This is a genomic window from Reichenbachiella sp. MALMAid0571 (genome assembly GCF_040151475.1).
In the GTDB taxonomy this organism is placed as follows: domain Bacteria; phylum Bacteroidota; class Bacteroidia; order Cytophagales; family Cyclobacteriaceae; genus CAXBNB01.
On the sequence record NZ_JBDKWG010000130.1, the window covers coordinates 1 to 174,923 of the forward strand.

At 38.0% G+C, this 174,923-nt stretch carries 137 protein-coding genes and 1 tRNA gene; 71 read left to right on the top strand and 67 right to left on the bottom strand.

What is annotated here, in order from left to right:
• The first annotated feature begins 235 nt into the window (after positions 1-235).
• The 6 genes from AAOP42_RS11440 to AAOP42_RS11465 all read left to right on the top strand — a co-directional run bounded on the left by AAOP42_RS11440 (position 236) and on the right by AAOP42_RS11465 (position 8,281).
• Positions 236-4,606, top strand: a complete 4,371-nt coding sequence (locus AAOP42_RS11440; RefSeq protein WP_349528648.1) for a PAS domain S-box protein — start codon at positions 236-238, stop codon at positions 4,604-4,606.
• 91 nt (positions 4,607-4,697) lie between these two features.
• Positions 4,698-5,078 carry a response regulator gene (locus AAOP42_RS11445; protein ID WP_349528649.1) on the top strand — a complete coding sequence of 127 codons (381 nt, stop codon included), beginning with the start codon at positions 4,698-4,700 and terminating at the stop codon, positions 5,076-5,078.
• Complete coding sequence (locus AAOP42_RS11450) at positions 5,068-5,343, top strand: hypothetical protein (RefSeq protein ID WP_349528650.1); 276 nt, start codon at positions 5,068-5,070, stop codon at positions 5,341-5,343. Before AAOP42_RS11445 ends, AAOP42_RS11450 begins: the two co-directional genes overlap by 11 nt.
• A complete protein-coding gene (locus AAOP42_RS11455) occupies positions 5,340-6,101 on the top strand; it encodes an MBL fold metallo-hydrolase (protein WP_349528651.1) in 762 nt (253 codons plus the stop codon). Before AAOP42_RS11450 ends, AAOP42_RS11455 begins: the two co-directional genes overlap by 4 nt.
• Positions 6,102-7,661: an NFACT RNA binding domain-containing protein gene (locus tag AAOP42_RS11460; RefSeq protein ID WP_349528652.1), complete on the top strand. Its 1,560-nt coding sequence runs from the start codon at positions 6,102-6,104 to the stop codon at positions 7,659-7,661.
• A gap of 56 nt (positions 7,662-7,717) precedes the next feature.
• A complete protein-coding gene (locus AAOP42_RS11465) occupies positions 7,718-8,281 on the top strand; it encodes a hypothetical protein (RefSeq protein ID WP_349528653.1) in 564 nt (187 codons plus the stop codon).
• A gap of 14 nt (positions 8,282-8,295) precedes the next feature.
• Here the strand turns inward: AAOP42_RS11465 and AAOP42_RS11470 are convergent, their stop codons facing one another.
• Positions 8,296-9,039 carry an alpha/beta hydrolase gene (locus tag AAOP42_RS11470; RefSeq protein WP_349528654.1) on the bottom strand — a complete coding sequence of 248 codons (744 nt, stop codon included), beginning with the start codon at positions 9,037-9,039 and terminating at the stop codon, positions 8,296-8,298.
• A 52-nt stretch (positions 9,040-9,091) separates the two neighbouring features.
• Positions 9,092-9,907, bottom strand: coding sequence for a 2,3,4,5-tetrahydropyridine-2,6-dicarboxylate N-succinyltransferase (locus tag AAOP42_RS11475; protein ID WP_349528655.1), 816 nt, complete (start codon positions 9,905-9,907; stop codon positions 9,092-9,094).
• Between the two features lie 102 nt (positions 9,908-10,009).
• On the opposite strand from AAOP42_RS11475, the gene AAOP42_RS11480 reads away from it, so the two are divergent.
• The 7 genes from AAOP42_RS11480 (at position 10,010) to AAOP42_RS11510 (ending at position 23,090) form a co-directional block, all read left to right on the top strand.
• Positions 10,010-11,134: a glycosyltransferase gene (locus AAOP42_RS11480; protein WP_349528656.1), complete on the top strand. Its 1,125-nt coding sequence runs from the start codon at positions 10,010-10,012 to the stop codon at positions 11,132-11,134.
• A gap of 89 nt (positions 11,135-11,223) precedes the next feature.
• A complete protein-coding gene (locus AAOP42_RS11485; protein WP_349528657.1) occupies positions 11,224-12,441 on the top strand; it encodes an acyl-CoA dehydrogenase family protein in 1,218 nt (405 codons plus the stop codon).
• Positions 12,442-12,543: 102 nt separating this feature from the next.
• Positions 12,544-13,629 (top strand): phosphotransferase family protein, encoded by a 1,086-nt coding sequence (locus AAOP42_RS11490; RefSeq protein WP_349528658.1) that lies wholly within the window; start codon positions 12,544-12,546, stop codon positions 13,627-13,629.
• Positions 13,630-13,662: 33 nt separating this feature from the next.
• A complete protein-coding gene (locus tag AAOP42_RS11495; RefSeq protein ID WP_349528659.1) occupies positions 13,663-14,559 on the top strand; it encodes a 3-hydroxyacyl-CoA dehydrogenase NAD-binding domain-containing protein in 897 nt (298 codons plus the stop codon).
• 149 nt (positions 14,560-14,708) lie between these two features.
• Positions 14,709-15,788, top strand: a complete 1,080-nt coding sequence (locus AAOP42_RS11500; protein ID WP_502947659.1) for a putative type IX sorting system protein PorV2 — start codon at positions 14,709-14,711, stop codon at positions 15,786-15,788.
• Positions 15,775-20,817, top strand: a complete 5,043-nt coding sequence (gene porU2, locus AAOP42_RS11505; protein WP_349528661.1) for a putative type IX secretion system sortase PorU2 — start codon at positions 15,775-15,777, stop codon at positions 20,815-20,817. The genes AAOP42_RS11500 and porU2 overlap by 14 nt, the downstream gene beginning before the upstream one ends.
• A gap of 308 nt (positions 20,818-21,125) precedes the next feature.
• Positions 21,126-23,090, top strand: a complete 1,965-nt coding sequence (locus tag AAOP42_RS11510) for a sensor histidine kinase (protein ID WP_349528662.1) — start codon at positions 21,126-21,128, stop codon at positions 23,088-23,090.
• 35 nt (positions 23,091-23,125) lie between these two features.
• Here AAOP42_RS11510 and AAOP42_RS11515 read toward each other — a convergent pair whose 3' ends face one another.
• On the bottom strand, positions 23,126-23,296 hold the full coding sequence (locus tag AAOP42_RS11515; RefSeq protein ID WP_349528663.1) for a hypothetical protein: 171 nt from the start codon (positions 23,294-23,296) through the stop codon (positions 23,126-23,128).
• A 324-nt stretch (positions 23,297-23,620) separates the two neighbouring features.
• Between AAOP42_RS11515 and AAOP42_RS11520 the strand changes: the two genes are divergently transcribed.
• Entirely contained in the window at positions 23,621-24,943 is a 1,323-nt protein-coding gene (locus AAOP42_RS11520) for a Gfo/Idh/MocA family protein (protein ID WP_349528664.1), read from the top strand.
• A 19-nt stretch (positions 24,944-24,962) separates the two neighbouring features.
• On the opposite strand, the gene AAOP42_RS11525 is transcribed toward AAOP42_RS11520, so the two are convergent.
• From AAOP42_RS11525 to msrA, 3 genes are all read right to left on the bottom strand, one after another.
• Positions 24,963-26,642: a PQQ-dependent sugar dehydrogenase gene (locus tag AAOP42_RS11525; RefSeq protein ID WP_349528665.1), complete on the bottom strand. Its 1,680-nt coding sequence runs from the start codon at positions 26,640-26,642 to the stop codon at positions 24,963-24,965.
• Between the two features lie 377 nt (positions 26,643-27,019).
• A complete protein-coding gene (locus AAOP42_RS11530) occupies positions 27,020-27,769 on the bottom strand; it encodes a hypothetical protein (protein ID WP_349528666.1) in 750 nt (249 codons plus the stop codon).
• A 200-nt stretch (positions 27,770-27,969) separates the two neighbouring features.
• Positions 27,970-28,515 (bottom strand): peptide-methionine (S)-S-oxide reductase MsrA, encoded by a 546-nt coding sequence (msrA, locus tag AAOP42_RS11535; RefSeq protein ID WP_349528667.1) that lies wholly within the window; start codon positions 28,513-28,515, stop codon positions 27,970-27,972.
• A gap of 234 nt (positions 28,516-28,749) precedes the next feature.
• On the opposite strand from msrA, the gene AAOP42_RS11540 reads away from it, so the two are divergent.
• The 3 genes from AAOP42_RS11540 to AAOP42_RS11550 all read left to right on the top strand — a co-directional run bounded on the left by AAOP42_RS11540 (position 28,750) and on the right by AAOP42_RS11550 (position 30,580).
• Positions 28,750-28,833, top strand: a tRNA-Leu gene (locus AAOP42_RS11540).
• 229 nt (positions 28,834-29,062) lie between these two features.
• Positions 29,063-29,497 (top strand): hypothetical protein, encoded by a 435-nt coding sequence (locus tag AAOP42_RS11545; RefSeq protein WP_349528668.1) that lies wholly within the window; start codon positions 29,063-29,065, stop codon positions 29,495-29,497.
• A gap of 30 nt (positions 29,498-29,527) precedes the next feature.
• Positions 29,528-30,580, top strand: coding sequence for a M42 family metallopeptidase (locus tag AAOP42_RS11550; protein WP_349528669.1), 1,053 nt, complete (start codon positions 29,528-29,530; stop codon positions 30,578-30,580).
• Between the two features lie 73 nt (positions 30,581-30,653).
• On the opposite strand, the gene AAOP42_RS11555 is transcribed toward AAOP42_RS11550, so the two are convergent.
• Both AAOP42_RS11555 and AAOP42_RS11560 read right to left on the bottom strand, forming a co-directional pair.
• On the bottom strand, positions 30,654-31,019 hold the full coding sequence (locus AAOP42_RS11555) for a hypothetical protein (RefSeq protein ID WP_349528670.1): 366 nt from the start codon (positions 31,017-31,019) through the stop codon (positions 30,654-30,656).
• 127 nt (positions 31,020-31,146) lie between these two features.
• Complete coding sequence (locus AAOP42_RS11560) at positions 31,147-32,013, bottom strand: LytTR family transcriptional regulator DNA-binding domain-containing protein (RefSeq protein ID WP_349528671.1); 867 nt, start codon at positions 32,011-32,013, stop codon at positions 31,147-31,149.
• 247 nt (positions 32,014-32,260) lie between these two features.
• On the opposite strand from AAOP42_RS11560, the gene AAOP42_RS11565 reads away from it, so the two are divergent.
• The 10 genes from AAOP42_RS11565 (at position 32,261) to AAOP42_RS11610 (ending at position 53,979) form a co-directional block, all read left to right on the top strand.
• Positions 32,261-36,199, top strand: a complete 3,939-nt coding sequence (locus AAOP42_RS11565; protein WP_349528672.1) for a hybrid sensor histidine kinase/response regulator transcription factor — start codon at positions 32,261-32,263, stop codon at positions 36,197-36,199.
• A 101-nt stretch (positions 36,200-36,300) separates the two neighbouring features.
• A complete protein-coding gene (locus AAOP42_RS11570) occupies positions 36,301-39,498 on the top strand; it encodes a DUF1553 domain-containing protein (RefSeq protein WP_349528673.1) in 3,198 nt (1,065 codons plus the stop codon).
• A gap of 24 nt (positions 39,499-39,522) precedes the next feature.
• Positions 39,523-40,980, top strand: a complete 1,458-nt coding sequence (locus tag AAOP42_RS11575; RefSeq protein WP_349528674.1) for a DUF1501 domain-containing protein — start codon at positions 39,523-39,525, stop codon at positions 40,978-40,980.
• 8 nt (positions 40,981-40,988) lie between these two features.
• Positions 40,989-44,195 carry a DUF1553 domain-containing protein gene (locus AAOP42_RS11580; protein WP_349528675.1) on the top strand — a complete coding sequence of 1,069 codons (3,207 nt, stop codon included), beginning with the start codon at positions 40,989-40,991 and terminating at the stop codon, positions 44,193-44,195.
• A 5-nt stretch (positions 44,196-44,200) separates the two neighbouring features.
• Complete coding sequence (locus AAOP42_RS11585; RefSeq protein ID WP_349528676.1) at positions 44,201-45,673, top strand: DUF1501 domain-containing protein; 1,473 nt, start codon at positions 44,201-44,203, stop codon at positions 45,671-45,673.
• Positions 45,674-45,681: 8 nt separating this feature from the next.
• A complete protein-coding gene (locus AAOP42_RS11590; RefSeq protein ID WP_349528677.1) occupies positions 45,682-48,870 on the top strand; it encodes a DUF1553 domain-containing protein in 3,189 nt (1,062 codons plus the stop codon).
• A 5-nt stretch (positions 48,871-48,875) separates the two neighbouring features.
• On the top strand, positions 48,876-50,348 hold the full coding sequence (locus AAOP42_RS11595) for a DUF1501 domain-containing protein (RefSeq protein ID WP_349528678.1): 1,473 nt from the start codon (positions 48,876-48,878) through the stop codon (positions 50,346-50,348).
• Between the two features lie 109 nt (positions 50,349-50,457).
• On the top strand, positions 50,458-51,207 hold the full coding sequence (locus tag AAOP42_RS11600) for an SGNH/GDSL hydrolase family protein (RefSeq protein ID WP_349528679.1): 750 nt from the start codon (positions 50,458-50,460) through the stop codon (positions 51,205-51,207).
• 19 nt (positions 51,208-51,226) lie between these two features.
• Entirely contained in the window at positions 51,227-52,558 is a 1,332-nt protein-coding gene (locus AAOP42_RS11605; RefSeq protein ID WP_349528680.1) for a c-type cytochrome domain-containing protein, read from the top strand.
• 14 nt (positions 52,559-52,572) lie between these two features.
• Positions 52,573-53,979 (top strand): sulfatase family protein, encoded by a 1,407-nt coding sequence (locus tag AAOP42_RS11610; RefSeq protein ID WP_349528681.1) that lies wholly within the window; start codon positions 52,573-52,575, stop codon positions 53,977-53,979.
• Here AAOP42_RS11610 and AAOP42_RS11615 read toward each other — a convergent pair.
• From AAOP42_RS11615 to AAOP42_RS11680, 14 genes are all read right to left on the bottom strand, one after another.
• The gene (locus AAOP42_RS11615; protein ID WP_349528682.1) at positions 53,965-54,378 is read right to left on the bottom strand and encodes a hypothetical protein; all 414 of its coding nucleotides are present in this window, start codon (positions 54,376-54,378) and stop codon (positions 53,965-53,967) included. The two genes, AAOP42_RS11610 and AAOP42_RS11615, sit on opposite strands and share 15 nt — an antisense overlap.
• Positions 54,379-54,468: 90 nt before the next feature.
• Entirely contained in the window at positions 54,469-54,792 is a 324-nt protein-coding gene (locus AAOP42_RS11620) for a type II toxin-antitoxin system PemK/MazF family toxin (protein ID WP_349528683.1), read from the bottom strand.
• Entirely contained in the window at positions 54,789-55,016 is a 228-nt protein-coding gene (locus tag AAOP42_RS11625; protein ID WP_349528684.1) for a hypothetical protein, read from the bottom strand. Before AAOP42_RS11625 ends, AAOP42_RS11620 begins: the two co-directional genes overlap by 4 nt.
• Positions 55,017-55,235: 219 nt before the next feature.
• Positions 55,236-55,904 carry a hypothetical protein gene (locus AAOP42_RS11630; RefSeq protein ID WP_349528685.1) on the bottom strand — a complete coding sequence of 223 codons (669 nt, stop codon included), beginning with the start codon at positions 55,902-55,904 and terminating at the stop codon, positions 55,236-55,238.
• Between the two features lie 219 nt (positions 55,905-56,123).
• Complete coding sequence (locus AAOP42_RS11635) at positions 56,124-57,092, bottom strand: phosphotriesterase family protein (RefSeq protein WP_349528686.1); 969 nt, start codon at positions 57,090-57,092, stop codon at positions 56,124-56,126.
• 307 nt (positions 57,093-57,399) lie between these two features.
• Positions 57,400-58,254, bottom strand: coding sequence for an MBL fold metallo-hydrolase (locus AAOP42_RS11640; protein ID WP_349528687.1), 855 nt, complete (start codon positions 58,252-58,254; stop codon positions 57,400-57,402).
• Between the two features lie 4 nt (positions 58,255-58,258).
• Entirely contained in the window at positions 58,259-59,287 is a 1,029-nt protein-coding gene (locus AAOP42_RS11645; RefSeq protein ID WP_349528688.1) for a methionine synthase, read from the bottom strand.
• A gap of 26 nt (positions 59,288-59,313) precedes the next feature.
• A complete protein-coding gene (locus tag AAOP42_RS11650; RefSeq protein WP_349528689.1) occupies positions 59,314-60,693 on the bottom strand; it encodes an FAD-dependent oxidoreductase in 1,380 nt (459 codons plus the stop codon).
• Positions 60,690-61,472 (bottom strand): sugar isomerase domain-containing protein, encoded by a 783-nt coding sequence (locus tag AAOP42_RS11655; protein WP_349528690.1) that lies wholly within the window; start codon positions 61,470-61,472, stop codon positions 60,690-60,692. Before AAOP42_RS11655 ends, AAOP42_RS11650 begins: the two co-directional genes overlap by 4 nt.
• Before the next feature lie 10 nt (positions 61,473-61,482).
• Positions 61,483-62,373: an ROK family protein gene (locus AAOP42_RS11660; protein WP_349528691.1), complete on the bottom strand. Its 891-nt coding sequence runs from the start codon at positions 62,371-62,373 to the stop codon at positions 61,483-61,485.
• The gene (locus AAOP42_RS11665) at positions 62,373-63,152 is read right to left on the bottom strand and encodes an SDR family NAD(P)-dependent oxidoreductase (RefSeq protein WP_349528692.1); all 780 of its coding nucleotides are present in this window, start codon (positions 63,150-63,152) and stop codon (positions 62,373-62,375) included. The genes AAOP42_RS11660 and AAOP42_RS11665 overlap by 1 nt, the downstream gene beginning before the upstream one ends.
• 1 nt (position 63,153) lies before the next feature.
• Positions 63,154-64,359: a Gfo/Idh/MocA family protein gene (locus tag AAOP42_RS11670; RefSeq protein ID WP_349528693.1), complete on the bottom strand. Its 1,206-nt coding sequence runs from the start codon at positions 64,357-64,359 to the stop codon at positions 63,154-63,156.
• A gap of 28 nt (positions 64,360-64,387) precedes the next feature.
• Positions 64,388-65,317: a sugar phosphate isomerase/epimerase family protein gene (locus AAOP42_RS11675; protein WP_349528694.1), complete on the bottom strand. Its 930-nt coding sequence runs from the start codon at positions 65,315-65,317 to the stop codon at positions 64,388-64,390.
• On the bottom strand, positions 65,318-68,218 hold the full coding sequence (locus tag AAOP42_RS11680; protein WP_349528695.1) for a PVC-type heme-binding CxxCH protein: 2,901 nt from the start codon (positions 68,216-68,218) through the stop codon (positions 65,318-65,320).
• 163 nt (positions 68,219-68,381) lie between these two features.
• Here AAOP42_RS11680 and AAOP42_RS11685 point away from each other — a divergent pair, with 163 nt between their 5' ends.
• Together AAOP42_RS11685 and AAOP42_RS11690 are read left to right on the top strand one after the other, a co-directional pair.
• Entirely contained in the window at positions 68,382-69,245 is an 864-nt protein-coding gene (locus AAOP42_RS11685) for a sugar phosphate isomerase/epimerase family protein (protein ID WP_349528696.1), read from the top strand.
• Between the two features lie 17 nt (positions 69,246-69,262).
• On the top strand, positions 69,263-70,138 hold the full coding sequence (locus AAOP42_RS11690) for an AraC family transcriptional regulator (RefSeq protein ID WP_349528697.1): 876 nt from the start codon (positions 69,263-69,265) through the stop codon (positions 70,136-70,138).
• Between the two features lie 38 nt (positions 70,139-70,176).
• Here the strand turns inward: AAOP42_RS11690 and AAOP42_RS11695 are convergent, their stop codons facing one another.
• Positions 70,177-71,004 carry a universal stress protein gene (locus tag AAOP42_RS11695; RefSeq protein ID WP_349528698.1) on the bottom strand — a complete coding sequence of 276 codons (828 nt, stop codon included), beginning with the start codon at positions 71,002-71,004 and terminating at the stop codon, positions 70,177-70,179.
• A 251-nt stretch (positions 71,005-71,255) separates the two neighbouring features.
• Between AAOP42_RS11695 and AAOP42_RS11700 the strand changes: the two genes are divergently transcribed.
• A complete protein-coding gene (locus tag AAOP42_RS11700) occupies positions 71,256-72,605 on the top strand; it encodes a carboxypeptidase-like regulatory domain-containing protein (protein ID WP_349528699.1) in 1,350 nt (449 codons plus the stop codon).
• 2 nt (positions 72,606-72,607) lie between these two features.
• Positions 72,608-74,092 carry a TlpA family protein disulfide reductase gene (locus AAOP42_RS11705; protein WP_349528700.1) on the top strand — a complete coding sequence of 495 codons (1,485 nt, stop codon included), beginning with the start codon at positions 72,608-72,610 and terminating at the stop codon, positions 74,090-74,092.
• 160 nt (positions 74,093-74,252) lie between these two features.
• On the opposite strand, the gene AAOP42_RS11710 is transcribed toward AAOP42_RS11705, so the two are convergent.
• Positions 74,253-74,384 carry a hypothetical protein gene (locus AAOP42_RS11710; RefSeq protein WP_349528701.1) on the bottom strand — a complete coding sequence of 44 codons (132 nt, stop codon included), beginning with the start codon at positions 74,382-74,384 and terminating at the stop codon, positions 74,253-74,255.
• 83 nt (positions 74,385-74,467) lie between these two features.
• On the opposite strand from AAOP42_RS11710, the gene AAOP42_RS11715 reads away from it, so the two are divergent.
• The gene (locus AAOP42_RS11715) at positions 74,468-75,343 is read left to right on the top strand and encodes a DUF2911 domain-containing protein (RefSeq protein ID WP_349528702.1); all 876 of its coding nucleotides are present in this window, start codon (positions 74,468-74,470) and stop codon (positions 75,341-75,343) included.
• Between the two features lie 60 nt (positions 75,344-75,403).
• Here the strand turns inward: AAOP42_RS11715 and trhA are convergent, their stop codons facing one another.
• From trhA to AAOP42_RS11800, 17 genes are all read right to left on the bottom strand, one after another.
• A complete protein-coding gene (gene trhA, locus AAOP42_RS11720; protein ID WP_349528703.1) occupies positions 75,404-76,060 on the bottom strand; it encodes a PAQR family membrane homeostasis protein TrhA in 657 nt (218 codons plus the stop codon).
• A 469-nt stretch (positions 76,061-76,529) separates the two neighbouring features.
• Positions 76,530-79,850 carry a PVC-type heme-binding CxxCH protein gene (locus AAOP42_RS11725; RefSeq protein WP_349528704.1) on the bottom strand — a complete coding sequence of 1,107 codons (3,321 nt, stop codon included), beginning with the start codon at positions 79,848-79,850 and terminating at the stop codon, positions 76,530-76,532.
• A 197-nt stretch (positions 79,851-80,047) separates the two neighbouring features.
• Positions 80,048-80,455, bottom strand: coding sequence for a cupin domain-containing protein (locus AAOP42_RS11730; protein ID WP_349528705.1), 408 nt, complete (start codon positions 80,453-80,455; stop codon positions 80,048-80,050).
• A 4-nt stretch (positions 80,456-80,459) separates the two neighbouring features.
• On the bottom strand, positions 80,460-81,323 hold the full coding sequence (locus tag AAOP42_RS11735) for a phosphoenolpyruvate hydrolase family protein (protein WP_349528706.1): 864 nt from the start codon (positions 81,321-81,323) through the stop codon (positions 80,460-80,462).
• Positions 81,324-81,375: 52 nt separating this feature from the next.
• On the bottom strand, positions 81,376-82,611 hold the full coding sequence (locus AAOP42_RS11740; RefSeq protein WP_349528707.1) for a Tm-1-like ATP-binding domain-containing protein: 1,236 nt from the start codon (positions 82,609-82,611) through the stop codon (positions 81,376-81,378).
• Positions 82,612-82,793: 182 nt separating this feature from the next.
• Positions 82,794-83,495, bottom strand: a complete 702-nt coding sequence (locus AAOP42_RS11745; RefSeq protein WP_349528708.1) for a 3-keto-disaccharide hydrolase — start codon at positions 83,493-83,495, stop codon at positions 82,794-82,796.
• Between the two features lie 131 nt (positions 83,496-83,626).
• Entirely contained in the window at positions 83,627-86,251 is a 2,625-nt protein-coding gene (locus AAOP42_RS11750) for a c-type cytochrome (RefSeq protein ID WP_349528709.1), read from the bottom strand.
• 302 nt (positions 86,252-86,553) lie between these two features.
• A complete protein-coding gene (locus AAOP42_RS11755) occupies positions 86,554-88,275 on the bottom strand; it encodes a hypothetical protein (protein ID WP_349528710.1) in 1,722 nt (573 codons plus the stop codon).
• A 17-nt stretch (positions 88,276-88,292) separates the two neighbouring features.
• A complete protein-coding gene (locus tag AAOP42_RS11760) occupies positions 88,293-90,932 on the bottom strand; it encodes a c-type cytochrome (RefSeq protein ID WP_349528711.1) in 2,640 nt (879 codons plus the stop codon).
• 214 nt (positions 90,933-91,146) lie between these two features.
• Positions 91,147-91,932 carry a glycerophosphodiester phosphodiesterase gene (locus AAOP42_RS11765; RefSeq protein ID WP_349528712.1) on the bottom strand — a complete coding sequence of 262 codons (786 nt, stop codon included), beginning with the start codon at positions 91,930-91,932 and terminating at the stop codon, positions 91,147-91,149.
• A gap of 99 nt (positions 91,933-92,031) precedes the next feature.
• Positions 92,032-94,392, bottom strand: a complete 2,361-nt coding sequence (locus AAOP42_RS11770; protein WP_349528713.1) for a GH92 family glycosyl hydrolase — start codon at positions 94,390-94,392, stop codon at positions 92,032-92,034.
• Positions 94,393-94,480: 88 nt separating this feature from the next.
• A complete protein-coding gene (locus tag AAOP42_RS11775; RefSeq protein ID WP_349528714.1) occupies positions 94,481-95,320 on the bottom strand; it encodes a sugar phosphate isomerase/epimerase family protein in 840 nt (279 codons plus the stop codon).
• 253 nt (positions 95,321-95,573) lie between these two features.
• The gene (locus AAOP42_RS11780; RefSeq protein WP_349528715.1) at positions 95,574-97,370 is read right to left on the bottom strand and encodes a RagB/SusD family nutrient uptake outer membrane protein; all 1,797 of its coding nucleotides are present in this window, start codon (positions 97,368-97,370) and stop codon (positions 95,574-95,576) included.
• A gap of 33 nt (positions 97,371-97,403) precedes the next feature.
• On the bottom strand, positions 97,404-100,736 hold the full coding sequence (locus tag AAOP42_RS11785) for a SusC/RagA family TonB-linked outer membrane protein (RefSeq protein WP_349528716.1): 3,333 nt from the start codon (positions 100,734-100,736) through the stop codon (positions 97,404-97,406).
• 146 nt (positions 100,737-100,882) lie between these two features.
• Positions 100,883-101,935, bottom strand: a complete 1,053-nt coding sequence (locus AAOP42_RS11790) for a FecR family protein (RefSeq protein WP_349528717.1) — start codon at positions 101,933-101,935, stop codon at positions 100,883-100,885.
• A 181-nt stretch (positions 101,936-102,116) separates the two neighbouring features.
• Positions 102,117-102,692, bottom strand: a complete 576-nt coding sequence (locus AAOP42_RS11795; RefSeq protein WP_349528718.1) for an RNA polymerase sigma factor — start codon at positions 102,690-102,692, stop codon at positions 102,117-102,119.
• 253 nt (positions 102,693-102,945) lie between these two features.
• Complete coding sequence (locus AAOP42_RS11800) at positions 102,946-104,304, bottom strand: Gfo/Idh/MocA family protein (RefSeq protein ID WP_349528719.1); 1,359 nt, start codon at positions 104,302-104,304, stop codon at positions 102,946-102,948.
• A 340-nt stretch (positions 104,305-104,644) separates the two neighbouring features.
• Between AAOP42_RS11800 and AAOP42_RS11805 the strand changes: the two genes are divergently transcribed.
• From AAOP42_RS11805 to AAOP42_RS11815, 3 genes are all read left to right on the top strand, one after another.
• Complete coding sequence (locus tag AAOP42_RS11805; protein WP_349528720.1) at positions 104,645-105,067, top strand: hypothetical protein; 423 nt, start codon at positions 104,645-104,647, stop codon at positions 105,065-105,067.
• Positions 105,068-105,271: 204 nt separating this feature from the next.
• A complete protein-coding gene (locus tag AAOP42_RS11810) occupies positions 105,272-106,015 on the top strand; it encodes an AraC family transcriptional regulator (protein ID WP_349528721.1) in 744 nt (247 codons plus the stop codon).
• 108 nt (positions 106,016-106,123) lie between these two features.
• Positions 106,124-108,622: a TonB-dependent receptor gene (locus AAOP42_RS11815; protein WP_349528722.1), complete on the top strand. Its 2,499-nt coding sequence runs from the start codon at positions 106,124-106,126 to the stop codon at positions 108,620-108,622.
• A 21-nt stretch (positions 108,623-108,643) separates the two neighbouring features.
• On the opposite strand, the gene AAOP42_RS11820 is transcribed toward AAOP42_RS11815, so the two are convergent.
• The 6 genes from AAOP42_RS11820 to rpsF all read right to left on the bottom strand — a co-directional run bounded on the left by AAOP42_RS11820 (position 108,644) and on the right by rpsF (position 114,185).
• Positions 108,644-109,981 carry an MFS transporter gene (locus AAOP42_RS11820; RefSeq protein ID WP_349528723.1) on the bottom strand — a complete coding sequence of 446 codons (1,338 nt, stop codon included), beginning with the start codon at positions 109,979-109,981 and terminating at the stop codon, positions 108,644-108,646.
• Positions 109,982-110,077: 96 nt separating this feature from the next.
• Positions 110,078-112,075, bottom strand: a complete 1,998-nt coding sequence (locus AAOP42_RS11825; RefSeq protein ID WP_349528724.1) for a thioredoxin domain-containing protein — start codon at positions 112,073-112,075, stop codon at positions 110,078-110,080.
• Positions 112,072-113,043 carry a GSCFA domain-containing protein gene (locus AAOP42_RS11830; RefSeq protein ID WP_349528725.1) on the bottom strand — a complete coding sequence of 324 codons (972 nt, stop codon included), beginning with the start codon at positions 113,041-113,043 and terminating at the stop codon, positions 112,072-112,074. Before AAOP42_RS11830 ends, AAOP42_RS11825 begins: the two co-directional genes overlap by 4 nt.
• 78 nt (positions 113,044-113,121) lie before the next feature.
• Entirely contained in the window at positions 113,122-113,562 is a 441-nt protein-coding gene (rplI, locus tag AAOP42_RS11835; RefSeq protein ID WP_349528726.1) for a 50S ribosomal protein L9, read from the bottom strand.
• A 9-nt stretch (positions 113,563-113,571) separates the two neighbouring features.
• On the bottom strand, positions 113,572-113,823 hold the full coding sequence (gene rpsR / locus AAOP42_RS11840; RefSeq protein ID WP_349528727.1) for a 30S ribosomal protein S18: 252 nt from the start codon (positions 113,821-113,823) through the stop codon (positions 113,572-113,574).
• A complete protein-coding gene (rpsF, locus tag AAOP42_RS11845; RefSeq protein WP_349528728.1) occupies positions 113,820-114,185 on the bottom strand; it encodes a 30S ribosomal protein S6 in 366 nt (121 codons plus the stop codon). Before rpsF ends, rpsR begins: the two co-directional genes overlap by 4 nt.
• Before the next feature lie 318 nt (positions 114,186-114,503).
• Between rpsF and AAOP42_RS11850 the strand changes: the two genes are divergently transcribed.
• The 9 genes from AAOP42_RS11850 to xseB all read left to right on the top strand — a co-directional run bounded on the left by AAOP42_RS11850 (position 114,504) and on the right by xseB (position 123,803).
• Positions 114,504-116,387, top strand: a complete 1,884-nt coding sequence (locus AAOP42_RS11850; RefSeq protein WP_349528729.1) for an Ig domain-containing protein — start codon at positions 114,504-114,506, stop codon at positions 116,385-116,387.
• Positions 116,388-116,436: 49 nt separating this feature from the next.
• Positions 116,437-118,731 carry a tetratricopeptide repeat protein gene (locus tag AAOP42_RS11855; RefSeq protein WP_349528730.1) on the top strand — a complete coding sequence of 765 codons (2,295 nt, stop codon included), beginning with the start codon at positions 116,437-116,439 and terminating at the stop codon, positions 118,729-118,731.
• 222 nt (positions 118,732-118,953) lie between these two features.
• The gene (locus AAOP42_RS11860) at positions 118,954-119,385 is read left to right on the top strand and encodes a DUF1987 domain-containing protein (protein WP_349528731.1); all 432 of its coding nucleotides are present in this window, start codon (positions 118,954-118,956) and stop codon (positions 119,383-119,385) included.
• Between the two features lie 149 nt (positions 119,386-119,534).
• Entirely contained in the window at positions 119,535-120,074 is a 540-nt protein-coding gene (locus tag AAOP42_RS11865; protein ID WP_349528732.1) for an RNA polymerase sigma factor, read from the top strand.
• Positions 120,075-120,118: 44 nt separating this feature from the next.
• Positions 120,119-120,697 (top strand): hypothetical protein, encoded by a 579-nt coding sequence (locus AAOP42_RS11870; protein WP_349528733.1) that lies wholly within the window; start codon positions 120,119-120,121, stop codon positions 120,695-120,697.
• A gap of 23 nt (positions 120,698-120,720) precedes the next feature.
• On the top strand, positions 120,721-121,227 hold the full coding sequence (locus tag AAOP42_RS11875) for a hypothetical protein (RefSeq protein ID WP_349528734.1): 507 nt from the start codon (positions 120,721-120,723) through the stop codon (positions 121,225-121,227).
• A 62-nt stretch (positions 121,228-121,289) separates the two neighbouring features.
• Complete coding sequence (locus tag AAOP42_RS11880; RefSeq protein ID WP_349528735.1) at positions 121,290-122,327, top strand: hypothetical protein; 1,038 nt, start codon at positions 121,290-121,292, stop codon at positions 122,325-122,327.
• Between the two features lie 57 nt (positions 122,328-122,384).
• A complete protein-coding gene (xseA, locus tag AAOP42_RS11885) occupies positions 122,385-123,608 on the top strand; it encodes an exodeoxyribonuclease VII large subunit (protein WP_349528736.1) in 1,224 nt (407 codons plus the stop codon).
• A 6-nt stretch (positions 123,609-123,614) separates the two neighbouring features.
• Complete coding sequence (gene xseB / locus AAOP42_RS11890) at positions 123,615-123,803, top strand: exodeoxyribonuclease VII small subunit (RefSeq protein WP_349528737.1); 189 nt, start codon at positions 123,615-123,617, stop codon at positions 123,801-123,803.
• A 141-nt stretch (positions 123,804-123,944) separates the two neighbouring features.
• Here the strand turns inward: xseB and AAOP42_RS11895 are convergent, their stop codons facing one another.
• A complete protein-coding gene (locus tag AAOP42_RS11895) occupies positions 123,945-124,565 on the bottom strand; it encodes a histidine phosphatase family protein (protein WP_349528738.1) in 621 nt (206 codons plus the stop codon).
• Positions 124,566-124,620: 55 nt separating this feature from the next.
• On the opposite strand from AAOP42_RS11895, the gene AAOP42_RS11900 reads away from it, so the two are divergent.
• The 6 genes from AAOP42_RS11900 to AAOP42_RS11925 all read left to right on the top strand — a co-directional run bounded on the left by AAOP42_RS11900 (position 124,621) and on the right by AAOP42_RS11925 (position 130,048).
• Complete coding sequence (locus AAOP42_RS11900) at positions 124,621-125,040, top strand: hotdog fold thioesterase (RefSeq protein WP_349528739.1); 420 nt, start codon at positions 124,621-124,623, stop codon at positions 125,038-125,040.
• Positions 125,041-125,072: 32 nt separating this feature from the next.
• Positions 125,073-126,287 carry a chorismate-binding protein gene (locus AAOP42_RS11905; RefSeq protein ID WP_349528740.1) on the top strand — a complete coding sequence of 405 codons (1,215 nt, stop codon included), beginning with the start codon at positions 125,073-125,075 and terminating at the stop codon, positions 126,285-126,287.
• Positions 126,288-126,298: 11 nt separating this feature from the next.
• Positions 126,299-127,990, top strand: a complete 1,692-nt coding sequence (gene menD / locus AAOP42_RS11910; protein ID WP_349528741.1) for a 2-succinyl-5-enolpyruvyl-6-hydroxy-3-cyclohexene-1-carboxylic-acid synthase — start codon at positions 126,299-126,301, stop codon at positions 127,988-127,990.
• Between the two features lie 136 nt (positions 127,991-128,126).
• Positions 128,127-128,945, top strand: coding sequence for a 1,4-dihydroxy-2-naphthoyl-CoA synthase (menB, locus tag AAOP42_RS11915; RefSeq protein ID WP_349528742.1), 819 nt, complete (start codon positions 128,127-128,129; stop codon positions 128,943-128,945).
• Positions 128,946-129,033: 88 nt separating this feature from the next.
• On the top strand, positions 129,034-129,633 hold the full coding sequence (locus AAOP42_RS11920; protein WP_349528743.1) for a DUF4136 domain-containing protein: 600 nt from the start codon (positions 129,034-129,036) through the stop codon (positions 129,631-129,633).
• A gap of 148 nt (positions 129,634-129,781) precedes the next feature.
• Positions 129,782-130,048 (top strand): hypothetical protein, encoded by a 267-nt coding sequence (locus tag AAOP42_RS11925; protein WP_349528745.1) that lies wholly within the window; start codon positions 129,782-129,784, stop codon positions 130,046-130,048.
• Positions 130,049-130,116: 68 nt separating this feature from the next.
• Here AAOP42_RS11925 and AAOP42_RS11930 read toward each other — a convergent pair whose 3' ends face one another.
• Positions 130,117-130,830 (bottom strand): SGNH/GDSL hydrolase family protein, encoded by a 714-nt coding sequence (locus AAOP42_RS11930; protein ID WP_349528746.1) that lies wholly within the window; start codon positions 130,828-130,830, stop codon positions 130,117-130,119.
• A gap of 232 nt (positions 130,831-131,062) precedes the next feature.
• Here AAOP42_RS11930 and AAOP42_RS11935 point away from each other — a divergent pair, with 232 nt between their 5' ends.
• The 3 genes from AAOP42_RS11935 to AAOP42_RS11945 are packed head-to-tail and all read left to right on the top strand — an operon-like array spanning position 131,063 to position 132,497.
• Positions 131,063-131,596, top strand: coding sequence for an RNA polymerase sigma factor (locus AAOP42_RS11935; RefSeq protein WP_349528747.1), 534 nt, complete (start codon positions 131,063-131,065; stop codon positions 131,594-131,596).
• Complete coding sequence (locus tag AAOP42_RS11940) at positions 131,577-131,846, top strand: hypothetical protein (RefSeq protein ID WP_349528748.1); 270 nt, start codon at positions 131,577-131,579, stop codon at positions 131,844-131,846. The genes AAOP42_RS11935 and AAOP42_RS11940 overlap by 20 nt, the downstream gene beginning before the upstream one ends.
• Before the next feature lie 6 nt (positions 131,847-131,852).
• Positions 131,853-132,497, top strand: coding sequence for a ClpP family protease (locus tag AAOP42_RS11945; protein ID WP_349528749.1), 645 nt, complete (start codon positions 131,853-131,855; stop codon positions 132,495-132,497).
• A gap of 17 nt (positions 132,498-132,514) precedes the next feature.
• Here AAOP42_RS11945 and AAOP42_RS11950 read toward each other — a convergent pair whose 3' ends face one another.
• The 5 genes from AAOP42_RS11950 to AAOP42_RS11970 all read right to left on the bottom strand — a co-directional run bounded on the left by AAOP42_RS11950 (position 132,515) and on the right by AAOP42_RS11970 (position 139,223).
• Entirely contained in the window at positions 132,515-133,699 is a 1,185-nt protein-coding gene (locus AAOP42_RS11950; protein ID WP_349528750.1) for a C40 family peptidase, read from the bottom strand.
• A gap of 339 nt (positions 133,700-134,038) precedes the next feature.
• Positions 134,039-135,400 carry a purple acid phosphatase family protein gene (locus tag AAOP42_RS11955; protein ID WP_349528751.1) on the bottom strand — a complete coding sequence of 454 codons (1,362 nt, stop codon included), beginning with the start codon at positions 135,398-135,400 and terminating at the stop codon, positions 134,039-134,041.
• A 13-nt stretch (positions 135,401-135,413) separates the two neighbouring features.
• Positions 135,414-136,241 (bottom strand): glycerophosphodiester phosphodiesterase family protein, encoded by an 828-nt coding sequence (locus tag AAOP42_RS11960; protein ID WP_349528752.1) that lies wholly within the window; start codon positions 136,239-136,241, stop codon positions 135,414-135,416.
• Positions 136,242-136,267: 26 nt separating this feature from the next.
• Positions 136,268-137,821: a hypothetical protein gene (locus AAOP42_RS11965; protein WP_349528753.1), complete on the bottom strand. Its 1,554-nt coding sequence runs from the start codon at positions 137,819-137,821 to the stop codon at positions 136,268-136,270.
• A 4-nt stretch (positions 137,822-137,825) separates the two neighbouring features.
• On the bottom strand, positions 137,826-139,223 hold the full coding sequence (locus tag AAOP42_RS11970) for a purple acid phosphatase family protein (protein ID WP_349528754.1): 1,398 nt from the start codon (positions 139,221-139,223) through the stop codon (positions 137,826-137,828).
• Positions 139,224-139,512: 289 nt separating this feature from the next.
• Between AAOP42_RS11970 and hisS the strand changes: the two genes are divergently transcribed.
• The 5 genes from hisS to AAOP42_RS11995 all read left to right on the top strand — a co-directional run bounded on the left by hisS (position 139,513) and on the right by AAOP42_RS11995 (position 145,128).
• Complete coding sequence (gene hisS, locus AAOP42_RS11975) at positions 139,513-140,919, top strand: histidine--tRNA ligase (protein ID WP_349528755.1); 1,407 nt, start codon at positions 139,513-139,515, stop codon at positions 140,917-140,919.
• A gap of 85 nt (positions 140,920-141,004) precedes the next feature.
• Positions 141,005-142,918, top strand: a complete 1,914-nt coding sequence (locus AAOP42_RS11980; RefSeq protein ID WP_349528756.1) for a T9SS type B sorting domain-containing protein — start codon at positions 141,005-141,007, stop codon at positions 142,916-142,918.
• 96 nt (positions 142,919-143,014) lie between these two features.
• Positions 143,015-143,353 carry a YbaB/EbfC family nucleoid-associated protein gene (locus tag AAOP42_RS11985; protein ID WP_349528757.1) on the top strand — a complete coding sequence of 113 codons (339 nt, stop codon included), beginning with the start codon at positions 143,015-143,017 and terminating at the stop codon, positions 143,351-143,353.
• Positions 143,346-144,362 (top strand): glycosyltransferase family 2 protein, encoded by a 1,017-nt coding sequence (locus AAOP42_RS11990; RefSeq protein ID WP_349528758.1) that lies wholly within the window; start codon positions 143,346-143,348, stop codon positions 144,360-144,362. The genes AAOP42_RS11985 and AAOP42_RS11990 overlap by 8 nt, the downstream gene beginning before the upstream one ends.
• Complete coding sequence (locus AAOP42_RS11995; protein WP_349528759.1) at positions 144,355-145,128, top strand: DUF2490 domain-containing protein; 774 nt, start codon at positions 144,355-144,357, stop codon at positions 145,126-145,128. The genes AAOP42_RS11990 and AAOP42_RS11995 overlap by 8 nt, the downstream gene beginning before the upstream one ends.
• A 20-nt stretch (positions 145,129-145,148) precedes the next feature.
• Here AAOP42_RS11995 and AAOP42_RS12000 read toward each other — a convergent pair whose 3' ends face one another.
• The 4 genes from AAOP42_RS12000 to AAOP42_RS12015 all read right to left on the bottom strand — a co-directional run bounded on the left by AAOP42_RS12000 (position 145,149) and on the right by AAOP42_RS12015 (position 147,984).
• Entirely contained in the window at positions 145,149-145,946 is a 798-nt protein-coding gene (locus AAOP42_RS12000) for a hypothetical protein (protein ID WP_349528760.1), read from the bottom strand.
• A 220-nt stretch (positions 145,947-146,166) separates the two neighbouring features.
• Positions 146,167-146,412, bottom strand: coding sequence for a hypothetical protein (locus AAOP42_RS12005; protein ID WP_349528761.1), 246 nt, complete (start codon positions 146,410-146,412; stop codon positions 146,167-146,169).
• Between the two features lie 86 nt (positions 146,413-146,498).
• Entirely contained in the window at positions 146,499-147,494 is a 996-nt protein-coding gene (locus AAOP42_RS12010; RefSeq protein WP_349528762.1) for a Kelch repeat-containing protein, read from the bottom strand.
• A 298-nt stretch (positions 147,495-147,792) separates the two neighbouring features.
• Positions 147,793-147,984: a cold-shock protein gene (locus AAOP42_RS12015; protein WP_349528763.1), complete on the bottom strand. Its 192-nt coding sequence runs from the start codon at positions 147,982-147,984 to the stop codon at positions 147,793-147,795.
• A gap of 245 nt (positions 147,985-148,229) precedes the next feature.
• Between AAOP42_RS12015 and AAOP42_RS12020 the strand changes: the two genes are divergently transcribed.
• A complete protein-coding gene (locus AAOP42_RS12020; protein ID WP_349528764.1) occupies positions 148,230-148,820 on the top strand; it encodes a hypothetical protein in 591 nt (196 codons plus the stop codon).
• Here AAOP42_RS12020 and AAOP42_RS12025 read toward each other — a convergent pair whose 3' ends face one another.
• Together AAOP42_RS12025 and AAOP42_RS12030 are read right to left on the bottom strand one after the other, a co-directional pair.
• A complete protein-coding gene (locus AAOP42_RS12025) occupies positions 148,821-149,615 on the bottom strand; it encodes an alpha/beta fold hydrolase (RefSeq protein WP_349528765.1) in 795 nt (264 codons plus the stop codon).
• 27 nt (positions 149,616-149,642) lie between these two features.
• Positions 149,643-150,686, bottom strand: a complete 1,044-nt coding sequence (locus AAOP42_RS12030) for an SMP-30/gluconolactonase/LRE family protein (protein ID WP_349528766.1) — start codon at positions 150,684-150,686, stop codon at positions 149,643-149,645.
• Between the two features lie 273 nt (positions 150,687-150,959).
• Here AAOP42_RS12030 and AAOP42_RS12035 point away from each other — a divergent pair, with 273 nt between their 5' ends.
• A complete protein-coding gene (locus AAOP42_RS12035; RefSeq protein WP_349528767.1) occupies positions 150,960-152,909 on the top strand; it encodes a cyclic nucleotide-binding domain-containing protein in 1,950 nt (649 codons plus the stop codon).
• Between the two features lie 24 nt (positions 152,910-152,933).
• Entirely contained in the window at positions 152,934-153,542 is a 609-nt protein-coding gene (locus AAOP42_RS12040) for a GDSL-type esterase/lipase family protein (RefSeq protein WP_349528768.1), read from the top strand.
• A gap of 8 nt (positions 153,543-153,550) precedes the next feature.
• On the opposite strand, the gene AAOP42_RS12045 is transcribed toward AAOP42_RS12040, so the two are convergent.
• Complete coding sequence (locus tag AAOP42_RS12045) at positions 153,551-154,033, bottom strand: GyrI-like domain-containing protein (protein ID WP_349528769.1); 483 nt, start codon at positions 154,031-154,033, stop codon at positions 153,551-153,553.
• Positions 154,034-154,142: 109 nt separating this feature from the next.
• Positions 154,143-154,562 carry an outer membrane insertion C- signal gene (locus AAOP42_RS12050; RefSeq protein ID WP_349528770.1) on the bottom strand — a complete coding sequence of 140 codons (420 nt, stop codon included), beginning with the start codon at positions 154,560-154,562 and terminating at the stop codon, positions 154,143-154,145.
• 170 nt (positions 154,563-154,732) lie between these two features.
• Here AAOP42_RS12050 and AAOP42_RS12055 point away from each other — a divergent pair, with 170 nt between their 5' ends.
• On the top strand, positions 154,733-155,110 hold the full coding sequence (locus AAOP42_RS12055) for a hypothetical protein (RefSeq protein WP_349528771.1): 378 nt from the start codon (positions 154,733-154,735) through the stop codon (positions 155,108-155,110).
• On the opposite strand, the gene AAOP42_RS12060 is transcribed toward AAOP42_RS12055, so the two are convergent.
• From AAOP42_RS12060 to AAOP42_RS12075, 4 genes are all read right to left on the bottom strand, one after another.
• Complete coding sequence (locus AAOP42_RS12060; RefSeq protein WP_349528772.1) at positions 155,097-155,783, bottom strand: LytR/AlgR family response regulator transcription factor; 687 nt, start codon at positions 155,781-155,783, stop codon at positions 155,097-155,099. The genes AAOP42_RS12055 and AAOP42_RS12060 overlap by 14 nt on opposite strands.
• The gene (locus AAOP42_RS12065; protein ID WP_349528773.1) at positions 155,780-158,788 is read right to left on the bottom strand and encodes an ATP-binding protein; all 3,009 of its coding nucleotides are present in this window, start codon (positions 158,786-158,788) and stop codon (positions 155,780-155,782) included. Before AAOP42_RS12065 ends, AAOP42_RS12060 begins: the two co-directional genes overlap by 4 nt.
• The gene (locus tag AAOP42_RS12070) at positions 158,748-159,290 is read right to left on the bottom strand and encodes a heme NO-binding domain-containing protein (protein WP_349528774.1); all 543 of its coding nucleotides are present in this window, start codon (positions 159,288-159,290) and stop codon (positions 158,748-158,750) included. Before AAOP42_RS12070 ends, AAOP42_RS12065 begins: the two co-directional genes overlap by 41 nt.
• A gap of 90 nt (positions 159,291-159,380) precedes the next feature.
• The gene (locus tag AAOP42_RS12075) at positions 159,381-160,253 is read right to left on the bottom strand and encodes an AraC family transcriptional regulator (RefSeq protein ID WP_349528775.1); all 873 of its coding nucleotides are present in this window, start codon (positions 160,251-160,253) and stop codon (positions 159,381-159,383) included.
• Positions 160,254-160,570: 317 nt separating this feature from the next.
• Here AAOP42_RS12075 and AAOP42_RS12080 point away from each other — a divergent pair, with 317 nt between their 5' ends.
• From AAOP42_RS12080 to AAOP42_RS12105, 6 genes are all read left to right on the top strand, one after another.
• On the top strand, positions 160,571-160,969 hold the full coding sequence (locus AAOP42_RS12080; protein ID WP_349528776.1) for an HYC_CC_PP family protein: 399 nt from the start codon (positions 160,571-160,573) through the stop codon (positions 160,967-160,969).
• Between the two features lie 139 nt (positions 160,970-161,108).
• Positions 161,109-165,020, top strand: a complete 3,912-nt coding sequence (locus AAOP42_RS12085) for an efflux RND transporter permease subunit (RefSeq protein ID WP_349528777.1) — start codon at positions 161,109-161,111, stop codon at positions 165,018-165,020.
• Positions 165,017-166,237, top strand: a complete 1,221-nt coding sequence (locus AAOP42_RS12090) for a TolC family protein (RefSeq protein WP_349528778.1) — start codon at positions 165,017-165,019, stop codon at positions 166,235-166,237. Before AAOP42_RS12085 ends, AAOP42_RS12090 begins: the two co-directional genes overlap by 4 nt.
• Before the next feature lie 11 nt (positions 166,238-166,248).
• Positions 166,249-167,523, top strand: coding sequence for an efflux RND transporter periplasmic adaptor subunit (locus AAOP42_RS12095; RefSeq protein WP_349528779.1), 1,275 nt, complete (start codon positions 166,249-166,251; stop codon positions 167,521-167,523).
• A 98-nt stretch (positions 167,524-167,621) separates the two neighbouring features.
• A complete protein-coding gene (locus AAOP42_RS12100; RefSeq protein ID WP_349528780.1) occupies positions 167,622-170,123 on the top strand; it encodes a heavy metal translocating P-type ATPase in 2,502 nt (833 codons plus the stop codon).
• Positions 170,124-170,237: 114 nt separating this feature from the next.
• Complete coding sequence (locus tag AAOP42_RS12105; protein WP_349528781.1) at positions 170,238-170,789, top strand: DUF3347 domain-containing protein; 552 nt, start codon at positions 170,238-170,240, stop codon at positions 170,787-170,789.
• A gap of 10 nt (positions 170,790-170,799) precedes the next feature.
• On the opposite strand, the gene AAOP42_RS12110 is transcribed toward AAOP42_RS12105, so the two are convergent.
• A complete protein-coding gene (locus AAOP42_RS12110) occupies positions 170,800-171,501 on the bottom strand; it encodes a hypothetical protein (RefSeq protein WP_349528782.1) in 702 nt (233 codons plus the stop codon).
• A 248-nt stretch (positions 171,502-171,749) separates the two neighbouring features.
• On the opposite strand from AAOP42_RS12110, the gene AAOP42_RS12115 reads away from it, so the two are divergent.
• The 3 genes from AAOP42_RS12115 (at position 171,750) to AAOP42_RS12125 (ending at position 174,804) form a co-directional block, all read left to right on the top strand.
• Positions 171,750-172,595, top strand: a complete 846-nt coding sequence (locus AAOP42_RS12115; RefSeq protein ID WP_349528784.1) for a ThuA domain-containing protein — start codon at positions 171,750-171,752, stop codon at positions 172,593-172,595.
• Positions 172,596-172,771: 176 nt separating this feature from the next.
• Positions 172,772-173,836, top strand: a complete 1,065-nt coding sequence (locus AAOP42_RS12120; RefSeq protein WP_349528785.1) for a 3-deoxy-7-phosphoheptulonate synthase — start codon at positions 172,772-172,774, stop codon at positions 173,834-173,836.
• A 44-nt stretch (positions 173,837-173,880) separates the two neighbouring features.
• Positions 173,881-174,804, top strand: a complete 924-nt coding sequence (locus AAOP42_RS12125; protein ID WP_349528786.1) for an ATP-grasp domain-containing protein — start codon at positions 173,881-173,883, stop codon at positions 174,802-174,804.
• Positions 174,805-174,923 lie beyond the last annotated feature (119 nt).

Consider the following 174,923-nt stretch of genomic DNA (forward strand, 5'->3'; position numbering starts at 1 on the left):
CTTGCCAAGTGATCTTCAGGTAGCCAATCGTTAAGGTCATGTGGCATAAAAGAAACTTGTTCTCTATCCGCTCCAATAAATGATATCATGCCCCAAGATATAAATAATTGGGTGGTTTATTAAGTCCGACAGACTCCTAGTCTGAAGTATATCATTTTCAATGATGAGATATCAGTAAAATGTAAAAGAATATAGGTAATTTTATATTCTGCCAGTTCATTTAAGAATCAAAATTATGGCTATTTTAAACCAGGAAAAATCCGAACTCCTCGATGAAATTGATAAACTCAAACAAGAACTTAGTGAAGTAAAGGATAAATATGAACTTTTACTTGATTTTTCAGGCACTCATTTCATCATATTCGAAGACAACAATGTAATAGAGTTTAGCCCTGAGGCAGAAGATAAATTTGTATTCCCCGATGACTTTCACAAAAAGACCATAGAGGAACTAATGCCTGTTATACAAAACAGTGGTATTAAGTCTGAAACTATATGGACTCATCAGGTTAAATCAGCTTTACAAAACGAAAACAATACTTTTGAGTTAGAATACCATGACAAATCCGGCAATAAATTCCTGGCAAAAACCACCATTAACGTTCTAAAAAGGAACAAGTTAATTGCCACTTTAGACATCATTGAAGAAAATGAGAACCTGCGAAAGATGATTCATTCTTTTGCAGACAATGCACCCTTCTTCATACGGATGACAAACCATCATTCGGAATTTAATTTTTTCAGTAAAACCTGGTTAGAATTCACTGGCCGCAATGAAGAAAACGAGGTATCGGAATGGAGTAAGTACATACATGCTAATGATGAAGCTTCTACGCTGAAAACTATCTATCAGGCATTTAAAAACAAATCAAAATATGAATGCTCATTCCGCATCTTTGATGCGGACGGAGAATACAGATGGTTGTTGGAAACCGGAATACCCAGATTCAATAGCAAAAACGAATTTATTGGTTATATAAGTGTAGCTATAGACATAACTGAAAGGAAATCAATAGAACTGGAAAGCACAAGACAGCAGGCGATCTTAGAATCAGAGAAGAAAATTCAAAACTCGCTGAACAAGTCAAAGATCATGGCTCTAACTACCGACACGGAAGGTAACATTACTTTTTGTAATCGTGAATTCATCAAAACACTCGGAATACATCACAATGACCTGCTCAAACAAAATTTATTTGATTTTTTTGAACCAGACTCGGCTGTCAATATAAACAAAAAGAAATACCAGCTTATTGCCAAAAACGGGCATTTTTCCGGAACACTATCCGGAACTATATTAAATGATCAGGGGGAGGCAATTGCCATTCTTTTCAATGCTATCATACTCAAAGATGCCAAAGGAAGAGTCTCCGGCATTACTCTTTTTGGGGAAAACATTACCCAAAGGAGAAAGGTTTTAAAGGAATTAGAACAAACCAACAATCAACTCACAGAGCTTTTTGACAATTCTTATGACCTCATCCAAATTTTTGACGAAAAAGGTAATTTTCAATTTGTAAATAGTGCCTGGAAAGAAAAATTGGGGTATTCGGAAGCAGATCTAAATAACCTTATTTTAAAAGACCTCATCATTCCTGAGTATTGGGAGCAGACACAACTAAACCTTGAAAAGGTAAAGCAAGGTAACAAGTTAGACAGATTCGAAATTGCATTCCTAAACAAACATGGCAAAAATATTTTTGTTTCCGGTAGGATAAATTGTACCGTATTCAGCAAAGATCAGATACAATACAGAGGTATATTTTTTGACATTACAGAACGAATAAGGGCAGAAAAAGCGCAATCTCTTTACTATAAAATTGCCAACTTAACCATAGAGGGTACAAATTTAGAAAACCTGTACTCCAGTATCTATGAGTCTCTGAATGAAATACTGAAAATCAGAAACTTTGCGATAGCATTAAAACCTGAAATCAAAAAAGGTAAGATTACATTTCCTTATTACATCAATGAGTTTGAAAAAGAATCTGAATTAGAAGATCAAACTGAAATAAGTATGCTCCTGGCCGACTATACTTTTGAAAGGAAAAAACCTTTGATTATTTATCAGGATGGAATCAAAAAAATAGCAGAACTAAAAAAAGTTAACCTGAAAGGAACACTACCAAAAATATGGCTGGGGGTTCAGGTGAATATATCTAACCAGCCAGTTGGAGTTATTTCCATTCACAGTTATGAAGACAGAACAGCCTTTAACCACAAAGACCTGGAATTGCTGTTCTTTATTTCCAGTCAGGTGTCTATGGCCGTTGAAAGAAAATTTAATGAAGACAAAATACGTAATCAGGCAGCACGGATAAAAGCCATTTTCGAAAGTACCAGCCACCAAATCTGGTCGGTAAATCAAAACCTGAATCTTACTTCATACAACAACAACTATGCTGAAGCCTTAAAAAAATATTATAAAATAGATGCAAAAATAGGTGCTGATTTTTATAAAGAGCAGGGCAAGATGCCCAAAAGAATACGTGATTTCTGGAATAACAAATTTCAAAAAGCTTTTGAAGGACAGACAATCAATTTCGAAAACAAAATCAAAGACAAAAGCGGCAATAACATCTGGAGAGACATCTTTATCAATCCCATTCATCAGGACAATGGAGTGATAGAAGAAGTATCGGTAATTGCCAATGACATTACTGAAAAAAGAAATGCCAGCCAGGCACTCATCGAAAGTGAAGAAAAATTCAGAGAGATTTTCGAATCATTTCAGGACATATACTTCCTCTGCGATCTGGAAGGTAAAATCATAATGGTAAGCCCTTCTACAGAAGAAATTCTTGGAACCTCTGTGAGCAACATCGAAGGTCAAAATATTTTGCATTTTTTTAAATCAGAAATAGATACAAAAAAAATACTAAAGGATCTCTATCAGAAAAAACATGTGCGGAACTTTGAAGCTACTGTCAAGGTTAGAAAAAACAGTAAACTTCAGTTTTTGTGTAATATCCGTCTTATCTATCGAAATGGACAGGCGGTTTCAATTGAAGGAGTTGCTCGTGATATTACTCAATTAAAAAAGGCAAACCAGCAACAAATTAAAGCCAAAGAACTAGCCGAAAAATCTCTGGCAATCAAAGAGCGATTTCTGGCAAATATGAGCCATGAAATCCGTACCCCAATGAATGGAATTATCGGTATGATCGACCTGATTGGCAGTACAGAGCTCAATCCTGAGCAATTCAGCTATATAAAAACGATCAAAAAATCGTCCGAAACCCTACTTGACATCTTAAATGACATTTTGGATCTTTCCAAAATAGAAGCAGGTAAGATGCAACTTAAAAAGAAGCCTGTAAACCTCATATCCACATTTGAAAAACTATACGATCTCTACTCCCAGCAAGCGTATGCCAATAATACCAGCTTGTATTATCATCTGGGCAGTGACATTCCCGAAGTAATAATGTTGGATGAAACCAGACTCCTTCAGGTACTGTCTAACCTAACTTCTAATGCAATAAAATTTTCAGAAGGAAAGGGCACCATTAACATAAGCTTGAGGGTACAAAAAAAATTAAAGAACAAATACAAGTTCAAAGTTCAGATTAAAGATGAAGGAATTGGGATAGCCAGAGAAAATGTCAGCAATCTTTTCAAAAACTTCAACCAGCTTGACAATTCCAGTACTAAAGTGTATTCCGGTACTGGTTTAGGACTTGCCATTTCCAAAGAGCTGGTCAAAACAATGAAAGGAGATATTGGTGTAGTTTCAACTCCTAGACTTGGAAGTACTTTTTGGTTCACATTTGAAGCAGCGATACCTACCAAGTCCACACAAATAGCCAATGCTCAACTCGAATCTGAAAAAATAACCAAAGAATTCATCCAAACTGCCCCCCACATATTGATAGTAGATGACAACAATGTAAACAGAAAGGTAGCAGGCCTGATTTTGACAAAATCGGGATGTATAGTCCATCTGGCAGAAGGAGGAAAACAAGCTATTGATAAGGTGAAAGAAAACAACTATGATTTGATTTTCATGGATATACAAATGCCAGAAATGGATGGAGTGGAAGCCACCAAACAAATCAAATCAATCAAAAAGAAAGTTATTCCTCCAATAGTGGCCATGACCGCTTACTCTATGGAAGAAGATCGTTCTCGTTTTCTCAAGCAAGGCCTAGATGATTATATAGCCAAACCAATCAAAGCAGGTTTGCTTATTGACAAAGTGAAAAAATACCTCTCTTTTGAACCGTCGAAAGTAAAACAAAACATATTTGAAGATAAGTCGCAAGAACTGATCATTAATCAAAATACGCTCAACCAACTCCTAAAGTATGGAGGACAAGATTTAATAAACTCTGTACTTGAAGATTTTGTAATTGAAGCTGGTCAGCAAATTGATAATTGCTTTCGTTTATTGAAAAATGGCGAAATGGATATACTTCAAAGGGAGATACATACATTAAAGGGTAGTTCGGGCACCTTGGGCATTGAGCGACTTGAAAAAAAAGCTATTGACCTGGAAAAAAAATTAAAGCAAAACAATGCATCCATCGATCAGGAACAGATAATTGAAATTCGGAATTCATTTCAGGAATTTCAGGAAAATTATAAGAATATACTTGAAAACTAAGGGGTTAATTCTATTTTTAATTAAATTATAAGCAAATTTGTTCCATTGACTCGCTGTACATTTCACACTTAACCTTAACGAAATTTGCGTAATGAAGAAAGTAATTATTGCAGAGGATAGCTCGGTCATCCAAAACCTGACCCGAAAAATACTTCAAATTCAAAAGTATGATATCACGTCGGTAAAAAACGGATTTGAAGTCATTGATGAAATGAATAAAGATGATTTTGACCTTATTTTAATGGACATCAACATGCCAAAAATGGACGGCATGGAATGTGCCAGGAAAATAAGAAAAATGGACAACAGACAAAAATCTCAAATCCCCATCATAGCAATAACAGGCAATGCAAAAAATTACTCCATTTCTGATTTTAATGAAGCCGGAATCAATGAATTTATCCCCAAACCTCTTAATTTTGACGTGCTGGTAGAAACTGTGAAGAAATATACAGAGAGTAATGCAAACTAAATCTACGAAACACTTTCTAAATAAACTTGAAGATCTTTTTTCTGAAACCGACTATGTTTTAAGATACGAAAAAGGTCAATTCCAGTCGGGATATTGTATCCTGAATGAAACCAAAGTAGCTGTAGTCAATAAATTTTACACAACCGACGGCAAAATCAATTGTCTCTTAGAAATCCTCAAATCTATCAATATTGAGGTAAAGAACCTTTCAGACAAAAACAGGAAATTATATCAGGAAATCGCTCAAACTCAGCTAGAAATTTGAAAGCTACTTTTTTGGGAACCGGAACCTCACAGGGAGTCCCAGTCATCGCATGTGATTGCCCAGTATGTCAATCTATTGATTTCAGAGACAAACGTTTGAGATCTGCCATCCACATTGAAACCGAAGACCTGAGTATAGTAGTAGATACCGGGCCTGATTTCAGACAGCAAATGATCAGAGAAAGAATAAAAAGATTAGATGCCATTCTTTTTACTCATGAACATAAAGACCATACAGCCGGACTGGACGACATCAGAGGTTTTAATTTCAGGCAAAAAGGAGATATTCCTATCTATGGACATCAGCGTGTATTAGATCAATTGAAAAAAGAATTTTCATACATTTTTGCAGAAGAGAAGTACCCTGGAGGGCCCAGAATTGAAATCAATTCTATTGAAAATGAAACCTTTAAAATTGGTAATACAAACATTACACCTATAGAAGTAATGCATTACAAACTGCCTGTCTTTGGCTTTAGAATTGGGGATTTTGCTTACATTACGGACGCCAAATACATCAATGAGCCTGAAAAGGAAAAGTTGAGAGGAGTAAAAATCATGGTGCTTAATGCCCTTCAAAAAAAACCACATATCTCCCATCTAACATTAGAAGAATCAATAGAGTTGGCAACAGAAATTGATGCTAAACAAACCTATCTGACTCATGTCAGTCATAATCTTGGATGTCATCGGAATGTCAGTAAAGAACTTCCTCGAAACATTCAACTGGCATACGATGGACTGAAAATATCCTGTTAGATGCATTTCAACTATTACTTTCTAAAAGCATTAACAGGCAACATCCGCACTGAACTGGATGGAAAAATACTGACTGATTGTTTCAGTCAAAATAAAGATGAATTGGTTTTAATTTTTAATAACCACTCGGAATTTACCATCAAAGCTACTTTCAACAATGAAATAAGCCTTTTAAGTTTTCCCAAAGACTTTAAAAGAGCCAAAAGAAACTCTGTTGACTTGTTTTCAGAACTAAAAAATAAAGCAGTACAGCAAATTATTCAATATAAAAATGAACGATCTTTTTCAATTCTTTTTACAAAGAAATACCTCTTATTATTTAAGCTCCACGGAAGAAGAGCAAATATTATCCTATTCAAGAATGGATCATTTCAATCCATGTTCAAAAACAATTTGATCAATGACAAAAACATAATCCCTGATAAATTAAGTAAATACATAGATCAATCTGAAAAAGCCATTTTAGATTCTGAATTCGATCTTAGTGGTATTTTTCCAACATTCGACAAAAACATAAAAAACTACCTGTATAGTAATGGTTTTGACCGCTCTACAGAAGACAAATTTACGCTACTCCAAAGCTTACTGTATCAACTAAACCGAGGCATATTTTACATCAGGCAAGATAGTAAAAATTACCCCTTGCTTAGTCTGCTTGATAATACTGATGATAATGAACTGTATCAAACCAATTCTCCGATTGAGGCATGCAATAGGCTGGCATCACTTTACTTCCACACTTATTTATTGATGAGGGAAAAAGAGCTTATCCTCAAAAATATTGACAAGGAAATTGCGAAAGGAGAAAACTACATTTTAAAGTCCGATGAGAAACTCAATAGTATTACTGAAAGCACAAAATATGATGAATTAGCCAATATCTTAATGGCCAATTTACACTTAAAACAACAACATAAAAACTCGATTGAATTATTCGATTTCTACAGAAATCAAAACATCAAAATCAAATTAAAGCCAAACCTGACATTACAAGCCAATGCGGAAATATTTTACAGGAAGTCAAAAAATCAACAAGTAGAAATTGATAAAATCAAACAAAACATTCTGGAAAAAGAAAACAGAATGATGGAATTGAATAGCCTGAAAGAAAAACTTCTGGATATTCAAAATTTAAAAACTCTTCGGAAAGAATCCTTGCCATTTGCAGGTAAGAGTGCCAAAGAAGAAAAACCATTAGCAAAACCATATATCCATTTTCAAATTGATGGATTTACCGTTCTTGTGGGAAAAAGTGCTAAAAGCAATGACGAACTTTTACGGCATTATACATCAAAAGACGATCTATGGCTTCATGCCCGAAATGTTAGTGGATCACATGTGATAATCAAATGCGACAATGCAACCAATATAGCACCTACCACTCTGGAAAAAGTAGCTCAAATTGCCGCATGGTATTCTAAAGGAAAAAATGATACGCTATGCCCGGTCATCCATACCAGAAGAAAATACGTAAACAAGCCCAAGGGTGCCGCTCCGGGTAAAGTTACATTACAAAGAGAAGAAGTAATTATGGTAAACCCTTGCCAAAATCCACAATAATATTAGATTTGGCATAGTTAATGTTTCAGCAGATGACACATTCAAATTAAATGGCTATGGTTCGTGTATTTATTATTTTAATTTCCATCTCTTTTTATTCCCTAAGATCAGCAGTTTGTCAGGACGATGATGATGAGAATTTCAAATCGATTGTTGAGCATTTCGATGAATTGGACAAAAATTGGCACAGTATGGAGCCAACATTAGACAACTATGAAGGAATCAAAACCTACTGTACAGACAATGAATACAAAGAAAATGTGCATAAGATGTTGGAGAAATTGCATCATTATGATACTTTGATCATCAACAAAATGAATGATGCTTCTTATGAAATTGACAACAGGGAAAGAAATAAGATATTGAAGCAAATTGAAAAATTTGAAGAAGAATACAGTATTCCAAAATTTCTTGAAAAATTAAAACAAGAATGTCATGAGCGCCATGAAACAGAGCACGACAAAAAATACACTAAAAACGATTTTGCAGATAATTCTTATGATGGACAGAGGCTAATAGTCGAGCAGGAAATCAGTAAATACATGAAACACATTACTGCAAAAATTGATCATATCGATAAATACCTTCACCATTTACATATCTCTGAAATTAAATTTTAAGTCATTTTCTATTATCAAAATCTAGAAAGGAAATCCGTTAAGGCTTCCCAATAACCTTTATGATCTGTAAACTTTTGCCACAATGCTCTGGATCCGTGATTTCCGGAAGTTTCCGGTAAATAATAGGATTTATTGGCTGTATTTATAGCCTCGTAAATATTCCACCAACTGTTTCTTTCGGCCCTTGCAGAAAGAATTAATGAAGGGCATTGTATATCGACTGCACTGGATTGTATAAAGTCAGCTGGTTTCCCAAAAGGTTTAAAATATTCTCCCGGGGAAAATGCAACAACAGCATTTACGCTCTTAGGGTTGTCCCCGGCATATTTCAATACCAAAGAAGATGAATAAGAACTTCCCAGTATTATCACTTTCCCACGTGCTAAAAACTTTTTAACATGAGCAATGGAAGCTTCTATATCTTGATAAGCATCAATATATTTTGTCTCCTTAAGTGCTTTATTGGCATTGACAAAGGTAAAATTCTCTACTCCGTTTACACTTTTACCGGACCGCAAATCAACAGCCAGACAATTGTAACCTAAAGCATTGAGTTTTGGTGCGGTTTCCAAATATTCACCACGACTCCATCCAGCCTGGTGAAATAGTATAATGAAAGGAACTGTATCAGGATGAATTTTGTACAAATCCGCTGTGATTTCTACTCCATCACCGGATTTTATTCTAATAAGATCTGAAGCTCTTAAATTAGAAATTAGGACAAGGGATAAAAAAATAGGAAAAAACAAAAATCTCATACTACTTACTATTCATGTTTCTTCCTAAATCTAATCTATTTTTCAGTTGCCATCAAACAGCTACATCGTTTTCTCTTAAAGCACTGTTTAAGGAAGTCTTTTTGTCTGTACTTTCTTTCCTTTTTCCTATGATCAAGGCGCAAGGCACGTTGTATATTCCCGCTGCAAATTCTTTAGCATAAGAGCCGGGAATTACCACAGACCTTTCCGGAACATAACCTTTGTATTCCACTGGTTCATCTCCCGTAATATCAATAATTTTAGAGCTTCCGGTAAGTGTGACATTAGCACCAAGCACAGCCTCTTTGCCAATCCTCACTCCTTCTACTACGATACATCTCGAACCAATAAAGGCATTGTCTTCTATGATCACAGGAGCAGCCTGCACAGGCTCCAAAACACCACCAATACCAACCCCACCACTAAGATGAACCCCGGTACCAACCTGGGCGCAACTGCCCACAGTTGCCCAGGTATCCACCATCGTTCCGGCATCTACATAAGCTCCAATATTTACATAACTCGGCATCAGTATTACACCTTTGGACAGGTAAGCACCATAGCGGGCAACTGCATGAGGAACAACCCTGATTCCTAATTTATCATAGTCAGTTTTCAAGGCCATTTTATCATGAAACTCAAAAGGCCCCACTTCTATTTTTTCCATTTTTCTTATTGGGAAATAAAGGATCACAGCCTTCTTCACCCAGTCGTTTACCTGCCATCCGTCAGCCACTGGTTCTGCACACCTTAGCCTGCCTTTATCCAATTCTTCAATTACGTATTCGATAGCTTCTTTTACTTCTGTTTTTTCAAGTAGGGATCTGTCCTCCCAAGTTTTTTCAATCAGTTCTCTTACGTCACTCATGTGTTTTCAATATGCTTTAATGTACAGCGAAATTAAGTACTTTTAAAACAAATTTCCTGCTGACCATTTCCTAATTTGGAAATTCAATATAATTACCTGAGTATGTCGCAAAAGACCATTGCCATTATTTCAACTTTAAAACCTGTAAATGACATCAGGTCTTATGAAAAAATGGCCAGAAGTCTGGCATCAAAAAGCACACATTCCATTACTCTTATAGGATCTGATTCTCAAAATTATAAAGAGGATAAAGAAGAGAAAAACATCCATTTCCAACCACTACCTAAGTTCGATCGCTTAGGCATCAAGAGGTTTTTCATACCGTGCATTATTCTCAAAAAATTAATTAAATTAAAACCTGAACTCATAATAGTTAATACACCTGAATTATTGATAGTTAGTACGATAAACCAAATATTATTTGGCGGCAAAATAGTGTATGATTTGCAGGAAAACCACTACAAAAATCTTATCCACCAACACAATTACCCTCCGGTAATCAAGCACATTATAGGTTACCTGATCAGGCTAAAAGAAGTACTCCTCTCCCCTTTCGTTGATTATTTTATACTAGCCGAAAAGGGATATGTAAAGGAACTGGGATTTATAAAAAAACGATTTACTATAGTAGAAAATAAAACCATTGTCAAAAACAAAATTGAAAGACCTAAAGAGGTGAAAAGAAAAATGCAATTCCTTTTCACTGGCAACATTTCTGAGAACAGTGGAGTCTTTACTGCAATAGATTTTTATAGGAAAATTCACAATTGTATCCCGGAAACAAAACTTGTTATAATAGGTCATTCCCCCTCTCATGCATTTCTAAAAAAACTCAAAACTTCAACTGACATTAATATAGAATTGATCGCCTCAACTACGCCTGTCAGTCATTCAAAAATAGTAGAACAAATTGCCAGTTCGGACTTTGGAATCGTCTCCTATAATGTGAATCCAAGCAACGAAAATTGTATGCCGACAAAGGTATTTGAGTACCTCGCTTATGGACTGCCAATCATCAGCCAATCCGGAACAATATGGACTGAATACGCATCAGGATTCAACGCTTGTGTATCTGTTGATTTCAAACAATTTGGAGAATCCGAAATAGCAGGACAACTCGTTAAATTCCATAAATCATTTACCTATAAAAATATTCCGGAAGTGAGATGGGAAACAGAGGAAAATAAGTTTGTTAATTTGATCAATGCGTTACTCAACCCTCAATAATATAAGGCTTTGACTGTTCTGATTTCTATCCGGAATTTGATAATTATGTTTATATTACAAGAATAGAAATCTGATATATTAAGACGATAATGGTTGAACTATTTGCTACTCCACTTCTCAAAGAATTACTACCTAAATTCAAGAATTTTTTAAAAGAAGAAATCCTGCCACAGGAAATAGAATTAATGAATACTCCCTTTCTCAAACTTGAAAATGGAATACTCAAAGAAAAACGTCAAAAAGCAAAAGATGCCGGATTATGGGCACCTCACCTATCAAAAGAACATGGAGGCCTGGGTCTGACATTGATGGAATTTGCTATGGTAAGTGAAGCCTTGGCATGGACACCCTTTGGGCACTATATTTTCAATTGTCAAGCTCCTGATATCGGCAACATGGAATTGCTCGAAAAATATGCCAACCCAGACCTTAGAAATAAATATTTAAAACCACTTCAAAATGGTGACATTAGAAGTTGCTTTTCCATGACCGAACCAGAACACGCCGGTTCTAATCCTACAATGATGAGTACATCTGCCGTTTTGGAGGGTGATGAATATGTCATTAATGGTCACAAGTGGTTTACTTCTTCTGCTGATGGGGCATCCTTTGCTGTGGTCATGGCGGTCACCAACAGCGACAACACCAACCCATACGAAAGAGCAAGTATGATCATTGTACCTACCGATAACCCAGGTTTCGAATTGATTAGGAATATTTCAATAATGGGAGAAACTGGAGAAGGGTACATCAGTCATTCTGAAGTGAAGTACAATAACTGCCGGGTATCAAAAAGTAATCTCATTCATACAGAAGGAACAGGTTTTCTACTTGCACAGGAAAGATTGGGATCAGGCAGAATCCATCACTGTATGCGATGGATTGGTATAAGTGAACGAGCCCTTGATTTGATGTGCCAAAGAGCCGTATCCAGGAAAATTGGAGGCAACACCATGCTGGCACATCAACAAACTATACAAAACTGGATCGCTGAAAGCAAAGCTGAAATAAATGCAGCAAGACTAATGGTACTTCATACTGCACACAAGATTGAACATGAAGGAGTAAAAGCTGCAAGAGAGGAAATCTCAACCATAAAATTTTATGTAGCTGGAATATTGCAAAAAGTGCTGGATAGAGCCATACAAACCCATGGGGCTTTGGGTATTACTGACGATACCGTTCTTTCCTGGTGGTACAGACACGAGCGTGGTGCCAGAATCTACGATGGGCCGGACGAGGTGCATAAATCAGTGTTAGCAAGAGGAATATTAAAAAAATATGGATTAGACATCAAAAAATCCTGAAACAGGATGTTTAAACATTGAAGTCAGTTTCTTTATGTAAACCGTTATTCTTTTCGACACTGATGATATAAATTTAATAACAAAACCTAACCTACAATAAAAATGAGCCTAAGAGACAGTATGAAGTTGATGGACAAGGCTTCCTCCATGATACGGAAAGAAGAAGAAATTAATAAACAAGCCTTACAATCCTATTTGCAAGACAACAACATAACTTCAGGTGACATCTCAATAGAACAATTTCAAAGTGGCTTTTCAAACCTGACATACCTTATCCGGTGCAGAGAAGGTGAATACGTTCTCAGAAGGCCACCAAGAGGAGCAAATATCAAATCCGCTCATGACATGGGACGAGAGTTCAGGGTTTTATCCCTATTAAAACCAGTTTACAACAAAGTTCCCACTCCCACTATTTATTGTGAGGATCAATCCATTATTGGTGCTCCATTCTATCTGATGGAAAGAGTGAAGGGGATTATTCTGAGAAGCTCTCCTCCAAAAAACATGAGCCTCACCCCCAGCCTTATGCTATCAATATCAGAAAATGCAGTGGACAATCTGGCTGCTCTACATTCTCTTGACATTGAATCTACCGGGTTGATAGAACTGGGCAAACCAGAAGGATATGCCAAACGACAAGTTAATGGCTGGGTAGAAAGATATGAGAAATCTAAAACAGACTTATTGCCTTCCATGGATGAATTGAGTACCTGGATAAAAGATCATGTACCTGAAGACAATCCTCCTACGATGATCCACAATGACTACAAATATGACAACCTGATACTCTCATTGGAAAATCATTCAGAAATAAAAGCGGTATTAGATTGGGAAATGGCCACAGTTGGTGATCCTATGATGGATTTGGGAACGGCTCTGGCCTACTGGTCGGAAATTGCGGACAGTTCGGCACTCAAACCCTTTAGTCTCACCTGGATGCCCGGTAATTTAAAACGTCAGGAAGTAATCGACAGGTATCAACTGCGAACTGGCAAAGAAGTGAATAATATCGTTTTCTACTATGCCTATGCATCATTCAAACTTGGAGTGATCTGCCAGCAAATTTACGCCCGGTATAAAAGAGGTTCAACCACTGATGCCCGATTTGCTAGCCTGATCGGAGTAGTCAATGCCTGCGGGCACAATGGAATGAAGGCCGTTGACAAAAACAGAATTAGCGGGTGGTAAAGCATAATAAATTCAACAAATAGATTTCAGAAAATGAACGAACTCAAAATAGAAGACATAAAAAAAGTACTTATTTTAGGAAGTGGCACATTAGGATTGAGAGTTGGATTACAGGCTGCAATATCCGGTTTTGATGTTTGCATATACGACCTTACCGATGAGATTCTTACTTCTACCCGGGTCATTCAGGGAAAATTACTGAAATCATTAACCAGAAATGGCATCATTGAAGAATCACAAATTCAAGAGGTACTGAGTAGAATCTCATACACCACAGATCCTAAAATAGCTGCTCAAAATACCGACTTTATAAACGAATCCGTAACTGAGGACATCAATATCAAACAGCAGGTTTGGAAACAATTTGGAGAACTATGTTCCAGGCATACCATATTTACAACCAATACTTCTTTTCTTCTTCCATCAATGTTCGCTGATTTCTCAGGAAGACCTGAAAGGTTTTGTGCTTTCCACTTTCATGACGTGTTTGTTGCCAACGTAGTGGATATCATGCCCCATCAGGGGACAGCACAATGGGTAATTGATCTCTTGTTTGAAATGGGAAAAAAACTTAGACAAACTCCCGTATTGATCAAAAAAGAATCTCAGGGTTATATATTCAACTATATCCTCATGCACATTCTTACATCTTCAGGATCTCTTCTTGCCAATGAAATAGGCACTATCCATGACATAGACAGATCCTGGATGGGAAATTTCAAAACTCCAATAGGACCATTCGGCATGTTGGATCAAATTGGACTAGATACCGCATGGCATGTATCTAAAAATTCAAACACACCAAAAAGTCTGGAATTCGCTACACTTCTTAAAACCTATATTGATCAGGGAAAACTTGGAATTAAAACAGGCGAAGGGTTTTACACCTATCCAAATCCTGAATATCAGAAAGAGGATTTTGTAATTTAAATCCAGAATAATAAAGGCTTTTCTTTCCCTCCAATAATGATTTATTGTCAACAAGGGAACAATTCAAAAAAAGAAATAACTAGTTAGAAGGTATTCTTTTGAAAACAATACCCAATATTGATAACTTTGTTTGCATCATTAAAAGTTATATTTTGGATAAAGTTCTGGTAGCTATTGTACTCTTCTTAAGCACCACTGGTCTATTGGCACAATCGAACACTCCAAAGTATAGCAATGAATTTCTGGCTATAGGAGTAAATGCAAGAGCCATGTCATTATCCAATTCATTTACAGCGGTAGCTGACGATGTGACTTCCGGATACTGGAATCCTTCCGGTTTGGTGAACCTGAAATACGACTATGAAGGCAGTCTCATGCATGCCCAGTACTTTGCCGGGATTGCCAACTACGACTACCTTGGTTTTGCCACCAAAATAGATTCTGTAAGTACTCTGGGGATTTCCGTTATCCGGTTTGCAGTAGATGACATCCCTGATACCAGGTTTTTATACGATGCAAATGGTGCACTCAACTATGACAATATCAACTTTTTCTCCGCAGCAGATTATGCCTTTTTATTCAGTTATGCCAGAAAACTAAACGTTTTGAAAGGTATAGACATAGGTGGCAATGTCAAAATAATTCACAGAAATGCAGGAAATTTCGCCAATGCCTGGGGCTATGGCCTGGATGCTGGTATTCAAAAAAGATTCGATTCCTGGGGGCTAGGATTGATGGTGAAAGATCTAACAGGAACATTTAATGCATGGTCACACAATTCAGAACTACTGGTGGATGTATATGCACAGACAGGAAATGTGATCCCTGATAATTCTATAGAAATCACCTTACCCAGAGCCATCTTAGGTTGGTATAAAAAATGGTATTACAAACAATCATTTTCCATAATGACAACCTTAGATGTGGACTTTACTTTTGACGGGCAAAGAAACACGTTGATTAGTTCAAACCCAGTATCTATCGATCCTCACGGAGGAGTTGAAATTGGATATGAAAGTAAGTTTTTCCTTCGTCTGGGAGCCGGACAATTTCAGGATGTCAAAAATTTTGACGGCTCAACATACAAGACTTTTCAACCAAATTTTGGTTTGGGAGTAGCTCTCAAAAACGTTGAAATAGATTATGCCCTTACAGACATAGGCGATCAGGCGGAATCACCATATTCTCATGTTATATCTTTAAAAGCAGGATTCAATGATAAAAAATAAGTCCATCCTGCTATTGATCACAATCTGTATCTTATTTTGTGGAAGACCCTATGCACGACAAAATTTCGGCAATGAATGGATCAACTATAACCAACAATATTATAAAGTAAGTATTGCAGAAGACGGGATTTACCGTATAACTTTTGATCAACTCAATAATATTGGATTTCCCGTCAATACAATTGACCCAAGAAGAATTCAGATTTTTTATAAAGGAATTGAACAAGCCATTTACATAGAAGGGCAGCAAGATTTGAAATTTGATACTTCCGACTTCATTGAATTTTATTGCAAAAAAAATGACGGTACTTCTGACACGGAATTGTATGTAAGTCCAGAAGCCCAACCTCACTCCTACTACAATTTATTTTCCGACTCATCCGCCTATTTTTTGACTTATAAATTATCAGCAGAAAATGGAAAAAGAATGACTTCCTTTTTCGAGAACAACGTGGGTAGCCTGCCTGCAGAAGTGAGCTTTGATCAGGAAATACTTGATCTATTCGTGTCAAGTTATCATGAAGGTGAAAGTTATGGATCTACCAATGAAATTGTACTGAGCCAATACGACAAGTATGAAGGATGGACAGGCACTTATGCTTCACGTGGGCAATCTTTAAATCATACCATTCAAAATATAACAAATACTTCCCAAACAGGAAACAAACCTCAGCTTCAGGTGTTGCTTGCAGGTGGAAACAACAATGCGCACAACGCTGAAATATTTGTAGGTACATCCACAACTTCCCTTCGAAGTTTGGGCAGTGTAAGCTTTGATAAAGATGAAAACTATTTATTTACCAGTGATGTTGAATGGAGTGATGTATCAGGATCAGGAGAATTGGCTGTTAGAGCAACAATAAATGGGGTGAATGGAGCCGCAGACCGAATGGCATTTTCATTTATCCGACTCATATATCCTCACAATTTTGATCTTGCCAATCAAGACAATCGAAAACTCATTCTCAAAGAAAATGCAGGAGGAAAATCTTTTCTTAGAGTCTCTAATCCTCCAGCCAATAGTTCCTTGTGGGACATAACTAACTCCAATAGCCCTATCCGAATTGGTATAAATACTACTTTCAACGAGCTAACAGCAGTAATACCAAATACAGCACAAAGCAAAAGCCTTTATTTACAAGCTCAAAAATTAAGCCCTCCGAAAATTGAGCAGGTAACTTTTCAACAGATTAGTCCGACAAACTATGATTACCTGATAATTTCCAACGAGCTACTGAGAAAAAACACAACAACCGGAAACCCCGATCCGGTAAAAGCCTACAAAGACTATCGGGAAAGTACGGATGGTGGAGAATACGATGTATTATTGATCAATATAGATCAGATATACAATCAGTTTAATTATGGATTACCTTCTCCTCTTGCCATCAGGAAGTTTTGTGACTTCATGCTCAATGGTGGACAACCAAAACATTTATTCCTAATAGGTCGAGCAACAAACAACAGCTTTGATTTTTACAGAAAAGACCCTGAAACTTCAGACGCCACTAATTTCGTCCCTACATTCGGTCATCCCGGCTCTGACATAGCCTTTACTGCCGGACTAGATGGAACAACACTGGATGAAGCCATTGCCACAGGCAGGATCAACGCAAAATCTCCTGACGAGGTAGAAGCCTATTTAAACAAAGTAATAGAAAGCGAAAATTTGGTGTACAATGAATTGTGGCACAAAAACATCATCCATTTAACGGGAGGGCAAAATGAATCTGAATTGGCACGTTTTCGTTCTTATGGCAATGAATTTAAAAATACAGCAGAAGGCCCACTACTGGGTGGGCTGGTTTCTCAAACGAGTAAAAAAACCAATGATGCTGTTGAATTTTTGAATATTACCAAAGAAATTAATGAAGGAGTTGGACTGATAACATTCTTTGGACATTCTGGAGCAAGTGTTACGGACATTGAAATTGGTATAGTTTCCGATCCCAAATTTGGGTACAGTAACAAGGGTAAATACCCCATTTTTATTATAAACGGCTGTAATGCAGGAGATTTTTTTGGCACCAATGAATCATTTGGTGTGGACTGGATTCTTACACCAGACTTAGGAGCTTTGGGGTTTATGGCACACAGCAGTCTGGCCTTTTCTAATAACCTCAGAAACTACACAAATCTATTTTACACTGTTGCTTTTGCCGAAGAAGAGTTTTTCGGCAAAACACAAGGAGAAATAAAAAAAGAAGTATCAAAACGATATGCCGCAAATTTCGGAACAAGCGCATTTAGTGCCTCCCAAATCCAACAATTTATATTGCAAGGAGATCCCGCAGTTAAAGTCTTTGCTGCGGACAAACCGGATTTTGACATAGTCAACGATAATATCAAAACAGCAACTTACGACGGTTCTCCTCTTCTCTCAGAGGTAGATTCATTTTATGTTGATATTGATATAAAAAATTATGGAAAATATGACTCAAATCCACTTTTGGTCTCCATAAAAAGAACTCTGCCTAACGGATCTCAAACCGTATATGGCCCGGAATTATACGATCCCATATTGCGTCAGGATACTATTCGATTCAAAATTGACAATCAAATCGAAGGAGTGGAAGGCAACAATACCTTTCAAATAATACTTGATGAAAGTGACCTTATCGATGAAATGGACGAAACCAACAATACCGCCAGTTTTGGTCTCTTTATGGCATCCGGTAGCACTTTCAATATCCTGCCTCAAAATTATTCCATCATCAATAGTACTATTGTAGATTTCATCTTCCAGTCCACTGATCTCTTATCAGGAAATCGTGATTTTTTGCTGGAAATTGATACCATAGCTAAATTCAACAGCTCATTCCTAATCCAACAGCCGGTAACAGAAAATGTTGTAGCCAAAGTGCCCATCGACTTAGAAAGTAATGGAGCTATCCCAAATGAAACTGTAGTTTATTGGAGAACAAAATTTGCCAATCCACTGCCTTCAGAGGCGGATGAATGGGTATTAAGTTCTTTTGTACTAAAAAGCAGCGGTGAAGGCTGGAATCAATCCGATACTGATCAATTAAATCAATCTGCCAAAACGGGACTTACATTTGATGTAAACACCGGAATTTGGGATTTTCTTGAAAACAATACCAGTCTGGAGATCAACATCTTTGGGCCAAACCACCCTACATCCAACAATGAAGATACGCAACTCCTGCTTGATGGGATCAATTTCTTCGAAACCAATTCTCCCTCAGATCCGGGATGTAGAACAAATACATTAAATATCATTGCATTTGACTTTCAGTCAACTAACCCCTATAAGCCAGTCAATTACAGTACTGCTGATGTACTCAATAATCAGGTATGTGGTAAAGTACCTCAGAACATATACAACTTCACCGAAAGTGAATTTGGCGGTAGTGTCAACCCAGAACTGGTAATCGAAAATATCAAAAACAAAGACAATGTACTTGTGTTTTCGTTAGGAAATCTAAACTACTCCACATGGTCTGGTAGTTTAAAAACCAAACTGACTGAACTAGGTATTAGCCAGGCCACTCTGGACAACCTTGAGAACGGTGAGCCAATGATTTTCTTTGGTGTAAAAGGTGAACCACAAGGCACGGCTACAGAAGTAATTACACCAAATGCACCTAAAGATCAGCAAGAAATACAGTTGGCAACTACTATTTCAGGAAGCTTTTTCACCGGGAAGCTTACTTCTGAAAAAATTGGGCCAGCCTTATCATACAGCCAGTTTATCCATGATCTTGATTTAACCAATACAGGTTCAGGGGACAATTATAATTTTAGTATTATAGGCATTGACAAGCAAAATAACGAAACACCATTGATTGAAAACATTCAAAGCCTCACAACAGATTTATCATCTATTGATGTCAATATCTATCCTAACATAAGAATACAACTGAATATAGAAGACCGAACAGACCTCTCTCCTCTCCAATTGAAAAAATGGCTGGTAGAATACGAACAGTCACCGGAAGGAATCTTACTCAAAAGGAGTACCGAAGGAATAGGCTCTCCTATCATAAAACAAGAGGGTGAACCTATGACAACTAATTTCACCTTTTGGAATCTCTCAAAAAAGAATTTTTCTGATTCTATAAAAGTCCACTACACTGTTTTCAATCGAGAAACATCAACTACTTTTCCCGATTCTTTGTTGTTAAAACCATTGGCTCCCAACGATTCGGTGAATTTTTCCATTGAGATACAAACACTCGGAAAAACAGGTACCAATGACCTCAACCTCAATGCAAATAAATCAAATCAGTCCGAAGTTCACCTGAACAACAACGACATGCGTCTTTCCAGTTTTGTTGAAATAGAAGCAGATCAAGCCAACCCTATACTTGAGGTATCCTTCGATGGGATATTTATACTGGATGGAGACATTGTATCTCCCAACCCGAATATATTGATTTCTATGAAGGATGAAAACCAGTATCTATTCAAACAAGATACTACCGGAATTAACTTTTTTCTAAAAAAACCATGTGATGGTTGTGGGTTTGAAAGAGTTGCATTCAGTAGTGCTCAGGTAACCTGGCAAAGCGCAACCGAAAACACCGATTTCAAAATAGATTATACACCAAAAAACCTGGCAAATGGAATGTACACTTTACAAGTACAAGTCAGTGATGAATCCGGAAATGAATCTGGAACAGAACCTTACGAAATCAATTTTGAAGTCATCAATGAGTCAACCATTACAAACTTCTACCCCTACCCTAATCCATTTTCGTCAAGCACCCGATTCGTTTTCACACTAACCGGAAATGATATCCCAGACGACATCAAAATACAAATAATGACGGTAACAGGTCGAGTTGTCAGAGAAATACTGAGAGAAGAATTGGGATCAATTAGAATTGGCAATAACATTACTGACTATGCCTGGGATGGTCGAGACGAATATGGCGATCAACTAGCCAATGGCGTATATCTCTACAAAGTTTATATCAAACAAAATGGTCAGGATATCACCCATCGTCAAACTTCAGCCGACAAAGCGTTTAAAAATGGTTTTGGTAAAATGTATTTACTAAGGTGATCAGACTATTGAAAGACAGGATTCATTCGGTAAATAAGGTTATTTTTGGAACAACTAAATAAACCCAAATATACAGTAATGTTTTTTTTGTTTCTGATAAATACACTAAGCTGGATCTTATATTAAACGCAACATCCATATCCAACATTGGAATAAATAGAGAACCAATTCGTATTTATTAATGATAATTGAAAAATTATTACTAAGTTGAATTTAGCTTAGGTTGTAAGAAAACCACAGTTCAAAAAGTATATTGCACCATTAAAAAATCAATATTATCTACTCATTAGGTATTGTTATTGTCAAATATGATTATTCATAATTTCCAAAAAATAAATTCATCCATAATTATTGCTGTTTTCACATTGTTGGTTAGTGTCAGCGTAATGATAGGATGGCTTTTACAAATCAGAGAGGTACTAAGTATTACATCTGGAGGTGCTACAATGAAGTTCAATACTGCTTTGTTGTTTTTTTTGGCAGGCATGGGGGTACTCTCCACTTTAAACGAATCCAAATTTTGTAAGGTACTAAATGCTGTTTCTGTACTGGCAATTCTTTTTATTAGTGCCTTAACACTCCTTCAATATTTTTCAAACTTCAATTATAACATAGACACCCTTTTTGTTGATGATCCCTATTCAACCGTTTTCCCTGGTCGAATGTCACCTGCCAGTGCCTTTTGCTTTCTGCTTATAGGGATAGTGCTCTGGGGAATACAATCGAAATATGAGGTAGTAAAAAGGGCTACTCAATTCGTTTTTCTTACTATCATATTGATTTCCTTAGTTGCTATTCTGGCATATATCTTACAAATACCTGGAAAAGATAAGTCAAGTTTTATCAATTCAATGGCCTTCCATACTTCATTCTTATTCTTTTGGCTTGCAGTTGTGTTGTCATTAAAAAACGCCTCTAAAAGTTTCAAAAATCTGATATTAGGTAACCAAGCCGGGAGCAGGCTAATTCGAGTATTGATCCCTTTCAACTTTGTAATACTGATGATCTTTGGGGTAGTATTTTTACACTTGATCAACAATCAGCATGTTGAAATCAATTTTGGATTTACTATCTATACCGTTTCAATCATATTTATATCCATCAGCTACATTATTGTCATCGCTTTTTACTTAAACAAATCGGATCAGGAAAAAGAAAAAGCAGATCAGGAAAAAGAAAGGTTTCAAAAATCACTACAAAATACAAATCAGGAATTGGCCTCTTTCAAACAAGCACTAGATTCCAGTTCACTTGTAGCTACTACAGATGCAAATGGTGTCATTACCTATGTGAACGATAAATTTTGTGAAATATCAAAATACAACCGGGAAGAATTGCTTGGGCAAACTCATAAGATCATTAATTCAGGATTTCACTCTAAGGAGTTTTTCAAAGAACTCTGGCAAACAATTAAAGCTGGAGATGTATGGATTGGAGGAATTAAGAACAGAGCAAAAGATAGTAGCTTCTATTGGGTACATACTGCGATTGTCCCCTTCAAAAATGAAAAAGGAGAGATATACCAGTACCTCGCAATTAGACAAGACATAACCAAACTGGCATTGTTATCCACCCAATATGAGAACCTGAAACTGAAAAATAAGGAAATAGAACAGTTTGCCTACATCGCTTCTCATGACTTACAAGAGCCACTGCGTACCGTATCCGGAATGGCAGATGTTTTACAAAAAAGATATTATGATCAATTGGATGAAAATGGCAAACAATGTCTGGAATTTATTCAACAATCTTCTTTCAGAATGAATGGGTTAATCCGTGGACTTCTAGATTATTCCCGTATTGGAAGACAACAACAACTGCAATTAATTAACTGCAATCAAATTATTGAAACATTAAAGGAAGACCTCTCCACTGTTATAGCGGACACCAACACAACTATTAGTGCAAAAAATCTACCTGAGTTAAAGGTGTACTCTGTTGAGTTTCGTCTTCTATTTCAGAATTTGATAAGCAATGCCATTAAGTTTAGAAAAAAAGACACCTCTCCCAAAATCGACATATCAGTAACACAAAATGGGGATTATTGGCAGTTTTCAATTGCTGACAATGGAATAGGCATTGCCCCTGAACATAGCCAGAGGGTCTTTGCCATTTTCCAGCAACTACACAACAGAAGCGAATATGAAGGCACAGGAATTGGCCTGGCTCATTGTGAAAAAATTGTGCATTTGCATGGTGGTACTATCTGGTTAGATTCTAAGGAAAATATTGGAAGTACTTTTCATTTCACTATCGCTATGAACCTCAATTGAATCACTAAGAAGGATTAATACTAATACGTTTCTCTTTATTTTCCTTTTGGCAAACCATCCTTTTCTACAGCTGTTTTATAATCCGGCTGTACCTCATCATCGTCGGCATAACACACAGGAGAACTGTTCTTTGTTTCTTCCTCTTCTGAAATATTCTTGCCTTTTACTTTTTCAGATTCCTTCTTCTTTATGGTTAAATTTTCCATTCTTAAAATTAATTATTAGGACTACTAATACAAAAACCTAACATTTTTCGTAAAACCCATCCATATTGCAGGACAAACGCATTTAAAAATTCTTACTGCCCCCAGACTCCTGACTCACCAGGCGGGTGTTCTGGGGTCTGTTAGGATTAACTGTAATTTCATGGGATACCGTAACTGGTACGGTAAGGAGGTTTTGTTTTTAAATGCGTTTACCATGATTCATCCTAAAAACATTATGCTAAAGTCAGCGAATTTAGCTATCATTAATGTCTGGTCATTTAATAAAAAAAGATTCTCAATTTCAGTAACTATCACATCATTTCCATGAAAAGAAGAAAATTTATTACAACCAGTGCTTTAGCTACAGCAGCTTTACCTTCTGTTTTTTCTATCCCCGCCAGAGCATTTGGGATAGCTCCCAGTGAAAAGATAAATATAGGAGTGATAGGCTGCAACAGTATGGGTTGGTACAATACCACCTCCACCCTTCAACTTCCTGAGGTAAACTTACTGGGCATTTGTGATGTAGATCAAAATGTAATTGAGAGAAGAGTTGGTGACTACAAGCAAATCAGAGACAACAAGCCAAAGCAATATTCAGACTACAGAAAATTGCTTGATGATAAAAACATCGATGCTGTGATCATAGGCACTCCAGATCATTGGCATTGCAAAATGATGGTAGATGCCGTCCGAGCCGGAAAACATGTATATGTAGAAAAACCAGTCTCCAACACCATAGAAGAATGCAACATCATGGTAAAAGCTGCCCATGAAACAGGAATGGTCGTACAAACAGGACAATGGCAAAGAAGTGGATCTCATTATAAAAAAGTAAAGGAAATAGTAGAGTCTGGAATATTAGGAGACATCCGATTGGTAAAAAATTGGGCTTATCAGGCTCAGATGAAATCCATCCCGGTACTGCCAGATACACCTGTACCTGATGGAGTTGACTATGACTTTTGGCTCGGACCTGCACCTAAACGCCCCTTCAATAAAAACCGATTTCATCAAGACTTCCGTTGGTTTTGGGATTATGCAGGAGGGTTGATGACCGACTGGGGTGTACATCAGGTGGATATTGCTCTTTGGGTAATGGGTGTTGATGCTCCGAAATCAGTAATGGCTTCTGGCGGTAAGATTGCCTACCCCAATGATGCCGCAGAAACACCTGACACATTGCAGTCCGTATTTGAATACGATGGGTTCAACATGTTGTGGGAGCACGCCATTGGTATTGACAATGGTCCATACAATAGACGAGAAGGCATTGCATTTATTGGCAACTATGCCACCTTGATAGTGAACAGGGACGGCTATGAAGTAATAGTCGAGAAACGTGTAGATGGGTCAAAAGAAAAACTTAAAAGCATTGGCTTTGTTCCCAAACCAAAGGACGAAGACTATTTAGGATTTCATACCAAAAACTTCATTGATGCGATCAAAGCCAATGACAGTTCTTTATTGAATACTCCGATTGAATCGGGAAGCATAGCCGCCATCAATGCACTCATGGGCAATGTTGCTTACCGTACAGGGCGTAAAATAAATTGGGACAATCAATCACAAAGCTTTGTTGGAGACAAAGAAGCATCTGATATGATCAAAGCCAACTACCATAGTGGATGGAAGATTAGCAGATAAAAAAACTGTTTGCGGTAAATTACATCTTTTTGATCTTATAGATCTTACCGTCAGCTTTGGTATAGATATACACCTCACCGTTACACCCCTTTCCAAATCTCAGGTCAACACGCCGACTTCCAGACAATGTATGCCAATCGGTCACTTGATTTTTGAATGACACATCCAATTTCTGTATCTCGGGATTTGTAACACTCAAATCACTAACAAAAAACTTGCCTGTTGGTATGTCGCCAAATATGTACTTTCCATTCAAAGGACTCTCGTTGGTGGTGAAACCTCCACTGATGGCAGCACCTTCATCATGGTCGTATTGAATCAGTGGATAAGTCACAGAATAATCCGCATCATCATCTGGTAATGGATATACCTTATTGATATCTCCATAAGGATTTAATAAAAAAGTACCTTCTCTGACAGGCCAACCATAGAATTTACCAGGCTCAATAACATTCAGTTCCTCAATATTGTGCATACCTATGTCTGTAGCCAAAAGCCTACCCGATGCATCCCATGTAATCCTGTTTGGATTTCTAAAACCATAAGCCCATATCTCTTTGACTTTATCCGATGAACTGGCAAAAGGATTATCTTCAGGAATACCATAATTACCATTATCACTATTGCTACCTCCGGGATCAATTCGCAATATGTTACTCCATATTTGTGTACCACTATGGTAAGATAAATGTTGAAAACCTTTTTCTGCACTGCCCCCGTCTCCGACACCCAGGTAAAGCATTCCATAGTCAGGATTGCCTTTTGATGAATGGGGGTTAAAGGTAATTTCCTGCATTCCATGAATACCTGTCACAAAATCAATTCTCATGAGTTCTCTGTTGGTAGCTTCAAACGTCTCTGAAGTTGGCTGTTTCAGTTTCCATTCGGTAACTACCCACTGAAGCGTTACCGGAATAGAATCTGCATAATTAAAGTCAGCTGGTTGAGTTCCGGCAGGTTCTGTGTGTGTGATATAAAGCAACCCATTGGACATAAATTCCGGGTGAAAAGCAAAACTTCCCAATCCAGTACCCAGCCCAGGTTTATGAATAAAGTCTTTTTTAAAGTCTTTAATTGACATAAATAAATTTGGCTTACCATCTTTCAATTCGTAAAGGAATCCCCTTAAGTCATGAACAAAAAGACGACCTGACCCCTTTTCACAATCTATTTTATTAATCCTAGCAGCAGGGGGCTCATTTTGAGAAGCGGGAATCTGAGTAACAAATTCCAGTTCAATCACAATACCGGATGATTGTATGGTATCTGGTATAGGATTTTCGAGAAATGGGATGGAATCAACAGCTACTTCCTGTGATTTTTCAAATGTATGTATATAAGAAAGCAGGTCGTTCAATTCTTCTTCTTTCAGGTTAGGAAAGCCCTGCATATATACTCTAAACTGCTCAAATAACGCCTTTGCCCGTGGGTCTTTTTCATCAATCTTCTTTGCGGGATTTTTTATAAACTCTTTGATCCACTCTGCTTCTATCTCTCTGGTAACACCACTAAGGTTAGGGCCTATTCCTTTCTGCTTAAAATCATGACAGGAACTGCAAAGTGTATTAAACAATTCCTTTCCTTGCTTAATTTGTCCTGGATTTGTACTGATATCCGAACCAAGTTCATTGTTTTTCTTTGGTTCGCAGGCAAAAATAAATGCAACCAATATTGTCAAGAGTATAGTTAAATTCTTCATGCACGCAAAATAGTTTTTTTTAATCAAACGAACCAAAATTGAATCATTATCATCATGGTAGAAATCAGGTTTCTACTAGCACTCTTATTTTATATTCAAATGATTAGTGACTTGATGAAAGCACCTATAATTCAAACCTGTCAGGTTTGTCTAAGAAATCCAGCGGCTGATTGGTGGTAGTTTTCTTGTTGTAAGTCCACTTCCCTAGCGCAAGCATCTCGCTTGTGCACTAATTTGGCTTAGGGCGGCAGAACAGCTCAAATCGATAAGATGCAATAACGGTAAACTGCTCCATTACCTGACATATACGATCTCGACGAAGGAGAAATCTTTTGAAATGCAATTCTGAACAATATTCCTCCAAAATCGGAATAACATTATTTATATATTTCGGAGACAATCTTACCATCCATTTCCAAATTATCAACATGAATCTTATCCAATGGAGCTAATTCTAGTGGTACTATTTCACTAAACCTAAGGACAAAATAACCATCATAGCTCGTCATAATAAAATGATATAATGATTCAAATTTTGTGTAGGTCTTGTTCTTCCACCTACTATCAACTATCCAATATTCACCAATAGATTGAAACTCGGTAAATATGTTTGGAATGTGAGAATCATTTTTCAAAGCCAGCCCGTCATTGACCAGTAGCTGCTCAAATTCCTGTAACACTTGCTCCGGAGAATCCACTTTTAAACGTACGAATGCTTTTACACTTTTTAAGTAGCCGAGATCAACCATTGTAAAAATGATTTTAACAGAATCAGTATTATTAAAGATTAGTGAATCAACCGAACCTTGAGGTTCTAGTTCAATAGATTTAAATACCTGTTTTTTAAACCCATTTTGGGTTAATTGAGATACAACCTCATCCATTTTTTTTTGAGTGAAATTTTTATAGGCTGTGTACAATAGGTTTGAAGTTGGATTGGCTGCCTGAACAAATGTAGAACTACTGAGTAAGCCATCAGAATTGATTTCGGTTGTGTTATTAGCTACATGGTAGGTTGCTCCTGGCAAAAAATCCGCTGCTGCTTTCAAGGAATCCGATTGAGAATATACCAAAAAAGGTAAAAATATTATTATATACGGAATAATTTTAATTATAAAATAACGCATGTTTTTATGGCTTTTAGTATTCTGTAAAGCTATAATTGAATAATCCTATAACCCTTAGTAAAATACCTAATTAGTAACAATTAGGTATTTTACCTATCTACCCAAAAGAAACATCTACAAGGATAAAGAAAGCCACATATATCTATATCTTTTTAGTGGATTTAACTTTTGGGCAGGTGCAATCATCTGACTTGTTAAGGTTAATTAACCTTCTCTCTATATTTCTTGAGAAACTTCTCCACTTTTGGTCGGATCACAAAACTGCAATACGGTTGATTGCCATTCAAATTGAAATAGTTTTGGTGATAATCTTCTGCCGGATAAAAAGCCTCCATAGGAGACACTTCTGTCACAATGGGATTGCTCCAGGCACCCGATTGATCGAGTTGTTCTTTGTATTTTTCTGCCAATTCCTTTTGCTCGTCATTATGATAAAATATAGCAGATCGGTATTGTGTACCTACGTCATTTCCCTGTCTGTTTAATGTAGTAGGATCATGTGTATTCCAAAACACTTCGAGTAATTCTTCAAAGGATATTACCTCAGGATCAAAAGTAATTTGTATCACCTCGGCATGACCGGTAAGTCCAGAGCATACTTCCTTATAAGTAGGTTTTTCAACCTTCCCTCCAGTATAACCAGACTCCACTCTTTCTACTCCTCTGAGGTTCTGAAAAATTGCTTCTGTGCACCAAAAACATCCATTTCCAAATGTTGCCTTTTCCATAGTATTATATTTTTTCATTCAAAGCAGTATTCATTCTAACAAACCAGAAATTTAACATTATTCGTTAGCTAAGAGTTCCATAAGGTAAATACTTCCGGTTTCAATTACTCAGGTTTTGAGTCTCCATGAGTCTCCAAATAATAAAACCACCACCTAAATTTTTCATCTAAACCGACTCAACCTATTTATAGTCAATTTTAAAAAATCTTTGTCAAAACCAAATTTACAACTACTTTTGCGCACCAATCACAAGCGCATGTGGTGAAATTGGTAGACACGCCACCTTGAGGGGGTGGTGGGCTTACGCCCGTGGAGGTTCGAATCCTCTCATGCGCACTTTTATTAACATTTCCAATATTCCCTAGAGTCAAAAACACTATACTTCCTTATAATAGGGCTTTTTTTGAAAAATAATACCTACGCTGTGTTTCACAATTGTTTCACAGTTTACAAATGAGATACTGGTGCATTATTCTATTGAAAAATTTGTATAGAGATAAAATTCTCTATATATTCACATTTAAATAATTAATTCACAATATATAAGCATTTTTTCTCCATTATTATGAATCACGACGGACAAGCAATAGAAGAGTTACTTAGTGAATTGGGAATAAAAAAGGGTGTTCTTGCAAAAAAATTATCTAAAAATCAAAATACGATAACAAGGATGCTTAAAAAAGAAAAGTTGAGTAATCAAATTCTACTAGAAATAGGACAAGCTCTAAGATTTGATCTCACACCTAAATTTCATCGATTAAAGAAAGACCCTGAATCTTCTAAACTCAATTATTTTAATGAAGACCCTGACCAGTTACTTTCAAGGGTAAACGAAATTGAGGAAATGTACAATAAAACCACCAAAGAAAAAGCAGATGTAGATCAGGCAGTTCAATTCCTTCAGGAACAGATAAATAACCTGAAAGAGATTATTGAAGCTAAGAATCAAATTATTCAATTACAGGATCAAACTATAACTGACCTTCGGAACAAAAAATAACATTAACAACCAAAATCAAAAAAAAATTAAATGAAACTAAATATTGACTTACTTAAGAAAATCTGCGAAGTACCGGGTGCACCCGGCTTTGAGACCCCAATAAGAAATCAAATAATAAAAGAGATCAAAAGTCATGTCGATTCTTATGACATAGACAATATGGGCAACCTCATTGCTATCAAAAAAGGAAATAAAAACCCTGACGGTAAAAAAGTGATGGTTGCTGCCCACATGGATGAAATAGGCTTTATCGTTACTCATATTGACAGCAATGGTTTTGTCCGGTTTCATACTCTTGGTGGTTTTGACCCCAAAACCCTTACCGCACAAAGGGTAATCATCCATGGAAAAGAGGACGTAATTGGTGTAATGGGAAGTAAACCCATACATGTAATGACTCCCGATGAGAAAAATAAAGTAGCAAAAACCAGTGATTACTTTATTGATTTGGGAATGGCTAAGGATGAGGTAGAAAAACTGATTTCTATTGGAGATTCGATCACAAGAGAACGTGGACTAATCGAAATGGGCAATTGTGTGAATTGTAAGTCTATCGACAACAGAGTTTCCGTTTTTATATTGATAGAAACCATAAAAAAACTCCAAAACATACCATTTGATCTATATGCTGTCTTTTCAACCCAGGAAGAAGTAGGGCTCAGAGGAGCATCAGTTGCTGCTCATAGAATAGACCCGGATTTTGGAATAGCATTAGATACCACTATCGCTTACGATTTACCCGGAGCACAGCCACATGAAGAAATCACCAAGCTGGGAGATGGTACAGCCATAAAAATAATGGATGCAATGACCATCTGCGATACCCGAATGGTGAACTACCTGAAAGAACGAGCTAACGAGGAAAAGATAAAGTGGCAAACTGAAATCTTAACTGTAGGGGGTACAGATACAGCTGGAATACAAAGAAGAGGAGAAAAGGGAGCCATATCAGGAGCCATCTCCATCCCTACCCGCCACCTTCATCAGGTAATAGAGATGGCACACAAAGAAGACATTAGCAGTTCAATTGACCTGCTGAAATCTGCTCTTGAAAATCTGGACTCATACGATTGGAACTGGTAAACTAAAACGTTAAAAGCACCGATAAAAAAATCCGATTGGTTAAACCGATCGGATTTTTTTCATTAATGGGTATTTATTTCTTCTTCAAAGCTGTAATAGCCATATTTCCTTCGGAATAAGTAAGCGTGCCTTTCATTTCCTTTTCGCTCACCTTGATCTTAAAAGTAATGTATTCATTCTCAACATAGGTAGAAAATGTAAGGTCAGAACCTGAGAATTTTACATTCTGTGCTTTTTTTTCAGTGCCATTGATATTAAATTTAACATTATACTTGGAATCTGCCTTTTCAACAATAAGCTCTCCTTTTTGATATTCATAAGGTGCTTCAAGTACTTTGTAATCCCAGGTGCCTACAGGAGATACTCCAGCCATCAGCACAGAGCTTACCATTACAAACGCTACAAGAGCAAATACGCTTTTAATTGACCATTTTTTCATTGATTTAATATTTATAGTTTAAAAAATAATTACAGATCAAAAGTAGAAACATAAACTATCTTAAGAACCGAATGGACAAGGTTTTGGGATAAAATACCCCTATTTGGTATGAACGGATCAGTCTATTTCAAGACTGATCGCTATTCGTCTGATGTGTAAGTATTGATAAGACGTTGGTTTTGTAGTTTCTGGAAACATTAACCCGCACTTCCGGCATATTTTTCATCTCTAGTACCAGTTGCCTGTTTACTGTTTTAAATGTTGCAATATTTTTCACGTTGATCATGGTTGATCGGCTGCATCTAATTACTGTAGTATTTCGTAGCTCACTCTCCAGTTTTTTCAAGCTTGTCCTAATCAATTCTTTGGATTGCCGTGCCTCCTTTTGATAATAAACAGTAACATAGTTGTCTGTCGCTACGATGGTGGTTAACTGATCCTGGTCCACCGCTAATTGTAACTTATCATTTTCATCTTTAATTTGAATCAAATGGTTGCCATAATCCGGTATTGCAGAAACTACCTGACGATAATTGAAATAAAAAAGTGTAGCCGAATATGGTATTATCAATATCAAAGCCGAATACCGAAAGATATCTATAAAATCATAAATACCCTGAGTGGGCAAAGAGGTGATAAATTCATAGGAAAAAAACATTATACTACTAAACAACATCAACTCGCAAATCACAAAAAATATAAATGACAAATGAGTGAGACTATTAAGTCCTAACAAAGGCCTGACACCAAATTCCATTATTGACAAAGTGAACACAGCAATCAAAGAGAACTGAAAAAAGATGATGGAGTTTTCCCAATCACCACCAGCAAACCATTTGGTGATGTTAAAAGGATTATATAAATACATGAACAAAAAACCGAATAAACCTATTGCGGTTATCAAAAATAATTTATCTCTCTTTCTGTCCAGAAGGGTAAAAGGTTGGTTGAGCCAGCCTCTAACCGGGAAGTTTATATCAGTAATTATTTTCAATGATTTGTATTCATTTCTTTGCCAACCCGAAAATAATTCACAAAAATGAATAGCCCATCAGAAATTTATTCTTTCTCATCAACTGGTTCTATTCTTTAAAAAAACATTTATGCAGGATACAAAGTAATTAAGAGAAGGACAAATGAATAATTCCACCAAAATGTTCAATATATCCAAAAATATTCTCTAATTATGGTATCTTTTTGGAAGTAAAACAAAACCCTTAAGGTGCTTTTAACTATTCTCAATGACCAGCTGCAAGTCGTATATATTGTTACTTTTTCTGTATTTGAATTTCAATGGCCTCATTAAATGCCTCTCTCAAAATACTGAGAATTTTGAAATTACCACATTCAACCTCCCCAGAGAAACTCAAACCTTAGACATCTTAGAAGATCAATTCGGATTTGTATGGATCGCTTCTAAAAGTGGACTTTGGCGCTACGATGGTGGTAATTTTAAAAACTACAAGAGAGATCCTAAGGACATTACCAGCATCACCGATAACTACATAATGTGCCTTTACGAAGATAAGTCAGGTACATTATGGGTAGGTACTTATGGTGGTGGCCTGCTAAAGTACGACAGAAACTGTGATTGCTTTCAGAGGTATATCCATGATAATAAAGATTCCAGCAGTATCAGTTTCAATGAAATCAAAGTGATATTTGAAACCACTGACAACAAATTTTATATAGGTACAGATGGCGGGGGGCTCAACCTTATGGATAGAACTACCGACAGCTTCAGTTCCTACAAATATTCTGAAACTGACAGCACCACCATCAGCCACAACAACGTATTGGCAATAGAAGAAGCCCCGAATGGAAATTTATATGTCGGAACCTGGAATGGATTTAATATTTTTTATCCTGAAAATAGCACATTCAAAAGAATCTATCAAAAATTTCAACCGGAAAACCAGTATTACTTTTCGCTTGAATATTTCAACAACAGGCTCCTCACTTCCGGGGTTCCGGCATCTTTTTTAGGGAAAAAAGAGCAACTAGAGCAACTAAACCTCTTTACGAATTGGGTCAACAGGATAAAAAAAGACAACAAAGGGAGATGCTGGTTCACAGGAAATAGTGGTATTTTCATCTTAAATTCCAACTTTGAAATACAGCACCATATTCCTATCAGCTCTTTTTATGAAACCCATCCAAAAACCCTTGATGAAATTTACCCAAGTAAACAGGAAAACTCGACCTGGATACTAGGCATGGATGGTGCCTTTTTTCTTATTGAAGAAAAATCAAAAATATTCAAACCGTTTTTAACCAAAGACAATATAAGTGAAATAGCCAACACGGACTCAAACTATTGGTTGATTACCAACGGAGGCATTAACATCTTCGATAAATCAAATCATAGCTTAAATACCAGATTATCTGGATTTCATGGAGAAATTTACATTTCTAATCGAACCAGAAATAAAGTATGGGTAGCAGATCAACAAAAATATTATGAATACACCAGCCAGGGAAAAAAGTTGAACGAATACCTTCATTCCAATAAGACCAGTCTTTCTTCTATCACAGAAACACTAAACAATCAAATATGGACTGGAAAGATACTGGGAGCCAACCGATTTGACCCTGTCTCTAAAAAAATAACACGCTTCGATTGTGATCCAAACAATCCTAATGGAATTGGCTATTACCATAAAACAAACAAAATATTTCAGGATCATCTGGGACAAATATGGATAGGTACTGATGGAGATGGCCTGAAAAAGTTCATTCCTGAAAGAGAAGAGTTTCAACACTTCAGACACGTAATTGGAGATACAACCACAATAAACAGTAATTTTATAAATACCATATTTGAAGATCGCCAGTTTAATCTATGGTTGGGTACCAATACGGGTTTGTCCAGGTTTCAAAAAGAAACCAATACATTCTTCCAATACAACTTTGAAGTATTACAAGACAAGAGTATAAATTCCATTGAACAGGACAGCAATGAAAACCTGTGGATAGGGACATCAAATGGTCTCATCAAACTGGATTACCAAAACAACAGCATAAGAATCCTCAATCAACAAGATGGTATTCTTTCAAACAAAATTGGACGTGCAAGTCAAAAACTTGACGACAATAGATTGGTCTTTTCTACTGCTAATGGCTCTATGGTTTTTGAACCAAACGACGTGAAGCTTAGCAAAAAAGAACCCAATGTATTTATATCGGAATTGTGGGTGAACAATGAACTTGTAAGACCGGGAAATAGTGAATACATCTCCAAAAATATAGAAGTAGAGGAAACTATACTGTTAGATTACACCGACAAAAAATTTGAATTTCGTTTTCAGGTTATTCATTTCAACAATAATGAAAGGTGTAAATACGCCTACAAGCTCGATGGTTTTGATAAATCATGGATTGAGGTAAACAACACTCCAAAAGCTACCTATACCAACATTCCTCCCGGCAACTACACCTTTATGGTAAAAGCCAGTAACGAAGACGGCATTTGGAACAATAAAGTAACAACATTGACCATAAGAATTTCTCCACCTTTTTGGGAAATACTCTGGGTAAAGCTGTTGGGAATTGTATTACTCGGAATCATTTTCTTTTTGATCATTCGGGAAATCATCAGAAAGGAAAGAATCCGAACCAAATTTGAGATTGAAAAAGCACATGTACGCCAGTCGGAAGAAATCACACAAATGAAACTGCGCTTTTTCACCAACATATCTCACGAGCTTCGTACTCCCCTTACTTTGATTATCTCGCCGCTGGATAAGTACATTAGAAACAATGTCATTCCGAAAGCCAATGTACTGGACATGATGTACAAAAACAGTAAGCGGCTGTTGGAATTAGTAAACCAGATACTGGATTTTAGAAAACTTGAAAACAAACAGCAACAATTGAAAATAATGCAGCAGAAAAATTTATTGCTTTTTCAAAACATATTTGCTGCGTATTCCTATTGGTCTAAAGACAAAAATATTGACTTCAATGTCAATGTTCCCAACGAGAATTACATCGTTTATTTTGATGCTGATATTATTGAAAAAATAGTAGCCAACCTGATATCCAATGCATTCAAGTTTACACCTGAAAATGGAAACATTGACCTTAATGTCACTTTTAAAGAAATAGAAAATAAAGACAATCTGGTGACATCAGGAAAAATGGTTATTAACATAATTGATGATGGCCCGGGCATTCCGGAAAAAGTTCAATCCAAAATCTTCGAGCGTTTTTATCAACTTGATGATAGTACAATGGCATCATACGGAAGTGGAATAGGCTTATCTCTTACGAGTGAATTGGTAGAGCTACATAATGGAGAAATCAAGCTCGTAAGCAACACCGGACAAGGATCGCATTTCACTGTTACCATACCTATCGGAATTAACGACTATCCCGATGATCAGGTCGTTGAAAAAACTTTGATTTACCCTGAGATAGATCCAAAAAGCACCATGATACTCATTGTCGAAGACCATGAAGACATCAGAAACTACCTCGTAGAAGAACTCAATGAAAATTATGAAATAATAGAAGCCGAAGACGGAAAAGCAGGCTTACAAAAAGCAATGGCTGCTATTCCAGACATCATCATAAGCGATGTAATGATGCCGGAAATCAACGGCATCCAACTTGCCAATCAACTCAAAAACAACGAATTAACAGCACATATTCCAATATTATTTTTATCTGCCAAAGGATCTATCGAACATAAATTGGAAGGGCTTGCCACAGGTGCAGAGGACTACATTCAGAAGCCTTTTAATATTCAGGAGATTAAACTCAAAATCAGGAATTTACTGGAAACAAGAAACCTTCTAATAGAAAAATTTAAAAAAGATTCAGAAGATGTAGAAGTAGAATCCCCCGACGGTAAATATCTGTCTAAAGTAAATTCAGTTATTCAAAATAATCTGGACAACTCTCAATTTTCAGTCGATATACTTTGTACAGAATTAGCAGTGGGCAGGTCTCAACTCTATAGAAAAATTTTGGCTCTAACCGGAAAATCGATCATAGAATACATTAACTCATACCGACTGTCAAAAGCCATGGAATTGATCAAACATGAAGATTTATCTCTGAAAGAAATAGCCTTTAAAGTAGGCTACAATGACAACCATTATTTCAGCAGATCATTCAAAAAAGAGTTTGGACAAGCCCCTTCGTTCTATATTCCTAAGAAAGAAAAAAGCAGATAAAATAGAGCTCTGTTAATATATCCAATGTTTTGAACAATATATCCATCTGGTAATAGGGGCTATATGATTAATTTGTATAACATCAATTATTATTTAAGCGAATGCTCAAATCTCTATTTTTAAATTTAACATTTATTGTCTCTTTAATAACATTATTCACTTCATGCTCAAACGATAAGGGTAGCAATTCATCAGCTACTTCAAACCAAAAAATACCACAAGTCATAGATTTCAACTACCATGTAAAACCGATCCTCTCGGACAAATGTTTTGCCTGCCATGGTCCTGACTTAGCTACTCAAAAAGGTGATTTGAGGTTGGACACCCCGGAGGGAGCTTTCGAAACCATTCTGGAATCCGGTGATCACCCAATTGTTCCCGGCGACCTGTCCAAAAGCGTGGTTTATGCCAAAATAACATCTAAAGATCCGGAAGCAATGATGCCTCCTCCTGAAAGCAATTTATTGTTAACAGAGTATGAAATCAAAGTTCTGAAAAAATGGATTGAACAAGGTGCTGAATACAAACCTCACTGGGCTTTTTCCAAGCCTGAAAAGGTAAATATCCCCAATGCAAATCAGGAATGGGCAAATAATGAGATTGATCAATTTATTGCAAAAAAACTCGAAACTATAGGATTAAAACCTTCACCTGAAGCTGGCAAGGAACAACTGATCAGGCGTGTAACTTTCGACCTAATAGGGTTATCACCCAAACTGGAAGAAATCAATAATTTTATCCAAGATGATTCTCCTGAAGCTTATGAAAAAGTAGTTGATCGTCTGCTGGCTTCTCCACATTATGGAGAACGAATGGCCAGCGAGTGGTTAGATGTGTCGCGTTACGCTGATTCTCATGGATATCAGGATGACAGGCCAAGAACAATGTGGCCATGGAGAGACTGGGTAATCAGTGCCTACAACAAAAACATGCCTTATGATGACTTTGTAACCTGGCAATTGGCAGGAGATCTGCTACCAGATGCTACTTATGAGCAAAAACTTGCTTCCGGATTTAATAGAAATCACGCCATCACACAAGAGGGCGGAGTGATTGAAGAAGAATACCTTACCGAATATGCTGCAGATCGGGTGCAAACTTTCGGAACAGCTTTTATTGGGCTCACTGTACAATGTGCAAGATGCCACGACCATAAGTATGACCCCATTTCTCAAAAAGAATTCTACCAACTTTTCGCCTTTTTCAACAACAACAAAGAAAGAGGGCAAATTAGCTACAGCGACCTTGCTCCGGCACCTCATATTGAATATGAAAACATTGAGTTTGAAAATGAAATAGCACAGATCAAAAGTATGCTCAATGACTTAGAACAAAAGCAACAAAACTTTAAACCTGAAGTAGCAGAAGAAACACTCAAACAGTGGTATGAAAGTCAGGAATGGAAAAAACTTGAACAACTGGGTTTAGAAGCCAAATTCTCCCTGGATTTTCAAGAGGCCAAAAGCATGCAGGATGAGGTTACCAAAGAGTTTTCCGGATCACTCAACTTCAAATTACCTGCCGAAACTACCATACCATCTCTGGTGGAAGGAAAGTTTGACAAAGCACTAAAATTTGATGGAACCAACACACTGACCATTGGGGATGTTGGTGACTTTGAATATCATGAAGATTTTTCATTAGGTGGTTGGATCAAGTATTCAAATACACCTGAATACTCTGCTGGTATATTATCCAGAAGAAATGGTGAACACAACAGATCTGGCTATGGCCTCTATTTAGGAAAAGACAATACCCTCAGGTTACAAATTGTACACAAGCTGGATGAACTCATTGAAATTAAAACCAAAATACAAATACCAAAAGACGAATGGGTAAATGTATATGGAACCTATGATGGCTCTGGAAAAGCATCAGGAACAGCCCTTTTTGTAAACGGGAAAAAACAAGAAGTGGAAATCCTTTCAGACAATCTGAAAGCAGGTAGTATCCTGGTTGGCACTCAAGTCACTGTTGGTAACTGGATGATCCGTGCTGCAAACTACAGCAATATGGGAGGCTTTGACGGAGCTATCGACGAGATATCAATATATAGTCGAGAGCTGAGTCCACTCGAAGTTAAATATTTGTATGACCAGCAACCAAAATATGATCAGCAAGTTGTCTATGAAACTTATATAAAAAGAGAAAATCAGGACTTTACAGTATTGCAAAAAAAACTGGATAGCTTAAGGGCTATTGACATTACCATTCCTAATGTAATGGTAATGGAAGAACTGGATAGTATAAAACCTGCCTACATACTTGCCAGAGGTGTCTATAGTGCTCATGGAGAAAGGGTGAATCGGGGAACACCGGAAATGGTTTTGAAATTCTCCGAAAACCTGCCACAAAACAGACTTGGGTTGGCAATGTGGTTATTTGATGAACAAAACCCATTGACTGGACGGGTAATAGTAAACAGGTATTGGCAAATGCTATTTGGCAAAGGATTGGTATCCACTCCAGAAGATTTTGGAAATCAAGGTGCGTTACCTTCACATCCTGAATTGCTTGATTGGCTTGCAATAGAGTTCAGACACAATAACTGGGATATTAAAAAGTTGGTAAAACTGATGGTAATGTCTGCAACATACCGTCAATCTTCCACTATAGATTCAAAAAAACACAAACTTGATTCTGAAAATACTTACCTCGCCAGAGGTCCTTATAAAAAACTAACAGCAGAAATGATTAGGGATCAGGCACTGGCTTCCAGTGGCCTGCTCAATCGAAAAATCGGAGGGAAATGGGTGAAACCATATCAACCTGCAGGAATATGGAAAGAATTGGCCAATCAAATTGGTGAAAATAAATACAGGCAAGGACACAGTGCAGACCTCTACCGTAGGAGTATATATACCTATTGGAAACGAACTATTCCAGTACCTTCCATGCTTACGTTTGATGCTTCAGAGCGGGCAATGTGCACTGTAAAAAGACAAACTACCAGTACCCCATTACAATCTCTGGTATTACTCAATGACCCTCAGTATATAGAGGCATCCCGGGTTCTGTCAGAAAGGCTGATTGAAACAAAAGAAGACAATCCAACAGTCTGGATTGAGAATGCTTTCAAAAGTCTGGTATCAAGAAATCCTTCGTCTGAAGAAGAAAAATTGCTAATGGAGGTGTACCAATCAGAATTACAAAGATTTAAAGAAGACGACAGCAGTAAAACGGATGTTTTGAAAATAGGTGAATCTGCCATTGACCAGGGAATAGATCAAAGCAAATTAGCAGCATTGACCATTGTCGTAAGTACTATACTCAATCTGGACGAAGCAAAACATTCATAAAAACTGAATAAACTAATAGAAATCATGAGTGACAACTATTCAGAACATTTGCATAAAATAAATCGCCGACATTTCCTGTCAAAATCCAGTCTTGGAATCGGCAGTCTGGCTCTGGGTTCTTTGCTTGGCTGCAATTCTTCAGGAAATCGATCCAATCAGGATAGCGACAATAAGTTATTTAGTGCTCCTCATTTTGCCCCAAAAGCAAAAAGAATCATATATCTTTTCCAAAGTGGTGGCCCATCCCAAATCGACTTGTTTGACTACAAACCTTTACTGATGAAAATGCGGGGTGAAGACCTCCCCGATTCTGTCAGGCAAGGCCAACGGTTAACAGGTATGACCTCAGGCCAATCTTCTTTTCCTCTTGCTCCTGCCATTTTTGATTTCAAACAACATGGACAAAGTGGTGCCTGGGTCAGCGAACTCATGCCACACACAGCCAAAGTGGTAGATGACCTTTGCTTCATCAAGTCAATGCATACCGAAGCGATCAATCATGATCCGGCAATTACTTTCTTCCAAACAGGATCGCAACAAGCAGGCAGGCCCAGCATGGGATCATGGTTGAGCTATGGTTTGGGTAGCATGAATGAAAATTTACCAACATTCAGCGTACTCTTATCAAGAGGTGCTCAGCGCCCACAACCTATTTACTCCCGACTTTGGGGTAATGGGTTCCTTGCATCCCTGCATCAGGGGGTGCAATTTCGATCAGGAAAAGATCCGGTTCTGTATTTGCAAAATCCATCGGGCATTACCTCTTCATCCCGACGACAAGTCCTGGATGTTTTGGCTAAAATGAACCAGATACGAATGAGTGATTTTGGTGATCCTGAAATTCAGTCAAGGATATCTCAATATGAAATGGCTTATAAGATGCAAACATCTGTACCTGAAGCAACAGATTTATCCAGTGAACCGGATGAGGTGTTTGAATTGTATGGAGAGGATGCCAGAAAACCCGGCACTTATGCCGCCAATTGCCTTTTGGCCAGAAGGTTGGCAGAAAGAGATGTGAAATTTGTACAATTGTATCATTTGGGATGGGATCAACATTCTAACTTACCCCGAGACATCCGCTTACAATGCGCCGATACAGATAAAGCCTCAGCAGCATTGGTTACAGATTTGAAAAGAAGGGGACTTTTAGAAGATACACTTGTTATTTGGGGTGGAGAGTTTGGAAGAACAAACTTTAGTCAGGGAAAATTAACTGACACCAATTACGGACGAGATCATCATCCGAGATGCTTTACAGTTTGGATGGCTGGTGGAGGAATCAAACCGGGAATGTCGTACGGCGAAACCGATGACTTCAGTTATAACATTGTAAAAGATCCAGTGCACGTTCATGATTTTCAAGCCACCATATTGCATCAAATGGGCATGGATCATGAACGACTAACATATAAGCATCAGGGAAGAAGGTATCGACTTACGGATGTTCATGGTCATGTGGTAAAAGACATATTAGCTTAATTATATCTATGAAAAATGTAGTATTATTCTTATCAGTCCTTTTTTTAAGCTCATGCAATAATGAGAAGAAAAATATTACAAAAATAAATAATACTATACCTGAAGTTGTAGATTATAATATTCATATCAAACCCATACTATCCGATAGGTGTTTTGCCTGTCACGGTCCTGACAAAGCCAGCCAAAAAGCAGGACTAGCTCTTCATACCCCGGAAAAGGCATACGCAGAATTAAAAGAAAACCCCGGTCACTTTGCTATTGTACAAGGAAAAGTGGATCGCAGTGAAGTGGTCAAAAGAATAATGTCAAAAGACGAAGAGGAAATGATGCCTCCAGTCGAGTCAAATTTAAAACTCAATGATTACGAATGTCAACTCATTGTGAAATGGATAGAACAGGGGGCAGTATATAAACCACACTGGTCTTTGATCTCGGTTGAAAAACCAGAAATACCTGAGATAAAAAATAAAGTTTGGGTCTCTAACCCTATCGACAACTTTATTTTATCAAAATTAGAATCTCTGGGACTTAAACCTGAAGAAAAGGCTACAAAAGAAAAACTCATCAGAAGAGCCTCATTCGACATTACAGGCCTTCCTCCTACCATCGAAGAAATTGATGACTTTCTAAATGATGAAAGCGAAAATGCCTATGAAAAGGTCGTGGACAGACTTTTAGGTTCTGTTGCCTATGCTGAGCACATGGCATCCAGATGGCTCGACATCTCACGATATGCGGATTCACATGGCTATCAGGATGATTTCTACAGAAGCATGTGGGCCTGGAGAGAATGGGTGATCAAAGCTTACAATGAAAACAAACCATTTGATGAATTCCTAACCTGGCAAATGGCAGGAGACCTTCTGCCAGACGCTACGTACGAGCAAAAATTAGCCACAGGTTTTAACAGGAATCACAGCATCAATCAGGAAGGCGGTATTATAGAAGAGGAATTTAAAGTAGAATATGTTGCCGACAGAGCAAATACTTTAGGCACAGCAGTTTTAGGGCTCACAGTAGAATGCGCCAGATGCCACGACCATAAATATGACCCCATATCACAAAAAAACTACTATGAATTATATGGCTTCTTCAACAGTGTACCTGATGAAGGGAAAGGCAGGTTGATGGGTGCTGCTCCCGGCCCATCTGTAAAATATCCGGAAGAAAAACTGAACGAATTAAGGGCATACTTAACAGAGATAAACAACAAGCAAACCAAGACTATTTTTGAGCGCAAACAAGAAGTTTATAATAATCCACTAAAAGACGAAAAAATTAAGACCTGGATAAACAGTTATACTCCTGAAAAAAAGAACGCACATTCCCTGAGCACTGCCCCTGTATCATATTTTCCTTTTGACAATCTTGACGACTCGTCTAATCCTGATGAATGGAATATAAATAACAAAGAAAAACAACTTGAAATCATACGACCAAATACAGGAAAGTATGGAAAAGGACTTTTTATTACCCGGGGACAAAACTACGATTTAGGCGAAAGCAAATTCATCGACGAAAGTCAGCCTTTTACGATCTCGTTCTGGTTTTTCAATAAATTCAAAAACGGAAAAACAATTCTTTCCAAAATTGACGAGCAGTCCAAAAGTGGAATAAAAATCGAAACTCATTCCGGTTACATCCACATAATGACACCTATATCCGATAAAAATTCCGGTGAAAGGTTAATCTCAGACAAGCTCATTCCGGATGGCAAGTGGACTCATCTTACGGTTGCCTATGATGCTTCAGGTTCTTTGAACGGATTTACGCTTTACGTAAATGGAGAGCCGATGAAACTGAACGGAGACAAGGAACAAGCATTTCCTCATGTGTCAGCCAATGCTCTATTGAAAATCGCTACTCCCTATGGGCTATCGGGTTCAGGAATTGATGAAATTTTTCTTTTTGACAAAGAACTCAATCAAGAAGAAATTCTGTCTGTGGTCAATTTTAATCCTATTGACGCATTAATACAAAAAGAATTTACCCAACTTAAAGAAGAAGACAAAAACCTAATCACCGATCATTTTCTGTATCACAAAGACCGGGAATTTCAAATTGCGCTAAGAAACCTGAAATCCGTAAGGTATAAAAAACTTGACGTACCCGATGAAGGTGACGTAAAAACCATGGTCATGGCAGATTTGCCTGAACCAAACAAAACCTACATCCTCAACAGGGGAGCTTATGATGCCCCCGGTGAAGAAGTCTTACCAGGAACCCCAGAGTCGATAATGTCATTTAGCGATTCATTACCCAAAAATCGTTTGGGGCTGGCAAAATGGCTTGTAGATCCTAAAAACCCGCTACCCTCTAGGGTAGCCGTAAACCGCTATTGGCAATATATTTTTGGAAGAGGCATAGTGAAAACTGTTGATGACTTTGGCAATCAGGGCTCTCTTCCCTCCCATCCTGAACTACTGGATTGGCTGGCAAGCCATTTCATGGAAAACGGATGGAATACCAAAGACATGATAAAAATGATGGTAATGTCATCCACCTATCAACAAAGCTCTCAAGTGAGCGATGAAAAAAGGAAAGCGGATTCGGAAAACATCTACCTGGCCAGAGGTCCTCGATACAGAATGACTGTGGAGATGATGCGTGATCAGGCATTAGCTGCCAGTGGGCTATTGAACACCAAAGTTGGAGGGCCAAGTGTAAGGCCATACCAACCTGACAATCTGTGGAGTGCCATTACAGGAGGTGGATCAGGCCCACTTGCCAAATTTGTGTTGGATGTAAGTGAAGACCTGTACCGAAGAAGCCTATATACTTTTTGGAAACGAACTGTTCCTCCTCCATCCATGCTTACGTTTGATGCTGCAACCAGAGACAGATGCATCGTCAATCGACAAAGCACCAACACACCATTACAAGCCCTAGTACTGTTAAACGACCCACAGTACATGGAAGCCGCAAGAGTAATGGCTCAAAACTTATTGACTGACAAACAACCAATCGAAAGTAACATTACTACCGCTTACAGGAAACTAACAGGAAGAAAACCTGATGAAAACGAGTTAAATACATTAATGGAGGTCTTCAATGATGGCTTAGATTCATTTAATAAAAATCCGGCATTGATTTCAGAGTTGATTGAAATAGGAGACTATCCTATAGATGAAAGTCTGGATGAGAAACTACTCGCTGCTCATACTTATACGATTAGTGCCATTTTAAACCTAGACGAAACCATTTCAAAAGAATAAATCTTATGGATGAACTACATGAATATAGGATGAACCTAAACCGACGTGAGTTTCTGTCGAAAACAAGCCTGGGTCTGGGTGCTGCGGCACTTGCTTCTATCATTCCCGGATGTGGTACAAAAGCCATATCAGGATTAGAAAGCCTTGCGGGCGAGAGTAAAAATGCGCTGGATGTAACTCATTTTGCTCCGAAAGCAAAACGTGTCATTTATTTATTCCAAAGTGGAGGCCCATCACAAATAGAGCTTTTTGACCCAAAGCCTGTACTGAAAAAAATGTTTGGTGAAGAACTGCCGGCATCAGTAAGAAACGGTCAACGACTCACAGGAATGACAGCCGGGCAATCATCTTTTCCACTGGCAGGATCTTATTTCAATTTTGAACAAAAAGGACAAAGTGGTGCATGGATGAGTGAAGCCCTGCCACATATTGGCAAAATATCAGATGAATTGTGCATTATCAAAAGCATGCATACTGAAGCCATCAATCACGATCCGGCCATTACATTCTTTCAGACCGGACACCAACAAGCTGGCAGGCCATGTATGGGCTCTTGGTTCAGCTATGGATTGGGAAGCTTGAACAATAACCTTCCTACTTTTAGTGTACTGTTATCAAGAGGATCCGGAAGGCCCAATGCCCAACCCTTATATTCCAGGTTATGGGGGAATGGGTTCTTACCCTCTCTGCACCAGGGAGTGGAATTTCGATCTGGAGCAGACCCTGTTTTGTACCTCAATGATTTACCCGGTATTTCCAAACAAGCCAGAAGACAGATGCTTGACAAAATAGCCGAATTGAATCAGGCTAAATTTGATAAAACCGGAGATCCGGAAATACAGACACGTATTTCCCAATATGAGATGGCTTATAGGATGCAAACTTCTGTCCCGGAAACGATGGATATTTCAAAAGAACCTGATGAAATATTCGAAATGTATGGCCCGGATTCCAGAACTCCCGGTACGTATGCAGCCAATTGTATTCTTGCCAGAAGAATGGCCGAAAAAGACGTAAGGTTCATTCAGTTGTACCACATGGGATGGGACCAGCATGGCGACCTGCCAAATGCCATTGGCAAGCAATGCCGGGATGTAGATCAGCCGACTGCTGCGCTCATCATGGATTTGAAACAACGTGGTTTGTTAGACGACACACTGGTAGTTTGGGGCGGTGAATTTGGAAGAACCAATTACTCTCAGGGAAAATTGACTCATGAAAATTACGGTAGAGACCATCATCCAAAGTGCTTCAGTATTTTCATGGCTGGTGGAGGAGTAAAACCCGGCATCAGCTATGGTGAAACCGATGACTTTAGTTACAATATTGTAAAAGATCCCGTGCATGTTCACGATTTTCAAGCTACCTTAATGCATCTTTTAGGTGTGGATCATGAGAAACTTACCTACAAACATCAAGGAAGGAGGTACCGACTCACGGATGTTCATGGTCATGTAGTAAAAGATATATTGGCTTAATTAGATCTATGAAATATTTAGTATTGTTTCTGTCAGTCCTTTTCGTTTTGAGTTCGTGCAGCAATGAGAGGGAAAACACTACAAGAGTAAACAATACTATACCTAAAGTTGTAGATTACAATATTCACATCAAACCTATACTATCTGACAGGTGTTTCGCCTGTCACGGCCCTGATAAAAATGCAATGAAGGCAGGACTTGCCCTCTATCATGAAGAGGGTGCCTATGCCGAATTGGAAGAAAGCCCGGGGTACTATGCAATTGTTCCGGGAAAAACAGATCAAAGTGAAGTTGTTAAAAGGATAACAACAACTGATCAGGAAAAAATGATGCCTCCCCCCGAATCAAATTTAACTCTGAATGACTATGAAAGAAAATTGATCACAAAATGGATAGAACAAGGAGCTGTCTATAAACCACACTGGTCGCTGATTCCTGTACAAAAACCTGCTGTTCCTAAAGTAGAAAAGGAAGACTGGGTTTCTAATCCCATTGACAATTTTATTCTTTCAAAACTTGAATCCATTGGACTTGAACCACAAGAAAAAGCTTCCAAGGAAAAACTTATAAGAAGAGCCTCCTTTGATATCACCGGGCTTCCTCCTACCATTGAAGAAATTGATGACTTTCTAAATGATGAAAGTGAAACCGCCTATGAAAAAATAGTGGATAGATTATTGAATTCTGTTGCTTATGCCGAACGTATGACATCCCGATGGCTAGATATCTCACGATATGCGGACTCTCATGGATACCAAATAGACTTTTATAGATCTATGTGGCCCTGGAGGGAGTGGGTGATCAAAGCATACAATGAAAATAAACCATTCGATGAATTTCTTACCTGGCAAATGGCAGGAGACTTACTTCCTGATGCAACCTATGAACAAAAATTGGCTACCGGATTTAACAGAAACCACAGCATCAATCAGGAAGGCGGAATTGTAAAAGAAGAGTTTAGGGTAGAATATGTAGCCGACCGTACCAATACTTTGGGAGCTACAGTCTTGGGACTCACGCTGGAATGTGCCAGATGTCATGACCACAAATACGATCCCATTTCTCAAAAAGAATACTACCAGTTGTATGGCTTTTTTAACAGTGTGGATCAAAAAGGTGGAAGCAGACAAGCACCAGGCCCATCAGTAAAATATCCGGTTGAAGAATTGGATAAACTAAGAGACTACTTAAGAGAAATCACGCAAAACCAAACCCAAAAATTAAAAACCAGAAAAGAAGAAATCCTGACCGACAGCAAATTTATTTCATGGGTTAACAATTATGAAGTCAATAAAGAAAATCAAAAAGCATTCAATCCCGCTCCGTTAGATTATTTTTCATTCGATAACCTCGACAGCACTTCTACATTTGGTTTTGCGGATAAAAAAAAGCAGCAAACACCTAAGAAACTCATTGAACCCAAGGCAGGAAAATATGCAGGCGGGCTATTTATTGAGAATGGATACAACTTTGATTTAGGAAAACAGAAATACATCAATGAGAAACAACCCTTTTCCATCTCATTCTGGTATTACAACAAATACTACCTAAGCAGAAATAAGATATTCTCAAAAGTTGATGAAAAATCAGAAAAAGGCATTCACATAGAAACGGATTTTCGATACATAAATATTCAAACCCAAAAATCGAGCAAAGAAGCCGGAAGCAAATTGGTTTCCAAAGAAGTAATCCCGGATCAGCAATGGGTACATATAGTTCTGACTTATGATGGATCGGGTTTCACGAAAGGTTTCAGTTTATTCATTGATGGTGAACCAATGGAATTTGTTGGCGATAAAGAACAACCTCTGGATTTTATTACCAAAAATGCTTCTTTGGTAGTTGGTTCAAATGGCCTGTCAGGTTCAGGTATCGACGAAATATACTTATATGACGGGGAGCTGAATGATGAAAATGTACAAACCGTCTATCAATTCAACCCAATAGACGCCGTTTTACAAAAAACATTTACTGACCTATCCGAAGGCAATAAATCACTAGTTGCCGATCATTTTCTATATCACAAAGACCGCAAATTCAAAATAGCCCTGCGTAATCTGGAATCAGTCAAATATAAAAGTCTGGATATACCCAAAGAAGACGACCTAAACGTAATGACTATGGCAGAAATGCCGGAACCCAACAAAACTCACATTCTCAAGCGTGGTGCATATGATGCACCAGGAGAAGAAGTAATTCCTGACACACCCGAATCTATTCTTAGTTTTAGTGATTCCCTTCCTAAAAATCGTTTTGGATTGGCACAATGGCTGATTGACCCGAAAAATCCATTGACATCAAGGGTAGCGGTAAATCGCTACTGGCAATACATGTTCGGAAAAGGAATAGTCAAAACAGTAGAAGATTTTGGAAATCAGGGAGAGCTTCCCTCCCATCCAGAGTTACTAGATTGGCTTGCAGCGACATTTATGGAAAATGGATGGGATACCAAAGCCATGATAAAACTTATGGTCATGTCTTCTGCTTACCAACAGCTATCGGCAACCAGCACTCAAAAGAGAGAAACTGATCCAGAAAATATTTATCTGGCCAGAGGGTCTAGGTACAGAATGTCAGGTGAAATGATCCGGGATCAGGCATTGGCTGCCAGTGGTCTGCTCAACAACAAGGTTGGTGGGCCGGGGGTAAGACCTTACCAACCGGAAAACCTGTGGAGTAGCGTAACAGCTGTTGGAGGTGGTCCATTGGCAAAATACGTTCTGGATGTAACTGAAGACCTTTACCGAAGGAGTGTATATACTTTCTGGAAACGGACGGTTCCGCCCCCTTCGATGCTGACATTCGATGCTGCCACCCGCGACAGATGTATAGTGAGCCGACAAAGCACCAATACACCATTACAGGCATTGGTATTGTTAAATGACCCACAGTATATGGAAGCTGCAAGAGTGATGGCTCAAAATATATTAATAGCCAACCAAGCTCCTGAAGAAAATATTTCTATAGCATTTCGAAAACTCACAGGCCGAAAGCCCAAAGAAAAGGAAATAAATATGCTCACTAAAGTATATAATGAAAGTCTAAATAACTTTAAGGAAAACCCTACACTAATTGCTAGTTTGCTCAATATTGGTGAATATGCAATTGATGAAAGTTTAAACCAGCCAATGCTGGCTGCTCATACTGTTACGTTTAGCACCATTTTAAATCTGGATGAAACCATAACAAAAGAATAAAGCAGATGGACGAACTTCATGAATATCGGATGAACCTCAATCGACGGGATTTTTTGTCGAAAACGAGTTTGGGATTAGGTGCAGCAGCACTGGCTTCTATCATACCAGGTTGTGGTTCCAAAGCAATATCCAGATTAGAAAATTTAGCAGGAAAAAGTAAAAGCGCACTAGATACTACTCACATCGCACCCAAAGCAAAGCGTGTTATATATTTATTTCAAAGTGGGGGTCCGTCTCAAATCGAACTTTTTGATCCAAAACCGTTGCTTACGAAGATGTTTGGGAAAGAACTGCCCGACTCAGTAAGAATGGGTCAAAGACTGACAGGAATGACTGCCGGACAATCATCCTTTCCCTTGGCAGGATCGCACTTTAAATTTCAGCAAAAAGGTCAAAGCGGAGCAATGATGAGTGAAGCCATGCCACATCTTGGAGAAATTGCAGATGAGTTATGCATCATCAGAAGTATGCACACTGAAGCCATCAACCATGGCCCTGCAACATCTTTCTTCCAAACAGGCCATCAGCAGCCCGGAAGACCCAGTATTGGTTCATGGCTGAGCTATGGCTTGGGAAGTCTTAACAACAATTTACCGACTTTTAGTGTACTACTCTCACGAGGATCGGGACGGCCAAATGCTCAACCCCTGTATTCCCGACTTTGGGGAAATGGCTTTCTACCATCCCTCCATCAAGGGGTACAATTCCGATCTGGAGCAGACCCTGTGCTTTTTCTCAACGATCTTCCCGGAATTGATAAATTGACGAGAAGAAGGATGCTGGATCAGATTGCTGCACTTAACCAAGCCAAATACGAGGAAAATGATGATCCTGAAATATTGACCAGAATCTCTCAATATGAAATGGCTTACCGAATGCAGACTTCCGTCCCCGATACCATGGATATTTCTAAAGAACCGGATGAAATATTCGAGCTGTACGGATCAAATTCAAGGATTCCGGGAACCTATGCTGCCAATTGTATTTTGGCCAGAAGAATGGCTGAAAAAGATGTAAGGTTCATTCAACTCTACCACATGGGCTGGGATCAGCATGACAATTTACCAATTGGGCTAGGGAAACAATGCAATGATGTAGATCAACCAACAGCAGCATTGATTAAAGACCTCAAACGACGGGGTTTATTGGACGACACGCTGGTAGTCTGGGGAGGAGAATTTGGCAGAACCAATTATTGTCAGGGTAAAATGAGTATCGAAAATTACGGCAGAGATCACCACCCAAGATGCTTCAGTATTTTCATGGCAGGAGGTGGAATCAAACCGGGTGTAACTTACGGCGAAACCGATGATTTCAGTTATAATATTGTGAAAGATCCAGTTCATGTGCACGATTTTCAAGCAACAATGATGCATCTTTTAGGAATTGACCATGAAAAATTCATCTATAAACATCAGGGAAGAAGGTACCGCCTTACGGACGTGGATGGCCAGGTAGTAAACGATATATTGGCATAATTCAAACTTTTTCAAAAACTAATGATAAAGGAAACACTTTTTACCATTAATTTTAGCTTCCTGCAAAACACACTAAACTATTTAGACTATCAATTGTAAAGATTAAATTATGAATCAAAACCGAAGAAAATTTCTAAGAAATGGCTCCCTGGCATCTCTGGCTATTGCTGCTACTCCCTTTGCTTCTACTGAATTGTCAGCTGCTCCAAAGAAAGTACCCAATGGGATCAATGTTTTATTTCAGGGAGATTCCATTACAGATGCCGGCCGTGACAAAAAAATAATGGAAGCCAATTCGACCAGGGCTTTTGGTTTTGGTTATGTATTTCTGACTGCCGCACAGTTGTATGCTGAAAATTACGGTAGTAGTTTAAATATTTACAATAAAGGTATTAGTGGCCACAAGGTTCATCAACTGGCAGCAAGGTGGGATGAAGATGCCATCAACCTCAAACCTGATGTATTGAGCATATTGATCGGAATAAATGATTACTGGCACATGGTCAATGGCAAGTATGACGGCCTTGTTGACAGGTATGAGAAAGATTACAGAGACTTACTTACCCGTACAAAAAAAGAGTTGCCAAATGTAAAAATCATTATTTGCGAACCTTTTGCAGTATGGGGAGGAAAAGCCATTACCGACAGGTGGGAAAAAGAACTTCCTGCCTATCAGGAAGCTGCAGCCAAATTAGCAAAAGAATTCAATACCGGGTTTGTAGGATATCAAAAAATGTTCGATGAAGCATTGAAAAAAGCACCTGCTTCAGTATGGTGTCCTGATGGTGTGCATCCATCTATGGCAGGAGCTTATTTAATGGCTCAGGCATGGACTAAGGAGTTTAATAAATTGTATTAATCAGTATAAATTATATATTTTGGAAAACGAAACTAACGACTTTGTCATATTTATAGGGAGGTTTCACCCCCTCATTGTTCATTTACCTATCGGTTTTTTAATCCTTGGGTTTATCCTTCATTTGGTAAACAAACTCGAACAATTCAAAAACTCTGATAACATCATTGACTTCTCTCTTTTACTAGGAGGAGTCAGTGCTTTGGGCGCATGTATCATGGGATATATGCTGTCATTAGGTGGGGGTTACAATGATGATGCGGTATTCTTACATCAATGGGCTGGTATCAGTATGACTCTAGTAGCTTTTGCACTACTGGCCATCCGAAAATTCCAAATATCCAATGCCAAAGTTCAAAGAGGAGTGTTTATTATTGTAATGGTACTACTCACATTTACCGGACATTTTGGAGGCAATCTTACCCATGGTTCTACTTACCTTTTTCAATATGCGCCCAATGCAGTGCGTACCATAGCAGGGCTTCCACCAAAAGTAGAACGGGTCTATAAAAAAATCACCAACATAGATTCTGCTCTGGTATTTGAAGATGTACTGATGCCCATTTTAGACGCCAGATGTATCAGTTGTCACAATGAGGAAAAACTCAAAGGTGAGCTCTTACTTACATCGTATGAAGACCTGATGAAAGGTGGAGAATCCGGGAAAGCCATAGTAGCTGGCAATAGCGTTTCAAGTGAGTTATATAAAAGAATTACTCTTGCTCACGATGACGAGGATTTTATGCCACCCGAAGGAAAGACCCCACTTTCAAAAGAGCAGGTAAAAATGATTGAATGGTGGATAGATGCTGGAGCCAAACCAAAAGCATCGTTGGTAGCCTTAAATGCAGATTCGAAAATTAAAGATCAGTTTGAAAAATATCTGGGAATAGGTAAATACATGACCATACTGAATCAGCCAATAGATCCTATAGACCCTTCAACTATAGAAGAAATAAAATCAGCTGGTTTCTCCGTTTCAGTTTTGGCTGAAAAAGTGAACTATCTGGACGTATCTGTAAAATCCGGTGGGCAAATAACGAAAAAACAACTGGAAACACTCAAAAAAGCCAAAGATCACATCGTTTGGTTGGATTTGAAAAACAGTGGGGTTAAAGATGATTATCTTGAAATCATTAATTCACTACCCAATCTTATGAAATTGAGACTCGATAGAAATGACGTTTCTGATGCAGGAGTAAGCCAATTGAAAGACCTCAAAAACCTGGAATACATCAACTTGTCTTTTACTAAAATTACCGATCAGGCTCTCACCTCAATCAGTAAACTGGAAAACCTTGATAAAGCATATTATTATAATACCGGAGTGAAGGACTCAAACAATATAAATTGACACTCACCCCCTATATGAAAATCAATTATCTGATATATCTTATTGGACTGACACTTTTCGGTTGTATATCTGAATATGCCAAAAAACCAGTCAATATTATTTTCATTTTAACCGATGACCAACGGTGGGATGCCTTGGGTTATTCAGGTAATGACATTATTCATACTCCTGAAATGGATAAGTTGGCCAAAGAAGGTACTTATTTTAAAAAAGCCTTTGTCACCACACCTATTTGTGCGGCAAGCAGGGCTTCCATATTAACAGGCTTGTACGAACGAACACATGACTATACTTTCCAACAGGGAGAACTAAAAGAGCCATACAAACAAATTTGTTATCCTGAGATTCTGAAAAGAAACGGCTATTACACTGGTTTTTATGGGAAATTTGGTGTAAAATTCAGTAAATCCAAGGAGTTGTTTGACAAAGCTGACATCTATGATCGAAATGGGAAATACCCTAACCGGAAAGGATATTTTTACAAAACCATTGGGAAAGATACTGTACATTTGACCCGATATACAGGACATCAGGCTCAGGAGTTTATTGAAACAGCACCCAATGACAAGCCTTTTTGCTTATCTCTGAGTTTCAGTGCACCACATGCTCATGATAGTGCTCCAAAGCAATATTTCTGGCAGGAAAAATCAAACAACCTCTATGCTGACATCACTATTCCTCCTCCATCTTTAGGTGATGATAAATATTTTAACGATTTGCCAAAAGAGGTAAAAGAAGGGTTTAACAGAGTACGCTGGTACTGGCGGTATGATACCCCTGAGAAATACCAACACAGCATTAAAGGATACTATCGTATGATCTCAGAAATTGATGATGAAATCAGGGATCTTAGAAAAGTGTTGGAAGACAAAGGTATAGCCGATAATACAGTTATTATCTTAATGGGTGACAATGGCCACTATCTCGGTGAACGTCAACTCGCTGGCAAATGGCTCATGCACGACAACTCATTACGTGTGCCTCTAATTATTTATGATCCCAGAGTTGAAAATCATCATGATGTAAATGACATGGTTCTCAACATTGATGTTACCAAAACAATCCTAGACCTTGCAGGAATTCAAGCGCCCAAAGAATACCAAGGAATTAGCTTACTTCCCTATGTGACAACCGGAAAGCACAACGAAATCAGAAAATCTATCCTATTCGAACACCTTTGGGAAAAGGATGAAATTCCATCCAGTGAAGCTATCAGAACTGAAAAATGGAAGTATTTCAGGTATAGGTTCATTGCCACACCTGAAGAATTGTATGACTTGCAAGTTGATCCTTTGGAAACCAACAACTTAGCTCTAGATCCAAAATACAAAGAGATACTGTTAAAACTTCGGGATCAATGCGATCAGCAAATCAAAATCTTTACAGAATCTAAGTTGGTTTCTGCTTCAGTAGGTAGTTAAGTTTTTATAAAAAATAAATATTGAAAAGCGATTGGAAATCTTCTGAAATACTACATGCAGCCTAAAATCCCTGTATTTCTTTTTGGTCACCATATCCGCAGCTCCATATTTTCCTCCTGCTGCCGCTGGATCGTTGCTGTTGACCGCCGATCCACCATCAACAGGATCTTTCACGATTTTCCACTTCAAAGGCAACTCAGATGAAAACCTTGGCCCCTCCCAATATGTCCACTTATCATCCAACATTTCTCTTGACCCATCAAAAAGCACTTCTGCCTTCTTGGGAGCCTTCACGCCCACTCCAGCTTTTTCTTTCTTGGCCGCTTTCATAGCAACAAATGAGACAAGTACTACCAAGGACGCAGTTAACAGTATTGAATTGATTATCGTTTTCTTCATTTTGATTGTTTTGAATATTTCTAGTTTGCTAATAAATAAATGTTTTAAATAATTGGTCGTCGAGCTCAAACAATTTTTTGTGAAGGATGCCTACTGTCCAAGCTTAAATATTCGAATCAAGTTCTTGTCAACGTTGACTAATTCGTCTGGTGATAAATCACCTAGTTTACCAATTACTAAATCCTTGTCAATTGTAGCGAGTTTACTTAATCTTATTAATGATGTCCTCTTTAGTCGATTTGCCTGAGTTGGCTCAATTTTGAGATCAAAATCCTCTTGCCACTTTATTTGAGTCGTTATAAATGATACAGTAATGTCTGATTTACAATCAACTAGAATAAGAGCGGGTCTATTTTTTATTCCTGAAAGATCTGTAAATGGAAATGGTATCAGTACAATGTCACCTTTATTCATTTATACCTTTCTTTTAGATCGTTTACTGTATAAAGATCTTCTTCTCTCTCTAGAAATTTATATGTCTTGGAGTCAGACACTAACTTTTGAATTCCCTCAGTCAATAATTGATTTTCAATTCTATTTAAAAGAAATTCCGCAAAGTCTGAAACCTCTTTTAATTTCTGGTCAGGGAGCTTAGCTAAATTGTCTATCGTTTTCTTTATTAATACCTCTCGTGTCATATACCTCAATTTATATCAAATTTAAGAAATTTTTCTTTTTATTCTCAGACTCTGCTCTTCTATGATTCCTAAACTCATAATTTGTTTATCATTGGGAACGGAGTGAAGAATCACTAAGACATAAGTAATTATGTTTTAGTATTATTTCTTTTTCTTGATCTATATCAAGTAGTTATAACCTTAAACTGACTGCTATGATGATATCTTAGGACTAGTGGATTAGTGGGGTTTAGAAGCATGAAGTAAAGCAGAATGTAATTCCGTGGTAATACTACTCAATAGGACTTTAGATTGATTGTCAATGAGTTTTGATATGTCCTTCAATTTGTTATATGAAATTGATCTGCGTTCGGCTGTAGCTTGCATTTTAGGGTCTTTATTAATCCCCAATAGTACGGTCAAATTATTGGCACCAGTTATTTGCTTAAAATCTTCATTGGCAATTTCATATTCCATACTTTTATTGAAGAAGTCATGAACATTTTTAATCAAGTTATTAATTATATCTGTAACTTCATGATTTTCGAAAAGACCAACTTTATACTTGTTCAAATCAATAAGATAAAGCATCAACCCTCTAAGCATACTATCCCTCCTTTCAGAAGTAATGACATTGTACTTCTTGTAATCTTTTACATGCTGATCAAGTTCCTTGACTATTTTCTCCAACTTCTGAGATTTAAATTTGTTGACTTCTGCTTGAAATCCTTGTTTCGAAACAAGGTTTGCAGTATGCGAAAGTTCATTTGCTTGAAGAGCAATCTGGTTAGTTATTGCAGTTTGTTTTTCTATTTTATTAAGACGTTCTTGATTAATCATCCATGCAATAAAAGTTCCTAAACCACTAAAAATGGCTATTGTAATTGCTACTAATTCATATTTTGTCATTTAATAAAACTTTTATCTTATTATTGAATTTGCGCTAAAAACAAAAAAGTAAATCCTATTACTATAAAACATCCATTCAAGTAATTTATCCATTTATCTCAAAAAAAACTAGACTCAGGATAGAGTGATGCCATGACTCTATAAGTGGCTGCAAAATCAGTAGTAACACTATACCTCGGTGATAGTCATGGCATCACTTCCGACTTTCCTTGATTCCACTTAAAACCATGATGTACCTAAGGAAAAAGCAAACAGCCTTTTTGGATTGTTGACAAAAAGATCATTGAAATATTGAGATAAACCTATTTTTTCCAGTTCATCTACAAAAGTGGTCAATAGAAATATCAGGCCCGGATTTCCACCATAAGATTTCCAATAGGTGTGTCTGGCGGCATCCATACCTACGGTGATTTGATTTGGAAACTCCGGAAGCAAGGCTTCCAATAGTTTGTATGTCCAGTTCTCCTTTCCCATCGACCACCGGAAAGCACTGTCATACTCTACATTTACACCTGTCTGCAAAAGTTCCCGGTTGTAGCCCACGTCTTTGTAGCGATCCACATGCGAAAGTACCACATGGGAAAGGTCTGCCCCTAGCTTGGAGAACTGTTCTACCTGCTCCATTGCCAATGCACCATAGTTTGTATGTGTCAATATAGGTGCGCCCGTGATTTTGTGGGCATTCACCACAGCATGGAATATTTTTTCCTGATGGGCAGTAATTTTATCATCGCCTGTCGCCAATTTGATTAGGCCAGCTTTGTGTTCAGTCCTATCCACTTCTAGTGGGTTAGCGTAATCATTTCTGTCTATCCCTAGGGTAATGTCATCGACAAAGAGTCTAGTCAATTGGTCTTCACTGTAATGGTACCGCCAATGATCGTCAGGATAATAAACTTCCAAATGAATACCCGTCGGAGCGACGATGTTCATGCCTGTTTTTAGGGAAACTTCAACGAGTTTAGAAACATTTCTTCCGCAATTGGCTGGCATAGCATCTATCATCGTCCTTCCTCCCAAATGAAACACTTCTTTCAATTCTTTAGAGACCTTTTCTACGTCATTCAGTAGAAAATCAGGATTCTCCAAGGTTGCAAAGCTTTCATCAATAATGATGTGCTCATGGGAATAGGTGATCCCGATATCTTCGGCATCCACATCTCCCAAAACTGTTCTAATAAAACTCATTTGTTAATAAATTATGAATGCTTAAATTTCATTTCAATGAGAAATACCCCTCACCTTCCTTTTAGTAGCTCATTCCTAGTATATCTCCTTTGTCATTTCGACGAAGGAGATATCTCTTATGCTGACTTGCAATAAGCTAAAAAGATCCCTCCAAAGTAGGGATGACAATAGAAACGTCACTGCAAGCGGAGCGTGACAGTCTTTCACTGTACAAATTATGTCTTCTTAAAAAGAGATCGCTTCGTCCCTGTTTGTTGACAGATAGACTCGTAGTGACGTTTCTCTACTCGACTTTCGAGGATCCCACTCACTTTAAATCGGTACTACTCCATCTCTCACCACACCGCATTACTTTGTACCCCTGTCCTTTCAACGCTGCTTGTTTTACAAACTCCTTCGGATCTGCCGTATTGAAGGTAAACATATCGTAGTGGCAGGGAATAACGATTTTCGCATTTATTATTTTCCCCAAACGGACTGCCTCTTCGGCACTCAGATTTCCAGCTACTTTTCTTTGGGGATCGCTACCATTGATAGGTAATATGGCAACATCAATTTTGAAACGCTTAAGGGCATCCACTATATCTTCATGCCAAATCGTATCACCACTATGGTAAAGACTGAAACCTCCAAACTGAATGATATAACCCATAAACCGACAACAACCCTTTTCATCCCGTTCAAGTTGCTCATGAGCTGCAGGAATACCTGAAATCGTAAAGCCTTGTACTTCAGTTGTTTCTTTGTCATTCAGGTCAACGAAAAACTCCTTGTCCATCCCAAGCCGATTGGCTACAAAATCCAGATTGGCTTCCGGCACTACCATTTGAATGTTTGGATTGGCTTTGATCAGAGGAATCAAAGTATCTCCATCCAAATGATCGGTGTGGTTGTGGCTGGAAGTAACCACATCTATAAAATCCAAATGAGCTGGGTTTACCACCAATTCTGTCATCCGTACATGGGGCTTTTCTGTCGCTGCATACTTAGTGGTCAACGAATCGGACAAGTAAGGATCAATCAGCAAATGCTTCCCTTTCCATTGGATTAAAAAACCACTTTGTCCCAACCACCACAAATGAAAACAGCTTTGATCCTCGCTGGCTTGCTTTATATCTTCCAGCAATTCTTCGTTTTTCCTTAGAGCTTTGATCAATTCCATAAGCTTACAATTGTTTCCTTACTTTTTTTGCTCCTGCTACCATGCTATTGAGCTTTTTCTTTGCTGCCCATCGGGCTGTCTGGCTCAATCCACAATCCGGTGCTACTGATAGTTTGTCGGCAGGTACATGTTTTAGGCACAATTTAATGCTGGCTTCAATGTCTTCTACAGTTTCGATGTAGTAGCTTTTCACATCAACAATACCAATGGCTACATCCATTTTCTTTGCAAATTCGGCTGCCAGCTCTATTTCTGAAAATTGCCTGTTTGCCATTTCCAAATGGACTTCATCTACTTTAAAATCTAAGAACGCAGGTAACATATTGGCGATTTTCCGATAGCCAACGGCATGCCCTTTGAAATTGCCAAAACACAAATGCGTAGATAAGCGGGTTTTCCCCACAATCGGCTCTACAGTTCTATTGAAAATATCGACAAAACGATTGGTGTCTTCTTTATAGGCATAGCAACTCATGGAAGGTTCATCGACTGTGATCTCTGTGCAACCAGCAGCCACCAGGTCTTCCAATTCCTGACGAACAAAAGGCAGGATGGCCTCTGTGATTGCCCATCTGTCTTTGTACATCCCGTTGGGCAACAATCGCCCGCTCAGAGTATAAGGCCCGGGAATACTCGCTTTGAGAGTTGGCCCATCAGGTGCAAGCCGTTTCAATCGCTCAAATTCTTCAACCACACCCAATCCATTGGGTGCTGTAAGTTCTTCTATGATTTCATTTTTGCCTCTTTGATCATGTGCTGGCGGCCCCCATTTCCGAATGGATTCGGTATTTTCCTTTATCCCTTTGATAAAACCGTAGAACGACAAATTAAAATCAATCCGGGTTTGCTCACCGTCCGTGATCACATCCAAACCCGAGGAGACCTGATCGTGAATGGCAACAATCACTGCATCTTCTATCATTTCTTCGATATCAGCTCCTCCAAACTGATCAAGGTTTTGAGTGGCATGTTCCAGCCATCCGGGAAATGGATAACTGCCAATAACGGTGGTTCTAATTGGGTGATTTGTCATGATTGCTTAGGTTTATAAGACTAACTTTATTTAAAATTATTTGACCACCCATTTCGGGATGTATCAGCAAGATTATGAGGTACTTCCAACACTGTATTGATCTCAAGAAGTGCTGTCCTCAGTTTGTTCGTATCTACAGCATCTGATCCGGTATCATCATCCAATGAGAGATTAGCAGCCAACCCGGCTGCCTGCCCCATCGACATGGTTTGTGCCATAGACCGGCATGAAGCATGGGCATCATGAGTAGCGGAAAAGCACCTGCCAACCACCCAACTCCGCTTGCTATCTTTGGGTACTATGGTGCCATAAGACACACCATATACCCCATCATTTGGTATGTACTGCCAATAAGTTTCATCCTCACCATTATCTCCCTTTCGGTGGTCTTCAATAGGTGCGCCACAAAGAAAAATACTGTCTTCAGGAACCTTACGTTGCATGCAATGTTCTTTGGTCAATCGTTCCAATCCATAGACCCTTCGTGTTTCCCTTACTCCGATCTGATTGGATAATCCTATGATTTTAGACCCTTCAAATCCGGGTATTTCCTCTCGAAAAAAATCTTCATAGGTATACGATTGTCTTCTTCCTTCTATTTCTGCCAACGTCAAATCTCTTGCATCCAATCCTTTCAAATCCGTGACTTTTACAGCAACAGTAGAGACACAGCCAGTTTGACACATTTCATGAACAGAACCATCTTTCCTAGGTAAATTATGTTTGCCACTTTCGAATGAAACATGCATCTTTTCTTTGAGCATTTTTCTTCCTCCTGCTTTTTCGAATAAGCCTAAATCTACATTGCTCATTCTAAAAGTAGTTGTCAAGCTCTGTGCTGGTTCATTTTCTCCGGCAAGTTCAAATCCATAGTCAGACAAATAGCTGAAATCCGCATCTCCTGAAGCATCGATTACCCTTTTGGCGATGATTTTATAAAAACCACCTTTTGTCCAAAAGACACATGTACTGCGTTCATTTTCTTCCGACAATACTTCAATCAATGTGGTATGCAACAGGTAATTAATACCCGCCTCTACAATCAATTTATCCCAAACATATTTCAAACGTTCTGGATTGTAATTTACGCCTGTGCCTGCCCCATAGGTATTTGGTCGGAGGAAAATATCACCAGTAGCATTCAGTTCATTTACGATCCTATCTGGAATTCCCCCAACTATTTTTCTTGGCATTTCTCCCGGAGTAAAAAAGCCATAAAAAGTATCCAACATTTGGGTGGATGTACCCCCTGGAAATCCATACCTTTCAACCAATGCCACGTCATATTTACCAGATTCAGCAGCCGCCAAAGCAGCCACACAACCAGCCGATCCTGCCCCGATTACGAGAATATCCGTTTCGAACAAAACAGGTATGACATTAAAGTTGAAAATTTCTGATATCATGAATTCCCTACATTTTTATACAGTTCTGCCAGTCGATGGGCATGTTCATCGTATGCACTTTCGAAAAGTGCAGTAGCCATTTCAGTACCAACTATGGCTGCACTGCTCAACACCTTCGGTGGATGCCCTGCCTCGGTAAGCAACCTCGCCACCTCTACTTTGATGCAGTTGATCAATAAAACTCCACCAACTGAAGAGCCAGGTCCTACAGGAGTTTCCAGATTTGGAATTTTGACCATTGCATCACCTAACGGCGCACCAGAATCCAATATCAGATCGGCAAAATCACTCAGCTTTTTGCCGTCTTTTCTTTTACTTGTACTTTGAGCCGAATGTTCTTTGGTAATTAAAGCTATCACTTTGATGTTCCTTTTTTGGAATTCTTCGGCCATTTCTATCGGCACTACATTGCATCCGCTGGAAGAAATCACCAATGCAGTATCCTGTTCTTTCAAATCAAAATTTCTTAGGATACGACTTGCCAGACCTTCCACATTTTCCAGAAACATAGCTTGTCTTTGTCCATTGGCACCAACTACCAGGTTATGAAATGTAAGCGAAAGTTCGACTATCGGATTGAAACCTGGAAAAGAACCATACCTCGGCCACATTTCCTCCACCATAATTCTACTGTGTCCTGACCCAAACAAATGCACCATTCTGCCTGCTAAAATGGTATCGGCAAACCAATGTGCAGCCTTTTTTATTTCTTCTTCCTGAAGGGAAATGGTATCCGCAATACCTTTACTTTTATTGATATACTCTGCTATTACACTCATGTATTTTATATTATTGATTTTGAAAAGCAAATGTTGCCGCACCTATGGCACCTGCAAATTCACTGAATTGAGCCTTTTCTATTTTGGTTTCTATTCCTCCGGGACGCCATTCATACAAATCCATAAAAGACTTTAAGGGGTCAAATAAGGCATCATTTGCATTGGAAATACCACCGCCAATGACGATCATTTCCGGTGACAACACATTGCAAATAGAACAAATCCCAATAGACAACTTTCGAACTGATTTGAGCCACAAATAAGTAGCGAAGTGATCCCCTTTTACATAGGCATCAACCAGTTCACAGACTGACTGAAACCTGCCATGACTTCTCCGCACGATGGATGATTCACCAAAAGCATCTTCGAGTGTGCCTGGTATATTGGTTATGCCAAGCTCATTACTTTCGGCATCCAATGAGAAGTGCCCGAAATGTCCGGCTAAGCCATGAAAGCCTTCATAAATAGCTCCATTGATCATAATACCGCCACCTATTCCTGTTCCCAATGTGAGCATTACAAGGTTCGATACTCCTTTTCCAGTGCCAAAAGTACCTTCCGCCAACAATGCCGCATGTGCATCGTTTAGCACTTTCACTGATTTCATTCCTAAAAAATCAGCCCAATTAAATCCTTCCAAACCTTCCAATCTTCCGGGCATGTATGCAATGGCATCATGTGCTTTATTGGAAATTCCTGGTGCTGATAGCCCACAAGGAATTTCACCTTTTACATTTATCTGAAGGTGGGCTAAAACTTCGTAAACAGTGTCTTTCCAAGCACTTCCCTTTTTATCGGTTTCCCTGACCACACTTTCCAAGACTTCACCATTCCTACTGATGAGAACGCCTTTGATGTTGGTGCCTCCGACATCTATCCCTATGACTTTATCTGATTCCATTAATATTGTCCTTCGCTTATACTCCAACCACCATCAACAGATAATACCTGACCTGTGACAAAGCCAGATTGATCCGACATCAAATAACAGGCAGCCCCATCCAGGTCTTCCGGTCGGCCTATCCTGCCTCCATCAAGCGGTTGTTTGGTCTTTATAAATTTTAAAATTTCTTCATCATTGACAGCACGTTGTGCCATAGGTGTTTCTACCAGTGCCGGGGCAATTACATTGACTCGAATGTCGTTTTTTGCATAGTATGATGCAATTGATTTGGTAAATCCAATGATGGCTGATTTTGCTGCCGCATAAGCATGGGTAGTGAAAAATCCCGGTGAAGGAGAAAAACCCAAAACAGAACCCATATTCAGTACAACCCCCGGCTTCTCCAACTCTAAAAACTTACGTATAGCAGCCTGATTGGAGAGCATCAATGATGAGAGGTTTAATTCCAATGTCTTGTTCCACCCGTCAATTGATATTTCATGAAGTGGCCCATCACCCATTTTTCGACCACTGCCACCAGCCACATGGTACAGTCCATCGAAGCTATTGAAGTTTTCTTCACAAACTTCTATTGCCCGCTTAGCAGTATTGGGATCAGTTGCATCTCCCGATATAGCCAAAGCACTTTTTCCAAGAACCTCTTCAGCGCTTCTACAGCTTTCTTCTTTCCTGCCCACAATTACTACCCTTGCTCCCTGATTGATAAACGCCTTTGCAGCGGACAATCCGAGCCCTGTGGTACCTCCAACAATGACTAAACCCTTGTTCCTTAACATACTAGTTCTTTTCTATTATTTTCTGAGTCAATACCCCTGTCGCCTTGTGTTTTATGATCACTTTGTCTCTGCCATCAGGCAATTTTTCTTCTTTGATCAGAAAGTGTTGCTCGTCATAGTCTATGAATTGTTGAAGCTTGTCAACATTGGTTTTTCCCCTCCATATTTCTAAGGCGACAGGTTCCCACTGACCTGATTTGATTGACCTGTAACACGCATCCATTATTTCGTTCACAATATATCCGTCATAGAAATCTTCCATTGGCTTCCGACTCTGATCCATAGCATCAAACATATCGGTGAACATGTGAGTATATCCCAGTGCATTCACTTCATCTCCAACCGGAAACAACCACCCCATCTGTTTTTCGGCCTTTTCTGCCACATAGTCTTTCTGACCCTTGTCACTGTACATTTCAAAACCGGTCCTCAAAAAATGATCAAGACGTATATTGCCTTCTGTTCCGGCAACCTCATCCCTCAGATCCATACCACCACGGTAGGTCCAGCTTACTTCAAACTGGCTGATTGCACCATTTTCATATTCAATCAATCCAATGGCATTGTCTTCAGCCGCAATGGGTTTTACCATCGTTGCTGCCCAACACATCACCTTGACTGGTTTGATATCCTTGCCAATGAAGTTCCTGCCGATTTCAATACAATGACAGCCCATATCGATAATAGCACCGCCTCCAGACTGTTCTGCATCCCAGAACCAATCGCTGTGAGGACCGGGATGTGCTTCCCTTGACCGTGTCCAGAGGACTTCACCAATAGCTCCATTTTTTACCGACTCCAAAGATTTTAGTGTTTTGGGTGTGTAAGCCAGGTCTTCAAGATAACCATGGAAAACTCCAGCTTTTTCTACTGTTTCCAATATTTCTTTGGCCTCAGCAGCATTTCTTCCCAGAGGTTTTGTGCATAAAATGTCTTTTCCTGCCTGAGCTGCCAATAAGATGGCTTCCTTGTGCAAATTGTTGGGCAATGCCACCACTACCACATTGCTATCATCATTTTGTATGGCCTTTGCCATATCCGTTTCCCAATTGGGAATATCCCAGGTTTTAGCAAATTCCTTTGCACGGTCTTCTGATCTGGAATAAACCGTTTGAACTCTGTCCCTTCCTCTTTGCTGGTGCAGGGTCATGGTATAAAAGGTGCCAATCAGACCTGAACCCAACATGGTTATTTTATTGCCTTTCATGTTTTGTATATAGCTAAATGTTATAGTTTCAATTGTGTCCAAGCATTTTCTTAGCATACTTCTGCATATACTTTTTCCATGTATCCATTGACTTTTTCAAATGAACATCACTGGGTTGTTTGATCCCATAGGTCTGCAGTCCAACCGGTCCACTAAAGCCCAAATCCAGAAAAGTTTTCAGATAAAGATAGGAATCATAATTTCCATCGCCTAGTGGCTGAATAAATGAATCCCAGATATGGTTGTCGTCTGTAGGCGTAGCTGTAGCCCCGTTAAAACTTATGGCAAATAAATACGGCATAGACTCTTTTGCCAGTTCTGGAAATCTTTTTACAGGATCTATTTTCTCCCTATAAGAATGTGCAAGGAAATGGCAAAGGTTAAAAGTCATACCAAAGTTCCTTCTGTTGACTTTTTCACTCACTCTTATGGCATCTTCGGCACATTCTATCCAGCAATTGATGTGAGGATACAACATGATTTTTACTCCATATCTGGCAGCCTTGTCGGCTATTTCCTGAAAAATAGGTATAGCCATTAAATCATTCTCCTGAGAAGATGGTTTGAATTGCTTGCTCACCACATAAAGCCAAATCATCGTCGGTTTTCCCTCTACCATTTTAAATATGGATTCGATATCCGGATCGAAGGGTTGATCTAGATCATCTAGGTCAACCTTCAAATAATTGGTGTAGATGTTCAATCCTTTACCTTCTACAGCCTCCTGCATCTCCTTATAACCTTCTATTCCCTCTTTTTCCACTCCATCATATCCTAGTTTTCGAAGTAATGTGGCTTGTTGCTCGAACGTATCGAACCCACCACTTTTAACCCCTGAGTTAAATGCAAAAAAAGGGTTTTTAACAACCATTTCCTGTCCGAATACAAGGGTAGTTGCATTCCAGAAAAAGACAAAGAGTAATAAAATCCGCAGTATCAATTGATTTTTTTGTTCCATTTAATTTAGGCTTAATAAATAAGTAGTAATGTCAGCCAATCCTTGTTCGTTAAGGCCTAAAGCAACGGCATCAGGCATGATACTGGTGTCCATTTGCTTCTTGCTTTCTATGTCATTTGATTGAATGACAGTTTGATTTCCTGTCATGTCTTTGATCACGGTAGTTTCCCCTTCGGAAAGCAAAAAACCATAAATAGCCTGTCCACTTTTTGTTTTGACCATCACAGGTTGGTAACCAAAAACAATTGCTGCACTTGGGTTAATAATAGCATCAAGCAATGCTGCCTGATCATATTTCTCACCCACTCCGGATAAATTCGGCCCAATATCCATCCCCTTATCCCCAATTTTGTGACAAGTAATACATTTGGTCATAAAGGCTTTTTCACCTGAAACAATATCACCTTTTAAAGCAGAGATATTAGAAGTCGATAGTTGCTTTCCTCCAGATTTTATAAAATATTCACTGGCCAGAGTACGGATTTCCATTTCAGGATTTTTAAATATTTCAGACGAAATAGCGGCAATCATTTCATTTGAAAGTTGTTTATTGGAAGCTAAGCTGATCAACAAACGGCCTCCAATGACATCTCCAGCCATTTTCTTTCCTGCCTCGATTCTTTCATTATTTGGTGTAGATTCATTCAGCAACTTCTTTTGCAACAACGCTATTTCTTCAGGGACTTCAAAAGTTTCACTTTTCTCCAAACTCTCCCAATCCCATAAAGCAAACCAGTCATTGTTCTTTCTAAAACCAAGCCACCAGTTTGCCAGGTCACTGACTGGAGTTCCTTTTTCCATTTGTCCCAATTCTATCATGGCAGCAACAGCCTCCTTATCGGGAATAAATGCCAGCGCATCCACAGCCATTTTTCTAAGGCTATCCGGTACGTTTTGTGCCATTGCTCGTTCCTTTAATAAAGGAATAGACGACTTTGGGTGCAGTCTCCACACCAACGATGCAAATGCATCAGACCATGCCGATAGCTTCCCTTGGTCAGGCAGTAAGTATTTATAAGCTTGATCCTCCTTACCTTCAAATGCCATTCCCAAAGCCTCAAGGTACCAACGGTCTTTACCATCGTAATTCTGAAATAATTCCTCAATAAAAGGTTCACATTTTTCCCATGGCACATCTCTTAAAGAAATGGCCACTTCCCTTTTGACGGCTACTGACGGATCATCAACAGCTATTTTTGCATATTTCAATAATGACTCTTTTCGATTTTTAAGAGCCCTGTATGCCGTAACTCTTAGCCTGGAATTGGGTTCTATTTTTAAAATATTTTCCACAACAGAAACACCATCATCTCCGAGTTGAGTCAAAAGCCAAATTGCCCTGGCCTGATGGTAAGGATTGTCTGATTTTAATATTTTTTCGACATCTGGCAAGACAGCAGCACCTTGATTTTTGAGTTTTTCAAACCCTAGGTTCCTCACATTGACAGCCGGGTTTAGTAAAGCAGTAATTTGACCTTCTGTAGTATTCAAATCAAGTTTTGGTGGTTTTAGATTCACACCTTTTGGTGTAATCCTGTATATCCTTCCGTACCCAACGCTATCCATCATTTTATGCCCACCTACTACAGGGTCATACCAATCAGAAATGAAAATTGAACCATCAGTTCCCACTGCGGCATCACTTGGCCGAAACCATTTTCTTGTATCTCCATCTACTTCATGCCAAATATATCCCTCAGTTGATTTATTCATTGAGGTCACCAGATTTCGTCTGTTAAGATCAAAACCAGCACCATCCTGTTTTGGTTGATAGGCAAAAACTACATTTCTACCGGCATCTACACTTAGGAGCATTCCCTGAAACTGTGAACCAAAGGCATCTCCTTCATAGACCACTACTCCCGTTGGTGAACCAGCCCCTGTATTGTCGCCAGCTGGTATTACTCCCGGATCATTCTGATGCCAATGGGCTGTAAATATATCCTGATCCGGTTTGCGGTCTGCCTGCCACGTCCTTGAGCCATCCGCATTGAAATATCCGGCATTTCCACCTTCCATTAGCCAGGTGGTACGGCATGTTTCCACCTGATCGTCATTGTCGTTTTGCCACATATTTCCATAAGAATCCAGTGCCAATTCATAGGCATTTCGAAAGTTGTGTCCTACTACCTCTAACCCAGACCCATCGCTACCAATGCGCAAAGCCAAACCTCCAACCCAAATTCGTCCGTCATCACTCACCTGAGCAGGCTCATTACTTTTGTTGTAGGGAGTGCCACCTGTGTACACGCTACCCGAACGCAACATCCAGCCAGATTTATCTGTCACTACATGAGGACCTGCATTTCCCGTATTGAAATACCACTTTCCATCCGGGCCAGCGACAATAGAATGAAGGCTATGATCATGATCGAAACCTCCAAAACCTGTAAGAAACACTTCTCTTTTATCTGGCACGTCATCTCCATTTTCATCGGTATAAACGAATAGAGTAGGTGCACAAGAAACCAATACCTTATTACCAATAACAGCAACCCCCAAAGGTGCCACCAAATCTTTGTCCTGAACGAAGACCTTTGATGAATCACAAATACCATCTCCATTGGTGTCCTCCAAAATCATGACCCTGTCGCCCTTGTCAAATGCCAGGCGATCCTCCGGTTTGTTGTTAAAACCACGATAATTCACGGCCTCCGTTACCCATACCCTGCCCCTGACATCCACATCCAAATTGGTGGGATTGTAAAGGTCGGGAGATTCAGCCCAAAGTGTGGCTTCCCATCCCTCAGGTAAGACAAAACCATTACTGGTTGTAGTTTTAACATCTAACTCAGGAACTTCGTAGGAAGGTTTTCTGGTGTCTTCACAGGAACTCACCAAAATCATTGACGGTAAAATGATTCCGGCCAGCAGTTGAGATAATTGTAGTTTTAAAAACATGTGATTTGTATTTGTCCAACAAATCTCCTTATTATATACCTTATAAAATGATACTATTCTAACTATAAATACAAAATATTTAGCAGTTATGATGTTAACATTTTATTATAATAATTTTGATTTAAATTAGTATTACTTATTCACCATCAAATCTTTCATCACCATGATCTCCAGAAGACATTTATTAAAATCATCAATTGGGTTAATTGGATTAAGCTATATTAACATTTATCAACCCTTTGCTCGGGATAAATCTAACCGACTCAAAATTGGGGCATGTGATTGGTCTATTCATCAGCACAGCAATGTTGATGCAATAAAAACAGGAAAAATGATTGGCCTTGACGGGGTTCAGATTAGTCTCGGGACATTGAAAAATGACATGCATTTAAGGCAAAGGGGAGTACAGGATTTATATAAGAAAGCATCAAAGGAGCATGGAGTAGCTATCGGTGGTATCGCTATTGGCGAAATGAATTCTATCCCATATAAATCGGATTTGCGGGCAGAACAATGGGTCAGTGACAGCATCGATGTAGCTCAAACTATGGGATGTAAGGTTGTGTTAATGGCCTTTTTCAACAATGGAGATCTAAAAGGTGATAAAGAAGGAACTAAAGAAGTAATTAAACGGCTAAAAAAAGTTGCACCAAAGGCAGAGGATAAAGGCATTATTCTGGGTATTGAATCATGGCTGAGTGCTGAAGAGCACATGGAAATCATTGATGCAGTAGGTTCTCCAAATGTAAAAGTGTATTATGATGTAGCCAACTCAAACAAAATGGGATATAACATCTATGAAGAAATCAGGTGGCTGGGAAAAGACAATATCTGTGAGTTTCACGCCAAAGAAAACGGATTTCTTCTTGGTAAAGGGCTAGTCGATTTTAAAGAAGTGCGCAAGGCGATAGATGACATTGGGTTTGAAGGATGGGTGATGATCGAGGGTGCTGTGCCCAAAGGTGACGACATGTTTGAGAGCTATGTACTCAATAATAAATATCTAAGATCGGTTTTAAACAGTTAGTTTTCTTCTCATTCCACATGAAACCAATACTGGAAAAATTAACCTTAGAACCGAAGTTTTCATTCGTGGTACTCAAAGATGTATTGCCATACTACCTTACTCCCTGGCATTACCATCCTGAGTACGAACTGGTGCTGGTAGTAAAAAGTACTGGCCAACGGATTGTTGGAGATAAAATCGAAAATTTTACGGATGGAGATTTGGTTTTGATGGGACCGAATTTACCCCATGTGTATAACAATGACAGCCAATACTACGAGGGAAATGATGACCTCAAGGCAGAAGCCATTGTCATCCATTTTACAGAAGACTCTTTAGGTAATGGTTTCTTTGATCTGCCGGAAATGGCGTTGGTAAAACAGTTGTTGAAAACATCTGAGCGTGGAATGAAAATTGAAGGCAAAACCCGTGAAATAGTGGAATCCAAGATGCACTCCATACTTTCAAAAAAAGGCTCATCCAGAATTATTGAACTACTCTCTATTCTTGATATCCTTTCAGCTACAAAAGAATACCGACTGTTGGCTAGTCCGGGGTTTATGATGAAAAACAATACTTCGGGCACAGAAAGGATTACCAAAGTCCATGAGTATATCATGATGAATTTTAAAAAAGACATTACCTTGGATGAGGTGGCAGGAATTGCCAATATGGTTCCTAATTCTTTTTGCAGGTTGTTTAAGTCTTGCACAAGGAAAACATTTTCCTCTTTCCTCAATGAAATCCGAATTGGTTATGCCTGTAAGCTTATTTCTGAAGAAAGACAAAACATAGCCGAAATCTGCTATTCAAGTGGATTCAACAACCTGTCAAATTTCAACAGACAGTTTAAGAAAATCACCCAGAAATCACCTTTGCAGTATAAGAGGGAATATCAATCAACTATGGACTAACACTGAACGAACCAAAAAACTCAGTTGTTTTATACTTTTCAATACTTCTCTTTTTTATAAACCAGCAAAGGAAAATCCATCAGGTAAGAAAGTTCTTTGGTCACACTCTTATGGAAAAGCCTGTCTATAATATTTCTTTTTTCCATCAAAATAGTTAAAACATCACTTTTCTCCTCCATCATATAAGTATCTATTCCCAGAGTAATATTTTCACTGTAAGTCTTTTTCTCAAAAGTAATATTTTCACAATTAACAAAGCCTTCCAACTCTTCCCTGAAATGAGACAAAAGTGCCTCTTCAATCAAATTGTTCCTCTTGGACAAATGTAGAATAGTAATATCGGAATTGAACGGAGAAGAAAACTTAACCAATTCACCTATGGCAATTTTGTCCTCTTCCTGATAACTGGTAGCGTACACAATCTTTTTCAGTCCATTAAAAGTTGCTTTTTTGGGAACAGCCAAAATTGGAATATCCAGATTATCAAGCAATTTAATGGTGTTACTGCCAGCCATCATATCAAAAACATCACTCACTCCTTTTGTCCCAATAACAATCAGGTCAATTTTCTTTGCTGCAATGAAATTCTGAACAGAAGATAAAAAATTGCCACTAATCACGTGCGAGCTGGTAGAAAAATTATCGTTCTTTATTTCATCACATATTACTCCAAGTCTTGCTTTAAACTCCTCTTCATATTCTTCATAATTTTTAACCCCTTCGGTCAAATGCTCATTGTAATACTCTTCGGTGAAAACATAAATCAATGACAGGTCAGCTTTATGCCGCTCTGCAATGGACACAGCATATTCAAGAGCATTCAATGATGTTTCAGAAAAATCTATCGGACAAAGTATATGGTTCATGGGCTGGTTTTAAATTCTCACTCTAAATTAATCCTCTTTGAACAAAGATTAAAATTTGTCACTATTGATTTCTTACGATTTGCTTACATTTTCATTTCCATTCAAATAAAATCGCCAGAATAAGGCTACATCAGATGTGGACTTACGACAAAAAACCGAATAGTAAGTTAAGCTCGAAAGCATGATTTTGAAGCGAACAATTATCCTATACAAATGACGTTTCTTGTTTATTAAAACCGTCAAAATACTTGATGAAAGTTAAATACCATTGTACAAATGAGATTAGAAACAACTTTTTTAAAAAATTAATATCATCAAAAATGAAGCTGTCAATTCTTTTAGTATTGATATTTTGGAACTATTGTGTACATGCTCAAGTAAGACAAAGTATCTCGGGTCATGTAAGATCCACGCATTCAGAAAGGCCAATTTCTGGTGCTCATTGCTATTTAAAAAATAACGAGCATATCGGTAGTATAACTGATAGTTTAGGTTTTTTTCATTTGAGTTTTTCGAAAACCTTACTATATGATACTTTAATTATATCTCGTATCGGTTTTGCAAAAAAGGAAGTACCTCCTTCATTTTACAACTATACATTTGACACACTCAGTTTCCATTTGGATCAACAATCCATTGTCCTTAATGAAATTTTAGTTGAGTCTCAGGGTTATGACCTAAAAGGCTTTGTACTATCGGCTATCGCCAGCATTCCAAAAAATTATCCCAATAAAGCACATCAATTAAAAGGATTGTATAGGAAAGTTTCTACTCAGGGTAAACAATACACTCGTCTTGAGGAGGCTGCAATAGCTTTAGATGATTATAATTACAAAACTCCATCTGAAGCTATCAGAATAACGACTGAATCCTTCAGACAAACAAAAGACTGGGGTGAAATAGATACAATGGCATTAAATATCTTTGATAAAACCAATAGAGGTATTTCTCAAAAACTTAATAAAGCTAGTAACCCCCTCAATAAACTGTATTTAAGTAATTTCATCCGTAATTATAGTAGAGAAAACGCTTTCTTTAATATCGAAAATATGAAAAAAAACATAGACCATTATCGCTTTGAGTTAATGGATATATCTATTTCAAAAGGCGATACTATCTATCAAATAGCTATTAGGTGGGAGCCAACTCTCCCTATAAAAAGACCTTCTGGGAAAACTTATTTAAAAATCAATACGAATGACATGGCGATTGTCGAAATGCAATTCTCTAAGGGTTTTGAAAACCAACCTTTAATAAGTCAGGAACATGTAAAATTTGAAAAGCAATATGGAAGGTATTACCCTAAGTATATTAAAAGTTTTAGTTATCTCTTTATCAATCAAGATTTTGACGATGAGGAGTATGATATTCATACTTTTTGGTTTGATAAGGTGAACATCAAAAAATTTAAAAAGATCAAATCGAAAGACGAAAACGATCGCAATGATCCAACAAGTTATAAACGCTCTACCTTAGATCTTGATTTTTGGTATCGTTCGCCTTTAATCAAGAAACACCCATTAAACCAAGGCGTAAGAACCGACATTGAAAAACACCAACCTCTGGAAGATCAATTTCGAGAAAATAAACCTGATCAATAAATATGACAAGCATTGCGAAGATAATACGGCACTTTTTTACCTTAGCTTTATTGATCGGTTTATTAAGTGGGTGTTCAGAAGAAAACCTCCCCTTATCAAATAAAGTCATTTTAATATTTCAAAACGTCAAAAATGAATCAACATTCTCGGATCAAAGATCATCTATAAAGTATATGGATGATCAGATGATACCACATGTCATAAATCCATTTGGGGAACAAAAACGCGTGATTTACACCTCTAGAAAACATTTAGATATTGCCTATCAAGATAAAGAAAAAGTTATACGACATTTTCTCTTAAAAAATGGGGATAGTGTACTTATAGAATTGAAAGGCAAATGGCCTGTTGTTGAAATATTGAATCGTAAGGCTAATAAATATGAAAGCAATTTTGAGAACAACAAACAACTGGATATATATGGAGATAAACCCTCGTCACTTGAAAGCTACTATTACTATTGGCAAACAGCAAACAATGGAATTAATCCCATATTTGGTAACATCATATCGGAAGAACTGCAAACTTTAAAGAAGAAGGCCTTTATTGAGATTAAAAAAGAACATACTTATATAGACTCCCTAGCAACGTTTGAAATTATTAATAACGAGATTGCTGATTTTTATCAAATGAAAAATCAATTTTCATTTGATAAATTGAAATTGTATGAGTCTGATAAGGTTAACTTTTCCAAAACTGAAGGCGTTGAAGCTATAACATCCAAGATTAGTAACGCCTCATCAGATTCTACTTCTGATTTTTCTTTTTATACATTTCATGATGATTTCATAACCCAGTATTATCAAGATTATGTATTTGATGCTATTACTAGTAATACAGATTTCACTTCTGTGTTGAATCAGAATCATTACAACAAGACTTTTAATAAACATCTGCTGTTTAAACATGTAGAGCAATTGCTAAAATCTTCATCCGTGGAACAAGGAAGAGACGCTCTTGATTTATTTCTAAAAGACTCAATAAACCGCAATTGGTCAAACTATTTATATTCAAAATACAACCTTGATCAGAGTTTTAATACTCATTGGCTAATCTCTGACAATCTAAATAGAACATATAATTTTGAAAGCCTCTTGCTGGAAAACAAAGGAAATCTAATCTACATCGATCTTTGGGCGAGTTGGTGTTTAAAAAGCATAAAAGAAATGCCCGCTTTAGATAATCTTATAGAGGATTATGCAACAAGGAAAGTTGTTTCAATTCACATTTCAGTTGACACTGATAAAGAAAAATGGAAATGGGCTGAAAATAAATATCTTCGTTTCAATCAATTGAATAGTTATAAACTTGATAGCCTTGATCTTCCTATTCTACAGAAAACATTTAATGTGGATTTTATCCCCAGATATTTGTTATTCGATCAGAAAGGAAATCTTATTCACGGAAATGCTCCAAAACCAAGTAGTGAAGAATTAAGAATTCTTTTAGATTCTTATTTAGAAGTCAGCATTAAAGTTGAAAATTGATTTTTCAATATACAGTAATGCTTGAAGGTTGAGGAATACCAAATTAGAGATTGAATGTAAACAGGACAACCTAAATCTTTGAAATGGGTATTGAGAAAATTTAAACGTAAACGCACCCCTGTCGGACACATAATTACGTTCGTTTTTTCCATTATTAATGTCATTGTACCCCGCCTTTTGTAACCTGGCTGTCAATATTGGTTACAAGAACTTTTCCTATCAAGTCCTTCGCTATTTCTACTACATTGTCATTGTAAAAATATCCCCTGCTAAGTTTTATTTCTGTTACCATCTGAAATCAAATCATTTTTAATAACTACTCCGGGGAGAAGCCGTATAAGTATCACGTAATTTAAAAACCAAACATTTAATCAAATGAAGAAAACAAAACTAATGAAGATCAACCTTGCTATTGCCCTCATGTTATTCAGTTTTAGCTCGATCGCACAAATCACTATACCTGCTCCCAGCCCGGCTGGATTAGTTTCGGGGAAAGTAGGACTTACCGACATTGAAATCAAGTACTCAAGACCTCAGACCAAAGGAAGAAAAATATTCGGAAATGGAGACGACTTTTTACTTCCTTATGGAGTGATGTGGCGTGCTGGTGCCAATGCCGGAACCATAGTGAAATTTAGTGATGACGTGAAAATAGGAAATGAAAGCCTGGCAGCAGGCGAATATTTACTATTGGCAACTCCGGGAAAAGATGAATGGACAGTCTATTTCTATACCGATATATCTATGGGAGGAAACTTATCTGCCTATGATGAAGCTAAAACGGCACTAAAGGCATCAGTAAAGCCCACAAAGCTTACAGAGGCAGTAAGTACTCTAACCTACAACATCAGTGACATCAGCGATGACAGCCAGTCAGCTTTTATTCAAATGGCTTGGGAAAATACTTCCGTAAAAATTCCTGTAACAGTTTCTTTTGATGATCAGGTGATGAAAGCTATTGCTAAAGGAACCAAAGTGAATGTAGCAAACTATGCTTCTGCAGCCAACTACTACCTGACTACCGGAAAGGATTTAAAACAAGCTCTTGAATGGATGAACCTGTACCTTGCTGAAGGTCAGAACGCAAATCAATTCTGGCATGTACATACCAAAGCCTTAATACAAGCCAAATTGGGAGATAAAAAAGGTGCGAAAGAAACTGCTAAAAAATCAATGGAATTGGCTAAAAAGTCTCCACAGGGAGATTTTGGGTATATCAAAAGAAATGAAGATTTGATTGCCGGACTATAATGAAAGAGACTTAATTTATAGAAAACACAAAGCTGAAGGGTTAATTCTCTTCAGCTTTTTTTATCTAAAAATATACATCACCATCATCAAGAAATGTAAAATACTGCCAGCCATCACGAACAAATGCCAAATAAAATGAGCCAGTTTCATCCTGTAGTCAATAATGTAAAAAACGATTCCGATGGTATAGGCCAAACCTCCAGAAGCCAACAGCCAAAATGCCGATTCTGGCAAAAGTAATTTTACAAGATTTATTTTAAAAATCACAATCCAACCCATTACAGCATACATCAAAGTGGATAGCAAATTGTATCTACCTGTAAAGAAAACCTTCAACAGAATACCCACAAGTGCCATTCCCCATTGTACAGCGAAAAATATCCATCCCAAAGTACCACCGATGGTAATAAGCAGAACTGGCGTATAAGTACCTGCTATCAACAAATAAATGCCACAATGATCCAGGATATTGAATATACGTTTGGCCTTCTTGTGTCGCAAGCCATGATAGATGGCAGAAAAAGTATATAACAATACCAGGCTGGTTCCATAAAACAAGGCACTAAACAAGCTCCATTCTTTGTCACTTTTTGCACCAAATACTATCAAAACCACCAACCCTCCTATAGCACACAGACCTGTGATGCCATGCGACATCAGGTTAAACCACTCTTCAAGTTTGGATTGTTCTTTGAACCTTTCGGTGTTTTTTATCATTCTATGTCAAAGTTGAGCTTGATATAAATTCCGTCTTGAGCTGCCTTATATTTTTGTCTGAAACGATAATGCGTGTATTTTCCAAGTAAAAGATACAAAACTATAGAAGTCAGTAGTTATCTACATATAGAAATATAAGTTTAACTTTATTGAATGGATATAATCAACTACCCCGAGGCAGAGCCATCGGGGTATTAAGCGGAGTATTTTTATTTTATGAAAAACCTACCGTTTTTCAATCTTTTCCGTTTTCACCTTGGGGCAGAGCCCAGAGGAATTTTATAGATTAAAAGGACAGAACTTTCCGAAGTTTTCCAGACGGTTCAGAACTGATCATGATTGTAGTTTTTAGCCAAATATTTCACGTCACTTCTGTAGAAATCTCCTAGAACCACCCTTATAATACTATTTCACAGTAGATAAAAAACACCAACACATACAAAATATTCATGTGTTGACAATCATTATCCTACTTCACCCACTGCAAGCTGTTCTTCAATATGGTCTGATAAGCTTTTAAATCATGTGCACGCTCATCATGGCCTAAAGTGTTGCCTATAATTTTGGCTTTAGGGTGTTTTACAGTCCACACCACAGGAAATTCTTCTCCTGACTCAAGTCCTTTGCCGATTGCCAGCACTTCTATATCAACAGCCTCAGGATCTTTTTTCCATCTGTACAGTTCATCGGTAATCCTAAATCTCGAAGGAACACCTTTCATAATCGGATGGTTCGGCTTAAGCACTCTCACTTCAAACTCTTGTAGTTTTTCGTGAGACTCAGAGCCTCCTCCTACCAGTTGTTTGTTGTACTCCGGCCAGTCTCTCCAGTTGTACCAGGTACTTGGGTGAAAGATCAGCATGCTTTTTCCTGCATCTACATGTGAGAATATTTTCTCACGGGTTTTATCGTCAATTGGTTTGTTGTTACAGATGTAAAGAATATCCGTCTCATCCAGCCATTCTCCAAATTGAGTGGAGCTCTCGGTATAAGTAACAGTCGTTTTACCTCCCTCACTCAATAATTTCCCATCCTGTACACCAAAGTATTTCAAAAACTCATGTGAGCCTCCTCCGCCCATCATGGACACCCTTTTTGCGTTTGGATCTTTAGAAATATAAGTACCGGGAGCAGTAACGATGATCTCGCCTTGCATCATAGTCCAATGGCCAGGGAAAGTACAGACATAAGGATATCGTCCTGGCTGGTCAGGAATTTTGAAGAGAATTGAACCTTTATTGCCCGATTCAATCATCTCAGTAGCTGCTAATACATATCTTGATTTCGGTACATATCCGGATTTTGCGGCTTCAGGATTGGTCACAAAACTATCAACCATTTTGCCAAATGCAGCCAGACTACCGGGACGGATCACCACCAGATTGTGGGGCATCTGATCTACATTGTTCAAAGTAATTTCAACTGTCTGTCCGGCTGTGGCATACAGTACTTTTTTGTCAAATGCCATTTCCTGATTCACAGTATTCAGGCTCAATCTTAGGTCAGCTTTCAGTTTCCCAATTTTGCCTATGCCCGCATCAATGTATCGCTCTCCACCTCCGTCATGACAATGAACAGCTATTATATTTTTTCCCGCTTTGAACAGATTGCCCAATTCAGCATCCAGTTTCACAAACTTGTAGGGTTTGCTTACTCCTCCTTCTGAAATCAACAACTGACCATTTACATAAACGTCGTAACCATCATCGTGCATTACTTTCAATACCGGATCAACTATCGCTGCATCAAGTGTTACTTCTCTTCTCAGCCAAATATCCGATTTATTCCATGGCGTTCTAACGCCAAACGTTTCTTTTCCACCAAAAGGTGACCTTCCGTTTTGCCATGAGGAATCATCAAAATCTACCGCATACCAATCATCTGCTGGTTGTCCCTCAGTATATTGCCATTTAACCTTTGCTTCTTCAGCCGACGGAATCAGCATATCTACAGAGGCGGCATCTACAGTTTCATAGTTGAGCTCGCGATAGTAAATCTTAATCGCCGCTTTCAACCATTTATCAGCAATGTTTGCAGGATTATCGACAGCCACTGCTATGGCTTTAGAAAGTTGGTCTGTTTCCGGAAGTTCCCCGGCACGTAGTATAGCCGCCAACCTGATATGCAAATTAGCATCCTGAATCAACGTAGATTTTGCCAATTCCTCACTTCCAGTTTCTGAATTGGGAAGCAACGATAGTGCAGCTCTTTTCACTGCAGGATATTTACTGGATAAAGCTTCAATCGCAGCACTGCCCGCTTCCATATTAGCACCGTCCAAAGCCCCTAAGCCTTTCAATGCCCATAGAGCATGTGCTCCACTAAATTCGTTTTTATCACTGCCCGCCAATTCGATTAATTTCGGAATCAAATCTGTTTTGTTTCCCTCCACAATCAGACGTTGGGCTGTAATGCGCCAAAACATATTGTCACTTTCAAGCCCTTCTATCAATGCCTCATTGTCATTTGGATCAATTTCGGTAATATCCGAATCATCACCATCTTCATGTCTGATGATATAAATCCTTCCATGTCCTTTATCCCGAAGTGGATTGAGATGTGCATTTCCTTCTCCTTTGTCAGCATTCCAAATCTGATTTTCCATTCCCCTTTTATCAGGATTGTGCTGGATTACCGGGTTGTACCAGTCGGCAATCCAAAGATTTCCATCAGGACCTGTTTCAGCAAATACAGGAGCAGTCCATGCATCAGTACTTGCGAAAATATTGCCTCCATCTACTTCTTTAAACCCTGCACCACTTTCTTCAATTCTTGCAAGGTGCACCAAATGTCCGGTTGGCTCACTGACATACATTTGGTTTTGGTATTCCTTAGGATAATTTCTTGCGGTATAAAAATTCGCACCTGCTGCTGCAGTATATCCACCCCTCACATCTACCTGTTGCAATGGTATCGTATCAACAGGTGTAATATTATAATGCCCCTGAATAAAATCTGCATTGATCGCCCATGTAGGCCTTTTAGATAAGTAATCATAATGTCTTAAAGGAATACCGACATAACACGCATGGTTGTTGTTGGCAGTTGATCCAAATATTTCAAAATCTTCTCTGATACCCAGCCCCCAGGTGTTGTTGTTGAAACGACCTACCGGCTCAAAAAACTTTCCATCCTTTGAGAATTTGTAAACCCCCATTTTAAATTCCACACTTTTTCCTTCGAATTGATTTTCGAACCCGGAATATCCCACCGAACCCCAAATCAAATTGTCCTGACCATAGCGAAGTGATGAAGGACCGGCATGTGTATCGAACGTACCAAATCCACCGAAAAGTACAGTACTTTTATCCATTTTATCATCTCCATTAGTATCTTCCAGAAATACTATGTCAGGAGCTTGAGCCACAATCACCCCACCTTTTACTTTGACTATACCAGTAGATAAGCTTTGCTTAGTAGCATAATCAATAAATTTATCTGCTTTACCATCACCATTGGTGTCTTCACAAATCGTAATGCGATCCCCACCTACATCATTATTCAATCCATGAGGGTAATCCTGAGACTGAACCACCCAAAGCCTGCCTCTTTCATCCCATGTAAAGGCGATAGGGTTGATTATCTCCGGTTCAGATGCAAAGAGTACTGTTTCAAAACCATCAGGAACCTGTATGTGTTTTTGGGATGCTTCAGGGCTAAGTGGATTTTGTACTCTTGGCTTTACACCTGTATAAGTTAACTCAGGTAATTTCTCCATGTCGCTCGTACATGCCAATAAGAAAGTCAAACAACAAAAAGCAATTGAGGATTTAATAATCGGGTAATTCATTTGTACTAGGGGTTTAGTTTAATCAATACTTGAAGAGACTGTTTCAAAAGGATTAAACAGTTGCCGGATTTATTCCGGCATCCCTTTGCGAACACATCAATAATTATTTCTCGAACAGATTCCTGAATACCTGCCTGAACGACAATCAGGAATCTGGGGATTCTCTACATTATAAAATAGCCTCTTATTTTTCTTTATTATTTTTTTCTATATTCAGAATAAGGCAAAGTATCAGATACATCTATGGTGCCTGCTTCCCAACCTGTGGCCGGAGATAATACTGCTAAAAACTCAAGTTCATCCTCTCCTGCATTAAAGGTAGCATGAACTATTGCAGGATCAATATAGACAGAATCTCCCGGCTTCAGTATTTGTTTTTCGTTTTCTATCCATTGTTCTGCTGTGCCTTTTAGTACATAAAGTATTTCATTCATTTCCGGATGGTGATGAAAATCATGCCCTCCTCCTACAGGCACAGTTACCTTCACCATGTAAGTACCAGCTTGTTTGCTAATCTCAGCATTGTAGTGCCAGTGATGGTTTCTTCCCAATACCATTTCCTGCACACATTCTTCTTCCTTTGTGAATTTCCAATACTTACCCATAAGCTTACTTGTTATAGGTCAATGCCTTGAATCTTCTGGTCAAATCGGTCAGCGATTGCTCCACTCCCATTCTTTCCAAAGACGAAGCGCCTACAAAACCGTGAACATCCGTTTTGTCCATTACTATTCGTACATCTTCAGGAGTATTGATGGGGCCACCATGAGCCAAGAAGAAAGTATCAGGATTAGATTTTTTTACCGCATCAATGATCACCTGAGTTCGCTCAAGAGCGTCATCCATAGAACAAGTAGCTCCTTCCACACCGATAGAACCTCCAACAGTAGTTCCCACGTGAGCTATTATTGCATCTGCTCCTACATCCGCCATTTGCACTGCTTCTTCTGGTTTTGCTACATAGACCACTGAAAACATGTCCATCTTGGTAGCCAAGCGTACCATTTCTACTTCCTTTTGGAAACTCATTCCTGTTTCCTCCAATACATTTCTAAAATGTCCGTCAATAATAGAATGTGTAGGAAAATTGTTTACTCCTGAAAATCCCATATCCTTTACTTTCAGCAACCAATGCCACATCCTTCTGCGTGGATCTGTGCCATGCACACCACAGATCACAGGAATTTCTTCTACCACCGGCAGTACTTCATATTCACCGATTTCCATAGCTACGGCATTGGCATCTCCATAAGCCATCATACCTGCCGTGGAACCATGACCAGCCATTCTGAATCGACCTGAATTGTACACAATGATCAGGTCAGCTCCTCCCTTTTCGATAAACTTAGCACTGATTCCTGTACCAGCACCTGCAGCTATTATTGCTTCCTTTTTATCTACAGTAATTTGTAAACGATCTCTAACTTCTTGTTTTGTGTAGGGATTTCCTTTCCCCGTCCATGGATTTGGCATTTTTAAAATATGTTTATTGGTTTCTTTTAATTTTATCCTTTTTCACTTAGCATCATTTCTTAATCATCTGCAAAAGAATTTCTACTGATTTTTCCGCAAAAACTTTGTCGTTAATATTGGCATCTATTTCCAGTATCCTGATGTCATCATTCGCATGTTTTTTTATTGACTGAAATAATGCCTGGTCTGCTTCCTGATCATAAAATACTTCTGCCTCAGCACTCACTTGTGACAAGCCTCTTAGCGGTAGCAAGATACAAACCTCACTTGTTGATTTATTCAATTTTTGCGCTATTCTTTCACCCAGTATCGTATTCTCTTCTACATTGGTACGCATAAGCGTAACATCTGGAGCCCAACTGTAAAGCAGTCGTGATTTGTATTGTTCAGGTACAGAGTCAATCGTACCATAGTTGACCATATCCATACATCCGGGCACAACCACCTGTGGAATACCCATTTGGGAGGCAGCCGTCAACCGATCAGTACCTGCACTGCATATTCCTCCACATAAATCATCTGCCAACTCAGTCGTAGTAATATCCAATACGGCATCAAAACAGCCTTCTCTGATCAGGGACTCCATCGTCCTGCCTCCTACACCAACGGAATGAAAGGTCAATACATCAAATCCCTCTTCTTTCAACAACGAAGAACATACATCAACGCATGGTGTGGTATTGCCAAATATACTGATGGCTATGCTACCTGAAGTCTCTGCCTGGTCAATTTGCCCGGAATGAATCATGCCATTGATAGCTCCTGCAGCCTGACTGATTAACAACCTGCTGATACTGTTAAGCCCGGCTACATCAACAATTGATGGCATCAGTAAAATATCTTTACTGCCTATTTTCTCTGATAAATCTTTGGCAGCCAATGTACTCAGACAAAGTTTGGGAATACCCAATGGAACAGACTGCATGGCAGAAAGTATGATATAAGTACCTCCTCCTCCTCCCATACCTATCACACCACATACTTTATCTTGTGAGACAAGGTCAGCAATAACCTTAGAAGCACCCAGTCCCATTTTTTCAATGGCAAAGCCTCTGTGATTTTTTTCACGCAAATCAGATAAGTCAACATTAGCTGCATGCGCTACTTCTCCGGCTTCAATATCAATGCTGAATTGGTCTGTTGTACCGAATATTCCTGTGTTAATTGAAATGACAGTAAGCCCAAGCTTTAACAGGCATTTATGGAGGTATGCGAAATCTTCACTCTTGGTATCAAAGCAGCCAATCATAATTATTGACTTCTGTCCATCAGAAGATTTTTCAGGCATAAGCATTCCGCAAATTAGTAAAAGATCAATTTAATTTTTCACCTTTTATAAGTCAAATTTTGACTAAATTTTATCTTAAGAAGGATAATTGGGGCATTTCTGTGACAAATTGTACTTAATAAGCAAGAAGGCTCACTCCAATTTTCATCAAAGAGTAGCCTTCTTTCTTGCAAAAGTAATTCTTATTTAACGATAGGCCTGAGAACAATGTCCTTATAAAACACTTTCATGTTTGGGCCTTTATGTACTTGTAAGGCAAAAATACCGGAAGATGCACGTTTACCTACTTCTTTGTCAACTACATCAATGGTATTGTTGTCATTGATAAAATGCTGCAAATGCTCACCATTGGCTACAATACGGTAGGAATTCCACTGTTCCATATTAATCTTTGCCTGTATTGCTTCGCTTGTACTGAATTGCTCCACTGTCTTCTCTCCGTCTGCTCCTATCATTACTTTTTCTCCCCTTTGGGCTAAAATACCACGTCCCTTTTCTTCATATAAAATACCAGAATAGTTGGTCCCGGCTTCCATATCTCCCTGATACCCGCCAACAACGAATTCACTCTCATCAAGCACTTTTGCACGGTATTGCACTCCACTGTTTCCACCAATTATTTTATATTGAAAAGTAAGTTCAAAATCCGAAAATGGCTTTTCATAGATTAAAAAGGTATTATGATCTATTTGATTTTCATCGGTTGTCCGTCCTACAATTGCCCCATCTTCTACCGACCAAATTCTGGAATCCCCTCTCCAACCATCGAGATTTTTTCCATTGAAAAGAGAAATAGATTCTCCCTGATCGCCTGAAGTATTCTTTGCAGCAGGTTGACATGCAACCATTACAACAAGAGATAGATATATTAGTTTTTTATACATAAGAGTTTTTTTATTTTTAGTAAAAAGAGGTTGTCTAAAAAGGGTTAAAGAGTTACCGGATTCCTGACTGCCGATTAGGTAGGCATTCTGGAATCACCTGCCTTATGAGACTACCTCTTTCTTAATTTCTTTTACTTTTTATAAACTTTACTGTTTTTATCACCTCCGGATATCAGGAAGGCTACCAAATCACTCAACTCCTGCTCGTTGAGTCTGTTAATCAAAGCAGGTGGCATAGGAGAATGAGCAGATTCTTCTTGTTTTTCCAGATCTTTCTTTCTGAATTTGGTAGTCAAATCAGGAGAGAATGGGTTGACACTGACTTCCATCTCATTTTCGGTCTCATTGATCAACCTTCCGGTTACGACTCTATCCCCTTTTAGGAAATATTGTGTGTTTCTATAGCGATCTGAGATGGTAGCCGATGGATCAACTATGGCTTCCGCTATATCACTGACAGAAAACCTTGTACCTATTTGGGTCAACTCAGGGCCTGCATTTCCACCATTTCCATTCACACTATGGCAAGAGGCGCAAAGAGAAGCTTTAAACATGTTCTCTCCATTTTCAAAGTTTACTTTTACCTGATTCTTGTTGTATGCTGCTACAAATGACTTCACGGTCCAGTTTTGTCCCGGGCCTTTTGGCTGGGTAATGTTAGACATATAGCTTCCACTATTCTCTAATGCTTCTCCAGCCAAAGCTTCAAAATATTGCCTATCCGGTTCAGGCACATTAGCCAAAGCTATCCCTTGTATTGCTTTAATAAATTGCGAATACATTCTACCCCCAGATTTTTTCAAAGCCCTGTTATACCATTTGAAATAACGTTCTCTTAGTTCATTTGTCCAACCATCGTTGATAAAGCTAAGGCTCTTTGCATATCCAATGTTTTGTTGGTTAGGCATGTTCTTCAACATGTTTTCTACGTCTTTTCCATACTGCTCACTTCTTTTGGAAATGTCTCCTGATAGGTAAATAGACTTCAAATTGGAAGTAATGGTATCATTTTCCATTCTCTCAATAGTAGGAGCAATTATTTCCGACACCTGCAAAAAACTCAAAATTTTACATATCTCTCGGTTCATAATATCAGAACTGGACAAGTAAGAAGGTAAAAATGTATCTTTAAGTCGTTTCTTAAATGTATCTGAAAGTTCCTCTTCCATTCTGATCACGAGCAAATCTACAGCCCTGATAAAATCAATTTTCTGAGATTCAACCAAACTGGTCCAACTGATATCCAACAAAGTATTTAATGCTTTTTTTCTATCCGAATCATCTCCATGCCGGGCAATGGAGATAGCAAGGTTAATACTTTTCAAAGGTGATTTACTCTCAGATATTTTATCTTTCCAAAGGCTGTAGTCCTGATTTTCCAAAGCTACCCTGGCTGAAAAGCGAATAAAACGATCTTCATTATCCAAATAACTTATCAGATAATCAATTTTATCTGAAGCCTTTTTAGTTTGAAATACTTCAATTTCTCTTCTTAAATTTCTTTCTTTTTTACCAGCTTCATTTGGTTCAAATTTAACAGGTTCTGTAGATCGCTCTCCCGTATAAGTAACTTTATATAATGAAGACTCTAATCTCCTACCACCAGTCAAAAAGTATAATGCTCCATCATCACCTGCTATTCCATTAGTCAATGGTAATGGAACTCCTGATATGAACTCAGTTACTTCTGTTGAATAACTACTTCCCTTAGGTGTAAGGCTAGCATAATACATGGTACCATAACTCCAATCGAAAACAAAAAGACCTTTCTGGTAGTAAGATGGGAATTTCAATCCCCGTGCTTCCAACAGTCCTGTTGGTGATCCTTGTCCCAGATTAGCAATTCCTGGAAGGTTATCAGGGTACTCAGCAGAGAATTTACCTGTTCCGGTTCTCCACCCAAAATCCGCACCATCAGTAAAATGACACAACCTGATCGGCCTGTACCAGGGCATTCCCATATCATATTCCATATCGGAATCGAAACCAAACAACTCACCATCCTGATTAAATGCTATGTCATAAGTATTTCTTAAACCTACAGTAGTCAGAGTCCATTCTTTTCCTTCAAAATCAGTTTTCACAACCCATCCTCCCGGAGCTTTTCTGTCATTGGCATGACCACTAGGATCTTTTATCACAGGTAGTATATTGTCTTCGCCCCAAACTTTAGGTACTACACTGTCCAAATCTTCCGGAATATCGGTGTGATTTCCTAATACCAGATACAAAGATTGACCATCAGGAGATAAAATAACATTATGTGGACCATGTTCACCCTCTCCATTAAAAGAACGTAACATCCTTACATTGTCAAATTCGTCATCTCCGTTGGAATCTGTGATTTTATAAAACCCACTTTTGATCATAAGGTCACGATTCTCATTGGAGTTAACCAAAGCATATAAATCTCCTTTATGCCAAAGTAATCCTTGAGCCAGACCAATTTTCAAATCCAATTTTTCAACCGCAACTTTATCGTTTGTATTATTTATCCCCGGCAAAGTTACTCTGTAGATATTACCATACTGGTCAGATGTATATAGTCTTCCTTTATCATCTTTAGTGATACTCACCCAAGATCCCTGATCATGTTCATTTGGTTTGTACAATTCTTCAATGACAAACCCTTTTGGAACAGTAATATGGCCTACGGTAACACGTTCGCTTATGGGTTCTTCATTGGTCTTATCGGGTTGACAAGAAATGGAGAGTATTAATAAAGAAAAAATAAAAGGTAACCTGCAGTTTTTCATATTGTGATTGATTTAGTAAAGTTTGGTAGTAATATCTTCAATGGTTTAAAGTATCGTGCGAAAATATCTTGTAATTTGACTCATGATTTTGAAACAAACATGAAACCTTAACTATCTTGAACAAAGACCGGATTTCAATATTATTTTCAGGGAAGCAATGTAATAGATTATACCCAATATGAATCATTTCCAACAAAACTAAAATGCAAACAGCCTCATTATCTCCTGTATTTTGCTAAATAATGATACTTTTTTATCCCAAAATAAAGAAAATGGAAAGAAAGTACAAGAAATACAACCAATCAACTGAGTTCAATAGTATGATTAAAGGGGGTATAACCTGTCACGTAAAGACTACTCCCACCCTGTTTAGGCAACATGCCTCTCATTTCTGCCCATTTGTGAGCCACTATACCACCACCAAAATTGATTATATCTTTTCCTACCTGGTATTGGCCATTGCCTTTTTCCAGAAAAAAAACATCTTTTGTATTTTTGTCCTTTACTACTCCATCAAACTCCCCTCCAGGTCTGAAGCTCATTTCCCAGGTTACAGGTACATTTGGGCAACCCGTAATTTCAGATTCAATAGAAACCTTACCATCAGATTCCTTAATGGTAACCACTGTAGTCATTGTCTGTGCCTCACTCAACTCACGATCATCACGAGACAATTCTTTCCACGCATTTGCACCACTATGCTTATCAACAGGCACTGGCTGATAATACCCTTTAGTCAAGGTTCTTTTAAGAATAATTACCTTTCCATCAAATTCAACTTCTTCTGCAACGAATTGTCCTTTTCCAAAAAATGCAGCCCCTAATCTCATTGACTGCATGACAGCATTCCCTTTTCTATAGGAGAAAAATGTGGGATTCTGTTCTATCACAGAAATATCAGTACTTCCTCTTCTAATCCTGAATACACCTGAATGCTCAAAGTACTTGAAATAGTTATCAGGAACTTTACTTGGTTCAATAAGCTTATTTTCAAAAATAGAATCCTCCAGTAATGTCAGAATAAAGTTTGTGATTTTTTCCGGCATTTGTTCTTCGATCAAAGCACAAACTGCAGCAAATTCCGGGTTTTTATCCTTTATGGCAAAATACCTGTAGGCATAATAATACTTATTAACAAAGCCTACATACGCACTGTCCTGTCGGTGAGAAGCATCTGTAAGTACTTCTCCATCTGGCTGAATGTAGTAGAGGGTCATTGCCAGATTAGTTCTAGCCACATCCAACAAATCACTACGGTCGAGCAATCTGCCCATCGTTAAAAACATATTATCACAAACTGCACTATACACGCTTACACTTCTTTCGGTGTACTGCCCGTCGGCATCCAAATCTATACCTTCCGAGAGCCATTGGTCTATTCTTTTCAAGTACTTTGGATCAGGAAAAAAACTATTCATTCTGGCTAATGCAGAGCTGACAACCCATCTATGATTGGCTGTATGTATCCCGCCTGACACCAGACATTTCCCTGCATTAATAAGGAATTTTTCCAATTGTGAAACGAAGCATTTCAAACCAGGCTGCTTCATTCTCCTGATACAGGCATATACCGGACTAAGATAATTAACTAAAAATGCGGTATCAGGAGTAGAATGAAAGTTGGTACTGTGAAGGTCAATAGTTCCATCATCATACTGTACATTCACCAAACAAGTAATGGCTTTTTCAAGAGGTTGTTCTAAAGCAGAAGATTTATAATATTCTGAAAATTCGTAGGCATAGGCAGAAGCAAGGGTAACTATAAATCCATAAGTGCTATGAGCATTTACCAACTCAAAATTGTTCATCACACCACCATTCCATCTATCCCCGGGTTTATCTACCTGTTGTTTTAACAACCCATCTACTTTATCGTCATTTAGTACTGAAAGCTTTTTAAGTATCTCATCCCTGCCATTCATTTTTCCTTTAAAATTACCTGCCCAGGATAGAGAAGGAAGTATGGAAATACCAGAAGCAACTACTGCTGTTTGCTGTAAAAATTTTCTTCTTTGATCGTTCATTGTGTTGATAGTAATTCTTAATTGTTGTAAATCTCGTGTTCCTGATTTCCGCCTGACACTAAAAAGGCAATCAGATCAGTCAATTCCTGTTCATTCAATCTATTAATCAAACCGGGAGGCATTGGTGAAATAAGAGATTCTTCTTCCTTCTCCACCCTGCTTTTTCTGATTATTGTTCTCAGATCCGGCGAAAAAGCATTAGTGCTTATTTTCAAAGCACCTTTATCCTCTTCAATCACCTTGCCTGTCACCACCCTTCCATCTTCCAAATGGTATGACGTATAACGATATCGGTCAGAAATAGTGGAAGATGGATTGACGATAGCCTCTGCTAAATCAGATATTGAAAACCTGGTGCCAACCTGAGTCAATTCGGGTCCGATGTTGCGGCCAACACCTTTTATACTATGACAATTGGCGCATAATGATGCTTTAAAAAAGTTCTGTCCATTCTCAAAATTAGCTTTGGTCTTATTTTTCAAATAAGCCGATTTCACCGTTTCTACCGTCCAGTTTTGTCCGGGTCCTTTTGGCTGTTTCACTTCACTGGCAAGATTATCAGCTTCGCTCATGGCTTCACTGGCTAAAGATTCAAAATATTGGCGATCCGCTAACGGCACATTGGTCAAAGCTACTTCCTGTATAGCCCGGATAAATTGGGCGTATGAATTGCCTCCGGATTTTGTTAGCGCATCACGATACCACTTAAAATACCTTTCCCGTGATTCCTTTGCCCATCCTTGCTTTATCACACTCAAACTTTTTGCATAACTGATGTTTTGAGGATTAGGCATATTCTTAAGCATGTTTTCAATAGCAGCACCATATTGTTCACTTCTTTTGGAAATATTCTCTGATAAGTAAATCGCTTTCTGATCTGCAGAAGCAACAGTATCATTCTCCATTTTTTCCAATGTTGGTTCTATAATATCAGCTACCTGAAGAAAACTTAATACTTTACACAGTTCTTTATTTACCAAATTTGAACTTATCAGATAGGAAGGCCTTAATGCCTCAACAATACGCTTTGATATTGCTTCTGGGAATTCACCCTCTGACCTGATCAATAGTAGTTGTATGCCTCTGATGTAATCGATCTTCCTCTCTTCGGAAAGAGAAGTAAAATCAATTTCCAATAGTTTCTCAACTGCCTTTAATTTGTCTGAATCCGTACCAAGATGGGCAATAGATATAGAAAGGGCTACTGCTTTTAATGACGTTACTTTTTTGTTGATTTCATTTTTCCAAAGATCATAATCCTGATGCTCCATAGCTACTCTGGCAGCAAATCGACTAAACCTGTCGGCATGATCCAAGTTCTCAATAATAAACCCAATTTGAGATGCATCCTTTTTAACATGTAACGCTTCGAGTTTTTTACGTAACGACCTTTCTGCCTTACCTTCTTCATTTTCAGTAAGTGTCAGGATTTCAGCAGGTCTTTTTCCTTCATAGGTCAGCTTATAAAGTGTTGATTCTAACCTACGTCCACCAGTAAGAAAATACATCGCCCCATCATCTCCTACCAACCCATTAGTCAATGGCAATGGCACACCAGAGATAAATTCACTAAGTTCGACATTATAACTACTGCCCTTTGGTTTCAGGCTTGCAAAATACATAGTACCATAACTCCAATCGAACAAGTAAAGGCCATTCTGGTAATAAGAAGGGAATTTGAGTCCTTCCCCGTTCATTACTCCTGTTGGCGATCCTTGTCCTATATTAATAATTCCCGGAAGGTTGTCCGGATACTCTTGTATAAACTTACCCGTACCTGATCGCCAGCCAAATTCACTTCCACTGGTAAAGTGACAAAGGCGAATAGGCCTATACCAGGGCATGCCCATATCGAGTTCCATATCAGAATCAAAACCAAACAATTCTCCATCCTGATTGAATGCCATATCATAAGTATTTCTCATACCTACATTATGGACAGTCCATTCTTCAGTGACGATATCCACTTTTGCCACCCATCCGCCTGGAGCTTTTATCTCATTTACATGGCCACTTGGATCTTTTATAGTGGGGAGTATATTGTCTTCACCCCAAACTTTTGGTACGTGACTTTTCAAACCCTCGGGTATCAAAATGCGATTTCCCAAAACCAAATACAGAGATTTTTTATCCGGGGATAATTCAATATTATGAGGGCCATGTTCTCCAAAACTCCCCTCAAATATCCTAAGTGTATCTACTTTATCAAACTGACCATCGCCACTGGAATCGGTGATTTTATAAAACCCACTGTAAATTTTTAAATCCCTGTTTACATTGGAATTCACTAAAGCATAAAGTACATTTTTATGCCAAAGCAGTCCCTGAGCCAGACCTATGTTCATATCAAGCTTATCAACTACAATACCTTGTTTTGAACCAACATCTGTTGGTAGTGTCACTCTATAGAGGTATCCAAATTGATCGGATGTATAAAGTCTGCCCTGATCATCTTTGGTAATACTTACCCAAGACCCCTGATCGTGCTCATTTGGCTTGTATAACTCTTCAAGTTTAAAACCTTTGGGAACTTTTACATCTTTTATGGTTATTTGCTCTTGAATTGGCCGATCAAGTTCCCGTGAACCACAAGAACTCAGTATTAGAAGAACCCATACAAGTTGTAACAATCTGATATATATATTTCTCTTTTTCATAAGGTAATTGAATAAAACCTATTTCTTCAAAAATAGATTTAAAGGAGACCAGCCAGAATACGCCGATGTACCATTTGAAGGTTCGAATGTGCTTAACTACTTTCAATTTACAAACACATACCTACTACAGAGACTTGACGGGGTTTTTAAAAAAGAAAATGACACTATGATATCTTTGAAAAAACTTAGGATGCCTGGAGAAAAAATCTGACAACTAATTATTTGCTATTCTCCGTTTTTCCATCGCTTTGTCCGGGCGGTTAGTGATTAACCCATCAAGTCCTACATCAATTAATTGCTGCATGTCTTTTTCATTATCTACGGTCCATTTCCAAACCTCAACTTCTCGCTCATGAGCAAAATCAAGAAACTCCTTTGTAACAACCGTTTTACCTCCCACTCCAATGGCATTTAAATTTAAAACATTGGCGTAATCTATGGTTGTGTTGTCTGCATCGCTTATCAAGTACAGTGTCGGGATATTTTTATCGAGTTGTCTAATCTTGGCTAACACCGGATAGTAAAAAGAAAATATGATCACCTGGTCATTCATTTCGAGATCATTCACAACTTTCATAACCGATTTCTCTACTCCATAAACTTTAATTTCTATACAAACCTTAATTTTTCCTTTAGCCAATTCAAGCGCTTCCCTCAAAGTTGGAATTTTTTCATCTTTATATTCATCACCAAATTTCTTACTGTTTCCCACTTTGACTGTAGATATGTCCTTGTAAGTCATTTCGGCTATTTTTCCTTTGCTATCATTGGAACTGGTCCGATCTACTGATGAGTCATGAATCACCACCACAGAGTCATCTTTGGTTTTATGTACATCCAATTCGAAATAATCAGCTTTGCAATCGATTGCCTTTTGAAAAGCAATGAGCGTATTTTCAGGAGCTATTTCAGAAAAGCCCCTATGTGCAATTATTTTAGTTTGAGCCTTTGTTAATAAGGAACTTGAAACGAGCATGACCACTACAATTAATCTATTCATTATTTAAACTAAGTTAATAGTAAGATTCTTAAAATTCTTACTTGTTTACCATCAAGGTTTTGAGAACATTTTTACATAGGATTTTTACCAAAAAATGGCTCACTGGGAACCAGGCTTATCTGTCATGTCCAGTGTAAGCACCCCTCCTTTAGTCAAGTCCCTGTGATTAATTTCAGGTGTGCTGAGTTCGGAATTATTCCATTGGGCACTTTGAATGTATCTGTTTTCCAGACTATTTTTTGGAGCAATAATTTCGATCTTATCACCAGTGTAATATTCCTTGTTTAAGTGAATAGTTATCTTATTAAAAATAGGACTCCCCAAATCAATTTTAGGTTCTATATCTGCACCAGACCTCATTTCAAACAACCCTATTTTCATCAACACTGACAGTGACCCCATCAATCCCTGATCTTCATCTCCACTGAATCCAAACTTAGGAGACAAATCTCCAAATACTTTGTCCACAACTTCCCTAGACCAATACTGAGTTAACCAGGGTTTTCCAATGTGATTGAAAACAAATGCTGTTTCAATGGATGGTTGATTGCCATAGTTGATCGGAATTCTTTTGTTTTGCTCATCCAACTCTTTTGCATGTGATTTTCCTGAGGTAAACTCCATTTTAGCGGCCGTTTCGAAAGAAGTATTCAGCTTTTCTGCTGCTGCATCATTCCCTCCCATCATTTCAGCCAGACCTTTAAGATCTTGAGGTACATACCAGGTAGATTGAGATGCATTTGACTCTACGAACCCACCTTCGTATTCATAAGGATCGTAGGGTTCTCTCCAGCTACCATCCTGTTCTTTAGGACGCATCCATTTGGTTTCAGGATCAAAAATATTTTTCCAATTGTTAGACCGGGTCATAAAAAGTTTATAATCATCTTCTTTGCCTAATGATTTTGCCATTTGTGCCAGACACCAATCCTGATAAGCATATTCGAGCGCTTGTCCTGCACCGTCCTGATGACCTCCCCACTTTTTGCTATCCATTGGAAAAGGGATATATCCTCTGTCTATGTAATATTCTAAACCACCACCCTTAATAGTGTTATGCTCATACCCTGCTCTCCCCATTGTACCTCCTGGCATGTGATTTTTCCTCATTCCTTCATAGGCCTTTTCCACATCGAAATTGCGAATGCCTTTCATATAAGTGCCCACAATAAACGGTGTGGATGAAGCTCCAGTCATCACATGAGTATAATTACCACCTGAAGGGCCTCTTGGTATGAATCCGCCATCATCGTACATCAGTAGCATAGAATTGACAAACTGTTCGGCTATTTCCGGATACACCAAATCCCACAATGTAGTAATAGTCCATTGCGCACCCCAAAATGAATCTGAATTGAAATGGTTAAACTTAGGCTTTCCCCTTTCATCCAAAGGAATCTGTCCGGTTCGTGGACTGTCACCTGTCATATCACAATATTGACCATTTGCATCACTAATAATTCTTCTGCCTTGTAGTGCTTTCCAAAGATCAGTGTAAAAACGCCGTTGTTGCTGCTCGTCATTTCCTTCAATCTCAATTCGACTTAACTGACTATTCCACTCTTGCTTTGAGTCTTTTACTACCTTATCGAAATCCCAATGATCCAATTCAGCCTTGATGTTGAGCTTTGCCTGCTCTGTACCCACATAAGAGATTCCTACTTTCATAAGTACAGTTTTTTGGGTATCATCTAAAGTCAGGTACACGCCTCCTTTTGTTCCATCAAACTCAGTAACTTCACCTGAAAGCTTACCATCCTTCCATGCATGCATAGCAGAAAACGGTTTTTCAAGTTCGATATGAAAATAAACATAAGTGTCCTTTGGCCTGCGGTGAGTTTTAGTCATCAAGGCGTAACCGTTGATTTCCTTATCTGAAACTTTTTCTGCATGCCCATATTTAGTCGGCGATGGCCCCAGAACAGTACCTAAATCAAGCAAAATTGAATTTTGATTTGGCTTTTCAAAAGTATATCTATGAAATCCAACTCTGGTAGTAGAAGTTAGTTCAGCGTTTATCCCATAGCTTTTCAATTTAACCTGATGATAACCGGGGAAAACGGTTTCTTGATCATGTGAATACAGAGAGCCATAAACATCCGGACCTTTATGTCCTTTAAAATCACCTGTAGTTGGCATCACTGGTACACCTGACAACTGCCACGCATGTATATGACTGAAGAATTTGATGGTATCTTCCTGATATCTATACCCTGAATTCCAAGCTCCATCTATCTTCATATCCGGGCTTAAGTTGACCATACCAAAGGGACGAGAGGCTGAAGAGAAGAAAAACCATCTGGAATTTTCTGTGTCCAGAAACGGATAAACCATATCTACAGGTTTTATATGACTTGCTACTACTGGTGGGGTTGTCTCTTTTTGCTGACAAGCAAAAATAAAAACTGACCAGACAAGGGTCAGTGTTAAAATTTGATAAACTTTTCTTTTTATGTTCATAAATAGTAATTTGATTAAGTTCAACCTGACCCTTCCTAAGCAGGCCAAAAACACACGGAATTGATCAATTGCAGTAAATACGATGGAATTATTGAGACAATACTTTTATGCAACCTTTCACATATCCTACAGATTCTGACAGGCCTGGTAAAGGATCATCAGCATCTTTTTCGTATTCTATACCTGCCACTCCTGTGTAACCCTTGTTCAATAACATTTCCAAAAAACCGGGAATATCAATAACTCCACGGCCAATTTCTACTGTTTTACCATCAGGAGTTGCACTATTAACATCTTTGAGGTGGATATCAAATAACCTTGAAAAATACGCTTTACCCGCTTCAATGGGATCAACACCAATTCTCTGCGTGTGTCCAATATCCATGCATAATCCAAATCTGGGATCAAGGTCTTTAATCTTCTCAAAAACACTTTCAGGACTTGGGTACTGTTCGTCTCCCGGCCCATGGTTGTGTATGGCTACTTTTATATTATACTCTTTGATTTTATCATTTGTATAACTCAGTAAATCATGCTGTGGAACACCAACTATCACAGAGATGCCTGCATTTATAGCGTATTCAAAAGCCTGATCAACATCTTCCTTTGTTTTCATATAGATCACGCCTGCTCCATAAAGATTCACACCTGTTTTTTTCGCATTAATGGCACTGCTTTTCAATTCTTCTGTGGATGCATCCATTGCCAGGTGCATACTTTTGAAACAGATATAATCCAACCCTACTCTTTTGGTCATTTCCAAGGCTTGGGTTTGGCTGAATTTCCGAAGGCTATAAGATGCCAACCCCAACTTTAGTTCGTTCTTTTTCTTTAAAACACCAGCCCCGGTATTACTTAAAGGAACAAGTGCTGTAGCCAAAGTTAGTCCTGATAACTTGACAAAATCTCTTCTGCTTTTTTGTTTCATCTGTGATTTGTATTTGTAGATTATGAAGTTACTATTTCCTCAATATAATACCTCATTCCTCCAAAAATAAATGATAAATCAAAATATCTCTAATACTATTAAAACTTGAAATCATCATTTTTAAACATAAACCCTGAAGAAAAAAATGGAGGGCTATAGCCCTCCATTCTTAAAACCAAAACAATTATTATCTCATAGATGCCTGCCTTGCTTTCTAAACTTCAAGACAAATAAATTACATCCGGTTTGTTTTCTAGTAGTTAAGATTCTGAGAAAGATCATTAGAAGCCAAATCTCTTTCTTGTTGAGGTATTGGCCGTACCATATGGTATGCAGCTATTTCGCTATCAGCTGTCCATGGATTCATCGTTTTTGCTCTGTCTATCAACTTTTCAGTTCTTTTCAGATCATACCATCTTACATATTCACCCATCAATTCCCTGGCTCTTTCGTCCAAGATCATGTCAATGTCTATTGTACCTGCTGTTGCTCTATAGGATACAGTTGCCATAGAGGAAACATCGGCTGGATTTGCTGCCTGCAACGGAGTAGCTCCGGCATTTGCTCCTAGTGCTCTGTCAACAACTCTATTGTAATATACCTCTGCTCCTCCCAAGTCTCCACCTGTAGCACCTTTAACAATTGCTTCAGCAGCAATCAGGTAAGCTTCTGCTGAACGGAACAATGCGTAATCAAAAGTACCAAAACCATCACCATAAGGGATATTTGGCTCAAAGAATTTCCACATCAAAGGTTGCATGTTGTTTCCATGATAAGCTGAGCTTGTTATGGTTTGATATTCATCAGTGTTGATCACTGCATATGGCAAATCTCCTCCTACATCTATTCCTCTCTCAGCTGGTGTAGTGGCTGGATTGTCCCATGGTCTGAATTCAACTACAACATCGCCTGCTGTGATATCAAATTCAGCACCATTGCCAGGATCAAAATCAGGCACATCTATTAAAGCGTAAATCTTTCCTAAAAAATTATGATTGTATCTGGTATCAATATCAGTATCGTACATCCTGTATATAGATGGCGTGGCAATAAATTTACCCAAATACCTATTATAGAAAGAAGATCTGGCTACTTCACCTGGTACAGCTACACTTCCTCCAAATGCATGATGATAGTCATTGCCTTCCGGTGAAGTGACAATGTTTTCACTAAATTGTATAGCAAACACAATTTCATCGTTTTGATCGTTTTGTGTTGCTGGAGAATTAGTCTCCAAAAGAGGATTCTCGTTACGTGCTGGAAATAAATCAGTATAATTGGTAGCCAATGGATACGCTGCAATTACTTTATCTGCATAATCCAATGCCATGTCAAAATCAGCATTGCTACCACCCAATGAATTATTGTAGTTCCAGCCTCTTGTCAAGTAAACACGTGCCAATAAAAACTGAGCTGTTCCCTTAGTCACACGACCATAATCTGTTGCGGTAACAGGCAATGTCGCTTCAGCTTCTGTCAAGTCACTAATGATCTGAGTGTAAACATCTGCTGCTGGTACTCTGATTACCTCTTTGTTACCACTGGTCGTTTCTTCCAAAGGCATTGGAATATCTCCCCATTGCTGCACTGCATAGAATAAAGCCAATGCCCTAAGCACTTTTGCTTCAGCTATCCTATCCTCTTTCAAACCCTCGTCCATACCTACAACTCCTTCTGCCCTACTTACTACAGTATTTGTACGGTTGATCTCTTGATATAGGTGAGTCCATAAAGTAGCAACTTCTCCTGTTGTAGCACTCAAATTAGCATTATACTCATTAAATCCACTACCGAGTGTTGTGGTTGCCTTGTTCCAATCTCCCTGACTGAATATATCGGTTCCCTGCAGTACCAACTCCCTATCTTTAATAATTTGTCTAAATAAAGGGTACGTAGCTCTAACCAAATCTTCAAACCCCTCCGGAGTTACATAGTAATTCTCTGCTGTTTGCAATGAAACAGCTTCCTCGTCTAAAAAATCACTGCACCCTACCGATGAAAGCATCAATACAGCGGTGGCAAATACCTGCCATTTTTTATATATCTTCATTTTTTAAAAAATTTTTCGTGAAAGAAATAAACCTTAGAAAGAAACATTTAAACCGAATAAATAGGAAGCATAAGATACTTCATCTTTATAAATGTTCCCATTGTATTCAGGGTTAAATCCTTTGGTCTTGGTAAACACAAAAGGATTGTTTGCCTGTGCATAAACCCTCACATAACCCAATCCTAAACTACTCAACGCTGAAGCAGGAAGTGTATAACCCAATGTTATGTCTGAAATCCTGACAAAATTGGCCGATACCACAGAAAATGAATTCCTGCTGTTGCCTGGACCTGCTCCCCTGTATCCAAAATAAGTAGTAGATGGGTTAGTAGTCGTCCAGTAATCAAGCGTAGCATCATGGTTGTAACGGTTGTTGCCTGTGTCACCAAATGTTCCGGTCAGGTAGGTACTCCTCCATTTTACTCCCTGACGGGTGTACACGAAAAATGACAAATCGAAATTCTTGTAGTTAAACTTATTTCGAACTCCCATCAGGAAACTGGGACTTTCACTTCCTACAATTACCCTGTCATCAGCATCCGTGATTTTACCATCATTGTTTTGGTCTACAAATTTCACCTGGCCTGGCAGGTAGCCAAAATCAGCAGCTTCATCTGCTTCATCAAGTTGCCAGATACCTATTGGTTCGTAATAGTATAGAGCATTTACTGGCTCTCCCACAAATCGGTTGTTTCCAATATCTTCAGTCAGACCGTCGGTCAATTTGGTTACTTTGTTATTGTTCTTGGTAAACGTAATGTTTGTATTCCATGTAAAATCCTCCTTGGCTATATTGACTGTGTTCAACAATATTTCTACACCACTATTTTGTATTTCTGCAACATTGGCTACTACATCTGAGAATCCTGTAGATATTGGAAGTTTGTCTCCTATGATAAGGTCTACGGTTTTTCTATTGTAGATTTCTATAGAGGTAGTAATCCTGTTTTTCATTATACCCATATTGATACCGAAATTAAGCTCCTTGCTACGTTCCCATACCAAATTCTTATTCGATAGGTTGTTGATGGCATAACCATTAGCAGATGAACCACCAAACTCGTATTGGGTTTGAGCAATTGTTGATTGAGTTTGATAAGGATTTACTGAAGCATTACCCACTTCACCATAACTTACCCTTAACTTCAAATCAGAAAACATGTTGGTGTTTTTAATGAAATCCTCATCACCCAGACGCCATGCCAAGGCTACTGATGGAAAAAACTGCCATTTGTTACCCACTGACAATTGTGAGGCTCCATCACTACGACCTGTAACTGTCAATAAGTATTTATCCTTGAAAGAGTAATTGATCCGTCCCATATAGGAAAGCAATGCTCTTTCTTCCAAACCAGTTGACCAGTCTGTCACCGTACCGTCCTTCAAATGATACCACAAAGAAGGGTAAGGCAAATCCTGAGCTGCTATGTTCGAATCCTGTACCCTTTGCTGAAATACACTGTGTAATCCGGTTACAGTCAATCCATGGTCTCCTGAGTTCAACTTGTAAGTCACTGTATTATCCAACGTATAAGATGACACTGCCCTAGTTGCCAAACTTGCTCTTGGTAATCTTGTGGATTTTTGAGATTTGGTATAGGTTCCTCTGAATTCCCCATCTTGTACACTTGACACTGTAGTTGATATTGAACTTCTAAATGACAAACCCTTTATAGGCGTATAATCAATATAGGCATTGGCCAATAAAGATGATTTACGCTGTTCTCTCTGGTAATTTTCTTTCTGAGCTTCTATTACGGGATTAAGCACTTGATTGTCATTGATTCCCATAAATACTGAATAACCATTCCAATCCTTGTCTCCTGCTGCATCTGATGCCTGTAGGTCTTCTGTATAAACAGTTCCTGTTGGCCTTGCTCGGAATGCTGAACGCAAGGTCTCTAAAGAAGAAAGTGCCTGCTTGCTGAAAGTATAGTATGATGTCAAACCTACTTTCACTTTGTCATGTACTTTGCTTTCCATGCCTGCCTTTATTGTATATCTCTTAAATGAAGTATTAATGGTATTTCCTCCTTCATTCAAATAACCCAATGAAAAATCATAAGTAGTTCTTTCTGTTCCACCTGTCAAACCAAGGCTGTGTCCAGTTTGTACCGCTGCATCTGTGATCAAATCAACCCAGTCTGTGGTTTGTCCTGAATTAACCAAAGCAAGTTCACTGTCCGTTGGAGATCGGCTATTGCCCAGACTATTTCCAGTTTCTTGTTCGTATAAGTCAAATACATGGTGCGCAAATTGTTGTGCATTCTGAAAGGTTGGCATATGTGCCATTACTTTCATACCTACATAAGAGTTGTAGCTGATTTTTGGAGTACCTGATTTACCTCTTTTCGTAGTGATAATAATCACTCCATTGGCTCCTCTTGATCCATATATGGCTGTAGATGAAGCATCCTTCAATACATCCATAGATTCGATATCGTTAGGATTCAATACATTCATATCTGCTCCCATTACTCCATCAATCACTACTAGGGGAGCACTCGCATTTGATCCATCAAAATTACTCAACCCACGAATGTCGATACTATAGCCTTCACCTGGGTTGTTACTCAATTTATTAATGTTTACGCCTGCTACTTGTCCCTGAAGAGCTGCAGCAGCCTGAATAGGATTGGATCTTACAATATCCACTGACTGAATGGAACCAACTGCTCCTGTTAAATCTCTTCTGTTTACTTCTCCATATCCTACCACTACAATTTCTTCCAGAGAAGTTGCATCAACTTCCATTGCAATGTCAATGGTTGATCTGGATCCTACAGGAACTTCCTGAGTCTTGTACCCTACAAAGCTGACAACCAGTACAGACTCAGCTGATGGAACATCAAGCTTATACTTGCCATCTAAATCAGTAACCGTACCTCCTGCGGAACCCTTGACTACTATAGCAGCTCCTGGTAATCCGTCTCCGTTTTCATCAGTGACTTTACCACCCACACTTACATCGGCCAAAACCTCAGAAACTTCTATTCCTTTAACTGCTCTTTTGTTTACATGAATGGTTTCATCCACTCTTCGAAATTGCACATTAGATTTTTGTGCCACTTTTCTCAACACATACCCTAAAGATTTATCAGTTTCGGCTATGTTGATTTTTTTATTCTTGTCAATCATGCTTTGCTTATAAGCAAAGTTGAATGAGGTTTTCTCTGAAATACTTTCAAACACTTTCTCAATGCTCGCATTTTCCAGGTCAATCGTAATATAGATATCTTCTATGCTCTTCTTCTGCGCATTAATTTCCTTCGCTGTAATGAAAGAAAATAGTACACATTGAAGTACAATACCGGATATTCCATATTTTGTCATAATCAAAATATTTTTAAGTAAATTTGTCTTCATGTCACTTAAAGTTTTTAGTTGAAATAGTATATTAAAAATATGTGGCTTATCTCATGATTGTTGAATCGACATTCCCCAATGATTTATTCAACTTCATGAGATACTTTTTTTGGGGGGCTAACTTGTATTGGATTTATTCATAGTGATTAATTTATAGTTATAGTTTTATTTTTTATACTGTAGTCAAAATCATATACAAACTGTAAACCATCAAGTACAGTCCTCAATGGTTTATTTGCATAACTACCCGTAAAATCTTTCTTGGAATCTATGTTACGTTTGATAACAAAAGAAACACCGTACCATTGTTCCAGCGTTTGTCTTATTTCCTTAAAATTTGCTTTTTGAAAATGGATCACACCATTTCTCCAGTCAAACACCTCACTTCCTTCCAGTTTTTCTCTCTTTAGGCTTTGATTTTTCTTCTTAAAAACCCCTAAATCACGCTGTTCCAAAATCAAAAAATCTGCATTTTCATCTTTACGCTTATTTTGTAAGCGAACTTTACCTTCCTCAACGGCAACAAAGATGTTATCCTCATCATCAAAAGCTCTGACATTAAAGGCTGTACCAAGCACCTGAGTCTGAAGGTCTCCTGATTCTATGATAAAAGGCCTGAGGGTATCTCTTTTTACCATAAAGAAAGCTTCCCCCTTCAGCTTTACTTTTCGAATTATTTCCTCATTAAATTGACTTGAATAAAGAAGCCTGCTATTAGAGTTTAGAAAAACCCGTGTTCCATCGGGTAAAGTAAATTGAGATTTTTTTCCATTAGGGTTCTCTTTTTTCATTATAGATACCTGATTGGATAACTCTAACATCTCTTCGTCTTGCCCCAGATTCGAATAAAACAGATATCCCAGAATAAACAATGGAATCAATGATGCGGCTACTTTCAATAAAGTACTATAAGACTTTTTATTTTTTCTATAATGAGATATTCTGTTCTCATTATTAATGTTCATTGAAATATTGCCCCAAAGCCGTATGATGTTTTCCTCTGCTATATTGCTTTCTTTGAAGCTAAGTGAGCGTACTAGCTCTGCGGCTTCATCTATTTCAAAAATACGATTAGAATTATCACTCAACCAATCGGACCAAAACTCTTCACACTCCTGATCAGGATTCCGTACCCATTTCTGAAAGTATGAGTCCTGAGCGAAATCTTCAATAGTATAGTTTTTGTAGTTTATTTTCATGGCCTTGCTTGTACAGGCTGACAACACTAACGATTAATAATTGCCTGTAACTAAACAGTAATTACACAGACCTCTGATTTGTACTCAAAAAAAAATGATTATTTTCCGACAAGTAAAAAGAAATATCTTTTCAAGAGAGAAAAACCACTGGTATTTGAATGATTCGAATCCCTTAATTGTATTAAATAGAATACCTGCTCAATTGACTTTTTAAGGCCTTTAAACTGCTATATACCAAATTTCTAACTGACTGATAATTCAATTCCATGATATGGGCAATTTCTTTGTAGTCCATATCTTGATAAAATTTAAGATAAACAGCTTCCTTTTGCCTTTTTGTAAGCTTATCAAGAAATGCAGTGACTTGTTTTTCATTGGAAAGCCGGGCCTGTAGGTTAAATTCAATTTCCTGAGGATTGTATTGTAAATCAAAAGAATACTTTTCATCCAATAAATCTTGGGTATGGTGCTTTTGATCCACAGCCGATTGCCTGATCAATTTTTTTCTAAGCGCACCCAGTAGGTATAATTTGATGGAGTTTGTGGAACTTAGATTCAACCTGTTTTTCCATATTGTTAAAAACAAATCCTGAATACAGTCCTCAACCATTTGCCCATTTGAAGAGAACTTGTTTCCGTATTTATAGAGAATCTTAATATTGCATTTGAATATATAACTTAATGCTTCCTGATTTCCTGATTTGAAAATCTCCCAAATTTCTTCGTCTTTCAGTATTTGATATTCCTGCCCTAACATCCAGTCATTTTAGTGATTTGCAACATTTCTCATTGCCGCTTTAATTTAATTCTAAAATTTGTTCAAAAGTATTACTTACATATGTTCTCATAAAGGAATGATTGTACCAAAAGCATAGACAAATGTGTTTTCAGGTAAAAACTAATCTATATTCCATTTAATGTGCAGATTCCACTTCATGAGTACCCGGTATTTATTATTGTCTTTGATTTGTGTATGTACAAATCAAAGACAATGTATGATGCATTAAAAATCAATACTGGAATACTTTTCCTCCGGCAAGTACTTCCTGATTCTTTTCATCAAAAGTCACAAACTGGCCTGTTCGCAATGCTGCTGTAGTCATTATGTTGGCTATAGAATGATTATATCCCGCTTTGACAGGAGCATTAGTTTCCTTTCTGCTTCGGATACATTCCATCCAGTTGAGCATGTGCAACGACGTGGTATCATCTGCACCAGTATTGGCACTAGTTACTACCTTAGGGGCATTATCAGATAATGAATACTCATCCAGTAGATTTGGTTTCATATTCATGGCTTTAGCATATTTTTCAATAAGACCACCATTTGCTGTTACTTTGTTGGTATCAAGGTTCAATTCTCCTCCATTGGAGTAATATATTTCTTTGGTACCTCCTGCAGAATTGGTAAACCTGGAAGAGTACACCACCTGAAACCCCTTAGACATATCATTCAATGGGCCATAATCAAATACAGCAGTCATGGTATCATAATTCTTTCGCCCATCCTTCCACAGATAAATTCCACCATTAGCTGCCACACTCCTTGGATGGGGCAAATCTGTAAACCAATGAACAGTATCTATCTGATGTGCCATCCACTGCCCCGGAATACCGGATGAATAAGGCCAAAACAACCTGTATTCAAGATATTTTCTCGGATCCCATTGTTCATAAGGCCTATTTAGTAAAAAGCGTTTCCAATCCGTATCGGTTTCCTTGATAGCTGCCACCTCCTTAGGTCGTCTCCACCTGCCAGGCTGGTTTACATTCCACGACATTTCCACCGAAGTGATGTCTCCAAATTGTCCTGATTTGATAAAATTATTAGCAGCATGGTAGTTTGCTCCACTTCTACGCTGAGAACCAACTTGTAATACAATACCAGCATCATTCACCGCTTTCAATGCTTGCCTATTGTCTTCCATTGTTTCGGCAAAAGGCTTTTCGCAATAAACATCCTTTTTTGCGTTTGCAGCTTCAGCCGCCAGAAGCGCATGCTGAAAATCTGCAGTAGAAATAATCACTGCATCAATCTGGTTGTCTTCATACATCTCATCAGTATTTCGATAACCCTTTACTTTTTTATTTCCACTCAGCTTTTTGATCACTTCAACTCCTTCTTCTCTTCGCAAATTCCACAGATCACAAACACTTGTAATCTGAAAATTCATTTTGTCGCTACTTTTGTAGAAGGCTGGAATAAGTGCACCTTGAGCCCTACCGGAAAACCCCAAAATACCGACATTCACCCTATCGTTAGCTCCTATAATATTGGCATAACTTTTAGCACTCATGCCCATAGCAAGACCTGCTGTGCCCATTGTTGTTTTTTTTATAAAATCTCTTCTACCAGATGATATTTCCATAATAACTAAGTTTTTTTTACTTCCTTCCAAATTTTTATTGCCTGTATATTTTTAAGTAAATCTAAAACTAATACTAAAGTTGTTATAGGTGTATTTGTACCAATTGTATAGGTCTATGAATCATCGCAAGATACTTTCTTCCCTAAAATCAAATGAATAGCTAAAAACCTTCATAGGCATAATAGCACTCTACATATAAATTAATTTCAATCAATTATCTATTAGAAACTTACACCATAAGTATAATCAATAAATTTAATAAACAATACATAACTACCTGTTTATTAGAAAATTAAATACATAATACATAAATTTGTACTTAAACCAAAAAATGTACAATATGAAAACCGCAAAGAAAACACTTCGCAATACCGGCTATTTCGTATTTTTATTTTTCATGCTTTGTTCTTTTTCTTATGAAGACAAAAAAAATAAAGAAGGGGATGTGAAAATAAAAGAAGCTTTTCAAAAATTGGAAGAAGCAGTTAAGCAAAGAAAATTTTCAGATGCCAAGGAAGTAGTCAATGAGATTATTCCATGGATGAAGCAAGACATAAAAGACGACAAGAAAACTCTGACTCAAATCGGAAAATCAATTGATGAATCAGAGGTAGATAAAAAATCGTTTTCCACGACTTTGGGCAAAAAGAACAAGCTGTATGAATCAACCAAACACCTGGTAGAGTCCTCTCCGGCTGCCATCAGAGTAAAGGGAAACGATCTCGTTAAACTTGTAAATGAATATATGTTATTGATTGAATAGAATAAGCGAACACTAACAATCAGGCTCATGATGCCTGCTATGTCTCAATATAGCAGGCTTTTTTATTTATATTATATTTGGCAAAATATTTGTCAGCATACCGCTTTTAAAACAGACAAGTCAACCAGTTCTTTTCAAGTAATTCAGCCAATGATAGGTTCAAAGAAAAAAATAGAGGACGATCTTTTGATCAAAGTTTCGAAAATGAAACCAGTCATAAAACCAACCAAACCCCACAAACATGATGGCTACCATGAATTAATATTTTTATCGAAAGGATTTGGCACACATACCATAGATGATTCTGTATTTGATGTAAAACCTCTGATGGGATTTAACCTGAAGCAAGGACATGTTCATTGCTGGGATTTCTCCGAAATACCTGACGGTTATGTCATTTTGTTTAAAGAGCAGTTTATCTCCAAATACCCCACTGTCATAAACAACCTGTTTAGGATTGCAGAAAAGTTTGAATTACCACAAAACTCAAGTCTATTCATTCTATTAGAAGAATTTTACAAAGAATTCAAGAAACGAAGGAAGGAGGAAATTTTGGGTGCCTACCTTAACCTGATTATCTTAAAGACCTTAGAACTTACTAATTCAACCAAAGCGGTATCTCCTCCTATAGTCACAGATTTCTACAAATTCAAAGCTTTACTTAATGAGCATTTTTTAAATCTCAGGTTGACAAGCGACTATGCTGACCTCATGAACATGAGTGTACACAGGCTAAATTCAATATGCATGTCGGCAGCACATACTACAGCTACCAACATCATTAAACAAAGAATACTGGTAGAAGCAAAAAATCTAATTACCCATACCAGTTCAAGTGTTTCAGAAATTGCATATGCTTTAAACTTCAGCGATGCTTCTAATTTTATAAAATTCTTCAAGTCTCTTACTACATTAACCCCAACGGAATACCGGTCAAAACTGAATTGATCAGTCATCAGTAATCGCATAAAACCCTTTCAAAAAATACCATTCTTTGAAATTTTCTACCGTAGAAATTGATCCGCCCAACGGTAATTTGCGGCAAAATCAATATCTATGAAGAAACTATTTTTTACGGCTTTGTGCTTACTTGCATTCAACAATGTCTTTTGTCAATCTATAATAAAGGGAATGCTAATTGATGAAGCTCAAAACACAGCAATCGAATATGCAAACGTTGCGCTTTACCAGCAAAAAGATAGCTCTCTGGTCACCGGAACAGTAAGTTCACCCGACGGTACATTTGAAATTAAAAATGTGAAGTCAGGAAACTATTACCTTATCGCTCAATTTATGGGATACAATAGTAAAACCATAGAAAATATTGAAGTCTCTAAAAACCAAACCGTTAACCTTAATAATATTGGATTGTCTGCCAACCAGAAGCTTCTCGATGAAATAAAAGTAACAGGAGAAAAAGTAACAACGGTAAACAAAATAGACCGTCAGGTGTATGCAGCAGATCAATTTGAATCAGCCAAAGGTGGAAATGCCACCGACCTAATCCGAAATATGCCGTCTGTGAATGTGAATGCATTAGGAGAAATATCAGTAAGAGGCACTTCCGGATTTGTAGTATTGCTCAATGGGAAACCAATTCAGACAGATGCCAGCACCATTCTCAATCAATTGCCAGCCAATGCAGTTGAAAATATAGAAATAGTGACCGCTCCCTCAGCTAAATATGATCCTGAAGGGAAAGCTGGTTTGATAAATATCATCACAAAAAAAGGGGCTACAGACGGCCTTTTTCTCCAATTCAACTCTAAAGCAGGATTGCCCAGTATCGAAGACTATGACAATAAAAAAAGTGCCCCAAGATATGGAGGTGATTTTACTTTAAACTACCACAAACAAAAATGGGATGTTTCTGCGGGAGCAAGCTATTTAAGAAATGACATTTCAGGCAGACGAGTAGGAAATGTCTATACCATAATTAACAACACTAAACATATTTTTCCATCAGAAGGTGAACGTAGTTTTGATGAAATTAATTATTCCGGAAGATTCACAGTAGGCTATACTCCTGATAAAAACAACGGCATCAACGTAGGGTTTTATGGAGGAAAAAGATCAAAAGACCGTCAGGCAGATATCGTCTATTACGACAACCATGCCCTCTCTCCTGCCAATTCTTCGAACAGGGTATATGAGATCCAATATTACAATGAAAACCTAAGAATAAGGAAAAGTGATTTCGTACTGGGTAGCGTTGACTACAAACATATTTTTGATAATAAATCGGAATTGAGCACTTCATTTCTTTATGAATATACCTTGCTCGGTGGGCCAACTACCAACCTCAACCTTGGGTATCCCAATATACAAACTGTTTACCAGGATGAATACAACACCAATGACAATCCATTAAATGGTATCCGCTTACTACTTGACTACAAATCAAAACCATTGCCTATTGGCACAATAGAAGCTGGCTATCAATTTAGAAACCTGGATCATACTGGAGATTTTGTGTATGACCGACTCAATAACGAAACCAAAGAAAGAGAATTGATCACAGATTTTTCGAGTAGTGTCAACCTCAAAAGACAGATCCATTCTGTTTATTCACAGCTTTCGGGTAAAAAAGGAAAAACCAGTTATGGTGTCGGACTTAGGGTAGAAATGATGGACAGAGAACTAGCGCTTCAGGATAAGGCAGGTTCACCTGCAGAGCTTTTAAAATATGACTTTGTCAAGCCATTTCCCTCTGCTAACATCCAATATGAGATTAATGATGAACTAAGATTGAAAGCCGCCTATAGCAGACGTGTGGAAAGAACCACTACATTCAAAATGAATCCTTTTCCCGAAAGAGAACACTCCGAAACTTTGGAGCAGGGAGACAAGAACTTGCTACCGGAATTTGCTGATATAGTAGAAGTAGGAGTAGTAAAAGACTTCAAAGCGCATTCTGTTTTTGCAACTGCCTATTACAGAAACACGACCAACCTTATCAATAGGGTAAATACTATCTACAACGACAGCATCCTAAACAGGATCTATTCCAATGTGGGTACAGGAAGGTCTTTAGGCTTGGAACTAGGAGCTGATTTAAAGCCTGCACCTTGGTGGAAGGTCTTCATTGGTGCAAATATCTACAATTATGATGTGGAAGGTCAGTTTAAATTTGATCCAGTATTTAGTGGTCAAGAGATAATCCCCGTGAGCAGCTCTAGCACCGTTTACAGCATCAATGCCAATACCACTTTCACCCTTGCACCAACATTAAGTGTACAATGGTCGATAAACTATTTATCGAAAAGGAATACAGCACAAGGAGAAGATTCTAGATTCATATCCCCTAACCTATCGGTAAAAAAGAGCTGGATGGACAATCGACTAACCGCAACGATACAATGGCTCAATATGGACATGGGACTCTGGGATGCCAACGAACAACGTATCTCCACATGGCGTGAAAATGAATTTTATACCACCACCAATTACATCTATGAGGTAGATGTAATCATGATCAACCTAAGTTATACCATCAACAAATCAGGCAAAAAAGGCAAATTCATCCAAAGTGAATTTGGCGCACAGGAATTTTAAATTTCACTTATTCAGAGAAAATCAGTGCACATTGGTTTTCTCTTGATTCAGTTTTATTTGGGGATTTTCAACAAAAGCAGTTAAAACCGTAAGCACCACAAACATGACGAGCGTAATCCATGCGGCCAAAACATAATCTCCGGTTTGGCTTTTAGACAAGCTAAACAACATAGGGCCAAGGGCACTACCAAATACTATGATGGTCATGCAAAAACCGCTGATGGCTCCCAAATGCAGCTTGCCAAACAATCTTGGCCAGGTGACTGCCGTAACTACTCCATAAAGACCTGTCATAATACCCGAACCAATCACCAGCATATAATAAGCAATATCGTAACTTCCTAAAAAGACCAGCCCCAACAGAGCCATCACAGAAGCTGCTCCTTTGCAATAGAACAAAAGGTTCAACTTTATGAAATCACTTACCCAACCAAAAATCAAACTGGTAACTACAGACGTGACAGCCATCAATTGAAAAATACCAATAGCAGTACTTCTTGACATTCCTACTGTATCAAAAATAGAAACCACATGAAAGGTAAAGCCAGTTATATACAAGGCTTGCATTGCCATAAACAAAGCATAAACCCAAAAAATAAGAGATTTTCTCACATCTGAAACCGAGAACTCCTTCTTAACTGGAAACAATAACTTCTTGACTTTTTTAGCTACTTTTCCGCCATCAGGCAGCAACCCCACGTCAAAAGGACTATTTCTAAAAAACACCATAACCACCAATGGAAAAATACAGGATGCCAACACACCCATTATTAGCCAGGCTCCATTCCAACTGTACCCTTGTATCAGCAACTCTATGTAAAAAGGAGCAGCAGAAAACCCTAAAGCAGTAAATACATTGCTGAAACTAGTCGCAAATCCACGACGGGCATCAAACCATTTCATCATCATAGTTCTGGATGCCAATGTGAGCACACCTTGTCCAAAAAATCTAATAAACGAGAAACCTACTATCATGACCATAACTATAGGTACAGCATCCCCAGCTATACCGATACCAGCTATAATCTTATCAATTTGACTTAGTACAATCAGTGAAAGACCGAGTGCAAATGATCCAATGCCAGCAACAAGCCTTACACCATGGGTATCATATAGTTTACCCGCTCTTGTAAGCAAAAAAGAACTCAAAACGGTACCAATCATGTAAGCTAAACTGATTTGATCCCTATTGATGGACAACACATCTATCAGGCTATCGGTAAACGTGGACACTCCAATAGTCTGGCCAGGGATACTCATTAGAATACCGAGAGTACCTAGCACAATGACTACCCATCCATAAAAAAATGGCCATTTAGCAGGATTGAAGGGGAATTTTGCGTATTTGGTTGGAGGCATGCCGCAAGGTTCATACATATTTAGAATTAATCCTAAAATATGCAGCCCCAATCTGCCTTAAAAAGGCAATATTTGATTGAATAAAGGCTTAAAAATTTACAGCTTCATTCGAGCTAATGCCTCTTCAACAGTGTGTACCGGCAATTGACAAGTACGATTCCTGCAAACATAAATCGTCGTTTGTCCATTTACAGCCGTTCTATCTTTAAGTAGAGGTAAATCAGAATTAGACTCAGTACCCATAAAAATATGATTTGGTAAAGAATGCTTTGACAGTTCATTTCTAATATCATTTGCCTTCTCTCCCACTATCACTACTTCATAAAGCTCTTTCAATTTCAAATGCAATGCCACAGCCCAATTGGTCATAAATCTTGGTTCTCGTTCTGTCAATGAAGATAGCTTTGCTATCATATACGACGCAGCATCAGTATATTTTTCATTTTCGAAAATCGTTCCCAACTTCAATAGATTCCCTGCCATCACCGAGTTAGATGCTGGAATTACATTGTCATGAATTTCTTTTTTATCTGCAATCAGTCGCTCTGAGCTTCTCGAAGTGTAGTAAAAGAATTTTTGGTTCAGATCATAAAACTCATCGAGGCAATACTCTGTCAATTCACGTGCTTTTTCAATATAGGTCTCATCAAAAGTGATCTGATATGTTTCAATTAGCAGTTCAATCACCAAACCATAATCATCCATAAAACCTTTGATCTGCCTGCCTGCTGAATGATAAAGCAAATTACCATTGACTTGAGTTGAAAGGATATAATTGACATTATTAATCGCCAAATCAAGAAAATCCCTGTCCCCAAATGCTTTGTAGGCATCCAACAACCCTTTGGACATCAAAGCGTTCCAACCTGTCAGTATTTTATCGTCAAGCCCAGGCCTTATTCTCTCCAATCTTTTTTCTAGCAGTCTGTCATTCATTGATTGTATTAGAACATTCAATTCTTCAGGTTTTAAAGATTTTTCTTTAGCAAAATTTACGTCATCTACCCTGCGATGAAGGATATTCCAGCCATGTTCCCAATTGCCTGTTCTGCTCGCATTATAATACTTCTGTGCAAATAGAAAATCCTCCTTCAAGCATTCCTTTAGTTCCTGATCCGTCCAAACATAAAATTTACCTTCAATGCCTTCACTATCAGCATCTAGTGCTGAATAAAAAGCTCCACTCTCATCCAACATCTCTCTGTTCAACCACTCCACTGTCTGATAAACAGCGTGTTTATAAAGTGTATTTGGCTTCAATTTGTAGGCATCTGAATAAACACTCAGCAACTGTCCATTATCATAGAGCATTTTCTCGAAATGAGGAGCAAACCAATCGGCATCTGTGGAGTAGCGTGCAAAACCACCTCCTACCTGATCATAGATTCCTCCCAGGGCTATTTTCTCTAATGTAAGATGAAGTTGATTTGACAGCTCGTTATGTTCATCATTCGCCAAATATTGAATCATATACTTCCAGATAACCGGCATGGGAAATTTTGGAGCTGATCCCATTCCTCCTCTCACTCTATCAAATCCGTTGATAAGGTTCGCATTGATTTTGTCCAGAGACTCCTCTGTTAAGGCATTATTTTGGTGACCAGAGAATTGATCACGATTCAGAGCCTCCACAAACTTCACGGCAGACTCTTCCAATGCATCTCTTTTGGTTTTAAATACTTCCGCAATATTGAGCAGCAAGCTTTTCCAACCCTGAGCAGGAAAATAAGTACCTCCATAAAATGGTTTTTGATCCGGCATTAGGAAAACATTCAAAGGCCAGCCACCTTGCAATCCCATGGCATGCAGAGCATCCATATAAACCTGATCTACATCCGGACGTTCCTCTCTATCAACTTTGATGCAAACAAAATATTCATTCATCACCTTCGCTATCTCTTCATTCTCAAAGGACTCCCGCTCCATCACATGACACCAATGACAAGTAGAATAACCAATGCTCACCAGAATAGGCTTATCTTCATTTTTGGCTTTACTTAAAGTTCGGTCATTCCAGGCATACCAATTCACCGGATTGTCGGCATGCTGAAGTAAATACGGACTGGTCTCGTTAATCAAGCTGTTTGAATTCATACTATTTGATCTTTGAGTTTTTTTTCTTCTTCATTTATATCCACCTGCCCTTTCATTTTTTGTAATTCTCCAAGGGTCTTTTTCAAAAATCGTTGGTGGGCTTCAGATTCGGGATTAAAAGGTTTGTGGCCTATTGCCTCTTTTATCTTCTTCCATTTTTTTATAAAGTCTCTGGTCTCCGAATCAAAATAGGTTTGTTGGAATTTATTCCAAATATACTCTTCCGCTAAATTACTGGGATGAATCATATCCTTCTTGTAAAAACGATAATCACGCAGGTCATCCATCATGATTTCGTAAGAAGGGAAATAAAACACATCGTTGTATTCATCTTGAAGCGTGTCACAAATAATTCTGAGCTTAGACTTACTTACGGAATTATTTTCCAATCCATCTTTAACGTGACGCACCGGACTCACAGTCAAAAGCAACTTGATTTTAGGATTATTCTGTTTTAGTTCTTTATAAAGACCTAAAAATGCCTCCGACATCTCTTTCACAGAAAGTGATTCTTTTATGAAATGATTTTGAGGTACTTTGTGACAATTCGCAACTATTTTTCCCGATTCTTTCAATCGATACACAAATGCAGTCCCGAATGTGATGACCAACCAATCAGCCTTTTTCAACTCCCCCGATACAATCTTCTTGCTCTCTGTTAGTTGCTGCCTCAGTGCAATTCGAGAGCTTGCACAAAAACCGGAATGTGCATCGTAATGAAAAAATAAACCTAAGTGCTCCACAAATTTACTTTCGTCCCACTCACTTTCCTTAAGCAAATTAAAAATAGAAATGGGATTGTAAACTGTACCAAAAGGATTGATCAAAGTATTGAATTTGTATTCTTTCAAATACGAACCTATCACATCCGAGAAACAAGACCCAATGGTAATGACTGAGTCTTTCAGTTTTATTTTTTCCTGAAAAGGAAGTAAATTCAATTCCGTACGGAAACTCACTGTATTCATCTTAAAGTCAATTCAAAACTGCATAAAAAAAGCGTATCCGGTTAAAGATACGCTTTTATCATGTTTTATGAACAACACTTAGTCTTCTACTACATTCAAAGTAATCGTGTGATGTACTTCTTTGTGCAAATCCAACTCGGCTTCATATTCACCTATATTTTTAATCTGACCAAAAGAAATTTTCTTACGATCGATTTCAAAACCTTTAGCCGCAAGCGCATCAGCTACCTGCAATGCAGTCACTGCACCAAAAATCTTTCCAGACTCTCCGGCTTTTGCTTTGATTTCCAAAACCATTTCACCGATTTTGTCAGCGATATCCTGAGCATCTTGCTTAAGCTTTTCAGCTTTATGAGCATGTTGCTTGATGATTTCATCTATCTTTTTTCTATTTGACTTGTTGGCCAATATAGCTATTCCCTGAGGAATAAGATAATTCCTTCCATATCCTGGCTTCACACTAACAGTATCGTTCTTGTAACCCAGGCCTTTTATATCTTCTTTTAATATTACATCCATGTCAAATACTTATTTAAGTGAATCAGTAACATAAGGTAATATCGCTATCAGTCTCGCACGCTTGATGGCTTGCGTTACTCTTCTTTGATATTTTGCACTTGTTCCGGTTAGTCTTCTTGGAAGAATCTTACCTTGTTCGTTTACAAATTTCAATAAAAAGTTAGCATCTTTATAATCAATATATTTGATGCCATTTTTCTTAAACCGACAATATTTCTTTGCATTGTCAGTTCTGTTCATTGGTTCGTTTACTAGTGTCATGCTTTAGCTTCCTCCTTTCCTTCTTTTTTCTTGTTGAATGCACCACCTTTTCTCTTCTCGTTGTAAGCAATCGCATGCTTATCCAACACAGTGGTTAAAAATCTCATAACTTTTTCGTCACGTCTGATTTCAGTTTCAAGGATATCAACCAAAGTAGGTTCAGCCTTATACTCAAATAGTTGATAGAACCCTGTTTTCTTGTGATTTATCGGATAAGCTAATTTCTTAAGACCCCAGCTCTCATCATTGATGATTTCTGCACCATTGTCGGTGAGGATCTTCTTAAACTTACCGACAGCATCCTTCATCTGATCATCAGACAAAACGGGAGTTAAAATGAATACCGTCTCGTAATTTCTCATTGTTTAAAATTATTAGTTTAAAAAATTGAGGTGCAAAAGTAGTATTTATTATTGTAAACAAACACTCCGGGGAGTAAAATTTTGTATTTAATTCCTCGATATCGCCTTTTTAACAATGAAAAAAACATTTACAGCTTTATATTATTATTCCACTCAATATTCAATTAGTGGTGACGTTGGCTTACCTGACTGGCATGCCCTTTGCAAGGATTGCTATTCAAATAGTATTCTCGAATAAAAACCCAAATCGACCTTAATAATTCAAAACCCTAATTATTTTTGAGTCTTCAACTTCACCAGAAGCATCAATCAAAAAATATGAACTATAAATTGTTGCGATTGTCCTTAGCTGTTATATTTTCCACTACGGCAACTTTGTGTTTTTCTCAAAAACTAATCATCTCAGAATCCAATATTGAAGTTACTTTGGGTAGCTCGGTAGATTTCACCGTAAAAAAATCAACCAGCGAGGATGAAAATACAGAAATTCAAATGTCCAAAGCTCCTTCAGGGGCAAAATTAAACCCAACTACTGGAGAATTTCACTGGACACCTACTAAAGAGAATCTTGGTACAACCGGAATTATTTTTTACCTATTGGACTCATCAAGTATTGTACTGGCAGAAGATATAGTGACCATACATGTGGAAGGATTGGATATGGCTCCAAAACTAATCATAGAGGAAGTCTCTATAAATGATGTGCCTCAAACCTATATTTCAGGAGAGTTATCCATCAATGAAAAAGATAAGCTGCACATCTCTGCCAAACTCAAAGATGAGAATCCTGAAAAATTATTTTTTACCTACTTTTTTAATGGTGACATAAATCAAAGGGAATTAATTAATGGATCAGTATTATACAACACTGCCAGTCAGCAAATTGATTTTTATTTTCAACCTAATGAGACACAAGCAAGAACAGGACATATAGATTGGAATGTAAAACTACTGGATCAAAATGGAAAACAAGGAAATTTCAACCTGAGAATCAATATTGCAAACGTTGACTTCCCTCCTGTGATTCTGAACAAACAAAGTAAAAAAAGTATCCGGGATGAATACACTTATACCTTTCATCCTATCATAAACAATGATGATAACGATAAGCTTGTATTTCAATACAAGCCTGATGACAACATCAAGGGCATCAATATGAATGACGCCACAGGTGACATCACCTGGGATATCAAAGCTAGTGATATGGTGGAGAACAAAATATATAAGATATATTTTAAAGTGTCAGAATTGGATGAGCCCGCCCATTTTGATGAATTCACCCTCGAGCTGGAATGGTCTGCCACAAACAAACCACCTATAATAAAAGCCATACCGGGATGGAATGTAAAAGAGGGATTGGAAAACACTTATCAGATCATAGCCGAAGACCCTAATTTGGATGACGAACTCAGCTATTTCTTTGCAGGAGGAAGCTCCTTTAGCGGAATGACTCTGGATGAAAAAACAGGCATTATTACCTTCAAACCATTGCATAGTATGGTTTCAAAATCTAATGGCACCATGGACATACAAGTGGGCATCCGTGTGATGGACAAAAAAGGACTTGATGTTATAGGACAGATTCCTATAAAAGTTTTTGACAGACCTGATCCAAACAGATTGGAAGACACATACCTCCACTTGAAAAACGAGATGGATATAATGTTAAAAAAATCAAAAGAGATTAAAGAAAAAATGATCTTTCTGGATGGAAGACTAAAATCACAAAGAAGAACTACTACTATTGTTCTCTCGGCCATTACACTTGCAGGAGCTATATTTTCAAGCCTTCCTGATGACACGTTTTTAAGAAAGGCATCTCCCGGAATAGTCGGTTTACCTGCGGCATATTCCCTTATTATGGCAGTAGATATCAAAGACGAAGAATCCATCACCACACTTAAGCAGCAAGCAGGAGAACTGGCAACTATATTGGATCATAAACTCAACAGACTCAACCAATACAATACAGTAGAAAAAGAACAACTCAGTAACGATGCTGAATTTATTACGCTCATCAATCAATACAATGACGATGAAACACTTAGAAATCAGGCAAGTACTCTGAATAAGTTAAATACAGGATACAGTACCATATCCAATATAAAAAAATACCAGAAAATATTGAAACGATATGACAACAAGGAAAGGAAAGCTGGTTTTAGAAAATATTTTAATAAGAACAGTAAACAAACAGAGTAATAGTCAAACTCTAACCTTTCTTTATTTAAAAACCTCTTAACCATAATTAATGCCTTCGTTCCAAAAAAAATCTTCTCGCCCACTAATAATTGCGGTTATTCTTTTTTGGACAGTTACATTGGCATACTTTGGATGCCAGCCTGAAAGTACTTCATCCCAAAAGGAAAATAGTGCGACAGCAAAGGAATCAGTACTCAAAACCAGAGACATGTTTCTTGGAGAGCAAAACTGTATGGACTGCCATCAGGATCAGTACCATAATTGGGAAGACTCTCATCATGCGTATTCGATGCAGCCAGCAGACAGCACCAATGTAAAGGCCTCTTTTAAAGGTGAGAAGTTTGAAAAAGACGGTATTACTTTTACTTTTTTTCAAAAAAATGACAAGTACTGGGTAAATACTAAAGATGTAGAAGGAGGCTATAAAGACTTTGAAATACTCTACACCTTCGGCATTACTCCCTTGCAACAATACCTCGTTGCGCTACCGGGAGGAAAAATGCAGGCACTGGAAACTGCCTGGGATACAAAGAATAATAAATGGTTTCACTTATATGACCATCTTAAACTCACGCACAATGAATGGGTGAACTGGACTGGTGGAGCTATGAACTGGAACACTATGTGTGCCCAGTGTCATTCTACTTATCTTGAGAAAAATTTTGACGACAATAAAAACACTTTTGACACAAAATGGGCGAGTGTAAATGTGAGCTGTGAAGCCTGTCACGGAGCTGGCAAGAAGCATATTGACTACATCGATTCGGAAGAGTATAAGAACAACCAAAAAGTACCTGGCTCACACTTGCAACTTACCAACAACAACTCTTCCAAAGAGCAAGTAAACTCATGTGCACCATGCCATTCACGCAGAGGGCAGCTTACTGAAGTTTACGATCATGAAGGAGAATACCTTGACAATTTCATCCCCTCAATACTCACAGACGGTCTCTATCATGCTGACGGGCAAATCCAGGATGAAGTATATGTTTATGGATCTTTTACTCAAAGTAAAATGTATCATAACAATGTAAAATGCACCAATTGTCATGATCCTCATACTACGAAAATAAAATTTCAAGACAACCAATTGTGTTTGCAATGTCATGAACCAAAATACGACTCTAAAGACCATCACTTTCATGAAGAATCGAATGAAGGAACTAAATGCGTCAATTGCCACATGCCAGGTAAGTACTACATGGGAGTTGATTTTAGAAGGGATCATAGCCTAAGAATCCCTCGCCCAGACTTATCTGTCGAATATGGCACTCCGAATGCCTGCAACCAATGCCACGAAGACAAAAGTCCTGAGTGGGCAGCCAAACAAGTGGAGAACTGGCATGGAAAAGAACGTCCTTATCATTTTTCAGAAGATCTGATCGTAGGTCGCCGCAGAGAACCGGAATACGTATCGAATCTATTACTCATGCTGGCCGATACGGCTCAACCTGTTATCGCAAGAGCCACTGCACTGCAATACATCAACGAAACCCCAATCTCTGATGGCAACTTAGAGATTATCCCATTTTTAAAAAATCCTGAACCTCTTATAAGGATTCAGGCGATCCGGTCTTTGAATGATTTACCAGTGGTAGAAAGGATAAGTAATGTATCTCCCCTTCTTCGTGATCCCGTGAGGGCAGTAAGAGTAGCCGCCGTAGATATACTGCTGGATGCACCACAAGATCAAATCCCAGGGTTGTATCGTCAGGACTTTCAGAAGGCATCCAATGAATTTTATGAATACTTACAAGCCAATGTGGATGCCCGAGATGGCCAGTTTGCTTTTGCACAATATTATGACCGTTTAAACCAGCCGCAAAATGCAGAAAAGTATTACTTAAAAGCACTAAAAGGCGATAGCTTGTACAATATGTCACGGTTGAATTTGGGGATTTTGTACAATAAACAAGGCAGAAATGAAGAAGCTATTAAGATGTACAATGAAGTGATAAACATTGAGCCAAATTATGGACCGGCATATTACTCATTGGGATTACTTTATGCCGAATTGAATCAACTGGACAAAACCGTGGAATATCTAAAGAAAACCATAGAAGTGATGCCTGAAAACCTGAGGGCATATTACAATTTGGGACTTGCCCTTCAAAATGTGGAAAAACCTAAAGAAGCCGAACAAGTTTATATTGATGCACTAAAAGTTTCTCCTGATTACTGGGAAATTCACAACGCCATAGGAATACTGTATTATCAGCAAGGGAATTTTAGCAAGGCAAAACATCATATTGATTTACTGGTGAATCAATTTCCGAACAACAATGACTTAAAGAATTTTCAAAATCAAGTCAATCAAATGTTGAATTCATCGAAGGTACAATAGCAACTTTTGTACTCTTTTATCTTGAGGTAATTTCTGTCTTCTTTACGCCTTCCATGAAAAAATAATGCCACCCCTCACTCATTTTTTTATTTTCAGAAGAATTGATTTTTTAATTTGATCATAAAGGATAACTTAGCTACTGACATTGAGAAAAATCAATCACCTCCTAAGGTTTTGATTGATTTCAATTTTCATCCTTTAGCTATGGAGTCATATTAATCAATGGTAAATCAAAACGCAGGTAAAAGACAAGGGATCGAGGTAAAAAAAGTGGACAAATTGGTTATTCGACCAACTCGCATCACCCCTTTGGTATATTTTGATCCTGATCGGGCTTTATTAGAACTAAGAGGTAAATCCAGTCCTGAAAATTCCATACAATTCTATAAAAGGCTTCTCATCGCACTTGAGCGGTATGCCCACTATGGCACTAAAGATATCACTGCCAATTTTAAATTGGAGTATTTCAATACAAGCTCTTCAAAGTGCCTGTTTGATGCTTTCAAAAGGTTGATGAAAGCGCAACAAAGGGGGATATCGCTAACCATAAACTGGTACTACGAAGAGTACGACACTGACATGCTGGAGTCTGGGGAAGATTACAGTGACTTGCTTGGCTTCAAATTCAACTATATAGAAACCGTCTTCAATTGACATTATTTAGAAAATTTAGAAAACAAAACCATTTTGTTGTACAGTTTACTCTGTTTCATTTTCATGCAATGAAAACCAAAATTGAATTATTTTAGTCAGATGATTAAACCAATTCAAACTTTCACACTCTAAGCCACAAATCAAACAACGTGGAAGAAAAGGATTTAATAGAAAAAATTCGGAATCCCGACACCAAAAACTATGGGTTTAACCTTCTGGTAAGAGAATACCAGGAAAGGATATATTGGCATGTAAGGAAAATGGTGATTGACCATGATGACGCTGATGATCTGGTGCAGGAAGTATTTATAAAGGTTTGGAAAAATCTGGATAAATTTAGGGAAGACTCAAGGCTTTATACCTGGATATATCGCATTGCGACCAATGAGTGCCTCAATTTTTTAAACAAAAAGAAAGATAAATTCTTCCTGCCTATTAATGATGTAGCGGCAGAATTAAGTAGTAAACTGGATTCAGGAAGCTATATCAGTGGTGATGAAATTCAAATGAAACTTCAAAAGGCACTGCTCAAGTTACCTGACAAACAAAGGTTGGTGTTTAACATGAAGTATTTCGATGAAATGAAGTTTACCGAAATTGCAGAAATTACCGAGACGAGCGTTGGGGCATTAAAAGCCAGCTATCATTTGGCTGTAAAAAAAATAGAACAAAATTTAAAAATTGATTAAACCTTTAAACAAAAACAACATCTAAGCCCTAGATTATCAACAAGATGAGTAAAAAACCGGACATATCGAAACTGAATAAAAAAGCACCCTATAGTGTCCCAAATGACTATTTCGAAAAACTTCCGGATATCATACAATCGAGAATAGCACTGGAAGAAGATGAAGAGAATGTAGTTGTTTTTGACTCAGTGAAAACAAGCAAAAAACTTCCATTTGAAGTACCTGAAAGATACTTTGAACAATTGCCTTCTGTCATTCAGAATAAAACTCAAAAATCTAAAAAGAGTAGAGTAATCTCTTTCGGGTTTGAACAACAACAAATAAAATGGGTGTTGATTCCAGCAGCAATAGCCGTTTTTGTATTGGGATATTCATTATTTTTCAACCAAAAGACAGAAACTGTCAATACTGAAGAACTAATTGCTCAGGTAAGCTCGGAAGATTTGATAGCCTACCTTGAAATGAGTGACCTCTCAACTGATGAAATCATAAGCACCGTGAATTTTGAAGAGATAGACTTAGAGTTTGAAAACACAGAGTCTGACATGCTTGATGAATTGAATTTTAGTGATGAGGAAATAGACGACCTTTTGATTGAATTTAGTCTGGAAACAGATGTTTAATAAAAAATTAAAGAACTTTGAATATGAAAAATTTACGTTTTAACCGAATACTATTTTCTGCACTGCTAATGCTGGGGTCAATAGTTGGTTATGGTCAAAGCGGAGATGCTTTAAAAAAGCTGGAAGCTGCCAAAATCGGACTAATTACAGAACGCCTTGGCCTTACTCCTGAACAGGCTCAAAAATTTTGGCCCATCTATCAGGAATATGCTCAAAAACAAAAAACCATACAGTCTGACTTTATGGAAATAAGAAAGAATTATGACCGCACCTCTGCCAGTGACGAAGAAACAAGGGAAATGCTAAAAAAGGGACAGGCTATAAAACAAACCAAGTTAAACCTGGAAAAAGAATATTCCGACAAAATGCTCAATGTCATCGATACCAAACAATTAATGTCTTTGAGGGAAGCCGAAGGGGATTTTAGAAAAATGTTGCTTAGAAAATTAGAGCAACGACAAAGTCAACAACAAAACAGGGAACAGATTCGTCAACAAAATCAGCAAAGATTGAATCAAAAAAGAAACTAACATAAAATCAGGTTTATGATGACCAAAAGTGTTTACGATCATCATAAACCTGAATAAATATTTTGAACATAATTAATTTGAGAGCCTCTACTCTACACATATTTATTATTTCAATTTCCTTTTTTTCTGTCTTGTCTTATCATAGCAAGGCACAAGAAAGTGACTCAACTGAACTGGCTAATCTAACAGCCGAGTTGGATGCTATTTTCGCCAATGAAAGTGACTCTTTAAGCCTCATGAATCTAATTGACAGCATCTTATCCAGCGATATTTCTGGTTCGTTTCTCTCCTTAAGATTGGGCTATTCCAGCAGGATCACTTCTGCGGGAAGAAGCTTCGGTGTAGACCAGCAAGGCATCATACCAAGTGTATCTTACTACCATAAATCTGGTTTGTTCGGAGATGCTACAGGAATATGGAACAATGAGCTTGAGCCGAAATATTACCTTACCATTCTCACCGCAGGATATATTGGAAGTATTTCAAATAAGTGGTCTTATGCCCTGTCCTACGATCATTCATTTTACCATTCTTCAGATGATACCTATTCTTTTCCATTGACCAATTCACTAAACTCTTCATTGACAGTAGATTTAAAACATATATACACTGGGATTGACTACTCTTTTTCTTTTGGTGATGACACAGCCAATAGTATCAGTTGGAATGCCACCGGCGTGATTAAGAAAAAAGCTTTTAAACCATTCAAAACGGTCTCTTTTTTACCTTCTATTTCTATTTTATTTGGCACTCAAAATATAACTGACCAATACAATGCAGCTGAACCAAGACCTGTTTTGGCAAACCTGACCGATGCAGAGATCGAAATAATAGCCAGAAGAAGAAGGCTAAGCCAACTACAAAAGCAAAGACTCATTGATGCAAGAGATGAAGCTCAAGCTGGCCAAACCACTTCAACTTCAAAGCAATTTGGATTAATGAATTACTACATTTCGTTACCCATTCTTCTTACTTCTGACAAATTTGGAATCACAATAAGCTACAACTACAATATCCCCAAAGCAATTACAGGTTCAGATTACAGCACAGAATCAAACGGCTACTTCGGCTTTACTTTATCCTATAATTTAGGATTCTAAAACACGGGTATTCTACGAACCAATTGTACCTTTGCATTTGATCAACTACATTGAAAATTGGATTCTCTTACCCTTTTAGAATTTAATCAACTTATCAAATCCGTTCTGGACAACAGTCTGGACAAATCCTATTGGATCATTGCTGAAATTGGCGAAATGAATGTAAACCAAAAAGGCCATTGCTATCTGGAATTGGTAGAAAAAAAAGACAACTACATTCTTGCAAAAAACAGAGCTACCATTTGGTCTTACACCTTTTCGAATCTCAGCAATTGGTTTGAAAACATGACTGGAACGACCTTACAGTCGGGTATGAAGGTACTTGTCAATGCATCTGTCCAATACCATGAAGTATATGGATTTAGTCTGAACATCAAAGACGTTGATCCTAATTTCACTATTGGGGAACGAGAACGCAAAAAACAAGAAACCATCAAAAGGTTGGAAGCGGAAGGTATTTTTGATATGAATAAATCTGTTTCCCTGCCGTTGATTCCCCAGCGTATAGCCATCATCAGTTCGGAAAGTGCTGCCGGATATGGCGATTTTATTCATCAGTTGGAAAACAATCCGTATGGATACAAAGTGCACGCACAACTATTTCAAGCTGTAATGCAAGGAGATCAGGCTGTTGAATCTATCATACAGTCACTTCACAGAATATATAATTTGGAAAATCAATTTGAACTGGTGATCATCATTCGTGGTGGTGGTGCCAAAACAGATTTGGATTGTTTTGACGATTATGAGTTATGTGCTCATGTCGCCCAGTTCCCACTGCCAGTAGTTACTGGCATAGGGCATGAACGAGACAATACCATTGTAGATTTAGTGGCCAACACCAGAATGAAAACTCCAACGGCCGTTGCTGAATTTATCATCAGTGGATTCATAGATTTTGAATCCAATATAAATGAACTGTATGATCAAATTTCATCACGATCAGGAGAGGTAATTAGAAGACATGATGAATACCTCAGCAACCTGATGTATCAACTTAGTTTATCTGTTCAAAACAAAGTTCACCAACACGACCTGATTCTCAGCAAACTGGAAGTAAACATTAAAACACGATCGTTGCAAACCATAGAAAAACAAAAGAACAGGCTTAATCTTTTTGAAAAATCGATTTCAGCAGCTGATCCACAAAAAATACTGGAACGAGGTTTTACCATAACAAAAATAAACGGGCAACCAATGTTGAAAATTAAAAGCATTAAAACCGGAGACGAAGTAGAAACTACAACTAAAACCGGTACAATTAAAAGTACTGTAAACTAAATACCAATGGCTAAAAAGAAACCTTCTTATAAAGAAGCACAATCGGAACTGGAAGAAATCGTAAACAAACTCGAAAGCGAATCAACAGATATAGATGACTTAACAGAGTTGACGAAAAGAGCGACAGAGCTGGTAAAGTATTGTAGAGAAAAATTACGATCTACTGAAGAGGAGTTAAAGGCCAATTCGGAATAACCGTACTATGTCATAATATAAATCCCGCTCCCGTTTTGTGTCTCCACAAACGGGAATCATTTTTGAGAATGTTTGTGCGGACACAAACATTGGCTTTTAAAGCAAATGTGACAAAGAGGAAAACATTAACAACATTAAGCTTTAGATTCCTTGGAGGTGTTTTGTGTCGTTTTCCCTAACCAGTGAAAAAGTGTTGTTTGAATAGGACAACTCATACAGGCAAAGGTTTTGATGCAAGAACCTATCCATTTTGTCCAGAGGATGATTCAACAACCAGCATACTAATATTCTAATCGCCCGGCCATGACAGCATACAAGTATGGTTTGTTCGTCCTCGTTAGACAGGATATAATCCATACTTTGTTTTTGTCTTGCCATCACTTGATTGGGAGACTCTCCCCCACTAATAGCAGCATCCAATTTACCTGCTTTCCATTCCTCGATTGAGTCCAAATAACGCTGGTGCATTTCCTGATCGAAAAATTGGCCTTCATAATTTCCCCAACTGATTTCATCCAAACCTTCCAAAGACTCGTATGGCAGCCCGTCATCAATAAAACCCTGTACAGATTCTATGGTTCTTACCAGAGACGAAGTATAAATTTTATCAAAAGGAATGTCACTATAAGCTTTATAAAAAGACTCTGCCTGCTTTCTCCCCAAATCATTGAGAGAAGAGTTAATCCCCCTTCCCTGCACCATATTCTTTTTATTAAACTCTGTCTGTCCATGTCTGATTATGTATATTTTTTTGGTTTTCAATTGAAATGTATCTTTGTTTGTGGAGTTGCGAAGATAGGACAAATAATCAATCGATATGTTCAATAAAGATTTTACCTTAGAAGGAATAAATGAGTTTTCTAAAAAGTCAATGGTTGGTCATATTGGCATTGAATTTACCGAAATAGGTGAAGATTATATCAAAGCAAAAATGCCTGTTGACCACAGAACAATTCAACCAATGGGACTACTACACGGAGGGGCTTCTGTAGTACTTGCCGAGACCCTCGGAAGTATAGGAGCGACTATGACCACAGATATAAGCAAACAGGCCTGTGTAGGTTTAGAAATAAATGCCAATCATATCAAATCGGCGAAAAATGGATTCGTCCATGGCATTGCCAAACCCGTTCATATAGGAAAAAAAACACATATCTGGGAAATTAAAGTTTCAAACGACGATGACGAATTGGTCTGCATTAGTCGAATTACCATAGCGATTATAGATAGAAAATAGTGTTAAAAAAAACACTCTTGTGAGGCAAGGTCATGAACAACAAATCAGAGAAAACAAACTTAGAATCAACTACCATTTCTTTTGAAGAAAACCTGGAGTTGTTTTTCAATACTTCCGTAAAATCCAACTTGTCTTTAGCCATTTGGAGAATTCCTCGTCAAGACGAAATTCATGCTATTTGTCAATTGGACAAAGTAGAAATTTACCCCGATGAATTGGAGACAGCACCTCCGGGATTTTTCTTTGTACCTTTCAACAAGTCTGAATCTAATCAGGGAAATTTCATTAAAGCAGATTTAATGCTCAATTCTGAAGACAATGAAATAAAAACGAATCCTACATTTAACAAAACCGAATTATTCGATGACTTCAAAAAACAATTTGAATACCTTTCGGTTTCAGATGAGTTTAACATTTCAGACTTTCTTCCCAATGTCAAGACTAAGGAAAAAAATCAGGAAGAATTCGAGCTATTGATAAAAGAATCAATTGATGCCATAAGAGAAGGCAGTTATCAAAAAATAGTACCGTCACGCAATAAGCTGATCCCCATATCAGGAAAATTCAACCCTGTTAAAGAATTTTTAAAGCTTTGTGAAGCCTACGAAAACGCATTTGTATCTATCGTGTTTGTGCCGAAAGCCGGGCTTTGGATGGGTGCAACACCAGAGCTGCTCCTTTCTATTGGAGACAATAAAATTTTCAGAACAGAAGCACTGGCTGGCACGCAAAGTATTCCCCAAAACTTTGAACTCTCCAAAGTAGCCTGGACACAAAAAGAAATCGAAGAACAAGCCTTGGTGAGCAGGTACATTGTCAACTGTTTCAAAAGCATCAGACTCAGAGAGTTTACCGAATACGGACCAAAAACGATCAAAGCAGGAAATCTTATTCATTTAAAAACTGCATTCACTGTTGATATGGATCAGGTGAACTACCCGCTATTGGGTACCGCAATGTTGGACTTACTTCACCCTACATCCGCTGTATGTGGCATGCCCATGAAGCCGGCAGCTAAGTTTCTCAAGAAAAAAGAAGGATTTGACCGCTCCTATTTTAGCGGCTATCTTGGGCCTTCTAATATTGAAGGTAATACCAGTCTTTATGTAAATTTGAGGTGCATGATCGTCTCAAAAAATCACGCAATGCTTTTTGCCGGTGCAGGTGTCACAGAAGATAGCGATCCTGAAAGCGAATGGCTGGAAACAGAAATGAAATTCCAGACACTCCTTAATGTCATATTATAAATTATAATCTTATGGTGCTTCAACCTGTTGTTGACATTGCTGAAATCTGTTCCAGAAAAGGAATCACCAAGGCAATCATTTGTCCGGGTTCCAGAAATGCACCACTCATCCTGGCATTTTCCCGGCATCCTGATATCGAATGCTTCTCCATTCCCGACGAACGGTCATCTGCATTTATAGGACTTGGCATGGCTTTGAAAACAAAAGCACCTGTTGTACTTATATGTACCTCGGGTTCTGCAGCCTACAACTTTGCTCCTGCTGTGGCTGAAGCTTATTTTTCTCACATTCCCCTACTGGTAATCACCGCAGATCGGCCTCATGAGTGGATCGGACAATTGGATGGACAAACCATCTATCAGGAAAATATTTTCGGTCAACACGTCAAAAAAAGCTTTGTTTTTCCATCTGACTACACACACGACGATGCTGTATGGCACTGCCATCGCATTACCAATGAAGCCATCAACATATCTTCAGAATTCCCACAGGGGCCTACGCACCTCAATGTGCCAATGAGGGAACCATTTTATCCTGAAGATGATGAAATAATCAACTATTCCGATGATGTAAAAATCATAAATACTCAGGTTTTCAAACACCAGTTACTTCGTTGGAATGACGCTGAAAAATTTAATGATTTCAGTAAAATATTAATCATTGGAGGACAAAGCAAATTCAGTCATGAATTGAACAGATTACTTTCTGAGATTTCTGAGAAATACAATATTCCTATAATATCAGATATTATTTCCAACTTAAATGAAGTAGAAAATGCCATCACTTCTCAGGATGCTTTTTTGAAAAACAAATCAATATACGATGACTTAAAACCTGATTTGATCATTACCTATGGCAAGTCGGTGATTTCAAAAAACCTTAAATTATTCCTGAGACAAGTAAATCCGGAACAGCATTGGCACGTTCAGTCTGTTGGAGATGTAGCAGATACATTTCAAAGTCTGACAAAAATTGTGCGGTGCAATCCTTTCGAATTTTTTAGTTTTTTCGAGAAAAACAGAAGTCTGACAGCAGACCAGTCATTTTTTGATCTTTGGCAAACAGAAAACAAAAATACTGTTACAGCACTTCATGACAATCTGGACGAAAGCACAGAATTCAGTGAATTCAAAGCATTCAAATCTGTAATGGACTCTCTTCCCGGTCATGTGGACTTACACCTGGCCAACAGCATGTCCGTGCGGTATGCAAATCTGATTGGGCTACAAAACAAAAAAGGTGTAGAGGTATTTGCCAACAGGGGAACCAGTGGGATTGACGGATCAGTAAGCACTGCAATCGGAGCGGCATTAACCACTGAGAGAGACGTTTACTTACTCATCGGTGACATGGCCTTCTTCTATGATCGAAATGGATTTTGGCACAACTACCTCCCTGCCAACCTCAAAATTATCCTTTTCAACAACCATGGAGGTGGTATATTTCGGATGATAGATGGCCCATCCCGTCAACCAGAACTCAAAGAGTTTTTTGAAACCGACCAACAATTAACAGCCAAGCATCTGGCCAATGAATATAACTTAAAATACAGGTCTTGCTCCACCTTTCAAAAACTCAACGAAAGTCTGGTAGAAATATCTCAACCTTCAGACTGCCCGTTTATATTAGAAATAGAAACCGACCCTGCTACCAACAAAAAGGTATATAGAGAGGTAATTGGAATTTTGAGCCAGTTCAATTAGTCTCTTGCTACCAGTGAGATTGGTTACTCAGATTCATATTTTTTTATAGACATTTCAATTTTAAATTCTGTCATTTCATACATCAATGTAGCATATTTGCTTTATAAGAAATGTTACAAACAAATTAGAGCGCATCATGACATTCAACTGGAGTACAATAAAAGAGTATAAGGATATAAAATTTGATTTCTTTGAAGGAATAGCCAAAATAACGATCAACAGACCTGAAGTATATAATGCTTTCAGGCCGGAGACCAACATTGAAATGCTTGAAGCCATGGATATCTGTCGTGAAAGAAGTGATATCAATGTGGTGGTGCTTACCGGAATCGGTGACAAGGCATTTTGCTCCGGTGGAGATCAAAATGTAAAAGGAATAGGTGGTTACATCGGAGAAGACGGTGTACCCCGCTTGAATGTATTGGATTTGCACAAAAAAATCCGATCTCTGCCTAAGCCCGTGATCGCTATGGTAAACGGATACGCTATTGGAGGTGGACATGTACTTCATGTGGTTTGTGATCTCACCATAGCTTCAGAAAATGCCCGTTTTGGACAAACAGGCCCAAAAGTAGGTAGTTTTGATGGCGGTTTTGGGTCTTCGTATCTTGCCCGCCATGTTGGCCAGAAGAAAGCCAGAGAAATTTGGTTTTTATGTGAACAATATACCGCAGAAGAAGCAGAAAAAATGGGAATGGTAAACAAAGTAGTGCCATTGGAAGAACTGGAAGCTACAACAGTACAGTGGTGCAGAACTATAATGAAAAGAAGCCCGATGGCATTGCGCATGATCAAAAGAGGGCTCAATGCAGAATTAGACGGCCAACATGGACTTATGGAATTTGCCGGGGATGCTACACTCATGTTTTACCTGATGGAAGAGGCACAAGAAGGTAAAAATGCATTTTTAGAAAAAAGAGATCCTGATTTTAAGAAATTTCCTAAGTTTCCTTAATAGGAATTATAATTACAAGTGTTAGTCAATCAAAGAAGAATTTTAAACATAGTAAAGATTTCTCCTTTGAATACTTAACTATTGATAAATGATCAGTACAAGTAATAACTTTTCATCGCTACTTACCATCGCTATTGTGACTCTGGCATTATGCTCATGCGCCTCATCCAAAGTCATTCAGTATCTGGATGAAGGGTCTGATTTCAAAGAATACCATACTTTTAAAATCATTAATTTTAAAACAGACAATAAAGAATATTCAAATGAAGGAAATGCCTTTGTTGATAGCGTAGAAACCTATATAGCCAATGAGATGCAAGCCAAAGGCTATGTACCTGATAATAAATCAGACCTACTGGTTCGCTATGAGTTGATTTCAGGTGTAGAATCAGAAGTAAACTACAACAATTCCAACTATTACCGTAATCCCGGCCGTGGCTATTACAGCCCCTTTTATGATCCTTACTTCTATGGACCAAGTAGCTCAAGACATATTGAAGGAATACTATTGCTGGAAATCAAAGAACGAAAAACAAGAAAGCTGGTATGGCAAGGAAGCCTGGACTTGAAATATTCAAAGAAAAGCAGCGACAACAATCTTGAATTGTTGAAAAATACTTTGCTGAAAATATTCAAAACTTACCCTTATGAAGCTGGAAGTGATAAACCTGTGATACAAAAAGACTGACTTCATTTTGGCGAAAAGTCATTTTTAGAGAAAAAAACTAAGAATAGTTATATTTTATTTTGACAGACTACAATAAAACTCTTACAGACAAAATTTGTCTAATTTAATTTTCAGGTGTATCTTCAAGTGTTCAGCAAATAAGAAAACTATGAAAATTGAAGTAATAGACTTTGTACCTGAAAAAACCAAAGGCTCTTTTTTTAAATCAGGGGAAGTTCAAAAATTCGAAACCATACTGGAAGAAGTAAATGATTGGATAGAAAAAAACAGTAATGTGGATATTATGAACATTGAAACTGTTGTTCTACCAAATATCCACGAAGAAGAAGGCAGCTTTGATACAGAGCTGTTTACAGGTGGTGAAACCCACTCACAATGGTATCAACTCATTAGAGTATGGTATCGTATGAAATAGATAACATATATACACTAAAGTCATACTTTTTTGCATTAGCAACGTGGCAGTTGTAGCAAAAAAGTATTCTACTCAAAATATTTGAAAATCTCTTCTGCTATCAAAAGGTGCCCTTTTCTATTTGGATGATTTACTTGCGACATAAATATGGATATGCTATCACCGACAATTACTTTGGCTTTAAATAAACTATAGCTGTCCACTAAGCCTAGTCCATAATCTTTTGCCAGTTGCTCTATTTGTTGGGCATGTTGTTCCAGTTCATTATCAGGTTCTAAGATGTTTACTCTTTGATCGGGTGATGGCGTTAATAAAATAACTTTTATTTTCTTTTCCAACGCTCTTTTTATCATTTTACTCCAATATTCTTTCGATTTTTTCAATCCTATCCCTCTGTCGTTCAACGCATAATCTATGAACAAAACATCAGGCCTATGTGTCAAAACCTCATTTTCAAAACGTTTTTCCCCACTCTGTGAATTTTCCCCTCCAATAGATGTGTTGATCACATTAATCACTGCAAAAGGATATTTGGTTTTAAGTTTTTCCAACAGCAAATAAGGGTATGCCGACAGAGTATTTACCACAGGAGTTTTGAAATACCCGGCTGGCACGGAATGTCCATGAAACACCAGGTTGACAGTACGGTTTTCAGGCCATTCTTTATTCAATTCTTTTTTAATATCTGTCAGATAAAACTGTGGGTCAGCTATCTCATTTTGAGCTTTTAAATCAAAATAGAATAAAGTGATGTAAAGGAGAAGCAGCCAAAGGTTTTTCATAGAATCATATATTGAATAATACCTAAAATCAGAAGACACAGCTTCCAACCATATAAAAACAAGTTTTGAATTTAAATACCTTTGTGAACTTTTCAAAAGTCTCTTCTGGTTGGTAATTTTTTAAAAAAACAAGTTGATGACTTCCACAGATCATTTTTAAAAAAAAGTTAATTTCCCAGGTGATATAAATGCCAAAATTTGAACTTATATACAAACAGCAATATATATGTTAATGATCAAAACACCTATAGCAGAAAATGAAACCAAACAGGAACAGTTTACTCAGTTGTATCTGAATGTATTTCCTTTGGTTGCCAAATACATCAGTAACGCCGGAGGCAATCTTGATGAAACCCGAGATGTGTTTCAAGAGGCATTATTGGTTTATTATGAAAAAATGGTACTCTTAAATTTCGAGCCACATACCAACCCAAAAGCTTACATTCTGGGAATATCCAAAAATATTTGGCTAAAGAAAAAAGGACAGGAGATCAATACTGAACCAATTGAAAATTTGGAATTAAGTGAAAATCAGAATATAGAACCTGCTTCGGAAAAGATCCTATTGTACCTGCAACAATCCGGCAAAAAGTGTATGGATATGCTTCAGTCTTTTTATTATGAAAAAATGTCAATGGCTAATTTATCCAATCATTTCGGCTTTCGAAATGAAAGGTCTGCTACCGTTCAAAAATACAAATGCCTTGAAAAGGTCAGGGATGTAATAAGAAAAAAATCGCTTAATTATGAGGACTTCCTTAATTGAAACTGCCCAAATAGATCAGCTGGTACAAAAACAAGGCGATCCGGGAGAACGCCTGCTTATGGAAGCCAGAATACAGGTAAATGATGAGCTGTCAGAGAAAGTTAATTTTCAAGTAATGGCTTATAATATCATTCATGAATATGGTAGAAGAAAACTCCGAAAAGAAATTGCTCAAATCGACAAACAACTATTTACAAGTCGAAAACACCTGGACTTTAGAAACAAAATCTTGTCTTATTTTATAAAATGATTGCTAATGATTGCTCAATCTAATGTGATTCCCATGGTCATTGACCAAAGTGAAAGAGGAGAACGATCTTACGATATCTACAGCCTGTTGCTAAAAGAGCGTATTGTTTTTTTAGGAACATCAATTAACGATCAGGTAGCCAATTTGATAGTAGCTCAATTACTTTATCTCAATAGCCAGGATCCGAAAAAACAAATAGACATGTACATACAGTCTCCGGGAGGAAGTGTCTATGCCGGACTGGCCATTTATGATGCCATGCAAATGATTTCCGCACCCGTATCTACTGTGGCTGTCGGCTTTTCTGGAAGCATGGCAACAGCCTTGCTTACATGTGGAGAAAAAGGTAAGCGATTTGCTTTGCCACAAGCTACCATCCACATGCACCCAACTGGTGGTGGAAGCAAAGGATATACCGAAGATGTCCGTATTGCCACCAGAGAACAAGAGCGCTTGCAAACTCAACTCTTCCACATTATGGGGCAGAATTCCGGGCATTCATGGAAAGAAATAGAGGATTTTTTCTTAAGGGATAAATTCCTAAATGCGCTAGAAGCAAAAGAATATGGGTTAATTGATGAAGTATTAGGCGATGTATCAAACCTCATCAGCATACAAAACAAAGAACCCGAAGTGAGGGTGAATGTTTAACTGACCAAAGAAACAAGTTATAACACAACCTTCTCCTTCAAATCCACTATACCTTTGGTAAGGTTATTGAAATATCTTTTGCTGCCGAGGTAGCGGTTGACATTCATAGAATCGTAAAGCGGTGAGTTTGGATTCACTGAGCTTATTCTTACATTTTTGGAGGCGTGGATAAACTCACCATCTCCCATCCAAATAGCCACATGAGTAGTTTTCTGTTTGGTGGAATCAGTAGCCGGCCTACCAAAAAACAACAAATCCCCAACTTCCAGTCCTTCAAATTTCAAGTCTGTATCTACAGCAAGTCCTTCGTTTACCTGCTGAGAAGCATCTCTGGGAATAATCAGGCCATTCATGAAATAGACTGTTTTGGTGAAGCCGGAACAATCTACGGCTTTGGATGATGTTCCTCCCCACAAGTACGGCAGGCCTTTCATGCTCAGGGCATTTGATCGGATTAAGGCTGCTCTCCTTTCCAGGTTAGTTAGCCATTCAGTATATTTTTCAGACTTTGATTTTTCAATAAATCCCAGCCGGCCATCAGGGTATTGCACTTCATAAAAATCACCCACATCTTCCGAGAATTTGAGCATGCAACCCATGACAATATCTCCCACAATAGCTGTTGATATTTCAGGGTACTGGTACACGTTTCCTGTTGTAGCCAGAAAAATCACCTTTTCAGACAAATCCCATACATCAAAGCTGTTTTCATTCATGGAAACAAATCCTCCGTGATCTATCCATGAAATGTATTTGTCCGGGGTTTGTACCAAATACCACTCTCCTTCTTTTTTCAAGATCCGAATTCCAGTACCCAAAGTTGCCTGAGTTGCCAGTTCAGCAGAGTGCTTTGGCAAAGAGCGAATATTAGCCACAGAATTATTAATCACTCCAAAAGTCTCCCCTTTCAAATCAGCATCAGGCAATAGATTCACTTCATCTTTTACTTCCAATCCTTCTTTTTGCAACCTTGTCTTCAGATCACTGATAGCTGCTTTTTGATCAGTGTCACCTGTAAGCACAACATTATTTCCATCCAAAGTGGCTTTTACATCAAAAATAGCCACCCGTTTATCCGGGGCATATTCGGTCTTTATCTCACTCAAGATTTGGTCTATCGCATTGTACTTTTCAAGTCCATTATTCAGACAACCTGAAAGCATTAATACCGATAAAAGAGTGATTGAAATGACCGTCCTCATAATTGTGAATTTTTCTGTTGCGTTAAATTTAACCAACTCAAATAAATTTCAAGACAAAACAGCAAGCAATCGTTTCAGAATGAAATTCATTTCACAGAAATACCACACATAAACCCGGGCAAACTCATTTATAAACAAACCACCATACCGTAAGTTGAAATAGCAGTCAGACAAACCAAATTGCCCCTGTCCTCCCGACGAAGGAGGGATCTTTTTTGCTTATTCGAGTCAGTAAGATAGATTTCTCCTTCGTCGAAATGACAAAAAGAACTTGCCTAAAGAATGGCCGTCAATGGGTAGGTGTAGTTTTTTGACGGGTTTACTCTACATTTATGCCAACTAGTTCATTCTTTTTTTGCGCTGCAAATACCTTTGTTTATCCGCTTCATAGGAATCTACCAATTCCTTGTCGTAGCGGTCTTTGAAGTTGAGGGTGGGAATCAAAGACTCAGGCATCAGGTCTTTTTTTACAGAAAAGGTCAGTTTTTTATTTTCACCTTTGGTAATGGTAAAGTCATCATATACCTCTCCAAGAACAGTTTTCGCCACATAATGGACTGTATTTGGGCTAACGTGTATTTCCTGATACAGTTGAAGCGAAGTACCAATACGCTCTTCCCATTCGCCAAATTGAACCGCATTTTGATACGGTCCGGCCACAGAAACCACATACACAGGATAATCTGCTCCCATTCTGCCACGTGCATACACATGTTCATGACCTGTTAGAATTATCGGGACTTGATAGCGTTCGTACAATTCTTTGAATTCAGGAAACCGCACTCCGGGCTTTCGGTTTCTGGCTGATGATTCCATCCCATAATGATGAGTGATAAACACCCAGTCACCTTCAAATTCTTTCAAACGCTCTTCTGTCCAGTCATAAATTTCTTTTCTATCCTCTGGAAATTTATATCGGCACAGGTTAAGTGAAATCACCCTTATGTTGTTGTAGTCCACATAAAAGGTTTCTTCTTTATGCCCTTCCGGCCCATTGTTGGGAAATGCAAAATTCAAAAACCACAATGGAGAAATATTATCTCCACTTTTGGCAATTAAGTGTTCATGGTTTCCGGGAGTAGCTACTGTTGGTATGTTTTCAAAAGCCCAACCTCCGGATGGAAAAAATTCGTTCCAGTTTTCCCTATTCAATCCTCCACGATGTACCATATCTCCTCCAAAGAGCATAAACTTAGCATCAGGGTTGGCAAGTACGGCTTGCCTGATAGTCCTACTTCCCAATGAATAAATATCTCGTTGAACATCTCCGAAGTAAAGAAATTTAAAGGGTTCGTTTTTGCCTGTTGCAGTACGGAATTCGGACCAGGCTGACCAATAGGTACCATCTCCTACCCGATAAGAATACATTGTATTGGATTCCAGTCCCTCCATGTTGGCAGAGTGGTAATTCCAAAGCCCATCGTCAGAAGTCAATGTGTCAGATTTTGCATGGATTCTGATTATATCGTCTTGAAAAAAAGGAGATGCAGTCGCTTTTACATATTCCAAATAGCCTTTGATCACTCCTTCTGAAGTACGCCAGGTCACCGCCTGACTGCTTTCGGGTGCACCTATCCAGGACAGTTTTACGTGATGAGGTTGTTGATAATTGGTTGCACCATCTGTACTTACCGGAATGGAAGGCTTGCAAGATGCAAGTAAGACTACTGCAACTACTAGTTGTAATATAGATTTGATCATTATAGTTTTATAATTATTTGTGTTTTTCAATACTCCTGAGGTATTTCAACAAGATCTCAGGGTAGTCTGTTAGAATAACGTTGACTTTCTTTTGTACCAACTCAGAATAAACATCCATTGACTGCCTAGCCAAAGGATCTGTTTTTTTGATTGAATTGACATTAAGCACTTTATTGTATGGCTTAAGTTCACTGATATAGACCACCTCTCTTTCCTCTTGGTTATCACCCAAGTGAATTACATTGGGCGTAAATTTTTTAAGGTCATTTTTGAATTCAGGAGTGTGATATACTTTTTTCATAATAAATGCATCAGGCATCAACTTTCTGATTTTCCTGACACTGCCATAGTCTTTGACATAAAAAATGACACGGTCAGACGCCTTCATTTCCATCACTTTTTCCAAAATAACATCCAACTCCTTTAGTGAATTTTTCAAGTCAAGGTAGAAAAATGCATCGCCAGTTTCCAACTTCAAAACATCTTCCAACGTAGGGATTTTAAATTCTTGAGCATGCACCAAAGTATCAACCAATCTGAATGATTGGAGTTCAGCAAAAGTGAATTTATTTAATGAACCACTGCCATTTGTGGTTCGATCTATGTCGTCATCATGCATGAGTACGGCAATTTCATCTTTGGTCACCCGCACATCTATTTCCACTATATCAGCACCAATGTCAAGGGCTCTTTGAATACCAGCAATTGAGTTTTCAGGAAAAGAAGACTGGACTCCCCTATGAGCAGCTACTAAAACCACATCATTTGTTGGTGCTAACAGCATTGAACGAACAGTAATTGGTTTTTCTTGAGAAAAAGCTGCTATTGATAACAAAAACATCAAGCAAACAGTTGATACAAAAAGTCTCACTTAGTGGGTAGTTGTTCCATTAAACCTTTGAGCTCTGAATGAAGTATGGGAGCAGTTTCAGGTCCAAGGGAGTTGGTTTCTCCATAAGTTTCTCTTTCGTCAAGGTATAAATAGGGTGGTTCGTCATCCCAGTGGCTTTTTGGTATAATATAGCCTATCATGTCATTGGCCAATCCGAAAACGAACTTGTACTCTCCCGGCATCAAATCTCGCAACGGTGGAATTTCTACAGGATCGATATCATAGTCTCCTCCCGGGGGATGCTCTATTCCACCATTTACTATTTCCGGGTAAATTTCACCCGGAACGAAAATAAAACTGGCAGGTCCCATTTTCCAAACGGCTACTTCAGACCTGGAACTAAACCAGGAAGAATAGCCTTTATCCAACACACCAAGAAGAGAAGCCAATTTAAACTTGTTGTTGGCTACCGGTAAATAGAGTGTTTTTGATATGATATTATGCGAAGTTGACGTATAAGATTGCAAAGTAGAATCTTTCAAAAGATTCAGAGCCAACAGTGCCACGTGATCTCCCTGGGCTTTTGCTTTTTCAAAAGTAGCTTCCTTATATGCTGTATCCGTTTGAATATCAGGAATAGGAAATCTTGGTGAAGTATGCATCAAACCACCTATAGCTCCATTGATATAAAGTGCTACTCCACCGATTCCCTCAGCAAATGTAGAATCGTTCTGGCTCACCCCCTCTTCCACTCCCTGTCTGATATAATGCGGAAAATCAGAAGTGATCTGAATGTTTTTGCTCCACAGTGTCTCAGGATGATTTGCCCATGAAACTATGGTTCCCAATGTTTTATTGGTAGCCTGAGAAACAACCCTCATCAACCTCAACCCGGGATCAAAAATATGAGGTTTTCTGGAGTCATCCACTAAATATTTAAGTCGGTCGGAAGTGTCCTGAGCAAATATAATACTGGCAGGTTCAGCTTTCTCATCTGCTTCAATGAGAGCCAAAGCCGTCTGATCTATAATGTGGTTGACATATTCATCATCAATGCCTGATTTGAAAATACCTGCCCCCCAAATACCTATTACATCGGGAGACTCATGATCATGAGTACTCATTACCCCTATGTAGTCAAAATCCGTACTTTCCTGCACTTTCTCCCTGATCTTAGCAATCTGGTCATTCCCAAAACCTATAGCGTCAATAACCGCAATCCCAATCTTTACTTTGTCATTTTTCAATACCATTACTCTGCTCCACAAACTATCATGAAAACCCTGAGCAGGTCTGTTTTGGTGAAAACCAGCCAGATAGACTGCATCAAATTCACCATTATTGTTCTTGTCAATATAAGTATCTCCATTATCCGGTTTATATCTCGCATCCCCATCTGCATCTACCCAGGTATCTATCAGTATCGGATTAATCGTTTTTTTTGAAAAACCCGCAACTATGGGTAACTCAGGAGATGTAATCGTTTTGGTGTAATCATAACCTGATTTCCGGTCTCTTACATTATAAATTCCAATACCTATCAATACAATGAATACACCTAATAGCAAATAAAGAAAGTATCGTAGCATAGTCTTATTTTTTCACAAAGTCTGATTTAAATCGTTGAGCCGTTTTTGGTATTTTATTAACCAATTTCTTTTTCCCATTAGATTTCACCAAATCAAATGCATCGTATAACGTACCTATTGGAGTAAATGCCTGATAGGTTAGCACATCGTCTTTGATGGTGATAATCTGGAATAGCTGAGTATATTCCCCTCTCCGTTCCATCCATTCTGCATCCATTGAGTCGTACATTTTTGGGCCACTTACAGATACTGCATAAATAGTTCCGGCATCCGAAACAGAGGTTGCTCCTGTGGGATCATTACTCACCTGCCCTCTGGCATAAGTATGATCGTGCCCTGTTAAAACAATGTCCACTTTGTATTTATCAATCAAAGGCTTCAACCCTTCACGCACATTCTTATTGTCTCTGTTTTCTTTTGTTGAAAAAATAGGGTAATGCAACGTGATGGCTGTCCATTTTTTATCATTGTTAGCTAAAATAGAATCTAGCCATACCGTCTGAGCTTTCCTGGAATGTGGCTTATCGTCATAAGAAAGTGCATCAATTGAAATCACCTTCAAGTCTTGGTAATCCACCACAAAACACGTTTCAAGTAGCTCTTCCAATGGCCCATTTTGAGGAAGTGTAAATTGGGGTCGCCAAAGAGGGGTCAATACCTCGTCTCTATATTCATGATTACCTGGAGTCATAATACTGGGAACAGTAGCATGGATAAAGTCTCCGGCATAAAACCATTCTCCCCACTCCAAATTTGACTGTCGGCTGTTGATCAAATCCCCTGCATGCAGCATAAAATCAACCTGAGGAAATTGCTTATAAGAATTTCGAATTACCCTGCTCCACATTGATTTCACCTGGTTTTGAGCATCTCCAAAGTAGATAAAGCTAAATTCCTCACCTTTTTTATCCGAAGCAGTAGTGAACTGAAACCATTCGCTCCACAACTCTTGCTTGTCCGTAGCACCCACCCTGTAAACATAGGTCTTACCGGGCTCCAAACCATCAATCACTGCTGAATGATAACTTGCTTTTACCAATGGCTCATTTTCATGCTGGTTTTCGAACACTTCGGTTTCGGCCTTTACCTTTTTTATAATATTAAATAAGAATTCCGGTCCATCGGTATCCAATGCTACTTCTACAAAGCCTTCTGTTATTTGCTGATCTGTTCTCCAATTTATACCTATACTGGTAGAAGGTGTTGCTGTTAGATTGGCAATAATTCTATCTGGTACTTTGCTGGGCAATATCAATTTATGACTTAATACACTGTCGTGCTGTGGATAATGTGAGTGGTGGTGATCACCATCATGACTGTGACCATGTTCTTCAGTTTTGACAGGATTACATGCTACTGCGCATACGAGAAGGAAACTAAACCAAATAAGTGATTTATTCATAGCTATGGGTATTTTTTGTTTGTATATCGGTGACTAAAATAAGAGCCTTTGTTGCTCAATTTGAAAATAAAAACTAAGCTATGGTAATTTACTACTATTTGCACTTAGAATATTGGCTATTGTTTATGGTAAATTGCAGTAAATTGACAGTAGTGAATTTTCCTTTACCTTATCATGACTTAAACATGAATTTGAAACAAAGAATCAACATTGGCTTAACACAAGTTCCTGATCCGATAGAAAAGTAGTAACCTGATTCCGTAACATATTCAGCCAAAGATTCTTAGTTTTGCCGAAAACAGAATTGATAAAAGTGCAGAAACCAAGTATTCCTAAAGGCAGCAGAGATTTTGGTCCGGATCAAATGATCAGGAGAAATTATATTTTAGACAATATAAAAAAAGTATTTCAAAAGTATGGATTCGCTCCAATTGAAACACCTACGATGGAAAATCTTTCCGTATTGACCGGAAAATACGGTGATGAAGGCGATCAGTTGCTTTTCAAGGTGCTTAATTCCGGTGACTTCCTCTCAAAAACAAAACAGGAAGATATAGACCAGGGAAGTAAACACTTGACAAATAAAATTTCTGAAAAGGGATTGAGATATGACCTTACAGTTCCTTTTGCAAGGTTTGTGGTTATGCATCAAAACGACATCACCTTCCCTTTCAAAAGATACCAAATCCAGCCTGTATGGAGAGCAGACCGTCCCCAAAAAGGCAGGTATAGGGAATTTTATCAGTGCGATGTAGATACCATTGGAACAGATTCATTGCTCAGTGAAGCTGAAATTATTCTGATTATCAATGATGTTTTCAAAGCCCTCAAACTCAATGATTACTCTATCAAAATCAATAACAGAAAGATTTTGACAGGAATAGTAGAAATCATTGGTGCTCATGGTAAAGAAGCTGAATTTTGCGTAGCTATTGATAAACTGGATAAAATTGGTAAAGAAAAGGTATTAGAAGAATTGATCGCCAAAGGCTTTCAGGAAGAAAAAACAGGATTGCTTGATCCGATTTTTACGTTAACCGGAAACAATGATGAAAAAATAGAATTTCTTTCAAAATTTCTGCAAGATTCTGAGATCGGTATAAAAGGAATTAATGAGCTTAAAGAGATTCTCAATTATACCCAACAATACCGTGCTGCTACTCACAATGTTGAAATAGATATTACTCTTGCAAGGGGACTTTCCTATTATACTGGAGCCATTATAGAAGTAAAACCGACAAGCGTACAAATGGGAAGCATCTGTGGCGGTGGAAGATACGACAATCTGACAGGGGTATTTGGTTTATCAGGTGTTTCCGGTGTAGGTATATCATTTGGAGTGGACAGAATTTATGATGTGATGACAGAACTGGAATTGTTTCCTGATGCAGCATCATCTACAGTTCAAGTATTGGTAGCAAACTTTGGCAATGAAACACTTTCTGCGTCGTTAAAGATTTTGGACACTCTGCGCCACAAAGGAATAAATGCAGAAGTTTATCCTGACAATGCAAAAATGAAAAAACAGTTTAACTACGCAGATAAAAAAGGAATAAAGTATGTTTTGGTTATTGGTGAGGAAGAACTTAAACAAAATCAATATGCTTTGAAAAATATGACAACAGGAGATCAGGAAAAATATACCTCAGAAGAGCTGGTACAATACCTGCTATCAGAAACTAACATCACTATTTGAGAACTGTACATTGATAATTGACAACTCATACTATAACTTGCAGTTTTATTACAGACCAGTCACTTTGATCAAAAACATTTTAACATTGAAACCAAACTACAGATTACTTGTTTTTGCATTGGCGATGATTGCTCAGGTAAGCATAACCAAAGCACAAACTACCAGTGTAATGGGTAGGTTTTCTGTACAAAATGTAACAGGATGTGCTCCTTTTGAAGTTGATATAACAGAACTGGACAACTTCGGTAGCAGCACTACAAGGCAGTATTGGTATGAAGACAAATCTGGTGTACCAACTACCGATAAAAATTTCACTTATAACACACCAGGGGAGTATTACTTGGTTCAATTGGTTGGAGCCAATGTGCCTCAAAAGGAAGACTCTCTAAAAATAACCGTATATGACCCTGCTCCACCGGAATTTGAAATCCATAATTGTGCAGGGCACACAATAAGAGTAGAAATTACCGACACTAATTACGACAGGTACAGAGTCAACTTCACCGCTACGAATTCAGAAGTAATAGGGCCGGGCATTACAAGTTCCGAATTTGATTTTGGTACTGCCGGGGATTACCCCATCACAGTCACCGGGTTGTACAACAATGCAGTCAATAACTGTGGCACTAATACCAAAACAATCACTACCATAGACAATATTGTCACGCCGATATTGCATTCGGTTGAGGTAAATACTGAAAGCTCGGATGGTTCCACACTACTTACCTACACCATAGGAGAGGAATCTGTCTATGTGCTTGAAGTCAGTGAAAATGATATAGTTGGTTTTTATGATTTATATGAAATTACAGGAAACAGAGAAAACGTTACAGGAATAAACACACTAGGCAATTATTATTGTTACAGAATAAGGACGTTTGATGCCTGTAGCAATGTTTACATTTATTCCAATATTGTTTGTAGCACTTCTATAAATGTGAAAGTAGATAATGGTGTAAACTTGGTTTCATGGAAAACAGCATCAGGGATTCCAAGCTCATACAAAGTAATTAGAAATGGAGAGGTTCAAACAGAAATCAACGACACTTTCGCTTCTTCATTTGATGATGACAACATACTTTGTGGCAATGACTACTGCTATGAAATACAAGCTATTTTTAATTCAGGAAGCTCTCTGAGTATTGACACTTGTGTTGTGGCCAGCAAAACAGGCGACCTGCCAGCCCTATCCACCCCTTCCTCAACCATATTCAATGAAGGAGTAGTTTTGAATTGGGAAAAACCAATAGAGGATATACAACTGAGTCAGTATATGATTCAGCGCTCTGCAAATGGCAAAGCATTTAGCACCATATCAAGAACACTGGACACAACATACATAGATAACAGCAACAGTCCTTTTCGCCAAACCCTGAAATACAGAATTTTATATCAGGACAATTGTGGCAATACATCTATCCCATCCCCCATAACTGCTCCCATAATACTACAGGTAAAAAGTGTAAATGGAAATGCAGTAGTGTTGGAATGGAACAAATACGAAACCTGGGGCAATGGAATAAGAACCTACTTTATAGAAAGGCTGGACGATTCAGGAGCAATCATGGAAGAGTTTAGTGTACTAAGTGGCAGAACCAAAGAAATTACATTTTCGACTGATGATGATCAACCAAAAAACCTGCGTGTAAGGGCTGAATCTTTAGATCAAACGCCTTTGATTTCCTATTCAAACATACGAACAGTAGTGATCAACCCATTGGTCAACTTCCCTAATGCTTTTACCCCCGATGGAGATGGGTTAAATGATGACTTCAAGCCAATTGGTACCAAGGTATTTAATTTTAAGATGCAAATATTTAGTCGGTGGGGCAATGTCATATTTTATACAGAAGATATGAATTTAGGCTGGGATGGGCGTATTAACGGGAAAAACGCTTTGGAAGGAACATATACCTACCGTGTTAATTACGAAGATGCTACTGGCAGGTCATTTGACAAAGCAGGTTCGATTGTCTTGATCAGAGACAACAATAATTAATTGGATGGATTCATTTCTATTAGAAGGATTCCTCACATAGCATGTTATAGTATATCTTTGCGAGCTACAATTCTAAAACTCTTAAATACTAGGAATATGTTTGATATGATGAAAATGATGGGCAAGGTGAAAGAGATGCAAGAGAAAATGAAGATAGCTCAGGAATCTCTCGCCGAAATTGTAGTGGAAGCAGAATCCGGGGCTGGCATGGTAAAGGCTACTGTAAACGGAAAAAAAGAACTCGTCTCAGTGAATATTGATTCTGCCCTACTTAATCTGGAAGACAAAGAAATGGTTCAGGATTTGGTAGTAGCAGCCACAAATAAAGCATTGGCAGAAGCTGATATTAAGGCGAAAGAAAAACTAAAAGAAAGCACCGAAGGAATGATGCCAAATATTCCGGGTTTCGATTTGGGCAACATGTTCAATGGCTAAGGTAGCTGTAGTTATATTAAACTATAATGGGCGACAGTATCTTGAAAAATTTCTTCCTGATGTAATCAGGCACAGTTCTGATTCAGATATATATGTTGCCGACAACAAATCCTCAGACACTTCTATCAGTTTTTTAAAAGAGCATTTTCCAGAAATCAATCTCATTCTCCTGGAAACAAATAACGGCTATGCAGCAGGATATAATCTGGCTCTTAAGCAGGTTGAAGCTGAGTACTATATACTGCTCAATTCAGATATAGAAGTCACTGCCAACTGGATTAATCCTATCGTGGACTTTATGGATAGCCATCCAAACGTTGCGGCCTGTCAACCTAAAATTTTAGATTATAAAAACAAAGAGTACTTTGAATATGCCGGTGCTGCAGGAGGGTACCTGGATATTTTGGGGTATCCATATTGCCGGGGTAGAATATTTGATACCCTTGAAAAAGACCATGGCCAATACGATTCAAACCAACAAGTGTTTTGGGCAACAGGAGCCTGTATGTTTATCCGTTCAGAAGTTTTTCATCAACTTGGAGGTTTTGACGAATCTTTCTTCGCCCACATGGAAGAGATCGATTTGTGCTGGCGGATCAATATGTCTGGAAAACAAGTCTATTGCATACCTGAAAGTAAAGTATTTCATGTAGGAGGAGGAACGTTAGCCAAATCAAACCCTCAAAAAACTTATCTCAACTTTCGCAACAATCTGACCATGCTGTATAAAAACAGCACAGGAATATCTTTATTCTGGAAACTCCCCTTGAAATTTTTATTGGATATATTGGCTTCATTAAAATTCTGGAAAGACAATTCATTCGATCATTTTACTGCTGTTTTCAAAGCGTATTCTTTTTTTGTAAAAAAAATACCTGAGAACAATCTAACAAGGCTCAATTTGAAAAAAAACAACCTAAGCACCCCTCTTAGCAATTCTCTAACTCCCGTTCAATATTACCTTTTTGGCAAAAAGCATTTTTCAGATTTGACCAAGCAACATGAGTAAATTAATATTGACAAACAAAAGCTACAAGGCTTCCATAACATTGATTGTGATATTACTTTCCTTCACTTTACTTGCACAAAAAAAGCATGTGATGCATGAAAACCAACAGTGGATCGAGTACAGTAATCTATCATTGTTGTCAAATAAATTCAGGCTGCAAACTAATGCCGGATTACGATGGAATGATTCGTTCAGGCAAAAGTCATTAAAGTTTGTCAGAACAAGCTTAGGGTATCAGATGCATCCGGACATTTTGATTTCCGGGGGATTAACATTGGTTCGTTCTTATAGTGAAAATCAACTTAATAAAACTGAAATAAGACCTTATGAAGAGGTTTTGATGAATCGCTATTACAACAAATTAAGAATACAGCATAGATTTAGAGCCGAGCAACGATTTTTAAAATATACAGATACGAACCTTCACGGTTTTCACCATAGATTAAGGTATCGATTCATGCTTAGGTGGCCAGTATATGCTAATTCTTCAGACATCAACTCTAAAAATCTGACTATAAATATAGGAGATGAAGTCTATCTCAATGCCGGAAAAGAAATCACAGATAATATATTCGATCAAAACAGAATTCTTATAGGCCCGTCTTTTCAGTTTAATCAAAAATTTGCAATTACCTTGTTATACATCCAAAAGTTCTCCAAACTGGATCTTCCTAGTGATTTTGAACAAGATGATATAGTTAATTTGACAGTAAGACACACATTCAATTTTACCAAGAAAAAATACCATTCAAAAATTGATTCTTAGCTTGTACTCATCTTGAACAGTTATTCCTCAAAATGATGTCGGGTGAAAATATTACCCGGCGTAATAGTATAGATTTTTTCCGAATCATTGTACATCACATCTATTTCCATATCATCATATCCAAAAACATAGATATTCATCTCTGCGTTGAGGTTTACGTTATGACTGAGTAGTTTTTTCATAGCTCCCCACGACTCCCTAAACTCTTTCTTTTCACTTTTAGAAAGTTCGCCCAAACCAAGGTTTATAGAATTATTAGACATGTAAGACTCATGCAATTTCACGGTTACTTCTGCCATATCAAGGTTGGTTTTTCTCAGAGACTGGTTATACATATGTTGAGATAGCAGATTATGATTCTCCAGTGATAACAATTCGGATTTGATAGAATCGTTTTTCAAATCAGCATAGTAATATTTGTCATGCAACCAGTTGTCACTCACCTCAAGTACAGAAATCAAAAGAGTATCATAAATAGCATGGGTGTAAAAATTGATTGGCACCAAAAACATGGTAAAATTCTGATGCTCGGAAAAGTGCGTAATGAATACATCAATATCTTTTCCCACACTAACATCTTTCCGTCTTAGTTGAGTACTCTTCGGATCTATGTCATGCCCTTCTTCGAGTAATTTTTCCAAAAAATTTTGAGATGATGTAAATTGATGCACAATTTTTTCGATATTTTCTACATGATTCTCTTTGATGTAATCCTCCATAGATTCTTCTACTTCAACCACATCTTTGTCCTGTCCAAAAGACATGCAGACACTTAATAGGGGAATTATTAAACAAAGAATCACTATTCTATACATCATTCAATTCATTTTCTTTCTAACCTTCAAGTATAATCTTCTTTAATGAAAATTCAAACGTGAAGCTCATGTTAAACCAACAAGTTCAGGAAGATGGACAAGCTCTTGTAAGCTACCTCCTATGACTACTTTTTAGAATGGAAAAGCTATAATGGAAACTACTTCCTTCTCCAATTTATCAGGAAAAATGATATGCAAAATGAAATAATGAAGCCAAATGTATTTATGAAAAATGAAGCCAAAGAGCTTTCCACTCTTCATCTAAAGAGCCAGAAAAAAAATCTTTACCTGCCCTTCTATACCAATACCCGGCATTTCCATCATCACCTTCTTTTCTGTGGAGATAGGCGTGAATCCAGGCTGCTTCTTTTGTAGGCAAGTCTTGTATCAAATCATGGGCTTTTTTCCAATCACCCAAATTATCACACTCTAAGGCTTTCTTATATATATCCTGACTCTTTTCGCTCATAAATCAAAATTACGAACCGTCAGGTAATATTCCTAAACACAAACAACAATCTCACTACTGAAGTAAGATTGTTGTTTGAATTCTTTTTATATCTTGAGTGTAAAAACTTCCATAGTTTCTATAGGTAAACCATCTCCCCGGTAGCCATTACCTCCGGCAACATAAATTTTATTTTTATATACAGCGGCACCCATTCCATGTCGGCCTTCAATTAACGAAACCATTTTAATCCATTTGTTTTTCCTGGTATCATAAGCCTCTGTCTCAATATGAGCAGTCTCACTGAAAGCTGACTCTCCCCCAACAGTCACCACATATTTTCCAAGGGCTACAGTCGATGTACCTGCCCGCATAGTTGGTATCCCTTCTGGCAAAGAGTACCATTCTTGTTTGTTAAAATCAAATACATCTACTTCCTCTATTGTTTTTTCAAAAGAGTGATCTGGTGCCATACTTTTTCTCCCACCTAACACAAACAGTTGATCATCAACAGCAGTAGCATTAAAATGATCTCTGACTCTGGGGGCATCCGCAAGAACAGTCCACTTTCCGGTCTCCGGGTCAAACTCATCCATCCAGGCAACATGCCCGTCTGTATGTCCATTGGTGATTCCACATATCAGATATATCTTGTCTTTGTACAAAGAGGCTCCAGCGGCTCCTCTTCTACGATTTTCAGGAATTTCTGCTCCTTTTGTCCAACTGTCATCCATAGGATTATAAATGTAAACGTTGGGGATAGGCACCTCATTGGGATAGTTGCCTGTCAGGGCACCTAAAATGTATAACTTATCATTGTAGCTTACAGCTTGAAAATGGTGCATTTCTAAAGGGGGTTTAGGTTTCACCAGCCACACCCTGTCTTTTAAATCAAATACACTTGTCTCCACTTCACCTCTTCCCCCCAGCAAGACTAATTTATCCGCAGCAATACCTAAAGATCCTTCATCTCTGGGTATGTATTCAGAACCATCCATTGATTCTGCAAAATCCCATCTGCCAACTAAAGATTGAGAAAAGACCTCCAGGGCAAATGTTAAGCATAAAGTGAAAAATGTGGTAAAAAGTAGCGTTTTTTTCATAAGCATCCTGATTTAGTGTAAATACAATTTAACCAATTTAAGAAATAAAAACACGCAATTCAGTAGTCGATTCAACCAAAGTACTATAAATATCAATTGCCGACCTTTAGGATGGTATTATAGAAAGAATAATTATTACGAAAAGAAAACTGCTGAATAATAGAGTTGAGCTGCATAAAGAAAAATACTCCTCAAGGCTTCAGGGTGAGTATATTCAAATAACCAAGAAACATCTAAAATCAGGCATAAAAAAACCCCGGAAATCGGGGTTCAGAAACTTAATAAATTCAATATTATATTAAGCGAGTTTCACATCAACCGCATTCAATCCTCTTTTACCTTCTGCCAGATCGAAAGTTACTTCATCGTTCTCTTTGATTTTGTCAACCAAACCAGATACGTGAACGAAGTACTCTTTACCTGATTCATTGTCCACTACAAATCCATAACCTTTGGACTCGTTGAAGAATTTTACTTTTCCGTTATTCATTTAAATTGTAATTGTTATAAGTATCAAAAATAGAAGAAATTATTTAAAATTCCAGTTTTAGAAAGGTTTGTCTTGTAGAATCGGCTCTAAACCGTAAACCAGAGCTTTTTTTCAGGGATTTTTACAGGTATGATTAGCGATAATTATTGATATATAATATTATTATGCTTCAATTTTATTCATTACCTTAAAATAATCGTTAATAAAGCTCTTGGATATTCTGATAAATTAAAACTATCATCAACATGAAAAATATCTACATCACCCTAATTATTTCCCTGATTCATTTTAACCTTTTCTCACAAATCCTCACAAAGAAGGATCAAATAGCAGCAACTGTGTTGACCTTGCCTGAAGAACTGCAGGAAGGTGCTATGGTTTGGGGCTATAACGAATCAGGTTCTTTGGTTGTACTTAAAACAGGAACCAATGACATGGTATGCCTTGCTGACGACCCGAACAAAGAGGGATACAACGCTGCATGTTACCATCGAGATCTGGAAGACTTTATGGCTCGGGGCAGGGAACTCAAAGCCGAAGGGAAATCAAGTGGTGATATAACTGAAATCAGAGAAACCGAAGCTAAGAATGGCCAGTTAAAAATGCCTGACCATCCCACTACTCTTCATGTCTGCTATGGGCCTGAAGGGAAATACAACAGTGCGACAGGGAAAATGGAAAATACCGACCTCCGATATGTGGTGTATATTCCCTGGGCAACTTCAGAGTCCACTGGTCTGCCAATCAGGCCAATGGTTCCTGGTGGTCCATGGATAATGAACCCGGGAACACACCGTGCCCATATAATGATTACACCCCCTAAAACAGAGAAGTGATCAATGCACACCGTTTAGAAAAACTTCTATCACATCTATTACCTGAAGAGGTTCTTCTATTACTGATGAGTGTCCAGCTCCCTTGATTATCGCCAGCCGGGATTGTGGAATTTTCAGTTTAATATTTTTCGATTTCTCAGGAGGAGTTGCAACATCTTCGTCCCCTACTATCACCAATGTGGGAATATATATATTATCCAATTCGTTCATGATGCTTTCCCTGTCAACTACTCCTTTTACAGCCCTGGCTATTGATTTTTTATTGGTAAGCAGCTCATTTCTCCAAAGTTGCACCAAATCTTTTCTGGCTGGATCGTTTAAAAATGTTTTACCAAAAAGAATGGGCATTACCTTATTGACGACAGATGACACTCCCAAAATCTGGGTAATAGTTTTTAGAAAATTGTATTTGATACGGTTAGGCTCTTTTTCTGCTGATGTCTCAAGTAAAATAAGCGACTTAAGTAGTTCAGGGCTTCTTGCAGCAATCCTCATTGCGACAAAACCACCCATTGACAACCCCACAATATGACATGGTCCAATATTCAGTTCACGAATCAATGCAACCGCATCTTCATAGACAGAATCCATATCATAGCCACTTTCTGTGACTTCACTTCTCCCCTGTCCCCGATGATCATATACTACACATTTATAACTCGCTTTGAAATAATCAACCTGATCCTTGAACATTTTTCCGCTAAATAACAACCCATGGCTAAACAACATAGTCTCCGGCCCATGCCCATGAATTTCGTAATAAATTTCTGCTCCATTTATTTTAATTGTTGCCATTCTTGATGCCTCCTTTTCTTAATTTCCTTACTTTAACCTTCCTCTTAATAACTTTTTCTCAAAAACTGCTCCTATAAAGATTTCACCTTTGTAGGTAACCGCTACACTCGATCCTGACAGTTCCTCTCCACTATTCAGATAAATTTTTTCCACTCCAAACACTTTAGCTCCATGAGGTGTGACCTTCAAAACTTCGGACGGAGATTTCTTTGCCGGATTCCCTGCGTGTTCTACAAAAGCAAATAACTTAGGATGTGCACCAACCCATATATTTCCTTTCTCATCAATATTGATATTGTCAACACCAGTTCCCAATTTCAGTGTGCTTTCTACTTCCAAAAACCCAGTATCAGGATTCCTGTTAAAGGTAAGTAACTCTCTGGCTGTGGTATGTGTCAGGTAGAGCTTTCTTCCGTCGTGAGAAACGGCTACACCATTAGCATAATTCAAGCCGTCATAAGCTTTTGAAAACTTTTCTCCATCGTAATAAAGCAGGTAAGAAGAGGGGATTTTGAGATAATCTTCCATTGTACGCATCACCCCTTCTTTATTGCCATGATCGTTGGTAACATAAAACTTATGCTTATCTACCACCACCAAATCATTGGGGCAATTCATTGTCTCATTTTCAAAAGTTCGGATATGGGTTAACTGATTGTTTTCAAATTTAAATGCTTCGACATAGTCTCCCTGGTTATTATGATTGACAGCATATAAAAAAGACTCGCCATTTTGCTCAAAAAAAGAAATACCATGTGGATGAAAATCTCCACTATAAGTTGTTTCCAATTTGACTGGAGCAGTACCTGAATCAATTTGAAGAAGATAAATCCCATCATTAGGAGCTTTCTCTCCTCTTATCAAACTCCATCGGTCAGAAGAAGAAATAAAGAGCAATCCCCTTTCCCGGTCAATAGCCATATCTTCTGTACCCGACATAGAGTTATAAATTGTTGTGACTTCTCCTGTAAATTTATTTTCAATCGTCTTAAAAGTACCTGAATCAATGATGGTACTTCCGGTAAAATAGATGATCCCTAATAAAAATATGATAACGAATTTTTTCTTCATACCTCCAGTCAATTATACTATATAATACGAAGATAGTCATTCGTAGAAAAGGTTAAAGGCTAATTTAAGAGTTGAGCCAAAATGAATTTCACCGTTTTTATTTACAACTTTTTCAGGATTTGATTCGGCAAGTAAATCCTTCTCAATTATCATCAAAAAATACGATCAACAAATCTCATCAAAACACCTGCTTTGTTAAAATTTATATAAGCATAAGATGATATTTTTACATACTATTTAGTATTTTGTATGAATTATTAGAAAGTACACCTATTGGCAAACAAAAGAGAAATGGAAAAGTTGTCGCCTGTAATTAATGAAATACTTTCCAGAGCCACTACCGTGACTTTCAGGCAGGGAGAGGTCTTATATGAACAGTATGCCAGACCAAGTTACCTGCACATAATACTGGAAGGAACTGTAAGCTTTTGCTACAATATTGCCAGTATGGAGCAGGAAATTATGATTGGTAAAGCATCCCTGCCATATACACCTATCGGTATCAATATTTTCAGCATACCATTCAGAAATGAATATACTGTAAAAGTAATTTCTGAGGAAGCAACATTTTTAAGACTAGACAAAAAACAAATAACTGAAATTATAGAATCTGGTTTCCACTATTCTCTGGAGTTTTTTGATTTTATAAACAAAAAAGCGCATAAATTGATAGGTGAGGCCACTGAGTTATTTGCAGATACTCCCATAATATCAACATCATTTGACCTAGACCGAAACATTGCTGAAGGATATAAATCGGTAAATGAACTTGATCAATTAGAAACGGTGCTTTTTCTTCTTCAATCGCCTTTTATGGAAGTTTTCGAAGAAAGTGAATTGATAGAATTGACTGAAAGCATTGAAAGAAAACAATACAAAATTGGTGATGTAATCGGGCTTCAAAATCAACCAGCATCAGGTATCAATATTTTGGAATCCGGAGAAGTGGAATTTTCCAGAGTGAATCATAAGAATCACGAAAGCTATCGTGTAGCTTTCAGGTCAATTTCTACTCCCGGATACCTACTGGGCTCATCCAGTATATTGAATGAACCCAGCCTTCTTACCTCCAAGGTGAGCAAAGATGCAGTGATACTGCATATTCCTGCTGAAGCATTAACCGGGTTAGGAAAGAAAAAACCTGATTTTGCCTTAAAATTGCAAAAGCGTATTTTATGGTTAATAAACAATCAACTCAGAGCTGTAAGAGCCCGGCTCATTGCTGCTCAGTTTGATGAAGAAGTAATGGTAGCAACCAGTCTTATAGAAAGCAACAACACAAAGCTTTCTATTCATTCGGTCTTACACAAGGTACCGCATCTGCTACGAGATAAACTCACCATAAAAGATGGAATAGAAATACTTCATCATACTGAAATCAATGGCACTGGTATCGAAAAAAATCTGGCTTCACTTTGTCTCGACAATTTGCACCATACACAAAAAGAAGCTCAATTCTACGATGGACTAAAAAACATCTACAATACAGTAGCAAATGCATCACCAAACAATAATTCCGAAAAAATACAATATGAATGTATTCTCAGTACAAAAAAAGCCTTTGCTCCTGCTTCAGTTATTATCAAAGGGTATGAAAACTTGCCGGACAAATCAGGGCACATTTTCATTTACAACCACCTGCTTAACGACCCTTACTACACACTTCCTAACCAATTTCAAATCACACTGGATTCTCACTTTCTGAATTCTTTGATTTTTGAAAAATACGGTGATACTGGTCAAAGAATAGTAAGAGTAGGCAGAAATATCGAATATGCACATCAGGAATATTACGAAAGACTGGGTTTTATTGATGTTTACACCAAAGAGTCTGATAAGCTAATTGAATCCTCTGAAGAAAAAACCGAAAGAAGAAAGCTGTTATTTGAAAATCTTGAGAATCAACTGCAACAAGGCAAAAACATCATGATCAGCCCTGAAGGGACTTCCTACCCAACCGAACAGTCTCCGGGAATTTTTAAATCTGCTATTTTCAAAATGGCCGTTAAAATGAAAACCGAGCCATTGATCGTTCCTATTGTAATGGTGAATTTTGATAAACGTATCCGAAACAATAAATTCACCTGCCAAATAAAAAAGCCATTTTTATTGAGCAGTCAAATGAAAAAAAACGGGTATTCAGATGTAAAATCTTTTCTGATAAACTACCAATCTGAATATAAGAATTACATTCGGGAACTAATCGAAACTACACCCAAATAGGCAAATAATTATAAGCCATATTATATGGAATTATTAGATAAAACTCTTTTCGAAGATGAAATCATAGCATTGGAACAAAAAATTGATTCTAATGAAAACTCAGACAACATAATTGCTTTTTATGGTAGTTCATCTATTAGATTGTGGGATTCTCTCCCTCAAAACATGACTCCTATGAATGTGATCAATCTGGGATTTGGAGGGTCATCTTATCCCTATTGCGTGAACTATTTTGAGCGTGTATTTGCCAAGCTAAAACCCTCACAACTGGTACTTTATGCGGGTGACAATGACCTGGGCAATGACCATAGCCCTGAGCAGGTGTTACAAAATTTCAGTCTGTTGGTTGATTTGATTCAAAAACAATTTCCAAACGCCCTGATCCATGTAATATCCATAAAGCCCAGCCCAAGTAGGGAATATTTACAGCAAACCATAGAGCAAACAAATAAATTACTCAGAGATAAAATCACAAATACCAGAAATGGATATTGGATAGATGTTTATTCTAAAATGCTGACTCCAGAGAATACACCCAACCCTTCACTTTATGTAGAAGACATGCTCCATTTGAACGAGAAGGGCTATGATATTTGGCGAAAAGAAATCAGAAAACATTTAATCTCACTCTGAAAATACAGTTACTTAACAGGTATCCAAATCTCTTCTTCGGAGTTTGGATCATTAGGATCATAATTTTCATCTAATATTTCAAAGTGTTCTCTTTGGTCCGGTTCATATTCAGAATTAGGAAGCCATACTCCATATATCTGTTGAGCTGTTTTATGAAAATCACTGGCTATACCCTTATATAGAAATACAGCATATTTTCCACCTTTGAGTGTATAAGACTTCATCGTAGCAGGAATATTATCAAAATCAGAAACCTCTGCTGCAGCCCATTTTTCAAATTCCGTATGAGGAGTGAAATTCTTAAAATCCAATGCCTCATCGTAAACCTGCATAGAATAAAAATGTGGATTGGACCTGTTTTTTATTTCATTGCGTCTTTTCATGAAGTTTTGCCATAGTTCAAACGTGGTATCGTTTGATATAGACATCTGTCTGTTAAAACCAACCAATTTCTTTTCTTTAATAAATTCTATTCGTGGTATTAAATTCATTTTCCCTTTTCTTATTCAAAAAAATACCCTGACAATACTAATCTAAAATTTAGCATTGACAGGGTAAATATAAATAAGGTCTAATTTAACCTCAGTATGGACAAATCTGTTACTTATTAATGATGTACCTTATATTAAACCCAAAGCGATCAAAAAACATATCAGTAGTTTCAACTAGAGTCAAAGTAGGACGCCAGTCAACACTCAAAGAGACCGGAGCATCTGCAAACCGATATTCCACACCCAATTCTCCAGCAGCTGCAAGTATAAATGGGTCTCCAAGAAAAACAGTTGGGCCAACTCCAGCATACCAATTAAAACCATCTTCACCCAGTGGTTTGTAAATAAAATCCCAAAGTGCATCTACACCTAAACCGCCATTTCCAAAAGAAACATCAGCATGAATTCTACTAAACTCAGATGTTGAAAATACCCCATCTACAGCGACATTACCACCTGTTACATCTCCTAATCTTACTCCTATTTCCTGAGCTTGCGACATCATACAAATCCCTAATAATGGGATCATAAAAAACAAAACTTTTTTCATCTTACTAATTGTTATAATTTAATAAGTACAAATCTATTACTACTATAGTACAATCCAACTATCAAATTAATAGAATAAAGACAGCTCTGGATTTTGATGATCCGTCTTTTAAGGTGAGGCAAGTAAGAATCAACACCCTCAGCAACTATATGTCTGACAAACTAATTGGTGGAGGAATAGGCAGTGCAGGGTTTTGGGGAAAACGATTCTCTCCCGGATCATTTTTAGCTGAAATAGGAACAGATGGCCATTATACAAGGATATGGATGGAAACTGGAAAAATTGGACTATATCTGTATATTTCTATGTTGCTAGTCATCATATTCTATTTAGGAAAGCTATTGTGGAAGATGAAAAATGGAAAACTCAGACAAGTAATTTTGGCCTTTTACTGTGGATTTGTTGGCTTGTGTGCAGCCAGTTACACCAATGGGCTAATCACTCAATTTCCTACAGGGGCTTTAACTTTTATCAGCCTGGGTTTTATTTATCTTGGTGCTAAGGGAAAACTCCCTAAAGTGTCTTGATTTTATTCATCAATATAGGCTTGTGAGCACGGCTCACAGGTATCACTTTGTCTTTTATCAACAAGTTGGTGTCTTCAATATCTATTATTTTGGTCAGGTTTACTACATAGGATCTATGTACCTTTAGAAAATTGACATTAGTAATCTTTTGATCTATATTTTTAATAGTAGAGTGTACTATATATTTCTTACCATCTTGTGAATAAAACCTGACATAATCGCCAAGAGACTCTATGTACATAATCTCATCCAATTCTATTCTCACGAACTTACCATCTACCCGCACAAAGAGTTGGCTTTGCACTTCTTGTGGACTAACATTATCATTCAATTCTTTCGCTCTTTCAATTCCTTTTAAAAGCCTGCCAAGTTGAATTGGTTTGGGTAAAAAATCCGTTACCTGATACTCAAATGCTTCCAACGCATATTTCGAATGACTGGTAGTAAAAATAATTTGTGGTAAATCATCTACACTCTTCACCAGTTCCATACCAGAAAGATCTGGCATTTCTATATCCAAAAAAACCAGGTCAATATCTTCATTCTTTAACCAGTTCAACGCATCTAAGCCATTATCAAACGACTCAACAATAGTAATATCATCTATCTTTTCGCACAGCATACTCAAAGAAATGCGCGCCATTTCATCATCATCGACTATTATACATTTCATTTTTCCATAAATTTATCCATTTTGGTTAATTCTCGCTGAATAATTAACTTGCCAGCATTGAAATCTGACTCCAATTTTGGAAAATTTAATGTTATTTCCGACCTAATCTCAATATTTATTTTTGATTTCTCATAGTATTCCATCATTTTGGACAAATCAAATAATCCTACCATTGCAAAGTTTGGTTTTATTTTATGCGCAATGGAAGACACTTCATCCCAATTCTCTTCCTGTATAGATTTCTTTATTTTTTGAAAGTCTTCATCAATAACCCTATTGAATACCTGAAACATTTTATATGCCCGTTCAATATTATCCTGATAGTAATTTCCTAAGTTTCCAAAATCTAATTCCGGGGAAAATTGAAAGTCATTAGTTTCCACGCTTTCAATCTTTTTAATAATTCTAAATTTTGACAAAGCATCCCCAAGGTCATCTTCAGTATATGGTTTAGTAAGGTGATAGTTCATTCCTGCCTGCATTGCTTTTTCTCGTTCATCTATCAAAGCTGAGGCAGTTAGTGCTATAATTGGAATTGCACAGTTAGGATTTTGTATCATCGACCTCAGCCTAAGCGTTGTTTCATATCCATCCATCCCTGGCATACGAATGTCCATGAGTATCAGGTTGTATTTGTTTTTTTCTAACATCGTCAGAGCCTCAAATCCGTTATTTGCAATGTCATGGCGAATATTCCACTTATTAAGAATGCCTGATAAATAGTACTGATTGATCTCATTATCCTCTACCACCAATATACTTCCAGTTTCCTTGAACTCATAGTGAACACTTTTTTCTATCGGTTTCAGCCTTGCTCCCCCCTTCAATTTCAAATTAAAAATTATGGTCGTTCCTTCATTCACTTTACTTTCAGCTCTCACTTCACCACCATACATCGATACCAGCCTCTTTACTATATTCAACCCCAAACCTGTGCCACCGTACTTAAGTTTTGTTTCATTATCTACTTGCTGAAAAATATCGAAAATCGAATCAAGTTTTTCTGGAGCAATACCAATACCTGTATCACTTACTCTAAACTCAAAATTCGTGTATCCCCGGGAAGACCCAATTACTTTCCCATCTATAGTGATGGCTCCTTCTTCAGTAAATTTGGTAGCATTATTTAATAAATTTAAGAAAATTTGATTTATCGCAGTTGGATCTGCCATCGCTTTAAATTCATCAGAAGAAATCAGTTTGTTTTCATATTTGATATTTTTATCCCTGGTGTTGAATCCTGCAATTTGGATTAAGCCATTTACTACCTCCGAAATATTAATTTCCTTTTCCGTGAGCTCTAGCGTCCCACTTTCTATTTTAGAAATATCCAACACTCCGGAGATTAATCCCAGAAGAATATCAGAAGAGTACTTTATCTTATTCAGGTGGTTGAGTTGTTCGTTGGTAGGCTTGGTATCATATAGCAGGTTTGTGATTCCGATAATTGCATTCAGGGGATTTCTTATTTCATGACTCATATTGGCCAGGAACTGCTTTTCTGCCTCACGAGCTCTTTCTGTCTGAAGTTTGGATAGCTTCAAATCCTCCTCCAGCTTCTTTCTGGAATCGATATTATAATGAATGCCAATGGTTCCGGCGATTTTGCCATTCTGATCATAAAATGGTGCGCCACTGATCAATACCCAGATCAGCTCTCCATTTTTCTTTCTCATTTGAACCTCATAGATACTTTGTTCGCCTTTAAGTCGGAGAGCATCTTGTTGATCCATGAATTTCATGTACTTGTCCAAAAAAAACACCTTACGTGCATCTTTGCCTATCAGTTCCTTTTCATCATAGCCTGTCATTCTGCAAAACCACTCGTAAGCTTTGAGTATTCTATGCTCCAAATCAACTTCAAGAAGGCCAAGCTCCATATTTTCAATAATACCTCTATATTTCTCTTCAGAAGCCTGAACTTTCTTTTGGTATGCTCTACTACTAGTTACATCGGTTACTTGCCACATTTGGCCAACAAACTCATCTTTCGAATAAATTGGAATAAAATCACAATCCAAAATGGTACCATCAACCATTTCCAACTCATACTTTGATACATTTTCATTATGCTTTCTACAGTGGTCAACAATATCTATAAAGCCCTGTGGATTCTTAAAAAGATGTTTCACCAGATTAGCTGACTCTCGTTGGTCTTTCCCAAAAATCTCACTATTTGGAATATTGAATTTAAATGTCTTTCTAAAAGCATCATTGATAAGTACTATTTTGCCATATTCATCATTGAGTAATAAGCCTGAATGTAAATTATGGATAAGACTATTTGTAATTTCAGTGCGTTTTTCAATTCTCGACTCCAGGTTCAGGTTTATCTGTTCTGTGAGTGAATTTTTAAAAATCACAGATATAAGGCTGGAAATCGTTGTAATCGTTTTGAGATGATTCCTGTTAAAGAAATCCCTTTGACTATGTCCGGTTTCTATTATTCCAATTACTGATTCTTCAAACTTAATGGGTACGGCCAGTTCCGATAGGCGAATGTCATCTCGATGCTTGGTAATGTATGGATTATACGTAGAAGTATCACTTAAAATTTCAGCTAAACCTGTTTTAGCTACATTACCCACAATACCATCACCAACCTTTATTTTTTCATTTAAGTCATTTCCTTTAGAACCAAAGGCGGATATCTGATAGCAATAACCATCTGCTACCTTATAGATAGTACAATCTTCTAAATCATACTTTGAAATTAACTTTTCTGTTATAATAGAAGCTATTTCCTGTAAATTGCTTTTACCTACTAAATATCCTGAAAAATCATTTATGGCCTGTATAAATTGTTTGTTTCGCTCAAGCTGATTTTCCAATTGCTTATTCACTAACTCAAGCGTTTGATTAGAACTATAGAGTTGCAAAGACTTGGATTCTAAAATTTTTTCAGCATTTTTCCTCGCTTTCCGCTCTCTTTCTATGCGTCTTTCAAGCTGATTAATTTTATCTTTAAGAAGTTTTATTGATGGTGAATCTGACGACTTCTCCATTTTGATCTAATTGCTTTGTTCGAACTGTTCCTTTTTCATTAAAATGACTCATGCTAGCTTCAATAAGCCCCTCGGCAAAGTCACTCATTTTTCTTGATGACCGATAAATCATTACCAATACGTTCTCTTCCATTTTTTCTATCTCAAATCTGGGTAATTCCGCATCAGGATAAAGCTTCAATACCTCAGGATGAATTTTATCATCTAATGTTGATAAAATATCAAAAGAAGATTTTGCAGCAGTAAAAAACTGAGGATACGCCTTGGTGAATACGCCAAATAAATGCCATCCAAATTTTTGGAGAATATAGTCCGAGTCTTTTCCAGTAAGTTCACTTGTTTTGGTCAGAAGCTGGACTAATTCACTAAACTCGTAAGAACCAATAGAGGTATAAGAGCCCCCTGATGGCAGATCACATGAAGTAATAAGCCGATCAACTAAGTCATACCCGAAATTGTCCTCGACAAAATCCAAATATTCTGTAAATACTATACCTTTCATTCGATATTAAATATATTGAACAAAGAAATGTATTCATATATTTTTCGATTTTTGGTAAGAATCTGTAGATTTTTGGAATTAAGATCAATTTTAATTTGATTGACTCAAAGCCTGCTTATACTTTGAAGGAGTATATCCGGTCTGTTTTTTAAACTTCCTATTGAAATGAGATAGATTGCTAAACCCTGATTTATAACAAATATCAACTATACTCATATCTTTATCCAAAAGCATTCTGCAAGCTTTCCCTATTCGTATTTCATTCAAAAAATTGACATAGGTCTTTCGGGTTCGTTGCTTGAAAAACCTGCAAAATGCAGCTGGAGTCAAATTAGCAATATCTGATATTTCATCAAGGGATATATGCCGATAATATTTTTCCATTGTAAACTGAATTACATCATTCAATCTTTTCCCTTCATGCTCATCCACATTATGGTCACCAACTTCAGTAGATAAATACTCTAATGAATCCGCAGCACAGATAATTTGAAATACATCCAATAATCGAATAATCTTCTCCATATTTCTGGCTGATGCCAGGTCATGAAGTTTTGATATTAAAATTGTCTTGACCTCACCATGTACTTTTATTCCTTTTCGAGCCCTGTTAAAAAGATCATCTAAATCTTTCGCTTCCGGCATTTTAAAAAAAACATCTCCAAATGAATTCTGATCGAAGAACACATAGATCACTTCAGCTTTCAAATCGGAATTTATATCAAAATATGTATCATCGTTTTTAAATACATGCGGCACATCGGATCCGATCACAAATATATCATTGGGCTTGAAATCGCCTATATACCCACCGATAAATGCAGTACCTGTACCCTGCAAAATAAGAGTGATTTGTAATTCGGGATGTTGATGCAATGGATTATACAGATGATTGCTTACATTATGCTCCACCACAAATGACTCATCAGAACTCTTTGGCAGTTTGAACGGTAGTATTTTCATTAGTTCAATATACTAATACCATTTATACATTAAAAATCTATTTCCGTAAAACATCCTTGCAAAAATTGCATAGGTTTCAGATAATATGCATGCATACTAAATTACCCTTCCCTCTTAAATTTGCAACACTATTGATTGAAAATAGTCGATTCTACTTTTTTTTAAAAGTACATTGACCCAAACGATGCGACAGATTAATTTCTGTTGCATCTCTTTTACAACTTCTACTCATTGGATCAATGTGATTTCTTTATACTGAAAATTATACAACAGTTTGAGTGAATTCTGTAAATCCTTTTAATCAAAATAGCGTATCATTGCATAAGCATTTTGCATCAGTGAAGTCAATTCTAAACATATCGCTAAGCCTCATCCTTTTGATGAGCACCATTGGGATCACAATTTCCAAACATTATTGTGGTGACTTGCTGATAACTAAATCTGTTATACTAAAAGCAAATCCTTGCTGCGATTCCGGACAAATGCCTGAAGGATGCTGCCACGACAAATCAGACAGTTTCTCTATTGAAGATGATTTTCAACTTACTCAGATTACTTACAATCAGGATTTAACAGTTGGTCTTTTAACATTCAATGATTTCTTTCATCTGAAATTTGACCAAAACATTATAGAACCAGATTCATCTCTTGCCGAATCACCCCCTCCTATCCCTGAAACTCCCATCTATATTCAGGTTCAATCTTTTCTTATTTAAATAAGTATTCCTTCTGCAGAACGTTTTTTCCGCAGAACCCTGTAGTTATAGCTTCTGGGATGATCAATTATTCCATTGTTATTCCGGCTTCCAGATGAACAGCTCACAATAGCCACATTGCATACTTATTTACTTAAAAATGCTAAACATTATAATCAAATACTTTCTGGAGAATCGTCTCGTTACGGTGCTCATTCTGGTCACGCTGGTGGTCTGGGGAATAGCAACCTCTCCATTCAACCTGTCTGTCGACAAAGCAGGTTGGAATACAGGATTCCTTCCTAAGGATCCTGTTCCTGTAGATGCTATCCCTGATATTGGGGAAAATCAGCAAATCGTATTTACACAGTGGACAGGACGCTCACCGCAAGACATTGAAGATCAGATTTCTTACCCGATGACGACCTATTTACTAGGCATTCCAGGTGTAAAATCGATCCGTAGCTCATCTATTTTTGGATTTTCCATGATCAACATCATCTTCGATGAGGAAACTGAGTTCTATTGGTCAAGATCACGTATCCTCGAAAAGCTGAATTCCATCCCATCCGACCTTTTACCTGATGATGTTCAACCTACACTGGGCCCTGATGCTACGGCACTTGGCCAGGTATTCTGGTACACCATTGAGGGAAGAGATAAAGATGGAAATGTCACAGGAGGTTGGGATTTGCATGAAATACGAACTGTACAGGATTTTTATGTAAAGTATGGACTGAATGCAGTAGCAGGTGTTTCTGAAGTAGCTTCCATTGGTGGTTTTGTGCAGGAATACCAAATAGACGTAAATCCGGATGCGCTGAAAGCATACAATATCCCCCTGCTTTCGGTCATGCAGGCTGTACGACAATCCAACCGAGATGTAGGAGCAAAAACGATTGAGATAAATCAGGCCGAATATCTTGTTCGGGGATTAGGTTACATCAAAAATGTAGAAGACATTGAAAAATCGGTCGTTTCCGTGCAAGATAATGTACCCATTCTCATCAAAGATGTGGCTGTTGTGTCGTTAGGGCCAGCTACACGCCGAGGTGTACTGGACAAAGAAGGTGCCGAAGTTGTAGGTGGAGTAGTAGTGGCCAGATATGGTTCCAATCCACTTTCGGTCATCAATAAGGTGAAAGAAAAGATCAATCAAATAGCACCTGGTCTTCCAAAGAAAACTTTAGCCGATGGAACTGAAAGCCAATTAACGATTGTGCCGTTTTACGACCGATCACAGTTGATCCACGAAACTATCGGCACGTTAGAGACAGCCCTTTCACATGAAGTACTGATTAGTATCATAGTGGTATTAGTGTTATTGTTTAACCTACGAGCTTCCATTATTATCTCTGGTTTGCTTCCTGTTGGTGTATTGATGACATTCATCGTCATGCGATATACCGGAGTAGATGCCAATGTGGTAGCACTTTCAGGAATTGCCATAGCCATCGGTGTAATGGTAGATGTGGGAATCGTTTTTGTTGAAAATATCATTCGCCATCTGGAAATTCCGGAGAATGAAGGTGTGAAAGGCAAAGACCTTTTGAAAGTCATCTTTGATGCCACCAAAGAAGTGGCCTCCGCAATTACAACAGCACTGGCAACAACAGTAGTAAGCTTTATTCCTGTTTTTGCTATGGAATCTGCTGAGGGGAAACTGTTTAAACCATTGGCATTTACTAAGACCTATGCATTGCTTGGCTCATTCATCCTTGGATTGGTGGTCTTGCCCACACTGGCTTATTTCATTTTCGGCATCAACTACAACAAGAAAAGGGTTCGAAATATCTGGAACATTACCTTTATTTCAGGGGGAGTAATTATTGCAACTTATGCCCAAATGTGGTTACCACTAGTGATTTGTTCTGTCGGGATCAATAACATGTTTGAAGACCGATGGGATGAGAAATTCAAGAAACTTCCGAATTACATCAACATCATTTTGGCGTTATTCATTGCCAGTTTTTTCCTCGCTGAGGAGTGGATGCCATTGGGCGTGCAAACATCCCTTTTCGTTAATTACTTATTTGTTTTAGTGCTCATTGGAATCATATTAGGTACACTGCTCTCTGTCGTTCACTTTTATGAATCTATCCTGAAATGGTGTTTGGTCAATAAAGGCATCTTCCTGCTTTTACCATTATTCACTGTACTATTGGGTGTTGTCATTTGGCTTGGTTTTAATCAAACATTCGGTTTCCTGGGAAGTTCGGTTACAGAAAGTACGGCTGGAAAATCATTGACAAAAACATTTCCGGGAATCGGATCAGAGTTTATGCCTTCACTCAATGAAGGAAGCTACTTACTAATGCCTACCTCCATGCCACACGCCGGAGTAGAGCAAAGCAGACACACTCTTGGACAGTTGGATATGCTTGTCGCTCAAATCCCTGAAGTAGATATGGTAGTGGGAAAACTGGGACGGGTAGAATCAGCACTTGATCCTGCACCTGTTTCTATGTATGAGAATGTGATCAACTATAAGCCGGAGTTTAAGGTGGACGATTATGGGAAAAGGCTCAGGTTTAAGACAGATAGGGATGGGAATTTTCTTTTGGAAGGAAGTCAGGAGTTGGAAAGTGGAAACAAGAAGTTAGAAGATAAAAATCTGAGGCTAGACAGAAACAAGGAATGGTATTTTAATGGAAATGACACGGTCTTTCTAACTTATAACACCCAGCTTTTATCTTCTCTTGAGAACCAACTAATTAGAGATTCAGGTGGTCAATTCTACAGGAATTGGAGGGCACATATCAAATCCCCCGATGACATCTGGAACGAGATTGTAAAAGTGACTAAAATTCCCGGGGTTACTTCAGCACCTAAGCTTCAGCCAATTGAAACCCGATTGGTGATGCTGCAAACCGGGATGCGGGCACCTATGGGAATAAAAGTATATGGGCCTGACCTGAAAACGATTCAAGATTTCGGTTTTCAATTAGAGAACATTTTAAAAGAAGTTTCTTCTGTAAAAACAGAGGCTGTATTTGCAGACCGAATTGTAGGTAAGCCTTACCTGCATCTCAATATTAACCGGGATGAAATTGCACGGTATGGGCTAAGTGTAGAGGATGTTCAGCAGACCATTGAAACCGCAATTGGGGGAATAAAAATCACCTCAACAGTCGAAGGGCGTGAACGCTTTCCGGTTCGGGTGAGGTATCCAAGGGAATTGCGTGACGATCCTGAGGCACTGGGCAATATATTGATACCCACTCCAACGGGAACACAAATTCCTTTAAAACAGGTAATAGATTTAGAATACGTTAGGGGGCCACAGATAATCCGAAGCGAGGAAACCTTCCTTGTGGGTTATGTACTCTTTGATAAGCGAGATGGGTTTGCGGAGGTTGATGTGGTCAACGCATCTCAGCAAGCGATCAAAGACAAAATAAATTCAGGTAAATTAATAGTACCTAAAGGTATCAGCTACAAATTTTCAGGAACTTATGAAAATCAGGTAAGAGCCATCAAACGACTTTCGATAGTAATCCCCATTAGTTTGTTGGTGATCTTCTTGCTGCTCTATTTCCAGTTCAAAACAGTCATTGCATCCTCCATTCACTTCTCTGGAGTGTTCGTCGCATTTGCAGGTGGATTCATCATGCTTTGGCTGTATGGACAAGATTGGTTCCTGAATTTCTCCATATCGGAGATGAACATAAGAGATTTGTTCCAAATGAATCCCATCAACCTGAGTGTGGCGGTTTGGGTTGGTTTCATCGCACTGTTTGGCATTGCCACAGATGATGGCGTGATCATGGGAACGTACATTCATCAGGTATTCGAAGAGCGGAAACCAAAAACAGTTGCAGAGGTTCGTTCAGCGGTGTTGGAAGCAGGCAAAAAGCGGGTACGTCCTGCAATGATGACAGCAGCTGTCGCCATTATCGCCTTACTGCCAGTGCTTTCCTCTACAGGTAAGGGTTCAGATATTATGGTACCGATGGCCATCCCAACCTTCGGAGGTATGGCCATCCAGATCATGACCATGTTCGTAGTTCCGGTTCTTCAGGCCTTCTGGAGAGAAACGGTAATTAACAACCAAAACAAGAAATCGAAATGAAAAATTTATTATTGATTTACTTATTGGCTTTGACTTTCAGACTATCAGCTCAAACTCTTGAAGACTATCAACAAATAGCATTAAAGGACAATCCAGCACTTCAGGCAAAGTACAAGGAGTTTGAGGCAGCATTAACGAGAATTGAACAGGTAAATAGTTTACCCGACCCTACCTTATCTTTCGGCTATTTTATTTCTCCGGTAGAAACACGGGTTGGCCCTCAAAAAGTACGTTTTTCCATGACTCAAATGTTTCCCTGGTTCGGAACTCTAAAAGCACAAGGAAATGTTGAAGCAATGAAGGCGGAAGTAATCTACCAACAGTTGGTGGACATGCAAAACAAGCTACGGTTCGAAATAAGCAAAAGCTATTACCCCTTGGCTGAATTACAACAACTTTTGGATGTTCAAGTGGCCAATATTGAACTTTTAAATTCCTGGAAAAACCTGGCTTCTTCCAAATTTGAAAACGGAAAAATCAGCCTCACTGATCTACTTAGAATTGACATATTGATAAACGAACTAGAAACCGAATGGCAAATATTAGAAAGCAAAAGAAAACCTCTTTCTATTGCACTCAACCGCTTATTGAACAGACCTGATAGCACCAAAATTCATATAGAGTCTCTTGATAATAAGAAAAGACTAAACACAAGGGTAAATGACCTGAACAATCATCCCCGAATTTCGGAACTCTACAAACGCATAGAAACAGCAGAACTACAAAACAAAGCCATCGAAAAGCAAAGCCTTCCAAAGATCGGTGCTGGGCTGGATTATTTCCTGATAGGAAAAAGGTCAGATATGAATGTAGCTGAAAATGGGAAAAATGCTTTTATGCCCACTATCACGCTAAGCCTTCCAGTTTTCAGAAAAAAATATTCCGTCGCTATCATGGAAAACAAGTTGAAAATAGATGCTGACAAACTAAATATTCTGGCAGTTCAAAACGAATTATTGAGTGCTATCGCAAATCTGGAATATGAAGCAGAAAGGGAATTTAAGCTCCTCGGACTCTATGAAGATCAAATCACTGAAATGAAAAAAATTCAGGATTTGCTACTTATATCATTCAGCAACTCCTCAGAGGATTTGGATGAATTGCTAAGAACCCAAATGCAGATACTTAATTATGAAGAAAAGAAAATAAAAGCTCAAACCAGATTGAATACACTTGCTGAGAACCTGAATTATGTGCAAGCTTCTGACAGCAACTAATACATACAATTATGAAAAATTTCGTTCAAAACAAATATTTATTCGCAGGCCTCACACTTGTAGTGGGAATATCAATTGGCTGGCTATTACAACCTGCTCAAACCGAGACAAAGTCATCACCTGAAACCCATGAACATGCAACAAACGACCAAGGTCAATGGACTTGTAGCATGCATCCTCAAATCCGCCAGAATGAACCCGGATCATGCCCGATTTGTGGAATGGAGTTAATTCCAGTCAAATCTGACATAAATACCAGTGATTTGACAATTAAAATGTCTCCAACAGCCATGAAATTGGCCAATATTGAGACGTCTATAGTAGGTTCAGGTAACGCTAAAAAGACCATTATGCTCAATGGAAAAGTACAGATTAATGAAACTTTGATCAGTAAAATTTCAGCTCATTTCCATGGAAGGATAGAGAAGCTACATGTAAATTTTACCGGAGAACAAATCAGAAAAGGGCAATTACTTGCTGAAGTATATTCACCTGAATTGGTCAATGCCCAAAAGGAATTGCAAATGACCTACAAAGACAGGGCAACCAATCCTGTCCTATACCAAAGTGCCAGAAAAAAGCTGAAAAACTGGAAAATAGGAGAATCAGAAATTGACAGAATCGAAAAAAATGATGGTGAAATACTCAACGTTAAAATCCATGCTCACCACGGTGGTATCGTGTTGAAGAGAAATGTTGCTCAAGGGGATCATGTACAAATGGGTGACATCCTTTTTGAGCTTGCCAACCTGTCAAATGTTTGGCTAATGTTAGATGTATACGAATCCGACATACAATGGGTAAACCCGGGTGACCAGATCCAATTCACGGTTGCATCTTTTCCCGGCAAATCATTTGAAGGAAAAATCTCTTATTTAGATCCTTTTATTGACCCAAAAAGCCGGGTAGCCAAAGCACGGGTCAATGTAGATAACAGAGAAGGTATGCTAAAACCAGAGATGTTTGCTTCCGCAATATTAAAATCGAACATTTCATCCGAAAAAGAGGATATTATAATTCCAAAAACGGCTGTAATGTGGACAGGTAAAAAGTCGGTAGTCTATATAAAAACAACGAATAATGAAAGTATTCATTTCCAAATGCGTCAGGTAACCCTGGGACCTAATTTGGGAGAAAGTTATATTATCAATGAAGGTTTGGATGAAGGTGAAGAAATTGTGATAAATGGAACTTTCAGCGTTGATGCTGCCGCTCAGTTGGCAGGTAAACCCAGCATGATGAACCCGGAAGGTGAAGCAACAACAAAAGGCCATAAACACAACTAAACCTATAAAACCAAACAGAAATCTTATAACAGTTACTCCGAATAATATAACAAGAACCATTTTTTACTGATGAATTTAGCATAAGCAAAATTTAGATCATGAAGCATACATATAAAATTACCGGAATGACCTGTGACGGTTGCAGAAAACACGTACAAAGTACTTTAAGCCAAGTCTCTGGTGTGAACGAAGTATCTGTTGACTTGGCTGAAAAAGAAGCAACTGTTACAATGGAGGTTCATGTTCCTATCGAGCTGATGAAAGAAGCTCTAAAAAACGATGGGGGTCGCTATGACATTCATTTGCCTGGAGAGCATGTTGAGCACAAACACCCCCTGCCCGAAATCAAAAAGCAGAAAAAAAAGGATGATGGTGATGGTGGCAAGTATTACTGCCCTATGCTTTGTGAAGGCAATAAAAAATACGATCAACCCGGTGATTGTCCAAAATGTGGTATGGACTTAGAAAAAGAAACCTCAGGTTCATCCACTACAGAATATACCTGTCCGATGCATCCTGAAGTAGTGAAAGATAGCCCCGGAAGCTGTCCAAAGTGCGGAATGGATCTTGAACCAAAAAAGATTTCCACTAAAGGAGATTCAGAAGAAAACAATGCTTACCAATCCATGCTTATGAAATTTTGGATTTCTGTGACATTTACCCTCCCTGTATTTTTCATTGCGATGAGCGACATGGTAGGTGTTTCTCTTTCTGGCATAGCAAGTGAAAAAATCTGGGGATGGATTCAATTCGTGCTAAGTGCTCCTGTCATCTTTTATTCGTGTTGGAATTTTTTCGTGCGTGGGTACAAATCGATTATCAATCGATCTCCCAATATGTGGACACTCATCCTATTAGGTGCCGGATCAGCTTACCTTTTTAGTATTACCGCCTTACTGCTTCCTGACATTTTTCCGGCACAATTCAAATCTGCAACAGGTGCTGTACACTTATACTTTGAGGCATCAGTGGTCATTCTCACGTTGATTCTTTTGGGTCAACTAATGGAAGCAAAAGCCAGAAGCCAGACCAATTCTGCCATTAAAGAATTATTGAATTTAGTACCCCCTGAAGCTACGGTGATTCGCAATGGAGAAGAAAAAACAATTCCACTAGAACATGTCAAATTAAACGATATCATTAAAATCAAACCCGGCGAGAAAATCCCAGTGGATGGAGAGATTACAGAAGGAAAAAGCAGTATTGATGAATCTATGATCACAGGCGAACCAGTGCCTGTGGAGAAATCAAACGGAGATAACGTTATTGGTGGTACTATCAACGGTACGAGTACATTTCAAATGAAAGCACTCAAAATAGGTAGCGACACATTGCTTTCTCAGATCATTGAAATGGTGAACAAAGCAAGCAGGACAAAAGCCCCTATTCAAAACCTTGCAGATAAAGTATCTAGCTACTTTGTCCCTATTGTAGTTACTATTGCTATCATTTCTTTCTCTATTTGGGCTATTTGGGGACCTGATCCCAGGCTGGTTTATGCTTTCACAAGTGCCGTCACTGTACTAATTATTGCCTGCCCCTGTGCATTAGGGTTAGCTACTCCTATGTCCATTATGGTCGGAACTGGAAAAGGTGCCAGGCAAGGTATATTGGTGAAAGATGCACGAGCTATTGAGGAAATGCAAAAGATAACAACACTGGTTATTGATAAAACAGGCACCATTACAAAGGGAAAACCATCGCTTCAACATGTGCAGTCTATAAATGAAATATATGATGAAGATAAACTACTGCAAATAGCAGCTTCATTGGAGCAAAGTAGCGAACACCCCTTGGCACATGCCATAGTATCCGGTGCTGAAGCAAAAAAATTAACATTACAAAATGTTGATGATTTCAACTCCGTCACCGGAAAAGGGCTAACGGGAAAAGTCGATGGAAAACAGGTGGCCATCGGCAACAAAAAACTGTTAGAAAAATTTAATCTGCCGCTGGACTCAGGTGTACAGATGGATGTAGAAAAAAGGCAAATAGAAAGTGAGACAGTTATGTTCGTAGTAATCGACCAACAAATCGCAGGATATATCAGTGTAGCCGATCCTATTAAGGAGGCATCTGCTTCTGCTATCAAAGCCCTACAGAAACAAGGACTGGAAGTAATTATGCTCACCGGAGACAATAAAAATACAGCAAAAGCAGTAGCAGACAAACTAGGTTTAGATGGCTATGAAGCTGATTTGTTACCTGAAAACAAATACGAAAAAGTAAAAGCCCTACAAGCAGAAGGGAAAATTGTAGCCATGGCTGGGGACGGCATCAACGATGCTCCTGCACTGGCACAAGCAAATGTGGGCATAGCTATGGGTACAGGTACTGATGTAGCCATCGAAAGTGCAAGCCTGACACTGGTGAAAGGAGAACTGGATGGAATTGTCCGGGCTCGTAAGCTCAGCACAGATGTCATGCGAAACATCAAACAGAACCTGTTTTTTGCGTTCGTTTACAACATGCTTGGGGTGCCCATAGCTGCCGGTATTTTATTTCCCTTTTTCGGATTATTGCTGAGCCCGATGTTGGCAGCTTTGGCTATGAGCCTAAGCTCCGTTTCAGTAATTACCAATAGCCTCAGGTTAAGGTAATTGAAAAAAGTATTTGAAAATTCAAAAAGACAATAGCAATCAACACAAAATTATTTAAACTTTATTATCAATAAAATTGTTAAATTAACCATGAGAATAATAAATCGTCAAATTATGAAAATCAATGATTTTAAAACACTTGTACTAGTCTTCACATTTCTATCAGTGGGGCTTCTCTCCTGTAACACACAAAAGAAAGAACACGACCATGATCATGGAGATGGACAGACCCATCATCATGAAAATGATGTAAAACCTGATGGGCTATCATTTAAAGATACTAATCTTGAAGCCGCTTTCGACCAATACGAACTGTTAAGAATAGCCCTAACGGAAACGAATTTTAACAAATCAAAAAGTAATGCTCTGATTCTGCAAACAGTAATCGAAAAAGTAGAAGGAAATGAAACAGTTCTAGAAGCAACACAGGCAATAGCCAATGCCAATGATATTGATGCGCAAAGACTTGCTTTTTCTGACCTTACCAATGGCATGACTGCATTGATCAAAGGAAACTTATCATCAGGTGAATTATATCTTGCTCATTGCCCTATGGCACTAGACAATACAGGTGCCTATTGGATCACTCAGGTAAACGAAATTAAAAATCCTTATTTTGGAGATATGATGTTGAAATGTGGAACGGTTAAAGAGACTTTGAATTGATATCACCTCTTTAAAGAAGTGAATTTTCAATATCAAAATTCACTTCTTTAAACTCCAATGCATTTCCTGATCCATGATACACAATATCCTGAAAATATTTAAACCCAAATTCATCTACCATAGTTACTTTTCCTATTGGAATCTCTTGATTTTGTTCATATAACTTTGACCATTTTTTAAAAATTACATGTAGCATAAAATAGTGATTAGAATAAATATATTCTGCATTTGAAACTTCGAAGGAAATATTATTTTGCGTGACCGTAAATAATAATGAATGTATATTCCCACCAAGGTTCTTTAAGATAAATACAGCTTTATTTTTTTCATTTAACATACTTTTCTCAGGGTAAACGGTGATTTCATCCTGATATAATTTGGGAGGATTCAATTTAGAATGCATTAAAAGCTGAATTCTGTTCTGTTTTACTAATTCAGAAGTAGATTTTCTCATCTCTTGTATCGATTTGTTTAGAGATTCTTTTTGAACCCACAACGAGACAAAAATCACAGAAAATGCAAGTCCTGAAAAAAGAGTCTCTAAATTCCAATATCGTGATCCAATATCAACCTGTTTTATATTCTGAATACTATCATGGTTTACGTGAAAAATCAAATGTGGATAAAAAGTCCAAGCGAGGACCACTACACACATTGAAAAAAGTATAAGCGCAAGGATTAGTACTTCTGATTTTAATTCTTCTAGTTTCATCTGACATGTTTTTACGATTAAAGAATATTACTTTCCAAAAGAGTGTTATAAATATCGATAAGAATTAATAATAAACATGCTCAAATCTAATACTCTCTAAAAATTGGTCATTTTAAACAGTCAAAAGCAAAGAAAAATAGACGCTGTGAGGATATTGCATAATACCAAAATAAGAGAAAATTGAAACATAAATATTCAAGCATGATTATTGTTAAATTGCGAATTAAGACAATCAACTTTTATTATTCATGAACTACAAATCATCTATTCGTCTGGCTTGCTTAAGCTGCTTTTTACTCTTCCTTTCACTTTCAGTATTCGCTCAAAAACACCTTGATACCAATCACAAATCATTGAGCGTTGATCACAACAGCATGAAGGCAGAAAACCCATTGAGGGTATTGCTTTTTTCAGGCACAGGATGGTATCGTCATGCGGACATTCCTCTTGTGAATGGCTGGATCGTTCGCCTAGGAGCTGAAAACAACATGCAGGTAGATGTGAGTGAAACAGGCGATGACATCACAAAAGAGCGATTAGAATTATATGATGTATTGTTATTCAACAATGCCAATGTTTTGGACAAAATATTTAGCGTGGAACAACGCAATATAATCGAAACATGGTACAAAAATGGAGGTGCCATCGTGGGCTTACATGCCTTATTGGTACATCAGGAAAACTGGCCTTGGATAATGAATCTTGGTGGATGTGATTTCAATAGTGATTCAGATTTTTCAAAGGCCAAAATCAAAGTAGATCCTAAGGCAATGGATCACCCTACTGTAAAGGGATGGGGAAAAGAGTTTTGGTATGAGGCGGATTGGACAAACCACACCAAAGTTGTAACTGGCCTGCCAGGAGTGCAAGTCCTTCTCAGAGTAGATGAATCTACCTACGAGCCGGTACGTGACTATTTTAAAACCAGGGATGGCAAACCAATGGGCAAAGACCATCCCATAGCATGGACTAGAATTTGGGATGGAGGAAGGTTTTTCTATACCGAATTGGGTCATGACATACGATCATTGGATACAGAATTCGGGCGCCAACACATCATTGAAGGCATCAAATGGGTAGCAAATAAAGAATAAGACCATTCGATCGAGCAAAATAAAGAGCCTTTACCTTCCTGAATAATAGAAGGTTCTTGCTAAAAAAAGCAGCATAAGTTTGAGAGCAGTCAATTATCATTTAGTTTCGCGCTCTACTCGTGTATTTCAACATTAACCCTGATGATTTTACATAAAAAAAATAATATAAAAAAGGAATGTCAGATAAGAGAATTGAGAACCTGAACGTAAGTGCGGAAGAACCTATAATCACCCCTACAGAGCTTAAGAGCAAATATCCACTAACAGAAAAAATAATCAAAACTGTTTTAGATGGACAAACAACAATTAAAAATATTCTGAATAAAAAAGACAACAGAATCCTGGTTGTCGTTGGCCCATGTTCGATACATGATGTAAAAGCTGCCAAAGAATATGCTACTCAACTAAAAAAACTGGCTGACGAACTAAAAGACACTTTGTACCTGGTGATGAGAGTTTATTTCGAAAAACCACGTACTACTACCGGGTGGCAGGGGCTAATCAATGATCCAAAATTAGATGACAGTTGTGATGTCAACGAAGGATTGCACATCTCAAGAGAATTGTTGACTCATATAGCTGAATTGGGATTGCCAACAGCAGGAGAAGCATTGGATATTGTAACACCACAATACATTCAGGATTTGTTCTCATGGACGGCTATCGGAGCAAGAACTACTGAATCCCAAAGTCATAGAAAAATGGCCAGTGGCTTTTCATCGGTAGTCGGGTTCAAAAACGGAACAGATGGCAATATTGATATAGCCATACAGGCACTGATGTCTGTAGCCGGAAACCACAACTTTGTAAGTATCAATCCTGACGGAAATGTTGCGGTGGTGAGAACTTCAGGCAATCCAAATTCTCATATCATATTAAGAGGTGGCAAAGGGCCTAACTATTCTTCAGAGCATATTAAAGCTTATGAAGAAAAACTGGACAAAGCAGGATACCCTCACAACATTATGGTGGATTGCAGCCACGCCAACAGTGGAAAGAAAGCAGTGAATCAATCAGTAGTACTTAATGATATAGCTCAGCAAATTCAGGCTGGTAACAAATCTATCATGGGTATCATGATTGAAAGCAACCTGAACTTTGGAAAACAGTCTATTCCGGAAGATAAATCTCAGCTAAAATACGGCGTATCAGTTACAGATGAATGTATTGATTGGGAAAGCACTGAAACAATACTTCGTGACTTTAGCAGCAAGATCAAAGAGTCCCTGAGTCAACGGTAATTTTTAGCCTGGCTCTGTTTTTTTAGTACAAAACACCAAATAAGATGTGTCAATATGATGTTGTACTTCTCACTGACTTCAGGTATGTGTCACCTCAAAAAATTGATCCGTACACACAAAATGTATTGACAGAAGACCAACTGGTAGCTGATGCTCTGACAACCAAAGGGCTTAGGGTTTGGCGCACCAATTGGGACAATCCGGATTTTGACTGGTCAACTACCCGGTACATTCTATTTCGCACCACATGGGATTATTTCAATAGGTTTGATGAATTCAAAGTATGGCTGGAATCCGTAAGTAAAAAAACCAAACTTATCAATTCGGAAAATATTATCAAATGGAATATTGATAAGTTTTATCTGGAAGACCTATCAAAAAAAGGAATACGTATTCCTCCTACTGTTTTTATAAAACCAAAAGATAAACGCACGCTTTCAGAACTGATCACATCAACAGGATGGCAGGAAGTAATCCTAAAACCAGCCATATCCGGTGGCGCACGACACACTTATCGGATGAAAGCCAATGAGACTGATCAATATGAAAGTATCTATCAAAAACTAATCAAATCAGAATCCATGTTGCTGCAAGAGTTTCAGCATCAAATCATAAAAAAAGGTGAAGTTGCATTTATGGTTTTTGGTGGGAAGTATAGTCATTCCATCCTCAAAAAAGGAAAAGAAGGAGACTTCAGGGTACAAGACGACTTTGGAGGCACAGTACACGATTATGAAGCTAATCCTGAAGAAATAGCATTTGCTGAAAAAGTAGTAGCTGCATGCACTTTCCAGCCTGTGTATGCTCGTGTCGATGTACTTTGGGACAACAATGACCAACCCTGCTTATCAGAATTGGAATTGATTGAGCCGGAATTGTGGTTTCGCAATCACAGACCAGCGGCAAAGTCAATGGCAAATGCTTTGGTTGAATATATTTCAGATACAAAATTACTGACATCCGACTAAATTCTATTTTTCACAAAAAGGTCTTGTAGAAGTTGAATTAAGGATCTTTTCCTAGGTTCTCATAAACACCCCCACTTGTAGGATCGAACATGTTGAGTTGTACTATCTGTAGGTTTCTG

Coding starts and splice junctions, on each gene's coding strand:
- AAOP42_RS11820 (WP_349528723.1), bottom strand. CDS start 109,981: ATGCCTCCAACCAAATACGCAAAATTCCCCTTCAATCCTGCTAAATGG.
- AAOP42_RS11780 (WP_349528715.1), bottom strand. CDS start 97,370: ATGAAGATATATAAAAAATGGCAGGTATTTGCCACCGCTGTATTGATG.
- AAOP42_RS11565 (WP_349528672.1), top strand. CDS start 32,261: ATGACCAGCTGCAAGTCGTATATATTGTTACTTTTTCTGTATTTGAAT.
- AAOP42_RS11485 (WP_349528657.1), top strand. CDS start 11,224: ATGGTTGAACTATTTGCTACTCCACTTCTCAAAGAATTACTACCTAAA.
- rplI (WP_349528726.1), bottom strand. CDS start 113,562: ATGGATGTAATATTAAAAGAAGATATAAAAGGCCTGGGTTACAAGAAC.
- AAOP42_RS11750 (WP_349528709.1), bottom strand. CDS start 86,251: ATGAAAAACTGCAGGTTACCTTTTATTTTTTCTTTATTAATACTCTCC.
- menD (WP_349528741.1), top strand. CDS start 126,299: ATGGTGCTTCAACCTGTTGTTGACATTGCTGAAATCTGTTCCAGAAAA.
- AAOP42_RS11570 (WP_349528673.1), top strand. CDS start 36,301: ATGCTCAAATCTCTATTTTTAAATTTAACATTTATTGTCTCTTTAATA.
- AAOP42_RS11665 (WP_349528692.1), bottom strand. CDS start 63,152: ATGTTAAGGAACAAGGGTTTAGTCATTGTTGGAGGTACCACAGGGCTC.
- AAOP42_RS11675 (WP_349528694.1), bottom strand. CDS start 65,317: ATGGAACAAAAAAATCAATTGATACTGCGGATTTTATTACTCTTTGTC.
- AAOP42_RS11530 (WP_349528666.1), bottom strand. CDS start 27,769: ATGCGTTATTTTATAATTAAAATTATTCCGTATATAATAATATTTTTA.
- AAOP42_RS11650 (WP_349528689.1), bottom strand. CDS start 60,693: ATGATATCAGAAATTTTCAACTTTAATGTCATACCTGTTTTGTTCGAA.
- AAOP42_RS11710 (WP_349528701.1), bottom strand. CDS start 74,384: ATGGTAACAGAAATAAAACTTAGCAGGGGATATTTTTACAATGACAAT.
- AAOP42_RS11725 (WP_349528704.1), bottom strand. CDS start 79,850: ATGAATTACCCGATTATTAAATCCTCAATTGCTTTTTGTTGTTTGACT.
- AAOP42_RS11440 (WP_349528648.1), top strand. CDS start 236: ATGGCTATTTTAAACCAGGAAAAATCCGAACTCCTCGATGAAATTGAT.
- AAOP42_RS12090 (WP_349528778.1), top strand. CDS start 165,017: ATGAAAAATTTATTATTGATTTACTTATTGGCTTTGACTTTCAGACTA.
- menB (WP_349528742.1), top strand. CDS start 128,127: ATGACATTCAACTGGAGTACAATAAAAGAGTATAAGGATATAAAATTT.
- AAOP42_RS11595 (WP_349528678.1), top strand. CDS start 48,876: ATGGACGAACTTCATGAATATCGGATGAACCTCAATCGACGGGATTTT.
- AAOP42_RS11740 (WP_349528707.1), bottom strand. CDS start 82,611: ATGCCTGAAAAATCTTCTGATGGACAGAAGTCAATAATTATGATTGGC.
- AAOP42_RS12075 (WP_349528775.1), bottom strand. CDS start 160,253: ATGAAAATACTACCGTTCAAACTGCCAAAGAGTTCTGATGAGTCATTT.
- AAOP42_RS11520 (WP_349528664.1), top strand. CDS start 23,621: ATGAAAAGAAGAAAATTTATTACAACCAGTGCTTTAGCTACAGCAGCT.
- AAOP42_RS11790 (WP_349528717.1), bottom strand. CDS start 101,935: ATGAAAATAAACTACAAAAACTATACTATTGAAGATTTCGCTCAGGAC.
- AAOP42_RS11490 (WP_349528658.1), top strand. CDS start 12,544: ATGAGCCTAAGAGACAGTATGAAGTTGATGGACAAGGCTTCCTCCATG.
- AAOP42_RS11545 (WP_349528668.1), top strand. CDS start 29,063: ATGAATCACGACGGACAAGCAATAGAAGAGTTACTTAGTGAATTGGGA.
- AAOP42_RS12105 (WP_349528781.1), top strand. CDS start 170,238: ATGAAAATCAATGATTTTAAAACACTTGTACTAGTCTTCACATTTCTA.
- AAOP42_RS11615 (WP_349528682.1), bottom strand. CDS start 54,378: ATGAAGAAAACGATAATCAATTCAATACTGTTAACTGCGTCCTTGGTA.
- AAOP42_RS11870 (WP_349528733.1), top strand. CDS start 120,119: ATGAGTAAAAAACCGGACATATCGAAACTGAATAAAAAAGCACCCTAT.
- AAOP42_RS11950 (WP_349528750.1), bottom strand. CDS start 133,699: ATGAGGACGGTCATTTCAATCACTCTTTTATCGGTATTAATGCTTTCA.
- AAOP42_RS11700 (WP_349528699.1), top strand. CDS start 71,256: ATGAAAGTTAAATACCATTGTACAAATGAGATTAGAAACAACTTTTTT.
- AAOP42_RS11805 (WP_349528720.1), top strand. CDS start 104,645: ATGAAAACCGCAAAGAAAACACTTCGCAATACCGGCTATTTCGTATTT.
- AAOP42_RS12030 (WP_349528766.1), bottom strand. CDS start 150,686: ATGAAGAAAAAATTCGTTATCATATTTTTATTAGGGATCATCTATTTT.
- AAOP42_RS11590 (WP_349528677.1), top strand. CDS start 45,682: ATGAAATATTTAGTATTGTTTCTGTCAGTCCTTTTCGTTTTGAGTTCG.
- AAOP42_RS12005 (WP_349528761.1), bottom strand. CDS start 146,412: ATGAGCGAAAAGAGTCAGGATATATATAAGAAAGCCTTAGAGTGTGAT.
- AAOP42_RS11640 (WP_349528687.1), bottom strand. CDS start 58,254: ATGGAATTGATCAAAGCTCTAAGGAAAAACGAAGAATTGCTGGAAGAT.
- AAOP42_RS12070 (WP_349528774.1), bottom strand. CDS start 159,290: ATGAAAGGTATAGTATTTACAGAATATTTGGATTTTGTCGAGGACAAT.
- AAOP42_RS12125 (WP_349528786.1), top strand. CDS start 173,881: ATGTGTCAATATGATGTTGTACTTCTCACTGACTTCAGGTATGTGTCA.
- AAOP42_RS11445 (WP_349528649.1), top strand. CDS start 4,698: ATGAAGAAAGTAATTATTGCAGAGGATAGCTCGGTCATCCAAAACCTG.
- porU2 (WP_349528661.1), top strand. CDS start 15,775: ATGATAAAAAATAAGTCCATCCTGCTATTGATCACAATCTGTATCTTA.
- AAOP42_RS11585 (WP_349528676.1), top strand. CDS start 44,201: ATGGATGAACTACATGAATATAGGATGAACCTAAACCGACGTGAGTTT.
- AAOP42_RS11515 (WP_349528663.1), bottom strand. CDS start 23,296: ATGGAAAATTTAACCATAAAGAAGAAGGAATCTGAAAAAGTAAAAGGC.
- trhA (WP_349528703.1), bottom strand. CDS start 76,060: ATGATAAAAAACACCGAAAGGTTCAAAGAACAATCCAAACTTGAAGAG.
- AAOP42_RS11800 (WP_349528719.1), bottom strand. CDS start 104,304: ATGGAAATATCATCTGGTAGAAGAGATTTTATAAAAAAAACAACAATG.
- AAOP42_RS11580 (WP_349528675.1), top strand. CDS start 40,989: ATGAAAAATGTAGTATTATTCTTATCAGTCCTTTTTTTAAGCTCATGC.
- AAOP42_RS11755 (WP_349528710.1), bottom strand. CDS start 88,275: ATGAACGATCAAAGAAGAAAATTTTTACAGCAAACAGCAGTAGTTGCT.
- AAOP42_RS12055 (WP_349528771.1), top strand. CDS start 154,733: ATGTCTGACAAACTAATTGGTGGAGGAATAGGCAGTGCAGGGTTTTGG.
- AAOP42_RS11930 (WP_349528746.1), bottom strand. CDS start 130,830: ATGAAAAACCTTTGGCTGCTTCTCCTTTACATCACTTTATTCTATTTT.
- AAOP42_RS12020 (WP_349528764.1), top strand. CDS start 148,230: ATGAAAAATATCTACATCACCCTAATTATTTCCCTGATTCATTTTAAC.
- AAOP42_RS11900 (WP_349528739.1), top strand. CDS start 124,621: ATGTTCAATAAAGATTTTACCTTAGAAGGAATAAATGAGTTTTCTAAA.
- AAOP42_RS11995 (WP_349528759.1), top strand. CDS start 144,355: ATGAGTAAATTAATATTGACAAACAAAAGCTACAAGGCTTCCATAACA.
- AAOP42_RS12110 (WP_349528782.1), bottom strand. CDS start 171,501: ATGAAACTAGAAGAATTAAAATCAGAAGTACTAATCCTTGCGCTTATA.
- AAOP42_RS11475 (WP_349528655.1), bottom strand. CDS start 9,907: ATGAGTGACGTAAGAGAACTGATTGAAAAAACTTGGGAGGACAGATCC.
- AAOP42_RS11610 (WP_349528681.1), top strand. CDS start 52,573: ATGAAAATCAATTATCTGATATATCTTATTGGACTGACACTTTTCGGT.
- AAOP42_RS11600 (WP_349528679.1), top strand. CDS start 50,458: ATGAATCAAAACCGAAGAAAATTTCTAAGAAATGGCTCCCTGGCATCT.
- AAOP42_RS11575 (WP_349528674.1), top strand. CDS start 39,523: ATGAGTGACAACTATTCAGAACATTTGCATAAAATAAATCGCCGACAT.
- AAOP42_RS11730 (WP_349528705.1), bottom strand. CDS start 80,455: ATGGGTAAGTATTGGAAATTCACAAAGGAAGAAGAATGTGTGCAGGAA.
- AAOP42_RS12115 (WP_349528784.1), top strand. CDS start 171,750: ATGAACTACAAATCATCTATTCGTCTGGCTTGCTTAAGCTGCTTTTTA.
- AAOP42_RS11850 (WP_349528729.1), top strand. CDS start 114,504: ATGAACTATAAATTGTTGCGATTGTCCTTAGCTGTTATATTTTCCACT.
- AAOP42_RS11705 (WP_349528700.1), top strand. CDS start 72,608: ATGACAAGCATTGCGAAGATAATACGGCACTTTTTTACCTTAGCTTTA.
- AAOP42_RS11470 (WP_349528654.1), bottom strand. CDS start 9,039: ATGAGATTTTTGTTTTTTCCTATTTTTTTATCCCTTGTCCTAATTTCT.
- xseB (WP_349528737.1), top strand. CDS start 123,615: ATGGCTAAAAAGAAACCTTCTTATAAAGAAGCACAATCGGAACTGGAA.
- AAOP42_RS11860 (WP_349528731.1), top strand. CDS start 118,954: ATGGTAAATCAAAACGCAGGTAAAAGACAAGGGATCGAGGTAAAAAAA.
- AAOP42_RS11785 (WP_349528716.1), bottom strand. CDS start 100,736: ATGAAGACAAATTTACTTAAAAATATTTTGATTATGACAAAATATGGA.
- AAOP42_RS11690 (WP_349528697.1), top strand. CDS start 69,263: ATGAAACCAATACTGGAAAAATTAACCTTAGAACCGAAGTTTTCATTC.
- AAOP42_RS11965 (WP_349528753.1), bottom strand. CDS start 137,821: ATGCTACGATACTTTCTTTATTTGCTATTAGGTGTATTCATTGTATTG.
- AAOP42_RS11625 (WP_349528684.1), bottom strand. CDS start 55,016: ATGACACGAGAGGTATTAATAAAGAAAACGATAGACAATTTAGCTAAG.
- AAOP42_RS12100 (WP_349528780.1), top strand. CDS start 167,622: ATGAAGCATACATATAAAATTACCGGAATGACCTGTGACGGTTGCAGA.
- AAOP42_RS11770 (WP_349528713.1), bottom strand. CDS start 94,392: ATGAACATAAAAAGAAAAGTTTATCAAATTTTAACACTGACCCTTGTC.
- AAOP42_RS11510 (WP_349528662.1), top strand. CDS start 21,126: ATGATTATTCATAATTTCCAAAAAATAAATTCATCCATAATTATTGCT.
- AAOP42_RS11990 (WP_349528758.1), top strand. CDS start 143,346: ATGGCTAAGGTAGCTGTAGTTATATTAAACTATAATGGGCGACAGTAT.
- AAOP42_RS11985 (WP_349528757.1), top strand. CDS start 143,015: ATGTTTGATATGATGAAAATGATGGGCAAGGTGAAAGAGATGCAAGAG.
- rpsF (WP_349528728.1), bottom strand. CDS start 114,185: ATGAGAAATTACGAGACGGTATTCATTTTAACTCCCGTTTTGTCTGAT.
- AAOP42_RS11680 (WP_349528695.1), bottom strand. CDS start 68,218: ATGTTTTTAAAACTACAATTATCTCAACTGCTGGCCGGAATCATTTTA.
- AAOP42_RS11875 (WP_349528734.1), top strand. CDS start 120,721: ATGAAAAATTTACGTTTTAACCGAATACTATTTTCTGCACTGCTAATG.
- AAOP42_RS11480 (WP_349528656.1), top strand. CDS start 10,010: ATGTCGCAAAAGACCATTGCCATTATTTCAACTTTAAAACCTGTAAAT.
- AAOP42_RS11830 (WP_349528725.1), bottom strand. CDS start 113,043: ATGAATACAGTGAGTTTCCGTACGGAATTGAATTTACTTCCTTTTCAG.
- AAOP42_RS11645 (WP_349528688.1), bottom strand. CDS start 59,287: ATGACAAATCACCCAATTAGAACCACCGTTATTGGCAGTTATCCATTT.
- AAOP42_RS11465 (WP_349528653.1), top strand. CDS start 7,718: ATGGTTCGTGTATTTATTATTTTAATTTCCATCTCTTTTTATTCCCTA.
- AAOP42_RS11905 (WP_349528740.1), top strand. CDS start 125,073: ATGAACAACAAATCAGAGAAAACAAACTTAGAATCAACTACCATTTCT.
- AAOP42_RS12015 (WP_349528763.1), bottom strand. CDS start 147,984: ATGAATAACGGAAAAGTAAAATTCTTCAACGAGTCCAAAGGTTATGGA.
- AAOP42_RS12050 (WP_349528770.1), bottom strand. CDS start 154,562: ATGATCCCATTATTAGGGATTTGTATGATGTCGCAAGCTCAGGAAATA.
- AAOP42_RS11935 (WP_349528747.1), top strand. CDS start 131,063: ATGATCAAAACACCTATAGCAGAAAATGAAACCAAACAGGAACAGTTT.
- AAOP42_RS11630 (WP_349528685.1), bottom strand. CDS start 55,904: ATGACAAAATATGAATTAGTAGCAATTACAATAGCCATTTTTAGTGGT.
- AAOP42_RS12060 (WP_349528772.1), bottom strand. CDS start 155,783: ATGAAATGTATAATAGTCGATGATGATGAAATGGCGCGCATTTCTTTG.
- AAOP42_RS11460 (WP_349528652.1), top strand. CDS start 6,102: ATGCATTTCAACTATTACTTTCTAAAAGCATTAACAGGCAACATCCGC.
- msrA (WP_349528667.1), bottom strand. CDS start 28,515: ATGAAAAAATATAATACTATGGAAAAGGCAACATTTGGAAATGGATGT.
- AAOP42_RS11495 (WP_349528659.1), top strand. CDS start 13,663: ATGAACGAACTCAAAATAGAAGACATAAAAAAAGTACTTATTTTAGGA.
- AAOP42_RS11715 (WP_349528702.1), top strand. CDS start 74,468: ATGAAGAAAACAAAACTAATGAAGATCAACCTTGCTATTGCCCTCATG.
- AAOP42_RS11925 (WP_349528745.1), top strand. CDS start 129,782: ATGAAAATTGAAGTAATAGACTTTGTACCTGAAAAAACCAAAGGCTCT.
- AAOP42_RS11810 (WP_349528721.1), top strand. CDS start 105,272: ATGAAACCAGTCATAAAACCAACCAAACCCCACAAACATGATGGCTAC.
- AAOP42_RS11450 (WP_349528650.1), top strand. CDS start 5,068: ATGCAAACTAAATCTACGAAACACTTTCTAAATAAACTTGAAGATCTT.
- AAOP42_RS12025 (WP_349528765.1), bottom strand. CDS start 149,615: ATGGCAACAATTAAAATAAATGGAGCAGAAATTTATTACGAAATTCAT.
- AAOP42_RS11635 (WP_349528686.1), bottom strand. CDS start 57,092: ATGAGTTTTATTAGAACAGTTTTGGGAGATGTGGATGCCGAAGATATC.
- AAOP42_RS12085 (WP_349528777.1), top strand. CDS start 161,109: ATGCTAAACATTATAATCAAATACTTTCTGGAGAATCGTCTCGTTACG.
- AAOP42_RS12000 (WP_349528760.1), bottom strand. CDS start 145,946: ATGATGTATAGAATAGTGATTCTTTGTTTAATAATTCCCCTATTAAGT.
- AAOP42_RS11815 (WP_349528722.1), top strand. CDS start 106,124: ATGAAGAAACTATTTTTTACGGCTTTGTGCTTACTTGCATTCAACAAT.
- AAOP42_RS11765 (WP_349528712.1), bottom strand. CDS start 91,932: ATGAATAGATTAATTGTAGTGGTCATGCTCGTTTCAAGTTCCTTATTA.
- AAOP42_RS11685 (WP_349528696.1), top strand. CDS start 68,382: ATGATCTCCAGAAGACATTTATTAAAATCATCAATTGGGTTAATTGGA.
- AAOP42_RS12065 (WP_349528773.1), bottom strand. CDS start 158,788: ATGGAGAAGTCGTCAGATTCACCATCAATAAAACTTCTTAAAGATAAA.
- AAOP42_RS11555 (WP_349528670.1), bottom strand. CDS start 31,019: ATGAAAAAATGGTCAATTAAAAGCGTATTTGCTCTTGTAGCGTTTGTA.
- AAOP42_RS11735 (WP_349528706.1), bottom strand. CDS start 81,323: ATGCCAAATCCATGGACGGGGAAAGGAAATCCCTACACAAAACAAGAA.
- AAOP42_RS11655 (WP_349528690.1), bottom strand. CDS start 61,472: ATGAGTGTAATAGCAGAGTATATCAATAAAAGTAAAGGTATTGCGGAT.
- AAOP42_RS12095 (WP_349528779.1), top strand. CDS start 166,249: ATGAAAAATTTCGTTCAAAACAAATATTTATTCGCAGGCCTCACACTT.
- AAOP42_RS11550 (WP_349528669.1), top strand. CDS start 29,528: ATGAAACTAAATATTGACTTACTTAAGAAAATCTGCGAAGTACCGGGT.
- AAOP42_RS11745 (WP_349528708.1), bottom strand. CDS start 83,495: ATGTATAAAAAACTAATATATCTATCTCTTGTTGTAATGGTTGCATGT.
- AAOP42_RS11775 (WP_349528714.1), bottom strand. CDS start 95,320: ATGAAACAAAAAAGCAGAAGAGATTTTGTCAAGTTATCAGGACTAACT.
- AAOP42_RS11920 (WP_349528743.1), top strand. CDS start 129,034: ATGATCAGTACAAGTAATAACTTTTCATCGCTACTTACCATCGCTATT.
- AAOP42_RS11660 (WP_349528691.1), bottom strand. CDS start 62,373: ATGGAATCAGATAAAGTCATAGGGATAGATGTCGGAGGCACCAACATC.
- AAOP42_RS11695 (WP_349528698.1), bottom strand. CDS start 71,004: ATGAACCATATACTTTGTCCGATAGATTTTTCTGAAACATCATTGAAT.
- AAOP42_RS11795 (WP_349528718.1), bottom strand. CDS start 102,692: ATGTTAGGGCAGGAATATCAAATACTGAAAGACGAAGAAATTTGGGAG.
- AAOP42_RS12010 (WP_349528762.1), bottom strand. CDS start 147,494: ATGAAAAAAACGCTACTTTTTACCACATTTTTCACTTTATGCTTAACA.
- AAOP42_RS11670 (WP_349528693.1), bottom strand. CDS start 64,359: ATGAAAGGCAATAAAATAACCATGTTGGGTTCAGGTCTGATTGGCACC.
- AAOP42_RS12045 (WP_349528769.1), bottom strand. CDS start 154,033: ATGAATTTAATACCACGAATAGAATTTATTAAAGAAAAGAAATTGGTT.
- rpsR (WP_349528727.1), bottom strand. CDS start 113,823: ATGACACTAGTAAACGAACCAATGAACAGAACTGACAATGCAAAGAAA.
- AAOP42_RS11955 (WP_349528751.1), bottom strand. CDS start 135,400: ATGATCAAATCTATATTACAACTAGTAGTTGCAGTAGTCTTACTTGCA.
- AAOP42_RS11525 (WP_349528665.1), bottom strand. CDS start 26,642: ATGAAGAATTTAACTATACTCTTGACAATATTGGTTGCATTTATTTTT.
- AAOP42_RS11855 (WP_349528730.1), top strand. CDS start 116,437: ATGCCTTCGTTCCAAAAAAAATCTTCTCGCCCACTAATAATTGCGGTT.
- AAOP42_RS12120 (WP_349528785.1), top strand. CDS start 172,772: ATGTCAGATAAGAGAATTGAGAACCTGAACGTAAGTGCGGAAGAACCT.
- AAOP42_RS12040 (WP_349528768.1), top strand. CDS start 152,934: ATGGAATTATTAGATAAAACTCTTTTCGAAGATGAAATCATAGCATTG.
- AAOP42_RS11760 (WP_349528711.1), bottom strand. CDS start 90,932: ATGAAAAAGAGAAATATATATATCAGATTGTTACAACTTGTATGGGTT.
- AAOP42_RS11970 (WP_349528754.1), bottom strand. CDS start 139,223: ATGAATAAATCACTTATTTGGTTTAGTTTCCTTCTCGTATGCGCAGTA.
- AAOP42_RS11945 (WP_349528749.1), top strand. CDS start 131,853: ATGATTGCTCAATCTAATGTGATTCCCATGGTCATTGACCAAAGTGAA.
- AAOP42_RS11940 (WP_349528748.1), top strand. CDS start 131,577: ATGAGGACTTCCTTAATTGAAACTGCCCAAATAGATCAGCTGGTACAA.
- AAOP42_RS11960 (WP_349528752.1), bottom strand. CDS start 136,241: ATGTTTTTGTTATCAATAGCAGCTTTTTCTCAAGAAAAACCAATTACT.
- AAOP42_RS11825 (WP_349528724.1), bottom strand. CDS start 112,075: ATGAATTCAAACAGCTTGATTAACGAGACCAGTCCGTATTTACTTCAG.
- AAOP42_RS11620 (WP_349528683.1), bottom strand. CDS start 54,792: ATGAATAAAGGTGACATTGTACTGATACCATTTCCATTTACAGATCTT.